The organism is Sinomicrobium weinanense (genome assembly GCF_018863395.1).
GTDB classification, from domain to species: Bacteria; Bacteroidota; Bacteroidia; order Flavobacteriales; family Flavobacteriaceae; genus Sinomicrobium; species Sinomicrobium weinanense.
In genome coordinates this window covers 1-168345 of record NZ_JAHKRR010000008.1, presented here as the reverse complement: position 1 = coordinate 168345, position 168345 = coordinate 1, and the positions used below count along the sequence as shown (strand labels likewise).

Here is a 168345-nt window from a genome sequence, read left to right as displayed (position 1 = left end):
CAGAGAAGTTAAGCCCATGTGCGCAGATGGTACTGCGAAAGCGGGAGAGTATGTCGCCGCCTTCTTTAAACCCTTCACAGTGATGTGAGGGGTTTTTTTATGCCCGAAAGTGAAGGAAGTAGTGTTACAGGTTACAGGTTGCAGGTTTGCTCAGCAATATACCAAACCTGCAACCTGTAACTTGCAACCTGCAACCTGAAACCTGGAACCTCCCCACCACCACGATCTCTACAACTCTTAAACCCGATCCTGCGAAAGATTAAGCAGCGATTTATATTTAAGCAATAAACGGTGAAACTATTTTGTGTAAATTTGTAGTTCGCTTAATAATCAATCAATGGGCTTAGTCACTGCAAAAGAAGTTGCAAAGGCAATTCATGTGGATAAATACGGAATATTCGGAACCTTTATAGGTTGGATTCTCATGAAATTGCTTAAAATATCTACACTAAACAAAATCTACAACAGGAATAAACACCTGAATAATATAGAATTTCTGGATGCGATCCTCGACGAGTTCCAGATCCGTTTCGAAATTCCCGAAGAAGACATGAAAAGGCTTCCCAAAGAAGGGAGTTATATAACGATTTCCAATCATCCTTTGGGGGGAATAGATGGTATACTGCTACTGAAATTGCTTCTGGGAGAACGTCCCGACTATAAGATCATAGCTAATTTTCTGCTGCATCGCATCGAACCCTTAGGGCCATATATCATGCCGGTAAACCCGTTTGAAGAACGCAAGGATGTTAAATCGAGCGTGGCCGGGTTTAAGCAATCCATTCGGCATTTAAAAGAAGGCCATCCCCTGGGCATATTCCCGGCTGGCGAAGTATCTACTTACAGGGATGGAAAATTAATTGTGGACAAGCCCTGGGAGGAAGCAGCGATGAAGCTGATAAAAAAGGCGGAAGTGCCGGTGGTCCCCGTTTATTTTCATGCCAAGAACAGTCGTTTCTTCTACAGGCTGGCCAAAATAAGCGATACACTGCGCACGGCTAAGCTACCTTCTGAGTTGCTTACACAAAAGAACAGGGTGATCCGGGTGCGGATAGGAAGGCCTATCTCTGTAGATACACAACGGGAATTTGATACCCTCGATACATTTACGGAATTTTTGCGCAAAAAAACCTATATGCTGGCCAATCCGTATCAGAAAGAAAGCCTGCTGCGCAAAGTCCCTTCATCATTAAGACTTCCGAAAGTCCCTAAAAAGATCATTACCCCTGTGGCGGCAGAACTCATGGAAAAGGAGATCGATCAACTCAGGGAAGATGACAGCAGATTGCTGAAAAGCAAGAACTATGAAGTCTTTCTGGCCTCATCGGGCAAAATACCCCATGTGTTACAGGAAATGGGAAGACTCAGAGAAATTACCTTCAGGGAAATTGGAGAAGGGACAAACCAGGCTGTGGACCTCGATTATTTTGATACCTATTATCACCATATGTTTTTATGGGATAATGCAGAAAAAAAGATCGTCGGAGCATACCGGATGGGACTGGGATCCGAGATTTTCGCCGAATACGGTATAGACGGATTTTACCTGCAGGACCTTTTCCGTTTTGAACCGGAATTGTATAAGATGATGAGCGAGTCCATAGAAATGGGCCGGGCATTCATCATTAAGGAATACCAGCAAAAACCCATGCCGCTTTTCCTACTGTGGAAAGGCATAGTGCATACTACCCTGAGATACCCGGAGCACAAATACCTCATAGGAGGGGTGAGCATCAGCAACCAGTTTTCCAACTTTTCCAAGTCACTGATGATCGAGTTTATGAAATCCAATTACTACGATCCGTATGTGGCGCAGTATATCAAGCCCAAAAAGGAATTTAAGGTGAAGCTGAAGGATGCCGACAAGGATTTTGTGTTTGACGAGACCGAGGCCGACCTGAACAAGTTCGATCGCATTATTGACGAAGTGGAACCGGGGAACCTGCGCTTGCCCGTACTCATAAAAAAGTACATCAAGCAAAACGCTAAAGTAGTGGCCTTTAATGTAGACCCCCTTTTCAATAATTCCGTAGACGGATTAATGTATATCCGCATAGCAGACCTTCCCGAAAGCACGGTAAAGCCTGTCATGGAAGAATTTCAGGAAGAACTGGAACGCAAGTTTATGGATAACAATGACAGCAAATAATACTTTCCCGATAATCATTACAAGTAATCACTTTGTGTTTTCGGTATAATAAAACGATAAACAGTGTCTCCCGTTTCTATACTGATCTTCATTTTAATGCTGCTTATTACATCCGCTATAATAGTTGTTGCGGGGGTAAAAGCATGCAGGCCGTCCGCAAAATGGACTGAAATCGGTTTTATTGTTATTTATGTGTTTACGATGTGTTTATTTGCCGTGGGCATGTCTGCCCATAGCCATCCGTATCACGAAGCTATCGATCCCGTAGGTGGTGCATGTTACAGCCCGTTTGGAGAAGAGCAGTACCCTGCCTTGTTGTTTTATGCCTTGCTTTTTTACGCTGCGGTTTTTCTTTTATGGAGGAAGGGAAATAAACTACCGCCTTTAACCGCGGTTTTGTCTGCCGTATTTGTGTTTATCGGTATAGTGCTGAGCCTGGTCCTTCTTGTCCAGTTATCGGGGCACAACATTGAAAGCCTGGGGATGTATGCCGGTGCCGACTCCGTTCTTTTGTACCCGCTTCCGGTATTTAACATGATTGCCGGAGGCTGTTTGCTGTATCGGTTTGTAACTGTCGAAATAAAAAGGTCGGTTCCGCGGTCATACAACAACCGTTATTTGAACACGGTCAATCAATACCTTTCGGAAAAGCTCAATAGGCCTGTCTGGGTACTGTTGCTACTGCTACCGGTTTTATTGATCTGCACATTGTTACTGATACTTTTCGGGCAGGATGCGGATGCCCTGGTTAAGGTCTTTACAGACACTGCCACGTGGAAGTTCTCTCAAAAAATGCATCCGCCGGTCCTGGACCATCGCGGACATTACCTGTGCACGGTGGCCGCCTGTGGGAGCCCAAAACTGGTTAAGCCGATACGTTTGGGCAGGAGAGGAGGGAATACGATTATCGTAAACCGGCAATTGCTTATAGCCAATGCTTTCGAAGAGTGGGTTTGTGATATTTCGCCGGCAGTACATCGCATCATCCGCCGGAATTATGACCGGTATGGATATAACCTTTCCATAAAAATCAATTCGCCTTTGGGGGCAAACCTGACCTATGTGCTGATGAAACCCCTGGAATGGCTGTTCCTTACCTGCCTGTATCTCTTTTGCCGGCAGCCCGAACGGAAAATCCGGAAACAATATAGGGCATAGCTTAAAAGCGAAGGTGCCTTCTAAAGAAATTCTTTACGAAGGACGGTAGATGAATGGACCCTACCGTTGATCCCTGTATTTTTAAAGGGACCGGTATCACTAGCGGATCTTTGTTTTCTAAGATAAGGATGATTCCGTTTTTGGTATTCTTTTTCATTTTGCTTTTTATCGTGAAATTTTGTTTAACTTTATGCCTCATTTAATGCAATTTGGCAGTGATCAATTCAAACTGTTGAAATATTTTTAATTTTTTGACTGGTTTATAATGATTTAGTTGCGTGTTCATCGCCATTATTATTGACCGTTTTTTGCCTTGGACGAATAAATGTTATATAAAATGTGTTCGTTAACACTTGATGAGTGATCTGCTCAGGTCGTTAACCTGGCGGTATCAGGATTTTTATTTAAAGGAAACTTATACCAATACCATTATGATAAGAAAAAACTACCACCTACTGTTGCTTCTGGGGCTTGCTTTGCTAACCGCCTGCAATCAACCCCGTCCGGAAAGATCCTGTGAGACCTATGCCGAAGCTGATGACCCGAATGTTTCAGATGCAGACTGGTCGGCCGTAAAGGGCCTGAACTTTTCATTCGGGACCACTGATAAACGCTATGCCAAATCGGATATACCCGATGTTGAGCCATCCGTAGACTGGAATGGCAGTGGCTGGCGCGGGGAGCGGGTATCGGCACAACTGGTATTGTGGTCGGACCAGCCTGTCGATCAGGTCGAATTTGAATTTTCACCCTTTAAATCGGCAGATGGTTCCACTTTGGATGCTTCCATAGGGCAGGCCAGGTTTGTGCGCTATGTGCTGACGGATATTTTTGCCGAGGGATGCGGTCACCGGAAACCGGAAGATTTCCCGGTGTCATTGTCTGCCGATGCATTAGATCATGTGGATTGTTTCGATATGGCGGCCAACACCACACAGCCCGTGTGGCTGAGTTTTGACATTCCTTCAGATGCCACCCCCGGGGTATATACCAGTACGTTAAACCTGTATGCACGGAATGAACCCGCTAGAGAATTAAAAATAAGCCTGGAGGTCATACCGCAAACGCTGCCGGCACCGAAAGACTGGGCATTCCACCTGGATATGTGGCAACACCCGTCTGCCATTGCACGTGTCCATAATGTGGAAGTCTGGTCCGAAGAACACTGGGAATTGATGAAAACCCCTATGAAAATGCTGGCAGATGCCGGACAAAAAGTGATCACTACCAACGTAAACAAGGACCCGTGGAACAACCAGACGTACGATCCTTATGAAGACATGATCACCTGGACAAAGAAAACAGACGGAACATGGGAATACGACTATACCATATTCGACCGCTGGGTCAATTTTATGATGGGTCTCGGGGTAGACAAACAGATCAACTGTTATTCATTGCTGCCGTGGAACCATGAAATTCACTATATGGACGGGGTTTCGGGCGAAATGGTCAATGTAAGTGCCAAACCGGGCACCGAAGTGTTTGCCGAACTCTGGACCCCATTCCTAAGGTCATTCCGTGACCATCTGGAGGCAAAAGGCTGGCTGGCCTTTACCAATATTGCCATGGACGAAAGATCGCCGGAAGAAATGAAAGAGGCATTGCAACTGCTGGAAACCGTGGTACCCGAGATGGGGGTAGCACTGGCAGACAATCACAAAAGCTACCGGGAATATCCCATGCTTAAGGATATTTGTGTGGCCTATGGAGCGTCTTTTGATGATAAAGACCTGAAATTCAGAAAGGAAAACGGGCTGATCAGCACTTATTATGTGTGCTGTTCTGACAAGTTTCCGAATATTTTTACATTTTCAGACCCGTCAGAAGCTGTATTCATGGGATGGTATGCCATGGCCGCCGGACTGGATGGCTACCTGCACTGGTCTTACAATTCCTGGACAGAAAATCCGCTTACGGACTCCCGTTTCCGTACATGGCCGGCCGGAGATACCTATGTCATCTATCCCGACGGCAGGAGCTCAATCCGGTTTGAACGTATAAAAGAAGGGATACAGGATGCCGAAAAGATCCGCATCTTACGCGAAAAGTTCACCGCAGCATCCGATACGGAAAAGCTGCGTAAACTCGAAGAAGAAATAGCCCGGTTTAATATCGAGGAAGCACCGGAAATACCCTGTGCGGAATTGGTGAACCATGGCAAACAGGTATTGGACGAACTGAGCAGGTAGATGAGGGGGAGAATATCCCGGGCTTGTAAACGTACCATTGAATTAAAAATGACATTACAGAAAAAAACAGGGGTTTCAATACTGTTCCTGGCCGTAATACTGGCATGCCGTTCAGGATTAAATAACCATCAGGGATCCAAACCGGTCTGGGAGGAGAATTTCGATCAGTTGAATTCCTTCGACACCACACGATGGTCAAAAATACCCCGGGGAGAATCGGACTGGAACCGGCATATGAGCGATTTTGACAGTTGCTATGCCATGCGTAACGGCAAACTTGTCCTCAGGGGAATAAATAATGCAACCGTTTCGAGCGACACCTCAAAATACCTTACCGGAGGTGTATATACAAAAGACAAGGTAAGTTTCGGATTCGGCCGGCTGGAAATACGTGCCAAGCTCAATAGTGCAACCGGTGCATGGCCGGCGTTCTGGTTACTGGGGCAGGGCAGGAAATACCCGGGTGGCGGAGAAATAGACATTATGGAACACCTTAACTATGACAGTATTGTTTATCAAACCGTACATTCCCACTACACCATTGACCTGAACATAAAAGACAACCCGAAACACGGTGGTACTGCACCGATAGACCCTGACGGATTCAATACCTATGCTGTTGAAAAATACAGGGACAGTGTGGTGTTTTTTGTGAATGATAAAAGAACATTTTCTTATCCGAGGATTAGTACCGATGAAGCAGAACAGTTCCCCTATGCCGACGGAGAACACTATTTATTGCTGGATATGCAACTGGGCGGTGAATGGGTCGGTGAGGTCGACCCCGCGGACCTGCCGGTGGAAATGGAGATCGACTGGGTAAGGTTTTATGCTTTTAAATAAAGACTAATCGGGTTATATTTTTAACATCTATATAGAAATCTCTGTGTCACCCTGTGCCTTCTTTGTGAGGGTCTGTGGTAAAATAAAGCCCATGACAATGGAACCCACAAAGGCCACTGAGTTTTTCACAAAGCGATACCTTGAGCCCTTCGGCAAGCTCAGGATAAACTAAAGTCGAAAGGTGCACAAAGTAGGGACTTTTTAAAATGCACCTCCCTTATATAACATGTATAGGGCTTGACTCGTTGATTATGATTTTTGTATGAACAGTATCTAACTTAAAGACTAAAACAGTAAAACCAGTGAAGATGATAATGCGCAAGCCATTATTGTTGATAGCGTTTGCAGGTACAGTATTTAACTGCATGGCTCAGCAAAATATAAAATACCGGAATACAATAGCCGTTAACCCCGGCGACAGCAAGGAATTAATTGTCGAAAAAGCGGCACATGTTATACCAACGGCCAGGCAATTAAGTGCGTTAAAGAATGAATTTATCGCATTTATCCATTTTGGCCCCAACACCTTTACCCGGATGGAATGGGGAAACGGTAAGGAAGACCCGAAGGTCTTTGACCTGAAGGAATTGCATACCGACCAATGGTGTAAAGCCATGAAGGCTGCCGGAATGAAAATGGTTATACTTACGGTAAAACACCATGACGGTTTTGTTTTATGGCAAAGTCGTTATACCAAACACGGCATTATGTCTACCGGATTTCAGAATGGCAGGGGAGATATATTAAAAGAACTCTCTGCTTCCTGTAAAAAGTACGGATTAAAGCTAGGCATCTATCTTTCTCCCGCAGACCTGTACCAGATCGAAAATGCCGATGGGTTATACGGAAACCTGAGTACATATACCAAACGTACGATTCCACGGGAGGTCCCCGGAAGGCCTTTTGCCAATAAGACCAAATTTGAGTTTCTGGTAGATGATTATAATGAATATTTTTTAAACCAGCTGTTTGAGTTGCTCACAGAATACGGACCGATACACGAGGTCTGGTTTGACGGGGCCCACCCCAAGAGAAAAGGCGGACAGAAATATAATTATAAAGCCTGGAAAAAACTCATTCATACCCTGGCACCCGAAGCGGTGATCTTTGGCCGGGAAGACATTCGCTGGTGTGGTAATGAATCGGGGAGCACACGTACATCCGAATGGAATGTTATTCCCTACCGGGAAAACCCGGACACTACCGATCATTTTCCGGATATGTATGCAGAAGATATGGGAAGCCGGGATCGTTTGTACGACGCAAAATTTTTACACTATCAGCAGGCAGAAACCAATACCTCTATCAGGGAAGGCTGGTTCTACCGGGACGATACGACGCAAAAAGTGAGGAGTACGGACGATGTATTCGATATCTATGAACGTTCGGTAGGTGGAAATTCAACATTTCTTTTAAATATTCCGCCGAATCGCGAAGGAAAGTTTTCGCCTGAGGATGTACGGGTACTGAACGAAGTGGGCAAACGTATCGGGGAAACCTACAATAACAATCTGTTTGAAAATTCATCTGCACCGGAGCAGGCCCTGGACAATGACCTGAATACTTTTGTGCTGTTAGACGGGAAAGACAGGGAGATCACGATCACTACGCCATCGCCTGTGACCCTGAATCGGCTGTTGATCCAGGAATCGGTCCATACGCACAGTGAACGCGTGGAGAAGCATGCTGTTGATGCCTGGATCAATAACCGCTGGAAAGAAATTGCATCGGCTACCAATATAGGTTACAAACGTATATTGCGTTTTCCGGAAGTAACGGCATCAAAATTCAGGTTGCGTATAGAGGCAGGCAGGCTCACCCCTTCAATTGCGACCATCGGGGCCTATTACTACAAAACCCGCCCGCCGCAATTACAGGTTTTCAGGACCGGCGACGGCAAGGTGACGATCCGGCCGCTGCAAGCCGATTTTAACTGGAAGCCCCATCAGGAAAACCTTGCCGAAAACCTTTATAAAAGCATCAATATCTATTATACGGCCGATGGTAGCAAGCCGACCGCTGACAGCAAAAAATATTCAGGGCCTTTTGAACTCTCCAAAGGAGAGGTGAAAGCAGTTGCCGTGATCAACAACGAGCATGGTTCCGTTACCTCGGAAACCCTGGGCATCGCAAAGGGTGACTGGAGGATAATAGAGACAGATAGTGAATCCGGCGAACATAAAGCAGGCATGGCCATTGACGAAAACAAACAAACATGGTGGCAATCGGAAGCGTCCGGTTCAAACCATTATATTGCTGTTGATCTGGGGAAAGCCTATCATCTGAATGCCTTTGCCTATACCCCTCAAAAACAAAATGACAGGGGAATGATGGCCCGGGGAACGATAGAAGTGAGCACCGATGGTAAAAACTGGAAAAATGCAGGAGATTTTGAATTCGGAAATTTGATAAACGACCCTACAACGCGTAAATACTTTTTCAATAGCCCCGCCCCGGCCAGATATGTACGGATAACCGGAACGGAAAGTGCAGGAAGTGACAATACCCTTGCCATTGGCGAACTGGATTTTTATGAGGAATAGGCGATCGGGTAAAAGATTGATAGAAGATTGAAAAAGATTGAAGTAGTTAAGATCAATCTCCTATCAATCTTTTTCAACTGTACAGATCCATTATTTCCGTTTATCAGATAAGTAACCATCGATGGCTTTTTTTACCGACCCGTATTTTCGTAGCAGTTGTTCGGCTTCCTTGTAGTTGATCTGTAATTCATCTACCAGAAAACGGGTTCCCCTGTCCACAAGTTTGGTGTTGCTCAACTGCATGTTTATCATCTTATTGCCCTGCACCCTGCCGATCCTGATCATCAGGGTGGTGGAGATCATATTCAGTATCAGTTTTTGAGAGGTGCCGCTTTTCATCCGCGTACTTCCGGTAACAAATTCCGGTCCCACATTCACTTCTATCGGGATATCGACTTCCCGGGAGAGGGGAGAGCCGGGATTGTTGGTAATGCAGGCGGTCAGTACTCCCCGGGACCTTGCTTCGCGCACTCCGCCGATCACATAGGGTGTTGTTCCGGAAGAAGCAATACCCAGCACACAATCGTTCTCCGAGATCTCATAGGCCATCAGGTCCTTCCAGGCCTGGGTTACATCGTCTTCCGCAAATTCAACGGCCTTTCTTATGGCTTTCTCCCCTCCTGCAATAAGGCCAACGATCTTGTCATAGGGCATACCATAGGTCGGTGGTATTTCGGATGCGTCCAGAATGCCCAGACGGCCGCTTGTACCGGCCCCTATGTAAAAAAGCCGTCCGCCCTTTTCTATACGGGGAACCAGTTGATCCACCAGATCGACTATTTGAGGAATGGCCCCTGCGACCATCTCCGGAACCTTCCGGTCCTCCTTATTGATATTTTTCAGAATGGTCGGGGTATCCATTTTTTCCAGATGGTCGTAATTCGAGCTTTCTTCGGTAATTTTCCTGTACGATGTCATTGTAATACTATAAAAGGTTAAGTTGATTTCTGTATTCGATCAGGGCCGGGTCATGGGGTTCCAGCTCGGTGATCATGGTGTCGAGCGTATTCAGATCACAGGTTTTATACCGGTGCTGTGAATTCAGTTTTTCGGAAATCGTGAGAAGGATCACCTTCCTGGAAGCCTTGATAACCGCTTTCTTTACCTGTTCACTCTCCCAGTCAGACCCGGTCAGGCCAAATTTGGCATCGGCATATCCGGTGCCTATAAAACCGTAATCAACCCTGATCTCGGAAAGGGCATGAACAGCATTGGCCCCAATGGTGATCTGTGACTCATGAGACAATAATCCACCGATAAGAATAACTTTCGAATTGTTTTTCCTTAATAATTCCATAGCTACCGGCAGGCTTAAGGTAAAATAGGTGATATTGAGCTTTGAAGGGATCATCCGGGCAAACTCCAGGCAGGTCGTACCCCCGTGAATAAGAATAGCATCTCCGTTCTTCAATAAGGCCACCGCTTTTTCAGCGATCTTATGCTTTTTGTCCAGGGCATATATATTCGTGTTTAAACGTGTGTAACTATTGAAACCCAAAGAAACGGCCCCGCCATGTACCTTCTTGAGTTTTTTTCCTTTATCCAGTTCTTTTACATCACGCCTTACCGTATCTATGGAGACATTTAATTTTTCCGACAGATCGATGAGTAACACCTTACTGTGGAGTTCCACTTCATTTAAGATCAATTGATGCCTTTCTTCTTTTAGCATAGATTCTGTTCTTGGTTAAATATATGCGTAATTGTCCGGACAAATATAATAAAACCTTTTAAACTGCATTTTTTTGCAGTTTTAATATTGTATTACGTTCTAAAAATAGCATTTTTCCGGAAAAAATACTGCATAAAACTGCAATAATTGGAATTTTTCTATATTTTTGTTTGCAACAACTTGCAAAAACTAACTGTATTTATCAAACAATGAAAGACAGTAAACATCGATTTAAAGTTAAACGATCGCACCCATCCCAATGGATGGCACTTCTTATGGGTATTGCCCTTCGAACGGAAAGCAGGGCTTGCTTTCCATAGGGCAGCACGGTATTGACAGAGGTCAAGTTTTTTGTACAACCTTTAATTTTTTATATGAAAACAACTAACCGTCTTTTTTCTGATAAACCAATAAACAGCATGCTTCTTTTAGCCCTGGTCGTTTTGGTTTATTCATCCTCCACCTACGCACAACAAACAGAACAGCTTATACAGGGTACTGTAACTTCCGAAGATGACGGGCAGCCGCTACCCGGCGCCAACATCCTTGTTAAAGGCACTACCACAGGAAGCGTAACGGACTTTAATGGTCAGTTCAGCATCACGGTCGCTGGCGATGCTTCAAAAACACTGGTCATAAGCTATATCGGGTATATCACCCGGGAGATCACACTTCAGGAAGGGCAAACAACGATAACTGTCGCATTAAAAAGCGACACCAATGCTTTAGAGGAAGTGGTTCTGTTGGGGTCGAGCGTTACCCAGTCGAGGAAAAAAATAGGGAATGCCATTACCACCCTAAAAGCGCAGGATATCGTAAAGACCCCGACACCGAGCGTTACGGCGGCTATACAGGGAAAAATACCCGGTGCCCAGATCACCCAGAACTCGGGCGACCCTGCGGGAGGTTTTTCCATACGCCTGAGGGGACCGAGTACCATCAGCGGTTCTTCAGAACCTTTATATGTCATTGACGGGGTTATTACGAGTAACCTCACCACCAATGTAACCAACCTGAATGTTGAGGCCGGGGACGCCCAGCCCGGGCAGAACAGGATGGCAGACATCAACCCGAACGATATTGAAAGCATCAACATCCTGAATGGTTCTGCCGCTGCCGCCATATACGGTTCAAGGGCATCCAACGGGGTGGTTATTATCAATACAAAACAGGGAGGTATCGGGTCCGGTGATCCGGAATTCTTTTTCAAGTCGTCATTCAATGTAAATCAACTGAGAAAAGATGTATATACCAACTTAAGGGGGGAACAGTTCGAAAGCGGGCTGGGCGAACGGCTCTGGCCTATTTTCGGAATGGATGAAAACGGCAATCTCACCCCGTTTGAAAACCTCTCAACCAACAAGTTTGATGTCACCCGGTACGATTATCAGGACGAGATTTTCCAAACCGGATATGGTACTGATAATTATTTTTCCATGAAAGGCAGTACCGATGTTTTAGGATACAATGCATCTGTTGGTTATACCACGAACGAGGGGATCATAAAAAATACCAGTTTTAAGAGATTCTCCGTCCGTTTAGGGCTTAACCATAAGGTAACGGACTGGCTTTCATACGATGCCGGCCTGTATTATGCCAACAGCAAGTCTGACGAAAAACCGGACGGCAATGTTTTCTGGAGCCCTATCAATTCCATAAACATCTCCAATAATATCTACGATGCCACAAGACGCGATGAAAACGGCAATTTAATGGCGGTCGAACCCACCCGGATCAATCCTTTGTCCATTGTAGAAACATTCGATATCAACCAGAAAATAAACCGTTTTATCCCCCACTTTAAGGCCACCCTGAAGCCCCTGGATTTCCTGACCGTTAACCAGGTATTCGGTGCCGATACCTATACACAAAAAGGGCATATTTACATCCCGGTATATCCCTACCCCGATGTAAACCCGTCCTATTTTGACAAAGGGTACCTGGCCGACACCGAGGCTGAGATCTTTAACTGGAATTACGATGCTACGGCAAAATTCGATTTTGACCTGTCATCGTCCCTGAATTCAGAGACCACCATCGGGTATAATTTTCAATCCAGTAAAATTACACTCGAGGGCACGCAGGGACGCGATCTGGATGAGAACAGGAATCCTACCGTTCCGCTGAGAAGCCCTGTTTCTGAAGACCGGCTCGATATTTTCGGTTTCTTTTTACAACAGTCATTATCCTATAAAGACCGTTATTTCTTAACCCTTGCAGGGCGAATAGACGGTGCTACCAATTTCGATCCCGATCAACGTACTAATTTCTATCCCAAAGTATCGGGGTCTTATTTATTGTCCCAGGAGCCTTTCTGGCAAAAAGGAGGCATAAAAGATATCTTTAATTCGGTACGCCTGCGGTCCTCCTATGGTGAAGCAGGGAACCTTACCGCCATATCCCCGTACGAACGTTTCGGCAGTTATTCAAGAGACGATTTCTTCGGGGCCGATCACTCCCTTTCGCAGGACTCGCGCCTGGGAAACCTGGGCCTGAAACCCGAAAGGACCAAAGAATTTGAAATAGGTACCGATGTAAGTATGCTTCAAAACAGGGTCTCGTTTTTATTGACCTACTACAAACAGAACATCTCCGACCTGATCGTAAACCGCGTTTTATCCCCGTCGGAAGGAGGGTTGTCCCGGACAGAGAACGTAGGAAATATGAAAAACAGGGGATGGGAGGCATACCTGAATGTAACTCCGGTAAAAAACGACAACTGGGAGTGGGACCTGAGCTTTAACTTCAGTACCAATAAAAACGAGGTGACCAATACCAGTGGCGGCCCCATTTCCATTGCCTCCGTCAGCGGGGCACTTCCCCAGGTGCGGGAGGGGGAACCTCTGGGCGTTTTCTACGGCACCTATTATGCCCGGAACGGAGACGGAAGCCTGTTGCTTACTTCAGAAGGCCTTCCCCAGGAAGAAAGAGGCGACCTGGCCACCGGACAACCGCAGCGCGATGCGGACGGACAGCCCATGGGAGACCAGCTCAAGAAGGTCATCGGGGACCCGAATGCAGACTATATCCTGGGAATAGGGACCAGTTTACGCTATAAAAAACTGTCATTTTCCATGCTTTGGGAAGCCGTACAGGGCTTCGATGTGTTTGATGCCGATAAAAGGACCCGCCAGGGTGTCGGTATTGGAAAAATGGCCGAACAGGAACTTACGGGAGAACTTCCCAGAGGATATATCGCAGCTATCTATCCGGTTGAAGAGTTCAGGATCGAAGACGGATCTTTTGTTAAACTGAGGGAAATATCTTTTACCTACGATTTCGGAAAGATCGCTAACGGGATAGAAAACTTCAGGCTGTCCCTCGAAGGACGTAACCTGTTTTCGATCGATAACTTTTTTAGTTATGACCCGGAGACCAATGCAGGCGGACAATCGAACCTGCTGCGTTCCGTGAATTTCGGTAATGCTCCGATCCCCCGGACCTTTTCGCTTTCCGTCAGTGCTAACTTTTAAAAAAAGAACAGATGAAACTATTCAGATATTTAATACTTCCGCTAGGCATTTTATTCTTTACGTCTTCGTGCGACAAGGAATATCTCGATCCCTATTCTGTACTCGATCCAACGCTTGAATCGAGTGTAGACGAGCAAATTCTGCTGATCAACGGAATACAACAGCGTTGGAGCACAGACCGCCCCGGCGCCATATACACCACCGTGACCGCCTCCGGTCTGAATACAGGAGAATTACGCCTGTTAAACCCGGGGAACCTGGGAGAGAACGATCTGCTTATCGGCGGCACCACAGTTTCCGGCGATAACGAAGTGTTGAGCAACATGTGGGGGCAGCTGATGCTGGTCCGAAAAGAAGCGACCACCATTATCGATAATGCCGATAATGCCACAGATGATACAGCCATTGCCAATACCTTAAAGGCATATGCACTGTTTTACAAGGCCCTGGCCCATGGTACCCTGATACAGTATTTTGAAAGTATCCCGTTATCCATAGAAAAAAATGCTTCGTTCAATGACAGAACGGAAGTCCTGAACAGTGCTCTTTCAGACCTGGACACCGCATTGGAATATATAAACAACGGGCTTTCGGACGCGGTCACCTCGGAAATGATCAATTCGGTCGACCTGGAAAATTCCGTATATGCCATACAGGCCAGGTTTCAGCTTATGAACGGTAACTATACCGAAGCCATAGCCGCAGCCAATAACGCTGCTTTGGACAAAACCTCTACCTGGATATACGAGGAAGCATATCCCAACCCGCTGGCTTTTTGGTTTTCGTCGAACAATGTGCACCAGGCAAAAGATAAAATGTTTGGCCTCCCCGCAAACCTTGCCCCGGACGAAAACGACCAGCGTATCGGTTTTTATGTCGGCGGTGAAGAACCCGACTATTTTGCAAAAGGATTCTTTCTGAACAATACAGACGAAATACCCGTTTACCTGCCCGGTGAAATGCTATTGATCAAAGCCGAAGCATACGCCCGGGGCGATATGTTACCGGAAGCCGTAACCGAACTCAACAAAGTACTGACCAAAACCCCGGCAGAAGATGTTTACGGCATTGGTGCCGGCTTGCCGGCATACTCCGGGGAGATGACCAAAGAAGCTGTTCTGGAAGAGATCTATAAAAACAGGCGTATTGAGTTATATCTGACTGGTTTCGCTCTGGAAGACTCAAGGAGGTTTAACAGGCCGGCCGAAGAACGGAACCGGGATTTTTACCCGTACCCGAACTCGGAAAGGGACAATAATACCGAAACCCCTCCGAATCCGGAGCATTAATGTGATGATTAGTTGGTAAAAAAGAGGGTATTAAAACTGACCTGGAATTCCCCTGGGTTTTTCCCGCAGATATCACAGATTTTTGTAGAAGACCTAAAAGTCTGCGCCTATCTGCGATATCTGCGGGTCATTTTTTAGTTAGATCATAATCTGGCATTTCTCCCATCAACCAAAAAAGGAAAGAATATTTTGATATTTACAACCTCATAACCTTTTTATTTTGAATATCTACCTGGTACTATCAGCCATAGCCCTTTACTTCGGAATGGTGATGTTGATCTCTTATTTAACCTCGAGAAAGAACAGTGACGAAACCTATTTTACGGGAGACCGGAAATCTCCCTGGTTTTTAGTGGCTTTTGGTATGGTAGGGAGTGCCCTGTCCGGTGTGACCTTTGTCTCTTTGCCCGGAATGGTGGGCAATAACAATTTTTATTTCTTTCAGTTTGTGCTGGGCAATGTGGTGGGATACCTGTTTATAACATTCGTTCTCATTCCGCTCTACTACAAATTGAGGCTGGTTTCCATCTACGGATATTTAAAAGACAGGTTCGGCAACAGCTCGTACAAAGCCGGCTCCCTGATCTTCCTGGTCTCCCAGTCTTTCGGTGCTGCTTTGCGGTTGTTACTGGCCACTAAAATTTTACAGTTTGCTTTTTTTGATAAGCTGAATATCCCCTTTTACCTCACTGTGATCGTCATTCTTCTCTTTGTATGGCTATACACCAATAAATCGGGCATTAAAACCATTGTGTGGACAGACACCATGCAAACCTTCTTCCTGATCCTGGGCGCGGTCATTACCATTTATGGTATTACATCATCCTTAAACCTTTCTTTTGACACTACCGTAAAAGCCATAACGGACCATCCGTATTTCGATATATTTAACGGGGACGGAAGATCCGGGAATAATTTTTTCAAACAATTTATAGCCGGTTTTCTAATAGCCGTAGCCATGATAGGGCTGGACCAGAACATGATGCAAAAGACCCTGACCTGTAAAAACCTGTGGGATGCCCAGAAAAACACCCTGGTATACAGTATTGTTCTGGCCATCACCCAATTCCTGTTTATGGGCCTGGGCGTATTGCTTTATATTTATGCCGACGATCAACACATCGCTCTCGCTATGGATCAACAGGGAACCTTTCTCAATACCGACACCCTTTTTCCCGATCTGGCGCTTAACTATCTCGGGACCATTACGGGGATCAGTTTTTTACTCGGTATCATTGCCGCCTCATTCTCCAGTGTCGATTCGGCCTTAACAGCATTGACCACATCATTTACCTATGACTTTTTAGACATCTCCCATAAATCCGGAAACACCATTAAAAAAATAAAGAACTGGTCGTTATTCGGTTTTTCTGTGGTTGTGTTTAGTATTATTATGTCTTTCTCACAAAGCAAGGGCGATGTTATTTCTCTCATATTTAAGATTGCCGGGTACACCTATGGCCCGTTATTGGGGCTATACCTGTTCGGAATGTTTACCAGCTATAAAATAAAAGACCGCTGGGTCCCGGTAGTTTGCATACTGGCTCCATCACTTACGTACTTTATGAGCTGGTATTTTGAGAAAGTGTTTCATTTCGATTTCGGATTTGTAAGTATCGCCGTGAACGGGTTACTTACGGTAACAGGGTTAATCCTTATAAGAACACGATAATATGGAGCTGCTTTCAATTTCCGTACAGAGTAAGGCCTTTATCCTAACAGCCAGCACCGGAAATGTAAAAAACATACCGAAATAAAGGCGTTCGTAGGAAAAAAACAGTCAAACAGATAAAAAATTTGTATTAATGGTGATAATTTATTTTTTTCGGGTAAAATGTAATAATCGCTGACACCTTTTGACAAATTGGAGGGCGGAAACCATTTTTTATGTATCTTGTGCACGACCCCATATCTTGCTTCGCATGGTTTCCCGATATTCAGGGAAAAAGTAACAGGGTTTTTTATGGAGATATGACCTGGAGATGGGCTGGCAGGATGTAAAGGAGATCGGTAAAACTCAAAAGAAATACAGAACTTAAATCTAATATCTATTAACAATGAACATGAAACCTAAACATCGGATACGGCAGTTTGTACTGCCGGTACTTGCCATGCTGGCCTTTTCCTGTAAAACGGATACCGGGAAATCTCAAGAGAAGGTAAGTGAGGAAAAAGTAACTCAGGAAAAAAAACAAAAGGATTCCGGGTGGATCTATCTTTTTGATGGTACCAGTACCGAAGGCTGGCGCGGATATGGCATGGACTCCCTGCCACCGGGATGGACCATAAAAGACAGTGTCCTGACCTTCGACACCGAACTTGGGCTGGAACAGGATTACGAGGGAGGAAAAGATATCCTCTACGGCGCCGAAGAGTTCGACAATTTTGAACTCTACCTGGAATGGAAACTTCCCGAAGGGGGAAACAGTGGTATTTTTTATCATGTTAAGGAAGGATATGACGGACCACCTGTGGTGTCACCGGAATATCAGCTCATTGACGATGAAAACTACGCCAGTATCCACGACCTTACCGCATACAACACCAGTTTGGGGTATACTGAAAATCCGGAAGAGCTGAAACCTTTGCAACAGACCGGTGCTGATTATGCCATGCATCCCCCGGCTGCCGACAAGATATTGCATCCCGTGGGGGAATGGAACAGTTCCAAAATTGTTTTTACCCCGGAACGGGTAGAGCACTGGTTGAACGGGAAAATGGTATTATCCTTTGTTCCCTGGGATGAAGCGTGGCATGAAAAGAAAAACTCTGACAAGTGGAAGAACAGCCCCGATTACGGGAAATTCAAAACCGGGTATATTGCCCTGCAAGACCATGCCAGTCCGATCTGGTTCCGGAACATTAAGATCAAAAAATTATAATTTACCAATACCAAAACATGAACAAACGCGAATTCTTAAAGAAGAGTAGTATAGGTGCCCTGGGGATCATGATAGCTCCCTCTTTGTTGGAGGCTTCCATGGCCGGGAAACGTTTACGAACCGCCCATATCGGCGTGGGAAACATGGGAGGTGAAGACCTGAAGGCCATTTCATCCCATGCAGCCGTTGATGTAGTAGCTCTATGTGATGTAGATGCCGTTAATTTGTCCAAAGCACGTAAACTTCACCCTAAGGCCCGTGTGTTTTTTGATTACCGGGTAATGCTGGAGGAAATGGGAGACGAAATTGATGCCGTCATCGTATCCACACCAGATCACACCCATGCTCCGGCTTCCATGCTGGCCATGCAGAAGAACAAACCTGTTTATTGCCAAAAACCGCTGACCCATTACGTATCGGAATCACGGGCTATGAAAAAACTGGCTGCCGAAAAGGGATTGGTGACCCAGATGGGTATTCAGGTGCATTCTTTTTACGATTACAAACTGGCCACGCTTTTGATCCAATCTGGTATTATTGGAAAAGTACATACCGTACACGCCTGGTCTCCGAAAAACTGGGGCTACGATGGCGCTGCTCCGGAGGGTGAAGACCCTGTTCCCCCACAACTGGACTGGAACTTATGGTTGGGGACCTCACCCGAGAGGCCGTATAAAGAAGAGGTATACCATCCCGGAAACTGGAGAAAACTCATGGACTTTGGCTGCGGTACCCTGGGCGATATGGGCGTACATATTTTCGATACCCCCTATAATGCCCTGCAACTGGATGTACCAAGGACCATAATGACGGAGTGCAGGCCTTCCAACGGGTTTGGCTACCCGGAACACAATACGGTAACCTATGAGTTTCCAGGTACCAAATACACCGGAAAATCCTTAAAATGGATATGGTATGATGGCGAAGGTGCCCCGGCAACACACGAAGACCTTGTGCTACCGGGAATGGATACCAAAAAGGGCAAAAAGAAACAGGATAAGGAAGCCGGGCTTAAAGACAAAATATCGCTTGATGCCAAAGTAGCAGACGAAAATGAGTTGCCCGAACAGGGAGCTATGTTCGTAGGCGAAAAAGGGCGTTTATTGCTGCCTCACTTTATGCAATTGCCCCGAAAAATTGTAAGGGGAAAGTATGTTGATATTTCCAGGGAAATTGCCAGGCTGACCAAGGAGCACAACCTGGGCGAACCCATTCGCAATTACGAGACCGAAGGGCCCAAACACTACCACCAGTTTGTCGATGCCTGCCTGGGAAAAACAGAATGTTCAGCACCTTTTGAATATGGCGCACGGTTGACAGAGACGATCCTTCTGGGGACCATTGCAGGACGCTTCCCCGGCGAAACCCTGCACTGGGATGCCGAAACTGCTAAGTTCAAAGAGGAAAAGGCCAATAAATACCTGGCCGGCGAATACAGGGCATTCTGATAAGAATGTTACAGCCGGAAAACGAAGAGACGGTCTCAAAAGGAAAATTTATGTGAACCTGATGGTTTTCAGAACTTTTGAGACCGTCTCTTTTTTTATATGAATTATCACCCTATCGCCCGGAAAACAGGTCCGAAAAACTACAATCGGGCTTCTGATCTCTTTACACCACATTTGCGTCACAGTACTCCCATCCTGTTTCTGAAACGGCCCTACACGACTTCCATCTCATATAGACCTATTCAACAAAAGCATAACGATTACAGCAATTCCACTAGGGGTGCAGACTTCGTAGACACTTTGTAGACGCTTTTACGAGGGTTTGTAGTCGCTGTGTATGCGGCTGAAAATTGTTTCTGATCTTTCAGCATCCTACATTTGTTCCTGAAGTTTAATCGAAATTATTAATCATAAACTCAGAAAAATATGAATGCTAAAACCATTTCAATCGTATCGTATATTACCATTATCGGATGGATCATCGCTTATCTGCAACACAAGGGAAGTGAACAAAAGAGCGCACTGGCCTCCTATCACCTCGGCCAGGGGCTTGGGGTTTTTATTTTTGCCGTTATCCTGAGCATCGTCATTAATATACTTGCCAGGGTGGTCCCCGCTTTGGGAAGTATTCTCTCTTTGGTAGGCCTTTTGCCCCTTGTCCTGCTCATTTTTGGCATTATCGCCGCGAATAATGAAGCGATGAAACCGGTGCCGCTGATCGGAAAGTTTTTTGAAGGGAAGTTCAATTTTTAATCGCGGGATATTGAAAAACACCGGCTTTATAAAAGCTATAAGCTGTTCCCCCTTTTAGCGGTAGTACGAAGCCTAGCCCTGTTTGTTTGCGGTAGTGATCGCGAGCCAGGCCCGTAACCACAATACTCAAAGGATCTATATAGAATTTTATAATGGACAAACATCAGCAGCAACATACCAACACAAAATTTTTACCGAACATCAAAGAAGCAGAGATCCAGGCTGTTTTTAAAGATTATGAACAACTTGTAAAGTGTTATCGCTGGATAAGAATATCCGGTCTTTTGATGATCGCTATCATTGGCGGGTACAATTTTTTTATTGCCGGAAAGAGATATACGATATCCGAACACAACAACATACAGAATACAATGGTCTTTATACTTGGCAGTATTGTGCTCGGCCTGTTGGTTATTGCCATTGTGGTGCTCAAACGCCAGGGTGCGGTCAGAAAGCAGATCAGGGGCATAGCGCAAAAATATAATTTTCCGTACAGGGAATTCAAAAAGGAATTCAATATAGCGTTGAAATCATTTTACGGTGGCTCGGGGGTCTGACAATTAAAATCAGTTTATATTTAATCGATTGAAAATGAAACGAATTATATTCACTGCTTTAGGGCTTATAGCAGTTTCAAAGGTTTTTACGGCCTGCGAGTTCAACCAGTCTGTTCATAAAGATTTAAAAACCGGGGCCCTTTCAAAAGGCGATGGCATTGCCTGTGAAAGTATTACAATGGAAGTAAACGGCACAAAAGACCATAGAAACACCTTTGTATTCGGCGAAAAGGTAAACCTGGTGTTCAATGACCTCACCGGTTTTACAAAGATAGATGGTAAAACCTATCCCTTCCTGTCACTGGATATCGTAAAAAACGAGAAAGACACCGTACTTTCATATGCAAACCTGCTCGGTGATATAAAGGAAGGTACAGATCTGTCACCACTGCAATTACAAGCCAATTTTACGGCCGCTTTGCCCCATGGGAATAATGAAAAGTATAAGTTATATATCCATATATGGGACGGAAAAGGCAAAGGTAATTTCAGCTATGAACTGCCTTTTACGATAAAGAAAAGCGAATTGCTCGATATTGAAAGATCGGACATAACCTATCAAAACATTTACCTGTGGAACGAAAGCCTCGGTCAACCGGTCCTTGACAAAACGATAGATTTTGACCATACCCTTAGGTTGATCCTGGAAGGGATTACCGGCCTGGAAGAAACCGAAGGGAAAATATACCCTGTTTTTTCCATTGACCTTGTGGACAGTGCAGGAAACATAATGCTTTCCAACCCCAATGTGTTTAGCGCTTATGAAACGACCGGGATCAATGCGGCGGATTTTAAAAAACAAGCCTCTGCAAAAATCACGTTTCAGAAAGGAAAGGTCAATAATCCCTGTAAGCTGACAGCAACATTAAAAGACCGGCATTCGAAGAAAAAAATTGTGGTTGCCGCAGCGTTGGAAATCAAATAAAACAACATATGAAATTGAAAATAATAGCAGCATTACTTATTGGCCTGAGCAGCCGGGTTGCTTTTTCCCAGGACCTCCATCTTTTTTTAAACAATATTGAGGAAGCAAGAACCACAGTTGATAATGTAGAAGATTTTGTTGAGTTGACCACCATGGTAAACGGCATTGAATTAGATACTGACCATCAGGTAAGAATTAAAGAAATTACCGAGGCGAAGGACGACCGGGGAAATTCATTACAACAGCTTGAGCGCAGCTTTTTTGATAGCAAATTTGGAAGTAGCAAAAATCTCACTATCAGGCTTGAAGCCCCGGTCCGGCAGGCCACCAGGATCGAAACAGTAGAAGGCCTTATCGAATATTTCACCCCCACAGAAGAAAACGGGGGCAGCATCGTCCGGGAGGATTTTCTACGGCATCAGAACAAAAATCTATTGAGCGATGCCCACCCGGAACTCGCCCTGACCTTAATTGAAAAAGACGCTTTTCTCGATCTGAAAGAAAAGGATGAACAAGCCTATAAGGCCTGGCTTAAGAAATTGAAAAAAGAGAACGACATCAGCGGTTCTGAAGAAGAACTGCTCGACCTTTTTAGTGACTTTTTCAATTCGACGACAGGCTGGGAAGGAGAATACCGGAAGAGTGGCATTCATTTACTGTATTTCTACATCCGGGAGCAGGGAGGCAAATATATTCATGCCATTAATGTTTATAATGAAGAAGGAAATATGATCAATCACGGGTATTCGAGAAATGATATCAGATATGAACTTCGGTTGTCAGAGAAAGTGACTCCGGGCTGCAGGATGGAAATTATCGTGGAACATGCCGGCGCCATTGAAGAGCTGAAGTTTAGTTTAAAAAATATTTATCTGCCTTAACCGGAAATACAAACAGGAATGAAAAACAAACAAAAAAACAGGCTGGTCCTTTTAGCGGCCCTGTTGTCCGTTGTAAATACGGGTTTTGCCCAGGATATAAACCTAACAGTTAAGGAGGTCAGTGAAAAAAGATTTATTGATAATAAGACAAGTTACGTCAACATAAGAACCGTCATAGATAGCCTGGAACTGGACAGAGATCATCTGATCCGGCTAAAGAAGGCCAAAGCTGTTGATAATAACGGAAATTCATTAAAACAACTAAAAAGTCTGTTTTACGGCTCTTATTTCGATTCATACGATCAAATCGATATTACGTTTAAAGCCCCGGCCCGGCAGGCAGAGGCCATAAAGGAAATAAAAGGGACTTTTCAATATTTCACCCCCACAGAAGAGAACAAGGGCAGGATCATTATTCGGGACTTCACAAAACGGATCGACGAAAACCTGATCGGCGAAACTGATCCGGATCTAAAGCTCACGGTAATTGATGAAGATTCGCTAATCCATACCAAAAAGAATAACGAAACCGCATACAACGCCCAACTGGATAAATTGCATAAAAAAGGCGGCCTGGGGAGTACTCTGGAGGCTGTGAAGGACATTGCGGAGAGCCTTTTCTATCGACTTGAAAACAGGTACAATGATAGCTCATCAGGGAAAAAAGATACACTTTACTGCTTTATTCAGGATAAAGGGAAGAAAATCTCCGGGATCAATATCTACAACAAAAGCGATAAGAAAATAAATAGTGGATATAGCGGAGGAACTCACGGTATCCGGGAAATCTGGTTAAAGGAAAAACTAAGCCCCGGTTGCAAACTGGAGGTCATTGTAGAAAGTAAGGAAGCCATAAAAGAAATAAAATTTCAACTGGAAAACATTCCTTTACCTTAAACGAGTCCCGTTTTTTGTCCATCACACCAAATAGTGCAGATACTGAGATACCGGGAGCTCCAATATTTTAAAAAGAAAACCATGCTTCTATTTTTCGGAACAAGAGCGTCAAAGATCAAGGCCAGGCCCATAGGAAGCCCTACGGAATGTCCTTATTGCCAAAGTAAGGACAGCTTTGTGGCCACCACTTTCGGCAGGTATTTCCACCTGTTCTGGATCCCGCTGTTCCCCTTGTACAAAACCACCATCCTGGAGTGCAGTCACTGTAAACGGACCTATGCCGAACACGAACTTCCGCCGGACCTGAAACAGGCCCTGTTGAAAAGCAACAGGCTCGATCCGCCCAAAAGGCCACTCTGGCATGGTTTCGGCTGCCTGGTCATGGCAGCAATAGGACTGGTCATTGTTGTGATTTCCATCGGAAGTGCCGTTTTCTGGAGCAATAATGATGTCGACGAAGTGATAGATGGACGAAAGCTGCGCCTGCAGGACGACATTGAAAAAACAACGGCACAGCCCGACAGTATAACGGACCCCGTATCGTTTCACCTGAAAAATTGTATAGATCACAGTATAGATGGTATAGACACAGATAAAATAAGATACTATTCGCGATCAAAGGGGAACAGGCTCCTCGTGCTTTTGAAAGTAAACGATCTGAAGAAAACCAAAGCGGGGTCGAGAAAGGAGATCGTCTTTGCTGTTGAAGATTGCCTGGACAGCTCTCCGGCGACAGGAGGCCACCAGGTCTATATCGGCGTAGATGGTAAATGGAATATGGTACTGGTAAAAACGCCTGGTGGCGAAAGCCTGGACGGCAGGTTTGCCGAGACCAGCCTCCTCCTGCCGTTTTACGGGGCTAAACCCGTCATAAAACAGGATTCCGTTCAAAAACAATAGCAGAAGACGATATTGTGTTCAGTAGATTTTCCTGCTAATAAACTACTTGATTCCTGTGTGATTTATGAGAAAAATATCAATATACGCTTTATGCGGGCTGCAATTATAAAAAAACAGTTGCTATTTAAGATCGCCCTGGCTTGCGGCTACCTGCCGATGAGCGTAGGGGGCCTTATTTTTCTGATCTGGTGGGGAGCCCGGGAGTTTTATGCCCTGGATCTTTATAAACTGGAACGTATGGGATACGATTGGGCATTGATCGCTCTCGGGATCCTGCTGATAGGGCTGCTCCTGCTGGTTGTATTTTTAGTTAAAAAAGGGAAAAGAGGCCTGGGAAAATCGGCTGTTATTCTGGTTCTGTTGCTGCTGAATTACCCCGTTTGCCGGGTTCTCCTGGGCAAACGGGCCGAACTTGAGCAATATGCTTATGTAAAGGTGAAGAACAATACGGAACAGGACCACATTGCCTTAAGCATTCACCCTTATTTTCCCGGAGGGAATGCGGTGAGGTTGGCAAGAGGAAAAGGGAAGGTCTTTCGCTATACCCCGGAATACACCTATACCGGCGATCGTGAGTACACGGTGAATACGGCAACCCTGCTCGTGCAAACCCCCAATGAAAAATACAGGATAACCTTACCACCCGTTAAACGGGACGATTGCAGAAGGTTTTATGTAGATAAGGATTTTATACTTCAAAATGAGTAAGAACAATGTAAACACGATTCAATGCAGTGTTTTCCGTAAATCAGTTTTTTATGAACCCTATAAAAAAAGAAATCATGAAAAAAAGTTTGAAAATTATCGCGATCCTGGCCTTCTGCGGGACGATTCTTGTTTCCTGTGGCAACAGCAATGCAAAAGATGTATCCGGGGAACCCGAGTATGTGGAACTGGCCAATAACATTTTCTTTACCAACCAGCCGCTGTACTACTACAAATATACGGATGGCAATGGTGTACAAACCGATTATTTTCTCAGTTCCGACCCGTCTGCCCCCGGTGGGGAAAGAGTGGAGGATATTCCCAAAGGCAGCCATATCAAGGTTTCCAAAGTATATGAAGTTACCGGGGATGACGGTAATAAGACCATCCGGATCACCGGGGAAGTTTTCCCTGCGCCGACTACGCCACTGGAATACGAAACCGTGTGGACAAAGGATAACCCTGTTTTCGAAAGCAGGAAATAGGTATACCGGCTGCCTGAATAATAAACCTTATCGCACGAAAGATGTAGTTTATGGGAATGGTACGGCATATCACGACCGATGATAAACCGTACCACTCTCCTTGATATTTGAGGGAAACGTTCAGGCATTATTCATGCTAAAATACGCCCGACCACCGAATACCGAATACTGAGTACCGAATACCGGCCATCCCTTCCTTTCACTCCAATTCCCAACTTCCTGCACATAATCCACTTGCTTCTGCCTCATTCACCCCCGATGTAGACGCTTTGTAGACGCTTTCTCACCGCCTTGTAGTCGCTGTGTATGTGCCTGAACATTGTCGCAGGCAGGCGGGACTTCTATTTTTGCTCTGGAAGTTTTTAACAGGCCTTAATACAGGTCAATTACAATTTTAAGTATATGAAGTATAAACTTTACTTTACTTTTTTTGTTGCGTTTTTATCTTGTGTTTTTGTACAGGCGCAAAACATCATTAGGGTAACTCCTGATGGGGAGGGAGATGGTTCTTCCTGGGCAAAGGCGAGCAGTATTGAGGATGCTGTTAACGATGCTTCTGAAGGTGATGAAATATGGGTACAAGCCGGTACGTATCGTATTAGCGAAACTTTAAATCTCAACGTTTCGGATGTAAAACTTTTCGGCGGTTTTGATGGTACGGAAAAAGCGCTTGGTGACCGGGATGAGGAAACCAATAAAACTATTTTCGATGGCGGTAGTTCCATCAGGATATTAATGATTGATGTTTCGGCTAACGACACAGTAATTGACGGCATCCGGTTTAGGAACGGGAACTATACAGCGATAATTGAATACCATGGAGGTGGTGGGGCCATTTATGTAAATGAAGCAGATAATGTTGTCATCAGAAATTGCCGTTTTATTGATAATACATCAACCTCTAATGGCGCTGGCATTTATTTTAACCTCTCTGATGGTTCTCTGGTGAACAACTGTATTTTTAACAACAATTCAGCCGAATATGAAGGTGGTGCAGTTTTTATTTTAAATAGTGATAACGGTGTTGTTATTGACAATTCGACTTTTAACAACAACTATGCTTATGACGGTGGAGCGATCTGTAATGAGGGAGAAGTAACGACCCCTTTTGAGGTGATCGATTGTACCTTTCAACAAAATGAAAGTTATGTCTCCGGAGCAGCCTTGTCTTTTTGGGAGAGTAACGGCCAGGTAAGGAATTCAAGTTTTGTTAATAATGAAACTATGGATGGAAGGGCAGGAGCTATCTCTACTGTAAGAAACTCTTTAACCCTAAAAAACAATCTTTTCCAGGGCAATAAAGCCAGGGCTGGGGACGGGGGGGCATTAATGAGCGATAAAGCAGTGGTATATGCAGAACGGTGCAGGTTTATCTCAAATACCACACCATACGAAGGGGCAGCTATATACAATTCGGGAACAATGGATATCGTAAACTCGTTGTTTCAGGAAAATGGGGCCTATGATGACGGAGGTGCCATTTACAATAGCAATCGATTAAGTGTTGCCAATTGTACTTTTATAGACAATTACAATACGGCTGTGGTTTCCGCTTCCGGTGATTATACTGATACGAACATATATAACTCGGTGTTTTTTGGCAATTTTACCAATAACCCATTTTTCTATTCAGATATACAAATTGTCAGCTTTAATGGTGGAAATGCTTCTTCTGATATTAGAAGGAATATTCTGGAAGAATTTCCGGATGGCACAAATAATCAAGTTGAAGTAGACCCGCTATTTGTCAACCCCGCCAATAATAATTACCGCTTACAGTCGGGAAGTCCGGCCATAGACACAGGCTTAGCCAGGTGGTTCGACAAAGTTTCGGAGGAAACCGACGCAGACACATCCATCGATTTGGACGGAACCCCCCGAAGGCAGGGCGATAATGTTGATATGGGAGCCTATGAGTCAGCGTTTACTGCGATTCCGATTCCGGAATGTACGGCAATTACTTCCCCGGAAAACGGAGATACGGACATTGCGCTTGATTCGGAAATTACCTGGGAGACAATCTCCGGTGCCGAAGGCTACTACCTTTCCATAGGCACAAGCCCCGGGGGAGCAGAGTTGGTGAACAGGGAAGAAGTGAGCGGTACGAGCTATACCCCGGCGGTCAATTTTGAAGAGAACACGACCTACTATGTCAATGTGGTGCCTTTTAACGAAACCGGTGAAGCGGAAGAGTGTGAAGGGATTAGCTTTACGACAGAAACCGTTGGGGAAGTACCGGGTTGTACGGAAATTATCAGCCCTGTAAATGGACAGGAAGAAGTTCCCTTGAACACAGATATCACCTGGGAGGCCGTTCCCGGGGCCGAAGGGTATTTTATTTCCATAGGGACAAACCCCGGAGGAAGCGAAGCGCTGGAAGATCATCAACAAAGCGAAACGACCTATAGCCCGGAAGCCGATTTCGAGGCCAACACCACATACTATATCCGGATCATACCCTACAATGATTACGGCAAGGCCGAAGGCTGCCCCGAATTTGATTTCACGATCCATATTCCCGAAACTGTTCCGGAATGTACGGGAATGATCAGCCCGGCAGACGGTTCTACAGAAGTACCGCTTACCACTGATATCACCTGGGAACCTGTCCCCGATGCCGAAGGCTACTACCTGTCCGTAGGTACAAGCCCCGGGGGAGCAGAGTTGGTGAACAGGGAAGAAGTGAGCGGTACGAGCTATACCCCGGCGGTCAATTTTGAAGAGAACACCACCTACTATGTCAGCGTTGCACCCTTTAACGAAACCGGTGAAGCGGAGAATTGTGAAGAAATTCGCTTTACTACGGAAACCCTGGGAGAAGTACCTGGCTGTGCCGGGATTATAAGCCCTGTGGACGGACAGGAAGAGGTCCCCTTGAACACAGATATCACCTGGGAGGCCGTTCCCGGGGCCGAAGGGTATTTTATTTCCATTGGGACAAGCCCCGGAGGGAGTGAAGTGCTGGAAGATCATCAACAAAGCGAAACGACCTATAGCCCGGAAGCCGATTTCGAGGCCAACACCACATACTATATCCGGATCATACCCTACAATGATTACGGCAAGGCCGAAGGCTGCCCCGAATTTGATTTCACGATCCATATTCCCGAAACTGTTCCGGAATGTACGGGAATGATCAGCCCGGCAGACGGTTCTACAGAAGTACCGCTTACCGCTGATATCACCTGGGAGCCCGTTCCGGATGCCGAAGGCTACTACCTGTCCGTAGGCACAAGCCCCGGGGGAACAGAGTTGGTGAACCGGGAAGAGGTCAGCGGTACAAGCTATACATCGGCGGTCAATTTTGAAGAGAATACCACTTACTACGTCAGGGTGATACCCTTTAACGAAACCGGTGAAGCGGAGAGGTGTGAAGAAATTCGTTTTACGACGGAAACCCTGGGAGAAGTACCTGGCTGTACCGGGATTATAAGCCCTGTGGACGGACAGGAAGAGGTCCCCTTGAACACAGATATCACCTGGGAGGCCGTTCCCGGGGCCGAAGGGTATTTTATTTCCATTGGGACAAGCCCCGGAGGAAGCGAAGTGCTGGAAGATCATCAACAAAGCGAAACGACCTATAGCCCGGAAGCCGACTTTGAAGCCAACACCACATACTATATCCGGATCATACCCTACAATGATTACGGCAAGGCCGAAGGCTGCCCTGAATTTGATTTCACGATCCATATTCCCGAAACTGCTCCGGAATGTACGGGAATGATCAGCCCGGCAGACGGTTCTACAGAAGTACCGCTTACCGCTGATATCACCTGGGAGCCCGTTCCGGATGCCGAAGGCTACTACCTGTCTGTAGGCACAAGCCCCGGGGGAACAGAGTTGGTGAACCGGGAAGAGGTCGGCGGCACAAGCTATACACCGGCAGTTAATTTTGAGGAAAATATCACCTACTATGTCAATGTGATCCCGTTTAATGAAACCGGGGAAGCAGAGAGGTGTACTGAGGTCAGTTTTACTACAGAAACATTGCCAATATCACCGGCCTGCACTACCGTGATCAGTCCGGCGAACGGAGCTACCGGAGTGACCATAGACACTAAAATATCCTGGAACACTGTTGCTGATGCCGATGGGTACTATATTTCGATAGGTACCACTGTCGGGGGGGCAGATATCATCGACCATCAGCAGGTGTCCGGGAATTCTTTTAGCCCTGCCGTCGATCTTGAAGAAAATACAACTTACCACATAGCTGTAGTTCCGTACAATACCGTGGGGAATGCCACAGGATGTACTGAGGTCAGCTTTACGACCAGGGCGGAGATCGATATCAATAAGACCAAATACGGATTTTCTCCCAACGGTGACGGGATCAACGATTTCTGGAAAATAGAAGGGATAGAGAACTATCCCGACAATACGGTTTCCGTATACAACCGGTGGGGAGATATGGTGTTCCGGATAGCGAACTATGACAACCACTCCAATGTATTTACGGGAGAGGCCAACAGGCTCACCGGAATAGGCGCCGGCAGGTTACCTTCCGGAACCTATTTCTTTGATATTCAGATTCAGGGAAGGGTTGAGGTAAAAACAGTAAAAGGATTTTTGGTTATAAAGCGTTAAGATGACAGACAGCATGAGATATATTTTTACGTTCTTCCTTGTTATATGCGGACAGTATTTTGTTTTGGCTCAGCAAACCGCTTTGTTCCCCGAATACAACTACAATCCTTTTATCATTAACCCGGCTTATGCAGGAATGGCATTGGGGCCGGAGGCTTCCCTGAGCCATTACGGATATATCAATAGTGTGGAAGGAAGCCCGAAAAGCTACGCCCTGAGTTTTCATTCGCCCGTATCTCGTGGTAAAATGGGGCTTGGAGCAGCTTTTACCCGGGATAAGATCGGAGTAACGACCAATACCACGGCCTTTGCGGCGTATTCGTATAAACTGTTTTTCGATCATAAAAGCGACCGTCCTGACTGGCAGGTTTACGATCAGCATGTACTTTCGTTCGGGCTCACTGCCGGGGTGCATCAGCTTCAGGAAAACCTGCTGGAACTGGGCATTACGGACGACCCTGAATTTTCGGAAAACATCAATGCGACCATCCCGATGGTAGGTGTTGGTTTTTTATATAACCGTTCTAACTTCTATGTGGGGATCTCCGCTCCCAATATCCTGGGCGATAAACTGGCTTCGAGAGACGACCTTCACCTGTCGAACCCTGTTTACGGATATATGGGCTATCGTTTTTTTGCAAACAGGTTCAATAAGATCATGATCAAACCCAGTGTGTTATTAAAATATGAAGATCAGGCACCCATGCAGGTCGATGTAAATATCACTACAAGTTTCAGCAATAAATTTGAGATCGGGGCAGGCTACCGGAGCAGTTCTTCTCTGAACTTTCTGGCCGGAATTTACCTGTTCAGGCATTTCAGGCTTATTTATCATTACAATGCGGGACTTAAAAACTCTTTACTGGGGAACAGTCACGGTATGATCCTGTCTTATTCGTTCGATAGCGGATACTTTTAAAGTTCAGACAATTTCCCGGATTGAATCCCGAAGTGTCCTTTAAATGATTTTATTTCAGAAGATCCATACGCGGAGAATAATCGGTTAAAGTCAATGTCTTATCTTCTGTATTTTCAACAAAACTTCCATGTAATGCCCCTGTTTCTTTTTTTATTTAGTTTACTGATTAATCAGTACCAGGTTTTTATTTTTATATATTATTTCTCCGTTATGTATAGTTAAAAGTACCTCGGAAAAATGTTTGGGGTCTGTACTTGGGTTTCTGTTTAACAAAACCAAATCTGCATTTTTTCCGTACTGAATGGTACCTGTATTATTTAAACGATTGAATTTTTCAGCCGGATTTGTGGTTAATGAAGCCAGTATTTCATCAAAGTTCATCCCGGCAGCAGCCATACCCTCAAATTCTTCACTGGTATCATAATCATTGATATAACCGACATCTGTTCCAAATAAAACGATCCCTCCCGCGGCATTAAATACCTTTAACTGATCGATCGTCGTATGTACCAGATTACTGGTCCCGGTGTCTCTTCCTGCCATTTGCTCAACCCAATAATAAAGTTTTAATGTAGGGATTAAAGCCACTTTTTGATGAACAAGTTTCCTAACCAAAACAGAGTCCCAAACAATTTGATCATCTCCCGGTACGTGTGCCAATATATTTACGCCGTTGTTTACGGCATTTTTTACACCTTTAAGATCAGTTGGATGCGCAAAAAGAGGTATTTTGTTAGTTTTAGCTATTCCTGCCGCTTCCCTGATTAAATCAGTTGGTAAATAATCAATGGTTTTCCCGGTGGGTGAGGCGGACCATATTTTTATACCGTTGGCACCATTACCGAGTTGTTTTTTAATATGTTTTTTTACTTCGCTCCTGGTTTTTAATTCCGGTAATTTTAGCGGTTCTATATAAAAAGGGCTTTTTGATGTGAAAGGGGCCCCAACGGCAAAAATGGTAGGGCCTTTTATTTCTCCTCTTTTAATTCTGGTTCTGAGAATATTGAGGTTTTTAAAATTGAGCTGAGCTAGGTCAAACACATAAACAAAGCCCCTGGAAGAAAACATTTTCATTAACTTGTTTTCTAAACTATCTTTCGATTGATGGGCTGCATCATTCCATTTGCTTTCAATAAAGTGCACGTGGCTGTTCCAAAAACCGGCGGTTACAAATTTGCCTTCACCGTTAATGATCTTATAATCTTTCGGGATATTAAAATTTTTACGGCTTGTTATTTTTTTAAATTTTCCTGCTGCTATTAAAACAGTCGCTTTCTCGATGGGTTTTTTATCAGGCCTGGTGAAAACGGTTACATTTTTAATCGCAATTTTCGAATGCTGAGCCAGGCCTTCCATCGAAACAAAAAACATAAAGGTAAACAATACAGTATATCTGAGATATAGTTTAATCGGGAAAACCACAAGATTTTGCATTTGTAAACATATTTAAATATTGTTCTTTTTGTTTTTTTACTTTAGTCATGGAAAATCATGGTATTAATTTATATTATTTAGGCTGGTACCGAAGAAGTATGGCCCCCGAACTAAACGATTTACTATCCAGTAACCCGAAGCTGCTTACATCAATAACATCAAACCAGCGTTCTCCTTTTCCGAATGTAAAAGGATAGACTATCAGTTGTATTTCATCGATCAGTTTGTTTTTCAACATCGTATGGGTCAGCTCACCAATGCCATATTGGAGTAAATTATTGCCGTTTTCCTGCTTTAACCTGAGGATCTCTTCGGGAATATTGCCTTCGATCAGGGTTGCGTTCCAATCCAGTGCCGGATCCAGCGTTCTTGAAGCAACATATTTGGGCATACCATTTATTTTTTCTGCATTTTCATTATCCATTTCCGGCCATACTTTTGCAAAGGCTTCATAGGTTTTACGGCCCAGAACGAGCGCATCCTGGCTTAGAAGTAATTGATGCAGGTAATCGGTTACGTCCTTACTGTGATGTTTGAAGACTTCTCCCCATATATCGGGGCTGTTAACAATTCCATCCAATGAAACTTCCGCTTCGACAATTAATTTTCTCATCTTTTTGGTTTTATATTGGGTTATAATTTTTTTGCGGTAAATATCTTCCTCAAGGGGTTTCTAAATATCTGTTGCAGATCTATTGCCGAGTTGTTCGGCCAATCCTATGAGAAGTCCTCCAGGGCCACGAATGTAGCATAACCGATATAGGTCTTCGTACCGGACCACTTCGCCGACAAGTTCCGCCTCAAGTTTGTATAACCTTTTCAACGTATCATCGATGTCGTTCACCGTGAACATAACACGAAGGTAGCCGAGAGCATTGACCGGGGCCTTTCGGTGATCGGCGATCGTAGATGGGGTAAGAAACCGCGAGAGTTCGAGCCGGCTATGGCCATCGGGAGTGACCATCATGGCGATCTCAACAGACTGGTGACCAAGCCCGGTGACCCGCCCGGCCCATTCTCCTTCGACTGTGGATCGCCCTTCAAGTTTCAGGCCAAGCTCGGCGAAAAAAGAGATGGCCTCATCGAGAGATTCTACGACGATTCCAACATTGTGCATTTGCGGTAATTTATTTTTTGTCATAGTATTATTTTAAATGATTTCTACCTGGTTTTTCACTCTTGCGGGACGGGGAGTTTGACCAGGTCCAAATCCCGGGTATATCCCCAACTTTTGTGTTTTTCCCGTGATTTGGGCTTTCAAACCCCTCCTCCCTTTGCTGCGCTCGGGTACCTCCCTTCGTCATAAGGCCAGTACTGAGCCTGTCGAAGTGGAGGAGCTTTTAAAAATCCAAAAAAACAGTTTGAACATTTGTAATTCATAGCGATTAAACATTATTCATGTTAATTAATAATATCTCCTTTGTTACCTGCCAACTTTTCGCGCCATTTTTGGAGTTCCTCAGGTGTTTGTTTCACCCAATCCGTTGCTTCGCCAACGATTTTTAATGGCGCCTGGGAGCGATATGAGCGTGTCGGATTGCCCGGAAATTTTTTGTCTGTAACATTCGGGTCATTTTCAAAACTTCCTGTCGGTTCAACAATATAAACACGTTCACGTCCAACGCCTTTAGCTAATGCAGCAGCAAGGCCTGCTCCATTAACCAGGGCTGTAAAATAGATATGATTCATTTTGAGTCCTGGTTTGTAATTAGAACTGCCCCCTGGTGTCAGCAGATCACCAACCTGTAAATCTGCTTTTGTCCCATGATAAAAAGGACCTTTATCAGATGGTTTATCCTTAAACGAATTTGCCAATTCATAATTCTTTTTTGCCTGGTTAGGGCGGTTTAAGGCCTCATAGCATTTGGCAATGTTCAAATACAGGGAAGGGAAAGCACTTTTAACAGTGTCATTATTTATTTTTAATGCAAACTGCAAAGCTGTTTCGAGCCATTTTAATTTACCGGGAACATTTTTTTGATGTCGGGCTAGATAATGGGCAGCAGTAAATTTTTCAAAGTCGTCAGTTGCCTCGTTCCAGGCTCGAAGAAAAAGTTTGCTTGCTGCTCCGGATTTGCCTTTTTCTTCCATGTCCATACCCTGGATACAGAGTTTAACAATATTGTTGTTCGGGTTAAATTCCATTTTCTATTTTATAATACCGTTATATTTTTAGTTTCAATATTCAAATCCTCTGTATAAATGTATTTAAGCAATACGGTGAAATGTTTATTTGTAATTTTAATTTCCTCATAATCATATCGTTTTTCCGGTGCTGAGTCTGTTTTATCCAAAATTAAGACACCATACCGGACAATACGAGGGGATATAGTGACAATTTCACGGGGCGATCGCGCCGGGAGGTGTGTACTGCCGTATTTCCCTTTTTCATCAACCTGATACTCCGGTGATTTCAGGGGGGCGGGCCTTCGGACTGCCGTCCGGAACGGTTTAGTGGAATTGATCCTATTTATTTTTTTCGACAGAAATCCCCAGGGTTTTATTTGCCAGGTAAGAGAGTGGTAATCCTATGGCGACAATTAAAATAAGTGCGGATAATATGGCATGGATCAGGTTAAATGTGGATTTGGGAACATTGGATAAAGGGAGTACAATTAAATTCATGGTCAACCAGATGCAAATGCCGTATATTACCCCTATCACAATGTTATTGTTCAATTGTGCTTTGATCATGGGGTAGAGCTTAAAGAACACCCATGTCCAGATCAATGCAATGAGATAATGAAAGAGCAGGCCTGAAAGAACGAATATCACAGGGCCAGAAAATGCCTGTTCCCCGAAAACGCCGCTTGCAATATACCGCAGTAATTTATCCACGTTTCCTCCGCGGGCCAGTGTATAAACAATAGCTGCAAAAATATCGAGGGTTCCCACCAGTAGTGCAGCGGTTCCCAGGTTTTTTGATAATGGTCTTTGATATTCAGTTTTGGCTCGATCCATAATAATTTCGGATTGAAGTAAGTTTACCCGTGTTCTAAATATAAAAAGAGAAAACGGCCTTTACACAGTTCAGGCCGTTTTCAAAGAATCGCATTGTCAGTTCATATCCCAGAACAGTTTGGTCTCAGCCTTATCTCCGCCGATTGCTGTTGAGGCGGCGTTATAATGATCCCCGTTCAGCGTTTGTTCGGCAATAGGATAAATATATCTTACCGGGTAGCCGGATACGGCATCCACAGGTTCTGCCATGAGGGGAAAGTCGAGGAGCCGTATGGAAGTCCAGGCTTCAAATCCCCGGGTGTAAAGGGCAATGTATTTTTGCGTTCCTATAACTTCTTTCCAGGGAACGGCCGCCGAGCTGGCTGCAATGGCAAGGTCATAATCTACGGCGGGGTTTGACAGGTAATCGGCCGCATCCAATACTGTTCCACCCCAGTACAGGATGGAGGCGGTTATGCCCTTTTCATAATGCTCCCTTGCGCTTCCTCCCACGTTAAAGGACCGGGCGCTTGCTTCGGCGAGCAGGAATTCCACTTCGGCATAGTCCAGTATATTTCCGGGGAATGTGGGGGTTTCCAGAATGGGTGCTACATGTGAAAAATCGGAATAGGGTGAGCCGTTCCCGATAACCCCTCCTTTGTAGGAACCGTCATCGGTTGGTAAAAAGTAAAGAGGCAACCTGGGGTCGTCCAGGCCTGTCAGAATATTTATGATGGTCTCGGCAGCAACAAAGTCGTGCCTGCCGCTCAGGACCAGGCTGGCATAAAGGGGATTGGTATTGGGGGCAAATTCCTGGTATGCATAGAGGGCATTGTCTGCATTGCTGGTAAAGACCCCGTTGTTTACAGCCTCTTCTACGGTTATTTTTGCCAGGTTCGTATCTGCGTCAGACAGCAAAATGCCCATTCTCAGTTTTAGCGAATTGCCAAATTTTTTCCATAGTGTTACATCTCCCCTGTATATAACATCTGCCCTGCCAAAACTTCCCTTGCTTTCGTCCAGGGTATTAACAGCTTCAGAGAGTCGCCTTATCAGATCTTTATAAATGGTCTCCGCATCGTCATATGCCGGTAACAGGTTGTCCAGCTCCAGTGTTTCACTGTATGGTACATTCCCGAAGGTTTCCACAAGGTTTGCGTAGGCATAGACCGTAAGTATTTCTACAATAGCCAGCTTATTGGGCTTATTGGCAATATCCTCGCCTGATACATAATCAGTTTCGGTAATGATACGGGCCGACTCGTGCAGGTCTTTTATGGCAAGGTATATGACATTCCAGTGATTATCGGGGATTGTTCTGGTGACCTGGTCATAGTTACTTTCATCCGTATAGGTGGTTTCCTGAAAATATTGTGCCCAAAGATTGGTATTGTTAAAATTAACATTGATCTGCAACATCTGATTGACCAGGGCATTCTGTCCTCCCGTAAACAAACTTTCTCCGGAAACTTCCGAAGGATCTTTGGTATTCCGGTTGAGATCCTCCAGATCACTGGAGCAGGAAAAAAAGAGTGCGGACAACAATAATGAATATAATATTTTTTTCATCTCTCGGTTTTTAAAATTGCAGCTTAAGGTTAAAACTAAGGTCTCTGGTAGAAGGCATCGGGCTTATGGAAACCCCCTGGAGGTTTCCGGCTCCCAGGCCGCCTTCCGGGTCTTCATAAGGGATGTTTTTGTGTATGATCCACAGGTTGGACCCTACAATACTGAATGAAGCGTCGGTCAGAAAAATGTGGTCAAGGAACTTCCCTGGCAGTTTATAGGTTATTGCCAGTTCCCGGAGCTTCACAAAACTTGCATCATAGACAAAAGCGGCATCCGGCAGTCCCCTGGCATAACCAAAAGCCCCGAACCTGTCTGCCCTGATGCGGGTTGTATTTACAGAACCATCCGGATTGACCCCGGGGTTGATAAAACCGCCCCCGTTTTCCAGGGTGTTCCTTACGGGATTGCCCAGGTCGTTTATAAAGGCCGTCTCCGGGTATAATCCGGTGGCCAGGCCGTAATATTGGTCCAGGGAAAAAATACTTCCTCCCTGCTGAATATCGATCAAAAAGCTGAGTGAGAGGTTTTTGTACCTGAAACTGTTGGAAATACCCATAAGCCAGTCCGGGTTGGTGTCGCCGATTACCTTATCGGACGTACTGGTCTTGATGTACTGCCCGCTTGAAGGGTCAACCACCCTTTGCCCGTCGATATAGGTATAATCCGTTCCGTTCAGCACCCCGTAAGGCTCTCCCACACGGGCATTGACGGTAATACCTCCCTGGAAACTTCCGAGCTGGAGGTTTTGAATACCTTTTTCCAGGGCAACGACCTTGTTCCTGTTCCGGGTCCAGTTCAGGCTGAGGTCCCAGTTAAAGTTGTCACTCTTAACCGGGGAGGCATTCAGGGAAATTTCTATCCCCTTGTTTTCAACCTCGCCCGAATTTAATATTTGTCGCAGATATCCCGTTGCAGCCGAAACGGGTACGCCGAATATCTGGTCGATTGAACTTGTTTTGTAATAGGTGGCATCGAAGCCAAGGCGGTTCTGCAGGAACTTCATTTCCAGGCCCACTTCCGTGCTTTTTGTTGTTTCGGGCTTTAGGCGGGCATTGTTCTTGGTATTCGGATTGGAAATGCTGGATGATCCTACCGGGGTGTTTATCACATAGGTGTCGTAAAGAAAATCGAAAGGGGCACTGTTACCGACCTGGGCGTAGTTTAACCTGAGCTTACCGAACGAGATGGCTTCAACACCCAAAAGGCGGTTAAAGATAAAACTTAATGTAGCCGAGGGATAATAGAATACACTGTTGTCCCTGGGAAGTGTGGAAGAATGGTCTCTTCGTATGGTCCCTTCCAGGTATAGCATATTGTCGTATCCGAGGGAAGCACTGGCAAAAATGGCGTCTACGCCCACTTTTTCATTGCGCTCCACGGGGAACGGCAGCGGAGCTATGCTGTTTTGCAGCGAATAAAGCCTGTCTACTCCCAGGCCGCCATTGGTGGAAGCATAGATGGATTTGAGTTCACTTCTCCTGATATTGGTACCCAATACGCCGCTCAGGTTGATCTTCTCAGTCAGATCCTTATTGATATTAAAGTTCAGGTCGTAATTGGTTTCCCTGGCCTGAATGTTCCTCCGGCCATACCCGGACCCGACAGTTGCCTGGTTAACCCCAAACCTGAAAGGGATGCTTCCTATGGCTTTTCTCTCTTCCTGCATCTCGGAGGAGACATCGGTGGCCACCCGTGCCATAACACTCAGCCAATCCGTTATCTGATAAGTTAAGGCAACATTCCCGATGAAGCGGTCCCTGGAATCGTTCTGATAGTTCTCATACCTTGTCCAGTAAGGATTGTTCCAATAATTCGGTGGAGCACCGGGATTTGAAGTCGAAGGGTTCCATGTAACATTTCTTCTTGTGGCAAAATAGATATCCTTTAGTTCTTTAATATCCACATTGGTTTGCCACCACTGCTTAAAATTCCCCATAATGTTATCCCCGGAATATCCCGTGCTGTTACGTCCAAGGGTACTGGTATGAATGTAGTTGGCATATCCTTTTACCGTTAGCTTATCACTGAGATTACCGTTTCCGGCCATGGAAAAATTGTGTTTGTTTAACGAACTGTTTGGCATAAGCCCTTTTTGTTCCATCCGTGTATAACTCAGCCTGAGGCTACCGTTGTCAAATCCCTTGTTAACCGAAATAGTATTGGTGGTGGTCACCGGGGTTTCAAAAAAGGTGACCGGACCGTTTTTCGCAGCTACCCAGGGAGTTGCCTTCCTGTAATTGGGTGAGTCCGGATCGAAGGAATTCCATTGATAGATGAGCAGCCCGGGGTCGAAAGCCGCACCGTATGATGCATCTTCGGTATAGGGCACGGCCAGATCCGGAGTGCCGTCTCCGTTAATGTCCTCTACTTTCCAATACCCGTCTGCACTATCGTAATAGGGACCGTAACCTGCCCCGTACTGGTTTTGATATTTTGCAAATGTGTCCTTGTTCAGTATCCCGAATGTAATGCCTGAATTCACGGTTATACCGAGGCCTTTCCGTGCTTTTCCTTTTTTAGTGGTGATCATGATGACTCCGTTGGCCGCCCTGGAGCCGTAAAGTGCCGATGCCGCAGCCCCTTTTAAAACGTTGACCGACTCGATATCTTCGGGATTAATGTCGGAGGCGGTATTGCCGTAATCGTAATGCCCGCCCAGGCCCTGCATTTGCCTGTTGCTGTTGGTATTGGTGTTGTTAATGGGCACCCCGTCAATAACAAAAAGGGCCTGGTTACTGCCGGTCAGCGAAGCATTACCCCGGATGACCACATTGGTCGATCCGCCGAAGTTGGTGTTTTTCCTGATCTGGATCCCCGACGCCCGGCCGGCCAGAGAATTTACGAAATTGCCGCTTTTAACGATATTCAGATCTTCACCCCCGACTTCCTGGGTGGCATAGCCCAGCGATCTTTTTTCCCGGGAAATACCCAGGGCGGTAACAACAACCTCTTCCAATGCCTCGGCATCTTCCTGCATCAGAACATCCATCAGATCCGTATCCCCGATAGTCCTTTCAACAGCAGCCATTCCGATGTATGTAAAAACCAGCACCTGGCCGGTTTCGGCCTCTATACTGTATTTACCGTCAAAATCGGTTTGAGTACCGGTAGTGGTACCCTTAACAACAATATTTACCCCGGGCAAGGGCATGCCGTCCCCGTCGGTAACTGTTCCTGTAACGATTTTTTCCTGGGCTGTGATGAATGCGGTTCCCAGCATCCACAATACCCCAAAAATCACGTAAACTTTTCCTTTCATAAATTTTGAGATTTGATTCATTGAGTTAGTGCAAAAAGAAAAAGGCAGGAAAAATGGAATGATAGCTAATTCAAATAATAATATTTCGATGTAAAATGAGAACAAAGCGAGTGTTTTCGGATTGTTCAGGATAAAGGCCTTTCGCTGCCTTTTTCAAGTGCATCGTAAAACAAGTAAAAGGAAATGGGAAATAAGTGTACGTTTATAAAAGTAGATGTTAACCTTTATAAAGATAGACAGAGAAATAACCGATAAATACTTCGGTCGGCAAATGTAGCAGAAGGGGGATGTAGGGTCAGGATATCATTAAACTCCTGTTGCGGTAATCAGACGGGGTAATGCCTTCCACCCGTTTAAAAAATTTATAGAACGACCCTCTATTGTTAAACCCGCTCTCGAAGGCTATCTGTTCAACACTCTGATCGCAATACTCTATGAGCAGAACCTTGGCTTCCTCAATACGGTGTTTATTGATAAATTCGTAAAAGCTCATATTAAACTGTTCATTGATCAACTGTGAGGTATGGTGCCTCGATATATCCAGCATTTCCGAAAGGTCATCCAGTTTGAGCTCCGGGTTGAGAAAAGGCTTCTCATTGCGCATCAGAAGTTCCAGCTTCTCTTTCAGTTCTTTTGAGAAATTTGCCGACAGCCCCGATGTTACATATTTGCCGAAAGGGAAAGGCCTTGCTATCGGCTTGCCACTGAAGACCCCCGGATAAAGTATCGAAAAATAGGAGGCAACACCAATAAAAAAAACCATAAAGTAGCATATGAGATAATCCAGGTTCCTGGTCAGTGCATCCAGGAAAACCAGGGTGATATAGACAACAAATGTTGCCGAGAACATTATAAATGCAAGGCTTAATACCCGTAACCACAATTTAAGGTTGGCATTTCCACTGTAGAAACGGACGAATTTTATATAACTGACAACGGCATAGGCAATGAGAAATGCTGTCAGGACATAATCAATGGCAGGGATCATCATTTCATATTGTTCCAGGGCTTTGTGTTCATAAGCATATATTTTAGCTTCCATCGGTGAAAAAATATACCCTCCAAACAGCACTAAAACCGCCAGAAACGGGATAAAATGGTAAAAATCCCCGATAGTGATGCGAATCCCCGTGGCCATGTTCCGGATATAGAAATAATAGGTACATCCGTATAGCGAGAACGGGATATAGAAAGCATAGATCACGGCCAGGTAAGTATTTTTGTTTACATCGCCCCAATAAGTGAAGATACAATAAATACCAAAGGCAAAAAGGAGCAGGAAAAAAGCGAATATCCGGTTTGCATATACATTTCCGCTACGTTTGATCAATAAAAAGATCCCTAGCAAAACTGCCTGTACGGAAAAGGATGCTAAAACGATTTCTTCAATACTCATTTTTCTGTAATTATGCGCTGAACAATAGCAGGTTGAAGTTATCTATGATATAGTGTATCAAGATACTAAATATATCTAATCCTCCTTAAGAAGAAAAGTTAAAAATGTTTGAAACACGCAGAGGTTAAGGCATTTGTATTTGTTAAAAGCTATAAAATTCGCTGTACTACATTTATTTGCTCATGCTTTCCAGTACAGTGCAGTACGGATTTTAAAATAAACATTCATAAATTGCCGGTAAAAACCGTTAGCGATGAGATCAGATACCCTGGTATACCTTTTGTTTTTTACGGCATTTATATGTTCTTTTCCGGTCCGGGGGCAGGAAAAGGGCAAAAGGCCGAATATTATTTTAATGGTGAGCGATGACCATGCCTACCAGGCCATCAGCGCCTATGGCCACGGTTTAAATGAAACTCCGAACATCGATAAACTGGCCGATCAGGGAGCGATATTTACCAGGGCCACGGTGACCAATTCCATTTGTGCCCCCAGCCGTGCGGTGATCCTTACCGGCAAACACAGCTTTATAAATGGTAAGGTAGACAATGTACAACCCTTTAACTGGGACCAGGAGAGTTTTCCGAAAGAACTGCAAAAGGCAGGCTATGCTACGGCCATGATCGGCAAGATACATCTTGACGGGCTTCCCCAGGGATTTGATTTTTCTATGGTATTGCCAGGGCAGGGCCACTATTACAACCCGGATTTTATGGTCAACGGAGAACGCAAACGTATTGAGGGGTATGTGACGGATATCACCACCGAATATGCCCTTAAATGGTTAAAGGAAGATCGCGATAAAGAAAAACCCTTTCTTCTGATCTATAATCAAAAGGCGCCTCATCGTAATTGGAAACCTGCGCCTGAATATCTGAACCTGTATGATGAGATGAGCTTTACTCCGCCTGATAATTTCTTTGATGCGGAAACAGGATACGAAGGACGCGGTACGGCTGCCAAAACCCAGGAAATGGAAATTGCAGGCCATGCCATGTGGGGGCACGATTTTAAATTTCTGATCGGCCCCGAAGGAAATAAGACCGGCCTGGATAATCAATTAAAGCGGTTCAACAAAGAGCAGCGCTCCCGGTGGGAAGCGGCTTACGGCCCAAAAAACAAGGCCTTTATAGAAAAATACTTTCCGGGAGAAAAGACATTTAAAGATATTAAAACCTCGAAAAAAGTCTTTAAAGATGCCGAAACCCGCGACAGGGAAATAGCCCTGTGGAAATATAACCGCTATATCAAGGATTACCTGCGTACCATTAAATCTGTTGACGATGGTGTGGGAGAGCTTTTAAATTACCTCGAAGAGAACGACCTTGCCGATAACACCATTGTTATATATACTTCCGACCAGGGATTTTACCTCGGGGAGCACGGTTGGTTCGACAAGCGGTTCATGTACGAACAGTCCTTTCGCACACCTTTGCTAATGCGATACCCGAAAGAGATCAAACCGGGGACCGTTATCGACGAACTGGTCCAGAACCTGGATTTTGCCCCGACACTTCTGGATTATGCCAAAGTACAGGCTCCGTCAGCAATGCAGGGAGAGTCGTTCCGGGATCTGGTGAGCGGAAAATCAAAGAAATGGCGCGATGCCGTTTATTATACCTATTATGAATACCCGTCGGTACACATGGTAAAACGGCATTACGGGGTTTCTACGAAGCGATATAAACTCATACATTTTTATTACGACATTGATGAATGGGAAATGTATGATCTCAAAGAAGACCCGGACGAGATGAATAACATATACGATGATCCCGAATATGCGGAAGTAAGGGCAGATCTGCATCAGAAATTGAAAGAACTTCGCGAACAATATGGAGATTCTGATGAATTACAGCAAGAATATTTAAATACCTATCTCGAACATCAATCCATAAGAAAAGAAAAATAAAGACCGGAAATTTTTACCCTGTCATTTCCTCTGATATCCCGGTGATTCAGAAAAACAATATTATGATAAAAATAGTTTTAAAAGTCCGGTCATACCTGTGTTTATTCATATTGTGCATATGTAGTGGGAATACAATAGGGCAGGAAAACCGGACAAATCCCCCGAATGTAGTACTCATCATAGCCGATGATGTAAGTTTCGATGATCTCGGTGCTTATGGGAATCCATTTGTACAGACTCCGAATATTGATGAGCTGGCAAAAAACGGGTTAAAGTTCAATAATGCCATTTTAACAACCAGTTCCTGCAGTCCGAGCAGAATAAGTATCATAACAGGCAGATATCCGCACAATACAGGTGCGGCAGAATTGCATACACAACCTAAGGTCGCCTTTGAATCCATCGCTTCAAAGCTCAGGGCAAAAGGGTACTACACAGGACAGGCGGGAAAATGGCATATGGGAAAATTATTAAAGCAGGGATTTGACCGGATCTATGCAAAACCCGGTGAGATTGGTGACGGGGGAGAAGCCAGGTGGCTCCCATCCCTGAAAGAAAGGGATAAGAACAAACCGTTCTTCTTCTGGTTTGCTTCGATCGATGCGCATAGGGAATGGGGCGAAAATGAGTTTTCGGACACCCATGACCCCGAAGAAATAGAGGTGCCTGCAACGCTCATTGATGATGATAGCACAAGAATTGACCTCGCCCGGTATTACGACGAGATCAAACGTTTTGATTTCCATATAGGTGAAGTCGTAAAGGAGTTAAAGAAACAAAAGGTTTACGATAATACCGTCATTATCGTAATGTCCGATAACGGCAGGCCTTTCCCGAGGGATAAGACCAGGATGTACCATTCGGGGATCAAAACCCCTTTGATCATTCACTGGCCTGAAGGTATTGAAGGAGAAAGGGTAAGCAACAGCCTGGTAAGCAGTATCGACATAGCCCCGACGATTTTGGACATCTGCGGGATTGAGCCTCCGGAAACCTTCCAGGGAAAGACCTTTAAAGCATTATTTGATCACCCGGATAAGGATTTCCGAAAATATGCTTTTGCCGAGCACAACTGGCACGACTATGAAGCCCATGAGCGAATGGTCCGGACAAAAAAACACTTATATATTCTCAATTCCCGTCCGGAGTTACCCAACCAGGGGCCTTTGGATATTGTTAACAGCCCTTCTTTCAGATCCCTGGTAAAAGCAGGGAAAGAAGGGAAACTGTCCCCCGCCCAGTCCGATGTCTTTGTAGCTCCCAGGCCTGCCGAAGAATTGTTTGTGTTAAAAGACGATCCCCTTCAGGTGAGGAATGTCGTAAACAAAAAATCCCTTAAAGGAGAAAAACTAAAGAAGCAGAACGAATTGATACGAAGTCAGTTACGGGATGTTTTAACAGCATGGATGGAAGAGACCGGGGATGACATACCCGGAGAACTCACCGGGGATTGGTATACCCGGGACACCGGTGAGAAGATTGAGAAAAATTTCAGAAAACGGGGGGAAATGCCGGGAGAAAAGGAAAATGCGGACCGGTCGGAGGAAAAAGGAAGGTTTTAATCTCCCGATGCTGTGTCTCGAAATGAGTTAAGGCTTGCTCGTTTGAATATCTCGTGAATTTACCCCGGGAAAGTTGATTAAATAAAGGCGAATAAGCTAATGAAAAATATATATGGTATCCATGAATCACCAATCACCGTCTTTCTACCAGCTAAAAAATAAATGTATGAAATATCTACTTTTAATTTTATTGATCTCCATACCATCGGGAACTTACGCGCAAAGGCCAGATAATCCTCTTGTCTTTCAGAAGCAGATAAACAGGTTTAAGCAGCAGGATGCCCGGTCTATGCCCGATCCGGGTGTCATTGTATTTACCGGGAGTTCTTCGGTCGGAGGTTGGAAACAACTGGATTCCTGTTTCCCCGATCACAGGGTTATTAACCGGGGTTTCGGAGGCTCCCGTCTTTTTGATGCCCTGTATTATTTTGATGATATCATCGCCAAATACAAACCGGATCAGGTAGTGCTGTATTCCGGTGAGAACGATATAGCTTCAGGAAAGTCACCCGGAAAAGTGAAGAGGCTTTTCAAAAAATTTCACAGGCGGTTTAAAAAGGAACTTCCCGGGGCCCGGCTGATCTTTGTATCCATAAAACCCAGTATTACCCGTTGGCGCAAGTATCCCGATATGGCCGAGGCCAACCGCCGTATTGAGCGTTTTATCAGGAGAAAACAAAATGTAGCCTATGTCGATGTAGCCACTCATATGCTCAACGAAAGGGGGAAGCCACTTCCCTATATTTTCAAAAAGGATAAACTGCATATGAATCCCCGGGGCTATACCATCTGGCAGGAACAAATAGGCCCGTTGCTGGTGACAAATAAAGAAAGTACCCCGTAGTTCAGAACCTTTTCCGGACTGAATACCATGAATACACGTTGCATAAATCAAAAAAATATGAAATTCAACCTGTTAAAATGCCTTTTTCTGGGAATTACACTGGTTTCATACGCCCAGGAAAAGAATAAAACCGGTAATGACAGAGAACATTACAATGTACTGCTCATTATGGCAGATGACCTGAGTACGGACCTGAACTCCTTCGGGAACAACCGGATAAAATCCCCGAATATAGATGCCCTGGCCAAAGACGGGTTGACATTGCAGAACGCCTACTGTACAGTGCCTTTGTGCGGGCCGAGCCGGGTGGCCATTCTCACAGGACTGAGCCCGGACGTGACCAAAACCCCGGGCAACAAGAAATATTTCAGGACTGAAGTTCCCGACGCGGTGACCATGCCGCAGTTATTCAAACAGAACGGGTACTTTTCGGGGCGGGTCGGGAAAATTTTTCACATGGGTGTACCGGGAGATATTGGAACCAGTGGTTTGGACGACCCTCGTTCCTGGAACAAGGTGGTAAATCCGAAGGGGGTTGATGTTGCCCTGGAAGACCAGGTGATCAATTTTACTCCCGAAATGGGCCTGGGTTCGGCTGCCGCCTATCTTTCAGTCCCCGATACCACGGCGCTTCATACCGATGAACTCGTTGCCGGTGAAACTATAAAACTCCTGAAGGAACATGGTGATAAACCGTTTTTTATCGCCGCCGGTTTTTTTCGCCCGCATTGCCCCTATATTGCCCCCCGGAAGTTTTTTGATCTGTATCCCCCCGATAAAATAACCCTGCCGTACAACCCTCCCAATGACAGGGACGATATCCCCGGGCTTGCGCTCAGGGTTTATAAGAAAGATATGGGAATGACCCAGCAACAACAGCGTGAAATTATACGCGCTTATTACGCCAGTATCTCTTTTATGGACGAACAGGTCGGAAAAGTGATGCGCTCACTGGAAGAACTGGGCTTAAAAGACAATACCATAGTGATCTTTATGAGCGACCACGGTTATAGCCTGGGAGAACATGGCATGTGGCAGAAACGCAATCTTTTCGAAGAATCGACCAATACCCCGGTAATTATTTCCGTGCCCGGAATGAAAGGGGCTTCCGAAAGAACGACAAGAATCATAGAATTTACTGACATTTATCCGACCATAGCAGACATAGCCGGTCTGGAAGCCCCTTCCTATTTACAGGGGAAAAGTTTTAAAGCCTTGCTGGATGATCCTGAAGCGGAATTTGGCGGGCTGGCCAATACCGCCGTTCAGCGCCGCTCAGAAAGAGGGCGAGGGTGGAAATTCAGAGGGCGGAGCCTCCGTACTTCACGCTGGCGTTATACCGAATGGGATAAAGGAGAAAAAGGAGTGGAATTGTACGATAAGGTCAATGACCCGGGGGAATTTGACAACCTTGCTAAATACGAATCCCATCGGGATACCATCCGCCATTTAAGTAAAACGCTGCAACAACGCATTAAAAAAAGAAGTGTTTTTAAAGGGAATGAATAATTGAACATAACAGATGAAATTATTAGAAAACAGGTCAGTACTCCAATCGGTGTTTTTGTTCCGGATAAAATACGGTATCGGGATTATAGGAATAGGACTTCTCCTGGTATTTTCCTGCGGGCACACCCCCGAAAAGGGATCCGGCAGGCCCAATGTATTGATCATCCTTGCGGATGATATGGGATATGGAGACCTCGGTGCTTATAACCGGCATTCCAAAGTCCCTACGCCCAATATAGACAAGCTGGCATCACAGGGGATCATGTTTACGGAAGCCTATTGCCCTGTGGCGGTTTGTTCCCCCTCACGTTATGCCCTGATGACAGGAACCTATCCGTGGAGAAGCTGGAATAAATCCGGAGCGATGAAAAACTATGAGCGATCCATGATAGCACCGGGTCAGCTCACCTTGCCGCAGATGCTCAAAAAAGCGGGATATGAAACAGCAGGTTTCGGAAAATGGCACCTGGGAACTTTATTTCCTACCACCGATGGCAAAAAACCTGCGGGATACGGAGCATTTTATGCCGAAGATAATGGCGCAAACATTGATGTCAGTCAGGCAGTAAGTGATGGACCTACGGACCGGGGTTTCGATCAGTGGCTGGGATTTAGCAGTCCCAGCGAATGCTGGATTCTCGACGGTAACAGGATTATGGGATCGGTTATTCATAAGAAATATACGATCGATGCAGCTTCCGGTACAGAAAACCTGGAAAAGATCCCATTGGAAGATTACCTGCCCTTTATTACCGAAAAAAGTATTGACTACCTCCGGGAGTATTCGAAAAAGGAAAACGACAAGCCCTTTTTTCTCTATTTCAGCCCCTATGTACCCCACGTACCGCTTGCTGTGCACCCGGATTTTATCGGTGTAACCGGAGCAGGAGCTTATGCCGATTACGTACATGAGCTGGACCATTATGTAGGGCAGATTTTGGACGAATTGGAAAGATCAGGGCTTAAAGAAAATACGATCATACTGTTTGCCAGTGATAACGGCTCCCAGTTCGGGACGAAGAACCCCGGTGATAACATGCCGGAAGGTACCAGAACGGATACCGCCGGGCACAAGCCCAATTTTCCTTTACGGGGAGGCAAATGGACCGCCTATGAGGGAGGCGTACGGACTCCCCTTATCGCTGCCTGGCCGGGACATTTTCCCGCCGGGGTGAAGAGCGACCAGTTATTCGGGCTTAATGATGTCATGGCAACATTGGCGCCCGTAGCAGGATATGAACTCGGGAACGGAACGACAACAGACGGGTTTAATCTCCTGACTGCCTTTCAGGGGGAAAATGACAACAAAAGGACCTCCATAGTGGTACAATCCAGTAGTAATGTCTACGGGCTCAGGGACGGGCAATGGAAGCTCATAAAATTCCCGAAAAAAGGGAGAAATACCTGTTACGAGCTTTATGACCTTCAGAATGACCCCTCCGAAAGCAACAATCTGGCGGAGCAATATCCCGATAAGGTCGGGAAGATGAAAAGCGAATTGCACAAAATATTAGAAGGAAGCTCAACAACACGTTGAATTTTAAATTAAACTTAGAGACTGTCTAAATTTACTTTTTCAGGAAGTATAATCTCTTGTAAAAAGTCCTCCCCCGGCCCTCCCATGCTTCGACTACACTCAGCACAAGCGGAGGGGAGTTGTATGTTCCTCCCCTTAGGGGAAGTTAGGAGGGGACCAAAAATGAAAGAATCTTTTATTAAAAGAGGGATTAAAAGAATTTAGACAGTCTCTTAAGCAGATAAGAAAATTTGTTTTTTGATAGAATCAATATACTGACAGGGCAAAAGATCGATAGGAGATTAACCTCGGCTACGCCGCAAGATTGAAGGAGATTGGATCGTTGTTAAAGTCAATCTCCCTACGCAGTAGGGATTCAATCTAATTCAATCCTGCATCAATCTTTTATACATCGTTCAAGGATAAGATGACCAAAATTAAAAATGAAAATAATGAATTATTTCAGACATTGTATATTAGTTTTCCTCGCCATGATCCTGTGGACAAGCTGCAAATCCAAACAACCGGCATTTAAAGATCAGGTAAAAGCAGATGTAATTATTTACGGAGGAACTTCTGCAGGAGTAACAGCAGCCATTCAATGCAGCAGAATGGGGAGATCTGTCGTACTTATTGAGCCGACAAACAGAATAGGCGGGCTCACCACCGGAGGCCTGGGCCAAACTGACATTGGAAACAAACAGGCCATTGGCGGGATTTCGAGGGAGTTCTATGAAAATATCAAAAAATATTACGACGATCCGAAGCACTGGAAATGGCAAAAAAAGGAGGAATATTCCGATGGCGGACAGACCAGGACCGGGAAAGGAGAGAACAGCATGTGGACCTTCGAACCTTCGGCGGCACTTTCTGTTTTCCGGGACATGATCGCTGAAGAAAAAATCGAAGTCATATATAACGAAAGACTGAACAGGGAGACCGGCGTTAAGAAAGTCAATGGCAGGATACAGTCCATAACAATGGAAGACGGGAAAACATTTACCGGGACCGTTTTTATCGATGCCACATATGAAGGAGATCTGATGGCCACCGCCGGGATAACCTATACCGTAGGGCGTGAGAGCAATGCCACATACGGGGAGACGTTAAACGGGGTACAGCTCAATAAGATCAACAGGTCTTTGTCCGGTCCGGTTTCCTTTAACGCATCCAAACACAACCTGATCCCCGGGGTGGACCCATATGTGATCAAGGGCGATCCTTCCAGTGGTTTATTGCCCAATATCAATGAAAAGCCGGGGCTTGAAGGTGAGGGAGACCAAAAGGTCCAGGCCTATTGCTTTAGAATGTGTCTGACGGATCATCCCGAGAATCGTATTCCCTTTCAAAAACCTCCGGGCTACGATGAGAAAGATTATGAGTTGTTATTTAGAAATTTTGAAGCCCGGAAAGGGGCTTTGGAAGAAATGTATAGCTATGGCAAGGGAATAATCCCCTGGATCAATTCGCGAATGCCGAACCGGAAGACCGATACGAACAACAGGTTTGGTTTTTCTACGGATTATATCGGAATGAACTACGACTATCCCGAAGCCTCTTATAAGGAAAGGGAAAAGATCATTGAAGATCATAAGAATTATCAGATGGGATTGATGTGGACCCTGGCCAACCACCCGCGGATCCCGGAAAAAATTCGCAAAGAGGTCTCCAGGTGGGGGACGGCGAAAGACGAATTTGAGAGTGCCGACGGATGGCAGCAACAACTTTATATCAGGGAGGCAAGGCGAATGATCAGCGACTATGTAATGACCCAGCACAACTGTGAAGGATTAAAGGTCGCGGAAGATGCGATCGGGCTGGCTGCCTACGGTATGGATTCCCATCATGTGCAACGCTATGTAGATGCCAACGGATATGTACAGAATGAAGGTAATGTCGAAGCTCATGGCTTTAAGCCATATCCCATAAGCTACCGCTCCATAGTGCCTGCGAGGGAAGAATGTGAAAACCTGTTGGTCCCAGTTTGTTTAAGTGCATCACATATCGCATTCGGATCAATCCGGATGGAACCCGTATTCATGGTGCTGGGACAATCAGCAGCAACGATCGCAGTTATGGCAGTCAATACAGAAAAAGCAGTTCAGGATATACCGTATGAGACACTGAGAAAACAATTGCTCGCAGACGGACAAAGACTTTTACCCTGATTGATCGAAAGATTGATGGAAGATTGAATCCCGATAACACGGGAGATTGATTCTAAACATTTCAATTTCCTATCAATCTTTTACAAACCAAAATTTAATGATTTCATTTTTAGTTTCCATAGCAGTTTTGATCCTGGGATATGTATTTTACGCATCTTTCCTCGAAAAAGTCTTCGGGATTGACAGAAATCGTCCGACCCCGGCGATGAGCATGACGGATGATGTTGATTTTGTTCCCCTGCCGGCCTGGAAGATCTTTATGATACAGTTCCTCAATATAGCCGGACTGGGGCCTATTTTCGGCGCTATTGCAGGAGCCATGTTCGGGCCTTCGGCTTTTCTCTGGATCGTACTTGGAAGTATTTTTGCAGGAGCTGCCCACGATTATTTTTCGGGGATGCTGTCCCTTCGCCACGACGGTTTGAGTATCAGTGAAGTGGTGGGGATCTACCTGGGGCCGTGGATCAAACAGCTGATGCGTGTTTTTACTGTTGTTTTACTCATTTTTGTGGGGACCGTATTTGTTATGGGGCCTGCCAAAATAATAGACGGGATGACCGCAGGGGCCTTTAGTGTCTGGATATGGGTGCTGATCATTTTCGGATATTATTTCCTGTCCACACTTCTACCCATTGATAAACTGATCAGCCGACTTTATCCCCTATTCGGCCTGGCGATGTTTTTGATGACCGCCGGGTTGATGATCGTATTATTTACAGATGACTACCATATACCGGAAATCACCATGGCGAACCTCAGGAACATGACCGCTGATCCCGAAGAAACCCCGCTTTTTCCCATATTGTTCGTTACCATTGCCTGTGGCGCCATTTCCGGTTTTCACGCCACCCAGTCCCCGTTAATGGCCCGTTGTATCCGAAGTGAAAAGGCCGGAAAGGGAATTTTTTCCGGGGCCATGATCACGGAAGGTGTGGTAGCTCTCGTTTGGGCTGCGGTTTCCATGGTGTTCTTTAGCGATGTTTCAGGGCTCAATGAAGCTATGGCAACCCATGATAATAACACGGCATGGGCAGCCAATGAAATTTCCCGGAATATGCTGGGTGGAGTGGGGGGCATCCTCGCCTTAATAGGTATCGTTGCAGCTCCCATCACTTCAGGCGATACCGCTTTTCGGTCGTGCAGGCTTATCCTGGCAGATATATTTAAAATGGATCAGCGAAAGCTGGTAAAAAGGCTTTATTTAAGTATTCCTCTTTTTGTTATAGCATTTGTGCTGACACAGGTAGACTTCGGAATTCTGTGGCGGTATTTTGCATGGAGCAATCAAACCCTGGCCGTCGTTGTGCTGTGGACCATAACAGCATACCTTATTTTCCAGGATAAACCGGCATGGGTAACCTATATTCCCGCTGTATTTATGACAGCAGTGAGCACAACCTATATCCTGATAGCCCCGGAAGGATTTGAATTGCCGAATAATTATGCCTACGGAGGAGGATTTTTAGCCACAACCCTGGTTGTGATACTATTTCAGGCATACATCCGGAAATATAAAAATATTATCGTAAAAACAGTTCAAAGTTGATGAGTTCCGGAGTTTTTAGTGTAACACATATAATGCCGGAATTCATTACCTCACCAACTCCAAGACTCCAATCACATTTTCTTAATGGACTCGCGTATTTTTATTTGAGGCTTAAACAGCATCTTCTGCGATTCGAGGGGAGTTTTATTGATCAGTGAAAACAGGAAGCGCGTAGAGAGCCTGGCAATATCGCTTACCGGCTGGGCCACACTGGTTATCGGTGTTGACAGAAACTCAAGAAAGGGGTGGTCGTCAAAGCATATCAAAGACACATCTTCGGGTATTCTCAACTGGTCTTCTTTAAGTGCCTTAAGGCAGCCGAGGGCAATGGTGTTGCTAAAGGCGAAGATGGCCGTGGGGATATCCGGGTTTTGAAGTGCCAGTTTTGTTTCCAGATAACCGTTCTGAACACTGAAACTGTCTCCTTTCAGGTTCACCAGGTCTATGTTCGCATCTTTCAGGGCTGCCGTAAATCCCAGTGCCCTTTGCTGATTGGGGATGGACTGCAGCTCACCCTGGATACCCAGGATATTCCTGTGCCCTGAATTGATCAGCAGTTCTGTTGCTTCATAAGCCCCGAAGTAATTGTCTGTGGATACGTAGGGGAGGTCCAGTTCATCAATATATCTGTCCACGCATACGATGGGCAGTTCTTTGCTTTCCAGCCCCAGTATATGGTCGAACTCCTGTCCGCAGGGCACCATGACCAATCCCTCAATGTTTCTGGACAGGAGGTTTTTCAGAATTTCCTTTTCGCGATCGAGGTTTTCACCGCTTTCACTCAAAATGGTCGTATATCCTTCCTCTCTGATATCATTGTTGATCTTGCTGGCCAGGCTTGCAAAAAAAGGATTGTCCAGTGTAGGGATGAGCAGCGCAATGGTATGGCTCTTGCCGGAGCGCAAATTAGCAGCCGCATGATTGGGTTTGTAATTGAGTTTTTTAGCAGTCTCCAATACCAGTTTCTGCGACTTCTCCCCGATGCGGTATTCCCTGGCCTTTCCGTTTATAACTCTTGATACTGTAGATATAGACAGATTTGTGGCCTTCGCAATGTCCGTGATACTTGTTCTTTTCATTACGGAAATTTTTACAAAATCAAAGATACTAAATCCCTGTCTGATTATAGCGCAAATTTTGTGCAAATATTTTATTTAAAGAACGGGGAAAAACGGTGATTTTAACTAGAATGCCCATAATTAAAGGGTTGAAACGTAGTTTGATTATTAACTTTTTTAGGAAAATATAATAAATTAAGAACAAACGTTTGTTCATGAGAAATCTTTGATATATATTAGCTGAGAAATAGGGGTTATTTTTGAGTAAATTGTTAAAATAAGTCGAAATAATTACGTAAATCATTAAAAATAATACTTTAATAATGTATATATGATTAGTGTTTGGTTTAAATGGTTCTGCTTTTAGAAAAAGAATAATCCGTAAGTTTTAGCGCAAAAACTAGTATTTGTGCTATTAAAATTGTTCTTTTTGTTCAGATATGTCAAATGCCTTGATTTAAAAAAAAGACCGGTGAATGCCTGCTGGTTTTAACCTAATTGATAAAGAAAATGAGAAAAATTTTTTCAATCCTGTTACCTTTCTTGTTGTTGAGTGTTATCGGCTGGACATGCTGTTCCTGTCAGTCAAATTCAAAAAAGGCCGGGAACAGGGAGGAGCAGAATGCTGATACAAAACCGGAAGCTGTCCCGGTAATCATGGATACCGATATCAGTGGCGATTATGACGATGTCGGGGCCATGGCTATGCTGCATGCACTGGCAGATAAGGGAGAGGTCCGGATCCTTGGGACCATCGCTTCCAACCAAAGCCCTCTGGTGGCACCGACAATTGAGGTTATCAATACCTATTACGGCAGGCCGGATTTACCGATAGGAGCACCAAAGATATCAGGAACAAGCCGGGATTCCCGGAACCTGCGCTGGCCCGATACCCTGGTGGCCAATTTTCCGCACACGATAAAAAGCAATGACGATGTCCCCGGAGCGGTGCAGGTTTATCGTTCCCTGCTCCGCAACCAACCCGATACATCGGTTACGATCGTCACTGTAGGCTATTTAACGAACATGAAAAATTTACTGCAATCACCCCCGGATTCAATATCAGACATGAACGGAATGGAACTGGTAAAGAAAAAAGTGAAAAAGTGGGTGGCCATGGCGGGTAATTTTGAGACGGGGAAAGAAGCAAATGTAAGAAAGGATCGGGAGGCATCACACTATGCTATCAGTCACTGGCCGACCCCGGTCATTTTCAGCGGGTTTGAAATAGGGAAAGATGTTATTACGGGAATGGAATTGATAAGTTCGGGAGAAGAGACCCCCATTACCATTCCATACAGGGAAGGGATATCAAAACGGTCTGTTGACAGGAAAGGCAGGCCCAGCTGGGATCAAACAGCCGTACTTGCCGCTGCAAGGGGTTTCGCACCGTATTATTCCGCCCTGAGAGGGAAGTTCACAGCCTCGGAAGACGGGATAAGCACCTGGGAAGATGACCCGGAAGGCCCGCATATCCGCCTGGTCAGGGAAATGGAAGTAGGTGCGCTGACCAGGGAGATCGAAGCCCTGATGATGCACAAACCGAAATAAAATGAACTTAAATAAACTTATTGCGCACGGCAAAACGGCTTTTGGGACAGGCTGTTGAGAGCCCGGTCTTATCCTGACCGATTGAAAGATTGATAGGGGATTGGTCCCGCTATACGGGAAGATTGAAGGAGATTGAAAACAGCTTTTAAAATCAATCTCCCGGCGAAGTCGGGATTCAATCTACTTCAATCTGATTCAATCTCGTTCAATCCTCTCAACCCCGTCCAAAGGAATTTTGCTGTCTGCCAAACAAATAAATATAAATGGAGAAAGTATTAGTAATAGGAAGCTCAAACAGGGACCTTATTGTTACCGTAGATGATTTTCCGCGGCCCGGGGAAACGATAACGGGGAATTCGTTTTTACAGATGATGGGAGGTAAGGGAGGAAACCAGGCCATAGCTGCAAAAAGGGCCGGAACAGATGTGTTGTTTATTTCCTGTATAGGGGAAGACGAAAACGGAATGGCCATAAAACAGAATTATCAATCCGAAGGGCTCGATGTTTCCTATATGATGCTTTCCGAAGATAAACCGACCGGAGTAGCGTTGATCACCGTAGACCGGAATGGGGAAAACAATATCGTGATCATAGCCGGAGCCAATGAAGACCTGTTGCCGGAAAACCTCACCACACTGGAGGAAACCATAAAAAAATCAGATATCGTGCTGATGCAGTTGGAGATCCCTGTCCTGACGAACCTGGAAATAGGCCGGAAAGCAAGGGATAACAATAAAAAGGTGGTGTTAAATGCTGCCCCTGCCAAGGCCATACCGCAGGAATTGCTGGAACTGGTGGATATTTTAATAGTAAACGAAACAGAAGCTGAGACCATCAGTGGTATAAATGTACGGAAAGACCCCGAAGAGGCGATCCGGCATTTATTGGAAAAAGGAGCCGAACAGGTTATCCTCACTTTAGGCGAAAACGGATTGTTGTATGGAACAAAGACCAAAGAAATCGTGCATCTGCCTGCTTATAAAGTAAAACCGGTAGATTCCACAGCGGCGGGGGATACGTTTTGCGGTGCACTGGCCGCCGCGCTCAGCCGCAAAATGGAATGGGAGGAGGCTTTGAGATTTTCAATGGCCGCTGCTGCTATATCTGTCACTAAAATGGGAGCCCAGCCTTCTATTCCGGACAGGCATCAGGTCGAGGCTTTCATTTCCAAAAACAGTTTGATCGAGAACTCATAATCACTGCATACTATGTTCATTGTTGAAAACTACCTTACGGCCGTCATTTTTTGCTTCATCACCATGTTGTGCTGGGGCTCCTGGGCCAATACACAAAAACTGGTTCAGAAAACCTGGAGGTTCGAACTGTTTTATTGGGACTATGTTATCGGTATCTTTCTCTTTTCGCTGGCAGCCGCCCTGACATTGGGGAGTTTTGGCTCCGAAGGAAGGCCTTTTATAGAAGACCTGAGACAGGCAAAAACCTCCAATATGCTCAGTGCCATTGCGGGAGGAGTGGTGTTTAACCTGGCCAATATACTGCTTACCGCTGCTATTGCCGGGGCGGGAATGGCCGTAGCCTTCCCGATAGGTATTGGTATAGCCCTGGTACTGGGCGTGGTGCTTAATTATTTCCTGATGGATAAGGGAGATCCTGTGCTTTTGTTTATGGGAGTGCTTTTTGTTACGCTCGCAATTATCCTCAATGCCGTAGCCTATCGCCGGTCCTCACCGAAGCAGCAGTCCTCCGGATCAAAATGGATCATCGTATCGGTTATTGCCGGTGTGCTGATGTCCATGTTTTACGGTTTCGTAGCATCCAGCATGGACCTGGAGAACTTTAAAGAACCTACGGCAGGTATGATGACACCCTATACCGCTGTGGTGGTTTTTTCCGTCGGCATCTTGCTCAGCAATGTGGTTTTTAACAGCATTTTGCTCAAAAGGCCACTGGAAGGAAAGCCCATTGCTTACAGCCAGTATTTTAAAGGAAAGATCAGGTGGCACAGTATCGGTGTCCTCGGCGGATGTATCTGGGCCCTGGGCAATGTGTTCAATCTTATTGCTGCCGGTAAGGCCGGGCCGGCCATTTCGTATGGACTGGGACAGGGAGCTACACTGATAGCTGCACTGTGGGGTGTGTTGATCTGGAAGGAGTTTAAGAACAGCCCGAAGTCAGTGACCGGTCTGATCGTTGCCATGTTTTGCTGTTTTATCATCGGACTGGGACTGATTATTTATTCGGGAGGTTCATGAGTGATATAAAAACTAAAAAAATGGGTATGTGATGAAATTTAGTTTGAGTCGAAAAAGATTGATAGGAGATTGGTCCGCTACACAGGAAGATTGAAGGAGATTGATTTTAAAAGCTGTTTTCAATCTCCCGACAAAGTCGGGATTCAATCTAATTCAATCTCACTCAATCTTTTTACCACCTGCTATACTAAACAAAATATATTATGAAACTCAGCTTACATTCTTTACTCGTAACAGGCTTACTTCTTATTCAGACAGGGACCTGTTTTGCCCAGGCAGATCAAAAGCCTAACGTCATCGTTATTATGACGGACGATCAGGGCTATGGTGAGCTGTCCGTACATGGCAACCCCGTGCTGAAAACCCCGCAGCTTGACAAGTTGCACGGCGAAAGCATCAGGTTTACCGATTTTCATGTTGCTCCCATGTGCACCCCTACCAGGAGCCAGTTGATGACCGGAATTGATGCGGTGAAAAACGGGGCGTCCAATGTGAGCAGTGGCAGAACGCTGTTGAGGAAAGATCTCAGGACCATGGCCGATTATTTTAAGGAAGGTAACTACAACACGGGGCTATTTGGCAAATGGCATTTGGGAGACAATTACCCTTACCGGCCCGAAGACAGGGGGTTCGGGGAGACCCTGTGGTTCCCTTCTTCACATATTGGCTCGGTACCCGATTACTGGGGGAATGATTATTTCGACGATGTTTATATACGCAATGGGGTAAGAAAAGCATATAAGGGATATTGCACCGATGTTTTCTTTGATCGTGCAAAGGACTTTATGAAAAAGTCTGCCGATGACAAAAAACCGTTTTTTGTGTACCTCCCTACCAATACCCCGCATCAGCCTTTCTATGCCAAACCCGGGGATATCGGGGAAATGGAGCAGGCGATCGAAAACTCGGAATTCGCTTCACTGGAGGAGGAGACCAAAAACAAACTTATCCGGTATCTCGCCATGATCCGGAATGTTGACCAGAATGTAGGGGACCTTCAGAAATTCCTCAAGAAAAACAAGCTCGATAAAAACACCATCCTGATCTTTTTGACGGATAATGGCAGTACGTTCGGCCCCAAATATTACAACGCCGGAATGCGGGGCAAGAAAGTCCAGTTATACGAAGGAGGCCACCGCGTACCGTTCTTTATCAAATGGCCGGAGGGCAAGCTGGGAACGCCGCGTGATATCAAGGGGTTAACCCAGGTGCAGGATATCCTTCCCACCCTTTTGGACCTGTGTGGTATTCAAACCGATGAAACGAATGATTTTGATGGTATTAGCCTGGCTGAGGTATTAAAAGGTGAAAAGGATGTCGATCCCGAAAGGGCGCTTTGGATCAATTTCAGCCAAATGCCGTTCTATAACTATCCTTCCCCTTATGCCAGGTCCATTATTGAAAAGTCCGGTGCAGCCGTGCTGTGGAAAGATTGGCGGTTGTTGAACCAGCGGGAATTATACAACCTGACCGAAGATCCGCTTCAGCAAAACAATGTTATTGACCGCCACCCGGAAGTAGTACGCCAAATGGAGGCTTATCTGGATAAATTCTGGGAAGAGTCGAAAGACGTGGTAAATAAACCGCAGCGGGTCATTATAGGATCGCCCGAGGAGAATCCTTCCATGCTAACCTCCTGTGAATGGATGGACGTCTTTATGGACAGGCAGATACATGTGGTCCGGGGAGATGCCAAAAACAGCTATTGGCTTCTCGATGTGGCCGAGGCCGGGAACTACACTTTCGAACTGAGAAGATGGGCCAAAGAAACAGAAGCCACACTGCGGGAAAGTGTTGACTCGGGTAAATCCTTTCCCATAGCATACGCAAAAATATATTTAAAAGGTAAAGCCGGAACATTCAGGGGCAGGAAAAAAGTGGAGCCATCCGACCAGGGCATCAAATTTACCGCCCGCCTTAAAAAAGGCCCCGTAGCATTGCACACCTGGTTCGACGACGAGAATAATAACAGCCTGTCCGGTGCCTATTATGTATATGTAACAAAAAAATAGAACCTATATGATTATCAGTTAGCATTAACCAAACCAATAACCAAAACCAAAACAATTATGAAAACCAAATGTAACACCTTCCTGATTTTATGTACGCTGATCCTTTTTCAATGGGGTTGTGCTGAAGAAAAGACCTTCGAGGCCAATAAAAACCTGAACGGGGAAGAACAGGTGGTTACCAGCCTGCCCGAAGGGACTACCGCCTATTATGTAAGTACGAGCGGCTCGGATTCCAATGACGGGCTCAGTGCATCTACACCGTTCAAGACCCTCTCCAAAGCTGCCGGCATGATCACCGGTGAAGGAGATGCCATACTGTTAAACCGCGGCGACCAGTGGTCCGGTGAATCCATTCGGTTATCCGGCAAACAGGGTACACCGGAAAATCCCGTTACCATTGCAGCCTACGGGTCCGGCCCCAAACCTGTGATTAAGGATAATTCGGATGCGGCAATTTTTATAGCCAATTCTTCCGGATATGTCATTGAAGACCTCCAGATCGATGATAACGGCAATGGTATAACCCTCATATACCCGTTCAGGAACGGGAGGGAATACGTACGCATACGCAACTGTGATTTTAACGGCGGAGGTACCTGTGTAAAGATCACCGGGGATTATCAGAGGGATGTGACTACGGCATTCGAATACAATATCAAGGACATTTTAATTGAAGGTTGTACATCCACAGGAAGTGAGGTGTTTTTGAACTGTATGTACTTTAACACCTTGAAACAGATCGATTTTGAGACTTACCCGATATGGGACCTGAAAATAGCAAATTGTGAAATTACCTCGACCGTCAAGACAGCCATGCTCCCTCGCTGGACCAAAGGCGGATACATCGACAATTGTACATTACTGGATATTTATACGGGAGAAGCCGAGAACGGTTCCTGTGCAATTCTTTTGAGAAGAACCCGTGATTTTGAAGTAAAAAATACAGAGGTCGGTTACGTACACCGCAATGCTCCCAATGGCCCGGACGGCGAAGCCATAGACTTTGAGGGGCATGTTGTGGAATGTACGGTGTCCAATTGTTATATGCACCATTGCGACGGACCGGCCATGATGTTCTTCTATACCCTAAATCAAAATGGTCCGGTAAAATACAACAAGCGCAATTATGTACTGAACAACACCTTCCATCACAATAACCAGTCTGCCCACCATCCCGAAGACTGTGAGATCTGGATCTCGGATCCCTTAAGAGACCCGAACGGGCCTACCATCATTAGCGGAAATACCTACACCAGGGTGCCGGGCGTTAGCTTTTATCTCTTACGCCCCAATGTCACTCCCAATATTACATTCAGCAATAATATGGAGGTGACCGATGCAGGCCCGTACGAATGGAAGTTCGACGGAAGCACATCCGGAATTCCGGCAGAAGGCTCGCACAATGATGTGGTATCAATAACCAGGTATGACACGTACGTACAACTTGAACTGGATACGACTAAAGATGATGGCCCCCCTGCATTTGCGCTCGATGATACCCACCATAAAGGATTGAACACCGGTTTAAATATCGATGCCGCCTCGAACCCTAAGATCTATATGAAGATCAGAAACAATACATCGGGACGAAAATTAAAAGTGTATTGGGCTCATCAATTGGAAGATGAGTATTCAAATTCCAATAGTAAGGATATGAATATTGTGAGCAATGGCAGTGAATACTCCACATACGTCCTGGACTTGAGTAAAGAGAACTCATGGACCGGGACCATCGACAAGATGAAGCTGGTTTGGGCAGATATGTCAAAAGGATCGGGAACCGTAGATATTGACAACATAAAAATAGCGCCATAATCAAATGGTGTTTCGAAGCTCCGGGTTATGAATAAAATATTAAAAATAAAGATGGGTCAAATCTCCGATATCTTCCTCATAGTGCTTTTTTGTACGATGAACGCTTACGGACAAAAAGTGCCCGGAGCGCTTCGTTATACTTATTTTGAACCTGGCGAAGGCCGGCAGTTTGTACCGCGGGGCTTTGTGATGAACACGGAAGACCTTCTGGGCAGAATCGCGTATACCGAAAAAGATTATCTAAGAGCTGCACGGATGGGAGCCAATTTCCAGGTCATACGGTTAGACATGGCCCGGCTGGGGGCGTGGCCGGGATATTCCCTGGACAGCACATATCTCAAAGAACTGGATAGAATGGTCGCCCTCGGCAAAGCATTCGGGATATATACGGGATTTAAACTGACGGTTTACAGGGTGAGAAAGTCTAACGAAAAGGAAATATGGGGCCGGCTCTGGCTCAATAAAGGCAACACGCAGGATGTTGTGATACAGGGATGGCAGCGTTTGTGGAAGAGATACCGGGACGAACCTTATGTGTATAGCTATGACCTGCTCAATGAACCTCATAAAGGAAATACAGAAGGTTCTTATGACGAGGTTCAACGGAAGTATTTGATGCCGTTGTACCGGCGTATGATCGATAGCCTCCGGAAGATCGATACTACAAAATGGGCACTGTATCAACCTATGCTTATGGAAAAGAACCCGGACCGTGCTAAACGAAAGATACCGTTCTGGGAAATGAAGGAAGATATCCGGAGACCGAAGATCATGTTTGCACCCCATATTTACCAGCTGGACCTTTCAGCTATAAAACCGACTATTGGCCGGTACAAAAATGAGGCGGCTTTATCTGATGCTCCCTTGTTTTTGGGAGAATGGGGCTCCGCAACCTATGATGAGACAGACCGGGATATCAGTGAGCAGCAAAGGTATGAAAATGCATATATGGAAACGGCCCGTATCACAGATTCCCTGGGAATGGGTATGATAAAAGCCTGGTTCCTGGGGTCGCGATGGAAAGGGACCAATCATATGGGAAAATTTACATGGGCTGTTTTTCAGGATAGCGTGGCCGTAGGGACCGCAGAGCGAAAATACATAACAGATATCATTGCAAGGCCATTTCCGTCAAAGATTGCGGGCAGGTTGACACATTTTAAATACCGGTTTGCCAAACGACATCTGAAAATAAATTTTTCCTACGAAAAAGCAAAAGGGGATACTGAGGTTTTTGTCGGGGCAAACCGGCACTTTCCCGACGGGTTTAGGCTGTCGGTTAATAACGGGGAATGGGATTTTGTTTATGACCCGTTACAGGGGGACAGGTTTTTCATTACAGAACCGAAAGATGAAGGCAGTTACCCCGACATCCTTTGGGATGATCGTCTGCAAAAGATCGTTATAAAAAGTTTACCCCGGGACAGGACAGACTATACCCTGGACCTATACCCGGGAGTATCGCAATAATGAGAGTTAAAAAAGAATATAGATCAAAAGAATAGTTGTGAAACCGGCAGAATAAAGTTGAAGGACATCAATTATGAGAAAGAAATTAAAAATAGCGGCTTTAATTGGATTGATGGTCGGGGTATCACTGAATACCCGGGCCCAGGAAAAAAGTGTGTACACTTACCGTTTGGCAGGAGTCGGAGCCATAAAACCGATGGGCTGGATAAAAAACCAGATGGACAGGGACCTGCGGCAGGGGTTGATCGGTAGCTTTGACAAGATCAGCAATACCGTGACATACAATCTGTTTGTCAACCAGAACCGGCTTAATGACAGGAAATACGACAACCGGAAGGAATGGTGGAGCGGTGAACATGAAGGCTATTGGAAAGACGCCATTATCCGGATGGCTTACCTCACGGAAAACAGGCAGTATATCGACAGTGCGCAGGCCTGGGTCAATGAGATCATAAACAATACAGATACTTCCGGGTATATCGGCATTTATAAAAAAGGCGATACACCGCATACCCGATACAATTTTACCGGGCCCAACGGGGAGTTATGGACACAGAGCCGGATTATGGTGGCGCTTGCCGCTTATTACGAATTTACGGGTGATAAGCGCGTACTCGACCATTTAAAAAAGGCCGTACAGCTCACCATGGAGAAATACCGCAAAAAAAATCCTTTTGCCACAGGTACGGACGGCGGTACGGGCCATGGCGTAGGGTATTTCGAAATATTGGAATGGTTGTACCGCACCACGGAAAACAAGGCTTACGCGGAGTTCGCAAAAAAACTGTATGCCGATCTCGACCGGGCCGATACGAATATCGAGGACCTTGCACCAAAACGGCTTGAGGCTAAAAAACCTTATTTCTCCAACCACGGGGCACATATCGCCGAGGGGTTTATGGCCCCCTTCTGGCTGAAGGCATTGTATCCTGCACCGGAGTATGAGCAATATGCCCGCAATGCCATGTACAAGTTGAATTATGCCACGACACCCGGCGGGGCCATGCGTGCCGACGAGAATGTACAGGAACGAAAAGGTACGGGGAACGAAGCCTATGAGTATTGCGGTATCACCGAACTGATCAGCCCGTTTAACAGTATGATCAGTTTTTCGGGAGACATGCAGCTGGCCGACCGGACCGAACGCGCAGTTTTCAATGCCGCCCAGGGAGCGCGGTTTGCCGATCTGTCAGCGGTGAGTTACCTGACCAAAGACAACCGCATAGCCATTGACCCTAAGAAAAAACTGGGCCGGTATACGTTTGACAGCAACCACTACGCAGCCTCATGCTGTACGCTCAACTCCGGCAGGCTTATGCCGTATTATGTGCAGGGAATGTGGATGGACAATGCCGATGGATCGGGAGTTACTGCGGTGATGTTCGGCCCGTCATCATATACCACCACAGTAAAAGGAACGGAAGTCACTATTGAAGAACAGACCGCCTATCCGTTTGAAGACAACATCGATTTTGTATTTACCGTTGGGCAGCCCGCATCGTTCACTTTTACGTTCAGGAAGCCGTTCGGTGTTACAGATGTGGATATCAGCGGGGTGGAAGATGCCGAAATAGACACTGCCAACAATACAATTTCAGTGACCAGGGCCTGGAAAACGGGTGATAAGGTCAGGGTACAGTTCAATTTTGATGTTAAGCAAACTGCTGATGTCGATCCGGAAGGGAACCGGCAATATTTCATCCGGCGGGGCCCGCTGCTGTATGCACTTGCCTTTCCCTTTACCAAACGAAAACTGAAGGAACACAACACCAGCGGATTTTACCAGTGGAATGTGACATGTACGGACCAAAACGGCTGGGATTATCAATGGCCGGAAAACCCTTCTTTTGAATTGGTACGGGATAAGGCGAAATCCGATGTAGCATTTCCGTTTGATAAACCGGTTTTAAAGATCAAAACCCAGCTTCGGGACACGAATGGGAACAAAATGGATATGACATTGGTGCCCATGGGCAATACGGTGCTGCGGCGGCTGACTTTTCCAATGGCGCCATAGCATATATGATAAATAGAAAAATCAATCAACAGTAAGACCAAAATTATGAAGAAGTTTATCACCTTTCAAAAGGTATTATGGTGTCTGCTCCTCATTGTGGGAACGGGCACATACGGGGAATTGCAGGCTTCGGTTTTTACCGGGCCCGGAAATGAACAGGAAATAGTTGTCAGCGGTACTGTCCTGGACCCGGAGGGAAAACCGCTGATAGGTACAAGTATCCGGGTCGAGGGGACCAATAACGGTACCCTTACCGATTTTGACGGGAAGTTTACACTTTCCGGGGTAAAAAAAGACGCGGTTCTGATAGTTTCCTATATGGGATATCAAACGCAGGAAATAGCGGTAGAGGGCCGGACGGAAATTACCATTGCAATGAAAGAAGATGCCCAGGCCCTGGACGAAGTGGTTGTAGTGGGGTATGGGACCCAGCGGAAGTCAGATCTTACAGGGTCGGTCTCTTCGGTGACGGCCAGTGATATCGAGAAAGCTCCGGCGGTGACCATAAACCAGGCCCTGCAGGGCCGGGCCGCAGGGGTACATATTACAAGTACTTCCGCCGAACCCGGAGGCGGATCCTCTATCAGGATCAGGGGATCAAATTCCATCTCGGGAAGCAATGAACCACTTATTGTACTTGATGGCTACCCCCTGCCGGAATCGGGAGAAGCAGACGGCGATTCATATACAAAGCAAACTGCAAACCCGCTGTCGTTCCTCAACCCTGATGAAATAGAGTCCGTAGAGGTCCTTAAAGACGCTTCAGCTACCGCCATATACGGGGCCAGGGGAGCCAACGGGGTGATTATGATCACCACTAAGGGAGGTAAAATAGGAAAGACCAGGGTAACTTTTACATCTGAAATGACCATGTCCAGTGTTCCCGATTTTCCCGCGTTGCTGAACGGGCCTGATTTTGGAAGGATAAAGGATGAAGAAAGGGTCTCAAACGGAAATCAGCCCCGATATGACGGTCTCGACGGTCGCCCGCATTGGACAGATCTGCCAACAACAGACTGGATCTCACAAATACTCAGAACAGGAGCCTCCCACCGGTATCAATTGGGGATCTCGGGAGGGACCAAGGCGTCCAGGTATTTTATATCGGCCAATTACACCAAGGTTGAAGGGGTCTTGAAATATACCGATTTCAACAGGGGGAATATCAGGGTAAACCTCAATAATACCCTGAGCGACAAGGTCACCCTTCGCACCAATATAAATTATACGAGGTCAATGAGCAACAGGTCGGAAGAAGGGAGCGGTATAATTACCACGCCCGGAGCCATTTTTAATGCTTATAAGGCAAATCCAGCTGCAATGGGAGGCGAATTGTCTGAAACAGACGATGAAAACCCCGAGTTCCAGAACCCTTTGTCATTATTGAGAGAACAAACGAACGAGACCAGTGATGAAAATCTGTTGATCAATATCCATGCGATTTATGACCTGCTTCCCGGTCTGAAACTAAACCTCAGGGGAGGAGCAAACAACAAGAGTAACAGAAGGGACATATTCTGGCCTACCACTACGGTCCAGGGAGAATTAAATAACGGGATGGCTGTTTTAAGTACATTTCAGTTCAACGATTATCTTGTAGAGGCCTTTGCCAATTACAATAAAGAATTCAGACAGCATCATGTCGATATAGCTGGCGGGTATTCCTGGCAGCAGAAGGTAGCCCGGCGGGTGAATAATCGTGTGCAGGATTTTCCTACGGATAACCTCGGTACCGACGGGCTCCAACTCGGGTTACTGCCTACTGTCTGGTCTACCTCGAAGGTAAAGCGGGAACTCCAGTCCTATTACCTGCGGGCAAATTATAATTATAAGCGCAAGTACTTCCTGACATTATCGGGAAGGGTAGACGGGTCCAGTGTGTTTTCAGAGAATAAAAAATACGGTGTTTTTCCGTCGGCGGCTGTGGCATGGACCGTATCCAATGAGAATTTCATGAAAAACTCGTTCGTGTTTTCCAATCTGAAATTAAGGACCAGTTATGGTTTAACAGGCAGCCAGGCCATACCTCCCTATGGCTCGTTGTCCCAACTGGGGGTTGCCAATTATATTGTCGGGGGAAATGCAGTGTCCGGTGTTGCCCCTTCCGTTTTGGGAAACCCGGACCTGGAATGGGAAAAGACCACGCAGGTCGATGCCGGGATCGATATGGGCCTGTTCAACAACAGGCTGAATATTACCGTGGATGCCTATTACAAAAGAACAGACGACCTGTTGCAGAATTACCAGTTATCTCCTTCGGCGGGATATACTTCAACCATGAAAAATATCGGGTCTCTTGAAAATAAGGGGCTTGAAGTTACCGTTAGCGGAGAGATCGGTAAAAAAGTAGTATGGAACCCGAATTTTAATATCAGCTTTAACAGGTCTGAGATATTGGACCTTGGTGAAGACGGGTCAGATATATATGGCCCGGACCTTGCCCGGAATATAGTGGCTATCCCCGGAAATGTTATGCGGGAAGGGGAACCCTATGGCAGTTTTTATGGTTACAGGGTTACAGGCCTTATCCAGCCGTCAGATTTTGATTATGACGGAAATCCCTCTATCCCCTTGTTCAATAACGACAGAGGCCCCGGTCACTGGAAGTTTGAGGATGTCAACGGAGACGGGGTGGTTACTCCCGACGACCGCGTTATTATCGGAGACCCCAATCCCAAATTTATTTTCGGGTGGAATAATGACATCTCCTATAAGCAATTTTCGCTCAACCTGTTTTTCCAGGGGTCTTATGGTAATGAGATGATCAATGTAGACCGCCTTTTTATCGCATCGGGAAGAATGCTCAATAACCAGTTGCAGGAATGGGGAGAAAAAAGGTGGACCAGTGAAAATCAGCACAACGATTTCAGGTGGCCCGGGGGAGTTGAACAGAGTAATATGCAGCCCAACAGCGCCATTGTGGAAGATGCATCGTTTATCCGCCTGAAAAATGTCTCGTTGCGGTACAGGCTGCAGATGAAGCCCGATGATTTTATCAGGAATGTAGAATTGTATGCCACAGCTCATAATTTATTGACCATAACCAACTATTCCGGCTTTGATCCCGAGGTTGGGGTATTTGGACAAAACAACCTTGCTCCGGGGATCGACTTTGCATCTTATCCCAGGGCAAGGATGTACCAACTCGGTGTTAAAATAGGATTTTAATCAAAAAAAATAAAGAGATGAAGACGATTATAAATAGCCTGATAGTAATGCTTTTACTGGCCGGTTGCACTTCATTGGACGAAGAGGTGTATTCCGACCTGAGCCCGAATAACTTTTATGTATCGGAAGCTGATGCCGATGCGGCGGTCATTGCGATATACAACGGATTGAACAGGCGTCCGTTTCACGACACTTATTTCACATCGCTTACCTTTATGCCGGCCCCCCATTCAGCATCGAGGTTGCCAAATAGGCGGATGTTTGCAAATTATTCTTTTGATGCGTCTAATTTTCAAATCATCGAGCCTTATTGGAGTGCAGTCTACGATATGATAAACAGGGCAAATACGGCGATCGATCGGATTCCTGATATAGACATGGATGAAACCCTGAAGAAGCGATTGATCGCTGAAGCAAAGTGGTTACGGGCTTACAATTACTTTAACCTGGTACGGCTATTTGGCGATGTTCCCTTATACTTAAAGGAGACGACCAGCCTGGAAGATGTCAACCAGCCGAGAGCGCCCATGAGCGAGGTATATGCTGCCATTATTGAAGATCTTAAAGAAGCTGACGAAAACCTCCCGCCAAACAGGACAGATGATAAAAAAGGCAGGGTAACCAGGGGAACCGCCAGATTTTTGCTGGCCAAGGTGTACCTGACGATGGCCGGGGAGCCCATGAATGACGGTTCAGGACTGGAAGAGGCCCGGACATTGCTGGTGAGCCTGTATGAAAACAAAGGGGCTTACGGTTATGACCTGCTGGACAACTATGCCGATATCTTTAAACTGGACAATGAATTGAATGCGGAAATTGTCTTTGCAGTACAGCAAAGCAGGGCAGTAGGCGGCCAGGGAACAGGAATGGCGCATATCTGGGGGCCTCTTCGCTCGCCTTTTGGCGGAACCGGCCAGTATCACGGCGGATGTACACAGGAATTTTATCAGTCTTACGATTCCACAGATGTCAGAAGGGATGTTACCTGGCTGGAGCGCTATACGGCCCGGGGAACGAACCAGGTATTTGTTTTCGGTAGTGGTAACGGGCCTTACGGAGACCCCAGGAACGGTATGGCCCAGGCCAAATACCAGGATCCGGAGATGAATTTTGTTGACGGTGAAACGGATATTATCATCTACCGGTTTTCAGATGTGATACTGATGCTGGCCGAAATAGAAAATGAACTGAATGGTCCGAATGCCACAGCATTTGATTACCTTAATGAGGTCAGGGAAAGAGCACATGCGGGTACTTACGATCAGCAGGCGGCAGCCACCCCGGAGGAATTCAGGGAGCTGATCTACAAAGAACGGTTCTGGGAGTTTTCCTTCGAGTTTCACGAAGTATTTGATATCAGGAGAATGGGCAAATTGAAGGAGGCCATAGAAACAGGCTTTGAAACAAAGTTATTCGGTACTTCATATGATCCTAAATATGAATTATACCCCATTCCCCTGTCAGAGATCCAGACCAACCCGAATATAGCAGGACATCAGAATCCGGGATGGTAGAGGTAAGAAATGAGTATTACACTTCTCATTATTAACCACTAATCTTTATTCGTATGAAAATATATGTATTGATGATGGCATGGTGCGTTTCCGGATTATGTATGCCGGGATATGCCCAGGCCACCGATAAAAAGATAAATAAAGTAGTAACGACATTGGGCGGCCAGGGATATAAAACCACCGAAGGCGGGTTTCTGGACCTGATAGAAGGTAAAGAATACAAGCTGAAGGATGCCACTTCAAATCAGGGTAGTATTGACCTGATATACGTACACGGGGAGGGTACGGGAGCCAATTTTATTTGTCCGTCCTTCTCCGGAGACAAGATATACGGGAAACGATACCGGCAAGGCGTAAAGAAAAAATGGAAAACAAGGAACAGGGGCAGGCTTATTGCCGTGGAGAACAACAAGGCCAACAGGAAAGCGTACCGCGAAATTAAAAAGGAGAGCCATTTGAAAGCATTCTGTAAGGAGGCCGTACAAACAGTGAAGCGTCGCGATAATTATGATCCGCTTCTTGGCCCCGGAGAACGTATCGGCAGGCTTCAGACAGGCGATTATATTGCATTTCAATCCCTGTCCAGGGATATTTATGCGATAGGACGTATAGTAAATATCGAAAAGGGTATTGGAGGCTCAATTACGGTACATTGGAAAATTGCCGGTTAATACCGGGGCATTTTTATAACTTCAAACAGTTTCTTGATCAACCGATATAAACACCAAAAATTATGAAACGAAAAGTCTTGATTACATTTCAATTATTGCTTCTCCTGCTGCTGTCTTTGTCGGCAGGCGGATGTTCTGACGATGATGAGGGTAACGACGCGCTGATTGAAGGCCGGTTTTTCAGATGGGATAATGATGAACTGTCTGCTGATGTTGTATTAAAGTCCGAAGATACGATAACCGTTCCGTTGCGTATCCGTTATGTAGGGTATCAGGTGGCCGAACCACTCACCGCTGTGTTTGAAGCGGTGGAATCGGAATCATCTGCTGTTGAAGGGCAGCATTTCAGTATACAGGGAGATATAACAATTCCGGCAAACAGCAGCCATAGTGAGGAAGCAGAAGTGACACTGTTCCCCAATGCATTTTCCGAAGGGGATAGCTTAAACATAGTGTTGCGGATCACCGGAGCCGGCAGTGCCGTACCAATGGAAGGTTACGATGATTTTGTTATAAGTATCTCAAAAGATCCCGTTCTCCCCGTAACCACAGATCCTGTTCAGGTAAGACTGGAACAACCCGATTCGGAAGAAGGGCTCACCATGCTCGACGTGATTGACGGAGTAGTATACAGTAGGGCGGAAGCTCTGTCGGATCCGGACATACAGGCCCGGATCGATTTCGGTCTTTTAAAGAGCAGTGTGGACGGGTTGGTCATGATACAACCATCTGCTGCTGGGCGCCTCGGGCAGTTTGAGCCCGGTAAAATCATCAATAATCAATGGGAAAACAAGAATGACGGGGTCATGATGAAACTGCCCGAAGACAGCAATAACCCGGATATTTTTGAAGGACTGACCGGAGAAGAAAATATACTTGCCGCATTTGAGGAAGCGGAGAAAAAAATAGGTGACCTCGGGCTAAACAGCAGGAATTATGGACCGGGCAGATTTATTCAGCAGATCGCTCCGGGCGAATTGATCTTCTTCAGGTCACTTAACCGGGATGTCTATATGGTCGCCCTGGTGGAAGATACCTCAGATACCGGCGGCGGAAATGACTATGTGGATCTGAATATAAAACGTATGATTATTACGGCAGAATAGAGTAATTGTTTAAATAAGTAAGGCAGATGAAAGCACAATGGTTATTGATCGTAATCCTGATCTCCGGAATATATACCGTCAACGCCCGGAACAACGGGAAAATAGTCCCGGGGTATCTTCGTTGCGAGTACAAGGTCGACCCATTGGGGATAGACGTTACATCGCCCCGCCTGAGCTGGGAATTACATTCGGATCAGAAAAATCAATACCAGAGTGCCTACCAGGTCATGGTGGCGTCATCGGTTGAAAAGCTGAATAATGATGAGGCCGACTTGTGGGATACCGGTAAAGTACAGTCTGCCCTGACCAATCAGTTGCCGTATTCCGGCCGGGAACTCCTGTCGCGGCAGGAGTGCTATTGGAAAGTCCGCGTATGGAATGCTGACGATGAGGTATCTGCGTGGAGTGAGGCTGCATACTGGTCTATGGGGCTGATTCGGTATGCCGACTGGAAAGGCACATGGATCACCCACCGGGCCGGGGTAAATAACAAGGATAAATACAAGGAGCTTTACCTGCCCCCGGCACGGTATTTCCGGAAATCATTTTCTTTAGATAAAAAGGTAAAGCAGGCCAAAGCCTATTTTACCTCTGCCGGGGTTTTTGAATTGCGCCTCAACGGTGAAAAAGTGGGTAAAGACCATTTTACACCGGGCTGGACGGACTACGACAAGCGGATCTATTATGTAACCTATGATGTCACCGGGCAACTTGTCGACGGGGAAAACGTGGTCGGGGCCATTGCGGCAGACGGGTGGTATGCCGGGTATTTAGGTTTCGCATTATTTATACGCAGTGAAAGGGTGAGGGAATTTTATGGAGTGGACCCGGCAGTTTTCGGGCAGATCGAAGTGGAATATGAAGACGGTACCAAAGAGATCATCGCTACCGACCAGACCTGGCAATCCAACCAGGGCCCCGTCCGGGAGGCGGATATACTGATGGGGGAATCCTATGATGCCAGGATGGAAATGCCGGGCTGGGACAGGCCGGGATATGATGCGAAGGATTGGAGCAAGCCCCGGCCGTCGTTCCCGCCCGATGGAAAACTGGAGGCCTATCCCACAGAACCCGTCCGTCATATCGAAGAGATCCGGCCGGTAAAGATAACGGAGCCAAAAGCGGGAGTGTACATTTTTGACCTGGGTAAGAATTTTGCAGGAGTGGTACGGCTAAAGGTCGAAGGCGAATCCGGTCAGAAGATCACCCTGAGATATGGTGAAATGTTACATGACGACGGTACCCTGATGACGGAAAACCTGCGAAAGGCAAGAGCCACCGATTATTATACGCTAAAAGGTGATGGTGTCGAAGAATGGACCCCGAAATTTACCTATCACGGTTTTCAGTATGTAGAGGTTTCCGGACTGTCCGCAAAGCCCGATAAGGGTATGATCACGGGTATTGTAATGAATTCGCCTACCCCGCAGGCCAGTACATTTCGCGCAGCTAACAACATGAGCAATACGTTGTATAAAAACATACTGACCACCCAGTTCGCCAATTTCTTTGAAGTACCTACGGATTGTCCGCAACGGGATGAACGGCTCGGCTGGACAGGAGATGCACAGATCTATGTGAGGTCCGCAGCTTACAATGCAGATGTGGCCTCGTTCTTTACCAAATGGCTTGCTGACCTGGATGACGCTCAGCGAACATATGGCGCTTATCCGAATTACGCCCCTTTTCCCTATTCGCGTGCCGACCAGTTCTCCCCGGGGTGGATGGACGCCGGGATTATTGTGCCCCATACGTTATATAAAATGTATGGAGATACCCGGGTGATCGAGCGGATGTATGCCGGAATGAAAAAATTCATGACATTTCAACTCGAAGCCAGTAAAGATTATATCCGTCCGCCGGGGGGGATGAATTATGGCGACTGGCTCGCTGTGGGCCAACAGGTATCCGATGGTTTTATCGCAGCAGCCTACTTCGGTTATGATGCGAGGCTGATGTCGGAAATGGCAAAGGCCATAGGAAACGAGGAAGATGCCGATTATTACGCGCAGTTATTCGAACATATCAAAAAGGCTTTTATAAAAAAATATATAACAGAAGACGGTATCATCCGGGATGACGATACAGAGACAGCTTATGCGCTGGCGTTGTGTTTCGACCTGTATCCCGGGCATCTGGCCGCCAAAGGGGCAGCCCGGTTGGCCTCCATGATACGGGCCAATGGAAATGTGTTTTCAACAGGTTTCCTGGGCACCAAACACCTGATGCTGGCATTATCGGCAAACGGTTATTCCGACCTGGCCTATGACCTGTTTATGCAGACGAAATACCCGAGTTGGGGGTATTCCATTGAAAATGGCAGTACCTCTATCTGGGAGCGATGGAACAGCTATACCCGTGAACAGGGGTTTGGAGGCGGAGCAGGCAATAATGCAAAAATGAATTCCTTTAGCCATTACGCTTATGGTGCTGTTGCAGAATGGATGTTCCGGTACGGACTGGGCATAGACACGGAAGGCGTGGGTTTCAGGGATATTATTATCAGGCCGCAGATCAATTCCCGTATGAAAGCCATGCAGGGGAGTTACCGGAGTATAAACGGAAAGATCTCATCGGGCTGGGAAATAAAGGACAATAAGTTACACATGGAGATCGGGATCCCCGTGAATACAAAAGCAAAAGTCTACATCCCTGCTTTCGGAAAGAATAACATCCGTGTAAACGGGCGGTCATTACACAAAGCAGACGATCTTACAATACTGTCCAGGGACTCCGACCATACAGTACTGGAAGTGGGCAGCGGAACATATGTTTTTACCTGTGAGTAAATAATTCATACGATGAGAATGATCACGACATCCAAAATATTGATCCCCCTGGTCATGGCCATGACGATATCCGTAAGTGTCAGGTCACAGGCCGGAGACAAGAACAAACGTCCCAATATTATTTTCATCCTGGCCGATGATATGGGCTGGGCCGATCTGCCGGTCTACGGGAACCGGTTCAATGAGGCGCCGAATCTTACGCGCCTGGCTGAGGAAGGGATACGGTTTACCGAAGCCTATGCGGCGGCACCGGTTTGTTCGCCTGCCCGGGCAAGTATAATGTCTGGACAGTATCCGGCCCGGATTGGAGTAACCGATTTTATCCCCGGCCACTGGCGCCCCCATGAAAAGGTACGGGTGCCGGTAAACCGGACGCAATACCTGCCTCCGCAGGTTTATACGTTTGCAGAAGCCTTACGTGACGCAGGTTATATGACGGGTTATTTTGGAAAATGGCATCTCGGCGACGGGAAGGGGATGGAAAAGATGCACCCGCTTAATCAGGGTTTTGAAGTGGCTAATACCGGTCAGGGATATTACAGGAGCCGTTTTACGCCATCCCGGGAAGAAAGCCCGGAAAAGCGCTTTTCGGAAAGGATTACGGATTTTGGCATTGAATTTATCCGGAAGTACCGCGATAAACCCTTTTTTCTCTTCCTGTCACATTTTGATGTACATGTGCAGCTCAATGCCGACCGGGACCTGATCGATAAGTATCTCCGGAAGGATAAAGTGGAAGGTTATCCTTGTAACGCGGTTTACGCAGCCATGGTAGAGCATGTCGATCGCAGCGTAGGCCGGATCATGGAAAAGCTGGAAAGTGCCCGGCTGAGCGGGCGGACCATAGTGGTCTTTTTCTCGGACAACGGAGGACTGATCAGCCGTTATGATAAAAAACCGCTGGTGGCCAATCCCCGGAGGGAAATATACCGGGATGACCCGCTGCAATATATCGCTTCTTCCAACATGCCTTTAAGGGGAGAAAAGGGAACTGTTCACGAAGGGGGCATCCGGGTGCCCTTGCTGGTGAAATGGCCGGATAAGGTTAAACCCGGAAGCGTTTCGCAAGCCCTGGTAAGCAGCGTGGATTTTTATCCGACCTTTCTGGAACTGGCGGGTGTGGAAATGCCCCGTGAACAAACGATAGACGGGGAATCCGTCTTACCCGCACTTTTGTCCGGCCGGCATGATCCAGGGAGAACACTCTACTGGCATTATCCGGTTTATCATCACGACCTGCCCGCAGGGGCGGTCCGGAAAGGCGACTGGAAACTGATCGAAGACCAGGTTTCAGGATCGGTTTCCCTGTATAACCTAAGGTCGGATATCAGCGAATCGACAGATCTGTCGGCCCTGTATCCCGGAAAAAAGGAGGAGCTGTACAAGCTGTTAAAGCAATGGCAAAAGGATACCGGGGCAGAGCTTCCCCGGCCCAATCCCGATTTCGATAAAGACAAACGGTTTGAATGGGGAACCCATCCGAGCCGGCAATAGAGGTTTGAAACAGTTGCATACCCTTAACACAAGAACTAAAAAAACGATTATGTTAACCTATCATTACAGAACCTTTACCACGCTATTGATGACGATCTTCCTCATCACAGGCCACCAGGCGAAAGCACAAACGGACACCGAACACCCTAACATTATTTTTCTACTCACCGATGACCAACGGTGGGATGCATTGGGGGCAATGGGCAATCCGCTCATTAAAACCCCTCATCTGGACGGATTGGCGGAAAACGGCATCTTATTTACCAATGCTTATGTAACAACATCCATTTGCGCAGTGAGCCGGGCAAGTTTCCTGACCGGGCAATATGCCGCCAGGCATAAGATCAATGGTTTCAGAACGAGCCTTACCCGTAAACAGTTACAGCAAACCTACCCCATGCTGTTAAAAGCATCGGGCTATCAGGTTGGGTTTATCGGCAAATACGGAGTAGGCAATCCGAAAGATCAGCCCGGGGACAGCTATGATTTCTGGGAGTGTACCAATAAACATCAACCCGATTATGAGCTTGTCACGGAAGACGGAACGCAAATCCATCATACCGACAAGATTAAAAATGACCTCCATCATTTCCTGTCAACCTATACGGCGAAGGAACCTTTTTGCCTGTCGGTCAGTTTCAAGGCGCCCCATGTGCAGGATAACGATCCACGGCAGTTTATTACATCCCCTGCATACCGGGAATACTACCGCAATGATACCATACCCAAACCCGAAACGGCAACCTCCGCTTTCTGGAACAAATTTCCCGATTTCTTTCGTTCGGACACCAATATTGCAAGGGAAAGGTGGAAAATACGCTTTGCGAACGACACCATGTATGAAAACAGCGTAAAAAATTATTACAGGTTGATCACTCATGTAGACGATGTGGTGGGAAACCTTATTCGTGACCTGGAGGATAAGGGAATTGCCGATAATACGGTTATTATCTTCATGGGAGATAACGGTTTTTTCCTGGGAGAACACGGACTTGCGGGAAAATGGTACGGTTACGAAGAGTCCATCCGGGTTCCGCTTATCATTTACGATCCCAGGCTAAAAGGGAAAGACAGGGGAGTGACATCCTCAAAGATAGCATTGAACATCGATATTGCCCCGACCATTCTCGGCCTGGCAGGTGTCCCTGCCCCGGGAAATATGCAGGGAGTGGACCTGTACAGCCAGGTTAAGGGAAAAGTGCCGGAAAGACAGGAGTTCTTTTATGAACACCATTACCTGGGCGGCCCCAAGATCCCCGAATCCGAGGGTGTAGTGAGCAGGGAGTTCAAGTACCTGAAGTATACCGAACACGATTATGAAGAATTTTTTGATCTGAGAAAGGACCCCCGTGAAAAAAATAACCTGATACAGGATAAGAAATACCGGAAGCTCATTGATAAGTACAGATCGAAATATAAAGAACTTGTAACTTCAGTTCAATGATTTTCATGTATTTTTTGATGCTAAAGATCCTATTTTACCACAGAGATACACAGAGTTATTACATAGAGTAACACAAAGAAATACATAGAAATTAAGAGCATAACTCAATGAGGATTATATTTCTAATTTTATCAGCAATAATTATCTGTTCGTGCCACGGTCAGCAGTCTGGTCATAAGGCCATTGACCAATCTAAATATTTTAAAAAGGCACGACCCATATGGGCCAAAGGCCGTGAAACCGAGATGAACCTGACCCTGGGGTTCAGGGGCGTTTTTAAAGTGGACAAGGTTGCCAGCCCCGTCTTAAAAATTACCGGGTCTACACTGTATCGCGTGTCTGTTAATGGTAAGTACCTTGGATACGGGCCAGCCCGGGCAAGTCACGGTTATTACAGAATAGATGAGTACGACCTGTCGCCCTACCTGAAAAAAGGCGACAATGTGGTGGCTGTGGAAGTGACAGGATATAATGTCAATTCGTACTATGTGCTGGACCAGCCTTCCTTTTTACAGGCCGAAATAAGCAACGGGGAAAAAGTAATCCTCGCCACCGGTATTGAGGAAAATGTCCCGGGTACCGGGCGAAGCCGGGGTATTGAAGCCGTAGAACTGGACGGAAGAGTACAAAAGGTAAGAAGGTACAGTATGCAACGGCCTTTTATCGAATATTACAGGCTGGAAGAGGATTTTGATCACTGGAAAACGTTACCTGCTTCCCTGGATAAGGTTGAACTGGCTGTTTATCCGGAGAAAAAACTGCTATACAGAAACCTGGAACTGCCCGATTTTAACATAACCCGGCCGAAAGAGGTGATCCATCACGGTACTATCGGATGGGAAAAACCAAAAAAATACCATAAAAAACACCTTGGAAAATTCACGGAGGGTTTTCCCGAAGAGAAACTTACAGTAACCCCAACACTGACCATGCAGGAAATGGTTACGCAAACCCTGGAAAAGTTACATGATGCAGATATCCCGAAGCAACTGGAAGCCAATGAATTTTATACGCTGGATTTCGGGACCAATCTTTCCGGTTTCATCGGCAGCCGGATCGTGTGTACAGAACCTTCCACGATCTATTTTACCTTTGACGAGATACTACTGAACGGCGAGGTAAAACCGAAAGAGCGAATGCCCAACATCAATAATGTCATCGGCTATGAGCTGGAACCGGGAACGTATGACCTGGAATCCTTCGAAGCCTATACGTTCCGTTTTCTGAAGATGACTGTGGTGAAGGGAAGCTGTCAGGTTCAGGATGCTTATATCAGGGAATACGCTTACCCTGAGCATAAAGCTATTGCGTTTAAAAGTAGCGACACGGGGCTCAACAAGATCTTCGAGGCCAGTAAACAGACCTTCAGGCAGAATAGTGTTGACCTGTTTATGGACTGTCCTTCCCGGGAGCGGGCCGGATGGTTGTGCGACAGCCGCTTCATGTCGATCGTGGAAAAGGAGTTCACAGGGAAGGACGATATTGCCTACAATTATTACGAGAACTATGCCCTTTATACCCCATTTGAAAACCTGCCGGAAGGAATGATCCCGATGGTTTATCCGGCAGACAACAGGAATGGGAATTTTATTCCCAACTGGGCACTATGGTTTGTAATACAGGTAAGGGAATATGCCGATCGGGGTGGCGACCCCGAATTGGTACAGCAATTGAAACCCAGGGTCATGGGCATACTGGATTATTTTGCCCGGTTTGAAAATGAGGACGGCCTGCTGGAAAACCTTAAAGGATGGAAGTTTGTCGAATGGTCTGAGGCCAACAAGTTTGTAAATGGTGTAAACTATCCTACAAATGCATTATACAGCAAGGCACTTTTAGCCGCTTCCGAACTTTATGATGAGCCTGAACCGGGAGGCAAAGCAGAAAAGATTATCCGGGCTGTCCGCAAGCAGTCGTTCAACGGGAAATTTTTTGTAGATAATGCTGTTCGGGATAAAGAGGGCAATTTAAGGCCCACCTCCAATATTTCGGAAGTAGGTCAGTATTACGCCTTCTTTTTTGATCTGGCCACTCCGGAATCCTATCCGGAACTATGGGGAAAATTAACAACGGAATTTGGTCCTGACAGGGATGACAAGGCCGTTTATCCCAATGTGTTCAAAGCGAATGCTTTTATCGGTAATTACCTGAGAATGGAAATACTCTATCGTTATGGATTGAGCGATCAGATGCTGAAGGAGATGAAAGGGTATTTCCTCAATATGGCCAACCTTACGGGGACCTTGTGGGAGCATATGGATACCCATGCCAGTTGCAACCATGGTTTTGCTTCCTATTTGGGGCATCTTCTTTATCAGGGGGCACTGGGAATACAGCAAATCGATTATTTAAAGAAGGAGGTTACTTTACGGTTTGACAAAACGTCTTTAAACACTTGTGAAGGAGCTATTCCTGTCGGGAATGAGAGAATTTACCTGCGGTGGGAAAAGTCGGGGAACCGGTTGAATTATTCGTTGGAACTACCCGAAGAATACACCGTAAAGGTCCGGAACCCGGGAAGATTCGAAATTGCCGAACTGGAATAGAACACACAGATATACATCATATCTATTACAACTAACTTTTTACAAAAACACTAAATCATGAATATCGCACCACCTTTAACAGATATCTATGTAGATGACAATTCCAGGATCCCCAAGTATATGCAGATCGCAGATTCGATCATAGGGAGCATTGCACGGGGCAATCTCAAAATAGGACAGAAAATACCATCCATAAATGAAGTATGTCACGAATATTTCCTGTCCAGGGATACTGTTGAGAAGGCCTATAATCTTCTCAAGGAGAAAAAGATCATCATTTCCGTACCGGGAAAGGGGTATTACACGACCAGGACCGACCTTATTTCCAGGATCAACATTCTCTTTATGATCAATAAACCGAGTTCTTATAAAATGCAGATATACGATTCGTTTGTAGAACGTATAGGTGTGAATGCCCATGTAAACCTCTCGGTCTATCACTGTGAGGAGTATCTTTTTGTTAAGACACTGGAAAAAAACATGGGAATGTACGACTACTACGTGATCATGCCCCATTTCCGGGATGAAGAACTCACGTATATCGGCCAGACGGATGAAGTGCTGGAGGCGATAGAAAAAATACCGAAGAACAGGTTGCTCCTGCTGGATAATGGCAAACCGGAAATTTCAGGAAGCTATGCCTCAGTGTACCAGGATTTTGAAAATGACATTCAGCAGGCACTGACCGAAGGGTTGGAAAAATTGAGTGCTTACGACAAACTCGTACTGGTATACCCCCGGAAGTCGGTGCATCCCTACCCGCTGAGAATATTACACGGGTTCCGGAAATTCTGTTTAATGCATTCCTTTGATTTCGAGGTCCTCGACGAAGTTTATGGCGATATGGAACTGCAACCCCGTGATGTATACATTACCATAGAAGAAAATGACCTGGTGAAGCTGGTAAAACAGGCGAGGACACAAAACCTGCTTCCGGGTAAGGATATCGGTATTATCTCGTATAACGACACCCCGCTCAAGGAATTGCTGGGTATCACGGTTATAAGTACCGATTTCAGGGTTATGGGAGAAACTGCGGCCAATATGCTCCTGAACAACAGGAAAGATAAAATTAAAAATGTGTTTCGTTTCCTCGACAGGAATTCAGTTTAGTTTTTGACTTCTTTCCGTAATATTTTCCCGGGTAGAGAAAGTATTTTCTTGTCTATCCTGTCTAAATCAAACATAATGCAAAAATTACACAAGCAGAGGAATCTATTCTGAAGTGAAGTCAAACAAGTCTTTGACCGGGATTTTCAAACCTTTGGAAATACGGTGTACAATTTCAAGGGAAGTATTGATTGCCCCCCGTTCTACTCTACCTAATTGAGATTCATCTATCCCTGACTTAAAAGCCAGTTCTTCTATTGTTAATCCACGGGATTCCCTTAGGAATCTAAGGTTCTCTCCAAATGCTTTTACAAATGATTTATTTCCCACATCTGCAATTTCAGGCAGATTTTTGTTAAACAACAGGGCAGACCATCCTTGTTTTTATTATATTAGTCCTCGCGCTGCCTACTTATAAAATGTAATTATATGTATGGCGAATACTATCCCGAAATCATTGCCGAATTGGCACGACTTTACAAAACAGGCACCAAGGTTATCGTGTTATGTTTAAATAATAAAGAAATGTTTCCCTGTTTTTATTTCGAGTTAAAACTCGAATACAATTATTTAGAGCGGAAACTGAAAAAAAAATAGGCCGATACGGATATCCGTAAAATCAGCCGGATGAACCTGTATATATTTGTCTTATGTTTAAAAATGAATATATAGAAGATAATACATCAGACCTGGCCCGGGAAGAATGGAAACAACAATTTATTCTAAAATTCCTTTGGGGGTTGGTCATTGCTGCCTTAATTGGGATTATACTGTTTATTTTGTTTATCTAAACTTACAATCACATGGCAAAACAGGAATTAGACGTTCAATTGATGAGCCTGGCCGATTTACGTGTACTCGCTGAAATTTCCGGGAATCTGGCAGAATATTTCAAAAAGGTGGGGTTAAAGGAAAAAGCAGATAGATGGGAATACAATAGATCCATTTGTATTAATGCCCTCGAGTATCGGGCGGATTGCTATTTTAAGGAGTAGGGGATTTCATTTTTTAATAAAGCCTATGACAAAGCAACAATACCCGTCCGATTTTCAATATACTTAACAGCTATTTTATTGTTTTCTGCGAAAATCTGCAGGCTATTTTCAAGTATGACCATTGATTGGTACACTTTTTTACTCCCAACCCGCACAATACCAGTAAAATGAGGGTTTTTGTTACCTGCTGGGGCACGAGTTAAATTTTCAGATTCTGATATTTTCCTACTGGATTAAGAATAAAGTTGTAACTTTCTTCTCACCCGTTTGTGATTGCTTTTGATCCGTACAGGCAACAGGAAGTCGGAAGCAATCCCTGAAGTTTCATGCCGTTATGGAGTAAAATATTTTTGTAAAATTTAAAATGCTCGTATATTTATTTTTTTAATCGATTAACATGAAGAAAAAAGTATCCCTGAAAGATATCGCGAAAAAAGTAGGGGTCTCCACGGCCACGGTATCCTATGTATTGTCAAAGGGCGAAGAGAGCCGGGTAAGCCTCAAGGTGGCGGAAAAGGTGAAAAAAGCGGCCAGGGAGCTGAATTACCGGCCCAACCAGATCGCAAAAAGCCTGAAAAGCGGCAAGACCTTTACCATAGGATTGATCGTCGCGGATATTTCCAACCCGTTTTTCGCTCATATCGCGCGTATTGTTGAGGATGAGGCCAAGAAACTCGATTACACGGTGCTTTTCGGAAGCTGTGACGAAAAGGCAGATAAGTCCTGGGACCTGGTCCAGTTTCTGAGCAACCGGCAGGTGGACGGTTTTATAATAGCCGCGGCAGAGGGTTCCGAAAAACAGATCGAGTATTTAAAAACCAATAATATCCCCTTTGTCCTGATCGACCGCTATTTCCCGGAAATAGAATCCAATTACGTTGTCATCAATAATTACAAGGCTGCTTACAAGGCCACCAGGAGGCTGATCCAGACAGGCAATTCCCGGATCGGGATCATCGCTTATGCCAGTTCGCTCCATCATATGAGAGAACGTATAAGAGGGTATAAAAATGCCATGGAAGACGGTAACCTGGAAATTAAGGAAGACTGGGTCAATGAGATCAGGTTTTCCAATATAAAACAGGAAGTTAAACTGGCCATAGACAATATGTTACTGAGCAAAAACAAGGTGGATGCCATTTTATTTGCAACCAATACCCTGGCTGTGTATGGCCTGAAGTATATCGATGAACTCAATTATAAGATACCGGAAGATATCGCCATCATCAGCTTTGACGAAGGAGAAGCCTTTGATTTTTATTATTGCCCCCTGACCTATGTCAAACAACCGCTTAAAGGTTTTGGAGAAAATGCGGTTAAAATCCTGACAGACCAGATCTCCGATCCTGCATTAAAGAAAGAACAGGTCTGCCTGGAGGCCGAGCTCATAATTCGCAAATCCTGTAAAAGAGGGTAGAAATATTGCCGATTATTTAATTTTATCCTGAAATTTCGTGACATTTATATGTTAAAATGTAAAAAACTGAACTTTTCGTTTTTTAGTTTAATCGTTTAAATGTATATTTGGCTTTTAGTTTAATCGATTAAATTCATCTTCCATGAAAAAGTATTGCTTATTTTTTGTGTTTTCTACAATCTGTATTTTGTTTTCCCACGCTCAGGAAAAAGATTTTAATGGCCTGGATATGAGCCTCGGAAATATTTTTCGTGTTTCCAAAGCAGAGACAAGGTCCATAAGTCCCGAAAATTTTACAGGTGAACCCGGCAAGGGAGGGATGGCAGAACCGGGAAACGGAACAGGAAGCCATGCAGCCCGGGAACTGGGCAAAGGCTGGAAAGTAAGCCCTTCGGTTAAAATAGAACCCGGCGAGACTTTTACCCTGGCCGAGATCACCGATGAAGGTGTTATTCAGCACATATGGATGACCCCAACAGGCAATTGGCGGTTTTCCATTCTCCGGATGTACTGGGACGATGAAAAAGAACCTTCCGTAGAAGTTCCCGTAGGAGATTTTTTCGGAATGGGATGGGGAGAATATGCCCCGCTCAATTCGTTGCCCGTAACCGTGAACCCCGGCAGTGCCTTTAACTCCTTCTGGCCGATGCCTTTCAGAAAGAAGTGTAAGATCACTATGGAAAACATAGGTGCAGAGGAGATGTACCTCTATTACCAGATCGATTACTCCCTGACAGAAGTTCCCGGGGACGCCGCGTACTTTCACGCGCAATTCCGGAGGAGTAATCCCACCAAAGGAGCCATCCATACCCTGGTAGACGGTATAAAAGGACAAGGCCATTATGTGGGCACCTACATGGCGTGGCAGGTAAACAACCGAGGATGGTGGGGCGAAGGCGAGATCAAATTCTATATGGACGGGGACAGGAAATACCCGACCATAGCAGGAACGGGGACCGAAGACTATTTTCTGGGCTCCTATAATTTCGAGAACAAGAAAACGCACCAATACGAACGCTACTCAACGGCTTATGCGGGACTGCACCAGATCATCCGCCCGGACGGACTGTATAATTCACAACAACGGTTCGGCCTGTACCGGTGGCATATACAGGACCCCATCCGTTTCGATAAGGAATTGAAGATTACCATTCAGGACCTCGGCTGGAGGAGTGACCATCGCTACCTGCAGCAAAAGTCTGATATAAGTTCCGTGGTATACTGGTATCAACTGGAACCCCATGCCTCCTTTCCGCCCCTTCCTTCAAAAAATGACCTGGAAGTCAATTAACAAATAAAAAATAGACGGATGAAATATTCAGCTATGATTACTACGGTGATGGCCTGTTGTATGATGATAGCCTGTATCCATAGGACCGGAAAGGATAAAAAAGAAATGAAAGCACAGACATATGAGCAGGGGAGCTACGGCTATGACCTGAATTTTCTTAAAGAAAAAGACAAAGGACTGATCGTGTTAAAGCAGGACAGCAGCCAGGTCATCGTTTCTCCCAAATACCAGGGAAAAGTCTTTACATCATCTGCGGCCGGCCCCGGCGGTAAAAGTTTCGGATGGGTCAATTATGAGGCCTTTGAGGGTGAGGAGGACCCGCATATGAACGCTTACGGAGGTGAAAACCGGTTTTGGCTGGGGCCCGAAGGGAGTAAATTCTCCCTCTTTTTTAACCCCGGTTCCCCCATGGTCTTTGACCATTGGAAAACACCGCCGGCAATAGATACAGAGCCCTGGGAAGTAGTGAACAGCAACAGTTCCGGAGTAAGGATGAAGAAGGAGATGTCCATCGTCAATTACGCGGGAACAAACCTTCGGATAAAGGCTGAGCGGGAGGTCCGGATCCTCGGTAAAGAGAAGATGGAAAAACTGCTCAATGTAAACCTGGGGAATATACAGAGCGTCGGGTTTACGACCGATAATGCCATTATCAATACCGGCGATAGGGCATGGACAAAAGAAACCGGAGCGCCTTGTATCTGGATACTGGATATGTTCACCCCGTCCGACGAAACGGTCATTATTATTCCATACCGGGAAGATACCGCGGTTGCTGAGCATAGCCGAAGTAGGGGCAAAGTGGCGACCACCGATTATTTCGGGGAGATCCCGAAGGACAGGATCAGTTATGCCAATGGCCATTTGTTCTTTAGGGCCGATGGTAAATCGAGGGGAAAACTGGGTATTCCCCCAAACCGGGCAAAAACAATAGCGGGGAGTTACGACCAGTTGAACAAGGTGCTTACGATCACGCTTTTCGAAGTCGATAATAATGCTGTCTATTTGAACCAGGAGTGGACGCCGGACAAGGATCCCCTCTCAGGAGATGCCATCAACGCCTATAACGACGGGCCCTTGGAAGACGGTTCCCAGATGGGGCCTTTCTACGAAATAGAAAGCGTATCGCCTGCCGCTTTTCTGCAACCGCAGGAAAAATTGACACACCGGCACAGTGTTTTTCACCTGACCGGGGAGGAAGCCCGGCTGAACAAAATTGCCCGGGCTGTTTTAGGCGTAGAACTGGAAACTGTAAAAAACACCTTCAACACGAAAAAAACGAAATAAAAACCTGAAGAAGTAAAAAATATGCAAAAAATTGACTCATATCCCAGGATCGGGATCAGGCCCGTCATTGACGGAAGGCTTGGAGGGATCCGGGAATCGCTCGAAGAAAAGACCATGGCCATGGCCAGAACCGTTGCCAAATTGTTTAAGACCGAGTTGAAATATCCCGACGGAAAACCAGTAGAATGTGTAATAGCCGATTCCTGTATCGGGGGCATAAAAGAAGCTGTGGACTGTGATAAAAAATTCAAGGCGGAAAATGTCGGGGTTTCCCTTTCCGTGACTCCCTGTTGGGCCTATGGTACGGAAACCATGGATTTTGATCCGCACATCCCGAAGGCCATCTGGGGGTTTAACGGTACGGAAAGGCCCGGAGGGGTTTACCTGGCTGCCACCCTGGCAGCCCACAACCAAAAGGGATTGCCGGCTTTTGGTATTTACGGCCGGGATGTACAGGATCTGAATGACGACGGGATCGCAAAAGATGTAAAGGAAAAACTGCTGTGCTTTGCAAGGGCAGGAATGGCTGTGGCACTGATGAAAGGAAAATCATACCTGGCCATAGGCAGTGTTTCCATGGGGATCGCCGGTTCTGCGGTCGATCCGGATTTCTTTCAGGATTTTCTGGGGATGCGGAACGAATATGTCGATTCCAGCGAAGTCCTGAGAAGGATAGAACAAGGGATATATGACCATGAAGAATACGAAAAGGCCCTGGCCTGGACGAAAAAAAACTGTGCAGAAGGAGAGGACTTTAACAAGGAAGAAAAACAACGTTCCAGGGAACAAAAGGACAAGGATTGGGAATTTGTAGTGAAAATGACCCTGATCATACGCGATCTTATGGAAGGTAACCCGAAACTCCGGGAAATGGGATTCGGGGAAGAATCCATGGGCCATGAAGCCATAGTCTCCGGGTTTCAAGGGCAGCGGCAATGGACGGATTTCCTGCCCAACGGCGATTTTGCCGAGGCCATTCTCAATTCCTCTTTCGACTGGAACGGGAAAAGGCCCCCCTATATGGTGGCCACCGAAAATGATGCATTGAACGGGGTGTCCATGCTGTTCAATTACCTGTTGACCAACAGGGCCCAGATCTTTGCCGATGTCAGGACCTATTGGAGCCCCGAAGCTGTGGAAAGAGTAAGCGGGTGGAAACCCGAAGGCATGGCGGAGAACGGCTTTATACACCTTATAAACTCCGGTTCGGCAACTTTGGACGGGACGGGGCGCCAGGTAAAGGATGGCCAGCCGGCCATGAAACCCTATTGGGAAATTTCGGAAGAAGAAGTGCAGGAATGCCTGGACGCTACAACATGGTATCCCGCCAGCCTGGGCTATTTCCGCGGTGGCGGATATTCATCCGGTTTCCTCACCAAAGGAGGGATGCAGGTAACCATGTGCAGGGTTAACCTGGTCAAAGGCATCGGCCCCACACTTCAGATCGCCGAAGGATGGACGATCGACCTGCCGCAGAAGGTCCATAAGATCCTGGACGAAAGAACAGACCGCACCTGGCCCACTACCTGGTTTGTTCCGCGGTTAACAGAAGATAACGCCTTTGCAGATGTGTATTCCGTGATGAATAACTGGGGGTCCAATCACGGGGCCATTTCCTGCGGGCATATCGGTCAGGAGCTGATCGCACTGGCCGCCGTATTGAGGATACCCGTATCTATGCACAATGTCGATCCCGGAAGGATCTTCAGGCCCAGTACATGGAACTCCTTCGGAATGGACAGGGAGGGAAGCGACTTCCGTGCCTGCAACACCTATGGCCCCCTTTATAAATAATGTAATTGCTGAACGATGATATGCAGGTTTAATCCATACACCACAGTCAAAACCGATCTCTATGAAACGTAAAGCACAAAAAGTTTCCCTGATAAGACCGGGAAATACCTGGCCGTTTATACTGGTTACCAGCCTTTTTTTCCTGTGGGGGCTGGCCAATAATATGACAGATACCCTGCTGGCCGCCTTTAAACGGATTATGAGTATGTCGGACTTTCAGACGTCATGGATACAGCTCGCATTCTACGGGTCTTATTTTTTGCTGGCCCTTCCGGCCGCGATCCTTATAAAAAGATTTACGTATAAAACCGGCGTGCTGGTCGGCCTGGGTTTTTTTATCATCGGGGCACTGCTTTTTTACCCTGCGAGCATTACCATGGTATACGGCCACTTTCTGGCTGCATTATTTATCCTGGCAGGAGGGCTGTCCATCCTGGAAACCGCGGCCAACCCCTATATCATTGCCATGGGCCCCGAAGAGACCGGGACCCGGAGGCTGAACTGGGCACAATCCTTTAATCCCATAGGGTCGATTTCCGGGGTGGTGTTGAGCAAGGTCTTTATCCTCTCACACCTGAATTTGTCCGATGCCGGGGAGCGGGCGGGGATGACCGCCGAAGAATTACAGGTGATCCAATCCGAAGAACTTACCTCCGTGATGGGGACTTATGTGGGGGTTGCCTGTTTTTTAATATTGATATGGCTGCTCGTAAAATACACAAAAATGCCGAAAGCCTCCGATGAAGGGAGCAAAGTACATTTGATACCCAGTCTCAGGCGATTGGCAAAGAACCCCAATTACTGCTGGTCCGTGATCGCCCAGTTTTTTTATATGGGAGCCCAGATCGGCGTGTGGTCATATACCATCAGGTATGTGATGCAGGAGTTGAACCTCAGTGAAGACAATGCCGCAACCTATTACCTAGCTTCCCTGATCCTGTTTTCGGTGTCCCGCTTTATATTCACAGGGCTGATGAAGTTCTTTAGCCCCAGGAATTTATTGATGTTAAGTGCCATTGGAGGCGGAGTATGTACACTGCTGGTGATCTATGGCAGCGGATATGGGGGAGTCATCGCCCTGGTAGCTATTTCCGGGTTTATGTCGCTGATGTTCCCCACCATATACGGTTTGGGAATGAGAGGGCTGGGCCAGGATACCAAGATCGGGGGATCAGGGTTGATCATGGCCATACTGGGAGGAGCTGTCCTGACTGCCTTACAGGGACAGGTTTCCGATACCACCCAAAGTATTAAGTTGTCGTTTTACATTCCCCTGCTCTGTTTTGGCGTAGTGGCGGTTTATGCGGTCCTGCAGCGAAAAATGCAGCCCAACAGACAGACGGTGAATCCGTTGGCGGCAGAAAGTTTATGAAGTATGATGTAAGACCGCAGAACATAAGACATAGGACTTTAAAAGGTGAATGGAGTTTGAGCACTGATTAATTTTATGTCTTAAGTTTTGAAGTCGTAAATCCGGTTTATATAAAGATTTATTTTTCATGAATAACAGAAAAGATTATGTCATAGGAATAGATTTCGGTACAAACTCCGTCCGTTCCGTTCTTGTGGATGCCCGTTCCGGGGAGGAAAAAGGGGGGTCGGAATTTTTTTATCCCCGGTGGAAGGAAGGGATGTACTGCGATGCGTCGGAAAACCGGTTCAGACAGCACCCCCTGGATCATATAGAAGGGTTGGAAAACGTTATTCCTGCAATGCTCCGGGAAACCGAACCCGAAGTCAGGAACAATATCCGGGCCATTTCCATAGACACTACGGGCTCTACTCCCGTTGCTGTGGACAGGCGGGGGACCCCCCTGGCCCTGCACCTGGAGTTTCGCGACAACCCCAATGCCATGTTCTTTTTGTGGAAAGACCATTCTGCCGTAAAAGAAGCCGAAGCAATAAACAGGATTGCCGAAAGTTTTGACATTGATTTTTTAAAATATGTCGGCGGCATTTATTCCTCCGAATGGTTTTGGGCAAAATTGATGTATGTCCTGAGAAAGGACGAAAAAGTGAAGAAAGCATGCCATTCCTGGGTAGAGCATTGCGACTGGATCCCTTTTTTGCTGACCGGGGGAAAAGACGTATCGGAAATGAAACGGAGTGTTTGTGCTGCCGGGCACAAAGCATTGTGGGCCGAAGACTACGGAGGATATCCGGCTGAAGAATTTTTCTCGGCTTTAGACCCTGCCCTGGGCGCTATCAGGCGCAGCCTGCCCGCCAGGACTTATGCCTCTGATAATACGGCAGGTAAACTGAGCCCCGAATGGGCAGGGAAACTCGGTTTATCCACAGAGGTACTGATCGGTGTCGGTGCCCTCGATGCCCATATGGGGGCGGTCGGTGGGCAGATCGAACCGTATTATGTGAGCAAGGTCATGGGAACCTCGACCTGTGACATGGTTGTAGTTCCTGCAAAAGACATGGACAATATCCTGGTCAAAGGTATTTGCGGACAAGTGCAGGGATCCATTATCCCCGGTATGCTGGGCCTGGAAGCCGGACAGTCTGCTTTTGGCGATATCTATGCCTGGTTCCGTAACCTGCTTTCCTGGCCGTTGGAAAACCTGCTGTCAGCATCAGAAGTAATAGACAGGGAAACCTCGGAAAAGCTGGTGCACGAGATCAGGGGCAGAATACTTTTGCAACTCAATAAAGAGGCCGCCGGATTATCAATAGACGAAAACACGGAGATCGCCGTAGACTGGTGGAATGGCCGGAGAACCCCCGATGCCGACCAGCTCCTGAAAGGGGCTTTGCAAAACCTTACTTTGGGAAGTACCGCACCCCGGGTATACAGAAGCCTGGCAGAAGCTACCTGCTTTGGTTCCAGGAGAATTATAGAACGTTTTATCGAAGAAGGTATTCCGGTAAAGGGACTGATCGGAGTGGGAGGAGTAGCCCGGAAATCCCCCTTTATCGAGCAGATGATGGCCGATGTTACGGGAATGCCGATAAAGGTCCACAGATCTGAACAGACCTGTGCGCTGGGAGCTTCGATGTTTGCGGCTACGGTGGCAGGCATATACCCCAAGGTGGAGGATGCCATGGAAAATATGGGGAAAGGTTTCGAAAAGGAATTTTTCCCCGATAAAGAAAAACACAGGATGTACAATATCAGATATGAAAGCTACGGGCAATTTTGTAGTTTCATAGAGCAAAAGACCTGAGGCCTCCGGAGCCTGGCGACTGTCAGATCCCGGAAGCATAGTATTTACATTCCGCAATTCCGGAATGGTATAAAAAAATAACCAACTAAATAATATACCCGATGTTAAGACCAATCTGTTTTTTGGTTTTCCTGATCATTTCAGGAAACTTTTACGCACAGCACAAGCCCCAGGGGGAAGAGATATGGCAACTCCGCAATTATTCTTCGGAAAGGATATCGAGCTATGATACAACAGGAGCCAATGACGACGGTAACTGGAAAGACAAGATCAAACCCGGGGAAACCCGTACCATAGGAGAAGTGGAGGGCCCCGGTATCTTTAAGCATATCTGGGTAACTATTGCGAGTAACGAGGTCAATCACCTGAAAAAGATCGTATTGAGGATGTATTGGGACGGGGAACAGACACCGAGCGTGGAAGCCCCTGTCGGGGATTTTTTCGGCCTGGGACTGGGCAGGTATTTTCTGTATGAATCCGAATTTCTTTCCGTGGGTTCACAGCGTGCACTAAATGCTTATTTCCCCATGCCGTTCAGGAAATCGGCTAAAGTCACCATAACTAATGAAGGAAAACAGGCGATAGACGCTTTCTACTATAATATCGACTGGGAAAAACACCAATCTCTCCCGGAAGATATCGGGTATTTCCATGCGCAATACCGCCAGGCACAACCCACAGACGGCTGGACCTCGGACTGGAACCTGAATGGGGACCCGAAGATCAACGACAAGGCCAATGCCACCGGGGAAGGGAATTATGTGATCATGGAAGCCAGGGGAAAAGGCCATTTTATAGGAGTCACTCACAGTATTATCCAGAACCAGGGCGACTGGTGGGGTGAAGGAGACGAAATGATCTATATCGACGGGGCCGAAAAACCCCGGATACACGGCACAGGTGCGGAAGACTATTACCTGGGAGCCTGGTGCTATGGCGGGTGTGGCATAAACCCTTTCGGGGATGCAAAGCCAACCTTTAATTACAAACAATACGGCAATCCGCTGAACGGGGGTGACGATCGTGGTGCGGAATGGATGGTTTACAGGTTTCACTCCGAATCTCCCGTTGTTTTCAATAGCTCGATAAAAATGACCATAGAGCACGGGCACGCCAACCACCGGTCGGATAATTATTATACTGTGGGTTACTGGTACCAGACGGAACCTCATATGGAATTTCCGAAGTTTCCTGCGGTTGAAGACCGTATACCGGAATTGAAAAATACAGAAGGACCGACCCGTGGAAAAAATTAGAATAAGTAATACGCTGCACAGGGCTAATAGTAGAAAGGCCTGTTTATATGTCATCCTCTTGATGATGGCCTCCCTTTACTGCGTAAAATTACACGGGCAGGATCCCACCCCGGCGGTGGAATGGATACGGCCCCACGAAGCAAAGGACAAAGCGATATGGGGCGTGCGGAGCGGAATTGTCATAGGTCTTTGGCCCTCGCCCATCGAAGACAGGGGAAGCGGAGGTTACGGCGGCCCCAGGGGGTTATTCAGGGTAGGATATGAATTCAAAGGGAAAATCTATCATATAAATTACATCGCGATAGAGCCCGTGGTAGATGGTAAAATAGAATTCAGCGAGATCTCTCCTTCCCGGGTAGACGGAAAATGGGGAAAGCTGATGTGGGCCACCGAAGGGCCGGATCCGGGTAAATTCTTTCCCTTTGCGCGGACCCCCGGAACAGTAACCCGTCCCGATAAAGATAAGCCCGGGGTTGAAGAACTTTCCTTCTTTGTTCATATGGAGCAATTTTTAAATGGTTCCCATCCCTATATAAAAGTCAGTATCAGGAGCGACCGCCCGGAAGAAATCTGCTTTGAGGTCTTTGCCCGTGACAACAGCTCCCCGATGGAGCGCTGTGCACTCACCGCGACCATGGGAAATTACGCCAGGTTGAGAAGGCTCCACCTCAAAGATACCGTAATAGACTCCCGGAAGCTGTATCAGGGCTTTAAGGGTATAGACTTTATAGAGAAAGAACCATATTCCTATAAGGTACTCCCGAGGGATAATAATGGCAATTTTATTGCTGTTATGGAAACTGATGAGACTTTTTCGGAATTATCCTCCTGGCCTCAGGAATCCCGTTATCTATCCAGATGGAACTGGCGGTACAGGCCTTTCTTTAAGGTCGTTCAGTATTGGAGAAAGGAATCCGACCGGTTCGACAGGTCGCTCCGCGTCCGGGTTAACGGCAGGGCTGCTTACTGGGCCGGGGCCAGCAGGGACAAAAATAACTATGTGGAGATTCCGGGAGGCCCGGCATTCGAAAACTTTGAATTAAGGGAAAAGTACTATTCAGGACAAAAGTTCTATTTTGGCATGGCACGCAGGCCGGCCAAAGACATGCTCTCACCCTGACCCGGGCCGTCATTACATGATATTTTTCGGAAGCATCCAAGCACCGGTACTTTATCCTGAATACAGGGCTGTTGAATATATCGCGAATAATTAGCATAATGAATATCATATCATAAAATTTAAACGATTAAGTTTTGGATATCTTCATAAAAAATGTAATTTAGTCCTTCTGAATACATAATTCAGAGTGTATAATATCAATTTATTTAATCGTTTAACTTAAAACCTGAAAAACACTATTTGATAAAAAAACACCTTTAAGAACCAATCAATTTATTAACCAATTAAAAACTATAATGGAAACATCTTACACTTCATTGCCACGCCCCGGTTTTGTGAGGAAATTGAGGAATGGGATCATTTTGGCCTGTGGTTTTGTCTTGTTTGTGATCGTGCAGGCTTATCCTTCCGCATTGAATTACAAGATAACAGAGGCCGGTATAGCTTATTTCCAGCAGCAATTTGTAACCGGTACGGTTGCCGATGAAAAAGGAATGCCTCTCCCCGGAGTTACCATACAGGTAAAAGGTACCGGGAGGGGGACAGCTACCGATTTTGACGGAAAATATACTATCGAAGCCGGTAGTAATGACATTCTGGTCTTTTCTTTCCTGGGGTTTAAGACCAGGGAGGTCCGGGTAGGGGAAAACACCAATGTTGATGTAACCCTTGAGGAGGATCTGGCCCGGCTGGACGAGGTTGTCGTAACGGGCTACATGAAACAAAAGAAAGCCGATCTCACCGGGGCTGTGGCTACGGTTTCTTCGGAAGAGGTCGAAAAGAACATCTATTCCAACGTTATGCAGGGCCTTCAGGGAAGGCTGGCCGGTGTACAGGTCACGGGAAACGGTAGCCCTGCCGGGGATGTCGCTGTCCAGATACGCGGACTGACCTCCTTCAGGTCCGCCCCTCCGCTGATCGTAATAGACGGTTTGCCCACCAATGTCAACCTCAATGATATCAGCCCGAACGATATTGCCTCCATACAGGTGCTGAAAGATGCGGCTTCCGCGAGTATTTACGGATCAAGGGCGGCGAGTGGGGTAATACTTATCGAAACCAGGAAAGGAAAGATGGGAGAGACAAAGATCGATTACAGGGGGTCTGTGGGCATTTCGAGTTTTATGAACACAATAGACATGCTCAATACGCAGCAATATGGAGAAGCATTCTGGCAGGCCGCCGTAAACGATGGAAGCGACCCCAATGCCATGACCCAGATATATCAATACGACTGGCACACCAACGATAACGGGGCCCCTGTCCTGGATAATGTATCCCCGATAGAATGGCTCAATGAAGAACAGACCATGCCGTCGGCAGATACCGACTGGTTCGGAGAGGGCACACGACTGGGAATACAAAACAACCACAGCCTCACCATATCCAGTGGTAGTGAAAAGAGCAGGTCACTGTTTTCCCTGAACTTTTACGAAAATCAGGGAACGCAGATCCATTCCTTTTTCCGAAGGTACTCCGCACGATTCAATTCAGAATACACCCTGTTTAAGGACCGGTTGAGGGTAGGGGAAAATATATCCCTGGCCTATATGAACCTCAACAATCAGCGCCGGACCAACGAGCTTCTCCGTATGCCCGCAATTATCCCGGTACATACGCTCGACGGTGGCTGGGGAGGAACTGCCGTAGCCCTGGGCATGGATGATTACTGGAACCCGATAAGGCAATTGACCATGAACAAAGATAACGATAACCATTACATGACCCTTATCGGAAATGTCTATGCCGAACTGGACCTGATAGATAACCTGAGCCTGAGAACATCCTTCGGACTGGAATATAATGCCGGGAATTTCAGGCATATTGATTTTACCTGGAAAGAAGGCGGCGGCAGGGAGGACATCAATAACGGGGTAAATACCGGTTGGAACCAGAATGTTACCAAAACCTGGACCAATACCATAAATTATCGTTTGGACCTGGAAAAACATCAGCTCGATTTCCTTGCAGGGATGGAAACCGTGAAGTTTAAACTGGATGATTTAAGAGGGTATCGCAGGGATATTGAGATTGAAGACTATGACTATGCATATCTTAATGCAGCTTCCGGAACTCAGGAAGTTTATGGGGGAGGAGATGAATGGTCATTACTCTCCTACTTCTCCAAATTTAATTATGTGTTTGACGACAAGTATTTGTTGTCGGCCACGGTGAGGTACGACGGTTCTTCCAAATTCGGGGAAAGAAACCAGTTTGGGGTTTTCCCTGCAGTGTCCGGGGGATGGAGACTGAGCCAGGAGAAATTTTTAGCTGAAAGCACCCTGATCTCCGATCTGAAGTTAAGGGCGAGCTGGGGGATGAACGGAAATTCCAATATTCCAACAAATGCACTGGTCGATATTTACGATGCCGCTTATCATTCCGGGCTTCACGGCACGAGTTACGGGCTTGCAGGGAACGAAACAGGCAATCTTGCCTACGGATACCGCAAAATACACACCGGGAACTCCGACCTGAAATGGGAAACGACCACCCAAACCAATATAGGCCTGGATTTCGGATTGTTTGACGGTGCCCTGACAGGTTCCGTAGACTACTTCCATAAATATACCGACGGAATGTTATATGAGCCCCCGTACATTGCTGCCATCGGAGAAGGGGGGCAGCGGTGGATAAATGCCGCGAACATGACCAACACAGGGGTGGAATTTGTCATTTCCTACTTTGGCAAAACAGGAGGGGATTTCTCTTATTCGATAACAGGGAATATCAGCACGTACAGGAACCGGATAGACGATCTGCCCGAATCGGTAAAATACACCTTCGGGGGTAACGGACTGGATGACGATATTCTCGGCAGGCCCCGCAATTCGCATTACGGATTTGTTGCCGATGGCCTGTTCAGGACCCAGGAAGAGGTAGACAATTCCCCGGAACAGCCGGGTAAAGGCCTGGGAAGGATAAGGTACAAGGACCTGAATAATGATGGCCGTATTACCTGGGAGCACGACCGCACATGGCTCGGGGTAAGCGATCCGGATTTTTCATACGGATTGAATTTTGAAGCCGAATACAAGAATTTCGATTTCTCCATGTTCTGGCAGGGTGTAGTGGGGAATACGGTCTGGAACGACTGGAAAACATACAGCGATTTCTGGAATGTGCACGTTCAGAAGGGTGTCAATCACCCTACGCGTATTTTAAATGCATGGTCGCCCGCCAATCCCGATTCCGATATCCCGGCCCTGTCCCTGATCAACCCGAATGACGAGCTGAGGGCATCGACCTATTTCCTGGAATCCGGCTCATACCTGAAACTGAGACAGGTTGAGATAGGATACAATATTCCCGAAAGTGTTTTGTCTAAAATAGGTGTACAAAAGGCCCGCCTCTCGGTGAGTGCCCAGAATATTGTAAACATCAGGAAATGGTGGGGCGACGATGCCTATACCGGGATCGATCCGGAAAGCCCGGCCGCTGATGCCTATGTGAGGCCCCAGGTCTTCCTGTTTGGTGTTAATGTATCTCTTTAACCACTAAATTCTGTTCAGATGAAAACTTTTAAAAACTGCATAATATCCGCCCTTTTGATATTTTCCATCACCGCTTGCCAGGACATGCTGGATGTTAACCCCAAAGGCGTACTTACGGAAGACCAGCTTCAGGACCCGGAGCAATTGGATGGTTTTGTTACTGCGGCTTATGCCTTTATGCCCAGATCCCACGCTTTTGAGACCTATAATCCTTTTATTGCCAGTTTACGCTCGGACGATGCCTACAAGGGCGGGGGCGGGCTGAATGACCAGACCCCCTGGTACCAGATGGAGGTCTTTTCGCTGGTCAATGCCAGTATAGGGAATAACGATAATGCCTGGTATCGGGCATATCAGGGCATTTCCAGGGTAAATACCGCGATAAGGGCCATTGAAAATGTGAGCGAAGAAGACTACCCCGTAAAACAGGAACGGCTTGCCGAGATGAGGTTCCTCAGGGGATGGATACACTTTAAGATGAAAAGGCGCTGGAAATGGATCCCTTACATTGACGAAACCGCAACGGTCGATGATATTCCTCTTATTTCCAATCATCCTGACGACATGCAGAACGACCTGCCGCTCTGGCAAAAGATACTGGACGATTTCAAATTTGCCGCAGAGCACCTTCCCCCGGAACAGGATGAGGTAGGCAGGGCCAATCAATATGCCGCCAAGGCATATGCAGCCCAGGTGTTGCTCTGGATGGCATATCCTCAGGACAATACCCACCAGGTTACCGGGATCGATACGGAAAAACTGTCAGAAGCCCTTGTCCTGGTCAATGACATTATAGACAGCGGAGCCTTTAGCCTGGCTTCCGATTTTGCCCAGAACTTTATGCTGGAATACGACAATGCTTCCCCGGAATCCCTTTGGGAATTACAATTTACCATAGACGACGGGACCCCCCGGGGCAACCTGAATGAAGGGAACGGGCTCACCGCCCCCTGGTGGAACCCGTATTTCAGTTGCTGCGATTTTCACAAGGCGAGCTATAATCTCGTCAATGCATTTCAGGTCGGGGATGACGGATTGCCGCTGTTCGACGGGTTCAACGAATCGGAGTTAAAAGGGAATTACGATGAATATTTCAGCAGGTCTTTCGACCCCAGGCTCGGGCATACCGTGGCCATTCCCGATTTTCCCTGGAAGTACCAGGAGATCGTATTCGACAGCACGGGTTCGAGAGACCCCGGTATCTACGGCTATATGAATTCCCTGAAAGAAAATGTACGGACCGACAGCCCCGGGTTATGGGATGAGTTCTGGATGTTCAATTCCAAGAACCAGATCGAAGTGCGGTATGCCGAGGTATTGCTGTGGAAAGCCGAAATATTGATACGGCTGGGCAGGCAGGATGAAGCACTCCCCGTAATCAACCAGTTGAGGGAACGTGCGGCCAACAGCACGGAAAAACTGAAACTGCCTGACGGAACCTTCCCTGCCGAATATAAGGTAGAACCGTATGTCAACGGGGTAAACATCAACTGGAATGCCGAGACCGCATGGAAAGCCCTGGTTTGGGAAAACCGGCTGGAAATGGCCATGGAAGGACGCCGTTTTTACGACCTGGTACGCTGGGGAATTGCCGCTGAGGTGATGAACGCGTATTTCGAAAAGGAAAGCCAGCGCTATCCCTGGATGGAAGTCGCCTATTTTACAAAAGGAAGGGATGAGTACCTTCCTATCCCGCAGGCCCAGATGAATTGGTCAAAGGGCGTTTACAAACAGAACCCCGGCTATTAATTAACTACCTAAATGTTCATACGATGAAAAAATATGTATTTTATATTTTTATATGGAGCCTTTTGCTCTGCTCCGGATGTTATGATGACGATATAATCACGTCCAAACCGGGAGAACCGATCGATCCGGTCTCTAACCTGGCGGCCAATGCAGAAGGAGACCAGGTCAATCTCTCCTGGGACCTTCCATCTGCTTATCCAGAAAATGTCATTGAGCCCGTGTCTGTCCTGATCCATGTCTCTGTTGACGGAAGGAGGGAAGGCGGATCCATAACCCTGGAAGATAATGCTGTAAGTTATACCTATTCGCCTTACGATCCTGCAAAGACATACAGGTTTACCGTTAAGGTCATGGCCCATGCTGAGCCGTCGGAAGACTACCAATCCGGCCTGTTTTATTCACCGGGAAGTACCATAGAGCTTTAATATCCAAAAGAGATAAAAAACAGATGAAAGGAAAGAAACAAGAACATAATCGCCGCCTGTTCTTAAAACAGGTAGGCATAGGCGGCCTGGGGGCTTCTCTGTTGCCCGTACCCTTTGTTACCGGTTGTGATGAAGGTGCAAAAACGGGAACTACGCCCCCCGGTTCCGATGAAAAGAAAGCACCCGCCAGGAAATACAATGGCACCTATAAAGGTGATTACCTGGATAAGGTTGCTTTTCCGATCGGTGGAATGGGGGCCGGCATGTTTGCCCTGGAGGGGACAGGGGCCATATCGCATATGTCCATACGTCACAGGCCGGAGTTGTATCACGAACCGAACATGTTTGCGGCCATCACTGTAAAAGGAATGGATAAAGGGGCGAAAGTCCTCGAAGGACAGGTGCCCAAATGGAAAATGTTCGGCCCCAGGGGTACGGGAAACGGGGCTCACGGATCGAATTACGGACTGCCACGGTTTACTCATGCGGCATTTAAAGCCCGTTTTCCCTTTGCCAGCATTCGCCTTAAAGATGAAGACCTGCCCCTCCGGGTTACACTCACCGGATGGAGCCCGTTTATCCCCGCAGATGAGGATAATTCGGGACTGCCCGTGGGCGCACTGGAGTACGAATTCGAAAATACGGGAGCAAGGGTTGTTGAAGCGGTCTTTTCCTATAATGCGAGGAATTTTGTTCTTCAGCACAACCGGAAAGGAACGGTAGAACGTACTCCCGGCGGATTTATCCTGACGCAAAAAGGCACCGGAGAACAACCGCATCTGGAAACGAATTTTGCCGTATTTACGGATGAACCCGGTACGGTGACAGACCACTGCTGGTTCCGCGGCGGGTGGTTCGATCCGCTCACCATGGTTTGGGAAACTATAAAAGAAGGAAAGGTAAAAGCCAATGAACCTGTTGAAGAAGGGGCTCCGGGAGCTTCCCTGTTCGTACCTTTTGAACTGGAACCGGGAGAAAAAAGAACTATCCGGATTATGATGGCATGGTATGTGCCCGAATCAGACCTGCATTTCGGAGAGGCGGGCCAGGATGGAGGAGATTGCTTTTCTCCTACGGCCCTGGGACTGGAAGAAGAAAGCAGAAAAGATCCGGGTATAACTTACAAACCCTGGTATAGCAGCCGGTTTGGGAATATAAAAGATGTCGTTGAATACTGGAGGGAAAATTATAAGGATCTACAAAAGAAATCAGGGCTTTTCAGAGATGCTTTTTATTCCAGTACGCTGCCGCCGGAAGTCGTGGAAGCCATTGCGGCCAACCTCACTATTCTGAAATCCCCGACCGTTATGAGGCAGTATGACGGGCGGATGTGGAACTGGGAGGGTTGCAGCGATGACTGGGGGTGTTGTCATGGGACGTGTACACATGTGTGGAATTATGCCCAGGCCATTCCGCATCTCTTCCCAGCCATGGAAAGGGGCCTGCGGCATACGGAGTTTTGTGAAAATCAAAACGAGGGGGGGCACCAGGTATTCCGGAGCAACCTGCCTGTTTCGCCGGGTAAGCACAACTTTCACTCGGCTGCTGACGGACAGCTCGGGGGCATCATGAAAGTATACAGGGAATGGCGGATAAGCGGAAACAACCGGTGGCTCGAAAAAATGTACCCCATGGTAAAGACCAGTATGGACTACTGTATCCGGACGTGGGACCCGAGGGAGAAAGGTGTTCTGGAAGAACCGCATCACAATACCTATGACATTGAATTCTGGGGGCCGGACGGGATGTGTACCAGCTTTTACCTCGGGGCTCTGAGTGCACTCTCCGAAATGGGGAAATTCCTGAACAGGGATATTTCCCGTTACGAAGAGCTTTGCGCAAAAGGGAAGAAATATATGGAAGAGCGTTTGTACGACGGGGAATATTTTATCCAGGATATCCGGTGGACGGGCCTGAATGCCCCCGATCCTGTTAAAGCCCAGTCCTTCCACACCCAATATTCCGACGAGGCCCTGGCCGTATTAAAAAAGGAAGGCCCCAAATACCAGTATGGCAAAGGGTGCCTGTCCGACGGGGTCCTGGGTAGCTGGATCGCCAGTATGTGCGGGCTGCAGGACCCGTTGAATGCCCAAAAGGTTCGCAGTCATTTAATGGCGGTACATAAATATAACTTAAAAGACGACCTGACGGACCATGTCAACCCGCAACGCCCTGCTTATGCCCTGGGGAATGAGGGTGGGCTTCTCCTCTGTTCCTGGCCCAAGGGAGGAAAACTTTCCCTGCCGTTTGTTTACAGCAATGAGGTCTGGACCGGGATCGAATACCAGGTTGCATCGCACCTGATGTTGATGGGGCAGGTGGAAGAAGGTCTGGAGATCGTACGTGCCTGCCGTGACCGCTACGACGGCCGCACAAGGAACCCCTTCAATGAGTATGAATGCGGGAGCTGGTATGCCCGGGCATTGTCCAGCTACGGCATGCTACAGGGGCTTACCGGTGTACGGTATGATGCTGTTGAGAGGGTTTTGCACATAGATTCCAGAATAGGGGATTTTAGCGGTTTTCTCTCTACGGAAAACGGTTTTGGTACCGTGAGCCTAAAGGGCGGGAAACCTGCCCTGAAAATATTCATGGGCGAAATAAAGGTAGAAAAGGTACTCATTTCCGGTGAGGAAGTGGAATGGAAGGTTTAGTGCGAAATATGGAAAATAAACCGGAACAAAAATGGAAATAGCAAGTAAAACAGTAGTATCGTTAAGGTACAGATTGAAGAATGGAAAAGGAGAGGTCGTAGAAGATATAACCGGGCGGAAACCGGTGACCTATCTGCACGGAACGGGTCATATACTTCCTGCCCTGGAAGGCCATTTAACAGGATTGAAAGTCGGGAACGTAAAAAGGTTTTGTATATCGGAAGAACAAGGCTATTTCGGGGTAGAAGGAGAATTTTATTGCGAAGTGATCATTGATGAAGTACGCCGCGCCACCGACGAAGAATGGAACAGGGGAGAGGTCGCTCAAAAGAATAAAAAGGAATGTGGATCCGACGGATGCTGTTAAGGCGTTCGTGGAGACATACTAAGCCCGGTTATATTGAAAACAGGTTGAACCGGATATATTAAGATACTTATTCGTGCTACATGAGTTGCTTGCCGTAGATGTATCTGAAAATTTATATTTAGAAAGATCCGCTTTGTGCCCTCCGTGCCTGCTTTGATTCCTTTGTGGTAAAAAGGATTTCAGGAGAAGAATTTAACCTCAAAGGGCACAAAGTTCTCAAAGACGTAAAAAACCCGATTCAAATCAAAAAACAGGAAATTATCATAATATGTTGTATACTATATGATTATATTCGTTTTTTAAAAATTGACACATCATCAGTAAAAGCAAATAATAGTTTTTGCACAGACTCCCGGTCGGATACAGCTTGTATAAGTTTTTTGCTTTACTATCCGGATAATGGATTATCTTGAATAGTTATATCAGTAAAAACCTCATTAAATCTTATGTATATTTTCTATCTTTAAAAGAACTTTGAGGGATTTAACAAGTATGATACTCAAATACCTGAAGAATAAATATCAAATTGAATTATAAAAATGAAAAACCTGATCCTGTTGTTAGGGGCACCCAACGATGAAAAAGGAAATCTTAGCCCTATTGCCATAGACCGTAGTAAATGTGCATATAACTTATATGTGAATAACAATAATATGTCTTTTCTATGCACGGGTGGATTTGGGGAACATTTTAATAAAACAAACAAACCACATGCACATTACGCCAAAGAATTCTTGATAAGAATGGGAGTAAAAGAAAATGAATTTTTACCGTTTGTCCTATCCGAAAATACTTACGAAGATTTCACCAAATCAAAAAAGATGATAGAAGAAATCGCGCCGGACGTATTGTTTATTGTGTCTTCAGACTTTCATATGGAAAGAGTCCGGTTAATACATGATAAAATTCTCGGTTATCCGAATGTTATATTTCTAGCCGCCGGATCAACACTTTCCTCAGAAGAATTATTGCCGTTAAGGGAACATGAAAAGAATGCTGTAAGACGATTAAAGCAGGCCGGGTTAGAACTTTAAAAAAGTAAAACCCGCTTAATCTGTGTTTGCACAAAATTTTGGACACTGTCATTTTTGAATAGTTCAGATATCCAGAAATACCTTTTTGCTGTTTGAGATCTTCAAGCCGGATATAGCTCCGGTACCCTCAAACCGGTACTTGACTCCATATACCCGATTTGTTTTTCCTTCCAAAGACGCTTTGTAAGCCACCCTGTCGTTTACAAATATGGTTAAGGCACCATCTTTTGAAACACATTTTACACTGACCCAGGACGAAAATTCAACGCCAAAACCGGAAAGATTGTTTCGATTACCGTGGATATTCCTGTCCAACAGATGCAAATTCAGGTCTGCGATACATCCCTTGACGGATAAGGGAATAAGGATGATCTCACCTTCACAATACAGGATTATTTCACTTTTTTGGCAACTTCTGTAATTTTGAAATGGGATGTTTTTTAATGAGGTTTCCATTTCAAAATCATCTACTCTAAGCTCCTTAAAATCTTCGACCCAATAGTAGTTTACCACAGTATTGATAACGGGGGCATTTACATGATAACTTCTGATCAGTTCCGGGGAGACTGCCATCCCTTTTTCAGACTTGAACTCACCCGGTTTAAAATATACAGGCTCATGGTCTGTTTCCATAAGGGCAAGCCAACCGTCCGAAGGAATTAAAATACCATGTTGTTTTACGATCTGGTCGTTTACAACCAGCTTGGCATCAAAATAACCCGGATTATAGTACACTGAAGCAACCAGGGAATCCTCTTTATTGATGATCTGTCTTTTGCTCACATCCCAACTTTGCTGAATTTCGATCTTATCATTAGCGTTAGCGCCGGAGGCCTCCACTTCGAATATTACTGAATTGGGTAATCCTTCGGCTATTTTTTTTGAAGTAAAACCAAAGTCCTTCTTATTGATACCGGTTCTGGAAAAAGACAGGATAACCAGGGCTGACAGGGCAGAAATAATTAGTATAGCGGTCAAAGCGGTCCTCTTTCCGTTTTTGCCCCATCTTCTTATATCCCGGACAGGCCGGTGGTTTTTTTTACCGATGTGTGTTTCTTTGGAGTTACCGGCACAAAAAGCACTCCAGTTTTCATAACCTGTAAATTTTGCCAGCGTATTCAACGTAGCCGTACTGGGGGTGGAATGATATGGGATTCTTCCCCATAATCGTTTCAGGGTATTGTGGCTTATGGTTACACCTGTATGTTCCAGGATTTTTTCACTTAACTGTTCAAAATTTTGTGACGACCAATCAGAACCACTGCCCCAGCCCAATTTCTCTTCAATTGCTTTTAAACAGTCCGATAAGTTAGTTTCTGAATGAAATGTAGCCATTTGAATTTCAGTTGTGTACGGAGTTGTACGAAGTTGATGTTATTTTGAATTGCAAATGTATACCTGCTTCGTTTTTCTTTGCAATGTACTCAAACCAGCGAATAATTGATATCATGAAAGTAAAAAATTTAATCATCACAACAACGGCTGTTTCACTAATTTCCTTTTTAACCTCGTGTACTGAAAGAGAAATTAACTTCGATAAAGTTCATTTGGAGCTAGTGAACAGAGAGATAATCCCGACGGATGAAAAAGAGGCAAATACCTTGGCATTGAATGCTAAAGAAGGGGGCGGTATGGCCGTCATTAAAAATATAAACTTTGATATGGGCACGATAGCGTTAGAATTGAAAGGAGAAAATAACCCAGGCAAAAGTTTTATTGGCATTGCCTTTAACATCCAAAACGACTCAACCTACGAAGCGGTTTATTTCAGGCCCTTTAATTTTAGATCTGACAGACCGGCGAGCCGGGAACATTCAATTCAATACATCAGCCCTCCGCATCACACATGGCAATCCTTAAGAACTAAGCACGAAGGAGAGTACGAAGCGGCATATCTGAATCCACCATCCCCTGATGAATGGTTTGGGATCAGGATGAAGATAGACAGTAGCAGTGTTTCTGTGTATGATAAGTCGGGTACAGAATTATTAAATATAAACCGGTTAGAAAAGCAGGCTTCAAATAAGATCGCCCTTTGGACAGGAAACAATTCAAAAGGTGTATTTAAAAATATGAGGATACTGAAATAAAAAACGAACTGTCAACCGGAATAACCAGGCAAAATAGAGTGTGATGCTGAGCGGACGAAATGCAAAAATAAAAATCACCCCTATTCGCTCTTCAGGACTTCCGTCGGATTACTCTTCGCTGCCTTTATCGTCTGGGATCCGATCATAATGAATGCCACCAATAATACCACCAGCAGACCGACGAACAACTCGGTGGCATGGACGGGGGTGTGATACGGAAACCTGGTCAGCACAAAGTTTTCGATGAAAAGGTAGGTTACCGGCAGGGCGATAAGGGCCGATATTGACAGCAATACGAGAAAGCCGCGGCTCAACAAGTATATAAGCCTGCCGGAACCTGCGCCCAACACCTTGCGGATGCTGATCTCTTTCAGCCTGGTTTCCGTAGTGAAGGCCACCATTCCGAACAATCCCATCGATGCGATAGAAATGGCGAGGAACGAAAGGAAACCGATGATCTTGACCATGGCGGAAAGTTCGCTGTATGCATTTTCTATGGCTTCGTCATAAAATTCAGCCTGAAATGGATGGACAGGATCGATCTTCTTCCATACGGACTTGATCCTGGCCATGGTTGCCGGCATGTCAGTACTTCGTATTTTAGCATTAACAATAGCCCTGTCTTCCGGTGTCCAGAATTGAAAAGCTACCGGCTCGATGAGGTCCTGGACCTTGCCATAGTGAAAGTCTTTTATGACCCCGACAATGGTCATCTTGCGTTGCTCCGAGAAATCGGGCGGCTGTATCAGCGTGATCTCTTTTCCGATTGCTTTCCCGGGGTTGTCGGGATCCATGTTAAATCGTTTTAAAACTTGCTGGTTAACGATCACTTCCCTGGCTGCTTCGGCCGTGGTGGGGCGCGCCATGAAATTTCCTCCGGCAACGAGCTGGTATTGATGCAGGGGCAGGTAGTTTTCATCGACGTAGTTGGTCAGGACCATGGCAGAGTCGCGCGAATCCTTGTATTTCATAAAGGAACCCCAGGCATTCCCGACGCTGGTAACGATCATGGACCGGGACAGGGCAGTTACTTCCGGTATTTCGCCCAGTTCGTGGAGAAACCCTTCGGATTTATTACCCTGCATATTGATGTTCAGGATGTTTTCTGTTTTGAACCCCAGGTCGAATGCAAGAATGTTTTTATACTGCACATAGCCGATGGCGGTTGCTGTTATAAAGATAAGTGTGAGTGTGTATTGGATCACCACCAGGGCGCGCCTGAGCGATAGGTGCCTGAATACTTTTACCGACGACACATTCCGGAGCGCATTGATCGCGCTGATTTTCGAAAAGAACAGTGCAGGCAGGAAGCCTGCAATAACACCTACAACGACCGAAAAGACGATAAAGGCTGCGACCATGACCGGAGAGAGCTCCAGTTTCACCAGGTGCTGCATCTCCGGTGCCATGTCTATCAGCTGCGGCCGCAATAAGAGAAATATGAAGAATGAAAGAAGAAGGGCTGCCAGGGAGATTATGACCGCCTCCGTGAGGAATTGTTGCCGTACCTGGCCTTTTCCGGCACCGATAGCTTTGCGAAGGCCTATTTCCTTAAAGCGGCGCATGGCACGTGCTATCGTAAGAATGGTATAATTGAGACAGGCCGACAATATGACAACAAGTGCAAGTCCGCCAAGTATCCAAAGTACAACCGGAGGGATGTGCGGGCCCATCGGGGCCATGGAGCCGAGATCCTCCCCAACTACGATCTTATATAAAGGAAGGAGCTCGAGTTGGATCTCAGTACTTTTGTCGGCGAGATTCTCCTCTTTTGCAATGGCATTAAGCTGCGACTGCATTGAAGCCATATCGGCATTTTCCTGCATCAGGAGGTACACGTAGTTCGACGACATGTTTGTCCATGCCTCAAAATCAGCGTCGCCTTTATTTATTTGTTCGGCTGTGGAGAACGATACCAGTGCTTCGAATTTGATATGCGAAAAGAAGGGAACATCCTTCATTACACCAGTCACCCGGTAACTGAGTGTATCGGATCTGATCGTCTTGCCGAGCGCCGACTCGTTGCCGAACAGCTTTTTAGCTGCCGTCTCGGTGAGAACGATCGAATAAGGATTTTTCAGCGCCGTGTCGGGATTGCCTTCCAGCATCGGAAATGTAAATATCCTGAACAGCGACGGCTCCGCCCAAAAGCCCTTGATGGGGAGAATATTGTCGCCAACCTTTGCATCAAGCGAAAAGTCGTTACGCAGAATAGCCACTTCTTCAGTGCCGGTCACTTTCTCGCGGATAAGTTTTCCGGCCTTTATCGATGTGGTTGCCATCTTGCTGTTTTGTCCATTATTGGAGGTCGTGACGTTGGTGATGCGATAGATCCTTTCGCCATTCTTGTTGAATTTATCGTACGAATACAGGTCTAACATGAACGCGATGAGCAGTAAGCCTACGGACATACTGATGGCAAGGCCAACAATATTAATGGACGAGAAGAGTTTATTGTGCATTAAGTTGCGCCCCGATGTTTTGATGTAGTTTCCGATCATGGTCCGGTTGATAAAAAGGGTGATGGCCTTTGGTCAGCAGGTCTGAGTGTCTTACCTGCTATTAGTATATAATAATCATGCCAAATGTATAACATGCATTAAACCAATATATTGAATTTAATCGGCATATCCTTGACCGTACGGTTTCGATACACTTTGTGTCCGCTGACAATACACTTTAAAAGATTCTGAATATAATTTTATGGTATACGTTGAATTACATAATTCGGGAGTGTTTTTAAAATGATCCGGCCCCTGGTTTTTTGAATTTTATTCACATTTTTGTGTAATGTTTCAAGATGTTTTTTACCCGAAGCCGGCTTCTTTGATCTCTTTTTTAAATAGGTGATATTTATGCGGTAAGATCTGCTTCCGCGCCAAAGGCATGGTCAATGACTATTTTCCATGTTCCGTCTTCTTGTCTCTTCATCACTTCAATCCCTTTAGCGGCTACTTTGATTTTCCCCTCGTTTGTTATACACCATTCAGAGCGTCCAAGTGCGATATCGTCAAATTGCAGGCAGTAAACTGTTTTGATCTCCATTGTTCCGGGAATATCCATAATGTTTTGTATGGCTTCTTTCCATCCTTCTTTATCTGCTATTTTCTTGTTCGGTTCAGGAAAAATAATGCCGTTGGTATCGTACATTTTTAATACGGTATCAAGGTTCTTTGTGTTAAAGGCAGCCGCTAAATTAGCATGGGCGTCCTCGGCTTTTGTCGGTAAATCCATCTTTTTATGTATTTTGATTAAAACTATATAATGTAAGTCCACCTAAAATAACAGTCTGTTATTACGGTAGGACAGAGATATAAAAACAAGTAAATCAGTCTTGAAAAATCCCGGTAAAAAGGGGATTGAAATCCTGCTTGCCGAGAATCTGATCTACCGTTCTGGTCGCATCTTCCTGAAGTCTGTTAAAAAGAAAGCCTCCCATGCTTATTCGTTTTACACCGAGCCGGTGCAGTATATCAAAGCCTGGCAGGCCTGGCATGCACATAACGTTGATCGGTAGGGAAGTGGCCTTAACAACAGCTTCTATATCTGGTATAGAAGTAATACAGGGTGTAAATATACCTGAGGCTCCTGCGTTTTCGTAATGTTGTATCCTGTTGATTGTCTCCTCCAGTGCATTAGGCACATTCAAGAGGAAACCATCAGTACGAACATTGAGGAATATTTTAAGATTATTAGAGCTGATGTATTCGGCTATTGCAGAAAGTTTTTCAGAGAATGCCTCTATCGTCTGGAATTTACGATCAGGGCCCGGAACAGTATCTTCTATATTAATTCCAACCACGCCAATGTCTGCCAGGTTTTGGATGTTTTTGATTATTTTATTCACAGTATCGGCATAACCGGCTTCCATATCAACGGTCAAAGGGATCTGTACACTTTCTACCACTCTTCGGGCCAGAGAAGATAAAATTTCAAAAGGTAACTGTTCACCATCTTGATAGCCATTGGCTATTGCAACAGCCTGGCTTGAGGTTCCTAGGGCCTGAAATCCCCTGGATTCAAACATTTTGGCGCTGCTTACATCCCAAATATTACCAAGCAATAATGGCAAATCCGATCGATGTAATTGATTGAATTTTTCAAATAGATCCATAGATTAAAGTTTATGATTTAACAATTATACTAAACCAAAATTACCTTAATGAAAACCTGAAAAATTGTATAAAAAAGAACAAATGTTTTACGGAAGTAAAAGCTGGTTAACCGGTGTAATGTTGTTCATATAAGAAGAAGGAGTACTGCCTGTAAACCATTTAAAATCCCGTATAAAATGAGATTGATCAAAGTAACCGCAGTTATAGGCAATAGAGGTTAGCGTTTCTTCTTTTCTTGAGATAAGCATGAGGCTTCGCTGGAACCTCTTTATTTTATTATATGATTTTGGCGTGAGGCCTGTATATTGGTTAATTAACTTATGTAAATAACGTGGCGTTACATGGTGTTTTGAAGCTACCAGCCTCAAATTGTTTTCTGTATAATTATCTTTAATGGTCTCCAATATTTTTCCAACTCTATCTATTTTATATATTTTTTGTTGATTATAGATCAGTTTTTTTATCAAAAAGCTCTCGATCAGGCGGATTCTGGTGGCCATATCCGCAGCTTCCAGAAGTTGTCCGTGAAGAGTCCGGATGGGATGGCCCATTACCTCATATAAGTCATAGACATGGTCATTGAATATTCGTATCTCATCATTTAGAAAGTATGCAGCAGAATGGGTGAAGAATTTGATGCCTACCATGGTGTGTTTTCCTCTGGACCTAATGGACAATGGTTTTGTAATTTGTCCCCAAAGTTCGGTTGGAGGGGTACGATGAAAAACGTTGTTGACAGAAAATTCCCAGATACCATCGCCTAAATTAAATATCATCTCCATATCCCCGCTGGGAAGAACCGTGTCCTCGAATTCCATATCGGAAGCAGATTCGAAAAGATAATAGTGCCTTATATAAGGTTTCAAGGTGTTTGATGGTATAAATTGTTGAAAATCCATAAAGTAAATGTATTACTTTTTATTGGTTATCTTTCTCTATAAGAATATTTGATGGAGTAAAAGCCCGGAATGGTTTGTGTTGTCTTTAAAAAGACTTAGTTCAACTTTCCATCGCTACTAAAGGAATCGCGAAACATTTTCCAGCCCTTTGCGGTTTTCTTCCACAGTACCAGGAATTTTCCTTTGTCAAATACTTTATGATCTTTATCCAGGGATTCCCAAAGTCCTTCTTCAACCACATAGCCATCGCCCAGTCCGTAAATATTTGTGGTTGTAAATTTTCCTCCGCGCAGGCCAATGGTATCGTAAGCTATACCAAAAAAATCCAGAGCCCCGTCATGTCCCTCAAAACTGGACGAGTTTGGCGCCATGATGAGACAATCTTCTGCATAACGATCTACAAAAATTGACGCATTGTGTTCTTTAAATGCACGAAAGTATACATCGTTGCTTTCGCTAATTACTTGCTTTGCTTCCTCGAGTTCGGTTTGAGCATTAGCCTGAAAAAACAGCAAACCAAAGAAGAGTGTAAATACAAGAGCGGATAATGTGAAGTCATTTTTCATTTTGCTTGTAATTAAAGGGTTATTTATAAGCAAAATTACCGCACCCCGTTTGCTGTAAATTGTATAAAAAGGAACAAAACAGCCACTACGCAATTACTTCTCATTAAAAAAGTTTAAACGTGTTCAATGATTTGCGACTTTACCTGGTATCATATGACTGTAGTAAAGTGCACAATATTAGCATTGAAATGGTCTGAGCCCTTATTTTTCTTAGCTTAAATATTTATATTGGCTAATTATAGGATCTTTTTTTTGGAAAATATATATATATATTCAGTCAAATAATTTAATAATTGTATTTATTACTATAAATAAGTATTATCTAAAACAACTCCGGAAATGCAAATATTGTGCAATTAATTGCCAATTCACTACAATTTTAACATGATTTAACTAATTATATTTGTTTCGTATTGTCCAAATAAGGAGTTGCCGAGTTTTCAGATTTTGAGGGGATATCGCTGTGTCCAGTACCTATAAACTTACTTCCACGGCCATAGAGGTTTTTAAGGCGATTCCCTCTGAAACGAATTTCCCCGGGGCCTACCTGCTCGATAAATCCGCGGTCAGCGCATTTCAACTTCAGGGAGATGCCGGGAAGGTCGTCACAGATCTTCTTAAACTTTTTGCAATTAAGATCAATAATCAAACTTCAGGAATTATGATTTCAACTACAAGTGTAAGCTATTTTTGCTCTGTTTTATTTTTATTGTATACCGCAACAGCGGGGGCACAGAAGAAAATCACCGATGAGACCGAAGCACAGAAAAAGGAACGTATGGCCTGGTGGGCTCACGACCGCTTTGGAATGTTTATCCACTGGGGACTGTATGCTTTGCCGGCCCGCCACGAATGGGTAAAACAGCGCGAACGAATGACCGACGAACAATACCAGGTATATTTTGATGAATTTAATCCTGACCTGTATAACCCGAAGCAATGGGCGAAACAGGCCAAAAAAGCAGGAATGAAATATGCCGTGATCACTACAAAGCACCACGAAGGTTTTTGCCTTTTCGATTCAGAGTTTACCGATTACAAATCGACCAACACAAAAGCCGGCCGGGACCTTATCGCGGAATTTGTGGAAGCCTTCCGTGCAGAAGGATTAAAAGTAGGGTTCTATTATTCCCTTATCGACTGGCATCATCCCGATTTTACCATAGACCGGATACATCCCCAAAGGATCGACGAAGGTTCGGAAGCAGATTACGACGCGGTGAATAAAGGCCGCGACATGAAAAAGTACCGGAAATATTTGTTTAACCAGGTTAGGGAGTTACTGACTAATTATGGAAAAATAGATATTATCTGGTTTGATTTTTCCTATCCCGGAAAAAACGGTAAGGGAAAGGATGACTGGAATTCCGTTGAGCTTTTAAAAATGGCAAGGGAGTTACAGCCGGGGATCATTGTGGATAATCGCCTGGACCTGAATGACTATGCAGATGGGGCTGACTTTGAAACTCCCGAGCAGGTCAAAACCGAAGAACTTGCAAAATATAAAGGAAAAATGTGGGAAACCTGCCAGACATTTTCCGGTTCCTGGGGGTACTATCGCGATGAAAATACGTGGAAATCACAACGGCAGTTACTCGATTTGCTGATCACCTCCGTAGCCAATGGCGGAAACCTCCTTTTAAATGTGGGGCCGACCGGCCGGGGAGAATTTGACTATCGCGCCATCAATGCCCTGGATGGCCTGGGAGGCTGGATGCATGCCAATAGCAGGTCTGTCTATGGTTGTACTTTTGCCCCCGAGGACTACAAAGCTCCCACCGGGACAAAACTGACCTATAACCCGGAAACCAACCGGTTATACCTTCATCTGTTTGAATATCCTTCTTCCGGCCGGTTAGTACTACCCGGATATAAGAATAAGATCAGATACACCCAGTTTTTACACGATAATTCGGAAATTGGGATTTCCGCAGAAGGACCCTCCGGAACCTTAAAAAATGAGGATCTTATACTTTTGCTTCCCGAGCAAAAACCCGGAATGGAGATCCCGGTGGTTGAAATTACTTTAAAATAGTTTTTTCTATAATGACTTATCCAAGAGGTGGGAGTATAGAAATACATAAAGTTTTAGGAACTGTCTAAGAATAAAATAACTCCATAATGAAATACGGGTTTGGTATACCATTGCTGTTTTGTACCCTTTTGTTTTTGAGCTGTGAACATGCGGCAGATATCCATTTATACGTTATCAAAGGGGGAGAGGCCAACCCTGGATCTTTTGTTAAAGACAGTACCTTTGTCGAGATCAGCGATGCTTTGGTTAAAGCAGGAGAAATAAGAAAGGATAATAAACGTTCTAAAATAATTGTCCATTTGCAGGAAGGAGAATACAGGTTGGATTCTTCCCTGGCCATTACTCCCGAATTAAGCCATGTGGAGATTGCCGGAGCAGGAAGCGGCAAGGTTTTCCTTAAAGGTTCCAAACGTCTTCATTTGAAGTGGAAGAAATATACCGATAGTGTATGGGAGGCACCAATAGAAGAGGGAGTTTCTGTTCAGGATCTGTTTATAGACGGTCAAAAGCAGATTCTGGCCAGATATCCGGATTACGATGAAAAAAGCAGGCACTGGAACGGATATGCAGCAGATGCCATTGATGCAGACAGGATCGGGTTGTGGTCCAATCCGGAAGGAGGTATCTTTCACGTGATGCATGCGGCCGAATGGGGAGGGTTTCATTACCGGATAACGGGAATCGATGCGAACGGCAATGCCGTGCTTGAAGGTGGGCACCAAAATAACAGGCCGGGTCTTGGCCCCCACAAGGAATACAGGATGGTCGAAAATATCTTCGAAGAACTCGATTCGCCCGGAGAATGGTTTCTTGACAAGGATACTCAAAAATTATACTATTGGCCCGAAAAAGGGACAGACCTTAAAAATGCCCTGGTAGAAGCCGTCCATTTAAAAGGTCTGCTTGAGATCAAAGGCAGTATGGATGTCCCGGTAAAGGATTTTTCCATTCGGGGAGTCACTTTTGAACATACGGGCAGAACGATTTTCGAAATATACGAACCCCTTTTAAGAAGTGATTGGACCGTATATCGGGGCGGTGCTGTTTTTATTGAAGGAACGGAAAATGTAGAGATCAGGGATTCTGAATTCAGGAATTTGGGAGGACATGCGGTTTTTGTGAGTAATTATAATAAGAAGACCATTATTCGTGGAAATCACATTCACGATTGTGGAGCTTCGGGAATTTGTTTTGTAGGAGATCCCGGAATTGTCCGTTCTCCCTCGTTTCAATATAAAGAATATGTTCCTTTGAATGAAATGGATACGGTTCCCGGACCTGTGAATAATAATTTTCCTCACGAGTGTATTGCAGATAATAATCTCATATACAGGATCGGAACCCTGGAAAAACAATCCTCCGGTGTTGAAATCTCTATGTCAAAGAAAATTACGGTAAGCAATAACAGCATTTATGATACTCCGAGGGCGGGGATAAATATAGGCGATGGAACATGGGGAGGGCACCTGATCGCCTATAATGATGTATTTAACACCGTTCTCGAAACCGGGGACCATGGTTCCTTTAATTCATGGGGGCGGGACCGTTTTTGGCATCCCGATAGAAAAAAAATGGAAGAGATCGTTTCAGAGCATCCGGAAATGCCTTTTTGGGATGCGCAGGATACCACAGTGATAAGAAATAACCGTTTTCGATGTGATCACGGTTGGGATATAGATCTCGATGACGGATCCTCAAACTATCATATATACAATAACCTTTGTCTTAACGGGGGTATAAAGCTCAGGGAAGGTTTCCGGAGAATTGTGGAAAACAACATATTGGTTAATAATGGTTTTCATCCGCATGTGTGGTTTAAAAACAGTGAAGATATTTTCAGAAAGAATATTGTTTTTATGGCACATAAGGATATCATGCTACAAGGTTGGGGCAAAGAAATAGATCACAATTTTTTTATGGATCAAAAAGATATTGAAGCATCACGGGCACATAAGGTCGATAAGAACAGTAGTTACGGAGACCCGTTGTTCACAGATCCCGAAGCCGGTGATTTTACCGTTGCCGAAAATTCTCCGGTTTTAAAACTGGGATTTAAAAACTTCCCCATGGACAGCTTTGGAGTTAAAGATAAAACCTTAAAGCAGATCGCCAAAAAGCCTGAAATTCCGGATATGTGGCTGGCGAGACGATCGGATGAAAACCCCGGAGATTCACCGGGCCCTGTGCATTGGCTGGAGACAAAGATCAAAAATGTGAAGACTCTGGCCGAACGTTCGGCAGCCGGCCTTCCGGAAAGTTCAGGAGTGCTGATAATTATTGTTGAGCCCGGAAGCCCTGCAGAGAAATCCGGGTTGAGAGAAGGTGATGTTATCGTGGAAAGTGAAGGTGTTGAAATACACCGTATCCCGGACCTGTTAAAATCTTTCCAGACCAATAATTGGAGAGGGAAATTGAAACTGGTGGTTTTCAGGAACCAGGAAAAAAAATCCGTTGAGATCAAATTTTAAAGAAATATAGAGTTAAAAATCTATCTTCGACCTCACAGTTCCTGCTGTTTTTTGTTAAAACTGAGCTTTTGGGAAACTGTAAAGATAAACCTTGTTGTATACACATCCCGTTCCAAATGTGCAACAGCCGGCATTATTCATTTTTTTCCGGCTTCAAACCCTTCTCTTATTTTTATATAAGCGATCCGCATTTGCGATTCCACGGTTTTGACCGAAATATTCAATAAAGCTGCAATGTCCTTGTATTTTTTACCTTCTTTTTTATGAAGCATGAGGATTTCCCGGCATTTCACCGGCAATGCGTCAATAATTTCCCCTAACCGTTTCTGGCGGTCATCATCCGGATCCTCTTCTTTGGGGATTATTTTTTGCAGTGCGTCGTATTTAAATTCTTCCAGTACCTTTTTCCTGAACTTCTCTTTGTGATATTGATTGATGTAGAGATGATATGCAATTTTAAACAAGTAAGGCCTGAGAGATGATTTTTCCCGGAGTTTTTTTCTTTTTTCCCAAAGGCTTATAAAACTACTCTGGGCAATGTCCTTGGCTTTTGCATCATCTGCCGTAAGTGTCAACACATAGGCTACCACTGACGGATAGAATTCTTCAAACACTATTTTAAATATGGCGTGATCCCCTTTCCTTAATTTATCGACTATTCCTGTTTCATTGTTCATTCGGATACCAAAAAATCAGTTCAAAAACGTGCACGTTAACAAATATCAAAAAAAATCAGTAATCTTTTAAGGGTTTTTACATGTTGGCTTGTTATACGTATGTAATTGGGGTTTTTTATATGATTTTATTAAAAGTGCTTGTGGTGAAATACTTATCCGGACAGATTACGGAGAAAGAACTATTCGATCTTGAATCGCTCCTGGCCGATGCTGCCAACCGGGAAGAATTTGAAAAATATGCAGAAGATCATTATTTCGTAAATAAAAAGTTAACCTCCCTCGATCTTGAAAAAGAATATACTGCCACACTTCACCGGATCGACATTAAAAAGAAAAAAAGGAAACAAGTTTTTTACAGGGTTGCGGCTATACTGATCATCGTTCTTGGCATAGGGCTTTACATGAAATTGTCCGTGCCTTCCCAAACAGAGATCCCCCCGGATACCATAACCATTAAATTGCACAACGGAAAAATAAAAAAGCTTTCTGAAGAAGGGGTTTCGAATATACTGGACAAAGAAGGTAATACCATTGCCCGCCATGACGGCAGTATTATTAATTACCGAAGTGGTGATACCACGTCTCCAAAGAAAGCAGTGTATAACGAATTATCTGTTCCTTTTGGCAAAAAATTTCGCCTGTTGCTCGAAGACGGGACCAAAGTAAGCCTCAATGCGGGTTCCCGGCTTAAATTTCCCGTGGCCTTTCTGGAAGATCAGCCGCGTGAAGTTTTCCTGGAGGGTGAGGCTTTTTTCGATGTGGCCAAAGACAGGCAACGTCCTTTTATGGTCAATAGCAACGGATTTCATGTTCAGGTTCTTGGTACAAAATTCAATGTAAATTCCTATACGGGAGATAAAAGTATAAGTACGGTTTTGGTAGAGGGCTCTGTAGGGCTCTATCACGATTCGGAAAATGATCTCTCAAAAGATGATATGATTAAACTCTCTCCCGGAGAGTTAGCCGTTTACAATAGAAATGACAAAAGTATCCTGGTAGAGGATGTAGATACTACCGAATACATCGCATGGGTTGATGGAGTCCTTCTATTTAAGATCCGCCCTTTTTCGGAGATTATCAGGGTGCTGGAAAGACATTACAACGTGCAAATTACCAATAGGTACAAGGAGCTGGAAAACAAGCGCTTTTTTGCAAAGTTTGATGTTGAAAACATCGAAGAGGTGCTCCGGTCTTTTCAGGGAAGTGAACCTTTTTCCTATCAGATTAACGGAGATAACATTATAATTGATAAACCATAAAAACCAATCATCATGAGAGCTGTATACATAACCTGAATTATATTTCAACCCGACCAGTTATCACTCCTGTAAAAAGAATCAGGAAATGCGCCAACATTTCCCGATCTCTGAGTTATGACATATAATCATTAACCCGATAAAACTTTACTAAAGTATGAAATTATTGCTAAAGGGGGAACTCTGTGATCTCCCCATGTTTAAATTATCGCTAAAGATACGACTCCTCGTATTGTTCTTATTCGCTGTATTGCCGAATATTTATGCCAGTAATTATTCCCAGAACACAAAAATCTCACTCGATTTTGAAAACGCCGGGGTGATGACCGTTCTCCGGGCCATTGAATCTAAAAGTGATTTCAAATTCCTGGGTAATGCGGAGGTTATAGAGAATTATCCACCGGTTTCCATAAAGGTCAAAAAGAAAGACATCTTTGAGATCCTGGATATACTTTTCAAAAACACGGCGGTTACCTATACTGTTCTCGACAAACAGATCATATTAAAGAAGAAGTCACCTGCCGCTGACAATCCCGTTCCGGAGCGTAAACAAGATGAAGGACGGGAGGAAAGACAAGAGGACCCGGTTACAGGTACGGTGATCGACGCGGATACGGGAGACCCGATACCGGGAGTAAATGTTGTTGTTAAAAATACCTCTGTGGGGGTTGTTTCGGATTTTGACGGTAACTATTCCCTCCAGGCACCATCTGACGGGGTGTTGATTTTCAGCTACATCGGTTATACCACCCAGGAAATTCCGGTCGGAGGGCGTTCCGTTATAAACATTACATTGGAAACGGAACTTTCCGCCCTGGATGAGGTGGTTGTGGTAGGTTATGGTACGCAAAAGAAAGTGAATATTACGGGAGCTATAACCTCAGTAAATACAGAAGAATTAAATGAAGTGCCAACGAGCAATTTATCAAACACCCTGGCCGGTCGTGCCCCCGGTGTGAATATAACGAACACTTCCGGTCTTTCCGGGGCATCTTCGAGTATAAGGATCCGGGGAGGTTTCGGGGACCCTTTGTTCGTCATTGACGGCATTGTAAGAGATAAAGAGGCCTTTGATGCTCTTAATGCGAACGAAGTGGAGCAGCTGAGCTTTTTAAAGGATGCCGCCACTGCTTCCATATACGGGTCGAGGGCCGGTAACGGGGTTGTACTGGTCACCACCAAAAAAGGCCGCAAGCAAAAGCCGGTTTTTAATTTTCAGGCCTCATATTCCGCATCTTCACCCACGCAGACTCTTCTTTCCGATCTGACCACGGCTACCGATGAACTGATCTACCAGAACCGCGTCGCAGAATTCAATGGTACCACACCACCTAACGGACCTACGGAGTTCAATTATTTCAAGGACAAAAATTATAATGTCAATGATATGATCTGGAGGAATCCTTCTAGTCTGGACTATACCATGAGCGTAAATGGGGGTGGTGAAGCCATCACCTATTACACCCTGGCCAGTTATCGCGGGCAGGAGGGTTCTTTTAAAGGGCTGGATTACAATAAGTTTAACCTCCGGTCAAATGTTTCGGCCAAACTTTCAAAAAGCATTACTTTAGATGTAAACCTTGCGGCAAGCCAACAAAATCACGATCGGTTTTACTGGCCATTTTCTCCGGATGACGATTATGACGTCTCCGATCTTTACCGGGTTACTTTTAACTGGCCAAAGACCTACCCGTTTTATACAGAAGCCGATGGTACGCCAAGTAATCAGATTACCGATTACCCTGTTCAAACACCTATGGGGAGCTGGCTTGCCTGGAGTGTGATTGATCAGATCGTTGGAAACCGATATATAAAAACCAGAAAGCGGCAACTGAGTTCTTTAGTCTCTCTGAATATTGATCTGGGCAACTATATACCGGGACTGTCCACAAAATTTGTAGGAAGTTATCTGGCGGAAGATTATATGCGAAAACATTTTCTGACCTTTCAGGAAAATTATGTTTTCAATCAGGCCGACCCTGATGGTAACCGGTTTATTCCCGGGCCCCCGGACCCCGATAAAACCAACACCTTTACCTTTAGTCAAAACCAGGAATTTTTAAGTTATGAAATAAATACGGCCTGGGAATACCAGGTGAACTGGTTTCTTAACTACGAGAATAGATTCGGAAATCATGGAATCAAGGCCATGGCCGTATTCGAACAGGCCGAAAACGGTTTGTACGGAGCTTATGCCAAGGCCGAAGATCCCGTGACCAATTACGACCAGGATTTTGTGTATTCGACCGATGCAGAACGAAGATACGGTAGCGGATACGAGGAGATAGGAGCCAGGCAGTCGATCATAGGGCGTGTCAATTACGATTTCAACGAACGGTATATTGCCGAGTTTTCGTTCAGGTATGACGGGAACACCCTGTTCCCGAAAAATAAACGCTGGGGCTTTTTTCCTTCCTTTTCAGCCGCCTGGAGAATTTCAGAAGAATCCTTTATGGCAGAGGCCGATTGGTTGGATGAACTTAAACTAAGGGTCTCTTACGGAACTACCGGGAATGATCTGGATATAAATAACGAAAAGATCTCTCCTTTTTCATTTGTCAATACGTATAATAATACCGGCAGTTATATTTTCGGGACCGACCTCTACCGTGGTATCGGGCCTGGCGCAACACCCAACCCTAACCTTACCTGGGCTACGTCGACCACCTATAATGCGGGTGTGAATTTTGAGATGCTGGACCGGAAGATTATCGGATCTATAGACATTTTCTTAAAAAAAGAAGTCGATATTTTAGGTTCCAGGCTGGTTACACTACCCGACAATTACGGGAGGTCTCTGGCCCCGGAAAATTATGCCGAAAGATCCTGGCGCGGTGGTGAACTTTCGCTGATGTGGCGCGATTACTCAGAAGACGGCAAATTTAAATATTCGGTATACGGAAACATAGGTTATGCCAGGGATCAATGGGACAAAATTGATCAGGACCCGATTTTTGAACCGGGAGGACTCAGAGCGTCCGAATCGAAAATAGGACAGCCCATTGACCGTATCTTCGGCTTAAAATCCTTGGGGATCATACGTACACAAGAACAATTGGATGAACTATTGGCCCAGGGGTTTACCCAGTACGGCAGGGATCCCTATTTAGGGGGACTTTATTTTGAAGATGTACGTGGCGATGGCTACTCTCCGGGGCCCGATGGTAAAATAGACGGCAATGATTTTCAGTTGCTTTCTAAAAATGCGATCCCCAGGATTAACTATGGGTTCGGCTTTAACCTGGGTTGGGGAAATCTCACATTGGATGCCCATTTTCAGGGGGTCACCAATTACGATCGTATCATAAGCAACCAGGAAGGAGCAGGTATGAGGCAACACGGTGGGACCGTTCGCCCTTACTACCCGATTTGGGCAAGCGATGTATGGACCCCGGAAAATCCCGATGCTAAATACCCTCGGGTTGTCGGGCAGAACTGGTACGAATCCGGAACAGGCGCCACATCCTTCTGGATCCACAACGGGGCTTATCTGAGATTGAAGAATCTAAATATAGGGTACAGCCTGCCGAAAGAAATACTGGAAAGCATAGGGGTATCGAGTGTACAATTATTTTTCAACGGCACCAATCTGTTTGCCATTTCAGAGGTTAAGGAGTTTCACGACCCCGAACAGAAAAATTACGATTCCTATCCTGTTATGAAAACATATTCCCTCGGAATGAACTTTAAATTTTAATGGATCAAAAATGAACAAACTAATATACATATTCGGACTTTTTATTTTTCTGTCGGGCTGCTCTGATGTTCTCGACATAGAGAATATTGACAGCTACAGCCCGGATGCTGTCTGGAACGACGAAAACCTCGCCAATGCCTATATGGCCAATTTATATCCCATGTTCGGAAACTGGGACTCCGGGGCTGACAAACTGAGTCAACAACTGGCAGGTATAGAATGGTACCCGGATAGAGTAACCATTTCAAATGGAAATTTTAAAAGCTGGGATTACTCGAGGATCCGGCTCATAAACCAGGCGCTTATTGACGTTAAAAACGGAACGCTTCCACAGGAAGTAAAAGACGGTATAACCGGTCAGGCACTTTTTATGCGGGCCTATGCCTATTTTAACATGGTCAAGCACCACGGAGGCGTCCCCTATATTACCGTACCACAGGACCGGTACGAAGACGATCTGAATGTACCCAGAAATTCTACCGAAGAATGTTTTAACTTTATAGAAGAAGACCTCGACAGCGCTATTGAACTCCTGCCTCAGCATATTGTTCCCGCATCGGGCGATTACGGAAAAATTGACGGGAATTTTGCGCTGGCCTTTAAAGCCAAAGTACTTCTCTATAAGGCTTCTCCGCAATTCAACCCTTCCCAGCCGTGGAATAATCCGTATTGGCAGGAGGCGAACGCTGTGAATAAAGAGGCTTATGAATCGTTGTTAGGTCAGGGGTATGGCCTTGTAGAAGATTATTCAGATATCGCTTTGGAAGAACGAAATAAAGAAGTGGTATTCTCGGTTATTAATACCTACCCTAACAAAACCGCTGCCTGGGATCATGGCGTACGTCCAGGTTCAGAAAGCCGGGGCGCGGCAAGTGCCTGCCCTACCTGGCAATTTGTTAAAGAATTCCCCATGAAAGACGGAAGGCTCTACAATGATCCTTTAAGCGCTTACACCATGTCTGACGAGGAGTTTTTGCAGAATTACTGGAAAAACCGGGATCCCAGGTTTGATAAATCAGTGGTTTGGAACGGGAAACTATATGAAGTTTCCGGAAAGACCGGGAAAAAACAGTATACCGCATTGGGAATTTCCCATGAACTGGATGATTTCGGGATCAATCCGAATGCGAATATAAATTCATCCAATTTAAACCGATATACCGGTTTCTTTATTGTAAAGAACAGCCTTCTCCATTTAACCCAGGCCGAAGTACAGCAGTACGACCTGGATTTTGTACTCATGCGCTTTGCCGAAGTCATGTTGAACTATGCCGAAACAGCCAATGAAACCGGAAATTCGGGTACAGCTTTGGCAATTCTTAAACAGATCCGGGAAAGGGCGGGTATTGAGCCCGGTGTTGACGGAAATTATGGGATTACTGCCAGTAGCAGAGAAGAAGTAAGAGAAGCCATATTGGCGGAAAGGAACATAGAACTTTGCTTTGAAGGCCACCGTTTTTGGGACCTGAGAAGGTTACGCCTGTTGGATCGTCTTAACGGAACTATAAAAGAAGGTGTTGAGGCTATTGCTATCGAACCGGATCAGAGTGAAATGGAAATCGGAAAGGCCAGGGAACTTGCGGATAATTACGAGCTTGTGGAAGAGGACTTTAAGTATTCTACCTTGCAGGTTCCCCGTTCGGGAGTACAACAAAGTACACTTCCCGAGAACTACTATTTCTTTCCTGTTCAAAAGGGTGTTTTGGACAGAAACCCGGAATTGGAACAGAATGTAGGCTGGGGAGGCTCTTTTGACCCGACCCTGCACTAATTTTCGGGTTTTTATGATTTAGACTTTCTGCAATGGTCTTTTATAAATAAAATGCATGCAAATACTAAAAAGTCTAATAAAGGAATGATATAAACTCTTTTGTGTTAGAATGAAAAAACCCTTGTGAAACCGCAGTTTCATAAGGGTTTTCTTCAGTTTAGTGGAGTCGGGGAGAATCGAACTCCCGTCCAAACAAGCAATTAAAATGCTTTCTACATGCTTAGTCTTCGTTTGTTTTTCGACCTAAGGCTGACCGAAAACCGCCTACCTTAGGCTTAGCTTCTAAAGATTTGAAATACTGCCAAAGCCACAGTATCTCTATGTTGACTTTTATGGTGCCTCCTTGCGGACCGCCGTCAACAAGGGCTTTCCGGAGACATCTCGCTTTTCCGCCTTGCGGAAACGTGGCTAAATCCTACTATAATTCAGATTACGCAGCAAGAGCGTAGTTATTCTCGCCATTTAAAAGGTGTGAAACATGAGATTTAAGAGCTGTATTCCAGCGCTCTGCATGCTTACATTTCAATTCGACCTGCTGTCAAAACCGGTCGACCCCAGTACATAAAGAACTTTTTTATGATACAACAACTATGGTGCCATAGTAGTGTGCAAATGTACTACAAAAAATTATTCCCTGAAAATCTTGCTAAGAACATTCTCAAATGTTACATTTGAAACAAAAGATAAGCCAAAAAGTTAAAAATCTATAAATATGAAGTTCGGAATCATCAAAGAAAGAAAAAATCCTCCCGATAAGAGAGTTGTGTTCTCTCCGGATGCCTGTGTGAAAGCCACGGAGCTTTTCCCCGGAGTTGAATTGGTGGTAGAAGGTTCGGATATCCGGGTGTTTCGGGATGCGGATTACAAAAATGCGGGTATAGAAGTCACAGATGATGTTTCGGGCTGTGATGTACTTCTGGGCGTAAAAGAAGTACCTGTGGAGGCCCTGATCCCGGATAAAAAGTATTTTTTCTTTTCGCACACCATAAAAAAGCAACCCTATAACCGCAAATTGTTACAGGCTGTCCTGGATAAAAACATCGAATTGTACGACCATGAGGTCATCACCGGTGCTAATGGCCAGCGTCTTGTGGCTTTTGGCCGATATGCCGGTATTGTAGGGGCGTATAATGGTATCCGTGCATACGGACTGAAATCCGGCTGTTTTGAATTGCCAAAGGCGGAGACCCTGCCGGACCGGCAGGCCCTTATCAATGTCCTGAAAGATACCCGGCTACCAGGTATTAAAATAGTACTCACCGGAAAGGGCCGGGTAGGAGGAGGTGCTAAGGAAATACTGGACGCTATGGGACTCAGGGAAGTGGGGTGTGAAGATTACCTGAAAAAGACCTTTTCGGAACCCGTTTATTGCCAGATCGACGTATTGGACTACAACAAACGAAAAGACGGGAGAAGATTGACCTATAAGGACTTTTACGAAAATCCCAGGGCATATGATTCCGATTTTATGCGTTTTGCCAGGGTAACGGACCTGTATATGGCCGGGCATTTTTACGGTGAAGGCGCTCCATATATCTTTACACAAGAAGACGCTAAATCCCCGGATTTTAAGATAAGGGTGGTAGCGGATATCAGCTGTGATATCAACGGGCCGGTGGCTTCGACCATCCGGGCCTCGACCATTGCAGACCCGGTTTACGGTTATGATCCCGGCACGGGCAGGGAAACAGATTTCAGGGAAGAAGGAGCCATTGCGGTCATGGCCGTGGACAACCTGCCCTGTGAGCTTCCGCGGGATGCCAGCGAAGGGTTCGGGGAGATGTTTACGGAATATGTAATGCCTGCCTTTTTCAACGGGGACGAAGACGGTATACTCGAACGCGCTAGGATGACGCATCATGGCAAGCTCACCGATAGGTATTCGTATTTACAGGACTACGTGGAGGGAGAGATTGCCAGTTAACCTTTTTTGAATCCCGCTAGCGGGTTTAACCTCCAGGTGATCGTATTGAAATGAGTGGGCTTACTCATATGAATATCTCTTTGGCCTGCTCGGGAGGCAGTTGATCAGACGTTTTTAACGGTTTTCCGGATAGGCTTGGCCCTGTCTATTTTTTCGCGGGCCAGTTTTTCATCTTCACTATCGGCTTCCGGTTCTTTCTGGACTTTTTCGGCGATAGGCTTATACTGGAGGTCACCATAAATGGGGAAATGATCAGATCCTATACCTGGCAGCCTCTCTATGCGATTCAGCATAAAGTCATTGGAATGGAAGAGGTGGTCCAATGGCCATCGGAGAAAGAAATATCCGGCGTGAAAGGTGCTGAACATTCCACGTCCGATCCTTGGGTCCATTAGCCCGCTGATCTTCCGGAACAATATGGTAGTGTAAGACCAGGCTACGTCGTTCAGGTCGCCAAAGACCAATACGGATTCTTCCTTTGCACTTACTTTTTTGCCTACCAGGAGAAGCTCCGCATCCCGGTCTGTTGAAGTGTCGTCTTCTGTGGGGCTTGGTGGCATAGGGTGTAGGCAGTATATTTTTACTTTCTTTCCCGAAGGCAGCTTAACATACGATTCTATGGAAGGAATATCGTCTTTGACGAGATACATCACCCTGGTATCTTCCAGTTCGAGATTGGAATAGAGATGCATCCCGTAGAGGTTGTCCAGGGGGATCTTTACCGTATACGGATAGTCCTTTCCCAGGGCGTCGAGTTGTTCCTGCCACCACGAATCGGATTCCAGTGTGAGTACGATATTCGGTTTTTTCTTTTGGATCAGGTACAACAGTTTCCCGGCCTTTCTGTTGGGGGTAAGCACATTGCTCACCAGGATGGAGATACGGTTGGTGTCATCCTCTTTTCCTTTGAAACGGATCACTTCTTTCCTGTAAAACGGTGTGTAAGGAAGTATTTTACAGGCCTGATATATGAGGCAAATAAGCAGTAGTCCTGTAAGGATATAGGGAAAAAGGGAGTCGAAGTTAAATCCGCCCAGGCAGGTTGGGAGTGCAATCAGGCCGAGGATAAACAGTTGCAAACGGGGAAAGTCAAAGACCCGTATCCACCAGTTGTCCCGTTTAACGAGCGAAGCCAGTGTGGAAATGATAAAAACGGAAGCTAATACGGTGGCTGTAATTTCCGGAAACCCCATTATTTATCATGTTTGGCAATAACCCATACGGCATGGATAATTCCCGGTAAAAACCCCAAAAGTGTCAAAAGGATATTTAACCAGAACGCCCCTTTAAGCCCCACGGTTAAAAAGACCCCTAAGGGTGGAAGGATAATGGCAAAAATAATTCTCAGGATGCTCATATCTTAAAAATTAAGGAATTGCAGCACTAAGATAGTTTTTTGTGTACGATAAGGCAACTCTCCGTGTGAGATTTTTTATAATGCCAGGCTGTTTACAGTCTTCCGGATGGCCACCAGATTGGTGAGCAGTTTATCCAGGTGGTCGAGATGAAGCATATTGGCACCGTCGCTCTTGGCATTGGCCGGGTCGAAGTGGGTTTCCAGGAACAATCCGTCCACGCCATTGACCACTCCTGCACGGGCAATGGTCTCTATCATATCCGGCCTTCCGCCGGTAACGCCGCTGGACTGGTTGGGTTGCTGGAGTGAATGGGTGACATCCAGTACCACCGGGGCGTATTGCTGCATGGTGGGGATCCCCCGGAAATCGACAATAAGGTCCTGGTAGCCGAACATGGTACCCCGGTCTGTGATCACAGCCTGTTCGTTGTTACAGTCCAGTACTTTCTGTACGGCGTGTTTCATGCTTTCCGGGCTCATGAACTGGCCTTTTTTGAGGTTTACGGTTTTTCCGGTCTTTGCCGCAGCGACCACGAGATCGGTCTGCCGGACGAGGAATGCGGGGATCTGCAATATGTCTACATATTCGGCAGCTTTGGCGGCATCTTCCACCTGGTGGATGTCTGTGACCGTAGGTACATGGAAGGTTTCGGAAACCTTGCGGAGTATTTTCAGGGCTTTTTCGTCCCCGATACCGGTGAAGCTGTCTATACGGCTTCTGTTGGCCTTTTTATAACTTCCCTTAAAGACATAGGGAATCCGCAATTTATCTGTAATGCCAACCACTTTTTCGGCAATACGCAGGGCCATTTCTTCGCCTTCGATGGCACAGGGGCCTGCGAGGAGGAAAAAATTACCTGCGTCGGTATGTTTTATCTGTGGGATCGCTTCTATTTTCATGAGCATGCTTTTTGTTTTTCTCCCGGAAGAGACAGTTTTTTTGATACAACAGCAAATTTAGGAGTTATTTTCTCGTTGCCGTACCACTTCATATAAAAAAACACCACAGGCCACTGAAACATTCAGGGACCCTATATTTCCGTACATGGGAAGTTTAGCCTTGTGGTCTGCCGATTTCAATACAGAAGGAGAAATGCCTTTGTCTTCGGCTCCCATGACAATGGCTGTTGGGGTGGCAAGGGGAAGGTCATAGAGCGTATTTTCCGTTTTTTCCGTGGCAGCAACCACCTGTATACCGGATCCCTGGAGGTAGAAGACCGCGTCCTTGATATGATCTACCTTGCAAATAGGCACGTTGAACACAGCCCCTGCCGAGGTTTTTACCGTATCGGCCGTTACGGGCGCAGACCCCTTGCTCTGTATGATAATGCCGTGTACACCGGTACATTCGGCAGTGCGGATAATGGCTCCGAAGTTCCTCACATCCGACAATTGGTCCAGGAGAAGGAATAAAGGGGTTTCTCCCGATTCCATAGTGCTTGAGACAAGATCGTCAAGCGTATGGAACGCCACGGGGGAAATATTGGCAATAACTCCCTGGTGGTTTTTATGGCCCAGGCGGTTCAGCTTTTCCAGGGGAACATATGATGAATTGATCTTTTCCTTGTGGAGAAGGGATTCCAGTTCAGAGAACAATGCTCCTTTAAGCCCTTTCTGAATAAAGACCTTATCTACGGTCTTTCCGGCTGATATGGCTTCTATGACGGCCCGTATGCCGAAAATCTGATAGTCATTTTGCATGGGGCAAAGGTATGAAAAAAAGAAGCCAGTTTTAACATGTTGAAGGGCCAGCTCATACTGTTTGGTATGGAGGTAATACCTCGCTTTCAGGGAATGGGGAATATCTTCCCGTGTCGCAGCACTGGAAATCCTGTTTCAGGCATACAGCATGGCTACCTCATCACCAACATTTGCAATGACATTGTCCAAAAAACTTTTGTTAAAAGCAAAGGAAACTACTTAAAAAGGTTGGTTATTGCCAAAATATGTAATATGAGAATATAAATGCATCTTCTGATTGCCGCTAATCCAAATAGGCAACTCAATAACCTCTTTTATGAGCAGTTTCCTTTTTTTGTATTAATTTTCGAAATTTAATCTGCACAAACAACAAACGGAAGCAATCCGGCGCCGGTTTCACCGAAATCTCCGGAATCGAAGACCAATGAACCATCGGGCGCATAGATTTCAAACCGTATTTCGCCATACTGGTCGCCCGGGAAGTTCCAGGCTGCACTTGTAGTGCCTTCAGGGATGGTTACGATGGCTTCTGCTTCAAAAAAGCAATATTGATCACCACATTCATTTTCACCCTGGCCACTTGGCCACCCTGTACATTCGAAATCACTTTCTTCATGATATGAACACATACCTACTTCTATGGTGGTAGAACCATCAAGGACAACGGTAATACCACTTCCGCCATTACCTCCGTCGGTTTGCCAACCATCTCCAAAAGAATCAAACATTTTTACTACATAGTCTCCGGGAGGAGGAGTACACGAAAGCAGGGAGTTGTATTGGAATGGGGAGTTGAAATAGATCCCGGTAAGTACTGATGAGCTACTTTCAGGCCCAAAACTCCTGCCATCGGTCAAATTAAGGCGAAATTTTACAACAATGATATCGCCAAGGTCATAATCATCTTCAGTAAGCCCCATAGCGGATACAGCTTCACCAAAAGTGACACTAACGGTAGCACGTGGTAACCCTATCGGGCCACTCGAAAAATCTGAGGCTGGAATAGTTTTGGCCATAGCCTCAGAAGGAGGAGTGGTACCATTATCTGGCGTTCTGTCGTTAAAAGCCACCAATACCTCTATGTTTTCCATAAGCGCTCCGTTTTCTTCGTCTTGTTCCTCAAGGGTCACTTTAAAAGCAGATTCCGGGTTGAAAACATCCAGCAGGTTATTGTCTATGGAAATGGTTCTTAGTACGGCACCGGTTTCCGGGCTTTCAATAAGATCGTATACCGGCTTATCGGGGTCTTTGTCGCAAGAATATATGAGGACCGAAAAGCCGAATAGTATGGCTATGATTTTAAATATATTTTTCATCTTCCTTTTTTTTAGTTCGCTGGATTAGTAACTCCTGAATCCCAGAATACCTGTGTTTGAAGGTCTTGTTTCTGAGAAATGTTCTCGTTTGCTCCCGTTTCACTGGCGGGGATCAACAATGATCTCGGGAAAGTTCCGGGATTAGGCTCAATACTCCTTGCCAACGTCCTCGGGTAGCCGGTTCGCCTTATAAAATTATAGGCATCGGCACCAGCGCCATACATGGCAACGAAAAATTGTTCTCCCATGATATCCATTTTATCTTTTGTTGTAGGCCACCCATCGGAACCCAGGGAAGTGGAGTTGCTTGCGTTGGTAAATTCGTCCATTTTGGAATTAATAAAATCCTCGATGTGTTTCTCGCTTGGAGCAAATGACAGGTTGGCTGAACCATCACGCGGGCCAAAACTGGCTACATAGTTAATAGATTCTTTCAATCCCTCCATCATATGCTCCGCGGCCATACTGTTGTTGCCCAGTTTAAAATAGGCTTCTGCCCTCCAAAACTCTATAAAGGAAGAGAGGATAATGGGCTCAATACCGGCACCACCGGCTCCTAATCCTATACCTACCCCGGCTTCGTAAAGGGTTAATTCACTCTGGTCTGCACTCAGAACAACCCAATCCAGGTTGTCATCAAAGCGTCCTCCGGCGGGATAAACACCACTGGCGGTCCTGGTAAAATTATCGGGCGGGATACCTTCGGCATTACCGTGGGTTCTTCCCCAATAGCCCAGGAAATTGGAACACCAGTAGGCTTCATCCGGGGTAAATTGGATATGCGCAGGTGTTTCCTGGGTAGAACAGATGAGTGTCTGGGCATCTACACTCGATCCTCCGAGGTCGTCCGGGTAGATGAAGAACTGTCCGTTACCCTCAAAGAACAGATAAGTAGAATTTCCGGGGGTTACTTCTTTTTGCCTGTAGAAATAATATCTCCTCCTGGGGTCATCAAATCTTGTTACAGGTATGGTATCGTCTTCTTTAAGTACATCGCCTTCATTGCCTAACATTAAATTCATTAACCAGTTAGAACGGTACTCGTTGGCCCCGGATGCAGTGTAATCGGTGGAGTAATCTGGGTGCCTGTTATCCGGTTCTAATTGATTGGTGCCATATTCAAATACCATATTGTCACCATCTGCTTCGATAACATCGCTGGCATTTATAACAGCCTGGTAATCACCTAAAGTCAGGGATGCCCTCATTTTTAAGGTGTTGATAAACCGAACCCACTTTTCAGCAGACCCGTCATAATACATATCGAGTACAATACTATTGTCCTGGGTAAGGAGGCCTTTAGCTTCATCCAAAAGGCTTAGTGCAGCTTGATAAACAGCCTCATCGTCATCCAAAGTCGGATTGGGAAATTCAGCAGGGTTGTTAGCTTCGGTCCAGACAATGTCGCCCATATAATCTATCAATAACATCATAATATGGGCCTGCATGGCTTTAGAGGCCCCCAGAACGAAGTTTAAAGACCCATCGGCATTCAGGTTTTCAATGGTAGTAATATCGGGCATCATATCACTGTACAAATCGGCCCAGGGCCCATTTAAAGCGCTACCGGTATAATTTTCCCTGTATACCCTGCCAAACATATATTCTATCCTGCCCAGGTCGCCTCCTATGTCGTTAAAGGTGGTCACTGCGTCCCTGTAATTGGTCTGGATGGAATTGAATAGCAATGCAGGGTCTGCCTGATCCGGCCCTAAGTTGTTCGGGTCGTCCAGGTTTTCCAATTCTGTCGTCTCACATCCTTGTAAAAAGGCCAAGACCGGAAGGAAAGCTATTATTATATATTTAAATCTTTTCATAATAGTTGTTTTTTAAATTATCCAAAAAAGAGTCTTGTTTAGAATGAGACTTTAACACTCAACCCGTACCGTTTGGAACTGGGCCCGTTAAGAAAATCAAAACCACGGCTGTTACCTACGCCTATACCAGCCACGTTAGGGTCAAAATTGGCCCTGTCGGGCATATTGTAGGCGTCATACCAAAGGTTGTACCCGGAAGCGGTGAATGATACACTTCCGAAAGGAGTTTTGTCCAGCCACTTCTTTGGAAGGTTATAGCTCAGGGAAACCTCTTTTAAACGTATTACAGAAGCATCGAAGATCAGTGTTTCTTCCTGATTGGAACTAAACCCTAAGTTGTCAAAGTAATATGTTGCATTATCAATTTGTATCGTATTGGGCTCTCCGTTCTCCAAAACCCCCGGTACGATAAAAGAGTCGCGCCTGTCCTCTACAATTAAACCACGACCTAATAATGTCCCTACGGATTGAGAATAAATATCCCCGCCTTTGACATGACTGATCTGAAAGCCCAGGGTGAAGTTTTTGAAAGAAAGGGTATTGATGAAGTTCATAACGTAATCGGGATTCGGATTTCCGATTATAGGAACAATGTTTCTGGAACCTTCTGTACCACTAGGTACTTCGTTTCCATTAGCATCGATGGCTATTTCTTCTTGTCCCCTGTATATACCGTCAGCCCCTACTACTTTGTTGCCGTTTTCATCTCTTTCTATCCTGGTGCCGACGATCACTCCCAGTTGTTCTCCTTTTATCGCTGCGTTACCTAAATTGGTAAAACCGGTATAAATGATCTGGTCGTCCTCTTGTTCGGTAACGATCTGTTCGTTAGTGGTGAAGTTTACCCTGGAATTCCAGTTAAAGCCATCTGCCTGACCACTTTTGAAAATGTCTACCCCGAGGTCAACTTCCCAACCGGTTCCTTCTACTTTACCGATATTGTCCTGGGTCTGGGTAAACCCGGTTGAGGTAGGCAATGGTTTAAATACGATGAGGTCTGTAGTGGATCTGCTGTAATAAGACAACCCCAGATTAACCATGTTTTTCAGGAACCTGGCATCAAAACCAATTTCCCATTCCTGGATAAGCTCTGGTTTCAGGTCAGGGTTGGCCTGGAAGTTATCTACCGAATTGGTAACTATACCATTTGAACCCCCCGCAAGGCCACCGTCCTGTTTTGTAGCCTGAACGATGCTGTTAACCGTAGGGTACCCCTCGGGGAAACCGGCAGAAGATCCAACCCCTCCTCTGATTTTCAGATAGTTGATTCCCCAGCTATCACTACCGCCAAAACCTTCAATTGCCGTAGTAGGAATAAAAGAAACACTGGCACTGGGATAGAACCTACTGTTGTTTTCCCTGATAAGATTGGAAACCCAGTCATTCCTTCCGGAAAGGGTAAGGTACAGGTAATTGTCATAATCAAACGAAAGCTCTCCGAATACTCCTATTATATTTCTGTTTTGTATGAATTGTATAGGAGTTTGGTTCTCAAAATTGAAGTGTTTCTGCACGTCGAACACGATCTGACCGGTACTGGAAACCCCCTGTCTGTTAAATCGTTCTGCACGGGTATCACCACCTACAATAAAGTTTAAGCCCAATTTTTCATCATGGGTTAGGGTAACATTACCATTTAAGGCCAGATAGTGGTTCCATATGCTAACATTATTGTCCCAGGTATTGTAAAAACCAAAGAGATCGACATCGCTGTTAACCCCTCCTTTGTTAGAGTACGCATGGTTTCTTTCGTTGTAAAAATCGAGACCGGCACGATAAGTTATATTCAGGTTGTCGTTAAAATCGTAGGTGAGTTGCCCTGTACCGTAAACCCGGTTGGTCGTTTGAGCGTTCTGGGCATTTTTAACGGTCCAGCGAGGGTTGATAATATCGTTACCATTGCGGTAGTATATGCTACCCCCTGTTTCGGGAACTTCGAAAGGAAGCCCCATAAGGTCTACACTTCGCGGAGTAAAGAAAATTTGCCCGAATACCGATATACCAAAGTTGGCATTACCATCACCCGGCGCTACGGGGGGGGGTAATGTAGCTTGTCCTTGAGTAGTTTAAAGTTCCGTTTACGGTAAAACGATTACTTAGCCTGGCCTTACCTCCAATAGATAAATTGTTTCGGGTAAGTGTGTTGCCGGGAGTGAATCCTGTTTCTTCCAGGTGGCCGAAGTTTAAATTGTAATTAACGTTGCCATCCTGAGACCCGCCACGTATATTCAAAGAGGTATTGCTTACGTTCCCGGTGCGAAAGAAGTTTTCTACACTGTTGTAAGGCTTATACGGATAGCGTTGTCCGTCAAATTGTTGGGACAGCTCACTGTTACCGCCCAGAAAGTTGGCCAGGAAACCACTTGTAGAGTAGGGGTGTTCTACGGTACCGTTTTCGTCAATCAATTGCGCAGGGTCGTTTAGGTAGCCATCAACCCCATCGGGCCGGAAAGCAGGTCCCCAGTTACTGAAAAACCACCCGAAAGACTGGTTAAAGCCATTACCATAGTTATCCTGGTAATCGGGTATCGAGGCTATTTCGTTAAAGAAATAAGAGGTGTTCAGGGTAATTTCCGTTTTTTTAGGGCCTCCTTTGCCGCTGTTGGCCTTAGTGGTAATTAAGATCACCCCGTTCCTACCGGCACTACCGTAGAGGGTTGCTGCGGCCAGGCCTTTAAGGACACTCACGCTTTCGATATTGTTGGGGTCCAGGTCCAGGAAACGGCTGGAACCTACATTACCCGTTGTAAAACCCTGACCGGTAGCTTCATTACTGGTGTTGGTGTCACTGCTAAAAGGTACACCATCTACCACAAAAAGAGCCTGGTTACTACCGTTAATAGAGGTGTAACCACGGATAACGACGTTGGTTCCGGACCCGGAAGTACCGTTTTGTGAAGTGATCTCTACCCCGGATGCTTTTCCGGACAAGACCCTGGCCACATCTCCTTCAGCTCTTTGCTCAACGTCTTCCGAGGATACTTCGCTCACAGCATATCCAAGGGATTTCTTTGCCCGGGAAATACCCTGGGCGGTCACTACCACCTCTTCAAGGGCCTGAGCATCTTCTACCATTTGTACATCAATGGTGTTGGCCGCTCCCACGGTTTGTTCTACAGCTGTCATCCCGATATAAGTGAACACCAGGGTCTGGCCTATCTCTGCAGTAATTGTGTAATTACCGTCAAAGTCGGTTTGAGTGCCGCTGGTAGTTCCCCGTATCACGATGTTAACTCCGGGAAGTGGTAGACCGTTCGGGTCGGTTATCGTACCCGAAATCGTTTTTTCCTGTGCAAAAGATACATGCACAACAAAAGCCAGCAATAACGCTAATGGCTTGCGTAACTTTGTTCTCATCTTAAAATTATTTGAATTAGTTGATTATAAAATTCTTAAAATTTAATTTAAGATGCAAATAATATGTTAAATTAAGTTAATTTAACAGTAATTTTCTATAAATGTTAAATAATGATGTGCGGGAATGTGATATTTATGAGTGAAAAGGGTAGGAAATTCCGAATTTTTAGATGGGATGGCAGGGGGGGGATATAAAAAAGCTGTCCCGTGAAGGACAGCTTTTATCAGATGTTTTTAAAAGAGGGTGATTTTTAATTTCCGTAACCGGGATTTTGCTCCAGGAGCGAGTTCACGTCCATCTCCCTTTGGGGGATGGGGTATAGCAGTCTGTTGTCGTTATACGGCAATTCTCCTACGGAGCGTTGTGTTCTTTTCAGGTCGTGGATCAAAAAGCCTTCGAAGGCGAGTTCCAGTTCTCTTTCCAGCAGAATGTCGTCCAGGGTTACAGCTGCTCTTGGTGCTGCTCCTGCTCTTTGACGTATGGTGTTCACATCATTCAGGGGGGAATCTCCGGTTTCCGAGCCCAGCCTGAGGTTACACTCCGCCCGTATGAGGTACATCTCCGCCAGGCGGATCACGGGGACATTGCCAAATTGATTGGTGTATTTACTGGTAAGCGTACCGCCGTTATAGTCGCTTATGTAAAAGAACCCGGCCCTTTCATCATTCTCATCGTCAAAGAGATCGATGTAGGTTTCTTCAACTACGATATCCCCGCCTCTTCCGCCGAAAGGCTGATCGGCATAGTGGGTGATAAGGTCGTTGGTCCCGTCCTGGGAAGTGATCTGTATGGCAAAAATGTCTTCCGTGGAATTGACATCATTGTTAAAGGCTCCTTCAAAGGAAGGGGTGAGCTTATATTTACTGTCTGTTATAACTTCAGAAGCGGCTTGCAGGGCACCCTGATAATTGCCTTGCTGGAGGTAAACCCGGGCCAACAGGGCTTTGGTAGTATATTTCCCTGCAAAGTATGAGTTTGGCGATTTGAGTAATTCATAGGCTTCCTGCAGATCTGATATGACCTGGGCATAAACTTCTTCTACGGAACTCCTGGCAATAGTAAGGTCGGTATCGTAGTCTGTGATCCCTTTCAATGAAAGCGGAACTCCGGGTTGTGTGTTTTGTGCACCGGGTTCGTAATTCGCTCCGAAAAACCGGACCAGGTCAAAATAGGACAGGGCGCGCAGAAACAGGGCCTGTCCCATTACAGACTTCTGCAGGTCGGGTTCGACAATGTCGATATGGTCGATAACAAGGTTGGCCATATTTATGGTGCTGTAAGCATTTCCCCAGAAATCCCTTATAAATGAATTGTTTACAAGAATGTTTTTGCTGAAGACCTGTCTGGGTTGTTGAAAAGTACCTACCCATGTGGCCTGGTCGGTGAAACCGTACAGGTCGGACAACATCTGGAGCCGTCCGCCGTAAGCGTCTATATTTCCTGCGGATTCATAAGCCCCGGTGAGGAGATTTACAATATTTTCGGAAGAAGACAGGGCAACTTCCTGAGGGATTTCCTGAATGGGTTCGATATCGAGCTCTTTCTCGCAGGAGATTATGGCTCCGAACAAGAACGCTATGAGGCCGTATGTTTTAAATTTCTTCATCTTCTCCTTTTTTAAAAGTTGATATTAAAACCTATGGAATATGTAGAGGCTGCCGGGGCCGAATAAAAGTCTATGCCCCTGCCGGCTGCGGTGCTTCCGGCATCACTCCGGGCTTCCGGATCGTATCCGTCATAACCTGTAATGGTGAGTACATTGAATCCTGTAAAATAGACCCTCAACTTGCTCAGTCCTATCTTTTCTATGGCAGATTCCGGAAGGGTGTATCCCAGGGTAAGGTTTCTCAGGCGGATAAAATCGGCTTCCTGGAGATACCTGGTAGACTGGGTAACTCCGTTAGACCCGAACAGCCGTGCCTGTGGCACATCGGTAATGTCCCCCGGTTGCTGCCATCTTCTGAGCTGGTCCCTGCTTTGGTTGTCCCAGTAGTCGCCATTGGCAGACTGGTATACGCCTCCCGCATTGTATATGCTGGCACCCCATTCGCCCTGGAAGGTGAAACTGAAGTCGATCCCTTTGTAGAGAATGGTGTTGGTCAATCCTCCTATCCAGTCCGCAAAGGGTTGGCCGGTAACGATCCGGTTTGCCTCATTGGGGTTGGTGGTGGTTTCCTTACTAAGTGAACCGTCAGGGTTGGTGGTGTTGGTGTAGAACAGGGCGTCCCCGTTGTCCGGATCAACTCCTGCATATTCTATCAGGTAGAAAGCGTTCAGGGGCTTTCCTTCCCTGATGATGTTTTCGCCAGTGATAATGTCGGCCCCGTCATCAGGAAGCTCTTTAACCTCGTTTTTGTTTTTGGAAAGGTTGATGCTGGTGTTCCATGTAAAATCGTCCTTTACGATATTCCTGGTGTTAAGCACGAATTCTACTCCTTTGTTTTGTATGAGCCCGACATTCCTCGTAATAAAGTCCCGGCCGGATGTCATGGGGAGCGGATTTTCCAGGATCAATCCGTCGGAATCTTTTACGTAATAATCGATTTCACCGGATATGCGGTTATTCCAGAAGCCGTATTCCAGCCCTATATCGTATTGCTCTACCTTTTCCCAGGTGAGGAAAGGATTTTCTGCCTGTATCGGGCTTATGCCCGGGCGCTGGTTATACGAAATGGCTTCATAGAGGCTCCACCATGCATAATTGCCGATATTGGCATTCCCGGTTTGTCCCCAGCTGGCTCTTAGTTTTAAAAAAGACAGGGCGTCGAAACCTGCCAGGAAGTTCTCTTCCGAAAGTATCCATCCGGCTGAAAGGGAAGAAAAAGTACCGAATTGTTTGTCTTTACCGAACCTGGACGAGCCGTCTCTCCGGATACTTGCTTTAAAGAGGTATTTGTCGTGCAGAGAATAGGTAGCCCTTGCGAAATACGACAGGAAAGTATTTCTCGAACGTTCGCCTCCACCACCCGTAATTTCGGCTGCGCTTGAAATGGACTGGAAATCATCGCTCGGAAATTCTATGCCGGTTACGCTCTCGAACCGCCTGTTGGAATTATTGTATTCCATACCGGCAACAACTTCAATGTCGTGAATATCGGCGATGTTCTTTGTAAAGGTCAGGTAATTACTGAATACATAAGATTCTGTTCCCAGGCTCGAAACGAAGGCTTCTCCGTTGGTAGACTGGAAAGGGGCCAATCTTCCGGTATAGCTGTCTTCTGTTTGGTAGTACAGGTCGTAACCAAAATCGGAATTGAACTTTAAGAACGGCAGGAACTGGTATTCTCCGAAAGCCCTTCCCGTAACTCTTCGTATTACAGTGTTAAAGAAAGCGTGCTTGTCCTGCAGCAGAAAGTTGGAGTACAGGGTACTGGGGTTCGGGTCGCCGTTATCGAGAAAGGCCGGTGACAATGGCGATTGTGCTATGGCCTGCATGGGGGTGACAAATGCGTTGTCATTGGCAATCCTGTCTATTTCCGTCCTGGAAAAGCTGATATTGGCCCCGGTTCTGAACTTGTCGGACAGTTGGTGGGTTAAATTTACCCTTGCCGTAACCCTTTCCATTTCATTACCACGAATAATACCCTTGGTGTCGTGATAAGCCCCTGAAAAGAAATAGTTCGTCTTTTCGTTTCCTCCGGATAATGAGAGGTCGGCATCTGTTACATACCCGTTTTGAAGGGCGAGGTCCTGCCAGTCGGTACTTACTTCCCTGTTTCGCCAGTCGGTACCGGAGGACAGGTCGTCGAACATTCCTTCGGCGCGTGCTGTCCCTTCTTCCTGTCCGTAAGTGTTTATCGCGGCCTCGGTAAATAATTCGATATATTCGTCTGCATTCAGCCATTCTCTTTTATTGGTAGGCCGGCTGATACCGTGAGACATGTTCAGGGCAAAGGTGCCTTTGCCCTGTTTCCCTTTTTTGGTGGTGATGAGCACCACTCCGTTGGCGCCCCTTGATCCGTATATAGCAGAAGCAGAGGCATCTTTTAGGATGTCGATGGATTCTATCTCATTAGAACTTAAGGTGATAAGCGGGTTGGTGGGGGCATCCGTGCTGGATTCGTTGTCGTTGATAAGAGGCACCCCATCGAGTACATACAGGGGCTCGGCCCCGGCGCCAATACTGGCAACTCCCCTTATTCGGATGTTGATCCCTCCTTCTACCTTACCGTTGGTTTGTGTTACCTGCACCCCGGCTGCCTTTCCGGAGAGGGAATTTTGTAACCCGGGAGTGGGGATCTCCGAAATATCGTCGGAAGTGAGCTTGGCGACATTGTCGGTGAGCTTTCTCTTGCTCTGCGTACCATATCCTACGATAATGACTTCGTCGAGGGCCTGGGCATCTTCTGTCATGCTGACATTGATGCTGTTGCCCTCTCCAACTTCCATTTCCATTGTTGTCATCCCGATATAGGTAAAGACCAATATCTGTCCCGGGCTGGCCTGGATGGAATAATTCCCGTCAAAATCGGTCTGGGTTCCGCTGGTAGTCCCTTTGATAAGGATGTTTACACCGGGAAGGGGAAGCCCTTCCGCGGATACCGTACCCGTGATGGTTTTTTCCTGTGCAAAAGAAGTATGCACAACAAATGCTATCAGTAGCATTAGGAGTCTGCTGAATTTTGTTTTCATTTTGAAAGGGTTTGAGTTAGGTGTTGTCAAAAATCTTAAATTAGTGTTGTATAACCAAAATATTATCTTAATTAATGTATTTTTTTAACATTATGTCATCGATTTAATAAATAAAGGTGATTTATTTGGGAGAATATTTATCTTTTTGAAATGATATGGCACTGCTTAAGGAAGGGAGTGTCCTTTCCCGAAAGGGAGGATTGTATGGGGGCATGGGACAAAAAAAATGAAGCTGCCCGCGAGGGCAGCTTCTAGCTAAAAAATATATGTAATATAACACCAAAATATATAATTATGGCCAGTGTTGTCTGAGGCAATAATAAACGGGATTTTTATGGAGGTGATTCCCGTGTATATTTCATTGCCCTCAGCGAGAATAAAATTTAAATAGTTTCTTAATAATATGCAATTGATTTAATTATTGTCTAACATAAGTTGAGGTATAGGCGCCATTGTCAAAGTAGTCATCATTGTGTTCCAGGATAAGGATTCCGTTTTCCTGATCCCAACTTCCACCGGTAATACAACCAATACCAAAATCCGGACAATAGGCAACATCATCGCTTGGAGGAACAATACCTTCACATATAACGGAAAAATTACCGTCGTTCTGTAACGAAGTGTTTGATGTACAGAATTGCAGCAGGCCTCCGTCGGCAGTAGAAGCATACCATGTGCCATCGGCATTTAATGATATGGTTACAGTTTGCGGATTGTCGCAAATAGTATTAGACATGGTATATGTGCCTGCAAGGTCATAGGAACAATTCAGCGTTAAATTAAATGTTCCGATAGATGAAGTGTAGTATAGCACATTCCCGTCGGTTTTGTATACTTTAATTATAAGCGATAATTGATCGCCAATTCTTAGATCAGATTCGGCTATACCTGTTCCGGACAGGAAATCGTCAATTGAACTTAAATCTACTGTATATGGAAGTGAACTGGTTTCGGCAATAGGTATTTCCTCGCCTCCATTGAACGATTTGACAACTTCAAGTTTTTCAACATCATCAAAAGAGCCTGAGGTTTCGTTAATCACCAGGTGAAGGCTGGCTTCTGAAATACTTACTGAAGCATCTTCAAGGTCAACACCACTTTCCGGAGTTCCTAAAAATTTACCTTCTGAGTCAGATTTGATGTCAATCATTATGCCTCCCATGATGGCATCTCCTGTTAATTCGTCATTATCATCATCTATACAGGATACGGTGATAGACAGAGCCAGTATGGTGTATATAAGGAATTTTATATTTTTCATCTTTTAACAGTTTAAGTTTAGTTATTGCCAGAATAAGGGTGATGTTAATTCATCGCCACCAAGCCGTTGCGCTCCGCTATCGTAATTGTCTTTGTTCAAAGAGACTTCTGTGGTCGGGTAGTAATAACGGGAAGGGATTTGGTTTATAGCAGCCTCTGCTGCCGGGTCTAATGCCGGGATCTTTGTTCTTCTCCATTCTGTCCATGCCTCAAATCCCTGGTCAAATAATGCCAACCACAATTGATTTCCTATTTTTACTCTTGCATCGGCCTGGGTGGAAAAACTAACGTTAGATTGGGTTAAGTAGTTTGTAGCATTCAAACCGTTAAACTGAAAACTTGCCTCGATCCCTTCGTTGTAATAAGTCAATGCCTGGGCCGTACCTCCGGAGATATATCCTTCGTTAGCGGCTTCTGCTTTTAAAAAACTCAATTGGGCATACGACATTAAAGTGCCGGGGAGTTCGGGATTTAAGTAAAATTCCCCTAAACCTGAAATATTGGCATAGGTATAACCCAAGGCTTCATTAGGCAGTGTTGTCTGGTTGCCATATCCTGCCGGTTTACCCACAATATCACCGTCTGCATTTGGAGCAGCATAGACCTCAAGCCTGGGATCATTTAAGGATTCCATCATTTCTACCAAAGCGGAGTTCACCTTGTACTCAAGCCTTGATCCGAAATCAATCAATTCATATATGGGGTTTGCATCCGGTTGATTGGGTAAGTAGCTCACCTGTGCGTTGTCTGCATTAGAAGTAAACATTTGCCCATTGTTGATCAATGCTTGTAGTTCAGAACTAACATCCCTGGTGGATGAAATCCTCATTAAAGCCCGGAATTTCAGTGAATTTGCAAGTTTTCTCCATTTGTTGATATCTCCACCATAATATAAATCTGAAGAGGCTGTTACTTCTCCTCCTTCTGCCGAAAGCATACCGGCAGCTTGCGTGTACATATCAATAACTCCTTCGTATACCGTGGCTTCATCATCATACACGGGTTTTAATATGTCGGAGGACATAGCTTCTGTGAAAGGAATAGGGCCGTACAGTTCAGTTAAAAACTGATACCCGGAAGCCTGCATTATCAGAGAAATGGCCTGCAGATTGGTATTCCCTTCTGCCTCTGCCTGGAAGTACATGGCATTTGCTTCGGATATGACGTCAGAATATATGTTGTCCCAAATATTGTCAATGACTCCTCTTCTCGGAACATATCTTTCTTCGTCATTGTACTGGACTTTTGTCCATGTTTGTGCCCAAACGGCTCCCATATCGCCTCCGGCACCCCCCAAAACTCCATACAATACGTTGGAATAAACTCTTTGTGATCCACCCAATAATAGGTGTGCGGGGAGTGCCACCGGGTTATTGGGGTCTGTGTTTAGCTCTTCAAAATCTTTATCACAGCCTGTGATCATTATTAGGCTAAACAATACATATAATATTTTCTTCATTTTTTTCATGATATATATTTTTTAACCTATTCAGAATTTTAAGTTGATGTTAAAGCCTATATTTCTGGCAGAAGGATATTGTCCGAACTCCTGGCCCTGTTCGCCGTTAGCACTACTAAAACCGGTTTCGGGGTCTATATGTGGGGCCTTTTTGTATAATAGGGCCAGGTTTCTGCCAACTACTGAAAACTTAAGGGATTGAATAGGGGTATTCTCTAATAATCTCGAAGGTATGGAATAGCCGAGAGTCACCTGCCTGAGCTTCACGTAAGAAGCATCAAATATGGCGCTGGACTCGATCGAGTTGCTATAAGATGCCTGGTTAAAGGATTTTGCAGGGGAAATCACATCGTTGGGAACATAGCCTCCATTGCCGTCAGACTTTACACCATTACCTACTACACCTCCCTCTCTTCCTATTAAACTTTCTTCAAGAGTACCAGCATATCTCCCCCAGGCGTACGTCATGCTATGAATGTCTCCTCCGATTTTTGCGTCTATTAACGTAGAAAAATCAAGGTTTTTGTACCTGATAGAGAAATTGGCACCTCCGGTCCAGTCTGGGGCGATATCTCCGAGGACTTTCGGGGTTTGGTCAATCAACGGAAGTCCGTCTTGGTATATTACCTGGCCATCATCAGTCCTTTCAAAATCACGTCCCACGAGCACGCCATACGGATGGTCGGCACGGGCCTCCAGGGTAACACCCCATTGGCCTCCAAGGACATAGCTGTCTAACTCACCTAATGAAGTGACCTGGTTGTCGTTTTTTGCCCAGTTGAGGTCTATATCGAAACTGAAATCTTCAGTGCGAACTATTGTTCCTCCAAGTTGTATTTCCACACCCTTATTACTCATGTCTGCGATATTATCCCATACATTTCGGTAACCCGTTGAGGAAGATACCTGGATAGGAACTAACAGGTCTTCACTTTGCTGGTCGTAGTATGTTGCATTTAAGCGTAATCTGTTCTGGAAAAATTTAGCGTCAAGACCAACCTCTATACCTGTAACGGTCTCTGCTTTTAAGTTGGGGTTGAATAGGGTGTTAGGTACCTGCCCCTGGTTGCCAAAACCTGTGTTGTTAAGGCTAAAGGTGGGATTGATATTGTAAGGGCTTAATGCACCAGTGCTTCCCACTTTTGACCATCCACCCCTTAATTTGAGGAAATTTACACTTTCTCCCAGGTTGAATATGTCAGATAGTACTATGGAAGTGGAAATGGAAGGGTAGAAGAACGAGTTGTTCTTTTTGGGTAAAATACTTGCCCAGTCATTTCTACCGGTGAAATCAATAAAAAAGAAGTTCTTGTACGCAATTTGTCCGTATCCGTATAAACTGTTTATTTTTTGATTTCGATTTGTATTATTAACTGTTGCTGTGGCACCGGTTTGTAAATTGGATAAATTGTATAGATCCGGAAGCTCCAAAGCTGGAAGGGATCCAAAAGTACTGTGGTATTTTCTGTTCATATGATTGCCCCCCACATTGAATGAAATCGAAATATCTTCTGAGATGTCCTTTTCCATGCTCAGCAGCACGCTGGCATTTATCTCTTCAAACCTTCTTTGTATTTCTGTGTAAGATCCGTCAGGAGCATTATTACTTCCCATGGCTTGCCTGCTGGTCTCCAATTGAGAGTAAAAATCTGTTCCTAGCGTAGTGCTTAGGGACAGCCAGTCATTTAATTGATATGATAAATTGACGTTACCTACAAGACGGTCCTTTTCAAGTGTATTTCGGTTGGTTTCCAGCACCCAATACGGGTTGTTCTGGAAATTGTGGTTCCAGTTGAGCGGAGTGCCCGCAGCAGCAGTATGGTCCGGGGCCAAAGGAAAGTTTCTCCAGTCTCTTAGATCTGCAAAATTAACATTCCTGGCAGACCAGATGAATTGCTGAAAAGGGTTTTCGTTGTTATACCCGCTTATAGGTAAATTATCACTGTCTATATTAAAGTAATTGGCAGACAGGCTCGCCGTGAATCGTTCTCCCAGATCCATGCTTCCGTTAAATCCAATAGTCAGTTTTTTGAGTTCCGTAAAAGGGATCATCCCCTGTTCATCACTATTACCGATGGATAATCTCATGTTTCCCTTGGTGAGTGATAAATTATTGCTGATATTGATCCCTGTGTCCAGGAAGTCCTTTACATTATCCGGATAAGAAACCCACGGAAGAGGTTTTCCGTCGTTTATTAACTGAGAGTTCCATTGAATAAATTCTAAGCCTACGTCCAATGGGGCCCCCCAGCTCTCATCAACTCCATCTCCAATACCACCACCGGCACCATCAACAAATTCAAAACCGCTGGGATCTCCGCCTTGCCCGTATGAATTTTGATAATCCGGCAATATTAAAGGATTGGAGAAGGTGACGTTAGTGTTTAAGGAGACTTCGAATTTTTTGCCTTCGCTGCCTCTTTTGGTTGTGATCACTATGACACCGTTACCCGCCCTTAAGCCATATAGTGCGGCGGCATTAGGCCCTTTTAAAACGGATACTGATTCAATATCATCGGGGTTGATGTCAGCGGCCCCGTTCGGTAGGTCGACGCCACCTGTAGAACCTGCATCACCAAAAGATCTATTGTCAATAGGAACCCCATCGACTACGTACAAAGGTTCGTTATTACCTGTTATTGACGAATTACCCCTAAGGACAATCCTTGAGGAAGCGCCAACACTACCTGAGGTTCCTGTTACCTGTACTCCAGCAACTTTACCGCTTATGGCATTGGATATGTTGCTTTCCCTCGCTTCGGTTAAACCGTCACCGGAAATACCTTGTACAGCATAACCCAGAGCTTTTTCTTCTCTTTTGATACCGAGGGCGGTAACAACAACTTCTTCCAGCGCTTCGGCACTTTCGGCCATTTGTACATTAATGGTGTTTTCTGCCCCGATGGTCCTTTCTACATTGGTCATACCAATATACGAATAGACCAGGACCTGGCCTGTGCTGGCCTGAATGGAATAATTCCCGTCAAAATCGGTTTGGGTTCCCGTAGTGGACTCTTTTACAAGAATGTTAACTCCCGGCAGGGGCATACCGTTCTGATCGGTTACCGTACCTGTGATCGTTTTTTCCTGTGCAAAAGAAAGATGCACAACAAACGCTAATAGTAGCGTTAGTAGTCTACTAAACTTTGTTCTCATTGTTTAATTATTTGAATTAGCTTCTGTAAATATCTTAAAAGAATGTTAAATACACAAGAAATTAATTTTTATTGTATTAAATTTTAACTTTATAAGTTAATTTTAGTAAAATTATTTAGTTAAAATTAAGTTAATTAGTACTATTAAAATATAATTATTAACTATTTGTTGTGAGATATGAATTCTGTGTAAGAAAGAAAAAGCCTTCATTCTTTAAATCCTGGAGAAATCTTCTGATCGTTTCTGTATGAACTGTTTCAGGCAAAAAGACAAAGGGATGTCGGCGAATTTTGTTTATACTACGGGTTTATACGTCTGAGTTTTTTTCTATTTTAGTACGCTGAACAAAAATTCCTTAACTGCCAGAACAAGGAGTTCTACCTACTAAAACCTATTTATGAACCTGAAGAAGTTTCCGTTTTACAGGCAGCTCGATCAAATGGACTGTGGCCCTACCTGCCTTCGGATGATAGCCCGGTATTACGGAAGGTCTTATTCTACCGATTTTTTAAGACGGAAAGCCAATATTACCCGCGAGGGGGTATCCCTGGGCGGGATAGCCGAAGCTGCAGAAAGCATCGGTTTTCACTCCCTGGCGGTGAGCATAGATTTTAAAACCCTGGAGCAAGAAGTACCCCTGCCCTGTATTGCGCATTGGAGGCAACGGCATTTTGTAGTGGTCTACGCCATTAAAAAGGACAAGGTATACGTGGCAGACCCGGCCCATGGGTTGGTGAAATACAGTAAAAAGGAATTTGTATCCGGCTGGATGGGGAAAAGCGCCGATATAGATAGCGACGAAGGCTACCTGTTGTTACTCGAACCTACGCCCAATTTCTATGAAAACGATCAGGGAACGAAAAAAGAATACGGCTTTAAATTCCTGTTCTGGTATTTCAGACCCTATAAAAAACACCTGACCCAATTATTCCTGGGCCTGCTCGTAGGCAGTTTGCTCCAGTTGATCTTTCCTTTTCTCACCCAGGCTGTGGTAGACTATGGGATCAACTACCAGAACCTTAATTTTGTCTATCTCATACTGGTGGCCCAGTTGACCCTGTTCATTTCCCAGACCACCGTAGAGCTCATACGGGGCTGGATTTTACTACATGTAACCAGCAGGGTGAACATCAACCTGATCTCTGATTTTCTCATCAAGCTGATGCGGTTGCCCATAGCGTTCTTCGACTCCAAGAATACAGGAGATATCATTCAGCGGATCTACGATCATAACCGGATACAGAATTTTTTGTCCACCACTACGCTCAATACGCTGTTCTCGGCATTTAATGTTGTTATTTTCGGGGTGGTGCTGGCCTATTACGACCTGGGGATATTTCTCATCTTTCTTTTCGGCTCCATACTCTATATCGGGTGGACCCTGCTCTTTATGAAAAAAAGAGCGGAGCTGGATTACAAGCGGTTCGACCAGTCGTCCGACAACCAAAGCAGCCTTTACCAGCTCATTTCCGGGATGCAGGAGATCAAGCTCAACGGTTCGGAAAGGCGAAGGCGTTGGGAATGGGAAGCGATCCAGGTGCGCCTGTTCAAGATATCCATTAAAGGGTTGTCCCTTTCCCAGACGCAGAATACCGGGGGGCGCTTTCTCAATGAATTAAAAAATATCCTGATCACGTTCATCGCTGCCAAAGCCGTGATCGAAGGAGAACTCACCCTGGGGATGATGCTTTCCGTACAATATATTATAGGGCAACTGAATCTTCCCATCAACAATTTTATCACTTTTATTCAAACCGGGCAGGATGCCAAGATAAGTTTGGAAAGGCTGGCGGAAATTCATTCCAGGGACGATGAAGAAGACCCTTTTGAAGATAATATAACTGATCTTCCGGATGACAAAAGTGTTAAGTTCCAGGATGTCAGTTTCAGGTATGGCGGAAGTGCTTCTCCGCTGGTGCTCGATCATCTCAATTTCGAGATCCCGGAAGGTAAGGTAACGGCCATAGTAGGTGCCAGCGGAAGCGGTAAGACCACCCTGGTAAAGCTCCTGCTCAAATTCTATGACCCCATCGAAGGGACCATCTCCGTAGGAAATACGCGGTTGAACAACCTGAACACCACCATGTGGCGAAGGGCATGCGGTTCGGTCATGCAGGATGGTTTTCTCTTCGGGGATACGATAGCCCGGAATATTACAGAGTCCGATTCGGAAGGGGTCATCAGCAAGGAGCGGCTGGTACATGCTGTCAGTGTGGCCAATATAGAAGGTTTTATCGAAGAACAGCCGTCGGGCTACAACACCAAAATAGGCTCCAGCGGGGTAAATATCAGTGGCGGGCAAAGACAACGCATACTGATCGCCCGTTCGGTATACAAAGACCCGAAATACATCTTTTTTGACGAAGCCACCAGTGCCCTCGATGCCAATAACGAAAAGACGATCATGGAGAACCTGGAGGAGTTCTATAAAGGGAAGACCGTAGTCATCGTAGCCCACAGGCTCAGTACGGTAAAAAATGCCGACCAGATCATCGTTCTCGAAAAAGGAAAGATCATTGAACAGGGGACACACCGGGAACTGGCACAGAAAAAAGGGGCCTATTATACGCTGGTCAAAAACCAGTTGGAACTGGGAGAATAAAAGGATTTTCGAATTTAGATTTCCGGTTCCTGAGCCCTTCGGCAGTTCGACAAGTAATATACCGGGCACTTCGATAAAGTCAGTATATCATTTATCGAAGTGCTCAGTGCAGGCAGGCTCAGGATAAACTAAAGCCGAGGGAAAAAATGAGTGAAACCAAAGAGAAAAAGAAAAAGATCGACCACCTGGACGAACGTTCCGACCAGGTGAAGGAGATTCTTGGAGCAGCGCCCGGCTGGATGATCCGCTGGGGGACTACGGTAGTATTTATTATCGTAGTACTTCTCATCGTGGAAAGTGCGCTCATTCGTTATGACGATATTATCATGGCCCGTATTACCATCACCACCAGGACACCCCCGGCCTATATAGAAGCCAATAGTTCGGGCAAGTTAACGGGGTTGTTTGTAAAAGCCGATCAGTCCGTCAAAGAAGGTGAGGTGCTGGCAGAGATAGAAAATACGGCAGATCTCCGGGATGTATACAAGCTCAGGGACAGGTTGTCAGATTTTACACCACGCCTGATACCCCCGGATTCCATCCCGCTCATTTTTCCGCCTCATCTGAAGCTGGGGAGCGTCCGGCAGGCTTATTCCGATTTTGTGTCCCAATATCAGAAATATGTCCTTTTTAATATACTGGAACCGAACAGGCAGGAGATCATGGCAGCCACACAGCAAATAGAAGAGCAATACGAGCTGCTGGACAAACAGCAAAATCAGCTGGAACTCTTTGCACAGGAACTGGCCCTTTCCGAATCGGAATACGCAAGGAACAAGGCGTTGCTGGACAAGGGGGTTATTTCCAGGTCCGAATTCGAGACCATCTCCAGGAGTTATCTCGCAGACAAGCAGCGATACGAGAACCTCAAAAGTTCCGTGTCCAATACCCGTATTGCCATTGCTTCACTCAGTGGAAGTAAGACCCAGTCTACCATTACGGGCGAAGAACTTAGCTACAGCTATCGCCAGCAATTAGAGGGAAGTCTCGAAATCCTGAAGAACGAGATCCATAACTGGGAGCTTACCAATATCTTAAAAAGCCCGATGAAAGGCAAGGTTTCCATGTTCGATATACGCCACAAATACCAGAACGTACAGGCGGGAGATATTGTATTTACAGTAGTGCCGGAAGAGACCGATTCCCTGATCGGGCAGGTAACCATGCCGGTGCAGAATTCCGGGAAAGTGAAGGTAGGGCAGGAGGTCATCATAAAACTGGATAATTACCCTTATCAGGAATGGGGCAGTTTGCAGGGGCATATTGTCGATATCTCCGCTGTTCCGAAAAAAGGAGAAGCCATATATTCCATTTACGTTAATGTGGGCAGCCTGGAGACTTCGTTTGATAAAAAACTCGAATTCCGGCAGGAAATGCAGGGCAATGCCGAGATCATCACGGAAGAGCTCAGTATCCTGCAACGGATCTTTTATCAATTGAATAAAATATTTTCACGGAATTAAATGTATTTGTGATTTTTTTTGCTATCTTGAGAATCCAAATCCTAAAATTTAATTCTCATGAAAAAAAGAAGCCTCAAATCGCTTAAACTCAACAAAAAGACCATTTCCGGTTTTACTCCCGAAAAAGTAAAGGGAGGAGACTGACCTACCTACGGTTGTGGAGATTCCTGGCCACCGGCATGCTCTCAGGCAAGACCGTGTATAGGTTAAGGAATGACCTCTAATTCTTCCGGTCCCGGAAGGATGTTTAATGTATTTATTTTATCGTTTTTCAGGACAGGGAAACAGGAAGCAGATCGACTGTGGAACAGTTTCATAGCTTGTTCGTCAAATATTCCGGTATAGCTTATTACAACTCTCCGGAATGAGAGTGGTAGGTACTATCCGGAACAGCGATCTGTCATTTTCCTTTTTACCCGGTTCTGTATTTTAATCCAAAACCTTTAATCATGAAAAAAAGAAGTTTAAAATCACTGAAACTCAACAAAAAGACGATTTCCGGCTTTACTCCCGAAAAGTTGAAGGGCGGAGAAGACTGGACCAGTCCTGCATGTACAGGTTCCTGGCCACCGGAATGTACAGCAGCCCGACCGTGTGTAGGATAGGTTAAGCCCTTTTGTTTTACAATACCCGGAATGTGGGTTGTAAAAAATGAAAAAAGAGTGTGGTAAAAGCATTCTATGCTATGATATCAAAATAGATTAAAATCGATAACCATGAAAAAAAAGGATCTCAAAAACCTAAGTCTGAACAAAAAGATCATTAGCCGCCTGGATCAGGAGACAGCCCGTGAAATTCTGGGCGGAGAAACCGGGTATAGTTGTGAAACCTGCCCGGGACCTACGCAGTCCATAAAGCAAGATTGTATTACAGTGTGTAACAATATTTCTTAAAAATCCCATTATCATGAAAAAAAGAAGTTTAAAAACACTTAAACTGAACAAACAGACCATCTCTGACCTTAATTCTGAAAAGATAAAAGGAGGGGACTGGATAAGCTATGGCTGCGGCAAGACCTGGTGGCCGGTTTGTAGCCCTCCAACAATGAAAGTTTGCGACCCGGCTACGGGAGACGGCAATTGTGGAGGAACTACCGGAGGATGCCCGTAAGACACAATATTTTTTAATATTGGAATAACACTAAACCACCTTTGGGTTGAAAACCAGGGGTGGTTTTGTTTTTACAGTTAAATTTTAAAGAACAGGACGTGTTTTTGTTTAATTTTTCTAAATTAGAAAGCTATTGACCAAAGCAAAGTCGAGTATGAAAAAAGAAACTCCCCGGAAGACTTATCCCTAAAAAGGAAAAAACATCCAGTCTAAGTAGCATAAAAGGATGTCTCCCGTCGTTTTGTTTACCATAGCTCACTTTTACAATTATGATTGACCCATCTACAACCACTACTACCGAGCCCCAATGGAATACCGCAGAAAAAACACTCTTTCGCCTGGTCTTTTGTTATTATGTACTGTTCTTATTTCCTTTTCCGTTTCAATATATTCCGTTTAAAATAGGAGATCATATAAGCTCATGGATCGATGGTTTCTGGCAATGGATGGTTCTCCTGATCAGTAAGGACATATTTCACATCGTGGAAGAAATTCCCGGGGGAAACCGGACTAGCGGAGATACGACCTTCGATTTTTTAAAACTTTTTACCCGTTTATGCATAGCAGCCTTTGCCGTGCTGATATGGTCTTTACTGGACCATAAGAAGAAAAATTATTCCGGCTGGCTGGTCGGCCTTATCATTGCACTCCGGTATTACCTGGCATTTTCCATGTTGACATATGGCTTCTCTAAAGTATTTCTTATACAGTTCTGGGATCCCACTCTTTTTGACCTGATAACACCTCATGGTAATTCTTCACCTATGGGATTGCTTTGGAAATTTATGGGAAACTCCCATGCGTATTCCATTTTTACCGGTGCCGCCGAAGTGATCGCGGGCATACTGTTAATGTTCAGGCCCACCGTACGTTTGGGAGCACTTATGTGTTTTGGTATTATGCTTAATGTCTTTTTACTGAATATGAGCTATGACGTGCCGGTAAAACTGTACTCGGCACACCTTGTGCTTATGGCTGCCTTTATCCTGCTTCCGGATGCCAGGAACCTACTGCGTTTTTTTATTCGTAACAAGCCTGTTGCCCCGGTTGTATTAAAACCCTATTTTCAAAAAAGAGGCTGGAATGTGGCCGGGTATATTTTCAAAGGGATCGTTTTGATTTATATTATTGGGAGTAATCTGTACGGCAAGATAACAAGAGAAGAAAGGCCACTCCCGGCCCTCTACGGTATTTATGAAACGGAGCGGTTTATTTCCGGAAAGGACACCTTGCCGTCATTGACCAAAGATGGCCACCGCTGGAAACGATTGGTGATAGACAGGTGGAGAACAGGTATAGAGAAAATGGACGGAAATATCCAGTACGTCAGGAATGAGACGGATACGGTTCACAACACTTTGAAACTCGTGTCTTTCCGCGATACGACTTTCGTTTATGATTTTACCTATACCGTAAAAGATAGCGTATTGCTGTTGAACGGTTATCACCACAGGGACACCCTCAAAATACAATTTCAAAGAAAAGACCGGACTGATTTTTTGCTCATTAACCGGGGATTTCATTGGATCAATGAGTACTCCTTTAACCGATAAATTTAACCTGCATAAACCCAATACATGGAAAAAGAAGAACTTCTTCATGCAAAACTCAAAGAAATTAGCCATATCCTCAGGGAAAAATATAAAGAAAGCGACCAAACCGGGGTTCTGGCGGGGACCTCCGGAATAGCTCTCTTCCAGTTCCACTACTCCAAATTCCTGGACACTGACGAATTTGCTGATATTGGGGCGGAAATACTTACCGATGGTATAGAGCGGATAAACAACGGCTACGGTTTTCCGACCTATTGCTCAGGCCTGGCCGGTACAGGCTGGGTGGTGGACCACCTGGAACAACAGGATTTCATGGATGCGGAAAGTGACGAATTACTCGCCGAATTGGATCATTACCTCCACGGGGTCATGGTCTCCGATATAAAAGAGGGAAATTACGATTTCCTGCACGGGGCACTGGGGTACGGTTTTTATTTTCTGAAGCGGTACGGGAATACCAGGTCTGCCGGGCTGAAAGAGCGATATAAAAATCACCTGTATGAATTGATCGGTCTTTTGAGCGAACTGGCGGAAACGGATGGCGATAAAATAAAATGGTTATCTGTGCTCAACAGGGAAACCGGTGAAAAAGGGTACAATCTTAGCCTGTCCCATGGTATGTCCAGTATCGTGAATTTTTTGTCACGGTTATATAAACATGATATATTTAGGACCCAGGTGCATCCCCTGCTAAAGGGAGGGGTAGCATATATCCTGAGTCATAAAAATGAAGATAGCAGTGTCATGTCCCTGTTCCCCGCCTGGGTCAAAGAAGGTGAAGACTATGACAGAACGAGCCGCCTGGCCTGGTGCTATGGCGATCCGGGAGTGGGAGTTTCCCTCTGGCAGGCGTCAAAGAGCCTCGAAGATACAGGACTGGGACAAACTGCGGTTGAGATCCTCAAACACGCAACCCGTCGCACTGCCCCCGAAAGTAGTATGGTCAGGGATGCAGGCCTGTGTCATGGTTCTTTCGGCAATGCACAGATATTTAACCGGATGTACGCCGAAACCGGGGAAGAAGCATTCCGGGAAGCCGCAGCCTTCTGGCTCAGTGATGGCCTGGAAAAAGCGGTCTATGAAGACGGTTACGCCGGGTTTAAACAATGGAGAGGACAAGATCGTGAATGGCGGGGCGAGTTGACACTTCTGGAAGGCATCGCAGGTATAGGGCTCAGTATCATTAGTCACCTGTCCGGTGACAACTCATGGGATGAATGCCTGATGATAGGATAGAAATGCCGGAAAAATGTATTTTTGAATAGACAGTTCCTCAGAGTAAACCCAAAATCCGAACCATGAACAAGAACCCTTATAAACATTTCCCCAATTACGTTTTGAGAACCCCGCTGTTCGCCGTAGATTTTTATAAAGACCTTACCGCAGAAAAAGATATTCCGGACGAAAAACTAAAGGAATGCTTTAAAGACCTCGTAATACAGGAAGCGGTTTTCCTGGCATCTCCCCCGTTGTACGAAGAGCTGAACCGCTGGGCGAACGGAGAGGCCAAAGACCCGAAAAAAACCGAAAAATTAAAGTATTCCTTTCTTAAATATCTCTCCCGGATGTCGTCCCGGTGTACACCTTTCGGCCTTTTTGCCGGATGTACTGTGGGCGGGTTCGGGGAAGGGACCGAAATAAAACTCCGCGGCGCCCGGAATAACCGCAGGCATACCCGGCTCGATATGAACTACCTGGTGGCCCTGTCACAAGACCTGGTAAAGAACAAAAACATCAGGGAGCAACTGCTTTTCTTTCCCAATTCCAGTATTTATCGGGCAGGAGACCAGTTAAGATATATCGAATACAAATATGTCAACAGCAAGCGGCATCATCATATTGTGGCCGTAGACGATTCCGAATACCTTTCCGGTCTGTTGGAAAAGGCCGCTAAAGGGGAGTCGCTCAAAAACCTGTCCGAAGCCCTTGTAGATGATGAGATCACCTACGAAGAGGCCGCTGGTTTTATAGAAGAACTCGTAGAGAGCCAGCTCCTGATCAGTGAACTGGAACCCTCCGTTTCCGGTCCTGAGTTTCTGGAACAGATACGGGAAGTGCTGGAAAAACTGGAAGGTACGAAAGATGTGCTGGATTTCCTGAACAGGGCCGGTTCGCAAATAGAGGAACTGGATCAAGGGATAGGAAATCCCCCGGAAAGCTACGTAACACTCAGCGAATTTTTAAAACAACTGGAAACGAGTTTCGAATTAAAATACCTCTTTCAAACGGATATGATCCTGGAAACAGAAAAAAACATCCTTGACAAAACCGTGGTGGACGCGGTAAAAAAAGGGTTGTGTTTTTTGAACAAGGTCACCCTTCCCCCGAAAAAGACGCTCCTGGATCAGTTTAAGACCGCCTTTTACGAACGTTTTGAAGAAAGAGAGGTCCCTCTGTCCATGGCGCTGGATGTTGAGATGGGCATAGGCTATAAGCAAGACCAGGGAACAGGGGACGTTAACCCGCTGGTGGACGATCTAATCCTCCCCGGAAAGAAGCTAAAACACCAGATCTCCGAAGTAAAATGGAGCCCGGTACACAGCGTACTGCAACAAAAACTGGTACAGGCCCTCGCCCGGAAAGATTACTGTATTAACCTGCAGGGCGATGATTTTAAGGATTTTGATGAAAACTGGGAAGACCTGCCCGACACCATCTCTACGATGATCGAAGTCGTAGAAGAAGACGGGGAGATCAAAATAAAACTCGGTGGGGCCGGAGGGTCCAGTGCAGCTAATCTTCTCGGCCGTTTTTGTCATGGAGATGAAAAACTGGATAGCCATACCCGGAAGGTCATCGATACGGAGGCCAGGGCCAATAACGGCAAAGTACTGGCGGAGATCGTACACCTGCCCGAATCCCGGGTGGGGAACATATTGATGCGCCCTGCTTTTCGCCATTATGAGATCCCGTATCTGGCCAAGTCCGTGTTGCCCGGAGAACAGCAATTGCCCATAGAAGATCTTCGTATTTCCGTAAAATATGGTACAAAAGTAAGGTTGCGGTCCGGAAAACTGGACAAGGAAGTGATCCCGCACCTCACCAATGCCCATAACTATTCTACCAATTCCCTGCCTATCTACCATTTTCTATGCGATATGCAAACACAGGGGCTCAGGGGAGGAGTAGGGCTCAACCTCGGGCCTTTTGCAGACGAATACACCTTTATTCCCCGTATAACATACCAGAACCTGATCTTTTCAGAAGCCACCTGGAACCTCGCCACGGAAGATATCGAACCCTTGAAAGGATCAATAAAAGAAGATAAAAAACTGGAAGATGCCGTAGAAAATTTCAGAAAAAAACGAAAGATCCCCCAATACGTTATGCTGACAGACGGGGATAACGAATTATTGATTAACTTTAAAAACCTCACTTCCGTAAGAATGCTGCTGGATACCGTTAAAAAGAGACAGCGCTTTAAGCTCACCGAGTTTTTTTTCGGAAAAGGAGGAATAGTAAAAGACGACAGGAATGCATACTATGCCAACCAGATAGTGCTGTCCTTTTATAACAGCCAAAGACTTAAAGATGAAGAATAGACCTGCACAACGCTATTTTATCCCCGGTGATAGCTGGTTATTTTATAAGATTTATGCCGGCCCTAAGACCTCAGATGCCATTCTTACGGAGATCATCCGTCCCGTGGCCATACAACTGCTGGAAGAAAAGGTAATAGACCGATGGTTTTTTATCCGTTATGGTGATCCGAAACACCATCTCAGGGTTCGGTTTCACTATGAGAAACCGGATAATATCGGAATAATTATCAATCGCCTGGTTCCGTATTTCAGGGATTATCAGGAAAAAGACCTGATCTGGAAGGTTGAGGTCGACACCTACAAAAGGGAACTCGAGCGCTACGGAAATAATACGATGGAGCTGGCAGAAACCCTGTTTTTCCACGACAGTGAAATGATAACCGCATTTTTGGATATGATAGAAGGAGATGAAGGTGAAGAACTGAGATGGCTGTTTTCCCTACGCGCTATGGATGCCCTTCTGGACAGCTTTCAATATACCGAAGAAGAAAAACTGGCCCTGATGGAAGGATTAAAAACCGGATTTGGCGAAGAATTCGGGATGAGCAGGCCGTTAAAGAAACAACTGGATGACAAATACCGTAAGCAAAGGGTAAAAATAGACGCGTTCATGGTTTTTCAGCCGGAAGATAATCCCGGTTATGCCCCGATGCTGCAGGTGCTGGAACAAAAAAAACACAATATAGCTCCCGTAGCAAAAACCATCTTAAAACACCGGGAAGAAAAAACACTGGAAAAGCCGCTGAACGATTTTATGGCAAGCTATATCCATATGCTGATGAACCGTCTGTTCAAATCCAAAAACCGCATGCACGAAATGGTGTGCTACGATTTTCTGTACAGATACTACAAGTCCACTATTGCGAGAAAGAAAAAAGGAAAAAACAATACCGTAAGCCGTAAAGAGATCGTAAAGATTCTTAACGAATAGAAAAATTAATAAAGGACCTATTTTTTAATGTTTTGGGCTCCTTCAATAACCTTGGTCTTTAATCCTTCCTTATAGACCAGTACCTTATCTTGTACGCATTTGTCGCTGCTTCCGATGATCTGGGCGGCCAGTATTCCTGCATTTTTGGCCCCATTGAGGGCTACGGTGGCCACAGGTACCCCGCCCGGCATTTGCAGGATGGACAATACAGAGTCCCATCCATCTATGGAATTGCTGCTTTTTACAGGGACTCCGATCACCGGAAGAGGGGATAAGGAGGCTACCATTCCCGGCAGATGTGCCGCTCCTCCGGCACCGGCTATAATAACCGAGATCCCCCGTTCATGGGCATTTTTCCCGAAGTCGTACATTTTTTCGGGAGTCCGGTGGGCGGAAACAATATCTACTTCAACCTCGATGTCGAATCCTTTCAGAATATCTATGGCGTCCTGCATAACGGGCAGGTCGCTGGTACTTCCCATAATAACGGCTACTTTACTCATTTTATTCGGTTTTTTGAACTTCGGCTTCCTGTCACCCCGAGCGCAGTCGAGAGGTCACCGGGATTGATTTATATATTTTTTGCAGCGACTACCTTAATCGTATTCTTCACCTCTTCCGCAATTTCCCTGGCCCTGTCAATATCCCTATTCACAATGGTTACATGTCCCATTTTACGGAAAGGCCGGGTTTCCTTTTTACCATAGATATGGGGTGTGACCCCTTCCATCTTCATAATACCTTCTATATGTTGGTAAACGACTTTTCCCGTATGTCCTTCTTCTCCGGTGAGGTTTACCATGATCCCGCCTACCTTGCTGTCCGTATGACCAAGGGGCAACCCCAGGATGGACCTCAGGTGCTGTTCGAACTGGTTGGTGTAGCTGGCTTCAATGCTGAAATGTCCACTGTTATGCGGGCGGGGAGCCACTTCATTGACCAGGATATCATCGTTTTTGGTCTGGAACATTTCTACGGCCAGCAGGCCAGTATGTTGGAATGATTCCGATACTTTCAGGGCAACGAGTTGTGCTTTTTCTGTAACAACCGGGTCTATACGCGCCGGGCAGATCACATATTCCACCTGGTTCGCCGTAGGATGGAATTCCATTTCCACGACCGGGTAAGTAACAACCTCTCCCTTAGTATTTCTGGAAACAATAACTGCCAGTTCGTTTTTAAAAGGGACCAGCTCTTCTGTGATACACTCCACATTGGGCAGGTCGTCAAGGTCGGAATATGTCCGGATCACTTTAACTCCTTTACCGTCATACCCGAACTGTGCACTTTTCCACACAAACGGGAAATCAATGCTATTGTTATTTAAGGCTGTATGGATCTCGTTGGTGTAGGCAAATCTCGTGAACGGGGCAGTAGGAATATTGTGGTCTACATAAAACAGCTTTTGCTTGGCCTTGTTCTGGATGGTCCTTAAAGTAGCAGGCGAAGGATAGACTTTGATCCCTTCCCTTTCCAGTTTTTCCAGGGCATCTACATTGACGTTCTCAATCTCAAAGGTGAGTACATCCACCTTTTTTCCGAATTCGTAAACCTTGTCATAATCCATAAGGTCGCCCGTATAAAATTCGTTGCAGGCAATCCTGCAGGGCGCTTCTTCACTGGGGTCCATGACACAGGTGTAAATATCGTATTTCCTGGTTTCGTACAACAACATTTTACCGAGTTGTCCGCCGCCGAGTATACCGAGTTTAAAATCGGAAGAAAAGTAGTTCATTCTATGCTGCATTTGTATTTACATCCGCAAACTTACATGAAAAATTTTTAATAGAGATTGGTTGGAGATTGAATGAGATTGAGTAAACATTTTAAATCAATCTCATTCAATCTTCTACGTCACGGAATTCAGCAAAGCCGTCAGCCCGCCCCGGAGGCTCTGCACATTTGTAGAAGGGTATTCCTGCAAAAACAACTGTGCCGCCTGTTGGCTTCTTACACCACTCTGGCAATAAAAGACAACGGCCTGGTGTGTCGGGATCGTGTGGTGGAGGGATTGTAGTTGGTCCAGTGGGATATGTATGTCGTCATGGTCCGGTGGAAGTATATCCATCTGCGAATTTTCCCTCTCTTTGGAAGTCCGGACATCCACAACGGTGATGTTTTTGAGATCGGATTTTATAAAATCTTCGGGAGCAACTTCAACGATCACTCCTTCTTCACGGATACAGGCATATTCCGTGTCGTTCAATGCTTCCGGGATTTCGTGTACGGTCTTCCGGAATTTCAGGACCTGGGTCCGCATGCTCAGGCAATCAATGGTAAGGAGTTTTCCGCTCAGCACCTCGCCCAGGCCACATATGATCTTCATTACTTCATTGGCCTGCATGGTACCTATAAGACCGGGCAGTACGCCCAGGACCCCTATCTCGGCGCAATTCGGGGAGGCTCCGGGAGGAGGGGGAGAGGGGAACAGGCAGCGATAGGTAGGCCCGCCCCGGTAATTGAACACGGACACCTGTCCTTCAAATTTGTATATGGAGCCGAAAACCACGGGTCTGTTGCACATCACGGCAGCATCGTTGACCAGGTAACGGGTAGGGAAATTGTCCGATCCGTCCACGATAATATCATATGCCGAAAACAATTCAATGGCGTTTTCTTTGGTCAGCGCTTTCGGATATGCGGTGATCTCAACATGTGGATTGAGCTTCGAGAGCTTTTCTGCAGCGGTGACTGCCTTGTTCTGTCCCACGTCTTCCGTAGAAAACAGCACCTGTCGGTGAAGGTTAGATACGTCTACTTTATCATGGTCCATAATGCCTGTATGCCCGATGCCCGCAGCAATGAGGTAGGGGAGTATGGCCGAACCCAGTCCACCGGCCCCGATGACCAAGACCCTGGCATTCCCGAGTTTTTCCTGTCCGATTTCCCCGATCTCGCTAAGTATGAGTTGCCTGTGGTAGTGTTCTCTTTCTCCTTTGGATAACATGGCGGGTGTTTTTTGATACTACAAAGTTACACCGGATAATTAAAAACGGGGCACAACAGCATGGGAATTTAGCAGGTTTGTTTTAGAATGTTGAATGGGGTTTAATTATCTTCTATGAGCTCGTGTTCCGGGCAGTCCACCCGTAATTCCGAATCGGTAAGCGGGGTCTGAAGGAGGTTGCAGTAATGCGCGTTGCCTTTTCCGGAATAATAGCGGCAACTGAAACACATTCTCTGTATGGTGATCACACCGGACTTGTTGAGGTGGTGAATGATGTCCATTAAACTTCGCAAAAGGCCTTCCTTATGAGCAGGGGGCAGTCGCTGAACGGGTTTTTGGATTTCCTGCGTAAACAATGCCGTTTTTTCCGCAATGGCTTTTCCTGTTTCAGAAAGATGGATAATGTAGCTCCTGGTATCGTGGGGCAGGTATTCCTTGGTGATCAGTTTTTTTTGCTCCAGGACTTTTACCGAATCGCTGACAGTGGCTTTGGTCATGTTAAACTCCCTGGCAATATAGCTGACCTTCCGTTTCCCTTCATCGTGATAATTCAAAAAGATAAGGATCTGGATCTGGGTAGGGCTCAAACCAAAGGATTTACTTTCCTCCCATAACAACACGCGAAAAGCCTCCGAGATACGCTCCAGGGCGACTACGATCTTATGCGCTGTGCTCAGATGCTGAAAATCCGGATCGAACGGGCTGTCTTTCATGAAAAAAGGATAAAGTTTGTATCGTTCCCCGCTCCATCTCCGTCTCCGGATAACAAAACAAGGAGGATATTGCAAAAATATGCCCCGTAAAGATAGGATACCTAACTATGCAGGGCAAATTTAGAAACTGTTTCTTAGCCCTTAACATCCTCCAGGGAAGCCCCGAAGTTGATGTGAAGGACATTTCCGTTGGGTACCACCAGGGCCGGTACAGATTTTACACCCGCACTTTCCGCTTCGGCAATACGGGACCGGTCTTCACCCAGGTGAACCACTTCTACACCCGATGCACCAACAACGTCAATGATGTCGTGTTCCGCACTTTTGCATACAGGACAACCTGCATGATAAAAAACTGACTTCTTCATTTTGGTTTGGTTTAAATGGTTTTACGGTAAAAACACCACACTAAATATAGTTAGGATCCCTTACAAAAAGAAATTTTAGAACATATATTTACGATCAGGCCTGAGGTTCGGCACGTGGAATTTCCTTTTTATAAACTTTGACCGTTAACTGCCAAGCCTGTCCCGAACAACAACCAACAGGCCCGCTCAAACCTGCAACCGGCAACTCGCAACTAGCTTATGATGCAGCTTCGTCCGCAGGTTCCATCTGTGAGCTGATAAAAGGTATCCTCGGAGCGAGAAAATATCCGGTAAGGCTGGCAAACAAAATGGGAGTAAGATAGGAGAAGCCTGTAAGGGTGGCGAGCAATATGGTAGTGCTCATCGGGGTCCGGGTCACACAGGCATTGATCGCTGCCATACAGCTGATAATGGTCAATGTAAGACTGACTTCGGGGAATATATGGTGCAGGATCAACCCGAGGGTGGCCCCGACAAAAAAGAGCGGAATAATAAAACCACCTCTCCATCCGGAAGTCACGGTTACTGCAATGGCGATGATCTTAAAGACCAGGACGGCCAGAAGCAGTTTCACAGAAAGGTGCTGTGTAAGAAGCTCGCTTATTTCGTGATGCCCGAAATACCGGGTGATTGGAAAGTAAAAGGCAATGATGCCGAGTATAATCCCGCCTATGGTGGTTTTTATATAGATGGGAAGTTTTCTTCTTTCGAAAAGGGATTTAAAAAACTTGGTGCAATAGGTAAATATCCATCCTATGGCCGTTGCTGCAACAGCAAAGAATACGGCATAGGCAAAATCGAAAACCCCGGAATACTCGTAAGGCGACAGATCCCATACAGGACCGAGCCCCAGGTGAATGATCAGGGCAAAGACAATATAGCTAAAACTGCTGGCCACCAGGGCAGGCATGATGGCCTTGTAGTATAAAGCCACATGTTTGTGATGCAGTATTTCCAGGGAGAACAGGCTTCCTCCGAGCGGGGCACCGAACAAGGCTGTAAAACCTGAAGCCATTCCCGCAATGCTCAGCGATCTCAGTTCTTCCCCTTTCAACCGAAACACTTTTCCCAGCCAGCTTCCCGTAGACCCGGTGACCTGTACCAGGGGAGCCTCCGGGCCCAGGCTTCCTCCCGATGCTACACAAAGCAGGGAAGACAGGATCATGGAAGGGTTGTTTTTAGGGTCCAGCTTGCCCTTGTTAAAGCGAATATTATTTACAATAAGGTGTATTTCACCCGGATCGCCAATAAAATGAATGATCAATCCGGCGAGCAATCCACAGACGGTCATGGTTGGAATGACTTCCCAACCAGAGAAAAAAGCGATCTTATGCGTTAAAAATTCAAGGACAATCCAGTACAGTCCGGCTATGACCCCGCCTATAAGCCCCAGAAAGGCCCAGAGCAGGAAAGTACGGCTAAAGACAAAAGGGTTGAACCGGATGGGCTGGTCCAGCAGGTTCAGATAACGTACGAGCTTTCGTTTTCTTTTTAGTTTCAATGGTAATAAACGCTGTTTTTATTCGGTCCGGCGCAAAAGTACCACAGCACGGCCGACTTTCAAAGCATTCCAACTCAATATCCTTTCTCCCAATCCTTCCACACCACTTCATATCCCTGACTTCGGATCATAGCGGCGATCTCTTCCGTGGTCCTTTCATCACAGATCTCAAACTGTTCCAGGGATTTCGGGTCCACGACATAACCGCCTGGATTGGTCTTGGATTCCGCACTGATGGAGTTGACCCCCAGTTTTATCATGTTGTTCCGGAAAGCGGTACTTTCCCGGGTAGAGAGGGAAAGCTCCACATCTCCATCCAGCAGGCGATAGGCAAAGATCAACTGTGCGAGGTCTGTATCGGTCATGATCACTTTGGGTTCCAGTCCGCCGGAATGAGGGCGAAGCCTGGGAAAGGAAATAGAATATCTCGTTTTCCAGTATTTCCGTTGCAGGTATTTGAGGTGGAGCGCCGTAAAAAAACTGTCGGTCCTCCAGTCCTCCAGTCCGAAAAGCGCCCCGAGCCCTGCTTTGTGGATCCCGGCCTGTCCGAGGCGGTCCGGGGTGTGCAGGCGATATTTGAAATTGGATTTTTTTCCTTTGGGATGATGTATTTTATAACACGCTTCGTGATAGGTTTCCTGGTATACGAGGACGGCATAGAGCCCTTCGGCGATCAGGTCGGCATATTCAACGGTATCCAGAGGCTGTACTTCGATGCTTATATTGGAAAAATACGGGCGTATAAGTCTGATGGCATTTTTCAGATAAGGTACACCAACGGTTTTGTTGGCTTCGCCTGTGACCAGGAGGATATGGTCGTATCCCCTGCTTTTGAGAAAACGGGCTTCCCGCAGGATCTCCTTGTCGGTGAGTGTACGCCTCGGGATCTTGTTGGTGAGGCTGAAGCCGCAGTAGGTACAGATGTTCTGGCATTCGTTGGAAAGATACATCGGGGCGTACATCTGAATAATTTTCCCGAACCTGCGTTGTGTAATGCGCATGCTTTCCCGGGCCATTTGCTCCAGGAAAGGTGTTGCCGCCGGGGAGATCAGGGCTTTGAAATCTTCCAGGTTGCGTTTTTTATGGTGCAGGGCCCGGAGGACGTCCGTTTCCGTTTTAGTATAGATATTTTCCTTGACACTATCCCAGGAATACGACCGGAAAATGTCATAGAAAAGACCTTTGTCTATGTTTTCCTGCCGGGAAAAGGAATAATGTGTTTTATCCTGAAGTTTGGTTTGCATTGTTTCTGAGCTTTAAACCATTTACGATTTTTCTGTTGCCTCCCGATGGCTGAGCACTTCGGCCCCGCTCAGCACAGGCTCCGCCGAAGCCAGGAAAGAGGTGAGGGGGCTGCTGGCTTCTGCATGGGGCTTTACGGGGGCAAGTCTGGCATTGCGGGCCATTCTCCCTGCTTTGACAGCCAGCCTGAAAGCATGGGCCATGGCAACAGGATCGTCCGATACTGCAATGGCCGTATTGACCAGTACGGCATCTGCCCCGGTTTCCATAGCCGCAGCTGCATGAGAAGGGCTGCCTATTCCCGCATCGATAATGACGGGCACATTACTTTGTTCTATAATGATCTCCAGGAAATCCAGTGTTTTTAACCCCTTGTTGCTTCCTATCGGTGCACCGAGGGGCATGACGCATTGAACGCCGACCTCTTCCAGCCGTTTGCACAGTACTGGGTCGGCATGGATATAGGGCATGACCACAAATCCTTGTTTAACCAGCTCCTCCGCCGCCAGCAGGGTTTCTACCGGGTCCGGAAGCAGGTATCGCGGATCGGGATGGATCTCCAGTTTTATCCAGTGGGTCCCCAGGGCTTCCCTGGCCAGCCGTGCTGCAAGTACAGCTTCTTTTGCCGTACGCACTCCCGAAGTGTTTGGTAACAGCTCAATCCCGGTTTCCCTGAGGGCAGCGTGTATATCTTCTGTTTTTTCGTCGGGGTTCACCCTTTTCAGGGCAAGGGTGGCCAATTCGCTTTCCGAAGCTGCTACTGCTGCTTTCATAAGATTGGCTGAGCTGAATTTCCCCGTGCCTATGAACAGCCGGGATTTAAATTCTTTGCCTGCTATTATTAAGGTGTCACACATGGTTTTTATCATTTTTACCGGCTTGCAACTTCCGGTGTCTGGTTAAAATATTGTTGTATCCGGGCAATGGTTTCCCGCAATCCGGAATGCGTACTCGGTTCTTTAGCATCAGACAATAAAGAGGAGACCGCCACACCCTGTAAACCCGTCTCCGACAACGGCCCCATATCTTTAAGCCCGATACCTCCGATGGCCACTACGGGAATGTAGATCTTCTTTTGTCTCAACTGTTCCATGATACGGGAATATCCCGCTAACCCCAGTACAGGGCTGAGGTTTTTCTTGGTATGGGTAAAGCGGTAGGGACCCAGGCCGATATAGTCGATCCCTGTTCCGGCCAGGTGCTCAATATCTTCTGTGGTATTCGCCGTTGCTCCTATGATGAAACCGGGGCCGAGTATTTTTCTCGCTTCCCCCGCAGGGAGGTCGTTTTTTCCGAGATGAACACCGTCTGCCCCGACGGCTTTGGCTACGGATACATGATCGTCTATAATAAGTTTTGCTCCGTATGCCCTGCACAGCTTCACGGCTTCCCTGGCCGCTTCGAAGACTTCTTTTTCCGGATGGTCCTTGATGCGGAGCTGTATCCAGTCTCCTCCCGCAACACAAATGTTCCGGATGTTTTTAAGATGCTCGTCTATGGTTGTGCCCTGGGAGATGTATTGAAGGGTTATCCCTTTCAGCCTGTCCCGGCCGGGAGCGTTGTTCAGAAAACGATAGGTATATTCCTTGGCCTGTTCGCAGGAGTCTTCCAGGCTGTTCCCCAGGGCGAGGTATGCTGCAATGGCTGACGAAAGGACACAACCACTGCCGTGCCTGTCCGTGTTTAGGATGTCCTTTGGAGAAAATTCCACAGGAGGCATTCCTTTCCTGTACAGGATATCCATCCCCTTCCGGTCATTGCGGTGCCCTCCCTTGAGGAAGAGATGGCAGCGGGACGTAATTTCGCGTATGGCCTTCTCCGTATTGCCGTTTTCAGACAGGGCCCTGATCTCATTGTAATTTGGAGTGACCAGATCACAATGTTCTAATATCCCGTGGAGGTCACGGACTTTTATACGATTGTGAAAATCATAACCGCTGCCCGACCTCAAAACAGGGTCCCAGATGATCCGGATCCCGGGATCTTTGGCTTTCAGAAGGTGAACTATGGTGTTTAACACTTCCAGGTCTTCAATGATCCCGATCTTTACTGCCTGAACAGGATAGCTTTCCATGAGGATTTCGATCTGTTCGACGATAAGCCCGGCATCTGTCCATTCGCATTTTTTCAGGACGGTATCGCTCTGCACCGTCAGGGCAGTACACGCACTTAACCCATGGACACCCAGGTCTTCCATAGTTTTTAGATCTGCAGTGATACCTGCCCCGCCACAGGGGTCGTGCCCGGCAATAGTCAATATGTATGGATTTCCCATCATTTTTATTTTTTTACTCAGACTTCAGAATCAAATCTTAACTTGCCCCCCTCAGCACACCCGAAGGGTAAAACTTTAAACCTTTCCTTCGGCTTTGCTCAGGGACCAAAACTTTGGACCTCAAACATGTTACCCTGAGTGCAGTTGAAGGGTTGAACACTGAACCTGCAACCCTTTATACGCTTTAACCGGATCTTCGCTGTTCCACACATATCCCAAAGAGGCGGCCCCGGAAAACCCCATTTTCTTCAAGCGGGGAATATGCCGGGGAGTGATCCCTCCCAGGGCAATGATGGGAAAGGGCAGCTTTTTTTCCGAAAGGTCAAACAGCCGTCCCTGGTGCCCCGTTTTGCTGATACTGTCAAAAACCGGACTGAGGAAGGCATAATCAAAAGCGTGTTTCATCTGGAATTTTATATCCCGGACAGTATGAAAGGAGGTGCTTACGGAAAACCCTTTTTTTCGGTATTCCAGAAGCCATCGTTTTAAGTCTTTTCCATAACTTTCCCGGGCCCTTTCCGGAAGGTGAATGCCTTTCAGCCCGAATTTTGCGATCATCTCATAGTGTTGGTGCACTACGATCCGGCAGTGATATTTTTCCGGAATGTTTTGCAGGAAGTGTAGCAGCTCCGTCCCGGATATTCCCGGTTTTCGGAGGTGCAGCACATCCAGCCCCACACGAAACATACGGATGATGCGGGCTATCTCATCCGGGCTGTTATCCGGTTTGGTGATTACGATGTGTCCGGGGATGTGCATTAGATCTGTTTTTTGATTTTATAAACCCGTTATCCGGCAGGAGAGCTTACAGGTATATTTCACTTCCCTTTTCGGTGAACTCCCTGGCTTTTTCTTTCATGCCTTCGTCTATATCCTTTGTTTCCAGGTCTCTTATTTCCTGTGATATTTTCATGGAGCAGAACTTAGGTCCGCACATGGAACAGAAATGAGCTACCTTGGCACCGTCGGCCGGCAGGGTCTCATCGTGGAACTCCCGTGCCGTGTCCGGGTCGAGCGACAGGTTAAACTGGTCTTCCCAACGAAACTCGAACCTCGCTTTGCTCAGGGCGTCATCGCGATACTGCGCTCCGGGGTGCCCTTTGGCCAGGTCGGCAGCATGGGCGGCGATCTTATAGGTAATGACCCCGGTTTTTACATCTTCCCTGTTGGGCAGCCCCAGATGTTCTTTCGGGGTAACATAGCAGAGCATGGCCGTACCATACCATCCTATCATGGCGGCACCGATCCCCGAAGTGATATGATCGTATCCCGGGGCAATGTCGGTGGTAAGCGGCCCGAGGGTGTAGAAGGGGGCTTCTCCGCAGGCATCGAGTTGTTTGTCCATGTTCTCCTTGATCATGTGCATGGGCACGTGTCCGGGGCCTTCGATAATGGTCTGTACGTCGTGTTTCCATGCTATTTTGGTCAGTTCGCCCAGGGTTTCCAGTTCGGCAAACTGTGCCTGGTCGTTGGCATCGGCAAGGCAGCCCGGACGGAGGCCGTCGCCTAGGGAGAAGGAAACGTCATAGGCTTTCATGATCTCACAGATATCCTCGAAATGTGTATATAAAAAGCTCTCTTCGTGATGGGCCAGGCACCATTTGGCCATAATAGAACCTCCGCGCGAAACAATACCGGTAACCCGTTTTGCGGTCATCGGTATGTAGCGTAACAGTACCCCGGCATGAATGGTAAAATAGTCGACCCCCTGTTCGGCCTGCTCGATAAGGGTGTCGCGGAATATATCCCAGGTGAGGTCTTCGGCCACCCCGTTCACCTTTTCCAGGGCCTGGTAAATAGGTACGGTTCCGATGGGGACCGGAGAATTTCGCAAGATCCATTCCCGGGTTTCATGTATGTTTTTTCCGGTAGAGAGGTCCATGATGGTATCGGCTCCCCAACGGCAGGCCCAGACTGCTTTTTCCACCTCTTCTTCGATGTTGGAAGTCACCGCTGAGTTACCGATATTGGCATTTATCTTAACGAGAAAGTTTCTCCCGATGATCATGGGCTCACTCTCCGGGTGGTTGATGTTGTTGGGGATAACGGCCCTTCCCCTGGCTACTTCGTCCCTTACAAATTCCGGGGTGATAGCCTTGGGGATACCCGCACCCCAGCTGTTCCCGGGATGCTGTTCCGAAAGTTGACGGACTTCCTGGAGCTTCTGGTTTTCCCGGATGGCGATAAATTCCATTTCCGGGGTGATGATCCCTTTTTTGGCATAATGCATCTGTGTGACATTTTGCCCGGAACGGGCGCGGAGCGGTTTTCTTATGTGTGGGAATCTCAGGCTGTGCAGCTCCTGGTCGTTCAGTCTTTTGTTGGAATATTCCGAACTGAACTGCGATAGCTGGTCCACATCATCACGCGAGGCGATCCATTGACTGCGCACAGGAGGAATGCCTTTTTCTACCTCGATGTCGATCTCAGGGTCTGTGAATGGGCCACTGGTGTCGTATATAGTTACAGGAGGGTTCTTTTCCGATGCCCCGGTCAGCGAATTTTTCGTATCGCTCAATGTGATTTCCCTCATGGGGACCCGGATGTCGGGATACAGGGTTCCGGGGACATATATTTTTTTTGAATTGGGCAGGGGAGCTCTGGTGATAGCCTGCGTGCCCGGGGTCTTATCTTTTTTCATAAGTGCTGCGTTGATGTTATATTAAAGTTTAGAGAGATGAGTTACGGGATTTATCCGCCCTGGGTGGCTTGTATGATAAGAATGTCCTGCCGGTCTGCAAGTGTATAGTCCGGCCATTGTTTTTGTGGAATAACTTCCCTGGCTGTTTCCTGTCCGTCCCTCATCTGGTCTCCGGACGAGGAGATGGCAATGGCAATGCCCTGCGAAGGGAAGTTCAACTGCCGGATGAGGTCGGTAATGGTGCTTTGTGCAGTTACAGAAACGGCTTTGTCATTTACATTTACCGTGATTGTTTCCATACTTTTTTAATTTTAAAAGTTTATGGAACAATAGGAAATGCTTGTAACAGGTAAGAATACGTGTAAATAAACCCCGGAAACGGGTTCTTTATCAGAAAATACAATATTCGCCTTTTCCCTTCGCCGGTATTATCCGAATCAGGTTCCGAGGGTGTTTCTCAGCCTTATTCTGAAATCCAGATGATAGTCATCCGGGTTTCAGGGAATAAAGCACCCCTAAAGTTCTCGATTACAAATGTACATAAAAATGATAAGGATATTCAAAAAGAAAGGAGATATTAAGGAGAACTATTCCTGCCTGTATTACTTGAGGAATATTCATATGATATAGGGTATATATAGGATGTATCTCCCGGTTTCTTGAGATGGGGTCTCTAACTTCTTCATATTCAGCGGGGCTTAAATTTTTTTAAAAAAAGGGCAAATAAATGTTGGCTGGAATGAAAAAAGGGTTCTATATTTGCACCCGCTTTGCAGAGGAAGAGTGAAGGATAGGAAGGGATTGCGAAGTAAAAAAGTTCATTAAAATTTTTTTTCAAAAAGGGTTGTGAGAGTCAAAAAGAGTATTTACTTTTGCACCCGCTTATCCGGAGAGGATAGGTCATGTAGAGATGCGCGGAGGTGTGTCTTTATAGGAGAAAAAGCATAAGAAGTTCG

At 45.8% G+C, this 168345-nt stretch carries 118 protein-coding genes, 1 other RNA gene and 1 riboswitch; of the genes, 74 read left to right on the top strand and 45 right to left on the bottom strand.

All coding sequences use genetic code 11. The features are described from left to right. The first annotated feature begins 337 nt into the window (after nt 1-337). The 5 genes from KN811_RS18200 (at nt 338) to KN811_RS18180 (ending at nt 8885) form a co-directional block, all read left to right on the top strand. Nucleotides 338-2149, top strand: coding sequence for a GNAT family N-acyltransferase (locus tag KN811_RS18200; protein ID WP_187967492.1), 1812 nt, complete (start codon nt 338-340; stop codon nt 2147-2149). Nucleotides 2150-2212: 63 nt separating this feature from the next. Further along, nucleotides 2213-3307 carry a DUF6688 domain-containing protein gene (locus KN811_RS18195; RefSeq protein ID WP_345725306.1) on the top strand — a complete coding sequence of 365 codons (1095 nt, stop codon included), beginning with the start codon at nt 2213-2215 and terminating at the stop codon, nt 3305-3307. 356 nt (nt 3308-3663) lie between these two features. Next, complete coding sequence (locus tag KN811_RS18190; RefSeq protein ID WP_216334937.1) at nt 3664-5499, top strand: DUF4091 domain-containing protein; 1836 nt, start codon at nt 3664-3666, stop codon at nt 5497-5499. A gap of 48 nt (nt 5500-5547) precedes the next feature. Further along, nucleotides 5548-6342 (top strand): glycoside hydrolase family 16 protein, encoded by a 795-nt coding sequence (locus KN811_RS18185; protein WP_187967491.1) that lies wholly within the window; start codon nt 5548-5550, stop codon nt 6340-6342. Between the two features lie 314 nt (nt 6343-6656). After that, entirely contained in the window at nt 6657-8885 is a 2229-nt protein-coding gene (locus KN811_RS18180; RefSeq protein ID WP_247716554.1) for an alpha-L-fucosidase, read from the top strand. Nucleotides 8886-8975: 90 nt separating this feature from the next. Here the strand turns inward: KN811_RS18180 and KN811_RS18175 are convergent, their stop codons facing one another. Together KN811_RS18175 and KN811_RS18170 are read right to left on the bottom strand one after the other, a co-directional pair. Beyond that, nucleotides 8976-9803 (bottom strand): N-acetylmuramic acid 6-phosphate etherase, encoded by an 828-nt coding sequence (locus KN811_RS18175; protein WP_187967490.1) that lies wholly within the window; start codon nt 9801-9803, stop codon nt 8976-8978. Nucleotides 9804-9810: 7 nt separating this feature from the next. Beyond that, complete coding sequence (locus KN811_RS18170) at nt 9811-10557, bottom strand: DeoR/GlpR family DNA-binding transcription regulator (RefSeq protein ID WP_187967489.1); 747 nt, start codon at nt 10555-10557, stop codon at nt 9811-9813. 419 nt (nt 10558-10976) lie between these two features. Here KN811_RS18170 and KN811_RS18165 point away from each other — a divergent pair, with 419 nt between their 5' ends. From KN811_RS18165 to KN811_RS18095, 15 genes are all read left to right on the top strand, one after another. Further along, nucleotides 10977-14030 carry a SusC/RagA family TonB-linked outer membrane protein gene (locus KN811_RS18165; RefSeq protein WP_216334936.1) on the top strand — a complete coding sequence of 1018 codons (3054 nt, stop codon included), beginning with the start codon at nt 10977-10979 and terminating at the stop codon, nt 14028-14030. 11 nt (nt 14031-14041) lie between these two features. Then, complete coding sequence (locus KN811_RS18160) at nt 14042-15319, top strand: RagB/SusD family nutrient uptake outer membrane protein (RefSeq protein ID WP_187967398.1); 1278 nt, start codon at nt 14042-14044, stop codon at nt 15317-15319. A gap of 220 nt (nt 15320-15539) precedes the next feature. Continuing rightward, nucleotides 15540-16991 (top strand): sodium:solute symporter, encoded by a 1452-nt coding sequence (locus KN811_RS18155; RefSeq protein WP_247716553.1) that lies wholly within the window; start codon nt 15540-15542, stop codon nt 16989-16991. 391 nt (nt 16992-17382) lie between these two features. After that, on the top strand, nt 17383-18201 hold the full coding sequence (locus tag KN811_RS18150) for a 3-keto-disaccharide hydrolase (protein WP_247716552.1): 819 nt from the start codon (nt 17383-17385) through the stop codon (nt 18199-18201). Nucleotides 18202-18218: 17 nt separating this feature from the next. Continuing rightward, the gene (locus KN811_RS18145; RefSeq protein WP_187967397.1) at nt 18219-19649 is read left to right on the top strand and encodes a Gfo/Idh/MocA family protein; all 1431 of its coding nucleotides are present in this window, start codon (nt 18219-18221) and stop codon (nt 19647-19649) included. Between the two features lie 426 nt (nt 19650-20075). Beyond that, a complete protein-coding gene (locus tag KN811_RS18140) occupies nt 20076-20402 on the top strand; it encodes a DUF4870 domain-containing protein (RefSeq protein ID WP_187967396.1) in 327 nt (108 codons plus the stop codon). 152 nt (nt 20403-20554) lie between these two features. Beyond that, entirely contained in the window at nt 20555-20959 is a 405-nt protein-coding gene (locus KN811_RS18135) for a hypothetical protein (RefSeq protein WP_187967395.1), read from the top strand. A gap of 34 nt (nt 20960-20993) precedes the next feature. Continuing rightward, a complete protein-coding gene (locus KN811_RS18130) occupies nt 20994-21884 on the top strand; it encodes a hypothetical protein (protein ID WP_187967394.1) in 891 nt (296 codons plus the stop codon). 8 nt (nt 21885-21892) lie between these two features. Continuing rightward, nucleotides 21893-22765: a hypothetical protein gene (locus KN811_RS18125; protein WP_187967393.1), complete on the top strand. Its 873-nt coding sequence runs from the start codon at nt 21893-21895 to the stop codon at nt 22763-22765. Between the two features lie 18 nt (nt 22766-22783). Beyond that, nucleotides 22784-23662, top strand: a complete 879-nt coding sequence (locus tag KN811_RS18120; protein ID WP_187967392.1) for a hypothetical protein — start codon at nt 22784-22786, stop codon at nt 23660-23662. A gap of 81 nt (nt 23663-23743) precedes the next feature. Continuing rightward, the gene (locus KN811_RS18115; protein ID WP_187967391.1) at nt 23744-24562 is read left to right on the top strand and encodes a zinc-ribbon domain-containing protein; all 819 of its coding nucleotides are present in this window, start codon (nt 23744-23746) and stop codon (nt 24560-24562) included. 90 nt (nt 24563-24652) lie between these two features. Next, nucleotides 24653-25270, top strand: coding sequence for a hypothetical protein (locus KN811_RS18110; protein ID WP_187967390.1), 618 nt, complete (start codon nt 24653-24655; stop codon nt 25268-25270). 74 nt (nt 25271-25344) lie between these two features. Then, nucleotides 25345-25752, top strand: a complete 408-nt coding sequence (locus KN811_RS18105) for a hypothetical protein (RefSeq protein ID WP_187967389.1) — start codon at nt 25345-25347, stop codon at nt 25750-25752. A 402-nt stretch (nt 25753-26154) separates the two neighbouring features. Next, complete coding sequence (locus tag KN811_RS18100; RefSeq protein WP_216334935.1) at nt 26155-30339, top strand: T9SS type B sorting domain-containing protein; 4185 nt, start codon at nt 26155-26157, stop codon at nt 30337-30339. Between the two features lies 1 nt (nt 30340). Next, complete coding sequence (locus tag KN811_RS18095) at nt 30341-31258, top strand: PorP/SprF family type IX secretion system membrane protein (protein WP_247716551.1); 918 nt, start codon at nt 30341-30343, stop codon at nt 31256-31258. A 159-nt stretch (nt 31259-31417) separates the two neighbouring features. Here the strand turns inward: KN811_RS18095 and KN811_RS18090 are convergent, their stop codons facing one another. From KN811_RS18090 to KN811_RS18055, 8 genes are all read right to left on the bottom strand, one after another. Beyond that, nucleotides 31418-32692 carry an amidohydrolase family protein gene (locus KN811_RS18090; RefSeq protein WP_187967360.1) on the bottom strand — a complete coding sequence of 425 codons (1275 nt, stop codon included), beginning with the start codon at nt 32690-32692 and terminating at the stop codon, nt 31418-31420. Between the two features lie 73 nt (nt 32693-32765). After that, nucleotides 32766-33305, bottom strand: coding sequence for a dihydrofolate reductase family protein (locus KN811_RS18085; RefSeq protein WP_187967359.1), 540 nt, complete (start codon nt 33303-33305; stop codon nt 32766-32768). Nucleotides 33306-33365: 60 nt separating this feature from the next. Continuing rightward, nucleotides 33366-33833, bottom strand: a complete 468-nt coding sequence (locus KN811_RS18080) for a VOC family protein (protein ID WP_187967358.1) — start codon at nt 33831-33833, stop codon at nt 33366-33368. 260 nt (nt 33834-34093) lie between these two features. After that, nucleotides 34094-34507 carry an NAD(+)--rifampin ADP-ribosyltransferase gene (gene arr, locus KN811_RS22045; RefSeq protein ID WP_345725302.1) on the bottom strand — a complete coding sequence of 138 codons (414 nt, stop codon included), beginning with the start codon at nt 34505-34507 and terminating at the stop codon, nt 34094-34096. Nucleotides 34508-35158: 651 nt separating this feature from the next. Further along, nucleotides 35159-35653, bottom strand: coding sequence for a hypothetical protein (locus KN811_RS18070; RefSeq protein WP_187967356.1), 495 nt, complete (start codon nt 35651-35653; stop codon nt 35159-35161). 96 nt (nt 35654-35749) lie between these two features. Beyond that, the gene (locus KN811_RS18065; RefSeq protein ID WP_187967355.1) at nt 35750-37201 is read right to left on the bottom strand and encodes a SusD/RagB family nutrient-binding outer membrane lipoprotein; all 1452 of its coding nucleotides are present in this window, start codon (nt 37199-37201) and stop codon (nt 35750-35752) included. Between the two features lie 10 nt (nt 37202-37211). Beyond that, nucleotides 37212-40460 carry a SusC/RagA family TonB-linked outer membrane protein gene (locus tag KN811_RS18060; protein ID WP_247716549.1) on the bottom strand — a complete coding sequence of 1083 codons (3249 nt, stop codon included), beginning with the start codon at nt 40458-40460 and terminating at the stop codon, nt 37212-37214. 295 nt (nt 40461-40755) lie between these two features. Next, a complete protein-coding gene (locus KN811_RS18055; RefSeq protein WP_187967353.1) occupies nt 40756-41856 on the bottom strand; it encodes an AraC family transcriptional regulator in 1101 nt (366 codons plus the stop codon). Nucleotides 41857-42109: 253 nt separating this feature from the next. Here KN811_RS18055 and KN811_RS18050 point away from each other — a divergent pair, with 253 nt between their 5' ends. From KN811_RS18050 to KN811_RS18020, 7 genes are all read left to right on the top strand, one after another. Next, nucleotides 42110-43768: a sulfatase family protein gene (locus KN811_RS18050; protein WP_187967352.1), complete on the top strand. Its 1659-nt coding sequence runs from the start codon at nt 42110-42112 to the stop codon at nt 43766-43768. Nucleotides 43769-43830: 62 nt separating this feature from the next. Beyond that, nucleotides 43831-45330 (top strand): sulfatase family protein, encoded by a 1500-nt coding sequence (locus KN811_RS18045; RefSeq protein WP_187967351.1) that lies wholly within the window; start codon nt 43831-43833, stop codon nt 45328-45330. A gap of 166 nt (nt 45331-45496) precedes the next feature. Next, nucleotides 45497-46174 (top strand): GDSL-type esterase/lipase family protein, encoded by a 678-nt coding sequence (locus KN811_RS18040; protein ID WP_187967350.1) that lies wholly within the window; start codon nt 45497-45499, stop codon nt 46172-46174. A gap of 57 nt (nt 46175-46231) precedes the next feature. Then, nucleotides 46232-47683: a sulfatase gene (locus KN811_RS18035; protein ID WP_216334934.1), complete on the top strand. Its 1452-nt coding sequence runs from the start codon at nt 46232-46234 to the stop codon at nt 47681-47683. Between the two features lie 13 nt (nt 47684-47696). Continuing rightward, nucleotides 47697-49220, top strand: a complete 1524-nt coding sequence (locus KN811_RS18030; protein ID WP_187964899.1) for a sulfatase family protein — start codon at nt 47697-47699, stop codon at nt 49218-49220. Nucleotides 49221-49651: 431 nt separating this feature from the next. Then, complete coding sequence (locus tag KN811_RS18025; protein ID WP_187964898.1) at nt 49652-51367, top strand: FAD-dependent oxidoreductase; 1716 nt, start codon at nt 49652-49654, stop codon at nt 51365-51367. Between the two features lie 97 nt (nt 51368-51464). Continuing rightward, a complete protein-coding gene (locus KN811_RS18020; protein WP_187964897.1) occupies nt 51465-52913 on the top strand; it encodes a carbon starvation CstA family protein in 1449 nt (482 codons plus the stop codon). Nucleotides 52914-52984: 71 nt separating this feature from the next. Here KN811_RS18020 and KN811_RS18015 read toward each other — a convergent pair whose 3' ends face one another. Next, nucleotides 52985-53992: a LacI family DNA-binding transcriptional regulator gene (locus tag KN811_RS18015; RefSeq protein WP_187964896.1), complete on the bottom strand. Its 1008-nt coding sequence runs from the start codon at nt 53990-53992 to the stop codon at nt 52985-52987. Between the two features lie 489 nt (nt 53993-54481). On the opposite strand from KN811_RS18015, the gene KN811_RS18010 reads away from it, so the two are divergent. From KN811_RS18010 to KN811_RS17935, 16 genes are all read left to right on the top strand, one after another. Next, a complete protein-coding gene (locus KN811_RS18010) occupies nt 54482-55522 on the top strand; it encodes a nucleoside hydrolase (protein WP_187964895.1) in 1041 nt (346 codons plus the stop codon). A 263-nt stretch (nt 55523-55785) separates the two neighbouring features. After that, nucleotides 55786-56718: a ribokinase gene (rbsK, locus tag KN811_RS18005; protein ID WP_187964894.1), complete on the top strand. Its 933-nt coding sequence runs from the start codon at nt 55786-55788 to the stop codon at nt 56716-56718. Between the two features lie 12 nt (nt 56719-56730). After that, nucleotides 56731-57735: a GRP family sugar transporter gene (locus KN811_RS18000; RefSeq protein WP_187964893.1), complete on the top strand. Its 1005-nt coding sequence runs from the start codon at nt 56731-56733 to the stop codon at nt 57733-57735. Between the two features lie 203 nt (nt 57736-57938). After that, on the top strand, nt 57939-59747 hold the full coding sequence (locus KN811_RS17995; protein WP_187964892.1) for an arylsulfatase: 1809 nt from the start codon (nt 57939-57941) through the stop codon (nt 59745-59747). A 57-nt stretch (nt 59748-59804) separates the two neighbouring features. After that, nucleotides 59805-61562 carry a right-handed parallel beta-helix repeat-containing protein gene (locus KN811_RS17990; protein WP_187964891.1) on the top strand — a complete coding sequence of 586 codons (1758 nt, stop codon included), beginning with the start codon at nt 59805-59807 and terminating at the stop codon, nt 61560-61562. 27 nt (nt 61563-61589) lie between these two features. Next, nucleotides 61590-63032, top strand: a complete 1443-nt coding sequence (locus KN811_RS17985; protein ID WP_187964890.1) for a cellulase family glycosylhydrolase — start codon at nt 61590-61592, stop codon at nt 63030-63032. A gap of 73 nt (nt 63033-63105) precedes the next feature. Beyond that, entirely contained in the window at nt 63106-65049 is a 1944-nt protein-coding gene (locus tag KN811_RS17980) for a beta-L-arabinofuranosidase domain-containing protein (RefSeq protein WP_187964889.1), read from the top strand. Nucleotides 65050-65094: 45 nt separating this feature from the next. Beyond that, a complete protein-coding gene (locus tag KN811_RS17975; RefSeq protein ID WP_187964888.1) occupies nt 65095-68217 on the top strand; it encodes a SusC/RagA family TonB-linked outer membrane protein in 3123 nt (1040 codons plus the stop codon). A gap of 17 nt (nt 68218-68234) precedes the next feature. Beyond that, complete coding sequence (locus KN811_RS17970; RefSeq protein WP_187964887.1) at nt 68235-69731, top strand: RagB/SusD family nutrient uptake outer membrane protein; 1497 nt, start codon at nt 68235-68237, stop codon at nt 69729-69731. 53 nt (nt 69732-69784) lie between these two features. Then, on the top strand, nt 69785-70402 hold the full coding sequence (locus tag KN811_RS17965; protein ID WP_187964886.1) for a hypothetical protein: 618 nt from the start codon (nt 69785-69787) through the stop codon (nt 70400-70402). Between the two features lie 62 nt (nt 70403-70464). Continuing rightward, a complete protein-coding gene (locus KN811_RS17960) occupies nt 70465-71508 on the top strand; it encodes a DUF4843 domain-containing protein (RefSeq protein WP_187964885.1) in 1044 nt (347 codons plus the stop codon). Nucleotides 71509-71534: 26 nt separating this feature from the next. Beyond that, a complete protein-coding gene (locus tag KN811_RS17955; RefSeq protein WP_187964884.1) occupies nt 71535-74297 on the top strand; it encodes an alpha-L-rhamnosidase in 2763 nt (920 codons plus the stop codon). A gap of 12 nt (nt 74298-74309) precedes the next feature. Further along, complete coding sequence (locus tag KN811_RS17950) at nt 74310-75791, top strand: sulfatase (protein WP_216334933.1); 1482 nt, start codon at nt 74310-74312, stop codon at nt 75789-75791. A gap of 49 nt (nt 75792-75840) precedes the next feature. Beyond that, nucleotides 75841-77235, top strand: a complete 1395-nt coding sequence (locus KN811_RS17945; RefSeq protein ID WP_187964883.1) for a sulfatase family protein — start codon at nt 75841-75843, stop codon at nt 77233-77235. Between the two features lie 245 nt (nt 77236-77480). Beyond that, on the top strand, nt 77481-79781 hold the full coding sequence (locus tag KN811_RS17940; protein ID WP_216334932.1) for an alpha-L-rhamnosidase-related protein: 2301 nt from the start codon (nt 77481-77483) through the stop codon (nt 79779-79781). Between the two features lie 57 nt (nt 79782-79838). Continuing rightward, nucleotides 79839-80894 carry a GntR family transcriptional regulator gene (locus KN811_RS17935; RefSeq protein WP_187964881.1) on the top strand — a complete coding sequence of 352 codons (1056 nt, stop codon included), beginning with the start codon at nt 79839-79841 and terminating at the stop codon, nt 80892-80894. 102 nt (nt 80895-80996) lie between these two features. On the opposite strand, the gene KN811_RS17930 is transcribed toward KN811_RS17935, so the two are convergent. Next, complete coding sequence (locus KN811_RS17930) at nt 80997-81221, bottom strand: helix-turn-helix domain-containing protein (RefSeq protein ID WP_187964880.1); 225 nt, start codon at nt 81219-81221, stop codon at nt 80997-80999. A 473-nt stretch (nt 81222-81694) separates the two neighbouring features. Between KN811_RS17930 and KN811_RS17925 the strand changes: the two genes are divergently transcribed. From KN811_RS17925 to KN811_RS17855, 15 genes are all read left to right on the top strand, one after another. Further along, nucleotides 81695-81886 (top strand): hypothetical protein, encoded by a 192-nt coding sequence (locus KN811_RS17925; RefSeq protein ID WP_187964879.1) that lies wholly within the window; start codon nt 81695-81697, stop codon nt 81884-81886. Between the two features lie 397 nt (nt 81887-82283). Further along, nucleotides 82284-83303, top strand: a complete 1020-nt coding sequence (locus tag KN811_RS17920) for a LacI family DNA-binding transcriptional regulator (protein WP_187964878.1) — start codon at nt 82284-82286, stop codon at nt 83301-83303. A gap of 142 nt (nt 83304-83445) precedes the next feature. Further along, nucleotides 83446-84594, top strand: a complete 1149-nt coding sequence (locus tag KN811_RS17915) for a glycoside hydrolase family 172 protein (protein WP_187964877.1) — start codon at nt 83446-83448, stop codon at nt 84592-84594. Nucleotides 84595-84612: 18 nt separating this feature from the next. Further along, on the top strand, nt 84613-85881 hold the full coding sequence (locus KN811_RS17910) for a DUF6786 family protein (RefSeq protein WP_187964876.1): 1269 nt from the start codon (nt 84613-84615) through the stop codon (nt 85879-85881). Nucleotides 85882-85902: 21 nt separating this feature from the next. Beyond that, nucleotides 85903-87675 (top strand): L-fucose isomerase, encoded by a 1773-nt coding sequence (locus KN811_RS17905; protein ID WP_216334931.1) that lies wholly within the window; start codon nt 85903-85905, stop codon nt 87673-87675. A 61-nt stretch (nt 87676-87736) separates the two neighbouring features. Further along, a complete protein-coding gene (fucP, locus tag KN811_RS17900) occupies nt 87737-89047 on the top strand; it encodes an L-fucose:H+ symporter permease (RefSeq protein ID WP_187964875.1) in 1311 nt (436 codons plus the stop codon). A 127-nt stretch (nt 89048-89174) separates the two neighbouring features. Beyond that, a complete protein-coding gene (locus tag KN811_RS17895; protein ID WP_187964874.1) occupies nt 89175-90848 on the top strand; it encodes a ribulokinase in 1674 nt (557 codons plus the stop codon). A 101-nt stretch (nt 90849-90949) separates the two neighbouring features. Further along, nucleotides 90950-92104 carry a glycoside hydrolase family 172 protein gene (locus KN811_RS17890; protein ID WP_187964873.1) on the top strand — a complete coding sequence of 385 codons (1155 nt, stop codon included), beginning with the start codon at nt 90950-90952 and terminating at the stop codon, nt 92102-92104. After that, on the top strand, nt 92091-93224 hold the full coding sequence (locus KN811_RS17885) for a hypothetical protein (RefSeq protein WP_187964872.1): 1134 nt from the start codon (nt 92091-92093) through the stop codon (nt 93222-93224). Before KN811_RS17890 ends, KN811_RS17885 begins: the two co-directional genes overlap by 14 nt. A gap of 296 nt (nt 93225-93520) precedes the next feature. Continuing rightward, nucleotides 93521-96718 carry a SusC/RagA family TonB-linked outer membrane protein gene (locus KN811_RS17880; RefSeq protein ID WP_187964871.1) on the top strand — a complete coding sequence of 1066 codons (3198 nt, stop codon included), beginning with the start codon at nt 93521-93523 and terminating at the stop codon, nt 96716-96718. An 18-nt stretch (nt 96719-96736) separates the two neighbouring features. Further along, nucleotides 96737-98467 carry a RagB/SusD family nutrient uptake outer membrane protein gene (locus KN811_RS17875; protein WP_187964870.1) on the top strand — a complete coding sequence of 577 codons (1731 nt, stop codon included), beginning with the start codon at nt 96737-96739 and terminating at the stop codon, nt 98465-98467. A gap of 23 nt (nt 98468-98490) precedes the next feature. Then, nucleotides 98491-98892, top strand: coding sequence for a DUF4945 domain-containing protein (locus tag KN811_RS17870; protein ID WP_187964869.1), 402 nt, complete (start codon nt 98491-98493; stop codon nt 98890-98892). Nucleotides 98893-98915: 23 nt separating this feature from the next. Continuing rightward, complete coding sequence (locus tag KN811_RS17865) at nt 98916-101546, top strand: GH116 family glycosyl hydrolase (RefSeq protein WP_187964868.1); 2631 nt, start codon at nt 98916-98918, stop codon at nt 101544-101546. Nucleotides 101547-101577: 31 nt separating this feature from the next. Further along, nucleotides 101578-101913, top strand: coding sequence for an FKBP-type peptidyl-prolyl cis-trans isomerase (locus KN811_RS17860; RefSeq protein WP_187964867.1), 336 nt, complete (start codon nt 101578-101580; stop codon nt 101911-101913). A gap of 539 nt (nt 101914-102452) precedes the next feature. Then, nucleotides 102453-102947: a YdcF family protein gene (locus KN811_RS17855; RefSeq protein WP_187964866.1), complete on the top strand. Its 495-nt coding sequence runs from the start codon at nt 102453-102455 to the stop codon at nt 102945-102947. A 63-nt stretch (nt 102948-103010) separates the two neighbouring features. Here the strand turns inward: KN811_RS17855 and KN811_RS17850 are convergent, their stop codons facing one another. After that, a complete protein-coding gene (locus KN811_RS17850; RefSeq protein WP_187964865.1) occupies nt 103011-104282 on the bottom strand; it encodes a hypothetical protein in 1272 nt (423 codons plus the stop codon). Between the two features lie 113 nt (nt 104283-104395). Between KN811_RS17850 and KN811_RS17845 the strand changes: the two genes are divergently transcribed. Next, the gene (locus tag KN811_RS17845; protein WP_187964864.1) at nt 104396-105037 is read left to right on the top strand and encodes a hypothetical protein; all 642 of its coding nucleotides are present in this window, start codon (nt 104396-104398) and stop codon (nt 105035-105037) included. 80 nt (nt 105038-105117) lie between these two features. On the opposite strand, the gene KN811_RS17840 is transcribed toward KN811_RS17845, so the two are convergent. The 5 genes from KN811_RS17840 to KN811_RS17820 all read right to left on the bottom strand — a co-directional run bounded on the left by KN811_RS17840 (nt 105118) and on the right by KN811_RS17820 (nt 110617). Further along, a complete protein-coding gene (locus tag KN811_RS17840) occupies nt 105118-107538 on the bottom strand; it encodes an ABC transporter permease (protein WP_187964863.1) in 2421 nt (806 codons plus the stop codon). Nucleotides 107539-107890: 352 nt separating this feature from the next. Then, nucleotides 107891-108271 carry a YybH family protein gene (locus KN811_RS17835; RefSeq protein WP_187964862.1) on the bottom strand — a complete coding sequence of 127 codons (381 nt, stop codon included), beginning with the start codon at nt 108269-108271 and terminating at the stop codon, nt 107891-107893. A 94-nt stretch (nt 108272-108365) separates the two neighbouring features. After that, on the bottom strand, nt 108366-109151 hold the full coding sequence (locus tag KN811_RS17830) for an isocitrate lyase/PEP mutase family protein (RefSeq protein ID WP_187964861.1): 786 nt from the start codon (nt 109149-109151) through the stop codon (nt 108366-108368). Between the two features lie 87 nt (nt 109152-109238). Next, on the bottom strand, nt 109239-110051 hold the full coding sequence (locus tag KN811_RS17825; RefSeq protein ID WP_187964860.1) for a helix-turn-helix domain-containing protein: 813 nt from the start codon (nt 110049-110051) through the stop codon (nt 109239-109241). Nucleotides 110052-110146: 95 nt separating this feature from the next. Next, on the bottom strand, nt 110147-110617 hold the full coding sequence (locus KN811_RS17820) for a YybH family protein (RefSeq protein WP_216334929.1): 471 nt from the start codon (nt 110615-110617) through the stop codon (nt 110147-110149). Nucleotides 110618-111080: 463 nt separating this feature from the next. Between KN811_RS17820 and KN811_RS17815 the strand changes: the two genes are divergently transcribed. Then, nucleotides 111081-112652: an alpha-L-fucosidase gene (locus KN811_RS17815; protein WP_345725539.1), complete on the top strand. Its 1572-nt coding sequence runs from the start codon at nt 111081-111083 to the stop codon at nt 112650-112652. A gap of 86 nt (nt 112653-112738) precedes the next feature. Beyond that, nucleotides 112739-115120 (top strand): PDZ domain-containing protein, encoded by a 2382-nt coding sequence (locus KN811_RS17810; RefSeq protein ID WP_187964858.1) that lies wholly within the window; start codon nt 112739-112741, stop codon nt 115118-115120. A 137-nt stretch (nt 115121-115257) separates the two neighbouring features. Here KN811_RS17810 and KN811_RS17805 read toward each other — a convergent pair whose 3' ends face one another. Continuing rightward, on the bottom strand, nt 115258-115797 hold the full coding sequence (locus tag KN811_RS17805; protein ID WP_187964857.1) for an RNA polymerase sigma factor: 540 nt from the start codon (nt 115795-115797) through the stop codon (nt 115258-115260). A 143-nt stretch (nt 115798-115940) separates the two neighbouring features. Here KN811_RS17805 and KN811_RS17800 point away from each other — a divergent pair, with 143 nt between their 5' ends. From KN811_RS17800 to KN811_RS17790, 3 genes are all read left to right on the top strand, one after another. Then, nucleotides 115941-117056 (top strand): FecR domain-containing protein, encoded by a 1116-nt coding sequence (locus KN811_RS17800; protein WP_187964856.1) that lies wholly within the window; start codon nt 115941-115943, stop codon nt 117054-117056. Nucleotides 117057-117210: 154 nt separating this feature from the next. Continuing rightward, entirely contained in the window at nt 117211-120750 is a 3540-nt protein-coding gene (locus KN811_RS17795; protein ID WP_216334927.1) for a TonB-dependent receptor, read from the top strand. A 10-nt stretch (nt 120751-120760) separates the two neighbouring features. Beyond that, on the top strand, nt 120761-122521 hold the full coding sequence (locus KN811_RS17790; RefSeq protein ID WP_187964855.1) for a RagB/SusD family nutrient uptake outer membrane protein: 1761 nt from the start codon (nt 120761-120763) through the stop codon (nt 122519-122521). A gap of 158 nt (nt 122522-122679) precedes the next feature. Here KN811_RS17790 and ssrA read toward each other — a convergent pair. Further along, nucleotides 122680-123077: a transfer-messenger RNA gene (ssrA, locus tag KN811_RS17785) on the bottom strand. A gap of 156 nt (nt 123078-123233) precedes the next feature. On the opposite strand from ssrA, the gene KN811_RS17780 reads away from it, so the two are divergent. Further along, on the top strand, nt 123234-124445 hold the full coding sequence (locus tag KN811_RS17780) for an NAD(P)-dependent oxidoreductase (protein WP_187964854.1): 1212 nt from the start codon (nt 123234-123236) through the stop codon (nt 124443-124445). A gap of 104 nt (nt 124446-124549) precedes the next feature. Here KN811_RS17780 and KN811_RS17775 read toward each other — a convergent pair whose 3' ends face one another. The 13 genes from KN811_RS17775 to KN811_RS17720 all read right to left on the bottom strand — a co-directional run bounded on the left by KN811_RS17775 (nt 124550) and on the right by KN811_RS17720 (nt 144501). Next, nucleotides 124550-125638, bottom strand: coding sequence for an endonuclease/exonuclease/phosphatase family protein (locus KN811_RS17775; protein WP_187964853.1), 1089 nt, complete (start codon nt 125636-125638; stop codon nt 124550-124552). After that, on the bottom strand, nt 125638-125802 hold the full coding sequence (locus tag KN811_RS17770; RefSeq protein WP_187964852.1) for a YqaE/Pmp3 family membrane protein: 165 nt from the start codon (nt 125800-125802) through the stop codon (nt 125638-125640). The genes KN811_RS17775 and KN811_RS17770 overlap by 1 nt, the downstream gene beginning before the upstream one ends. 75 nt (nt 125803-125877) lie before the next feature. After that, on the bottom strand, nt 125878-126702 hold the full coding sequence (gene kdsA, locus KN811_RS17765; RefSeq protein WP_187964851.1) for a 3-deoxy-8-phosphooctulonate synthase: 825 nt from the start codon (nt 126700-126702) through the stop codon (nt 125878-125880). A 57-nt stretch (nt 126703-126759) separates the two neighbouring features. After that, nucleotides 126760-127503 carry a 23S rRNA (guanosine(2251)-2'-O)-methyltransferase RlmB gene (gene rlmB / locus KN811_RS17760; protein WP_187964850.1) on the bottom strand — a complete coding sequence of 248 codons (744 nt, stop codon included), beginning with the start codon at nt 127501-127503 and terminating at the stop codon, nt 126760-126762. A gap of 353 nt (nt 127504-127856) precedes the next feature. Next, nucleotides 127857-128819, bottom strand: a complete 963-nt coding sequence (locus tag KN811_RS17755; RefSeq protein WP_187964849.1) for a hypothetical protein — start codon at nt 128817-128819, stop codon at nt 127857-127859. An 11-nt stretch (nt 128820-128830) separates the two neighbouring features. Further along, on the bottom strand, nt 128831-130636 hold the full coding sequence (locus KN811_RS17750) for a SusD/RagB family nutrient-binding outer membrane lipoprotein (protein WP_216334925.1): 1806 nt from the start codon (nt 130634-130636) through the stop codon (nt 128831-128833). 38 nt (nt 130637-130674) lie between these two features. After that, a complete protein-coding gene (locus KN811_RS22040) occupies nt 130675-132588 on the bottom strand; it encodes a TonB-dependent receptor domain-containing protein (protein ID WP_345725296.1) in 1914 nt (637 codons plus the stop codon). Between the two features lie 67 nt (nt 132589-132655). Then, complete coding sequence (locus KN811_RS22035; RefSeq protein WP_345725295.1) at nt 132656-133993, bottom strand: carboxypeptidase-like regulatory domain-containing protein; 1338 nt, start codon at nt 133991-133993, stop codon at nt 132656-132658. Nucleotides 133994-134244: 251 nt separating this feature from the next. After that, nucleotides 134245-135600, bottom strand: a complete 1356-nt coding sequence (locus KN811_RS17740; protein ID WP_187966772.1) for a RagB/SusD family nutrient uptake outer membrane protein — start codon at nt 135598-135600, stop codon at nt 134245-134247. A gap of 11 nt (nt 135601-135611) precedes the next feature. Beyond that, nucleotides 135612-138626 (bottom strand): SusC/RagA family TonB-linked outer membrane protein, encoded by a 3015-nt coding sequence (locus KN811_RS17735; RefSeq protein ID WP_187966771.1) that lies wholly within the window; start codon nt 138624-138626, stop codon nt 135612-135614. Between the two features lie 418 nt (nt 138627-139044). Further along, complete coding sequence (locus tag KN811_RS17730; RefSeq protein ID WP_187966770.1) at nt 139045-139887, bottom strand: hypothetical protein; 843 nt, start codon at nt 139885-139887, stop codon at nt 139045-139047. 21 nt (nt 139888-139908) lie between these two features. Further along, complete coding sequence (locus KN811_RS17725) at nt 139909-141354, bottom strand: SusD/RagB family nutrient-binding outer membrane lipoprotein (RefSeq protein ID WP_187966769.1); 1446 nt, start codon at nt 141352-141354, stop codon at nt 139909-139911. 21 nt (nt 141355-141375) lie between these two features. Then, on the bottom strand, nt 141376-144501 hold the full coding sequence (locus KN811_RS17720; protein ID WP_187966768.1) for a SusC/RagA family TonB-linked outer membrane protein: 3126 nt from the start codon (nt 144499-144501) through the stop codon (nt 141376-141378). A 397-nt stretch (nt 144502-144898) separates the two neighbouring features. Between KN811_RS17720 and KN811_RS17715 the strand changes: the two genes are divergently transcribed. The 9 genes from KN811_RS17715 (at nt 144899) to KN811_RS17675 (ending at nt 155702) form a co-directional block, all read left to right on the top strand. Continuing rightward, nucleotides 144899-147103 (top strand): peptidase domain-containing ABC transporter, encoded by a 2205-nt coding sequence (locus tag KN811_RS17715; protein ID WP_187966767.1) that lies wholly within the window; start codon nt 144899-144901, stop codon nt 147101-147103. A 146-nt stretch (nt 147104-147249) separates the two neighbouring features. Then, on the top strand, nt 147250-148566 hold the full coding sequence (locus tag KN811_RS17710; protein ID WP_187966766.1) for an HlyD family secretion protein: 1317 nt from the start codon (nt 147250-147252) through the stop codon (nt 148564-148566). 449 nt (nt 148567-149015) lie between these two features. Continuing rightward, a complete protein-coding gene (locus KN811_RS17705; protein WP_187966765.1) occupies nt 149016-149171 on the top strand; it encodes a hypothetical protein in 156 nt (51 codons plus the stop codon). A gap of 111 nt (nt 149172-149282) precedes the next feature. After that, nucleotides 149283-149459 carry a class I lanthipeptide gene (locus KN811_RS17700; RefSeq protein WP_187966764.1) on the top strand — a complete coding sequence of 59 codons (177 nt, stop codon included), beginning with the start codon at nt 149283-149285 and terminating at the stop codon, nt 149457-149459. A gap of 13 nt (nt 149460-149472) precedes the next feature. Beyond that, complete coding sequence (locus KN811_RS17695; protein WP_187966763.1) at nt 149473-149676, top strand: hypothetical protein; 204 nt, start codon at nt 149473-149475, stop codon at nt 149674-149676. A gap of 269 nt (nt 149677-149945) precedes the next feature. Beyond that, entirely contained in the window at nt 149946-151229 is a 1284-nt protein-coding gene (locus KN811_RS17690; protein ID WP_187966762.1) for a hypothetical protein, read from the top strand. Between the two features lie 24 nt (nt 151230-151253). Next, the gene (locus KN811_RS17685) at nt 151254-152465 is read left to right on the top strand and encodes a lanthionine synthetase C family protein (protein ID WP_187966761.1); all 1212 of its coding nucleotides are present in this window, start codon (nt 151254-151256) and stop codon (nt 152463-152465) included. A gap of 62 nt (nt 152466-152527) precedes the next feature. Next, on the top strand, nt 152528-154771 hold the full coding sequence (locus tag KN811_RS17680; protein ID WP_187966760.1) for a lantibiotic dehydratase family protein: 2244 nt from the start codon (nt 152528-152530) through the stop codon (nt 154769-154771). Continuing rightward, a complete protein-coding gene (locus KN811_RS17675; protein WP_187966759.1) occupies nt 154761-155702 on the top strand; it encodes a thiopeptide-type bacteriocin biosynthesis protein in 942 nt (313 codons plus the stop codon). Before KN811_RS17680 ends, KN811_RS17675 begins: the two co-directional genes overlap by 11 nt. A gap of 17 nt (nt 155703-155719) precedes the next feature. Here the strand turns inward: KN811_RS17675 and purE are convergent, their stop codons facing one another. The 12 genes from purE to thiS form a co-directional block, all read right to left on the bottom strand. Further along, entirely contained in the window at nt 155720-156205 is a 486-nt protein-coding gene (purE, locus tag KN811_RS17670) for a 5-(carboxyamino)imidazole ribonucleotide mutase (protein WP_187966758.1), read from the bottom strand. 68 nt (nt 156206-156273) lie between these two features. After that, complete coding sequence (locus tag KN811_RS17665) at nt 156274-157437, bottom strand: 5-(carboxyamino)imidazole ribonucleotide synthase (protein WP_187966757.1); 1164 nt, start codon at nt 157435-157437, stop codon at nt 156274-156276. Between the two features lie 114 nt (nt 157438-157551). Then, nucleotides 157552-158649, bottom strand: coding sequence for a ThiF family adenylyltransferase (locus KN811_RS17660; protein ID WP_216334923.1), 1098 nt, complete (start codon nt 158647-158649; stop codon nt 157552-157554). 101 nt (nt 158650-158750) lie between these two features. Then, nucleotides 158751-159362, bottom strand: coding sequence for a MarR family winged helix-turn-helix transcriptional regulator (locus KN811_RS17655; protein ID WP_187967612.1), 612 nt, complete (start codon nt 159360-159362; stop codon nt 158751-158753). A 134-nt stretch (nt 159363-159496) separates the two neighbouring features. Continuing rightward, complete coding sequence (locus KN811_RS17650) at nt 159497-159730, bottom strand: thioredoxin family protein (protein ID WP_187967611.1); 234 nt, start codon at nt 159728-159730, stop codon at nt 159497-159499. Nucleotides 159731-159947: 217 nt separating this feature from the next. Then, complete coding sequence (locus KN811_RS17645) at nt 159948-161231, bottom strand: chloride channel protein (protein ID WP_187967610.1); 1284 nt, start codon at nt 161229-161231, stop codon at nt 159948-159950. 74 nt (nt 161232-161305) lie between these two features. Then, a complete protein-coding gene (gene thiH / locus KN811_RS17640; protein ID WP_187967609.1) occupies nt 161306-162475 on the bottom strand; it encodes a 2-iminoacetate synthase ThiH in 1170 nt (389 codons plus the stop codon). Between the two features lie 21 nt (nt 162476-162496). After that, nucleotides 162497-163330 carry a thiazole synthase gene (locus KN811_RS17635; RefSeq protein WP_187967608.1) on the bottom strand — a complete coding sequence of 278 codons (834 nt, stop codon included), beginning with the start codon at nt 163328-163330 and terminating at the stop codon, nt 162497-162499. A gap of 14 nt (nt 163331-163344) precedes the next feature. Further along, nucleotides 163345-164751: a thiamine phosphate synthase gene (locus KN811_RS17630; protein ID WP_187967607.1), complete on the bottom strand. Its 1407-nt coding sequence runs from the start codon at nt 164749-164751 to the stop codon at nt 163345-163347. Between the two features lie 126 nt (nt 164752-164877). Continuing rightward, on the bottom strand, nt 164878-165507 hold the full coding sequence (locus KN811_RS17625; protein WP_187967606.1) for a thiamine phosphate synthase: 630 nt from the start codon (nt 165505-165507) through the stop codon (nt 164878-164880). A 46-nt stretch (nt 165508-165553) separates the two neighbouring features. Beyond that, nucleotides 165554-167389, bottom strand: a complete 1836-nt coding sequence (thiC, locus tag KN811_RS17620) for a phosphomethylpyrimidine synthase ThiC (protein ID WP_187967605.1) — start codon at nt 167387-167389, stop codon at nt 165554-165556. A 50-nt stretch (nt 167390-167439) separates the two neighbouring features. After that, complete coding sequence (thiS, locus tag KN811_RS17615) at nt 167440-167688, bottom strand: sulfur carrier protein ThiS (protein WP_187967604.1); 249 nt, start codon at nt 167686-167688, stop codon at nt 167440-167442. A 98-nt stretch (nt 167689-167786) separates the two neighbouring features. Beyond that, nucleotides 167787-167916: riboswitch (TPP riboswitch) on the bottom strand. Between the last annotated feature and the right edge of the window lie 429 nt (nt 167917-168345).

Excerpts from the sequence above, each read along its gene's own strand:
- KN811_RS18200 (WP_187967492.1), top strand. The coding sequence starts at position 338 with ATGGGCTTAGTCACTGCAAAAGAAGTTGCAAAGGCAATTCATGTGGAT.
- KN811_RS18190 (WP_216334937.1), top strand. The coding sequence starts at position 3,664 with ATGAGTGATCTGCTCAGGTCGTTAACCTGGCGGTATCAGGATTTTTAT.
- KN811_RS18185 (WP_187967491.1), top strand. The coding sequence starts at position 5,548 with ATGACATTACAGAAAAAAACAGGGGTTTCAATACTGTTCCTGGCCGTA.
- KN811_RS18180 (WP_247716554.1), top strand. The coding sequence starts at position 6,657 with ATGCGCAAGCCATTATTGTTGATAGCGTTTGCAGGTACAGTATTTAAC.
- KN811_RS18175 (WP_187967490.1), bottom strand. The coding sequence starts at position 9,803 with ATGACATCGTACAGGAAAATTACCGAAGAAAGCTCGAATTACGACCAT.
- KN811_RS18170 (WP_187967489.1), bottom strand. The coding sequence starts at position 10,557 with ATGCTAAAAGAAGAAAGGCATCAATTGATCTTAAATGAAGTGGAACTC.
- KN811_RS18165 (WP_216334936.1), top strand. The coding sequence starts at position 10,977 with ATGCTTCTTTTAGCCCTGGTCGTTTTGGTTTATTCATCCTCCACCTAC.
- KN811_RS18160 (WP_187967398.1), top strand. The coding sequence starts at position 14,042 with ATGAAACTATTCAGATATTTAATACTTCCGCTAGGCATTTTATTCTTT.
- KN811_RS18150 (WP_247716552.1), top strand. The coding sequence starts at position 17,383 with ATGAAACCTAAACATCGGATACGGCAGTTTGTACTGCCGGTACTTGCC.
- KN811_RS18145 (WP_187967397.1), top strand. The coding sequence starts at position 18,219 with ATGAACAAACGCGAATTCTTAAAGAAGAGTAGTATAGGTGCCCTGGGG.
- KN811_RS18140 (WP_187967396.1), top strand. The coding sequence starts at position 20,076 with ATGAATGCTAAAACCATTTCAATCGTATCGTATATTACCATTATCGGA.
- KN811_RS18135 (WP_187967395.1), top strand. The coding sequence starts at position 20,555 with ATGGACAAACATCAGCAGCAACATACCAACACAAAATTTTTACCGAAC.
- KN811_RS18130 (WP_187967394.1), top strand. The coding sequence starts at position 20,994 with ATGAAACGAATTATATTCACTGCTTTAGGGCTTATAGCAGTTTCAAAG.
- KN811_RS18125 (WP_187967393.1), top strand. The coding sequence starts at position 21,893 with ATGAAATTGAAAATAATAGCAGCATTACTTATTGGCCTGAGCAGCCGG.
- KN811_RS18120 (WP_187967392.1), top strand. The coding sequence starts at position 22,784 with ATGAAAAACAAACAAAAAAACAGGCTGGTCCTTTTAGCGGCCCTGTTG.
- KN811_RS18115 (WP_187967391.1), top strand. The coding sequence starts at position 23,744 with ATGCTTCTATTTTTCGGAACAAGAGCGTCAAAGATCAAGGCCAGGCCC.
- KN811_RS18110 (WP_187967390.1), top strand. The coding sequence starts at position 24,653 with ATGCGGGCTGCAATTATAAAAAAACAGTTGCTATTTAAGATCGCCCTG.
- KN811_RS18105 (WP_187967389.1), top strand. The coding sequence starts at position 25,345 with ATGAAAAAAAGTTTGAAAATTATCGCGATCCTGGCCTTCTGCGGGACG.
- KN811_RS18100 (WP_216334935.1), top strand. The coding sequence starts at position 26,155 with ATGAAGTATAAACTTTACTTTACTTTTTTTGTTGCGTTTTTATCTTGT.
- KN811_RS18095 (WP_247716551.1), top strand. The coding sequence starts at position 30,341 with ATGACAGACAGCATGAGATATATTTTTACGTTCTTCCTTGTTATATGC.
- KN811_RS18090 (WP_187967360.1), bottom strand. The coding sequence starts at position 32,692 with ATGCAAAATCTTGTGGTTTTCCCGATTAAACTATATCTCAGATATACT.
- KN811_RS18085 (WP_187967359.1), bottom strand. The coding sequence starts at position 33,305 with ATGAGAAAATTAATTGTCGAAGCGGAAGTTTCATTGGATGGAATTGTT.
- KN811_RS18080 (WP_187967358.1), bottom strand. The coding sequence starts at position 33,833 with ATGACAAAAAATAAATTACCGCAAATGCACAATGTTGGAATCGTCGTA.
- KN811_RS18070 (WP_187967356.1), bottom strand. The coding sequence starts at position 35,653 with ATGGATCGAGCCAAAACTGAATATCAAAGACCATTATCAAAAAACCTG.
- KN811_RS18065 (WP_187967355.1), bottom strand. The coding sequence starts at position 37,201 with ATGAAAAAAATATTATATTCATTATTGTTGTCCGCACTCTTTTTTTCC.
- KN811_RS18060 (WP_247716549.1), bottom strand. The coding sequence starts at position 40,460 with ATGAAAGGAAAAGTTTACGTGATTTTTGGGGTATTGTGGATGCTGGGA.
- KN811_RS18055 (WP_187967353.1), bottom strand. The coding sequence starts at position 41,856 with ATGAGTATTGAAGAAATCGTTTTAGCATCCTTTTCCGTACAGGCAGTT.
- KN811_RS18050 (WP_187967352.1), top strand. The coding sequence starts at position 42,110 with ATGAGATCAGATACCCTGGTATACCTTTTGTTTTTTACGGCATTTATA.
- KN811_RS18045 (WP_187967351.1), top strand. The coding sequence starts at position 43,831 with ATGATAAAAATAGTTTTAAAAGTCCGGTCATACCTGTGTTTATTCATA.
- KN811_RS18040 (WP_187967350.1), top strand. The coding sequence starts at position 45,497 with ATGAAATATCTACTTTTAATTTTATTGATCTCCATACCATCGGGAACT.
- KN811_RS18035 (WP_216334934.1), top strand. The coding sequence starts at position 46,232 with ATGAAATTCAACCTGTTAAAATGCCTTTTTCTGGGAATTACACTGGTT.
- KN811_RS18030 (WP_187964899.1), top strand. The coding sequence starts at position 47,697 with ATGAAATTATTAGAAAACAGGTCAGTACTCCAATCGGTGTTTTTGTTC.
- KN811_RS18025 (WP_187964898.1), top strand. The coding sequence starts at position 49,652 with ATGAATTATTTCAGACATTGTATATTAGTTTTCCTCGCCATGATCCTG.
- KN811_RS18020 (WP_187964897.1), top strand. The coding sequence starts at position 51,465 with ATGATTTCATTTTTAGTTTCCATAGCAGTTTTGATCCTGGGATATGTA.
- KN811_RS18015 (WP_187964896.1), bottom strand. The coding sequence starts at position 53,992 with ATGAAAAGAACAAGTATCACGGACATTGCGAAGGCCACAAATCTGTCT.
- KN811_RS18010 (WP_187964895.1), top strand. The coding sequence starts at position 54,482 with ATGAGAAAAATTTTTTCAATCCTGTTACCTTTCTTGTTGTTGAGTGTT.
- rbsK (WP_187964894.1), top strand. The coding sequence starts at position 55,786 with ATGGAGAAAGTATTAGTAATAGGAAGCTCAAACAGGGACCTTATTGTT.
- KN811_RS18000 (WP_187964893.1), top strand. The coding sequence starts at position 56,731 with ATGTTCATTGTTGAAAACTACCTTACGGCCGTCATTTTTTGCTTCATC.
- KN811_RS17995 (WP_187964892.1), top strand. The coding sequence starts at position 57,939 with ATGAAACTCAGCTTACATTCTTTACTCGTAACAGGCTTACTTCTTATT.
- KN811_RS17990 (WP_187964891.1), top strand. The coding sequence starts at position 59,805 with ATGAAAACCAAATGTAACACCTTCCTGATTTTATGTACGCTGATCCTT.
- KN811_RS17985 (WP_187964890.1), top strand. The coding sequence starts at position 61,590 with ATGAATAAAATATTAAAAATAAAGATGGGTCAAATCTCCGATATCTTC.
- KN811_RS17980 (WP_187964889.1), top strand. The coding sequence starts at position 63,106 with ATGAGAAAGAAATTAAAAATAGCGGCTTTAATTGGATTGATGGTCGGG.
- KN811_RS17975 (WP_187964888.1), top strand. The coding sequence starts at position 65,095 with ATGAAGAAGTTTATCACCTTTCAAAAGGTATTATGGTGTCTGCTCCTC.
- KN811_RS17970 (WP_187964887.1), top strand. The coding sequence starts at position 68,235 with ATGAAGACGATTATAAATAGCCTGATAGTAATGCTTTTACTGGCCGGT.
- KN811_RS17965 (WP_187964886.1), top strand. The coding sequence starts at position 69,785 with ATGAAAATATATGTATTGATGATGGCATGGTGCGTTTCCGGATTATGT.
- KN811_RS17960 (WP_187964885.1), top strand. The coding sequence starts at position 70,465 with ATGAAACGAAAAGTCTTGATTACATTTCAATTATTGCTTCTCCTGCTG.
- KN811_RS17955 (WP_187964884.1), top strand. The coding sequence starts at position 71,535 with ATGAAAGCACAATGGTTATTGATCGTAATCCTGATCTCCGGAATATAT.
- KN811_RS17950 (WP_216334933.1), top strand. The coding sequence starts at position 74,310 with ATGAGAATGATCACGACATCCAAAATATTGATCCCCCTGGTCATGGCC.
- KN811_RS17945 (WP_187964883.1), top strand. The coding sequence starts at position 75,841 with ATGTTAACCTATCATTACAGAACCTTTACCACGCTATTGATGACGATC.
- KN811_RS17940 (WP_216334932.1), top strand. The coding sequence starts at position 77,481 with ATGAACCTGACCCTGGGGTTCAGGGGCGTTTTTAAAGTGGACAAGGTT.
- KN811_RS17935 (WP_187964881.1), top strand. The coding sequence starts at position 79,839 with ATGAATATCGCACCACCTTTAACAGATATCTATGTAGATGACAATTCC.
- KN811_RS17925 (WP_187964879.1), top strand. The coding sequence starts at position 81,695 with ATGGCAAAACAGGAATTAGACGTTCAATTGATGAGCCTGGCCGATTTA.
- KN811_RS17920 (WP_187964878.1), top strand. The coding sequence starts at position 82,284 with ATGAAGAAAAAAGTATCCCTGAAAGATATCGCGAAAAAAGTAGGGGTC.
- KN811_RS17915 (WP_187964877.1), top strand. The coding sequence starts at position 83,446 with ATGAAAAAGTATTGCTTATTTTTTGTGTTTTCTACAATCTGTATTTTG.
- KN811_RS17910 (WP_187964876.1), top strand. The coding sequence starts at position 84,613 with ATGAAATATTCAGCTATGATTACTACGGTGATGGCCTGTTGTATGATG.
- KN811_RS17905 (WP_216334931.1), top strand. The coding sequence starts at position 85,903 with ATGCAAAAAATTGACTCATATCCCAGGATCGGGATCAGGCCCGTCATT.
- fucP (WP_187964875.1), top strand. The coding sequence starts at position 87,737 with ATGAAACGTAAAGCACAAAAAGTTTCCCTGATAAGACCGGGAAATACC.
- KN811_RS17895 (WP_187964874.1), top strand. The coding sequence starts at position 89,175 with ATGAATAACAGAAAAGATTATGTCATAGGAATAGATTTCGGTACAAAC.
- KN811_RS17890 (WP_187964873.1), top strand. The coding sequence starts at position 90,950 with ATGTTAAGACCAATCTGTTTTTTGGTTTTCCTGATCATTTCAGGAAAC.
- KN811_RS17880 (WP_187964871.1), top strand. The coding sequence starts at position 93,521 with ATGGAAACATCTTACACTTCATTGCCACGCCCCGGTTTTGTGAGGAAA.
- KN811_RS17875 (WP_187964870.1), top strand. The coding sequence starts at position 96,737 with ATGAAAACTTTTAAAAACTGCATAATATCCGCCCTTTTGATATTTTCC.
- KN811_RS17870 (WP_187964869.1), top strand. The coding sequence starts at position 98,491 with ATGAAAAAATATGTATTTTATATTTTTATATGGAGCCTTTTGCTCTGC.
- KN811_RS17865 (WP_187964868.1), top strand. The coding sequence starts at position 98,916 with ATGAAAGGAAAGAAACAAGAACATAATCGCCGCCTGTTCTTAAAACAG.
- KN811_RS17860 (WP_187964867.1), top strand. The coding sequence starts at position 101,578 with ATGGAAATAGCAAGTAAAACAGTAGTATCGTTAAGGTACAGATTGAAG.
- KN811_RS17855 (WP_187964866.1), top strand. The coding sequence starts at position 102,453 with ATGAAAAACCTGATCCTGTTGTTAGGGGCACCCAACGATGAAAAAGGA.
- KN811_RS17850 (WP_187964865.1), bottom strand. The coding sequence starts at position 104,282 with ATGGCTACATTTCATTCAGAAACTAACTTATCGGACTGTTTAAAAGCA.
- KN811_RS17845 (WP_187964864.1), top strand. The coding sequence starts at position 104,396 with ATGAAAGTAAAAAATTTAATCATCACAACAACGGCTGTTTCACTAATT.
- KN811_RS17840 (WP_187964863.1), bottom strand. The coding sequence starts at position 107,538 with ATGATCGGAAACTACATCAAAACATCGGGGCGCAACTTAATGCACAAT.
- KN811_RS17835 (WP_187964862.1), bottom strand. The coding sequence starts at position 108,271 with ATGGATTTACCGACAAAAGCCGAGGACGCCCATGCTAATTTAGCGGCT.
- KN811_RS17830 (WP_187964861.1), bottom strand. The coding sequence starts at position 109,151 with ATGGATCTATTTGAAAAATTCAATCAATTACATCGATCGGATTTGCCA.
- KN811_RS17825 (WP_187964860.1), bottom strand. The coding sequence starts at position 110,051 with ATGGATTTTCAACAATTTATACCATCAAACACCTTGAAACCTTATATA.
- KN811_RS17820 (WP_216334929.1), bottom strand. The coding sequence starts at position 110,617 with ATGAAAAATGACTTCACATTATCCGCTCTTGTATTTACACTCTTCTTT.
- KN811_RS17810 (WP_187964858.1), top strand. The coding sequence starts at position 112,739 with ATGAAATACGGGTTTGGTATACCATTGCTGTTTTGTACCCTTTTGTTT.
- KN811_RS17805 (WP_187964857.1), bottom strand. The coding sequence starts at position 115,797 with ATGAACAATGAAACAGGAATAGTCGATAAATTAAGGAAAGGGGATCAC.
- KN811_RS17795 (WP_216334927.1), top strand. The coding sequence starts at position 117,211 with ATGAAATTATTGCTAAAGGGGGAACTCTGTGATCTCCCCATGTTTAAA.
- KN811_RS17790 (WP_187964855.1), top strand. The coding sequence starts at position 120,761 with ATGAACAAACTAATATACATATTCGGACTTTTTATTTTTCTGTCGGGC.
- KN811_RS17780 (WP_187964854.1), top strand. The coding sequence starts at position 123,234 with ATGAAGTTCGGAATCATCAAAGAAAGAAAAAATCCTCCCGATAAGAGA.
- KN811_RS17775 (WP_187964853.1), bottom strand. The coding sequence starts at position 125,638 with ATGGGGTTTCCGGAAATTACAGCCACCGTATTAGCTTCCGTTTTTATC.
- KN811_RS17770 (WP_187964852.1), bottom strand. The coding sequence starts at position 125,802 with ATGAGCATCCTGAGAATTATTTTTGCCATTATCCTTCCACCCTTAGGG.
- kdsA (WP_187964851.1), bottom strand. The coding sequence starts at position 126,702 with ATGAAAATAGAAGCGATCCCACAGATAAAACATACCGACGCAGGTAAT.
- rlmB (WP_187964850.1), bottom strand. The coding sequence starts at position 127,503 with ATGCAAAATGACTATCAGATTTTCGGCATACGGGCCGTCATAGAAGCC.
- KN811_RS17755 (WP_187964849.1), bottom strand. The coding sequence starts at position 128,819 with ATGAAAAATATATTTAAAATCATAGCCATACTATTCGGCTTTTCGGTC.
- KN811_RS17750 (WP_216334925.1), bottom strand. The coding sequence starts at position 130,636 with ATGAAAAGATTTAAATATATAATAATAGCTTTCCTTCCGGTCTTGGCC.
- KN811_RS22040 (WP_345725296.1), bottom strand. The coding sequence starts at position 132,588 with ATGGGGCTTCCTTTCGAAGTTCCCGAAACAGGGGGTAGCATATACTAC.
- KN811_RS22035 (WP_345725295.1), bottom strand. The coding sequence starts at position 133,993 with ATGAGAACAAAGTTACGCAAGCCATTAGCGTTATTGCTGGCTTTTGTT.
- KN811_RS17740 (WP_187966772.1), bottom strand. The coding sequence starts at position 135,600 with ATGAAGAAATTTAAAACATACGGCCTCATAGCGTTCTTGTTCGGAGCC.
- KN811_RS17735 (WP_187966771.1), bottom strand. The coding sequence starts at position 138,626 with ATGAAAACAAAATTCAGCAGACTCCTAATGCTACTGATAGCATTTGTT.
- KN811_RS17730 (WP_187966770.1), bottom strand. The coding sequence starts at position 139,887 with ATGAAAAATATAAAATTCCTTATATACACCATACTGGCTCTGTCTATC.
- KN811_RS17725 (WP_187966769.1), bottom strand. The coding sequence starts at position 141,354 with ATGAAAAAAATGAAGAAAATATTATATGTATTGTTTAGCCTAATAATG.
- KN811_RS17720 (WP_187966768.1), bottom strand. The coding sequence starts at position 144,501 with ATGAGAACAAAGTTTAGTAGACTACTAACGCTACTATTAGCGTTTGTT.
- KN811_RS17715 (WP_187966767.1), top strand. The coding sequence starts at position 144,899 with ATGAACCTGAAGAAGTTTCCGTTTTACAGGCAGCTCGATCAAATGGAC.
- KN811_RS17710 (WP_187966766.1), top strand. The coding sequence starts at position 147,250 with ATGAGTGAAACCAAAGAGAAAAAGAAAAAGATCGACCACCTGGACGAA.
- KN811_RS17705 (WP_187966765.1), top strand. The coding sequence starts at position 149,016 with ATGAAAAAAAGAAGTTTAAAATCACTGAAACTCAACAAAAAGACGATT.
- KN811_RS17700 (WP_187966764.1), top strand. The coding sequence starts at position 149,283 with ATGAAAAAAAAGGATCTCAAAAACCTAAGTCTGAACAAAAAGATCATT.
- KN811_RS17695 (WP_187966763.1), top strand. The coding sequence starts at position 149,473 with ATGAAAAAAAGAAGTTTAAAAACACTTAAACTGAACAAACAGACCATC.
- KN811_RS17690 (WP_187966762.1), top strand. The coding sequence starts at position 149,946 with ATGATTGACCCATCTACAACCACTACTACCGAGCCCCAATGGAATACC.
- KN811_RS17685 (WP_187966761.1), top strand. The coding sequence starts at position 151,254 with ATGGAAAAAGAAGAACTTCTTCATGCAAAACTCAAAGAAATTAGCCAT.
- KN811_RS17680 (WP_187966760.1), top strand. The coding sequence starts at position 152,528 with ATGAACAAGAACCCTTATAAACATTTCCCCAATTACGTTTTGAGAACC.
- KN811_RS17675 (WP_187966759.1), top strand. The coding sequence starts at position 154,761 with ATGAAGAATAGACCTGCACAACGCTATTTTATCCCCGGTGATAGCTGG.
- purE (WP_187966758.1), bottom strand. The coding sequence starts at position 156,205 with ATGAGTAAAGTAGCCGTTATTATGGGAAGTACCAGCGACCTGCCCGTT.
- KN811_RS17665 (WP_187966757.1), bottom strand. The coding sequence starts at position 157,437 with ATGAACTACTTTTCTTCCGATTTTAAACTCGGTATACTCGGCGGCGGA.
- KN811_RS17660 (WP_216334923.1), bottom strand. The coding sequence starts at position 158,649 with ATGTTATCCAAAGGAGAAAGAGAACACTACCACAGGCAACTCATACTT.
- KN811_RS17655 (WP_187967612.1), bottom strand. The coding sequence starts at position 159,362 with ATGAAAGACAGCCCGTTCGATCCGGATTTTCAGCATCTGAGCACAGCG.
- KN811_RS17650 (WP_187967611.1), bottom strand. The coding sequence starts at position 159,730 with ATGAAGAAGTCAGTTTTTTATCATGCAGGTTGTCCTGTATGCAAAAGT.
- thiH (WP_187967609.1), bottom strand. The coding sequence starts at position 162,475 with ATGCAAACCAAACTTCAGGATAAAACACATTATTCCTTTTCCCGGCAG.
- KN811_RS17635 (WP_187967608.1), bottom strand. The coding sequence starts at position 163,330 with ATGTGTGACACCTTAATAATAGCAGGCAAAGAATTTAAATCCCGGCTG.
- KN811_RS17630 (WP_187967607.1), bottom strand. The coding sequence starts at position 164,751 with ATGATGGGAAATCCATACATATTGACTATTGCCGGGCACGACCCCTGT.
- KN811_RS17625 (WP_187967606.1), bottom strand. The coding sequence starts at position 165,507 with ATGCACATCCCCGGACACATCGTAATCACCAAACCGGATAACAGCCCG.
- thiC (WP_187967605.1), bottom strand. The coding sequence starts at position 167,389 with ATGAAAAAAGATAAGACCCCGGGCACGCAGGCTATCACCAGAGCTCCC.
- thiS (WP_187967604.1), bottom strand. The coding sequence starts at position 167,688 with ATGGAAACAATCACGGTAAATGTAAATGACAAAGCCGTTTCTGTAACT.